This is a genomic window from Chondromyces crocatus (assembly GCF_001189295.1).
GTDB classification, from domain to species: domain Bacteria; phylum Myxococcota_A; class Polyangia; order Polyangiales; family Polyangiaceae; genus Chondromyces; species Chondromyces crocatus.
Window position 1 is genome coordinate 5527173 of the sequence record NZ_CP012159.1, and the last position, 230686, is coordinate 5757858.

Below are 230686 nucleotides of genomic sequence, written 5' to 3' on the forward strand. Positions count from 1 at the left end.
GACGCCTCCGTCAGCTCTCGGAGCTTCTGTGCGTGCCGCTCCAGCGCCTGCTGCGCGGTGGCCGTCTCGCGCTCGGCGCGCGACACCCGCACCGCGTGCCGCAGGCTCTGGCCGAGCCGCTCTGGCGACAGCGACGCCTTCGAGATGTAGTCGGCCGCGCCGGCCTTCATGATGTCGACCGCCGTCTGCTCGTCGCCTTGCCCGGTCAGCATCACGATGGGCGTGTCGTCCCCGGCACCGCGCACCTCCTGGAGCACCTCCAGGCCGTCGGTCCCGGGCAGTCGGTAATCGAGCAGCACGCAGTCGAACGAGCGCCCCCTCAGGGCGGCGAATGCCTCCGACGCGCCCGCCGCCTCCACCACCGCCGCCTCGATTCCTGCTTTGCGCAGGGTCCGCAGCACGGCGAGCCGATCGACGTCGTCGTCGTCGACGACCAGAATCTGCAGTGGGTCGGGCGTTTCCATCAATCGGTCAGGGCAGTTCCACGAGCGTCCAGTACTTGTTCAGCGCCGCCATCAGCTCCACGAAGCTGATGAAGGTGACGGGCTTCAAGAGGTAGCCAGCGACGTTGAGGTTGTACGCCTCCACCTTGTCGCGATCGTCGTTCGACGTCGTCAGCACCACGACCGACGTCGAGGCGAGCTCCGGGTCCGCGCGCAGCGCGCGGAGGAACTCGATGCCGTTCATCTTCGGCATGTTGAGATCGAGCAGGACGAGCCGTCGCTCCTTGGGCATCTGGTCCCCGCGCAGCACTTCCAGCCCCTCGAGGCCATTGCCGGCGATCCATAGCGGGTTCGAGATCTTGTTCCGCTTGAACGCCCTCTGGACGTTCATCACGTCGACCTCGTCGTCCTCGATCAGCAAGATGTTCAACAGGCGCTCGCTCATGGTTCTGACTCGGGTGGGGCAGGGGCGAAGGGGTCCGCCTCCATCGCGACCATCGCGAGGACATGACGGCGCGCCAACCTGGGCCGAGCTGCAAGGCGCGTTGGTACACCGCCGCTCTGGTGACCTCAAGCTGGCAGGTATTTCTCATCTCTTCCAGAAATGCCCGATCGAATTGCCGCGCTCGTCGTGCGTGCTGTCCAGCCTGGCTGCACATGCCCTGCATTGGTTCCTCCTCAATGCGGCGTCTTCGGTTGCTTGAGCCACGTGAAATGGAAGGCTGCGCCGCTGCCCAGCGCCGACTCCACCCACACCCGCCCGCCCCGTGTCTCGACGATCTTCTGCACGACGGAGAGCCCGATGCCGGTTCCCTCGACCTTGTCGCGCGCCTCCAGCGTCTGGAAGATGCCCCAGATGCGCTCGTGGTACTGCGGCGCGATTCCTGGACCGTTGTCGCTCACCGAGAACCTGAACGAGGTGCCTTCGTCCTCCACCTCCACGCGCACCAGCGCATCGTCCCGCTGTGCGTACTTCAGCGCATTGCCGATCAGGTTCATGAACACCTGCTGCAGCGGCACTCGCTCGCATCTCAGCGTCGGCATCTCGGGGCCCACCGCGATGCGGCCTCGGGCCGGGGCCAGCAGCTCTATGATCTCGCCGAGCAGGCGCCCGACGTCGACGACCTCGATCTTGTCGCGCATCCTTCCTGCGCGCGAGTAGCCCAGGATCCCCTCGATCAGCGCCTCCAGCCGGTGGACGCGCCCCCGGAGGAGGCGCATGTGCTCCTGCGCCTCCTCCGTCATCCGGTCGGCGAGATCCTCCTCGATCCACTGCGACAGGTTGGCGATGCCCCGGAGCGGCGCCTTCAGATCGTGCGACGCCACGTACGCGAACTGATCCAGCTCCCGGTTGCTTCGCTCCAGCGCCGTGATCAGCCGCTCCCGCTCCCGCTCCGCGCGTGTCCGATCGGTGGTGTCGCGCAGCGTCATCACCGCCCCGAGCTTCTCGCCTGCCTCCCCGCGCAACGGCAGCGCGCTCCCCACCGTGATCACCTCGCTCCCGTCGGCGCGTCGGATCCGCATCTCCGTGTCGAGCACCGTCTCGTTCTCCAGCACCGCCCGCGACAGCGGCAGCTCCACCAGCGCGTAGGGCGGTCCTTCCCGGGTGAAGATCTCGTACGTGCTGCGCCCGCCGCCGACTGGCACGCCGAGCGACAGCTCCCCGTGCAGGCGGCGCGCGGCCTCGTTCGCGAACTGCACGCGCCCCAGCCGGTCGACGACGATCACCCCGTCCGCGATCTGTCCGAGGATCGCCTCCCGCTCCCGCGCCGCGTCTTGCGTCTCCCGGAACAGCCGCGCGTTGTCCACCGCCACGGCCGCGCGGTGTCCCAGCTCCTCGGCAAGCGCCACGTCTTCCACGTCCAGCGATCGCAGCGAGCGTGACGTGGAGATGAACGTGATCAGGCCCAGCGTGTTTCCGCGCGCCGCCATGGGCACCACGATCATCGAGCGCGGCGCGAGCGCCCGCTTGAGCGCGCGGTGCTCCTCGCTCGTCCCGAGGGCCAGCGCCATCTCCTCGGTCATCCCCGCGACGTGGAACGAGCGCCCCGTGACCAGCACCTGCGAGCGCGGGTGGTCCGGGTGATCGATCTCCGGCGACGTCTGCAGCAGCCGCTCGGCCAGCGCCTCGTCCCCGGGCCGCCCGTGGGCCACCTCGATCCTGCGCAGCGAGCCGTCCCGCTCCCGCAGATCGATCACGCAGAAGTCGGCGAAGCGCTGCACCACCCGCCGCGACAGCTCCCGCAGCCTCTCCCGGGCGCCGAGCGGCGCCGACAGCGCCACGCTCGCGTCCGACAGCAGGAGGAGCGCGTGCTCCACCCGCTTCCGGTCGGTGATGTCCTCGAAGATCATGGCGATCGAGTCGGGGTTCGGGCGGACGCACACCAGCCGGAACCACGTGTCGAAGTGCTCGCCCCCGTAATACTTCTCGTCCTGCCAGCCCACGCCCGTCTCGGCGACGCCGCGATAGTGATCCCAGAGCCCGCTCTCCCGCAGACCGGGGAACGACGCGAGCAGGCTCATCTCCTGAATGAGGTGTCCCGCCGGGAGTCGGTTGATGCGTGACGCCGCCTCGTTCTGGTAACGCCGTGCGAAGTCCACGACCGCGCCGTGCTCGTCCCGCACGATGCGGTGGTACGAGAACGCGATCGGCGACACCTCCTGCGAGACACGGAAGAGTTCCTCGCTCTGGCGGAGCTGCTCGGCGAGCTCCTCCACCCGCTGACGCGCGCGCACCTGCTCCGTCACGTCGACCGCCACCGTCACCAGTGCCGTCACCTCGCCCAGCTCGTCGCGCAGCGGCTGCGTGGTGAAGAGGAAGTACGCATTCTCGACGACCCCATCGCCATTGCGGTCGATCCGGACGTGGTACTCGTCGGCGGAGAACGCCTCTCCGGTCGTATAGATGCGCGCGAGCAGGTTGAAGAGCGGATCGTCGTCGGGCAGCTCCGGGAACGCCTCGCGGAACGTCTTTCCCGTCTCGATTTTCCGCCCGACCATCCGCTCGTAGCGGGGGTTCGCCAGCTCCACCACGAGGTTCGGCCCCCCCAGGATCGTCACCGCGATTGGCGCCTGCATCAGCATCGCCTGGAGCCTCGCCCGTGCGCGCTCGCTGGCTGCACGCGCCCGGGACAGCTCGAGCTGGGTCGTGACGCGCGCCACCAGCTCCCTGGCCGAGAAGGGCTTCGACAGGTAGTCGTTCGCTCCTGCCTCGATCCCCTCCACCCGCGCCTCGTCGCCGGCGCGCGCCGACAGCATCACCACGGGCACGGCCCGCGTGCGCGGCTCCTCGCGCAGCGCGCGCAGCAGCCCGAAGCCATCGAGTTCGGGCATCATCACGTCGGTCAGCACCAGATCCGGCACACGCGCCCGCGCGGACGCGAGCGCAGCGGCCCCGTGGCTCACCGCCTCCACCGTGAACCGCGACCCCAGCAGCCGGGTCACGTACTCGCGCATGTCGGCGTTGTCGTCGGCGACCAGGATCCGCGCCAGCCGCCCCTCGCCCGGCTCCAGTGGCGCATCGGTGGGCGCCTCCACCACCCACCGCTGCGCCTCCTCCACGAACTGCGGGACGGAGGCTGTCGCCATCGGCGACGCCGACCGCCTCGCGCCGATCTTCTCGGCGGGCAGGTGCGCGACGCCTCGCGGGATGGACACCGTGAACGTCGTCCCCTCATCCACCACGCTCTCCGCGCGGATCGTTCCCCCGTGCATCCGCACCAGCTCGTGTACGAGCGCCAGCCCGATCCCCGAGCCCTCGAAGCTTCGTGACCGCGCTCCCTGGACGCGGTGGAACCGCTTGAACAGGTGCGCCATCTCCTGCTCCGGGATCCCCGTCCCCGTATCGCGCACGGCGAGCTCCACGTGGTCTCCCTCCACGTGGACTCCCACCGAGATCCCCCCTTCGAACGTGAACTTGAAGGCGTTCGACAGCAGGTTGAGGACGATCTTCTCCCACATCTCCCGGTCGACGTAGACGGGCTCCGAGAGCGGCTGGCACGTCACGTCCAGCGTCATCCCCGCCCGCTCGATCGCGGAGCGGAAGGTGCTCGCAAGCTCTGCCGTGAGCGACGGAAGATCCGTCGGTTCGTAGCTCGCTTGCGCGCGCCCCGACTCGATCCGCGAGAAATCCAGCAGCGCGTTGACGAGTTTCAGCAGCCGGAGCGTGTTCCGGTGCACTGCCCGCAGCGGCTCGCCCTCGAGCGCCCCGCTGGACGACGCGAGCGCGTCCTCGGTGGGCCCCAGGATCAATGTCAGCGGCGTGCGCAGCTCGTGGCTGATGTTGCTGAAGAACAGCGTCTTCGCCTGATCGAGTGCGGCCAGGGCCTCCGCCCGACGCCGCTCCTCCGAGCGGGTCCGCGCGTTCGCGAGCGCGCTCGTCACCTGGTTCCCCACCAGATCGAAGAACGCCACGTAGTCGTCGTCGAGCCGGCGCCGAGGATTCACCCCGACCACGAGCATCCCTGCGAGTCGCTCCTGACCCGCGCGCGCGAGCGGGAGGACGACGGCCGTCGTCGACGACTCTGGCCAGGTCCCTCCCGGCAGCGCCCCGAACCGTGCCACCAGGTCCTCTTCCACGACCAGCTTGCGGGACCGCGCCGCCTCACCCAGCCGCACCCCGTTGCCCTCCTCACCCAGCCGCACCACCCCCTGGGCGATGGCGTGATCCGGTGGCAACCCCGCCGTCCCCGCGAGCTGGGCCTCTTCTCCCTGCTCGTCGAGCGTGTACAGCAGCGCGAACGGCACCGTCGCCATGTGCCGCCCCAGCGTCTCCAGCGCGATACGCCCAGCCTCCTCCACGCTCTGGGCCTCGCCCACGTGCGCGCCCAGCTCGCGCAGCACCACCAGCCGCTGCTCCCCCAGCACCCGCTCCGTCGTCTCCGAGCAGGCACAGAAAATTCCCCCGATGCTCCCGTCTTCATCGAGGACCGGGCTGTACGAGAACGTGATGTACGTCTCCTCCAGGTACCCGTTGCGGGTCATCATGAGCGGCATGTCCTCGGACCACGTCGCCTCGCCGGTGGTGCGGACTGCGTCGAGCATGGGCCCGATCACGTCCCATAGTTCGCTCCAGCACTCCTTCCCGGGTCGACCCAGGAACTGCGGGTGCTTGCTCGCCCCCAGGATGGGCCGGTACGCATCGTTGTAGAAGCGCGCGTACTCCGGCCCCCACCACAGCTCGATCGGAAAGCGCGACGCGAGGCAGATGCTCACCGCCGTCCGCAAGCTCTGAGGCCACCGCTCCACGGGCCCGACCGGCGTCGACGACCAGTCGAGCTTGCGCATCAGCGCGGCCATCTCTCCACGCCCCGGGAACATCCGCTCCAGACCCCGAGCCTCAGCGCCCGCGGGCTCCACATCCCCTCTGTACGTCATCCGGTTCGCTCGCGGCCTCTCGGGTCAGTCGTCCTCTGGGACGGCCTCCCCTCGCTCTCACCCTGCCCTGACACCGTCCGGCACGATGCCCCCACCCAAGCGCCCACAACCACCCAAATCCGTACGCTTTCCGCAAGTTTCGGCCACCTCCCGCACCCGCCTACAGGAACCTCCCGAGCCCACCTACGGGACCTCGTGGACGCTCTGGCCTTCGCGGTGGATGGCTTTCCCGAGGCGACGTCGCTTCGTCGTGGCGCGGTGCGGCGCAGCCTGCGGAACCCTTCCGCGCGGCCACCGCGCCCGACGATTCTCGACCTCGCCTGGCGTGGCTCAACCCCGGCGGCGTCTGCGGAAGGCGAGCAAGAGCGGGAGGCCTCCCAGGAACCCAAGCGCGCCGCGGGAGTCAGCGCCCTCGTGGCTCGCGGCCGCGCAGGTGAAGCCACCGCCGTGGAGGCTGGGCTCGGTGGGCGTTGCGCCGTTGCCCGCGTTGCCGCTGCCCGGGGTGCCCGCGCCAACGCCGTTGCCAGCGCCGGAGCCGCCCGAAGGCGCGCCGCCCCCGTTGCCGCTGCCGCCACCCCCGGTGGTGGCGCCGCCCTCGCCCGAGCTGCCCTCGACGAGGCAGCCACCGGCGATGCAGACCCCACCCGGACAAGGCGCGCCCTCGTTGGAGTAGGGGGCGCACTCGCCGGTGGTGGGGTAGCAGGCCATCACCTGGCAGACGTTCTGGGACGGCGCGCAGACGACGGGCTGGGTGCCGACACAGACGCCGCTCTGACAGATGTCGACGGCGGTGCAGGCCTGCCCATCGTCGCAAGGCGAGCCGTCGGGGCGCGGCGGATCGTTACAAGAGCAGGCGTCGCCGACGCCATCGCCGTTGACGTCCTCCTGCGAGGGGTTGGGCGTGCGCGGACAGTTGTCGCTGGCGTTGGGGATCCCGTCGCCGTCGATGTCGTCGTCGCAAGCGTCACCGATGCCGTCGCCATCGAGATCGGCCTGGCTCGGGTTGTAGACGTCGGGGCAGTTGTCGATGGCGTCGGCGATGCCGTCGCGATCGCGATCGGCAATCGCGCAGGTCCCGTTCTGGCAAACTCCCCCACCACCGCAGGGCGAACCGTTCGGCCGTGCGGGGTGGTTGCACGTCCCCGTGGTGGGATTGCACGCCCCTTGCTCGTGGCATTCGTCGGGTGGAGGGCATTGCACCGGATTTCCCGAGGTGCAGGTGCCGGCGTTGCACTGGTCGCCCTGGGTGCAGGCGTTGCCGTCGTTGCAGGACGAGCCGTCGGGAAGTGGGGCGGGGATGCAGTCACCGGTGACGAGATCGCATGCCCCTTGCTGGTGGCAATCGTTGATGGGTGCGCACACCTGCGGGTTGCTGCTCGTGCAGGTCCCGGCCTGACAGGTGTCGGTCTCGGTGCAGCCATTGCCTTCGGAGCAGGCGCTGCCATCGGGCGCGGGCGGTGAGGCGCAGGTGCCCGTGGCGGGATCGCACGTACCCTGGAGGTGACAGGTCGCCGGGGGTGGACAGACCACGGGATTCGCGCCGGTGCAGACCCCGTTCTGGCAGATATCGGTCTGCGTGCAGGCATTGCTGTCGTTGCACGCGGTGCCATTCGGCCGGTTCGGCGTCGAGCACATCCCGTTCGCCGGATTGCAGGTGCCGACGTCGTGGCACGCATCGATGGCCGGGCAGGTCTTGAGCGCACCGGGCGTGCAGGTGCCGTTCACGCACCTGTCGTTCTCGGTGCAGGCATTGCCGTCATTGCACTGGAGGTCGTTGTTGCTGCGGACGCAGACATTGTTGACGCACGTGTCGGTGGTGCACGGGTTGCCGTCGTTGCATTCGGCGGCCGAGGTGCACCGGCCCGACGCCCAGACCCACGAGTCGCTGTAGATGGTGCTGCCCGAGAGTTCGTAAAACTCGTTGTTCCAGACATTGTCGTTGCCCCAGGCGACCATGGCGATCGGGACCCCGAGCGAGTCGATCCCCACGAACGACGACGGTGGATGGGAGTCCGGGATCCAGGTGACCTGACCGATCAGCGCCCCGTTGGTCCCCCACACCGCCAGGTATTGCTGCCCGTTCATCCCTGCGGTCAGGCCCACCTGGGTCACGGGCCTGTTGAACCTCGCCACGTGGGAATGCATGCCCACGTTGCCGACCTGCGTGCCTCCATTGGCCGGGTTCGGGAACATGCCGCCGGGGGGCGTGTACGCGGGGAGCGACGCCTGACCTTGCGAGACGCAGCCCGGCAGGATGGTGCCGAACGAGCCGGCCTGCCAGATCAGCCCCTGGGCCGCGTAGACGTCCGCCGGCACGCTCCCCGAGGTCGGACCCTCGTCGAAGTTGCCCTTCCCGATGACGTCGACCATCTGGTCGATGTGGGTCAGCGCCTGGACGCTCCCCACGGCACTGACCGTACCTGCCCAGGCAGTGCTGACCGTAGCGATCCCCGGCAGTGCCACCGCCGCCGCGAGGAGGCGCCGCGTCACTCTTCTCATCCTGCCAGGTTACCCCCTCCCGTGTCGCCCCTGGGGCTCCTTGTCGCCCTGCGCGCTGTGGGCGCCGTCACGGCCGCTTCGGCGCGACGCCCGCACGTGGCGGGGCCGACACCGTGCTGCGGTATCCAGGCTCACGTGCCGTCGGGGAGACGCCGCCAGGACGTGGTACCGGGGATGCCGTCGAGCTCGTGCGGCCACCGCGCCTGGCTCATGCCGGCTCCTCGGCCAGATCACGACCGACGCTCCTGACGGCGCCTACCGTGCGCGACCAGCAGCGCCAGACCGCAGAGCAACCAGGGACTCGAGGGGTGCCCGCTGGTGGAGGGGCTGGCCGCGCAGGTGAAGCCGCCGCCGTGGAGGCTGGGCTCGGTGGGCGTTGCGCCGTTGCCCCCCTGGCCGTTGCCCGGAGTTCCCGCACCCGCGCCACTGCCCGCGCCGGAGCCGCTCGAAGGCGTGCCGCCGCCGTTCCCGTTGCCGCCGGCGCCCGTGGTGCTGCCGCCGCCCCCGCCCGAGCTGCTGCCCTCGACGAGGCAACCACCCGCGATGCAGACCCCACCCGGACAAGGCGCGCCCTCGTTGGAGTAGGGGGCGCACTCGCCGGTGGTGGGATAGCAGGCCATCACTTGGCAGACGTTCTGGGACGGCGCGCAGACGACGGGCTGGGTGCCGACGCAGACGCCGCTCTGGCAGATGTCGACGGCGGTGCAGGCCTGCCCATCGTCGCAAGGCGAGCCATCGGGGCGCGGCGGATCATTGCACGAGCAGGCGTCGCCGACGCCATCGCCGTTGACGTCCTCCTGCGAGGGATTGGGCGTGCGCGGACAGTTGTCGCTGGCGTTGGGGATCCCGTCGCCGTCGATGTCGTCGTCGCAAGCGTCACCGATGCCGTCGCCATCGAGATCGGCCTGGCTCGGGTTGTAGACGTCGGGGCAGTTGTCGACGGCGTCGGCGATGCCGTCGTGGTCGCGATCGGCGGTGGCGCAGGTACCATTCTGGCAAACACCCCCACTGCTGCAGGGCGAGCCGTTCGGCCGCAGGGGATGGTTGCACGCCCCGGAAGCAGGATCACACGCGCCTTGCTCGTGGCACTCGTCGGGCGGCGGGCATTGCACCGGGTTTCCCGAGGTGCAGGTGCCGGCGTTGCACTGGTCACCCTGGGTGCAGGCATTGCCGTCGTTGCAGGATGCGCCGTCGGGTTTCGGGATGGGCGTGCAGTCGCCGGTGGCGAGATCGCACGCTCCCTGCTGATGGCAATCGTTGATGGGCGCGCACATCAGGGGGTTGTTGCCCGTGCAGATCCCTGCCTGACAGGTATCGGTCTCGGTGCAGGCATTGCCATCGGTGCAGGCGCTTCCATCAGGCGCCGGCGGTGAAGCGCAGGCACCCGTCGCCGGACTGCATGTGCCCTGGAGATGGCAGACCGCCGGGGGTGGACAGACCACGGGATTCGAGCCGGTGCAGACTCCGTTCTGGCAAGTATCGGTCTGCGTGCAGGCATTGCTGTCGGTGCACGGGGTGCCATTCGGTCGATTCGGCGTGGAGCACATCCCGTTCGAGGGATTGCAGGTGCCGACGTCGTGACAGGCATCGATGGCCGGGCACGTCTTGGGCGCGCCGGGCACGCAAGCGCCATTCACGCACGCATCGTTCTCGGTGCAGGCATTGCCGTCGTTGCAGCTCAGGTTGTTGTTGCTGCGGACGCAGGTGTCATTGACGCACGTGTCGGTGGTGCATGGATTGCCGTCGTCACACTCGGCGTTGGACGAGCACCGCCCCGAGGCCCAGATCCACGAGTCGCTCATGATCGTGGTTCCGCCGATGTCGTAGGCCTGCCCACCCCACAGGTTGTCGTTGCCGTAGGTGACCATGGCGATCGGCACCCCGAGCGAGTCGATCCCGATGAACGACGAGTCCCCGCTGGAGGCCCAGGTGACCTGGCCGATCATCGTGCCGTCCGCGCGCCAGATGGTGAGGTACTGCGGCCCGGCCGAGCTGGCCGTGAGCCCGACCTGGGTGATCGTGACGCTGAAGCGGGCGATGTGCGAGAGGAGGGCGTGCTGACCGATCTGCGAACCCCCGCCACCCGGATTCGGGAAGTACTGCTTGAAGCCGTCGCTGTACGTCGGCGTTTGACCAGCCCCGGGCGTGGTGCAGCCTGGCAGGATCTGGTTGAGCTGACCGGTCCGCCAGATCAGCCCCTGCGCCGCATAGACGTCATTCGGCACGTACCCCGACGTCGGTCCCTCGTCGAAGTTGCCCCTCCCGACGATGCCGATCATCTGGTCGATGTGCGTCAGCGCCTGGACGTTCCCCATGGGGGTGACCGTCCCGGCCCAGGCAACGGTCGCCGTCGCGACCCCCGGTAGCGCCGTGACCGCCACGAGGATGCTTCGCGCCACGCTTATCATGACGCCAGCGTACTGCGTCTCGGGTCACGTCAGGAGAGCCTTGGAGGAACGAACTCGGGAAGGAGGCGTGAACCGGAGGAAGCGGAGAAGAAGGCGTGAGCCCGGGAAGGAGGCATGAAGCGGGGAAGGAGGCGTGCGCCAGGGAAGGAGGCGTGAGCCAGCACGCCGCAGGATCGGATCACCCCCTGCGGCGCCTGCGGAAGGCGAGCAAGAGCGGCAGACCGGCGAGGAGCCAGAGCGCGCTGGTGGCACGGGCGCTGTCGGTACGTGGGAAGGCGCAGGAGAAGCCGCCGCCGTGGAGGCTGGGCTCGGTGGGCGTTGCGCCATTGCCCCCCTGGCCGCTGCCTGGAGTGCCCGCGCCAGCGCCATTGCCCGCCCCGGAGCCACCCGAAGGCGCGCCGCCCCCGTTGCCGCTGCCGCCGACGCCCGTGGTGCTGCCGCCTCCTTCGCCCGAGCTGCTGCTCTCGACGAGACAGCCACCGGCGATGCAGACGCCGCCAGGACAAGGGGCGCCCTCGTTGGAGTAGGGGGCGCACTCGCCGGTGGTGGGGTAGCAGGCCATCACCTGGCAGACGTTCTGGGACGGTGCACAGACGACGGGCTGGGTGCCGATACAGACGCCGCTCTGACAGATGTCGACGGCGGTGCAGGCTTGCCCATCGTCGCAAGACGAGCCATCGGGGCGCGGCGGATCGTTGCAAGAGCAGGCGTCGCCGACGCCATCGCCATTGATGTCCTCCTGCGAAGGATTGGGCGTGCGCGGACAGTTGTCGCTGGCATTGGGCACCCCATCGCCGTCGATGTCGTCGTCGCAGGCGTCACCGATGCCGTCGCCATCGAGATCGGCCTGGCTCGGGTTGTAGACGTCGGGGCAGTTGTCGACGGCGTCGGCGATGCCGTCGCGGTCGCGATCGGCGATCGCGCAAGAGCCATTCTGGCAAACGCCGCCATTGCCGCAGGGCGATCCATTGGGCCGCACGGGGTGGTTGCATGCGCCGGTGGTGGGATTGCACGCGCCCTGCTCGTGGCAATCGTCGGGCGGCGGGCATTGCACAGGAGTCCCCGGGACGCAGGTGCCGGCATTGCATCTGTCGGTCTGGGTGCAGGCATTGCCGTCGTTGCAGGACGCGCCATCGGGTTTCGGGACCGGCGAGCAGTCACCGGTGGCGAGATTGCACACCCCCTGCTCGTGGCAATCGTTGATGGGCGCGCACATCTGCGGGCTGTTGCCCGAGCAGGTCCCGGCCTGGCAGGTGTCGGTCTCGGTGCAGAGATTGTCGTCGGTGCAGGCACTACCATCGGGCGCGGGCGGTGAGACGCAGGTGCCCGTGGCGGGGTTGCATGTGCCCTGGAGGTGGCAAACTGGCGGAGCCGGGCAGACCACGGGATTCGTCCCGGTGCAGACTCCGCTCTGGCACGTGTCGGATTGCGTACAGGCATTGCCGTCGTTGCACGCCGTCCCGTTCGGTCGACTCGGCGTGGAGCACATCCCGTTCGCGGGGTTGCAGGTCCCGGCGTCGTGACAGGCGTCGATGGCAGGGCAGGCCTTGGGGGCGCCGGGCGTGCAGGCGCCGTTCACGCAGGTGTCGTTCTCGGTGCAGGCGTTGCCGTCGTTGCACGCCAGGTTGTTGTTGCTCCGGACGCAGGTGTTGTTGACGCACGAGTCGGTGGTGCAGGGGTTGCCGTCGTCGCACTGCGCGCCGGTCGTGCACCTGCCCGTCGCCCAGAGCCACGTGTCGCTGTACGTGGCGCTTCCGCCGTATTCGTAGACCGCCCCCGCCCACAGGTCGTCGTTGCCGAACGTGACCATCCCGATCGGCTCCCCCAGGGTATCGATGCCGATGAACGACGCGTTTCCCGCCGGCGTCCAGGTCACCTGGCCGAGCATCGTCCCGTTGGTCCCCCAGGCGGTGAGGTACTGCCTTCCATTCACGCTCGCGGTCAGGCCGACCTGCGTCACATTCTGAAGGAAGGTCGCGGTCATGGTGTAGTAGGCGTACTGGCCCACGTGGGAGCCGCCCCCCAGGGGCGAGGGGAAATTGCCGGCGCTGGGGCTGTAGGACGGGAAGTTGCCGGTCCCCGGGGTGGTGCAGCCGGGCAGGATCACGGAGAGTTCTCCGCTCCGCCACAGCAGTCCTTGCGCGGCGTAGATGTCGTTGGGCACCTGGCCCGACGTGGGTCCCTCGTCGAAGTCACCGCGTCCGATGACATCGATCATCTGGCTGACGTGCGTCAGGGCCTGGACGTTGCCGACGGCTGTGATCGACTGGGCCCACGCCGACCCCGCAATGCCCAGGACCGGCAGAGCCACCGCCGCCAGGGTGAGGCCCCGCAACACGATTCCCATCAAGCCAGGCTACTCCGATTCGTGCTGCGTGGGGGCACTCACCTTGCAAGGACGTCCCTCCATGAAGCCGTGGGAAGGACTACCAGGTAGCGGGATGCGCTCTCGGATGCACGAACCTGGGTCATGCGAAGTAGGATGGGGGTTCATGTCCATGGAGAGTGGGAAGGGCAGGGGGGTGGAGACCTGCACCGAGAGGCTACCTGGGGAGCCCGAACTGCCGAGCCCGCCGGAGATGGTTCTCTGGCTGATGGTGCATTACAGCGACGGTGTGGAGCCGGCGCGGCTCGTGGCGGGGCAGCCGCTGGTCGTGGGCCGTACCGACCCGTCGGACCTGCGCATCCCGGACCGAACCCTTTCGCGCACGCACGCGCGGTTCACCCTGTCGGAGGGCCGGATCGTCGTCGAAGACCTCCGATCGACGAACGGCAGCTTCGTCGCTGGCAAGCGGATCGAGCGGGCCGAGATCGAGATCGGCGGCGAGATCATGCTGGGCATGGTCACCGTGCGTGTCAGCGCCTTCGGCACCATCAAGGATGTCTCGGTGGAGGCCGAAGGGCAGTTCCGGCGAAGGCTCGAAGACGAGGCCGCGCGCGCGCACCTCTTCCGCCGCCCCTTCGCCGTCCTGGCAGTGCGGATCCCGGGCGGCGGCACCGAGCGCACCACCGTCGGCGGCTGGACACACGGCCTGACGACGAAGCTGCGCCTCGTCGACAAGCTGAGCCTGTACACCCCGGACACCGCCCTGGTCTTGCTCCCCGAGATGGAGCGCGAGGCTGCCTTAACCGCGGCCAGAGGACTCGCGACCCTCCGCGCCGAGGGCCACGCGCCCTTCCACGTGGGCGTCGCCGTTTACCCCGAGGCGGCGACGACGGTGGACGCCTTGATCGAGCTGGCGCGGGACGCTGCGGCGCGTGCGACCCCTCAGAATCCTGTGGCGTCCGCCTCCACGGCCGCCTGGACCGAGGGCCCGGCCTCCGATCCGGGCGACGACATGATCGTGGGCAAGGCACTTCGGGAGCTGCACGACACCGCCGAGCGCATCGCCGCTTCGGAGCTGAGCGTGATCCTTCACGGCGAGACCGGGACGGGCAAGGAGGTGCTCGCCCATTTCATCCACGAGCGCAGCGCACGGCGGAGCAAGCCGATGGTCTGCGTCAACTGCGGTGCCGTTCCGGCCACGCTGCTGGAGAGCACCCTGTTCGGCTACGAGAAGGGCGCGTTCACCGGCGCGAACCAGCCGCAGACCGGCATGTTCGAAGCGGCTCACGGCGGCACCCTCTTCCTCGACGAGATCGGCGAGCTGTCCCTCGCCGCACAGGCTGCCCTCCTGCGCGTCCTCGAGAGCGGCAAGCTGACCCGCGTCGGCTCGACGAAGGAGAAGGACGTCGACGTCCGCGTCATCGCGGCCACGCACTGCGACCTGGAGGAGATGGTCGCGGAGAAGACGTTCCGTCAGGACCTCTATTTCCGGCTGAACACCATGGTCCTCCAGCTCCCCCCCTTGCGAGAGCGGGTCGACGAGATCGACAAGTTCGTCGACCGCTTCCGGCTGAGGGCGAACAAGATCAACAAGCGCCACGTGAAGGGCATTTCTCGGGACGCCGCCGCGCTGCTGCGCGCCTACACCTGGCCAGGGAACGTGCGCGAGCTGCGCAACGTCGTGGACCGGGCCGTGGTCCTGGCCCGCGGGGAGCTCATCCAGCCCGAGGATCTCCCCTCCCGCTTGCGCGAGGCGAACCCAGCCCCCTCCCTCCAGCCCGACCCCGCGCTGGAGACGCCAGCCCAGGACAGCGCATCGTTGCCCGAGAAGGCGGCGCCCAGTTCCGCCGTGGTGCTGCGGCAACCTTCCGTCCCTTCAGCCAAGATCAAGGCGCAGGTCTCCGAGTTCGAAGCGAAGAAGCTGCGAGAGACCCTGGCCGAGGTGGGAGGCAGCCGCGCCAAGGCCGCCGAGAAGCTCGGGATGCCGCTCCGCACCCTGTCCCGCAAAGTGAAGAAGTACGGTCTCGTGTAGCGCGCCCACGGGCCACGAGCTTTCGTGCTTCAGCGTCCGCGAGGGAGCCGGACGCCGAAACCCCGACAGATCCCGCGGGATCATCCCCCCGGTCGCGCGTTCTGGACCTCGGCGCGACGTGATCGAGCCAGCTGCACGGCGGCGGGGACCTCAGCGCAACCTGATCGAGCCAGCTGCACGGCGGCGGGGACCTCAGCGCAACCTGATCGAGCCAGCGGCACGGCGGCGGGGACCCCAGCGCAGCGTGATCGAGCCAGCGGCACGGCGGCGGGGACCCCAGCGCAGCGTCAGTTGCCGCCGCCCGCGCCGCCGACGCCGCTGCTTCCGCCCGCGCCGCCGACGCCGCTGCTTCCGCCCGCGCCGCCGACGCCGCTGCTTCCGCCCGCGCCTCCTTGACCACCGGAGCCGCCCGAGCCGCCAACACCCTGGCTTCCTCCCGAGCCACCCGAGCCACCGACGCCGGCTCCGCCGCCCTGTCCGCCGGAGCCGCCCTCTCCACCGGCGCCCTGTCCGCCGGAGCCGCCCATGCCGCCTTGGCCGCCGGTACCGCCCTGCCCGCCGGAGCCGCCCATGCCACCTTGGCCGCCTGTGCCGCCCTGTCCGCCCTGTCCGCCGGAGCCGCCCTGACCGCCAGCGCCGCCTGCGGCACCCTGTCCACCTGCGCCGCCTCCTCCGCCCGTGTTCGAGGGCGTTCCACCGGAGCCGCCGTCACCCGTTCCGCCGGCGGAGCCGCTCGTGTCCGTGATCAGGCTCCGATCCGCGGTCGCAATCAGCTCGCAGCCGCTCGCGCAAGAGAGGGCGAGGGTCCCGAGGAGGGCACCGGCCCACCTGCTGGTTCGTCGTTGGCCATTCATGGTGGCCACACCCACAACATGCCAGGTCCGGCGTCAACCTCCTCCGAATCCGACCTCACTGAAGGCCCCCCGGCAGGACCTCCCTGCTGGCCACGGATGGCCAGTCTCTGGCCAGCAGCCTGGCCAGGCTTGGCCAGCCAGCATCGTCGTGATCTGGCCATCGATGGCAGCGCACGGCCATCCAGGGATTTCTGGCGATGGCACGAAGCCTGCTCCAGCGGATCATCGACGTGAACACACGGACCTGCGCCACAACGATGCTCCGCGCCACGCCGCCAGACCGGCTGCATCGCGCACCGCCACCGCACGGAGCGCCATCCTCATCGGGGGCGAGCACGGTGGCGTCGAACGGCGTGCCGGCCGCACCGGGAGCGAGCGCGGGGGCACCGTGGGAAGCGCTTACTCCGCAGCGGGGCACCTTCTCGCTGCAGCCGGGAGCGCCCTCGCCTTGCCGGCGTGAACCTCTGGGCGAAGGGGTGCGTCCGGGTGGGGTAGCATCGCGCCCGGTGATGAGCGTTACGCAGCCAGCAGACCTCCTCCGGGCGGATGCGTCGATGATGTTGGGTTCCTATCGTGTCGTGGGTGTGCTGGCGCGCGGGGGCATGGGCCTCGTGTACCGCGGGGAGCACGAGCGCTCTGGCGAGGCCGTGGCCTTGAAGACGGTGCGCTCTGTCGTGGGCGATCAGCTCGCCAGCATCCGGCGCGAGATCCAGGCGCTGCGGCGGGTGCGGCACCCGGGCATCGTGCGCATCCTCGACGACGGCGTGTCGGAGGGGCTGCCCTGGGTGGCCATGCCGCTCCTGCAAGGTCGCACGCTGCGGCAGCACCTCGCCTCGCTGTGGGTCGAGCCGTCGGGCGAGGCGCGCGGGGCGCGCGGGGCGCGCGGGATCGCCGCAGACAGCGCGGGGACGGCGGCGCTCGCGACGGCGTTGCTCGGTGATGCGGCTGGTCGCGCGTCGGACCATGCGGAGGACTCCGCGCCCGGCGCCGTCACGCCAGGGATGCCGGATGCCTCGAGAGAGGCGGCAGGGACCCGTCCTGTAGCGCGTGGCGCGGTGCTCGCGGGGATGCTGTCGCTGCTGCGACGCCTGTGCGAGCCCCTCGCGTTCCTGCACGGCGAGGGGTTGGTGCACCGGGATCTCAAGCCCGAGAACGTATTCCTCCAGGAAGACGGGAGGCCCGTGCTGGTCGATCTGGGGATCGCCGCGCACGTGGGCGACGCCGGAGGGCGTGAGGTGCTCGAGGTGGCACTCCTCCAGGGGACGCCTCAGTACATGGCGCCAGAGCAGCTCCGTGGCGAGCTGGTCGACGCACGGGCCGATCTCTACGCGCTCGGTTGCATCCTGTACGAGTGCGCGACGGGACAGCCGCCGTTCACGGGGGAGAGCTTCGCCTCGGTGCGCCACCAGCACCTGCACGAGCGGCCCCTGCCGCCCTCGCTGCGTGTTCCAGGGCTGCCCGTCGCGCTCGATCAGCTCGTGCTCCAGCTCCTGGAGAAGCGGCCGGAGGATCGGCCGGGCTACGCGATGGATGTCGCGGCGGCGCTCTCGGCGCTCGGTGCCGACGCAGGCCCGGAAGCAGGGCGCCCCGACGCGGGGCCGACGCCGCGGGCATACCTGTACCGGCCGGGACTCCTGGGTCGCGCCGAGGCGATGACCACTCTGGAGGAGGCGATCGGCGCGATGGCCCGCCGAGAGCGCGGGGGCATGGTGCTGGTTCGGGGCGAGAGCGGCGTGGGCAAGACGCGCCTCTTGCGGGAGATGACGCGGATCGCCGTCCAGCGGAGCGGCTCCCACCAGGAAATCACCGTGCTCGCGGGGCGCTGCGCCGCGCTCGGGACCAGTGAGGGGAGCGTGCGCGGCGAGGGGAGCAGCGGCCCCCTGCACGCCTTCCGCTCGGTGCTCATGGAGGTGGCGGACCGCGCGCGCGCCGGCGGCCACGAGGTGTCCGAGCATTTGCTCGGGCCGCGCGGCAAGATCCTGTCGGTCTACGAGCCCGCACTCCTGGGTCTGCCAGGTCAGCAGGAGCAGCCCACACCAGCGGCGCTACCCCCGGAGGCCGCGCGGGCCCGCGTGATCGCGTCGCTGGAGGAGACGATCACGGCCCTGTCGGCGTCGTCCCCGCTGCTCCTGGTGCTCGACGATCTGCAGTGGAGCGACGAGCTGTCGTTGAGCCTCGTGGAGGCGCTCTCGCGCGAGAGCGAGGCGCGCCGCGGCGTGCTGGTCGTCGCGACCTACAGGGCGGAGGAGACGCGGCCCGAACTGGAGGCGCTGTCCGCGCTCCCCGGGGTGAGGTCGATCGCGCTGAGCCGCCTGGACGCGCCGAGCGTCAAGGCGATGGTCTCCGACATGCTCGCCCTGCGGACACCGCCGCGCGGGGTGCTGGAGGCGCTGGTCGGGCACTCGAGCGGCAACCCGTTCTTCGTGGCGGAGTACCTGCGGGCGGCGATCGGTGAGGGGATGCTGCGGCGCGACGCAGCCGGGCGGTGGCAGTTCGAGGCCGGGAGCCCGGGATCCGCCCTGTCGTCGCTCCCGCTGCCCGACACGCTCGCCGCGCTGGTGGAGCGGCGGCTGCGGCGGCTGGAAGACGGCGGCCGTGCGCTGCTGGCCTGGGCCGCAGTGCTGGGTCAAGAGCTGGAGACGGAGCTGCTCCTCGCCGGCGCCTCGAGCGAGGCAGAGGCCGAGGAAGCCATCGAGGCGCTGCGGGTCCGGCAAGTGCTGGAAGCTGGACCGGGTGGAAGGCTGCGGTTCGTGCACGACAAGATCCGCGAGATCGCCTACGAGCGCCTTGGCGAAGCCGCGCGCCTGGAGCTGCACCGCAAGGCAGGGGCGCTGCTGGAGGCGCGCCACGGCGAGGCGCGCGACATGGCGTCGACCCTGGCGCACCATTTCCTGCGCGGTCGTGTGCACGGCAAGGCTGGGCGGTACTTCGCGCGTGCCGCGGAGCGAGCACGGGAGGTCTACGCGAACGGCGAGGCCATCCGGTTCTACCAGGCGGGCATCGAGGCGGTCCGAGAAGAGGCGGCCCGTGGTGGCGAGTTCGGCGAAGGGGAGATGCCGGATCTCGCTGCCCTGCACGAGCGGCTCGGCGACGTGCTCGGGCTGGTAGGGCGCCAGGGCGACGCGCGCGGCGCGTACGAGGCCGCGCTCGCCGTGGGGCCCGAGCCTCCGCATCTCCATCCGGCGCGGCTGTTGCGTAAGCTCGGAGAAAGTCTGGAGCTGCACCACGATCATGACGCAGCCCTCTCGCGGTACGCGGAGGCCGAGGCTGCGCTGGGCGAGAGGCCAGCCGGTCGTGCCGCGGCCTGGTGGGACGAGTGGCTGCTCGTGCAGATGAACTGCATCGCCATTCATTACTGGCGTGCGGACGTCGAGCGCGTGCGCGCGCTGGTCGAGACGATTCGCCCTGTGGTCGAAGAGAACGCGACGGCCATGCAGCGCGCACACTTCTTGAGCGTGCTGGTGAAGATGAACCTCCAGCGAGAGCGCTACGCGACCTCTGCCGAGACCGTGCAGCTCTCGCGTGCCTGCTTCGCCGCCTTCGAGCAAGCCGAGGGCACCCCGGAGGGACTCCTCTCGTTGAGGGCGCGCTTCAGCTTGGGGTTCAACCTCATGATGAATGACGCCCACCTGGAGGCCGAGGAGCAGTTCAGCGCCGTGCTGCACATCGCCGAGCGCACCGGGGACATCGAGATGCAGACGCGCTGCCTGTCTTACCTGGCGATCGTCCAGCGGCGATTGGGTCGGCTGCTGCTCGCCGAGACCCTGGCCGAGCGGAGCCTGGCCACCGCCCGGGCCGCGGGAATGAACGAGTACGCTGGCGCCGCCCTGGGGACGCTGGCCTGGGTCGCGCTTCGCCGCGGTCACCACGACGAGGCGGCGATGCGCGCCCAGGAAGCCCTCGCGCACTGGGCTCCCTCGTCGCACGTCTACCCGTTCGAGTGGGTCGCGCGCCTGCCCCTCCTCGCGCATCTCCTCCGCGTGGAGGCCGGAGACGAAGACATTTTGGTTCACCTGAAGGCCATTCTCGACACCCGGCAGCAGCGCTTGCCGGATGCGATCGCAGACGCGCTGAGCCAGGCAGAGGAAGCTGGACACCGCGGGTCGAACGAACAGGCCCGCACCGCGCTCGCGCGGGCGATCGAGGCCGCTGCGGAGCAGGGATTCGCTTGAGCTGATTCGCGCCTTTCGAGTTCGTCCCGGCGTTGCCGGGCATTGATTTCGCGGCAGGCGAGGCATGCGGCCTCGCTGGTTCGCCGCGTCATGGACCCGTCCGTGCGGACGGGAGGAGCAGTGTCATGTCCATCGAGAGTCTGAACGTCGACGATCCGCGCAGTTTCATCTTCACCATCGATGGCTCTCCGGAGCCTCTGTATCAGGTCGAGTCGAGGCAGTGGGCACGCCCGGAATACCGCTGGGCGGCGTCGGAGATCCCGGCCGAGATCCGCACCAAGGTCGCCGAGCTGGAATCGAACGGGAAGCCCGGCGCCTTCGTGCGGTTCGAGGATGACCAAGATGGCGTCTACGTCATCTGTGAACAGAACATCAAAATGGTCCCCGAGGTGGCCGACGAGGATGTGCTCATCGCAGGGAGCCTCAATGCGAGCAGCGGCCGCTCCCTTTCTCATTACGACATCGTCGTCCACGCGAAGGCCGGTCCAGTTCCCAGCAATGGCGAGACGCTCTCGACCGAGATCGGTGAATATTACGTCATTCGCTACGAGAACTGGGGCCGCTACGTGCTCCATCAGAGCATGCGGCCCCAGGACGTCGTGACGACCAAGGAGATCCTGCTCCTGCTCGAGCGACTTCACGGGACGAACTTCCTGTCGATGACGCCCGACAAGCCGGAGGAGGGCCTCCCTCCGAACGTCGATGGGCCGACCGACGCAATCGTCGCCTGCAATTGCTACGTCCTCAACCTGGCGCGCTTCAAGCGCTGAACCCACCGATTGCAGCTCTCCGACGATTGAAGAGGCACCATGAATCCCACCCCGAACGCAACCTCTCCGGACCCCGCGGCCCCCCCCACCGCCGCGGGATCGGCGGGGCCCGCAGCCCCCCTGAGCCCCACGCCGCCGGCCGCAAAGCAGTTCCTCGCCGGCACCCACCGGATCGTCGCTCCTGAAGAGACGGTGGCGCACGTCCGGAGGTTGATGCCGGTGATGGGAATCACCCGCATCGCCGACGTCACCGGCCTCGACACGCTCGGCGTGCCCGTGGTCATGGTGACGCGGCCAGGTGCCCGCTCGATCTCGGTCTCGCAGGGCAAGGGGCTGACGCTCGACGCGGCCCGCGCCTCGGGGTTGATGGAGTCGGTCGAACACTGGCACGCGGAGCACGTGCAGCTCCCCCTCAAGCTGGGGACCGTCAACGAGCTCCGCTACCGGCACCGGCTGATCGACGTCGGCCGCCTACCGCGCCTCGCCATCGGGGCATTCCACGACAACCTGCGCCTGTTCTGGGTGGCGGGGATGGACCTCGCGGTGGGCGCGCCGACGTGGGTGCCCTTCGAGATCGTGCACGCCGACTACTCGTTGCCGCTCCTTGCTGGCACGGGCTGCTTCGTGATGAACACGAGCGGCCTGGCCTCGGGCAACCACCCGCACGAGGCGGTCAGCCACGGGATCTGCGAGCTGATCGAGCGTGACGCGGCCACCTTGTGGCACCTGTCGAGCGAGGCGCACAAGTGCGCCACCCGCGTCGACCTGGGCACGGTGGACGACCTGGCCTGCCGTGACATCCTCGACCGGGTGACGCGGGCCGGGGTGGCGGTCTTCGTCTGGGAAATCACCTCCGACGTGGGCGTGCCGGCCTTCTCCTGCACGATCGTGGACGCGGAGCCCAACCCCTACCGCACCGTGGCGCCGATGCGCGGTTACGGCTGTCACCCCTCGCGCGGGGTGGCCCTGCTGCGGGCCCTGACGGAGGCCGCGCAGAGCCGATTGACGGTGATCACCGGCGCGCGTGACGACATCCGGGCGCAAGGGAACGGCCCCGAAGAAGATCTGCGCGCCGCGCGGCATTTCCTTTCACTCCATGCCAGGCAGGAGACGCCTCGCCGGTTCGACGAGGCGCCCGACAACCCGAGCGAGACGCTCGACGAGGACGTGGCCTGGGAGCTGGAGCGCCTGCGCGCCGTGGGCCTCGACCAGGTGGTCACCGTCGATCTCTCCCGCCCCGAGCTGGGCGTGCCGGTGGTGCGGGTGGTGATCCCAGGGCTCGAGCCCCTCTACGACGTGCCCGGCTTCGTGCCCGGTGCGCGGGCGCGGGCGCGGTGGTGCGCCGAGGAGCATGCGTCGTGACCGTGTTCGTCTTCGCAGGGCCGACGATCTCGGCCGCCGAAGGGGAGGCGCACCTGTCCGCGGTGTTCCTGCCCCCCGCCGCCCAAGGCGATCTGTACCGCGCCGCGCTGGAGAAGCCGGCCGCGATCGGACTGATCGACGGCTACTTCGAGCGCATCCCGTCGGTCGCCCACAAGGAGATCCTCTGGGCGATGGCGCAAGGGGTGCACGTGTTCGGCGCCGCGAGCATGGGGGCGCTGCGCGCAGCCGAGCTGTCGCTGTTCGGGATGGAGGGCGTGGGCGCCATCTTCGAGGGGTATCTCCGCGGGGAGCTCGAGGCCGACGACGAGGTGGCCGTGGCCCACGCCGCCGTGGAAGACGACTACCGGCCCCTGAGCGAGGCCCTGGTGAACGTGCGCGCGACCCTGCGGGCCGCCGTGCGCGCGGGGGTGATCGTGGAGGAATTGCGCGTGCAGCTCGAAGGGATCGCGGCGCGGGCGTTCTACGCGGACCGCTGCTATCCGCTGCTGTTCGAGCAGGCCGCCCAGGAGGGGGCTGACCCTGATGCGCTCGCGGCACTGCGCACCTTTCTGGTGGAGGGGCGGGTGGACCAGAAGCGGCTGGACGCACTGGCGCTGCTGCGGGTGATGCGGGAGCGGTTCACCGAGAAGGTGGCACCGAAGCGCGTTCGGTACCACTTCGAGCCCACCGATGCGTGGGAGCTGATCCGGGAGAGCGCGACGCACCGGGTGTTCGAGGCCGGTGTCTGCGCGGTGGATCCGGCGGTGGAGGCGCTGATGCGGCAAGGGGGGAAGCGCTATGCGGCAGCGCGTCGGGGGGCACTGGGGCGAGCGTTGTCGCTCGAGGCCGCGCGGCGGCAGAACGTGGCGTCCGAGGGAGCAGTGCTCACGGTGGCGGTGGAGTCGCTGTGCCGGGAGCACGGTCTGCGCAGCTTGAGCGAGCTGAGGGGATGGCTCGCCGCGCAGGAGGTGGAGGAGGTGGATCAGTTCCTGAAGGAAGAGGCGCAAGTGCGCTGGGCCGCGCTGCTCTACGGGCAGGACACGGATCGGTGCCTGGCGGACCACCTGCGGGCGACGGGGGAATACGCGGGGCTGCGGGCGGGGGTGGTGGAGGGGGGCGTGGATGTTGGGGCGGGGGAAACGCAGGGCCTGAAGGCCGTGACGGAGGATGGACGATGAGTGCTTCGGGGAAGACGGCGGTGGCGCGACTCGGGAAGTTGAGCCTGCTGTGGTTGCTGACGCGGCGGGACCACACGGGGACACGGAAGGAACTCGGTGATGCGCTGGAGGTGGTGCTCAAGGGCGAGCTGAGTCTGGGGGAGGCGAAAAGAGCGATTGATGAGGTCCTGGAGCGGCTGACATCGACGAAGGTCGTCGATAATGCGCGAAGGGTCGCGCTGAGGCTGACGAGAACTGGGCAGGAGGCCGCGCGAGCCGAGGTAGAGCGGTTGGGGATCAAGTTGTCCCCCGCAGGCCTGAGCTGGCGGGAGCTCAAGAAGCGCATCTTGAGCGCGCCCCATGTGGACCTGACGGATGGTGGTAAGTCGAGCGATGCGAAGGTAGCTGAGACGACGAGCAGCGCCCAGGCGCCCGTCACGAAGGGTGAGGGTAAGGCGTCGAGCGCCAAGGGGAACGATGCGCTGCCTGGGAAAGCGGACGAGATCCGGGCAGCGATTCTTGCGAGGAGATACCAGCTCGACCTCGGGCCTTCGCCCACGCTCGCCCAGGTTCGCGATGCACTCACATGGCGGCAAATCGAGGAGATCACGACGGAACCCTTCGGGATCACAGAGGTGCGGGAGGTGCTGTTGAATCGTTTGCTGGCGCGGGAAAAGGGTGAGCGTCTGGTGCTGACGAATGAGAAAGGCAAACGGTTGGACTGGAAGACGGTGCTCAACATCCTTGCCGCGAATGCGGTGGGCGCTCGGAAGGCCGACGCTGGTGAGCTGTACGCAGCATTCACCCGGCAATGGCTGCGGGATTCTGCAGGTGAGGGAGGTGCGGGACCGCAGCACGAGGAGGACTCGACGACGAATGGTCTCAGCCAGACGCAGGACACCACCGTCAAGCCCGACACCAAGCCCGTCATCAGGAATCTGGTCGCGCTGCCGGTCGATGAAGCTGCCTTCGCTGCACGTGTCAAGGAGGCGGCAAAGGCGACGAAATCAGGGCGGGTCGGGGAGGACAAGGTGCTCATCTCGCACGTGCGCCGCCGTCTGGAGGAAGAGGGCGCTGCGATCGATGATGTCGACGCTTTCAAAGCAAGACTCGTATCGGCGCACCGAAAGCAACTCCTCTCGCTCGGCCGTGCTGATCTCGTCGAGGCGGTGGCGCCGGAGGATGTCGATGCTTCGGAGACGCACTACATGAGTTCCACGTTCCATTTCGTTCGTATCTAGGTTCGGGACGGCGACGCAGAGAGCCCCTCCGGTTTCATCGAGTGGGTAGCGCGTCGCGAAAGAAGGAAGGGATGGGTAGGCCCATGGCGGAGCATGACGCCCTGCTGGACGTGTTCCTGTCGAACACGAAGAAGGAAGTGTTCCATTCGGTGGAGCACCGGCACCAGATCTGGCGGGAGAACCCATTCGACGTCGAATGCGTCCACGAGCGAGCGCGTTCGGAGTTTCAGCGGCAGCTCGCGCAGATCACGACGCCGCCTGGGCTGGACTCGGGTCGCATCTTGCTGCTCCTCGGCGAGTCGGGGAGCGGCAAGACACACCTTGTCCGATCATTTCGCAACTACGTTCACCGCGATGGGCTGGGGTTCGTCGGCTACATGCAGATGACGACGGCGGTATCATACCAGCGCTATCTGGTGAGCAACCTGATCGATTCGCTGGATCAGCCTTACTATGAATCTCTGGGAACGACCTCCGGGCTGACACGGCTTTCAATAGCCGTCGCTTCCAGGTGTGGGGACCCGAAGAGCATCAGCGAGCTGGCCGAGAATCCCGATCTCTCCCGCGATGATGTCGTCGAGCTCGTCGAAGAAGCAGCGGACCGCCTGATAGCCAATCCACGTTACGCTGACCTCGATCTGGATCTGATCCGGGCCTTGCTCTACCTCCAGCGGCAGGATCCGGGTCTCAAGAAACGGGTCGTGAAGTACCTACGCTGCGAGACACTCTCCGAGCGGGATAGCAAATTCCTGGGAGGAATGACCTCGAAGCAAGGAGACGAGGACGCACAGAAGCTCGTCGAGCACATCGGCCGGCTGATGTGGGCCTTTGATTCGCGCGCCCTCGTCATCTGTGTCGATCAGTTCGAAGACGCGTACCAAAGTGATGAGGCCGAGGTGCTGTTCCGGCGTGCCATGACCTCGCTCTGCGCTCTCGCCGACCAGGTGCCGTCGTCTCTCGTCGTGCTTGCGTGCCTCGAAGACTATTACACCAAGCTCAAGCCCCGGCTCACCCGCTCCACGCTCGATCGCATAGAGCATGATCCGGCTCCGGTGCGGCTATTGACCGAGCGGAGCGCGAAGGAGGTCGAGATGATCATCCGGCAGCGCCTCGGTCACCTCTATGAGGCGTCGGGCCTCAAGGCGCCGAACGGTGCGCTCGACACCATTTATCCCTTTCCACTGTCGTTCGTCAGACAGCTCGAAGGGCTTCGCGTGCGCTCGGTGCTCGACGAGTGTCGCATGTACCGGGATGCCTGTATCGAGGCACGTGAGGTCGTTGCGCCACCAAGCAGCGGCACCCAGCGCCGCCACCAAAAATCTGCGCCCGACGAGCGGCTCATCAAGGTAGCGAAGGAGAAGCTCGAGCAGGAGTGGAATGACTTCCTGGCCCAGCAGCAAGAGGAGCCACCCGAAGAGGATGAGGAACTCGCGGAACTCTTCGGCTGGGCCATCCAGGCGGCCGCCGAGGAACTGGAGAGCGGCCACCGCTGCGAAGTCCAGGTCAAGGGGTCGATGATCGATGTCCGGGTCCAGGTGCCGCTGCTCGGCAACAAGTTCCGGATCGGTGAGGAGATACTCGTGGCGCTGTGCAACAAGGCGCCGCAGGGGGGAGGACTCAAGGCGCAGATCCAGAAGGCACACGAGCTGGCAGGCCACCGTGTCGCGGCAATGCTCCGCTGCGGCGACTTTCCAAGCAATCAGAAGACACAGGTTGCGCAGGCGCTCGCTGCCATCCTGAAGAAGGGGGGCAGGAAGGCCGTCGTCGAGGACAGTGACTGGCGCAAGATCGGAGCGTTCCGGAGGTTCCGGAACAGGGCCGAGCGACGGGAGCACTTCATGGCCTGGCTCATGGAGGAAAACCACCTGTCGCGGCTGATGCCGCTCATCGACGTGCTCGATCTCGACCGGATGGAGCGCTTCGAGCCAGCCGTCCCGGTGAGCCAGCGGCCGACCGTAGTAATTCCGCCCGTGTGCCGACCTTCCAGGCCCGACGAGCCGGTCCCCTCGAACTTCACGGAGCCGGATACGATGGAGAGCGTTGCCCCTCCTCGGCGCGTGGATCCTACTCCGCCCCCCAGTCCGGTCGTGGTGGAGGAAGGTCCCGTCGTGCTGGGCGTCTCGGGGGAGCTCGTCACCCAGCCCGTCGTCATCGACATGGCGGCGCTCACCTCCCACGCGGCGTTCCTTGGTAGCACGGGGAGCGGCAAGACGACGCTGGCGCTCAACCTCATCGAGCAGCTCGTACTTCGCGGCGTTCCGGCGATCCTCGTCGACCGCAAGGGAGATCTCTGTGCGTACGCTCGCGAGGCACCCTGGAACCAGCGGCATCCCGAGCCCGCGCTGGAAGCAAGACGGCAGGCGTTGCGCGAGCGCATCGACGTCGCGGTCTTCACGCCTGCCCACAGGGAAGGTCGTCAGCTTGCACTTTCCCTGGTGCCGCGTGGTCTCGACTCGCTGCCCGACCTGGAGCGAGACGCCGCGGCGAAGTACGCGGCCGAGGCGCTGGGTGACATGCTCGGCTATCGACAGACCCGCAAAGACAGGGGGCTACGGGCCGTCTTGGTGCAGGCCTTCCTGCTCTTCGCAGAGAACGGCAACGCAGACCGGCTCAATCTCAAATCGCTGATCTCGTTCATTGGCGACGAAGATCCTGCGCTCGTCGCAGCGCTCGGGCGCCTCGACACCAAGCTGTTCAAGGATCTGGTGCAGGACCTCCAGGTGCTTCTGCTCAGCTCATCGGAGCTATTGGCCTCGGACGGAGAGCGCCTAGATGCGGAGCTGCTCCTCGGCCTGGGGCCCCACGCCCGCCCCGGAAAGACGCGAATCAGCATCATCAGCACCAAGTTCCTGGGCGACAATGCTCGGGTCCTCTTCTGGGTGTCGCAGCTTCTGCTGACGCTGACCCGCTGGGTGACCCGAGCGCCTTCGCCTCGCTTGCAGGCGGTGGCGATGTTCGACGAGGCGGACGTCTACCTGCCGGCGCAGTCCCAGCCCGCCACGAAGGGGCCCATGGAGAACCTGCTGCGCCGCGCGCGCTCGGGCGGCCTGGGGATCTTCCTGGCCACCCAGAGCCCTGGGGACCTCGACTACAAGTGCCGGGACAACATCCGGAGCTGGTTCGTCGGGCGTGTCGCCCAGAACGTGGCGCTGGAGAAGATGAAGCCGCTCTTCGCCGAGGCCCGGGTCAACGTGGCGGGGAAGATCCCGGGGCAGGGGGTTGGGGAGTTTCACCTGCTTCAGGACGGTCGCGTGACGCCCTTCAAGGCGCACCAGGCGCTCCTTCGCACCGAGCAGGTGCCAGAGCACGAGATCTTGCGGCTCGCGGCGCTGCGCAGGCGCGCCCAGGCCCGTTGAGCGCAAGGTCTCGACGAGAGGACATCCAGGGGTGCCCGCGGGGCACGACCGAGCGACACGAGAGGTGACGCGTGGACGGCGAGATCATCAATTTCGAGGAAGAGCAATACCGGCACGAGCGGCTATTCGCTCGGCAGGACGTGCTCGATCGGCTTCAGGGCTGGCTGGTTGGCGAGCGGGCTCTCTACCGGGGGTGGGTGTTCCTGCTCGGGGGCCCGGGGGTCGGCAAGAGCGCCATCCTTGCAGAACTCCTGAAGGTGCTCCCTGAGCAGACGCCCCGGCACTTCATCCGACGGGGGAACGAGGGGTGGGATCGGCCCGAGGTGATGGTGCAGAACCTCTGCGCCCAGATCGAGCGGCTCTTCTCGGAGCCCGTCGATACCTCCCTGCCGCTGGACGCGCGGCTCGGGGATTTGCTCCGGCGGGTATCGAGAAAGATGCTGGATCCTTACAAGCAGCGGCTGGTCCTCGTGCTCGACGGCCTGGACGAGGCGGTGAGCGACACCGCCGGGAAGAACCCCCTGCCGCGCTTCCTGCCCCGGGTGCTGCCGCCCGGCGTGGTGCTGCTGTGCGCATCGAGGCCGGTCCACCCCGACCTGGACGGGCTCCTCCAGCACGACAAGGTGCAAAGGATCGATCTTGATGACGGCGCCTGGACCGCTTCCAACGAGGCGGCATGCCGTGCGTTCTGGGAGCATTACGCGGCCACGTTCGATCCGCCCCTCGATGCGACCTTCGTCCGCGAGGCAGTGCGGCGTGCCGGTGGGAATTTGCTGCACGCGATCCGGCTGCGAGACTGGCTGGAGGACCAGCCCCCCGAGCGGCGGATCGTGAAGAACATCCCGAAGCAGCTTTCGGGTTTCCTGTCCCAGATCTGGTCCGAGCTGCTCAAGCTGGACGACGCACGCAGCACGCTGGTCGTGACCGGTCTCGGGGTCGCCTGCGCAGCGCGTGAGGCGCTTCCAGCCTACCTTTTCCGCGAACTGCTCGAGTGGTCGTCGAGCAGCGAGGAAGAGGATTTCCTCCGTGTCACGCGCCCCTTCCTTCGCCAGGAGAACGCGCACTGGCATCCGGACTGCCCGGCATACCGGCTGTACCACGAGTATTTTCGCGAATTCATCGTCTGGCAGCTCGGCGAGCCGCGGATCCGGGAGCTGAACCGGCTGCTCGCGAGCACCCTTGCTCAGTGGCCCTCGATTGCAGGGACCTCGTCTCACCGGGGTTATGCCCTCCGGCACGCCGTCACCCATCGCATCGAAGGCGGGATGCTGGAGGAAGCGCGCACGCTCTGCACGAACGTCGTCTACATGGAGGAGAAGTGCCGTGGCCTCGGGGTCGCTGCAGTCGAACGGGATCTGGAAGCCGTGATTCGCGCCTCGGGGGCTGAAGGGTCGCTGGATCTGGCCACGGTACTCGCTGCCCTCGGCGCGGAAGCGAGTCGGCTCCGTGCCAGCCCGGCGCTCTTGCCCGCGCTGCTCTACAACCGTCTGCGCTGCGCTGGATGGTCGCCCGATCGCATTGGCACAGTGCTTCATTTTCCGGCAGGACTCCCGTCGCTTCGGCTGAGGCACGGTGTGCGCTTGGGGCCGACGCTGCTGCACACGTTCGTGGGCCACGAAAGGCCGGTCAGCGCTTGCGGGGTGACGCCGGACGATGGGCTGCTGCTTTCGGCATCCGCAGATCGCACGCTCCGTCTGTGGGCGCTCGGCTCGGGGGAGCCCCTCGCGGTGCTTCGAGGGCACGAGGACGAGGTGACATCCTGCGCGATCACTGCCGATGGGAAGATGGCCGTTTCCTCCTCGGTCGACGCGACCCTGCGGGTCTGGGATCTCACGGCGCAGCGTTGCCTCGTCTCGCTGGAGCACGAGGGGCGCTGGGTCACCGCCTGCGCCGTGAGTCCAGACGGGAAGCGGGTGGTCGGCGGCCTGGATAATGGCCGGATCACAGTGTGGGACCGGGCCTCACGGAGGCTCGTCGGATCGCTTCAAGGGCACGCGGACTACGTGACCGCTTGCCAGGTGACAGCAGACGGCAAGCGCGTCGTCTCCGCGTCGCGGGATCGCACGGTGCGGGTCTGGGACATCGCTTCTGGCGCATGCACGCACACCCTCCGACGTGAAGATGTGGTCGGCAGCAAGGTTCCGGCCGAACGCGAGGAGGCGGGGTGGATGACGGCGCTTCTCTTGCTCCACGGTGGATTGCAGGCGGTGTCGGTGGCGGGCGACGGCCTCGTGATGCGCTGGGATCTCGGGACGGGGCATTGCGCACAGCGGTTCGGTGCGGGGCAGGGACGCGTGGACGCTTGCGCGCTTCTCCACGACGGCCGTCACCTCGTGTGCGGGATGGCGGATGGGAGCATCCACGTCTGGGATCTCGGCGGGGGCCGCCTTCTGCGTCGCATGGACGCGGCCCATGGGGGCCCGGTGTCCGCTCTCTCGGCGACGCGCGATGGGCGTCGTCTCGTGTCGGCCTCGTCTGACCGCGGCCTCAAACTCTGGGATCTGGGTGGCCCTGAAGGACTCTCCGCGCGAGGGCGGCACACCGCGCCCGTGGCCGCGTGTGCGGTGACGCCAGACGGAAGGTGGGCCGTTTCGGCCTCCGAGGATCGGACGCTGAAAATCTGGGACGTCAGGACGGGCGCTTGCCGCGGGACGCTTCCGAAGCACGAGGCTCTGGTAACGGCGTGCGCCATCTCAGCAGACGGTCAGCGCGTGCTTTCCGGAGCCAGCGACGGGAGCGTGAGGCTGTTGCGTCTCGGTGCCAAAGACGCAGAGCCCATCAGGAGCCACGAAGCGCTGGTGAGCGGGGCTGCGCTCCTTGGCGATGGGCGTATCGTCACGGCATCGGCGAACGGTGAAATCGGCATCGCCGTGCCCGCGACGTCAGAGGCTCTCGTGGCCTTCCGTGGTGATTTCGGCCCTGTCGTCGGCTGTGCCATGACCCCGGACGGGGCGCATGCGTTGACGATCTCGCGGGAGGGGCCCCCGGTGCTGTGGGACCTTTCGACCCGTGCCCCGAGGCTCGTGCTGAGCGATGCCACGGCGGTCTTTCTTTCGTGTGCGCTCAGCCGCAACGGCGATCGCACCGTCCTGGGGCGTGAGGACGGCGTGGTGGAGGTGCGTGATCTGGTCTCGGGACAGGTTTTGCACGAGCTTCGCGGTCACACATCGCGGGTTTTCGGGTGTGCGATCTCCCCGGATGAGACACGGGTGATATCGGCCTCCGAGGACGAGACGCTGCGCGTGTGGAGCCTGGAGAGCGGCGAGTGCTTGGGGATGGTCCAGGGAACCTCGTGGTTTCGCTGCGTGGCGGTGGGTCAGGGGGTGATCTGCGCTGGAGACCAAGAGGGGGACCTCTGGATGATTGCCTCCGAAAAACAGGAGTCATTCCTGCTTCCCCCCAAGCCGCCAATCCCTCCGGCGCAGCCGAATCCTCCCGGGCCGGAGATGCCTCATCCACCGAAACGTCTGAATCAGCCGATCGAATCGGGGGCGACGGCCACCGGCATCATGGTTCCTCCCCCAGAGCCTCCGAGGCAGCCGCCTTCTTCCGACCCGTGGAATGACAGCGCGATGGTGCTTGCGAGGCTGCGTGATGTGCTGGCGAAGATCTACGACAGCGAGGTGAGCGCTCGGCGCCTCGTCATGGATGTCGGGCTCGACGAGCGGCGCATCCTGTTCATCGGAACGCTTCAGGACATCTGGCACGCCATTCTTCGGGAGGCAGTGAAGACCGACCGAGTTGCTCTGCTCATGGAATGGGTATTGGGAGAATACCCCGAGAATCCGGCACTCATCGACTTCAAGCGTCGGTTCTTTAGTCACGGGCGCGTCTGATCTCATTCGTTTCATATCAACCTGGTCGATACAGGAGGCTTTGAGCCATGAACGCTGAACCTCGATGGCGCGACAGCGCATCCCGCGCCGCCTGGCGCAACGCCCTCGCCCGCAAATACCCCACCACCGACGAAGCCCGTGTCTTCATCGACCACGTCGGCCTCTCCCCGATACGCATTGCATTCAGCAATCGCGCCGACCTCACCTGGTTCGCCATCCTCGAAGAAGCCCAGCGCCAGGGCCCCCGCTGGGTCCTCGCCGTCCTCGACCGCGCCCTCGAAGACTTCCCTGACGACGACGCCCTCCGCCGCCTCCGCGATGGCGAGCCGGTTCGCTATGCCGAAGGCCCTGACGCCAACGCCCTCGGCTGGCGCGGCCGAGGTGGCCAGACCCTCGAGAAGATCCTGGGCAAAGTCAGCACCCTCGTCCCCGTCAGCTTCCTCGAAGTCGGCATGCGCCGCGCCCATGCCGTCGTCCGCGTCCGCTGCGCCGACGGCTCCCTCGGCTCGGGCTTCCTCGCCACGGACGACCTCCTCGTCACCAACCACCACGTCCTCTCGACCCGCGCCGCGGCCACCACGGCCCGCGTCCAGTTCAACTACCAGAAGACCATCGAGGGCCGCGACGCCGAGATGGAGGAGTTCCTCCTCGATCCCGACGCCTTCTTCGCCACCTCCGCGGCCGACGACTGCACCCTCGTCAAGGTCCAGGGCAACCCCTCCTCCCGCTGGGGCGCCATCGACCTCCAGCCGGCGCCCATCACCAGGGACGACCGCGTCAACATCATCCAGCACCCCGGCGGCGACCAGAAACAGCTCTCCTTCTTTCACAATCTCGTCGTCTATGCCGGTGAGGGCCGCCTTCAATACCTCACCGACACCCTCCCGGGCTCCTCCGGCTCTCCCGTATTCGACAGAGAATGGCGCCTCGTCGCCATTCACCACAGCGGCGGCTGGGTCGTCGAACCGGGCACCAGAGAGCAGTTCTATCGCAACGAGGGCATCCTCGCGGAGCGCATCCTCGCCCTCCTCCATACCGCCCGCGAGCCTTCGGCCTGCGGCGTGACCACCTGAACCATCGACCTCACTCCCTGACGTCAACCCTCACCCCACGCTCACGCTCACGCTCACGCTCACGCGCTCTTTCGTTCTCTCTCGACACACATCCTGACTCCAACCGAGGAACACCATGGCAACAGCCACACGTTTCATTCATACCGCTGACTGGCAGCTCGGCCTGCGCGCCCATTTCATTCACGGAGATGCCGGCGCCCTCGTCCGGGAAGCCCGGCTCCGCACCGTCGCCCGCATTGGCGCCCTCGCGCGCGAATACAAAGCAGATTTCGTCGTCGTCGCCGGCGACGTCTTCGAGCACCACGAACTCAAACCCGACACCCTGCGCCGTGCATTCGACCGCATGGCGGACATCCCCACCCCTGTGTATCTCCTCCCTGGCAACCACGACCCCCTCATGCCCGGCTCCCTCTACGAGTCGGACCGCTGGCGGAAGGAGTGCCCGCCCAATGTCCATGTCCTCGCCTCGCGCGACCCCATCGTCGTCAGCGAAGGCGTGGTCATTCTCCCTTGCCCGCTCTTCGAAAAGCACGCCCTCGGCGACGTCACCGACCACCTCTCGCCCCAGCTCGGCCCACCGGATCACGTGCGCATCGGCGTCGCCCATGGCGGCATCCGCGAGATCCTCGCCGGCTTTCACGGCGACGACGAACCCCAGCACAACACCATCCCTGCCGACCTCGCCGACCGCGCCCAGCTCGATTACCTCGCCCTGGGTGACTGGCATGGCCGCCTCCAGATCGACGACCGCACCTGGTACTCCGGCACCCCCGAGGCCACCCGCTTCAAGGAGCGCGACCCCGGCAGCGTGCTCCTCGTCGACATCGGCGCCCGAGGCGAAGCCCCCGAGGTCACCCCGCACGAGGTCTGCACCTTCCGCTGGAAACAGCACCAGCACACCCTCGATGGTGCCGACGATCTGGAGCGCCTCGATCGCTTCCTCACCGAGTACCCGGACAAGGACAGCACCCTCCTCGAACTCACCCTCGTGGGCGTCCTCCACGTCGATCTCCGCGCCCGCCTCGACGCCGAGATCCTCTCCCGCGCCAGCCATCGCTTCCGGTTCCTGAGAACCCGGGACGATGGGCTCCACACCCTGGTGAGCGACGACGATCTCGCCGGCCTCCGCGGCGCAGGCTGGATTGGTGGTGTCGCCGAGCGGCTTCGCACGGGCATCGAAGGCTTTCCCCAGGAGGACGCCGAGCGCGCTCTCCGTCTCCTCTACCGGCTGCACAAGGAGGTCGCATGAACCGCGCGGTCAGACTGGTCGAGCTGACGGTCAGCAATGTCGGCGTCCTCGTCGGCTCCGTCACGCTGGGGCCCTTCGTCGAGGGCATCAACATCATCCATGGCGGCAACGAGGCCGGCAAATCCACCCTCGTCGAGGCGCTCCGCATCGGCCTCTTCGAGCGCCACGGCACCCGGCACCAAGGCATCGTCGCCCTGCAACCGCACGGCACCCGACTCGCGCCCGAGGTCGAGATCACCTTGACCATCGACGGTGAGCAGCTCCGCATCCACAAGCGCTTCCTCGAAAAGCCGATGTCGACGCTCTGGCTGGGCGACGGCACCATGCTCTGCAACCGCGAAGCGGACGAAGAGCTCCTCCGACGCCTCGAAGGGCGCTTGCCGAAGAAGGGCGCGGTGAGTCGCGAAGACATGGGGGTCTGGGGTCTCCTCTGGGTGACCCAGGACGAAACGGCCCACGCCGATCCCGGCGCGACGCTGGGTGAGGATGTCCGAGGGGCGCTGGCCGACGCTGTGGGGCGTCAGGTCGGGCTGCTGACGGGAGGAAAGGAAGGAGAGCGCATTCGCTCTCGGGTGCAGGGAGAAGTGGCGAGGTTCTACACGCAGAAGCGCGTGGAACCCACGGGGATACTCCGGGACGCCCATCTCGCACGGCAGAAGGCGGAGGAACGGCTGACCTTCATCGAACAGTCCCTCCGGGAGAACGAGGCGCAACGCGAGCGCTGGACGAGGGAGGCAGCGCGGCTCGAGAGCCTGGAGTTCAGCTTGCCCACCCTGCGTGACGAGCTGGAGACGGCGCGGCAAACGGCGCAAGCGCTGCACCAGCACGAGGCGCGGCTGACGACGGCACGGGCCGAGCAGGCCACCGCAGAAGCCAGGAGGGATGCGCGCCAGCGCGAGGTGGAGGAGCGAAAGGGCCTCGTGGACACCATCGAGCAGCTCTCCTGTGACACCAGGGAGGAGCGCTCGCGGCTGGAAGCGATGGTGCAGCTCCATGCCGAGCGCGAGCGCGAAGGCGAGGTGGCGGAGGCGGCCCTCACGGCCATCGAGGCGCAACTCGAAGCGCAGCGCGCGGAGCGCGAGGCCACCCATCCGCTGCTCGCTCGTGCTTATGCGCTCGATCAGGTGGCGCGTACGGCCACCGATCTGGCGCGGGCCGAGATGCTGGAGGCGGAGAGCGCAGAGGTGAAGCAGGCGCTTGAACGCGATGCGCTCGACGGACGGCAGTACGATGCACTGGTCTCGCTGCGGGAGCAGTGCGTGGTCCTTCGTTCCCGGCTGGAGGCCGAAGGGACGCGGGTCCTGGTGCCGACCGCGGCAGCCGGTGAGACGACGACCGGTGGGGAAGGGGATGCCGGCACCGAGGAGAGCGCCGGCGTGCCGACCACCGTCTGGCTCCCCATGCCGGGTGCGGTCCTGTCCGTGCCTGGGATCGGCGAGGCGCAGATCGATCCTGCCCGGCCTGGTCTCGCGCTGGCCTGTGGGCGCGCGCGGGAGACGCAAGCGCGCTTGCGGGAGGCGCTGCGCAGCGCAGGACCGAAGGATCTCCAGACGGCCCGGGAGCGCCGGGCGGCGCGCGCGGTGGCCGAGGAGGACATCTGGGTGCAGCGGGCCCGCCTCGCGGAGGTGGCCCCCGAGGGGCTGGAGGTGCTCGTGCGCGAAGCCGCGGCGTTCGCGGAACGGTGGGCGCATGCGCAGGGGCGCCTGGCCGAGGCGGAGCGGTTCCGGAGCGCGCTGGATCGCTTGCTGACGAAGCTCGGCGATCAACCCATCGACGACACGACGGTCGATGCGCTGCGGAGGTTGTCCCACGACGTGGATGTCGCCGACGCCGCCTGGTCGGCCGTGGGCACGCAGGTCACCGTGCGGGCGCTGGACGATCTCACCGTCGATCTCGGCGACGGCACGCCAGCGACGTGGCTCGCCGCGGGGCAGGTGTCCCCGTGGCAGATCGTCCGGCCGACGACGATGACGATCGGCAACGCCGAGCTGCACCTCGTTCCTCGCGGAGAGGATCTGGTGAAGGCCGAAGCGCGCCTGGAACACGCCCGGCAGGCCCTGGGCACGGCGCTGCAGGAGCGGAGCCTCGAAAGCCTCGCCCACGCGGAGGAGCTGGCCCGGGCCCGCGCGGAGACCGAGAGCGCACGGGTGCGGCTGGAGCAGCGCCTCGGCGATGCGGCACCCGAGGGCCTGGATGTCCTTCGCAAGGAGGTTGCGCGGCTCGCCGCGGAGACCTCGGACCTGAAGTCGCGCGTCCAGGTGGCGCGGGAGGCCTCGGCGAGGGTGACTGCGCTGGAGATCAAGCTCGACTCCAACCGCATGACCGAGGAAGCCATCCACCGCCTCGAAGCCCTCGCCGAGGAGTTCGCCAGGTGCGAGCACGAGGTGAGCGTGCTTGCGGCGAGGGTTCGCTGGCTGACGGGGCCGTACGCGGGGCAAGAGCGACCGATCGCGGAGCGCGGCCCCCTCTGCGCGGGACCGACCGATGCCGAGAACCCGGCGCACGGCTGGGAGATCATCCCTGGCGAGCTGACCGAAGCGTCGCATCTCGCCCAGCTCGAGCGCACCCTCGACGACGCCCTGGAGCGCGCGAACGCGTGCGACCTCGACGACGCGCGGTCCCGCTGGACGCACGGCCTCTCGCTGGCGGAGCGGCAGGAGCAGCTCGCCACCGAGCTCGAACGGCTCGCGCCCGCGGGTCTCGCCGCTCTGCGGGAGCGACACGGCGCGGTGCTCGATGCGCTCGGCGATGGCCCCACGGAGACGGACATTCCCTCGGCCACCGCGCTCCAGGCCCTTCTGGAGGGGCTGACCACCCGCATCGACGCCCTGGAGCGCGAACGCCTCCCGCTCCAGGAAGCCCTCGCTCGCCACGATGCAGCCCGTCGGGACGATGAGCGAGCCCTGTCGGAGCTACGGGTGCGCGAGAGCAGCCTCCGCCATCAGCTCGACATGGCCCAGAGCCGCCTCGGGTCGGCGCGCGAGGTCGCGTCGGACGCCGCCCTTTCGGAGCGACTCGACGACGCGCAGCGCGTGCTCGCCACCGCCGACGAGGCGCTCGCGGTGGCGACCACCGCGCTGGCCGACGCCGCCCCCGAGCTCCACCGCGACGAGGTCGCTCGTGCCGAGGGCGCCTTGCGTGCCCAGGAGGCCGCGGCGCGCACCCTCCGGGACAGCGTCGTCCATCTCGAGACCCTCCTCGACCGTGCCGCCCTCGATGGGCACTTCGAGGCCCTCGGCGACGCCCGTGCCGAGCACGCCGCCGCCATCGAGATCCACCATCGGCTCGAACGCGAGGCCCGCGCCGCCCGCCTTCTCGCCGACCTGGTCGAAGAGGCGTACGCCGAGGCCCAGCGCCGCTACCTCACGCCCGTCGTCAACGAGGTCGCTCGTTACCTCGTCCACCTCCGCCCGGGCACCGAGATCAGGATGACCCAGGACCTCCGCCTCGACAAAGTCACCCGGCGCGGCATCCAGGAGGACTTCGACCAGCTCTCCGGCGGCACCCGCGAGCAGCTCTCCGTCATCGTCCGCATCGCGCTCGCCCGGGTCTTCGCGCGTGATCGTCGCCCCTTGCCGCTCCTGCTCGACGACACCCTCGGCTGGACCGACGACACCCGCTTCCTGACCATGGTCAAGATCCTCCGCGACGCCGCGAAGGAGCTGCAGGTCCTCATCCTCACGTGCCACGGCGCACGCTTCGAGCGCTTGATGCCCGACTACTGCGCCGACCTCGACGACCTCAAGCGGGACGCGGGCATGAGCGTCTCCTGAAGCGCGAGCCGGCGAACGCGCCTGGGGAGCGCGCTCGCCGGTCTTCTCTCAGCCCGTCCTCGCCATGTCCATCAGCGCCTCCTCGAGCCGCCGCTCCAGCGCAGGGTCGTCGACCTCCGGGGTGATCTCCTCCGGCAGCGCCCGTGTTCGCAGGATCAGCCGAGCCATGGCGAAGGAGCTGCGCGCGCTGGGAGGCCCTTGGACCTCCATGATCTCCATCCAGAGCGCGTATGCTCGCCCTTTCACGGCGCGACCTCCCCCGCGGGCGTGAGCACTTCGGTCCATGCGGCGTCCACCGCGTCGGCCGCCTTGAGCAGCCGTTGCGCCGCAGCCAGCGCGTTCGCGTGGAAGTCGAGCGCTTGTCGCGTCACCGACACCGCCTTTGCGGCCGCCTCCAGGCCCACCCGATCGGAGAGCGCCCCCTGCGCCAGCCTCACCATCGGCCCGGCCTCGTCCAGCTCGCGCGTCAGCGACCTGGCCTCCATCAGCAGCGTCTCCACCCGCGGATCCGGCGCCCCGCGCGACAGCCGTGTCGCTTCGGTCGACAGCTCCCGCGCTGCCACCGCGAGATCCTCGTAACACAGCACCGCCGCCGACAGATCGGAGCGGATCGCCGGGTCGAGCGTCGGCGTGTCCGACAGCTCCGCCGCGCGCGCCTGTTCGAGCGGCGGCCCGAGCGCCTGGAGCGCCCCTTCCAGCAGCCGCGCCATCCGGCGCAGGAGCCGCAGCCGCTCTTGCGGCGCCGCTGGCGGCCCCTCGGCGGGCTCATCCCCCACCAGCTCGGAGAGCCGCGCCGCAACGCGCGTCCCGAGCACCTCCAGCGCGTTCATCACCGCCGGAGAGAACCGCCGCGGCGTGATGTCGATCACGCACAGCGTCCCGATGGGCTGCCCATCCACCCGCACGGGTACGCCCGCGTACGCACGGATGCCGTAGCGTTCCACCAGATCCTGAGGCACCCACGAGTCGATCGTCGTGTCCTCGACCACGAGCGGGCGCTCGTCGCGCACCACGAACTGACAGAACGAGTTTCGCCGCGACGTCGCGCAGCTCAGCGCAAGCTCGGGCGGCAGCCCGCGATGCGCCCGGAACAGCTGCACGTGCCGCATCACCAGGCTCACCAGCGCGATCGGCGCTTCTGCCAGACGCGCGGCTTCCTCGACGCATGCATCGAGGATTGCGTCCGCGTCGAGGCGGGTGATCGCAGGATCCAATCGGTTCAGCCGCTGAGGGTCGTCGAGAATGGCCATAGTGATCTCGGTTACGTACGGCGCTCCTGCCGTCCGAGACTGGATCATGCCTCGAAACCGAGCGCTTGCAGAGCATTTAGCGCGAAACGGGAGAGAGGAGTGCGCCGATTCCCTCCTCGTGGGATGCCGTCGCCTATCATGCTCCCCATGCGCGAGGTGCTGGAGTTCCCTGAACATTTCTTGTTCGGCACGGCCACGGCCGCCACCCAGATCGAGGGACACTGCGAAGACACCGACTGGGCTGCATTTGCCCGAGAGCCTGGCCGGATCCGGGGCGGCGACACCCCGGCCGTGGCGTGCGATCACCTCCATCGTTTCCGTGAGGATGTCGCGATCCAGCAGCAGCTCGGCCTCGGCGCCCACCGCCTCTCCCTCGAGTGGGCACGCCTCGAGCCCGGCGAAGGCGACTTCGATCCGGCCGCTTGGGATCATTACCGTGAGGTCCTCGGGGCCCACCGCGATGCCGGGATCACGCCCATGGTCACCTTGCATCACTTCACCATCCCCCGGTGGCTCGCTGCGCGCGGCGGCCTCGCGAACCCCGAGCTACCGCGCCTCCTCTCTCGCTTCGCCGCCCACGCCGTCGAGGCCCTCGGCGATCTCTGCACCCTCTGGATCACCATCAACGAGCCCAACGTCGTCGCCAGCCATGGCCACCTCCTCGGCGTCTGGCCGCCCGCGCACCACGCCCCGATCGAAGCCTTCCGCGTCCTCCAGAACCTCCTCGCCGCGCACGACGCCATGTACCGCGCGATGCACGACACCGCCTCTCAGCGAGGCCACGACCTCGCCGCTGGCGTCGCCCACCACCTCCGCATCATCGAGCCCGACGACACCGGCCGCGTCGCCGATCGCGCCTGGACCGCCCTCTACGAATGGCTCTTCAACGGCTGGTTCGCCGGCGCCGTCTGCGAGCGAAAGACCCACGACTTCTTCGGCCTCAACTACTACAGCCGCGACCTCGTCCGCTTCGCCCCCGAGCGCTTCCGCGAAGCCTTCCTCGAGCGCAACGTCCGCGCCGGCGCCGAGGTGAACGATCTCGGCTGGGAGATCTACCCCGAAGGCCTCGGCCAGCTCCTCGATCTCTGGGCTCCTCGCGCCGGCGTCCCCGTCTACATCACCGAGAACGGCCTCCCCGACGACGACGACGACCAGCGCCCTCGCTTCCTCGTGCGCCACCTCGCCGAGGTCGCCCGCGCCCTCCAGCGCGGTCTCGACGTCCGCGGCTACATGCACTGGTCGCTCCTCGACAACTTCGAGTGGGCCGAGGGCTACGCGCCCCGCTTCGGGCTCGTCCACGTCGATTACGAGACGCAGACCCGCACGCCCCGGCCGAGCGCCGCGCTCTACGCCCGCATCGCCCGCGAGCGCCGCATCGACGACGCGACGTGGGCAGCGATCGGCGCATAGCATCGACGACGCGACGTGGGCGGCGATCGACGAGTAGACTGCGCCCTCATGCAGACCGCGCGCATCGGCGACCTCGACATCCACTACCAGGTCTTCGGAGAGGGAGAGCCCGTGCTCCTGATCATGGGCCTCGGCACCCGGGGCGACAGCTGGACGCCGATGGCCCAGGCGCTCGCCGGCTCGGGCTACCAGGCCATCCAGTTCGACAACCGCGACATCGGCTGGTCCAGCCTCGTCGAGCACCCCCAGTACGAGATCGCCGACATGGCCGAGGACGCCCTCGGCCTCCTCGATCACCTCGGTCTCGACCAGGTCCACCTCGTCGGCATCTCCATGGGCGGCATGATCGCCCAGCAGCTCCTCACCACCCACCCGGCGCGCTTCCGCAAGGCCGTGCTCCTCGCCACCTGGGCTGGCGGGCGCGACGTCGTCGCCTCCCCGCCGGAGCTCCTCGCGCCGGCCCTCACGCCAGGCCTGGATCACGACACCGCGCAGCGCCGCCTGCTCACCGCCATCGCCGCGCCCGGCTTCATCGACGCGCACCCGGAGCTGCTCGCCATGGTCCTCGAAGCCTCGCGCAAGCGCCCCGCCTCACCCGCGGCCGTCGCTCGCCAGCTCGCCGCCGTGCTGCGCTGGTCGTCCTGGGACAAGCTCCCCGAGGTCACCACCCCCACGCTGGTGATCCACGGCGACCACGATCCGCTCATCCCCCTCGCCAACGGTCAGCGCATCGCCGAGCGCATCCCGGGCGCCCGGCTCCTCGTCCTGCCTGGCGTCGGTCACCTCGTCCCGATGGAGGCCCCCCGCGAGACCTTCACCGCCATCCAGCGCTTCCTCGCCGAAGCGTGAGCCCGAGGCGTGCGCCGCTGAAGCGTGAGCCAGCGACGTAGTTCGTGGAAGCGTGAGCCAGCGGTGTTCTCCGCTGAAGCGCGAGCCCGAGGCGTGCGCTCGAAGCGAGGCGCCTGCGCTCGGAGCGAGGCGCCCGTCAGGCTTTCAGGGCAGCTTCACCACGTGCAGCTCCTGCACGACGCCCTTCCCATCCGCGGGCTTCACCAGCACCCCCAGCCGCTTCGACTCCGGCACCACGAAGATGGCCAGGAGCTCCGGCGCCTTCGCCCCGAGGCGTCCCAGCGTCGCCGCGGGCTTCCCCTCGCGCAGTCCTTCCAGGCGCCCGCCCGTGTACCGCAGCTTCATGCCGAGTACCCCGACCTCCAGCTCGTCCCGCCCCGAGGGCCACCCGATCCCGCGGATCGATTCGTACCCCTCGCTTTGCAGCCGTTCCGCGAGCTTCGGCCGCAGCGTCTTCGACACCTCGTCGAGCCGCTCCACGCACGACGCGAAGTCGCAGACCGCGATCACGTCCTTCTTCCGACCTTCCTCGTCGGTGAAGAGGATGTCGAGGCGGAAGCCCTCCTGGTTCCGCTGCTCCAGCGGGTACGCGAACCCCTTCTTCGTCGCCGAGTATCCGATCCGGCGGCCTCCGGTCTTGAGGAAGTCGCGCGCCAGCACCTCGGCGTCGCTGGGCTCCGGTTCGGGTGCAGCGGCAGGCGCTGGCGTCTTGGGCTCCTCCGCGACCGGCTCCGCAGGGGCCGCGGGCGCGGGCTCCACAGGCGCCGCGGGAGCAGGCTCCGCGAGCGGCTCGGGCGCCTCGGGCGGAGGAGGGGAGCCACAGGCCGACAGGAACGCGAGCAACGAGCCGAGGCACAGCGCAGATCGCATCATGTCCCCCTCGTCCGCCGACCGCGCGGCGGAGTCAACGCGGAATCAGACGCCCGTCGACCCGTAACCACCGCCGCCGCGCGCCGTCGCGTCGAGCGTGTCCACCGCCACGAGGTCGGCGATGCCCACCGGGCAGATCACGAGCTGCGCGATCCGCTCCCCACGGGCCACCGAGAACGGCGCCTCTCCGTGGTTGATCAGCAGCACCTTCAGCTCGCCCCGGTAGTCGGGATCGATGGTGCCCGGCGCGTTCAGCACCGTCACGCCGTGCTTCAGCGCGAGCCCCGAGCGCGGCCTCACCTGGCCCTCGTACCCTCGCGGGATCGCCACGGCGTACCCCGTCGGGACGAGCCGCCGTTCGCCAGGCGACAGGGTGATCGGCGCCTCGATCGCCGCGCAGAGATCGAGCCCGACCGCCCCCGCCGACTGGTACGCCGGGACGGGCACCTCGACGGCGCCCACCCGCATGTACGGAATCTTCACCTGCATCGCGTCCGAACCGTCAGTGCCGCGGGAACACGGTGTCCAGCCGCTCGTTGCTGCGCAGCGACTCCAGCGCCGAGTCCGACCAGGCCCGCGTGCGGTCCGAGAAGCCCGCCTCCACCGCCTTCTTCAGGAGCTCCAGCGCCTGGTCCGCGTTGCCACTCTTCGCGCTGGCCCGCGCCGCATCGTAGGCGTCTTCGCTCGCGCCGTTGCGCCGGAACACGGCCTCGTACAGCCGCGCCGACCACTCGAACGAGCCCTCGTCGAAGGCGATCTCCGCCATCTTCCGTGCGTCCTCTTCCGAGAGCGACTCCACGATGTCCAGCGCGTTCGCTGCCGCGCGGTTCACCTCGCCCTGTTCGAGGAGGAGCTGGATCAGCGGGCCCACGACCTCCTTCCGGTCGTCGCCGGCCATCCGCGCCTCTTCGAGGATGCGTCGCGCGACCCGGCTCTCTCCGAGCGCCCGCGCGACCCCCGCCTCCAGCGCCGGATCCACGTCGCCGTACCGCCGCGCCTGCACCACCGACACCTGCGCGGTCTTCGGGTCGTCCCCGAGCAGTCGCACCCACGCCATGATCTCGTGCGCCTGACGCGCCGCCGGTCGGGGCACCGTCTCCCGCGCCAGGATCTCCGCCGCGAGCGCCGCCGCTTCATCCAGGTGATCGTCCGCGAGGGCGCGGCGGCCTCGGCGGATCAAGGAGAGCAGCTCGCCAGGGATGGCGTCTTCCCGCGGGGCCTGCCGCGCTCGCTCCAGATCCACCGCCGTCACATCCGCTTCGGCGCGGAAGCGCTGGTAGCTCTGGACCGCCGACATGCCGAACAGGAACGCGATCCAGTACTGGCGGTACACCACGCTGAGCAGCGTCAACGAGCCCGCGACGAGGAAGGAGATGCCCGCCGCCAGCCGTGTCCGCTTCGGGCCGAGCGCGTGCTCGAGGACGTGCCCACCATCGAACGGCAGCACCGGGATGAGGTTGAAGATGCCCCACGCGATGTTCACCCACAGCAAGCTGTCGATGGCGAAGAGCGCGAGATCCGGCAGCGCGACCGTGGCCGGCGTGAACGTCTTCACGAGGTAGACGACGCCACCCAGCGCGAAGCCCGCGAACGGCCCCGCCAGGCTGATGAAGATGTGATCGAGCCGTCCCAGCGGAAGGACGGTGCGCCACGTCGTCGCGCCGCCGAGGCCGTGCAAGGTGATCTCGGGCTCGATCCTGTGGCGTCGGATCGCGAAGGCGTGGCCGAGCTCGTGGACCAGCACGGAGACGAACACGACGGCGAGCCAGACCAGCATCAAGCCAACCTGGAAAGCGGCGGAATACCCCCCTCGGTTGAGGAGACTCCAGTTGATGATGAACGCGGTGATCCAGAACCAGGGCTGGATCTCCACCGGGATACCGAAGAACCGGAAGCTCAGCACAGCTCTCATTTAGTACGGTCCGGCGTCCGGCGCTTCAACGATTGCGGGCCGCCCAGGGCTGCGCCTAGAGTGCCGTCCCCGCGAGGTGGCGATGGTGAAGGTGCATCCGATCGGGCGGCTCTGGCAGATCGGAGCCTGTATCCTGGGGGTTTCGTGCGGATCGACGCCGCCCGCGAGCGCGCCTTCGTCCGCCGGAGCGGCGGCGGGGCAGAACGCCACGGAGCACCGCGATGCCGCACCTCTCTCCGTCCGGCCGGCCGCTGCTTCCTCCGCCCCGGGTGAGTCTTCCGGGCAAACTGGAGAAGTTTCCAGCACTGGCAAGGCGAACGCGACGTCCGCCCAGGCGTCCGTCGAGCGTGCGCCGCCGCCTCCGATCCCTCCGAGGACGGCCGTGCTGCACATCGGTGACTCGTTCACGCTGGCCGGGTTCGCGCAAGCGCTGAAGCCGCGGATGAAGGCGCTCGGGGTGCGCTACGAGGTGAAGGCGGAGCAGAGTTCGTACACGGTGACGTGGGCGCCGAAGATGGAGCTGCTGGTGGCCAACACGCAGCCCGATCTGGTGATCATCAGTCTGGGCGCGAACGAGGTGGCGAACACGGATCCTCCTGCCCACGGGCCTGCCATCCGGCGTCTGGTGCAGAGCATCGGGAAGCGGCCTTGTGTGTGGGTGGCGCCACCGCTGTGGCGAAAGGACACGGGGATCATCGATGTGATCCGGGAGAACTCGGCGCCATGTCGGTTCTTCGATTCGGACTCGCTGGTGAAGGGGCCGATCCCGCGGCAGTCGGACAAGATCCATCCGAACGAGGAGGGGGGCGCGCTGTGGGCCGAGGCGTTCTGGCAATGGCTGGAGACGGAGCGGGCGCGGGCAGGTGAGGTGGATGCGGCAGGGGTGTCGGCGGGGGGAGCTTCCGGGGAAGGGCGGAGTCCCTGGGCGCTGCGGGCAGGGCCGGTGGAGGAGCATCGGGCGCGGCCGGTTTCGGGGGGGAGTGCTGCGGTGGGGCGGTTGTAGGGTCGGGGGATCCAGCGACCCAGCGGGGCGTCCCGGGGGGCGTGTGGGGGCACGGCAGCGCGGGATGGGGCCCTTCCCGGCAAGCTTCGCCTCGTAGAAGGCGATGGAAGGGGGGGAGGTGGGGGCAAGACCCTGGCGGAGGGGCTTCGCTGAGGGCCGGCGGCGCGTTGCCGGGGCCCTTCCCATCCCGCGCTGCCGTGCCCCCACACGCCGCTGGGGCGCAGGGGGGTGGCTCCCCGTGGGGTGGGGGGGCTTGGAGGGGGGATGGCCGCGAGCGCTCGGAGGGGGGTGGGGTGGAGGGCGCGGCGGGTCGAGGAGGGGTTGGGTTGTGCCAGGGCAGGCGTTGTCTGTGCCAAGGCAGGCGTTGTCTGTGCCAAGGCAGGCGTTGTCTGTGCCAAGGCAGACGTTGCTTACGCCAAGGCAGACGTTGCTCACACCAAGGCAGACGGTGTTCACACCAAGGCAGGCGTTGCTCGCGCCAAGGCAGACGGTGTTCACGCCAAGGCAAGTGCGGCGCGTATCAAGGCAGGCGTGGTTCACGCTGAGGCAGACGTGGTTCACACCAAGGCAAGCGCGGGGCATGCCGAGGCGGAGGTGGCTCGCGTCGAGACCGGGGTGGTTGCCATGCCGTCGTGGAGACCAGTCTGGACAGCGGGGATGGACGATCTAGAATCGCTCGCAACGATTTGTTGATGGATCGTCCAGCATGGATCCCCTGAGTGACGTCATCGCGCTGCTCCGGCCGAGCACGGCCATCTCGAAACCGATCACGGGGCGGGGTCGGTGGGGGGTGCGCTACGCCGCTTACAATGCGCCCGGGTTCACGATCATCCTGAAGGGGGAGTGCTGGATCTCGTTCGAGGGGCAGGAGCCCACCCGGTTTCAGAAAGGCGATTTCCTGCTTCTGCCGTCGTCGCCAGCGTTCACGCTGAGCAGCCATCCGGACGTCGTGTGTGAGCCGCGTGAGCCGACGGCGACGGCCGTGCGGCATGGCGAACAGGAGGGGGACGCCGACTTCGAATCGCTCGGCGGGACGTTCCAGATCGAGCTGGCCAACGCGCCGCTGCTGCTCGCGCTCCTGCCGCGCATCATCCACATCCCCGCGTCGAAGGGCCGGGCCGGAAGGCTGGGCCGCGTCATCACGCTCATCATGGAGGAGTGCGCGAGCGAGGAGCCCGGCAAGGAGATGGTGCTGCAGCGCATGCTCGAGGTCTTGCTGATCGAGGCCCTCCGCTGGCGTGGGCTGGCGGCCGACGAGGTCCGCGCAGGTCTCCTCAACGGCATGCGCGATCCGGCGCTCGCTCGGGTCCTCTGCGCGATGCACGCGGATGTCAGGGCGAGCTGGACGGTCGCCGGGCTCGCGAAGGTGGCGGGGCTGTCACGGTCGGCCTTCGCAGCGCGCTTCGCCGAGGTGCTCGGTTGCGGGCCGATCGAGTACCTGGCGCGCTGGCGGATGGCGCTGGCGAAGGATGCGCTGGTCCGTGGGGCCAAGACGCTCGACAGGATCGCGGACGAGATCGGCTACGAGTCGGCGAGCGCCTTCAGCACCGCATTCCGGAAGCGGCTGGGGTGTTCGCCCGGGAAGTTCGCGAAGAGCGGCGGGGTCGCCGAGGTGTCCTAGTGCTCGGAACTCTCCTTGTTCGGGTTCATCTGGAGGCCACGTGGACTCGACCACCGTTGCATCGACACCCGTCTGCACCATGAGCTGGCACGAGCACCCCGAAGGACGCGCAGGCTTCTTGCGCGAGCTGCTCGTCGACTGGTCGCATCTGAATGCGCAGGTGGAACGCGCGTGGTCGCCAGCGCTCGTGGGGCGGCAGATGAAATGCTCGGCGCTCGCCTGGCTGCTCACCTGCGCGCAAGAGGGCCTTCGGCCTTCGGTCCTCGCTGCGGCGTTGCGGCTCGAGATCTGGCCCTCGAGGGTGATCCTCGCCGAGCTGGCGCATGTGCGTGATCCTTTCACGCACCGTACGAGTGTACGCGCCGTGTTGCCGCTGCTCGAGGCGCACGCGCTCGACGAGCTGCTGCTCACCGCCGACATCACCCACCCCCGGGCGTATCCGGTGCCGGAGCTGGTGGCACGGCTGGTGGCAGAGGGGCGCTGGGATGACGCGGTGGCGTGGGCCTTGGCGCCCGATCTCGATGGGCAGCGGCTCGACCAGGTCGGGCCCCTGTTCGTCGCGGCGCCTGCCGTGCATCGGGAGCGTGTGCGTGACGCCGTGCGGAGCCTGGTCGAAGCGCTCGATGGCGAGGAGGGGGTCGATGCTCTCGACCCCGATGAGGTCGAAGAGCGGATCGAGATCCTCCTCGCTGCGGCCAGGGTGCTCGAGGGGGAAGAGCGGCACGCGCTCCTCGCGCGCGCCAGCGCCGGGCTCGAAGCCATGGACGACGCGGCGCTGCAGCGAGAGCCCGGAGAACCCGATCTGCGCGCGAAGCTCGCCGAGGCGCTCTTTGCTGCGAATCAGCCTGAAGAAGCGCGGGCGTGGCTGGCGCGCGCCGGGGAGCACCTCGCTGGCGATCGCGCCGCTCCGGGCACGGTCGAGCACTTGCGCAAGGAGGTGGAGAGCGGAGATCCCACGACCGCGCGCGCCGCCGCCGCGCGCCTGTTCGACCTGTTCGTTGCAGCGGCTTCGCCGGACGATGGCGCGAACGATCGCGCCGCCAGCGTCAGGCTGGTGTGGCGGGTGATCGCGATCGGCAAGGCGGCCGCATACCTGGGGCCGGAGCGGTGTCACCAGGCGCTCGCGCGCGTGTGGGCGCTCACGCTCTCGCCCCCGCAGCCCCTGAGCGGGTGGGACCTCGGCGGTGCGCTGATCGCGCTCTTGCGAGCGGCTGAAGAGCCGCAGCGGAGCCACCTTGCGGCGAAGCTCTGTGAGCACGCGCTGCGTCATCCCGAGATGTTCCCGCCGCTGTGCGAGTTCTCCGGCTGGGAAGAGGTGTACTCGACGGCCGAGCAGCGCGCGTACCTCCAGCACCTCTTGCGCCGCTGCCGGCTCTCGAAACCGGCGCCGCTGGTGCGCGCGCTCTTGCAGTGCAGCGCCGGGTGCGACGCGCTGCTTCGCCTCCGTGCAGGGGAGGCGGCACTGCACGTCGCGCGCCTCCACGAGGCGCACGAGCTCGTACCCGAGGTCGCGGCCGCCGTCCCTTCGCTGTGGACCGCCTGTGTGGCACACCTCGACGCTGTGCATCGCCCGCCCATCGCGGTGTGGGCCGAGCTGCTGGCGTCCGTGCCACCCGAGCAGGCGACAGCGCTGGCACAGCGGCTCATGGATCTCCGGCACGACGAGATCGCGACGTCGGTCTTTGCGCCGTCGTTCCTGTCGGCGCTTCCGCTGGAGGAGGCCGAGCGCCACATCGACCGCTTCTCGGAGGGATCTCGACGGATGCTGCCGCTGGGGCGGCTCCCCGAGCCACTGTCGCTGCGGGTGTTTCGACATCGGCGGGATGCCCTCCGCGGACGAGAGGACCACCAGCAACGGCTCGCCCAGCTCCTGGTCGATGCCATCCCACTGCGGCACCACGCCTGTGTGGCGCATGAGCGCGCGGCGCTGTTCTCGTGGGTGGGGGAGCAGCTCGCGTCGGCTCCTGACGAATCAGCACGTGCCGAAACCGAGCACGCCATCTGGTTGCTTTGCCACCCGCTGAGCTTGATCTCGGATCTCGCAGATCTCGATGCCTTCCGCGCGTCCATCCTCGCGCGTGGCTCGGCCCGCCTCTTGCGCACTCTCAATGGTCGTTACCTCACCCTGAAGGCTCCCGAGCAGGTGGACTGGCGAGGAGGCCCCGACGAGTTCGAGAGCCCGGTGTGGCGAGCGCTGGGCATGGCGCGGACGCGGGAAGAGCTGCGCGCCGCACTCGCCCTCGATCCAGGTGTCGTTGGCTACCCGTGGGTCGCGGAGCGTGTGCTCGAACGAGGGTTGGGCGCCGCGTTCGCCGAGCTGGCCACCGAGCAACCCAGGGCCGACGAGCGCGTACGGATCTGGCGTTCGATCTGGGCGAGCTTGGACTCTCCGACCCGACATGCGCTGTGGCCGGCGCTCCGCTCCGCGCTGGACACCTGCCGCGAGGAGAAGCGCCTGGAGCGGTTTGCGCTCCTGCCATGGCTCACCGCTCCGCAGGCGCAGAGCGAGTGGATCGCCGAGCAAAGCATGCAGTGCACGGAGCGCTACTTCGAACTCACGCCTGCCTTCACGGGACCGCTGAGCGCCTGGACCGAACACACCCAGGCGCTCCTCGAGATCGTGGCGCAGTGCTTTCCCGAAGAGCCCACGGGGGGATGAGCGGGGACACGAAATGGCCCCTGCTAGAGACGCGGGCGGCTGGTCTCGGAGGGGCGGCCCGCTTTCACGATGCAGGACAGACGCGCTGGTCGATCGCCGCCTCCTTGCGCGTGGCGAATGTGGAGTGAGCCGTCCGGCGTCGTCTCCAGGACGAGGTCGCGGTAATCCACGATGGCTGGATGCTCGACCGCCATCGGGGTGGGGTGGGTCGAGGTGATGACCAGGATGGTCGCGCCGGCGCGCTCTGCTGCCACGATCCCCGCGCGCGAGTCCTCGACGACGAGGCACCTGTCCGCGGTCGTCCCGAGGCGCGCTGCGGCCAGGTGAAAGCAGTCCGGAGCGGGCTTTCCATGCGCCACGTCCTCGGCAGCGATCAGCAGGGGTGGCGTGGGCAGGCCGGCTGCTTCGATGCGCCGCAAGGCGAGGGCCCGCGGCGCCGAGGTCACGATCCCCCAGCTCCCTTCGGCCAGCGCGCCGAGAAACTCGGCGACGCCTGCGATCGCCTCGATGCCCTCGACATCGTCGATCTCTGCTTGTGTGATCGCGGCGGCCTCGGCGTGCGGATCGACGCTGGGCAGACCGAGCCTCCGGATGGTTTCGACCGTCTGAACGCCGTGGATCGTCGGCAGGAAGGCGTCGACGTCGAGGCCGTGCCGCAGGGCCCATGCGCTCCAGATGCGCTCAGCCGACTTGATCGAGTTCAAGATCGTCCCGTCCATGTCGAGGAGGACGGCATCCACCGGGTGTACTTGCGACGTCGTCAGCATCAATCCCACACCATGCCTGGTCAGGTCGCATGGTTCGAGAGCCGCGCCAATCGCGGCTGGCCAGCCATGGGGCGCAGGCTGACACCTCGTCCCCCGGCAAAGGGGGCGCTCGGTCGAGACCACACGGCGCAGGCATCTTGGATGCGGCGCTGACACCTCGTCCTCCCCGCGCAAAGGGGGGTGCTCGGTCGAAACGACACGGTGCAGGCTCTTGGATGCGGCGCTGACACCGCCGCATGCCGCTTCGAGGCGGCGAGGTCGTCCCGCGCGGCACCTCGTGGCTTGGACGGTTGAGCAATAATCCAGGACGCCTGATTATGGATAGTCCTGACGATTGGGCCTATCTAATGACCATCCGAAGCACATGGAGGTCTCAATGAAAACGATTCTGATCACCGGCGCGTCCTCTGGTTATGGCCTCGAGATCGCTCGTCACTTCCTGGCCAACGGCTGGAACGTCGTCGCCACGATGCGCAAGCCGAACCCGGAGGTTCTGCCGCGCTCGGAGAAGCTGCGGATCCTGCCGCTCGACGTCACCAGCGACGACAGCATCCGCGCCTGCATCGAGGCGGCCGGTCCGATCGACGTCCTCGTGAACAATGCCGGCATCGGTGTGGTCGGCGCGTTCGAAGCCACCCCGATGGCGCACATCCGGAAGGTGTTCGACACCAACACCTTCGGGGTGATGGCCATGTGCCAGGCCGTGATCCCGCAGATGCGGGAGCGTCGCTCGGGCGTCATCATCAACGTGACGTCGAGCGTGACGCTGGCGCCGTTCCCGCTCGCTGCGCCGTACAAGGCCAGCAAGCAGGCGATCGAGGGGTTCACCGAGGCCCTGGCCCTGGAGCTCGCTTACTTCGACGTCAGGACGAAGATCGTCGAGCCGGGCTACGCGCCGACCACCCGGTTCACGCAGAACACCTCGATCAACCCGCTGGATCTGATCCCGGCGGCCTACCAGGGCTTCGCAGGCCCGATCTTCGCGGAGTTCGGCAGCCCGAAGATGACGACGAAGGAGACCGACGTCGCCGCGGCGGTCTGGGCCGCAGCGAACGATGCCACGGGCCAGATTCACTTCCCGGCCGGCGAGGATGCGGTCCACTTCGCGAAGATCCGGCAGTTCGGCGGCTGAGGCGCCTGCTGCCGTGGCGGTGCGTCTCAGCGGGGGCGTGCGGGCCTCGCGCCGTCCGGTTGCGTGCGTCTCCGGGTCCAGGCGGCAAGGGTCAGTCCGAGCAAGAGCCAGGCGCCGGTGGCGGGGGCCTTGCGTCCTTCGGTGAGGGTGCAGCCGTTGCCGTAGAGGCGGAGGGGGCTTTCGCCCGCGCCGCTGGATGCCGAGGTCGAGCCACTCGAATTTGCCGAGCCGCCCGGCCCGTCGCCCGCGTGGCCGCCCATGCCGCCCGAGCCTCCGGACCCGGCTTCCCCGCCGACTCCGGCGCCGCCGCTGCCAGGGGTCCACCGGTTCTCGTCGAGGCATCCGCCGGCGATGCAGATGCCTTCCGGGCAGGGCGCTCCGTCGAGCCGGTGGAGCAGGACGCAGGAGCCGGTCGCTGGTTCGCATGCGCGCTGCTTGCACTCGGCCTGTTCGGGCTGCGGGCACTCCACCTGCGGCCCTGGTCGGCACACGTTTGCCTGGCAAGTGTCGTTCAGCGTGCATCCGTTGCCGTCGTCGCAGGGCGCACCATCGGGCTTCGGAGGATCGTTGCACAGGCAGGCGTAGCCCGGTCTGCCTGGGCCTGCGCTCTCCTGTCCGGGGTTGGGGATGGTCGGGCAGTTGTCGACGGCGTCGAGGACACCGTCGGCGTCGTCGTCGTCGTCGCAAGCGTCTCCGTCTGCATCACCGCCGGGCAGGTTCGCGTCGGTGTTCACCTGGCTGGTGTTCGGGACGCTGGGGCAGTTGTCCTGCTCGTCGGGGATCCCATCCCCGTCGGTGTCGTTGCTGCACACGCGCGAGAGGCAGGCGTCGCTCAGGCAGGCCTTGTTCATGGTGCAAGGCTGTCCGACGGGCAGCTTGAGGCTGCAGGTGCCACCGCTGCAGTACGCCCTCGTCAAGCACTCCTGGTCGACGAAGCACTGCGACAGGCAGGCCTGGCCGACGCATCGGTAGGCGCCGCAGTCCTGGGGCGCAGTGTCGACGCACTGGCCTTGGCCGTCGCAGGTGTCCACCGGGTTCAGGATTTCCGGGCCGTTGCACGAGGCGGGGGAGCAAGGGGTCCCCGCCTGGCGTTTCTGGCAGGCGCCGCTTCCGTTGCATGCGCCGGTGTTGCCGCAGGTGGCGATTTCCACGGCGCAGTCGTCGTCGGGGTCGGTTCCCACCGCCACGGGGCCGCAGAGGCCGTTCTGGCCGCCGCCCTTCTTCGCGGTGGAGCATGCCACGCACGAGGTCGAGCAGGCGCCGTCGCAGCAGACGTTGTCGGAGCAGAAGCCGCTCCCGCAGTCGAGCGCCGTCTGGCAGGGCTGTCCCAGGGACTTTTTGCAGGCGCCGAGGTTGTCGCACACGCTTCCGAGGGGGCAGAGATCCTGCTGGCCCGCTGCGGTAGGGGCGCAGATGCCGATGCTGCCGGGCACGTTGCACGCCTGGCAGGCGTTCCCGCAGGCCGAGGTGCAGCAGACGCCATCGGTGCAGAACCCGCTGGTGCACTCGGCTGCGGTCGCGCAAGCCTCACCAGGGCCCTTCGTGCAGGTGCCCGTGGCGTTGCAGACGCGACCCGGGCCGCACAGATCCTGTTCACCTGCTGCGGCGGGCATGCACGTTCCGTTGCCAGAGAGGTTGCAGGCCTGGCAGGCGGCGTCGCAGGCGGTCTGGCAGCACACGCCGTCGGTGCAGAAGCCGCTCGAGCACTCGGCAGGGCCAGCGCAGGCTTCCCCGGGGCCCTTCGAGCCCGTGACGCAGGTGCCGTTCGTGCAGGTGCCTCCGGCGCACGCGCTGCCGTCGGGCGCGGTCACGTTCGTCGGGCACAGGGGTTGCGCGCCGTTGCACACTTCGGCGGGATCGCACTCGCCCTGGGAGGGGCGGCAGGTGACGCTCGAGTCCAGGATCGTGCAGACGCCCTCGATCGGTGCGCCGGTCGCCATGCTGCACGCCTGGCAGTCCGTCGGCGACCCGCCACCGCAGGCCGTGTTGCAGCAGACGCCGTCGGCGCAGAAGCCGCTCAGGCACTCGATCGCGGTGGAGCATGCCTGGCCATCCGTTTTCCTGCACGACCCCGCTCCGTTGCAGACTTCGCCGGGAGCGCACGTGTCCTGGACTCCGGCGGGGGTGGGGAGGCAGGTGCCCTCATTTCCCGGGGCGTTGCACGACTGGCAGACACCATCGCACGCGCTGGAGCAGCAGACGCCATCGGCGCAGAAGCCGCTCTCGCAGTCGGTGCCCGTCATGCACGGTCCCCCGAGGCCGCTCGAACACGCGCCGGATGCGCTGCACACCTGACCCGCTGCGCAGGTGTCTTGCTGCCCGACGCTCGCGATCGAACAGGTGCCGAGGTTTCCGGGCACGTTGCACGCGCGGCAGGGGGCGTCGCAGGTCGTCGCGCAGCAGACCGCGTCCACGCAGAGTCCCGTGTCACAGTCGCTGTTCGTGGTGCACCCGCAGCCCGTGCAGCCCATGCTGTAGAGCGCCGTGCTGCCGAGAACGGTGCTGCCCGTGCGCCCCGCGGCCAGCAGGATGCGGCCGTCGTCGAGCAGCGTCGCCGTGTGATCCTGCCGCGGGACGGAGGGGAAGGGCTGGAGCAGGGTCCACCCGCCTGCGCTCGGATTTCCAGGGGGCCACTGGAAGGTTTCGACCGAGTCGGTGGTCACGCCCGAGCCGGCGGTGGTGTCCCCACCGACGACGATCACCTGGCCGTCGAGAAGTGTCGCGGAGTGGTAGACGCGCGGTACGGCCATCGTGTCGACGTCGCGCCAGCTCTGGGTTGCGGCCTCGTAGAACTGGGCGGTGCTGGTGACGGTGGGGGTGAGGCCGCCGATCACCAGCACGTCGTCGGTGGGGACGAGCAGGACGGCGGTGTGGTTCCGGCGCGGCGGGCTGAGCGCTTCGGCCGTCTGGACCCACTGGTTGGCGCCGGGATCGTAGAGCAGGCTGGTGTCGAGGACGCCGCCCGCGTTGAGCCCTCCTGCGATCAGGACCCTGCCGCTCGAGGGCAAGAGCGTTGCCGTGTGGTGGGCGCGCGGCGCCGGCATGGGCTGTGGCGCTGGGTTGGTCACCCACCCGCCGCTTCCACCATTGGCCGCCGGATCGAAGATCTCGACCGATGGGAGATAGGTGGTGGCCGTCGATTGACCGCCCACCACGAGCACCCGCCCGTCGGGCAGCAGCGTCGCGGTGTGGTTGTAGCGGCTCTGGAGCAAGCTGCCGGCGGAGACCCAGGTGTTCGTGACGGGGTTGTAGAGTGCCGCGGTGCTCTGCGCGCTGATGTTGAATCCCCCCGCGGTGAGCACGCGCCCGTCGTCTAGCCGGGTGGCGGTGTGCTGTCTGCGTCGAGCGGTGAACCCCGAGCCATCGAGCATGTCACCGGCATCGAGCCAGACGTTGGCGAGAGGATCGTAGCGCTGCCCGGTGCTGAGGTAGGTGGCGCCGACGCTGCCTCCCGTCACGAGCACGTGGCCACCCTCCAGCCGCGTTGCCGTGTGGTAATAGCGCGCGCTCAGGCTGCCGCCCGCCGTCCACTGGGGGTCGACGAGGACCTCTTCTCCTCGGCCGTCCACCCACAGGGCGATCCGGGTGTCCTCCACCGAGAGGCGCACGGGGATCGCGTGGCCACTCGCCGTCCACGCTTCGGGCGCCGTCACGCGCAGGCGGACCTGCCCGTGGTCGTCCAGGATGACGATCGAATCGCCGCGCTCTTCCGGCCTGCCGCCGTCGACCGCCCACAGCACCGAGGGGGCCTCTGCGCGCGTCGCCTCGGGCTTCAAGAGGAGCCACTCTTCGATGCCTTCCGGCACGCTGGTCCAGAACGAACGACCCCCCTCCCGTGCATAGACGACGGCGCCGCCGTGCAAGGTGCCTTCACCCGTCAGTCCGATCTCGTGGACCCGCACCTCGAAGGCGTCGTCCTGTTCGAGCGTCCCTTCTTCGAGGGCCAGGCTCGGCTTGCGTGCCTGGATCCGGATGGGTTCCGCCGTGCGGCGCGGCAAGGCGACCTGCACGCCTCCGGCGAAGGGGACCTGCATGCCCTCGGCGCTCGTCGTCGACGCGACGAGTGCGAACCCCTGAGGCGTGCTCGCGAAGGGCACGTCGGGGGCGAGGATCCGGGGCGCTACGTGCGCATACCGGTGGCGCAAGAGATCCTCGGGCGCCTCCTCTCCTCGTCCACATCCAGCAAGGGTTGCCACCAACCCGAATGCCGTGAGCAGCGCGGGCCCGAGAGCGGCACGTCCGTGGCTGCACGACGGAGAAGCAGGGTGCTCCATGGGCGCATAGGAGCCGGGCGAACAGGTCGAGTCAAGGAGATGTCGGCCAGCATCCAGACATGCAGTTCTCGGTGGGCGGGCCTGCTGCCTGTCTCCGTGTTCACCAGCCCATGTTCTGTGCAGCAGCTCGACCCGATGGCGAGGCGATCGGGGCCTCGTCATCGACGAACACGCCCATCATCGCGCCTGTCCCGTACCGGTAGGACTCGCACCTGCTGGCACCATCTGGGCCCCAGATGAAGCCCTGACCGCATTCCGGCATGCGGACACACACAAACCACTTGATCGTGCCCGGGGTCACCTTAACGTGGACTCTGCGGTTTTTCGTTCGATCTCCTCGTCGATGGCGTCGAGCCTCCGCCTGACTGCACTGAGCTCGACGCGGAAAGGCTTCATCATGCGTGCGCGACGACGCTCGTCGTACATCTGGACGAGCGCTCTGCTGCTGACGGCAGCAGGGCTCACCACCAACACCTCGCTGGCCGACGCGCCCGTCGTCGTCCTGAACCCCGGGACGTTGACGGGAAGCATCGTGTTTCCGCCTGGAATCACCGTCACGGGGGGGACCATCCAGGGGTACGCCACCGATGGCACCTATGCCAGTACGTCGTTCGCGGGCACGACCTATTCTCTGGTCGTCGAAGGCGATCGCAATTATCGGGTGATTGCCTACGTCGATGTGAATGACGGCGTCTCCACATCCCAGCTGCAGCTGAATTCCAGCGGCAATGCGACGACCCATGTTCCCGTGGGACAGTCCGCGCAATACGACATCGTTCGTGACGTGGCGAGCATTCAAGGAAGCGTCACGGTGACCGGGGGTGGAACCGTGAACCGGATCTACGTCTGGGCCAGTGGGTCGACGCAGGTGCCCAGCGAATCGCATTACAACAGCAAGTACGTCTACAATACGTCGACCTACTCCCTGCCCATGGTGCGCAGCAACCAGGTCGGCGTGGATGCCATCATCGACGTCACCAGGCTCGACGGCGCCACGCTGTCAGTGCCCGTCGATCTGCAGCAGCTCGACATGCTGGCAGGACAGACCACGGCCAACTGGACCATCGATCTCGCGGCGTTGACCTCTGGATCGGTCGAGGGGGACATCAACCTGATCAACCCCGTCATCGGGGGCTCTCCCTCCGTGCGCTACCACTACATTTACCTCTATGAGCCCAGCACGGGCGTCGGCATGAGCCGGACCATTTTCAATGGAAACCATTATGAGTTCGAGCCGCTGCTGCCGGGGCTTTACAGCCTTCAGGCGTATACGTATTTCAATGATCCATTCGGCATGCTCGTGCATGCGCCAGAGAATGTGTATCCGGTCAATGTCACGGCCGGCAATGTGACGACGATGCCCGACTATGGCGGCCAGCTGGTGCATCTGCGTGGCAAGATGAATCTGCGTGGCATGCGAAGCACGCTGTCGTCCGGAACCGTGCGCGCCATGGCCTTGCCGAGTGGCCGCGGGTATGGTCAGGACAGCGTGGCCGTGCCGAGTGGAGATTTCGATCTTGCATTGACGGAAGGGACCTGGAAGCTCTCCGACTATCAGGCGTCGTTCTACCAGTACGATGTGAATGATCCATCGAAGTCTCTCCAGGCGCAGTTCGACGTCCGGGATAATTCGGTCGCAGATTTCTCGTTGACGAGCAATGTGAGCCCACCGGATCAGAATCTCTCGCTCATCACCTCGGAGACGCTGGTCGTCTTCGATGTGGCCGAGGATGGCGCCAACAGCCCTCCGTGGCTCATCAGCAGCCCCAGCATCAATGCCAGGTACCATGGTGCTCAGGGGAGTTATCGCTATCTCTACGGCTATGGTGCGGGAGGAGAATCCCAGTTCCCCATGGTCCGCGTGGTCGGCGTCCCGGGTACGTATCAGGTCTATCCACGTGCGTACGTGCGTCGTGAGGGAAGCTCGACAGGATCATACGCCGAGTTCCCTCCGTTCACGCTGACGCTGAATGCACCGAGGTATGTGGGCAGTCTGGCAGAGTGCCAGGGGTCGCCTCCCGAGGGTGCGGTTTGTGGCGGTTCATTCGATCCTTTCGAGGCGTTCGCTGGTGGTGGTAACCCGCCCAATCCCACGCCGTCGAATGTACTCGTCGAATTTCAGTCCGACATCCCGGACGGGTTCCACATCACCGCCACGAGAATCCCGGTGGGGCCCACGCCGCCGCTCGGATGGAAGCTCGCGCGGGTCGGCCAGGATCTGGAAGGCGTCTACTTCGACATCATGCGGAGCGTGGAGTCTCCCCTTCTCACCACCAAGATCTGCTTCACTTATGACGAGAGTGTCTACTCGGATGAACAGGCGAGGGATCTCAGGCCATTTCACTGGACGAAGTCGCCCACCGATCCAACGGTCTACGAGTGGGAAGACATGTGGGGGGGCCTCGAGATCTGCTTCCCCGGCAATGAGCCCTGCGCTCCGGGGAGCGTCCCGCCGAATCACCCCGACGCGCTGGAGCGCTTCAGGCCCGATCTGAACCAGATCTGCGGCATGACGGAGAGCTTCTCGATCTTCGCGCTCATGACGCCGGCGGATGCCGACGCCGATGGCGTGGTCGACCACCTCGACAACTGCCCCACGGTGGCCAATGCCGACCAGTCCGACATCGATGGGGATGGCCTCGGCGATGCCTGTGACGACGACATCGATGGCGACGGCATTCCCAATGACCTCGACCTGTGCCCGCTCGTCGTCGACCCGAGCCAGTCGGACATCGATGGGGACGGGCTCGGCGATGCCTGTGACGACGACCTCGATGGCGACGGCATCCCCAACGACGTCGACAACTGCCCCGGGATGCCCAATCCCGACCAGAGCGACAGCAATGGTGACGGTCTCGGCGATGCTTGCGTGACCGATACCGATGGCGACGGCATCGACGACCCGGGCGACAACTGCCCCACGGTGGCCAATGCCGACCAGTCCGACATCGATGGGGATGGGATCGGGGACGTCTGCGACGACGACATCGATGGCGACGGCATCCCCAACGGTGCCGACGTCTGTCCGCTCGTGGCCAACCCGGATCAGGCGGATCTCGACGGGGATGGGATCGGGGACGTGTGCGACGATGATGTCGACGGGGACGCCGTCGGCAACGGGGAGGACAACTGCCCGCTCGTGGCCAACCCGAACCAGGCGGATCTCGATGGGGATGGGCTCGGCGATGCCTGCGACGACGACATCGACGGGGATGGCATTCCCGATGGCGTCGACAACTGCGTCGCCGTGGCGAACCCCGGTCAGGAGGACCTCGATCTCGATGGCGCCGGCGATGCCTGCGACCTCGACGACGACGACGACGGGGTGCCCGATGCGCTCGACAACTGCCCCGCCGAGGTGAATCCCGAGCAGGACGACCTCGATGGCGACGGGATCGGTGACGCTTGTGATCTCGACGTGGATGGCGATGGGGTGGATGACGTCCACGACAACTGCCCGCTCGTCGCGAATGCCTCGCAGCAGGACGCGGACAGCGATGGCCTCGGTGATGCTTGCGACAACTGCCCGCTCGCAGCGAACCCGGCTCAGGGAGACGACGACAACGATGGCGTCGGGAATGCGTGCGATCCGGTCTGCCTCACGCTCCAGCGCGGCACGAATGGCCACGTGTTCGACACCTACGTTGCGGTTGGCGAGCCGGGCTATGCACCAGGTGCGTATACGTACCTCTACACGGGGCTCAACAGCTCGGGCGAGAAGCGCAGCCTCATCGCCTTCCACCTGGGTGAGGTGCCGTCGAATGCCACGGTCGAGAGCGCTGCCCTGACGGTTTCGTCGGAATACGCGGCCAGCGCCGGGACGGTGACCCTCCACCCGATTTCCTCCGTCTGGGAGGAGGCCACGGCCACCTACGCGAACTTCGGGGATGCGTTCGAGCCGACCGCAGAAGCGGCGCTGGTCTTGCCCGCTGGGAGCGCCGGTCCTCAGGTCGCCGATCTCACGGCGCTGGTCCAGACCTGGGTCGACGGGACCCGTCTGAACTACGGCGTCCTTTTGCGCGAGAGCGGTGCGAGCAAGCACGGTTTCCGCTCCAGCGAGCACCCGAACGTGGGCCAGCGCCCGCGGCTGGACATCTGCTACGTCACACCTTGAGCCAGCTCAGGGGATGAAGGCGGCCGTCATCGCGCATGGAGCGGTGACGGCCATGCCTGCCGACGGATTCCTGGAGGCCGAGCGCCACGTCTCGTGAGGTCGGCCGCTGGAAGCGCGTCGGCCTCTCGCCCTCTTCCTATCCGGACACTCCGTGGGCCTCGTCGGTGGGATCTTGCCCGAGGGCAACGGCGATGGCGGCCCGCACGTCACGCATCAGCTCTTTGCGGCGCTCGACGCCGTAAACGGTCGGGTCGACCTGGGGCAACAGGGTCACCACGACGCGCTGCTTGCGCTGCACGACGAAGCCCTTCGCTGGGAGGACGTGGCGCGTTCCGTCGATGGCCACGGGCAGGATGGGCGTTCCGGTCTCCAGGGCCATCCGGAAGCCGCCGCTCTTGAAGCGGCCCAGCCGGCCGTCCTTGCTCCGGGTGCCTTCGGGAGCGATCCAGATGCAGGTGCCGTTCTTCAGGTGGGAGACGCTGGCGCGCAGGCTGGCCACGGCTTGCTCGCGGTTCTGACGGTCGACCTCGATGAAGCCCGCGGCGCGCATCGCCGGGCCCCACAGGGGAACGCGGAAGAGTTCCTGCTTCGCCACCATCCGCAGGCGGCCGGGCACCGAGCAGTAGAGGGCAGGGATGTCGTAGAGGCTCTGGTGGTTCGACATCACGAGCAGGGGACCTGCGCTCTCGGCGTGCTCGCGGCCGCGCACGACGAGATCGACCTCGGCGTCGCGGAAGAGCTTCTGCGACCACCAGCGCAGGCGGGTGTCGCTCTGCTCGGCGCCGAGCCGTCCGAGGGACGCATCCACCAGCGTCGGGACGGTGATGCGGGCGGTGTCGAGGATGCCGCGGAGTGTGTCGTTGACGCCCATGGGCCTACTTTTTGAACCTGTCGCTACAGTCCTGGAGGCATGCCTCGTCGAGGCACGCTTCGGCGCATTCCTTCCAGTTGCTCGGATCCCAGCGTACGGCGCCGGCGTCCTCGTCGTCACCTCGGGCGTTCGACAGGGCGACGCACTCGTTCGAGGGGCTGCACGCCTGGCCGCTCGGGCAGTCGATGTCGAACTGACACGACACGCAGCGCAGGCTGAAGCAGATGGGGCCCCCGTCCCGCTGCGCGCAGTCCGCGTTGCTGCGGCACACCGGGAAGCGGTGCCCTCCATCGCAGGCGCCGACCGACGCGCAGAGGAGCACGATCGGTGCGATCAACAGTCCCGTCCCGAGGGCGATCACCCATGAATGCGGCCCGCTGCGCTGGCCTCGTTCCGTCGTCTCCGTCGTCCGTGCCTTCTTCCCCACGTTCGTCCCTGGTCGCGGGGGCGAGCATACCATCATCCAGCGCCGAGGATGGTGACCACGAGGCGGCGCACGTGCGGCGCGCTGCGGTGTTCCCAGAGGTAGAGGGCCTGCCAGCGTCCGAGTGCGAGGCGACCGTCGGTCACGGGGATCACCTCGTTCGTCCGGGTGACGGCGCTGCGGAGGTGTCCAGGCATGTCGTCGGGGCCTTCGTCGTCATGCTCGTACTCGTCGCTCTCGGGAGCGAGCTTGCTCATCCAGCGCTCGAGGTCGCGGAGCACGGCGGGATCGGCGTTCTCCTGGATCACGAGGCTCGCCGAGGTGTGCTGGAGGAAGGTGGTGCAGATGCCCTGGCGCACGCCGGACTCGGCCACGACGGCGGCGACTTCGCGCGTCACGTCGAGCAAGCCCTGGCGGGAGGTGCGGAACTCGAGGGTCCGCTGGAAGACCAGGGACGCGGCGCGTGGCTCGGGTTTTTCGGTGGGCACGCAGGGAGTCTAGTACACGTCTCCCCGAGTTCCTCCCGGGTCGTGGTCGGGCGCGTCGGGGGCCGGCGTGATGTCCACGATGAGCCCCGCGCTGGCCCACTGCGCGAACCATCGCTGCACGTGCTCGCCCAGCCGCGTGGCGTCGTCCTCGGTGGCGTGGTCCGCGATCTCTTCGCAAGCGGGGATCAGCGCGACGCCGCGGGCCAGGGCGGAGAGCAGCTGGTAGGCGAGGGGGTCGATCTCTTGCAGCCGGATCTGGAGGTCTCGCCGGAACAGAAGGAGGTGGACGTCGCGTGGCTCGGGGACGGCGAGCTCCCGTCCAGCGCGTGCGGCTTCACGGAGGGTGTGGACCGGGTAGGTGAGGCGAAATCGGCGGAGGAGGGGGTGGAGGACGACGCGGGCCGTGCTCCAGTCGTCCTCGGTCATCGCACCCAGGCGCGCCGGGTCGAGCGGCGGTGGCTCGGCGCCGTCGAAGAGATCGATGTGGGCGTGCTCGAAGCGGCACAGCTCGCGGCAGAGGGCTTCCTGGTCCGGGGGGAAGTCGGGGTAGAGCTCTGCAAAGGGGACGATGTCGTCGCCGAGATCGCGCAGGGTGAAGCTCGCCGGTGGGTGCGCGGCGAGGTAGGCGCGGCAGAACGTCTCGAAGGCGTCGTCGCCGAGCAGGGCGCGCAGGCCAGGGTAGTCTTCTTGCAGCGAGCCGAGGTGGCGGAGCCAGAACTGGCGGCGGTAGATGTCGACCTGCGCGGCCGGTGTGAGGCGGCTGTTGCCGGCGACGTGCTCGGCGAGGTGCGCGGTGAGGGCGTCGTCGTCGGTGACGGACGTGTCCTTGCGGAACGCTCGAGAGAGCAGGGTCTGCAGGGCCTCAAGTCGCTCGGCCACGCTCCACCTCGTCGCGGATCGCGCGCGCTTTCTCCGCCTCGGCGAGAAGGGCGTCGAAGGTCGGGATGTCCTCGTCCCACTCCACAAGCGTGGAGACGGGGCCCACGCGTTCGCACGCGCGGCGGTACAGCGCCCAGACGGGATCGATGATCTCGGCGCTGTGGGTGTCGATGATGTACTCGCCGTAGTTGGTGTGGCCGGCGAGGTGCATCTGCGCGACCCGGTGCGCCGGGATCCCGTCCACGTATTCGGCGGGATCGAAGCCGTGGTTGTAGCTGGAGACGTAGATGTTGTTCACGTCGAGCAAGAGGCCGCAGTCGGCCTCGTCGACGATGGCGGAGACGAAGGCCCACTCCGTCATCTCGCTCGCGGTGTAGGTCATGTAGCTGGAGACGTTCTCGAGGAGGAGCGGCACCTCGAGGAAGTCCTGCACCTCGCGCGCACGGGTGGCGACGTGCCGGATCACCTCCTCGGTGTAGGGGAGGGGCAAGAGGTCGTGGAGGTCCACGCCGTGGGCGCGGGTCCAGCAGAGGTGGTCGCTGACCCAGGGCGAGCCGGTGCGGCGGAGCAGCGTCTTGAGCCGCTGCAGGTAGTCGCGGTCGAGGGGCTCGGTGCCGCCGATGCACAGCGAGACGCCGTGCTGGATGAGGCGGTAGTCGCAGGCGAGGACCCGATCGAGGTTCACCATCGGGCGACCCCCCGGGACCATGTAGTTCTCGCTGATGATCTCGAACCAGTCGACCTGGGGCCGGTTCGTGAGGACGTGCTCGTGGTGCTTGCGCCGCAAGCCGACGCCGATCCCGAGATCGGGGAGGCCGAGCCGAGGGCGAGGGGAAGGAGGCATCGCTACCACCGGGCAGGGACGCCCGCGAGGAGACCCGATGGAGAGGCCCACCCCGGTGTCGGGGCGGGCCGCTGGATCACTTGGCGCCGCTGCAGCCGTTCTTGGCGCTGCAGCCGCCCTTTTCGCCGTCCTTGGCGCCGCTGCAGCCGGCCTTCTCCTCGCCTTCCTTGGCGCCGCTGCAGCCAGCCTTCTCGCCGCCCTCGGCAGCCGGCGCGTCGGCGGCGGCGGGGGCCTCCGGCGTCTCCGCCGGCGGAGCCGAACCACCACACGCGGCGAGCCCTGCCACGAGGCCCGAGATCGCCGTGAACGCCAACGTCTTGCCCATCTTCGTCGCCATCGATACCTCCAAGGAGTGTTCTCTCACCGGACCCGCGCTCATGCCGTAGCGGCGCTGCGCAGGGCGGACCGGATGTCGCGCCCTCCACCCACGGGCGTGCGCTCCATCGAGCGCGCCGATTCAAGCACCTTCGGCCCCTGCTTGACCACCGTTCTGGACGCCACGTCGGTCGACGACGGCAGGGGCTTTCCAGCTTGGGCCGGGTCCTGCACGCTCTCCATCCCGGGGAGGGCGCTTTGACGCGGTGCGTGCTTCTGGTCGTCCGAGGGAAAACTGGTGGGCTGGCCCTCCTCGCCGGGGTGGTCTCCTGCGGGATCGGCGTGGCCTCCTGCGGTGCTGCGACGCCGCGCGCCGAGCTTCCCGGCGACGCGCCCTTGACCGAGATCGCGGCGGAGCTGGAGGCGCTGGGCGAGCCGTTGCCGCCACGCAGCCGCGTCACCTTCCGCGAGGTCCTCGCCGACACGTTGAGCAAGGATGCCCATCTGTGCCGGCCTTCGGCGCGGGAGGTGCTGCTCGGCGATGCGCCCGAGGGGGAGCGGCACATCGTGGGCATGATGCCGCACTACGGGCTGTTCATGGGGCCGATGAGCTACCTGATCCGCCGTCGGGCGCGCGCCTGGGAGGTCGAGGTCCGCATCGCCGTGACGCCGCCATCGGCCTCGCGGCTGGAACTTCCCGACTGCGGGCTCCAGGAGGAACCAGGGGCGCGTGAGGCGATGCTGGTGTGCCGCGGGACGCCGTACGCGCGGTCGGGATCGACCGACGCTTGTCCGGGCTCGGGGGAGTTCGCGGCGCGCGCCACACCGGAGGTGATCTCCGCCTTGCTCGCGCGCTGGTCGCGTGAAGCCGAGCGGTACTGGAATCGTGACGCCGCAGCGTTCGGCCTGCCGATCACTTACGATTTCGAGTTCGTGCTGGCCAGCGAGGCGAGGGCGCGAGGGCTCCGCGTCGATCTCGACGTGCCGCTGTCGGCCACCTGCGGCCGTACTCCCTATTTTTCGGCGATGCGCAGCGGCTGGTCGCTGCCGGTGGTGGCGCACGAGGTCGGCCACGTGATGGGCTTGCTCGACGAGTACGAGTCGCTCTCGGGCATCGTGGCCTTCTACCCGAAGACTCCGTTCGCTGGCGCCGAGATCAGCCGGATGGGCCTCTCGATGAGGGAACACACGCGCGTGCTTCCGTTGCATCATTACCTCGTGCTTCGGCGTTATTTCTGCAGCGAGCCGGGGACCATGGATCCTTACGCTCACGTGGTCCGCTGATGGTCGAGGTCATCCCCTCTGTCCTCGCATCGGGGGGTGCTCGTTGAGCATGCGCCGCGCTGACCGTGCGTCATGGTGTCTGCTCGCGGTGCTCGCCGTGGGGGGCGCACTCTCCGGGTGTCAGTGTGCTCCAGGCGCGGAACTCGGTGAGGACGCGGGCGCCGACGCCGTGGATGCGGCGGAGGTGGACGCCGCGGAGCGCGAGGACGCGCCGCTCGACGATGCCGGCTTCGCCGAGGATCTCTTGCCACCGCCGCCACCGCCGGAGCGCCGCTGCCCGCCGGAGATGGTCCGCGTCGCCCGTAGCTTCTGCGTCGATCGCTTCGAGGCGTCGCTGGTGGACGTCGAGACGGGCTCGGCGCTCTCGCCCTACTACCCGCCCTCGCGGCGTCAGGCGACCTCGATCGAGAAGCTCTGGCAGAAGCAGCGCCTGGAGATGGGCGACGAGGAGGCGCAGGCCATGGCGTTGCCGCTGCTCCCGGCGTTCCAGCGGCAGCGCGACGTGGAGGCGCGCGCCGTGTCGCGCAAAGGGGTGGTCCCGCAGGGCTACACCAGCGGAGAGAAGGCGGAACTCGCCTGCAAGAACGCGGGCAAGCGACTGTGCTCGCTGGTGGAGTGGAGGACGGCCTGCATGGGGGAGGAGCAGCTCCAGTTCCCGTACGGTCCGAAGTACCAGGGGGGGAAGTGCAACGTCTTCCGGGAGACGCACCCGGCGCTGGTGCTGCACGACGACATGAGCCGCGGGCACAGCGATCCGCGCCTGAACCAGGTCAAGCACAAGGGGCGCCCGCTCTTGCGGCGTACGGGGGAGACGTCGACCTGCATGAGCACCTGGGAGGACGACGCCATCGCCGACATGGTCGGCAACCTCGACGAGTGGGTCGCCGACGAGGCCGGCACGTTCGTCGGTGGTTTCTACGCGCGGTCGACGCGCGATGGCTGCATGTCCACGGTGACCGCCCACACCTTCGAATACTTCGACTACTCGACGGGGATCCGCTGCTGCATGGATCTGCCGGAGGCGCGGCCCGGCGTGCCCTCGCGTGCTGGATCGAGTCGCGATGGAGCGGACGAGGCCCGCTGAGTCCGAGCGTCGACGACGACCTCGCGGGGACGAGCGAGGGCGACCCTGGGAGAGAGCGGACCGGGAGCTGCGTGGATCCTGTACGCTCGGCTGCGACGCGGTCCATCGCGCTTTTCTGGAGTCTCGGCCATGCGCTCTCGCCCGCACATGTTTCCGTCGGTGTTCTCTGCGCTGCTGCTCTCGGTGCTCGCGGAGGCCTCACCCGGGCACGCTGCGCCGTCTGCGCCGTCTGCGCCGTCTGCGCCGTCCGCGTCTCCCACGTCACTCCCTGCGCCGCGCGCGACGCTCGCCCACGCGGCTCCACCGGTGTCACTACCGGCGCCTGCGCGCCTCTCCGCGGCGCTTTCTCGCTTGCCGCGCCACGCCTCGCTGGAGGGCGCGCTGCCGCTTTCGTTCACGCCCCGCGTGAGCGCCGTGGGGCAAAGGGGGATCACGCCGGCCGCGAGTGAGGTGCCGGTGCTGGTCCGCTTCGCAGCGCGGCCCACGCCCGCCGAGATCGACGCGCTCCGGGCCGCTGGCGCCGTGCCTCGGCTGCGCGCCGACGGATCACCCCGCGGACAGGGGAACGTGATCGTCGCGCGCATGTCCCTCGACACGGTCGCGCGCGTCGCGGCGCTCCCTTTCGTGCGCTCGCTCCGCCCCGACGGCGCCCCGTTCCGCTCGCCCCGGCCGATCGATGAGACCGGGGCCGAGATCCAGGCCAGCGACGCCTGGGGCGCCGGGATGAAGCCCCATGGGGAGATCCACGGGGTGACCGGCCGCGGCGTCGTCGTCTGCGACGTCGACAGCGGTGTCGACCACTTCCACCCGCTGTTCTTCCGCGCCGACGGCGGCTACTTCGACTGGGTCGACGTCGACGGCGATGGCCGCTTTTCCCCGGGGATCGACGGGGTGGATCGCGATGGCGACGGGGTGCCGGAGATCCTGCGCACGCTGAACAGCGTGATCACGAACTACTACGACGATGAGCCGCTCCTGGGCTCGGAGAGCGAGGCGTTCGCGGCGGGGATGGACTGGCTCTACGCCGATCTCGACGGCAGCGGGGCGCGCGAGTTCGGCACGGCCTCCGGCTTCACCGAGGAGGATCCCACGTACGGCGAGCCGCTGTACGTCGTCGACGACGTGAACCGCAACGGCACCCTCGACGTCGGCGAGCGGATCGTGGCGCTGGGAAGCTCCAAGATCCGGATGATCGTGAACGGCAGCGAGCGCTTTCAGCGTGGCGTGAACCTGATCCGGGCGCGGCGTGACGAGAGCATCGCGCACGGCACCGGCTCGGCCGGGGTGATCCTGGGGGGGGCCATCGGCCTCACCCGCTTCACGGGGATCGCCCCCGACGCGGAGCTGATCATGGCGACCGCGAGCGACGCCGTGGGTGAGTTCGAGCTGACCGATATGTGCATCGAGGAGGGCGCCCGGGTGGTGCTCCACGAGTACGCGCCCTGGATCGGTCAGCCGCTCGATGGCTCCAGCGCGCTGGAGCAGCTCATCGACGAGACCGCGAGCCAGCGGGTCGCGCACATCAATCCGGCCGGGAATCTCTCGGGAGGTGACAAACTCTCGAAACGTACGGTCGCTGCCGGAGAGGCGGTCGTCGCGTCGCTGCGCGTCCCGGGAGACAGCCCCTACGGGGAATTCGGGGCGATGTACACCTCCTGGCTCTGGCGCGCGCCGGATCGCAACCTGACCTTCAAGCTCACCGATCCGCAGGGCATCTCGAAGGATCTCACGCTGGACGCGGACGATCCGAGCATTCCGTACATCTACGAGCGCTGGGGGAGCGGAGGCGACGTCATGGTGTACGCCGCGCGCGAGAATTCACAGCGAGGGACCGCGCGACTCGACGTGTTCCTCGTGGACACGGGGTTCGTGACGTCCCCCATCCCTGCGGGGAACTGGACGATGGAGATCGTCGACCCCGGCCCGGTGGATGGCTCGTCCATCGAGCTGATCGGGTACGTGATGGATGAACTCTCGGGGTGGGGGCACGGCATCCATTTCCCGGATCACGTGAGCGAGGATCACCTCATCGGCTACCCGGGCACCGCGGACTTCGGGCTCGCCGTGGCCGCGTACACGGGGCTGGGTCGCTGGGGCGGTGAGCCCGGCGTGCGCGCCTCGTACTCGGGGCGGGGGTGGCGCCTCGACGGCGCGCCTTTGATGTGGATCAGCGCGCCCGACGACCCGATCACCAGCGGCTACCGGGAAGGCGAGGAGGCGCGCTACAGCGTTTTCGGTGGGACCTCGGCCGCGAGCCCGCACGTCGCTGGCGCTGCCGCGCTCCTCTTCGAGGCAGACCCTGAGCGCACCGGGCTCGACGTGCGCGAGGCCATCCGCGCCGGCGCCCTCGTGGACGACATCGTGGGGACCGCGCCGAGCACGGACTACGGGCACGGCAAGCTGCGCATCTACGAGAGCCTCCACGGCGTCGAGCCGCCGGCCGGTGCGCCCCCACGGCTTGCGCCGATCGAGGCGCGGGTCGAGGCGGGGGTGAAGACCGAGCTTCCCCTCGATGCGTCCGAGCCCGCCGACGCGCTGGACACGCTCTTCTTCGACGTCGACTGGGACTACGACGGGATCTGGGACGAGTCGATCGCCCGCCCCTCCCTGCTCGTCCTCTTCGAGGAGACCGGCCTCCACACCCTCAAGCTGCGGGTGCGGGACGCCTCCGGGCGCTCCGGGACTGCGCTCGCGCGCATCGAGGTCGTCCCCCGCGGCGCGGTGACAAAGGCCCAGGCGCTGGTTGCGGGTGGCGGCTGGGACTGCGCGCTGGGCAAGGCCGAGGGAACGAGCGCCGGGTGGCTCGTGGCGGCGGGGCTCGCGACGATCTGCGTTCGGCGCCGGCGAACATCTCGCCTGTCATCACACCGCTGAGCGCTGCCAGCGTTCTTGCGGTGTGATCCTCTGATCCCGCATCGATCAATCGATCGATTTCGAGACCACGGGCACCTGTGCGTCCGTGTGCGGGAGGACATGAACAACGTTTACTCGGTCCGCCCGATAGACTAGGTGGCAACACAACGCGGGTCCGGTAGCGCGTCTCGAGCGCTCCGCGAGTTCATGGTCGCTCTCCCGAGCCCCACACCCGAGGCTCACGTCGCATGTCTCTGACTCCTGTTCGATCGAGCTGCATCGTGAACTGAAGGAGGGGCGGACTCGCTGGGAGCCTGCGCAGGCGGGCTCCGGGTGAGCCAGTTTCACGTTCCTGCTCAATGAACATCATCGAGCTCATCTCCGAGGAAGCCCACGAGGCACGCGACCGCATTCTCATCGCCGCGAGCGTCGCAGGCGTGGCCAACGCGGCGACGGTGGCGCTGGCCAACTCCATCGTCCAGAGGACGGACGGCGGCGCCACGCTCGCCGACTGCGGGCTCTTCGTCGTGCTGATCGCCGTCTACGTCCTCTGCTCCAGGTTCACGTGCCATCGCGTTTCCGGGACGATCGAGGACGCGCTCCACACCATCAAGGTGAGGATCCTCGAGAAGATCGAGCGCGCGAGCTACGAGAGCATCGAGCGGATCGGGACCGCCGAGATCTACGACCGGATCACGACCAACGTCTCGAAGATCTCCGGCTCGGCGACACTGATAGCCAACCTGCTCCAGTCGCTCTTCATGTCCGTCGCGGCGGGGCTGTACGTCGCTTCGCTCTCCCTGCCGGCCTTCACCTTGCTCGTCGTCCTCCTCGGCGGCGGGATCACGCTTTTCTACCTCAAGGCCCAGGACGTGACCGGGGATCTCCAGCGTGCGGCGACCATCCGCCTGGGGTTCTTCGACCGGCTCACCGATCTCTTCAAAGGCTTCAAGGAGGTCAAGCTGAGCCGCCGGCGCGGGCAAGAGCTTCGCGAGGACATCCGCGACACCTCGGGCGCGCTGCGGAACGTGGCGACGAGGTCGGGCAACGCCTTCCACGATCACTGGCTCTTCGCGCAGTGCAACCTTTACGTGGCGCTCGCGGCCATCATCTTCGTGCTGCCCCAGCACGTCGAGGTGGCTGTAACGACGGAGCGCTTGCTCCTCGGAGGCGTCCTCTTCGCCTGGGGACCCATCGTCACCTGCATTGCAGGCTTCCCCGCCTACATCGAGTCGAACGTCGCCCTGGGCAACATCGACGGGCTGGAGAAGAAGCTCGACGCCGCAGTGCTGGAGTGTGAGGGCGACGATCCCTGGGAGGGGAAGCTGACGGAGGGCATCGTGGTCAAGGACCTCGCGTACACCTATGCGTCGGAGGACGCTCGGGAGGCCTTCCACATCGGCCCGATCGACCTCGACCTCGCCGCAGGGGAGATCGTCTTCGTCGTCGGCGGGAACGGCAGTGGCAAGTCGACCTTTCTCAAGGTGCTCACTGGCCTCTACCCACCGAGCGCCGGCATGCTGAGCGTGGATGGGTTCGAGGTCACGCCGGAGCGGGCCGCCGCCTACCGCGAGCTCATCACTGCGATCTACTCGGACTTCCACATCTTCTCCCGGCTGTATGGCCTGCTCGGTGTGTCCGAGGCGGCGGTGCGCCCGCTGCTCGAGCAGATGCAGATCGAGGACAAGACCTCCTTCGAGGGCGACCGCTTCACGCGGACCAACCTGTCGACGGGGCAGCGAAAGCGCCTCGCGATGATCGTGGCCCTCCTGGAGGACCGACCGATCTGCATCTTCGACGAATGGGCGGCTGACCAGGACCCCGAGTTCCGCCGGTATTTCTATGAAGAGCTTCTCCCGTCCTTGAAGCGGCGAGGCAAGACGGTCATCGCCGTGAGCCACGACGACCGCTACTTCGACTGTGCCGACCGCGTCGTGACCATGGAGTACGGGAAGGTCCGTTCGATCGTGCCGGGCCAGGCGCTTCAGCGCCGCCCAGGCGAAACCCACGGGGTCGCATGAAGACGGCGCTCCCTCCGGTCGTCCGGCCATGACCCTCATCGAGCTCGTCACCCAGGAAGCCGCGCCGGAGCGCCGCAAGATCCTCGTCGCGGCCGGCGTCAGCGGCGTCGCCAACACGATCGTCATGGGCCTGGTCAACCAGATCACCCAGACGGACGCGGCCGAGACGAGCGCCCGGACCTTCGTCATGTTCGGCCTCGCCGTCGCCATCTACGTGGTCGGCGCCAGGAACATCTACCACCGCATGACCACGGTCCTCGAGAGCGCTCTGCACCGGGTCAAGACGAGGATCGTCGCCAAGGTCGAGCAGGCGGACATGGAGAAACTCGAGCGGATCGGGACGGCCGAGATCTACGATCGCATCACCGACAACGTGGCGGTGGTCTCGGAGTCGGCGGGACGGCTGGCGTTCTTCCTGCAGTCGGTGTGCATCATCGTCGCGAGCACGCTGTACCTCGCCTCCCTGTCGCTGCCGGCGTTCTGCGCCATCTCGCTCCTGATCGTGGGCGGGTTCATGCTCTATGCCGGCAAGAACCGCGAGATCGGGGAGTATTTTCACCGCGCGGCGCTGACGCGCATCACGTTCTTCAATCAGCTCACCGACCTCCTCCAGGGCTCCAAGGAGGTGAAGTTCAACCGGCGTCGCGGACGTGAGCTCCGGGAAGACCTCGTGCAGACGTCGGCGATCTTGCGCGACGACACGAAGCGCGCCAACGCGCTGCTCGACGACAACTTCATCTTCGCCGCCTGCATTCTCTTCGCCGCACTGGGCACCATCGTCTTCCTCATGCCCTTGCAGATCGAGATCGCGGCGAAGACGCAGCAGATGCTCATCGCTGGTGTCCTGTTCGCCTGGGGACCGCTCAGCGGCTGCATGGGCGGCATCCCGGCATACATCCGCTCGAACGTCGCGCTCTCCGCCATCGACGATCTGGAGCGGAGGCTCGACGGCGCGCTCGAGGCGGGGCGAGGGGCCGAGGCGCACGATCCATGGGGCGGGCGCCTCACGAAGGCCATCGAGGTCGACCAGCTCGAGTACACGTACGCTTCGGACGACGGGAGGGAGGCCTTCCGCATCGGCCCGATCAGCCTGACCCTCCAGGCGGGCGAGACGATCTTCATCGTCGGTGGCAACGGGAGCGGGAAGTCGACCTTCCTGAAGAACCTCACCGGGCTCTACCGACCGGAGCTGGGCGCTCTGATCGTGGATGGCACGCCGGTGACCGAGGTGAACGTCGCCGCGTACCGAGAGCTGTTCTCGGCGATCTATTCCGACTTCCACCTCTTCTCGAAGCTCTACGGTGTGCCGGCGGTGGACGGCGAGAAAGTGCGCGCCCTGCTCGAGCAGATGCACCTCCAGAAGAAGACCGCCTTCGAGAAGGATCGCTTCACCCGGCGTGACCTGTCCACGGGTCAGCGGAAGCGCCTGGCCATGATCGTGACCTTGCTCGAAGACCGGCCCATCTGCGTCTTCGACGAGTGGGCGGCGGATCAGGATCCGGAGTTCCGGCGCCATTTCTACGAGGAGCTGCTGCCTGCCCTCAAGCGGCGAGGGAAGACCGTGCTCGCGGTGAGCCACGATGATCGCTACTTCCACTGCGCGGACCGGGTCGTCACGCTGGAGTACGGCAAGGTTCGCTCGGTGGAGCCGGGCTCGGCGTGTGGTGTTCCTCCCGCGCCAGGGAACGATCTCCGGAGGTCCGATGGGTGACGGGCGTTCGAAGTTCCCCGTCCGTTTCCGAAGAACCGTCGTCGCACTCTCTTTGCCGAACGGAGCTCACGTTCAGTCATGACCAGCATCGCAGGTCCGGTTCGACCGAAGCCGGAAGACGTCACGACGCATCGGGACCACACCACGACCCCCCTCTCGGCCGAGTTCGCGGTCGAGCCGGTGCGTCCTGCGGCGTCGGGCGTGAGCGTGCTGGCTGGCCTGGCGGAGGCTGCGCGGCGTGAGGGTAGGGTGCCGGCATCGTCGGGGCAGCGGCGACTCTGGTTGATGGAGCGGATCGCGGCCGATCGCACGCTGTACAACGTGCACCTCTGCGTGCGCATGGAGGGGCCGCTCGACCCGTCGTTGTTGCGCCAGAGCGCGGCCATGCTCTTCGAGCGACACGAGGTGCTCCGCACGCTGCTTCACGAAGCCGACGGGGAAGTCTTCGGGATCGTCAGCCCCCCGGGCGAGGTGGAGCTGCCCATCCTGGACCTCCGAGAGGTACCGCCCGAGGCCCGGACCCAGCGTCTCTCTCAGTTCTCGATGGAGCACAGCCTCACGCCCCTTGACCTCGGCGTCGGGCCTGTCGTGCGGATGACGCTGGTGGCGCTGAAGGACGATGAGCACGTCCTCCTCGTCACGCAGCACCACGCCGTCACCGACGGGCGGTCGCTCATGCTCCTGCCGGCAGAACTCTTCGCGTTCTACCGCGCGCTCTGCGAGGGAGCGCCGCCTCGTCTATCCCCGCTTCCCATCACCCATGCGGACTTCGTCGTCTGGGAGGCCCAGACGCGGCAGACGTCGCGCTTTGCCGAGCACCTGACCTGGTGGCAGACCCGCCTCTCGGACCTCCCCGCGCTGGAGCTCCCCTTCGGGCGCAAGGTCGAAGCGCCCACGTACGCCGGGGACTTCGTGACGTTCGTCTACCCGCCCGCGTTGACCACCGGGCTCGAGTCGATCGCGGCGCGGCACGGGAGCACCCTGTTCAGGGTCCTTCTGGCTGCCTGGGTCGCCTTGCTCCACCGCTACACGGGCCAGACCGACTTCCCCGTCGGCACGGTCACGGCCATGCGCAGGAACCCCGAGCTGCATGGCCTTCTCGGGTTCTTCGCCAACACCCTCGTCCTGCCCTGCGCGCTGGAGCCCGACCTGACGTTCCTCGAACTCGTGGCGCGGGTCGACGGCGTGGTGCGGGAAGCGCTGCCTCACGCGGAGGTTCCCCTCGACGACATCGTCCGGGCCGTGGGGGCCTCGCGCCGAGGACACCTCAACCCACTGGTTCAGTCCTCTTTCGTGCTCGAGAACTACTCGTTCCGCACGCTCGAAGCCGCCGACGTGCGGTGGACACCGTACTTCGAGGAGATCGATGCGGCTGTGAAGGGGGGGGCGAAATTCGACGTCTCCATGGTCCTTTACATGACGTCCGAGGGCCTCGAGGGGAAGCTCGATTTCGCGACGGATCTGTTTGACCGCGCCGCCATGAAGCGGATGGTGAGCCACTTCGAGGCACTGCTCCTCGACGTGGTCACCCACCCGGCCCGGCGTCTGTCGGAGCTGGCGTTGCTGTCCGGCGTGGAGCGGCGGAAGCTGCTGGTCGACTGGAACCAGACGGCGAGGGACTTCCGCCAGGCGACGTGCATCCACGCGCTGTTCAGGGAACAGGCCTCGCGGACACCGGGCGCCATCGCGGTGTGCTTCGAAGAGGAGCAGCTCACCTACGACGAGCTGGACGCCCGCTCCAACCAGCTCGCACACCACCTGCGCGCGCAGGGCGTGGGGGCCGAGGTGCTGGTGGGCCTGTGCGTGGAGCGATCCCTCGACATGGTCGTGGGGCTCCTGGGGATCGTGAAGGCGGGTGGCGCTTGTGTGCCGCTGGATCCGGCGTACCCACCGGAGCGGCTGGCGTTCATGCTGGAGGACGCTCATGCGAGCGTCCTGCTCACGCACGCGTCGCTGGTGGAGCGGCTGCCAGCGATCTCGGCGCGGGTGGTGCGCCTCGACGCGGACGCCCCGCTGCTGGCTGCGTGGCCCCGCTGGGCTCCAGGGGTGGATGTCGGGTCGGACAACCTCGCCTACGTCATCTACACATCGGGTTCGACGGGCACGCCGAAGGGCGTGATGTGCACGCACGCGGGGCTCGTCAATCTCGTGGACCATGAGGCCGAGCTTCTGGAGATCGGTCAGGGGACCCCGGTCCTGCAGTTCGCTTCGATCTCGTTCGATCCTTCTCTCTCCCAGATTTTCGCGACCTTGATCCGAGGCGGCGTGGTGGTGCTCGCGTCGACCGAACAACGGCGCTCTTGCTCCGCACTGACGGAACTTCTGCGGGCCCGGAACGTGGAGGTCGCCCATATTCCACCGAGCGCGCTCTCAATGCTCGATGAGCGCGACCTTCCGGCGCTTCGTGTGTTGATGGTGGGGGGGGAGGTCTGTCCTGTCGGTGCGGCCATGGCCTGGGCCCGTGGGCGCCGTTTCATCAACTCCTACGGTCCCACAGAGACGACGATCACGGTGTCGTACTGGGAAGGAAAGCCGTCGCCCGACGCCTCGGTCCCTCTCGGTAAGCCGAACGCCAACACGCAGGTCTACGTGCTCTCTCCTGCGATGCAGGTGCTCCCGATCGGCGTGCCGGGTGAGCTCTTCATCGCCGGCGCTGGCGTCTCGCGTGGCTATCTGGAGCGCCCAGACCTCACCGCCACCCGCTTCCTCCCCGATCCTTTCGGGCCGCCCGGGGCCAGGATGTACCGCACCGGCGACCTTTGCAGCTGGCGGGAGGGGGGCGACCTCGAGTTTCTGGGCCGCATCGACCACCAGGTGAAGATCCGTGGTTTCCGGATCGAGCTGGGGGAGATCGAGTCGGTGCTGGAGCAGCACGCCGCGGTGCGCGCCTGCGCGGTCATGGCGCGCGAGGACGAGCCGGGCAACGTGCGCCTGGTCGCGTACGTGGTGCTCGCGGCGGAGGACGAGGGGGGCTCGATCGCTGCGCTGCGCGCGCACCTCAAGACGAAGCTGCCCGATCACATGATCCCGTCGGCGTTCGTTGCCTTGCCCGTCCTTCCGCTCAGCGCGAACGGCAAGGTGGACCGCAAGGCCCTCCCGGCACCCGACGGACGCGCCGAGGACCGCCGCGTCTTCGTGGCGCCACGCACGCCGGTCGAGGAGCTGCTCGCCGAGATCTGGAGCGGGCTGCTCGGCGTCGGGCGGATCGGGGGGCAGGATGATTTCTTCGAGCTGGGGGGACACTCGCTCCTGGCGACGCAGCTGATCTCGCGCCTCCGCGCTGCCTTTGGCGTCGAGTTGCCCATGCTTCGCGTGTTCGAGGCACGAACGCTGGCGAGGCTCGCTGCGGAGATCGAAGCGGCGCGGCAGGGAGGGCGACCGCTCGACGAGCTGCCCCTGGTGCCGGTGGTGCGGGAGGGAGAGGTTCCCCTGTCGTTCGCCCAGGAGCGGCTGTGGTTCCTGGACAGGCTCGAACCCGACAGTCCTTTTTACAACATCCCCTTGGTGGTGCGCCTCGCGGGGAGCCTCGACGTGCGCGCCCTCGAGCAGAGCCTTGGCGAGATCGTGCGCCGACACGAGGCGCTACGGACGATCTTTCCGGTGACCGACGGGCAGGCCCGCCAGGTCGTCACGCCGCCCCGCGACTGGGCCTTGCCCCTCGTCGAGGTGCCTGCGGACGACCTGCGACGGCGCATCGAAGCGGAAGCTCGGGCTCCGTTCCGCCTGGCCGAGGGGCCGCTGCTCCGCAGTACGCTGGTGCGGCTGTCGGAGCGAGAGCACGTGCTGCTCTTGACGATGCACCACATCATCGGCGACGGCTGGTCGACGGGGGGGCTCGTGCGGGAGCTGGGCGCGCTCTACGAGGCCTTCTCGGCGGGGGAGCCTTCGCCGTTGCCTGCGCTGACCGTCCAGTACCCCGATTTCGCCCTGTGGCAGCGGCGCGTGCTGAGCGAGGCGCGCCTGGATGCGCTGCTCGCGACCTGGCAGGAGCGGCTGTCGGGCGCGCCGCCGCTCACCTTGCCGACGGACAGGCCTCGGCCGCCCGTGGCGTCCCATCGGGGCAGCACCATCACGTTCCAGCTCCCTCGCGAGGTCGGCGAGGGGCTGCGGGCGCTGGGCCGCAAGGAAGGCGCGACGCTGTTCATGACGCTGCTGTCGGCCTTCGCGGTGCTCCTGAGCCGGCACGCGAACCAGCTCGATTTCTGCGTTGGGACGCCCGTGGCGGGGCGGACGCGGCGCGAGGTCGAGGGGCTGCTCGGGTGCTTCATCAACACGGTGGTCGTGCGCGCCGATCTGTCGGGAGAGCCCAGCTTCCGGGGGCTCCTCGGGCGCATCCGCGAGGCGGCGCTCGTCGCGTATGCCCACCAGGACGCCCCCTTCGAGCGGCTGGTGGAGCGGCTGGGCGTTTCGCGGAGCCTCGGGCACAGCCCGGTGTTCCAGGTGATGTTCGTCCTTCAGAGCGCCCAGGTGGACACGCTTCGCTTGCCGGGGCTCGTGCTCTCGACCGCGCTGGAGACGACGAGCACGGCGAAGTTCGACCTGACCCTCTCCATGCAGGAGGGTCCCGAGGGGCTCTCCGGCGTGTTCGAGTACGCGACGGACCTTTTCGATGCGCCGACGATCGAGCGGCTCGCCGGGCACTTTGGCGTGCTCCTGAGCGCGGTTTTGAAGGACCCGGACACGTCGCTCGGGAGGCTGCCGCTCCTGACGGAGGACGAGCGGCATCGCGTGCTGGTGACGTGGAACGATGGGGGGCTGGAGCGACCGGCGGTCGATTGCCTTCATGCGCTGTTCATGGAGCAGGCGTCGAGGACACCGGATGCCATCGCGGTGAGCTGCGGTGGAGAGCAGCTCACGTATGCCGAACTCGACGTCCGATCCAACCGCCTCGCCCATCACCTTCGGGGCCTGGGCGTGCGCGCCGACGGGCTCGTCGGGTTGTGCGTCGAGCGGTCACTCGACATGGTCGTGGGGCTCCTCGGGATCCTGAAGGCGGGCGGTGCCTACGTGCCGCTGGACCCCGCCTATCCTCAAGATCGCCTGGCGTTCATGGTCCGTGACACGCAGGTGAAGGTGGTGGTCACCCAGGCGCGGGTGGCGCACCTGCTGCCCGAGAGCGAAGCGCGGCTCGTGCGGCTGGACGCCGACTGGGCAGCGATCGCGCAGGCGCCCGCTGCGCCCCCGGACTCCGACGCGACGCCGAGCACCACCGCGTACGTGATCTACACGTCGGGATCGACGGGGACACCGAAGGGGGCGATGGTCGAGCACGGCAACGTCGCCCGGCTGTTCTCGGCGACGGCGGCGTGGTTCCGGTTCGACGCGCGGGACGTGTGGACGATGTTCCACTCGGTGGCCTTCGACTTCTCCGTCTGGGAGCTGTGGGGGGCGCTGCTGCACGGCGGCCGTGTGGTGATCGTTCCCCAGGCGGTGGCCCGGGATCCCGAGGCGTTCTACGCACTCGTGGTCCGCGAGAAGGTGACGGTCCTCAACCAGACACCGTCGGCGTTCCGCGAGTTCGTCCGGGTGGACGGGAGCGTTCCCGCGGAGACGCGCGCGGCGCTCTCCCTGCGGCACGTGATCTTCGGCGGTGAGGCGCTCGACGTCGGAGAGCTGCGGTCATGGTGGGATCGGCACGACGATGGCGCCCCGGTGCTGGTCAACATGTACGGGATCACCGAGACGACCGTGCACGTCACCTACCGGCCGCTGAGCCGGGGGGACCTGGAGAGACCCTGGTCGAGCGTGATCGGGCGTCCGATCCCTGATCTGCAGGTGTACGTGCTCGACGCTGCACGCAATCCCGTGCCCATCGGGGTGTCCGGCGAGATGTACGTCGGAGGCGCGGGGGTCTCGCGGGGGTATCTCGGGCGCACGGCGCTCACCACCGAGCGCTTCGTCGAAGACCCATTCTCCACGCGGTCCGGGGCGCGCCTGTACCGGACCGGGGATCTCGCGCGGTGGAACGGTGCAGGAGAACTCGAATACCTGGGCCGGATCGATCAGCAGGTGAAGATCCGGGGGTTCCGTATCGAGCTGGGAGAGATCGAGGCGGTGCTCGGGCAGCACCCTGCGGTGCGCGCGTGCGTGGTCATGGCGCGCGAGGACGTCCCCGGGAACAAGCGCCTGGTGGCCTACGTGGTGCCCGACGAGGGGGGCACCCCGACGGCGGCCTACCGCGAGCACCTGCGCGCGAAGCTGCCCGAGTACATGGTCCCGGCGGCCTTCGTCGTCCTCGATGCGCTGCCCTCGACCCCGAGCGGCAAGGTGGACCGCCGGGCACTGCCTGCGCCCGAGCAGCGCCCGGAGGGCGGCCCCTCCTTCGTCACGCCCCGCACGCCCGTGGAGGCGCTGCTCGCCGAGATCTGGGGCGGGCTGCTCGGGATCGAGCGTGTCGGCGCGCAAGACGACTTCTTCGCGCTCGGCGGCCACTCCTTGCTGGCCACGCGAGCGATCTCGCGCATCCGTGCAGCGTTCGGCGTGGACCTTCCTTTGCGGACGCTGTTCGAGGGGCCCACCGTGGCGGAACTCGCGGCGAAGATCGACGCGACGGTGCGCGATGCGGCGCAGCTGGGTGACGCCGCGCAGGAGGAGCAGCCCCTCCTACCCGTGGCGAGGGACGGCGCGCTGCCTCTGTCCTTCGCGCAGGAGCGGCTGTGGTTCCTCGACAGGCTGGAGCCGAACTGCGCGTTCTACAACATCCCCATGGCCTCTCACCTTGCGGGGCCGCTCGACGTGGAGGCGCTCGCGCAGAGCCTCCACGAGATCGTGAGCCGCCACGAAGCGCTGCGGACGACCTTCCCGTCCCGTGAAGGGCGAGCCCACCAGGTGATCGGCGAGGCCACGCGCTGGACCATGTCGCGCGCAGACGTCCAGCCGTCGGACCTGCGCCGTCGTATCGACGAGGAGGCCCGCACGCCCTTCGATCTCGCGGCAGGCCCGCTCTTCCGGGCGACGCTCCTGCGCGTGTCGGAAGTGGAGCACGTGCTGCTCCTGACGATGCACCACATCATCAGCGATGGCTGGTCGATGGGGACCCTCGCGCGTGAGCTGCAGGCGCTCTACGAGGCCTTCGTTGCGGGGCGGTCCTCGCCCCTTTCCGAGCTGCCGGTCCAGGCGGTCGACCACGCCGTCTGGCAGCGGAGCCAGCTACGAGGAAAAGGCTTCGAGGCGCACCTGACCTACTGGCAGGCCAAGCTCGCCGGAGCGCAGCCGCTCGTCCTGCCGACGGATCGCCCGAGGCCTCCGGTGCCGTCGCACCAGGGTCGTCTGCTGACCTTCCAGCTCCCTCGATCGCTCGCGGTCGCGCTTCGCGCGCTGAGCCGCAAGGAGGGGGCGACGCTGTTCATGACCTTGCTCTCGGCCTTCGCGGTGCTCCTCGCGCGCCACGCGAACCAGGTCGACTTCTGCATCGGGACCCCGATCGCCACGCGGAACCGGGAGGCGCTCGAAGGGCTGATCGGCCTCTTTGTCGACACGCTCGTCCTGCGCGCCGACCTCTCGGGTGATCCGACCTTCCGCGCGCTCCTCGGGCGCATGCGGGACGAGGCGCTGGCGAGCTACGCCCACCAGGAGGTCCCCTTCGAGCGCATCGCCGACCGGTTGGGGGGGGAGCGGAGCCTCGGCCAGAGCCCGGTGTTCCAGGTGATGTTCGCGCTGCAGAACGCGCCGATGGACGGGCTCCGTCTGCCAGGGGTCGTGGTGACCTCCGAGGAGGTGGAGACGGGGACCTCGAAGTTCGACCTCTCGCTCTCGATGCAGGAGCACGCCGAGGGGCTCGCCGGGGTGTTCGAGGTCGCGACGGACCTGTTCGACGTCGCGACCGTCGAGCGCCTCATCGGTCAGTTCGGCGTCCTCTTGCGCGCGGTGGTGCGTGACCCGGAGGTGCCGGTGTCCGCGCTGCCGCTCCTGACGGAGGCCGAGCGCCAGCAGTCCCTCGTGACGTGGAACGACACGGCGACGGCTGCCGCGCAGGATCGGTGCGTTCACGCGCTGTTCATGGAGCAAGCGGCGAGGACACCTGGCGCCCTCGCGGTGATCCACGGTGATCGGCAGCTCACCTACGCCGAACTCGACGCGCGCTCCAGCCAGGTCGCGCACCACCTGCGAGCACAGGGGGTCGGCCCCGGGACGCTGGTGGCACTCTGCGTCGGCCGCTCCGTCGACCTGATCGTGGGTGCCCTCGGGGCGCTGAAAGCAGGCGCTGCCTACGTCCCGCTGGACCCGGCCCATCCAGCCGAGCGGCTGGCGTTCATGCTCGAGGATACGGGCGCGACCGTGCTGCTGACCCAGGCAGCCCTCGTCGCGCGGCTCCCGACGCACGGCGCGCAGGTGGTGCTCCTCGACGCTGATGGCGCGGCCCTCGACGCCTGGCCCGCCGTGGCGCCGCCCGTGCGCACGACGTCGGCGGATCTCGCGTACGTCATCTACACCTCGGGCTCGACGGGCCGGCCGAAGGGCGTCCTGCTCTCGCACGCGGGCCTCGTGAACCTCTGCGCGTGGCACGTGGGGGCGTACCAGCTCTCGCCAGGAGAGCGCACGACGCAGGTCGCTGCGCCGGGGTTCGACGCCTCGGTGTGGGAGATCTGGCCGGCGCTGATCGCGGGCGCTTCGCTCCTGATCGTGGACGACGAGACCCGCCTGTCGCCGGCCGCGCTCGCGGACTTCCTCGTGACGCGCGAGGTGACGGTGGCCTTCCTCCCGACACCCCTCGCGGAAGCGTTGTTGACCCTCCCGTGGCCGACGCGCGGCGGGCTGCGCGCGGTGCTGACGGGCGGCGACGTCCTGCGGCGAACCCCACCCGTGGCGTTGCCCTTCGCGTTCGTGAACCATTACGGACCGACGGAGTGCACCGTCGTGGCGACGGCGGCCGTGGTCACGCCAGGGGGGCAGGGGGCGCCACCGATCGGGAAACCGATCGCGAATGCTCGGGTGTACGTGCTGGATGCGCACGGCGCGCCCGTGCCCGTCGGTGTCCCTGGCGAGCTGTACATCGGCGGTGCCGGCCTCGCCCAGGGCTACGCGAACCGGCCGGCGCTGACGGCAGAGCGGTTCGTCCCGGATCCCTTCGGCGACACCCCGGGTCGTCTCTATCGCACGGGAGATCTCGTGCGGTGGCTGCCCGACGGGAGCCTCGCGTTCCTCGGGCGCATCGACGATCAGGTGAAGCTGCGCGGCTTCCGCATCGAACTCGGTGAGATCGAGGCCGTGCTCGGCGAACACCCCGCGGTACGCGCCTGCGTGGTGACGGTGCGTGAAGATGTGCCCTCGGAACGGCGGCTGGTCGCGTACGTGGTCTCTGCCGAGGCCGACGCCCCGACGGAGGCGTACCGCCAGCACCTCCGCGCGAAGCTGCCCGAGTACATGGTGCCGTCGGCGTTCGTCGCGCTACCCTCGTTGCCTCTCTCGCCGAACGGCAAGGTGGATCGCAAGGCGCTGCCCGCGCCGGAGCCTGCTGCCGAGGGAGCTTTCGAGTTCGTGGCCCCGCAAGGACCCGTCGAGGCGATGCTGGCCGAGATCTGGAGCCATTTGCTCGGGGTCGGCCAGGTCGGCGTGCAGGACGACTTCTTCGCGCTGGGCGGGCACTCGCTGCTCGCGACCCAGGTCGTCTCGCGCATCCGCGCGACCTTCGGGGTGGAGCTGCCTCTGCGCGCGCTCTTCGAGGCGCCGACCGTGGCGGGGCTCGCGGCGCGCCTCGACACGGCGGGCGCGTCCAGGCTGCCGCTGACCCGCGCGGAGCGACCGGACGTCCTGCCCCTCTCGTTCGCGCAGCGGCGTTTGTGGTTCCTGCAGCGGATGGATGGCTCCGGCGCCACCTACCACATCCCCTTCGCCCTGCGCTTCCAGGGGGAGCTGGACCTGCCGGCCTTGCAGGCCGCGGTCGGCGACGTCATGGCTCGGCACGAGAGCTTGCGGACCGTGTTCCCCGTCGTCGACGAGGTGCCTCACCAGCGCATCCTCGATGTGGACGCTGGGCTCCTCCCGTGGACCATCACCCCCGCGACCCCCGCCGCGCTGCCCGCGCTGCTGACCGAGGCGACGCAGCGGGGCTTCGATCTGGCGGTCGAGCCCCCGCTGCGCGCCGAGGTGTTCTCGCTGGGCCCCGACGAGCACGTGCTCTTGCTCCTGCTGCACCACATCGCCGGCGATGGCTGGTCGATGGGGCCCCTGCAGGCCGATCTCACCGCAGCGTACCTGGCGCGTCGTCAGGGCCAGGCTCCTGGCTTTGGCGTGCTTCCCGTGCAGTACGCCGACTACACCCTGTGGCAACACCGGCTCCTCGGCGAGCAGCGCGATCCGGACAGCCTGTTCGCCACCCAGCTCGCGTACTGGACCCGGGCCCTCGCCGGTCTTCCGGAGCAGCTCCCGCTGCCCGCCGACCGTCCTCGCCAGGCGGTGGCTTCTCACCGGGGTGGCGTCGTCCCGTTCCAGCTGGGTCCGGCCTTGCACGAGGGGCTTCTCGACCTCGCCGCGAAGGGGGGGGCCAGCCTGTTCATGGTGCTGCAAGCCGGCCTGGCCGCACTCTTGTCGCGGCTCGGCGCAGGGGATGACATCGTCGTGGGGAGCCCGATCGCCGGACGCACGGACCACGCCCTCGATCACCTCGTCGGGTTCTTCGTGAACACCCTGGTGCTGCGCACCGACACCTCGGGAGATCCCAGCTTCCTCGAGCTACTCGGTCGAGCGCGTGAAGCGGCCCTCGGCGCTTACGCTCACCAGGACGTGCCGTTCGAGTACCTGGTCGAGGTCCTCAATCCCGTCCGCTCGCTGTCTCACCACCCCCTGTTCCAGGTGATGCTGGTACTGCAGAACCAGGAGGGCGACGGCATCGACCTGCCCGGGCTGCGGGTGTCGGCGGTGCCGGTCTCGCTGGAGACCGCCAAGTTCGATCTGCTGTTCGCGCTGAGCGAGCGCCGCGGTCCCGGGGGCTCCCGTGAGGGACTCGACGGCGTGATCGAGTACGCGAGCGATCGGTTCGACCCCGCGACCATCGAGGGGATCGTGGCGCGGTGGATCCGCCTCCTCGAAGCGGCCGTGGCCGATCCCGAGCAGCCGTTCCGGCGGATCACACTGCTCACCGCCGACGAGCGCAGGACGCTGCTCGACACGTATAACGACACCGATCGCTCGGTCCCCGAGACCAGCCTCCCCGCGCTGTTCGAGGCGCAGGCCGCGGTGGCTCCGGAGCGCCCGGCCGTGCTGTTCGAGGCCGCCGCGCTGACGTACGCCGAGATCAACGCCCGCGCCAACCGCCTCTCGCACGCGCTGATCGCGCAAGGGGTCGGCCCGGAATGCCTCGTCGCCTTGCTCTTGCCGCGCACCCCGGAGCTGATCGTCGCGCTCCTGGCGACGCTCAAAACGGGCGCCGCCTACTTGCCCGTGGACCCGGAATACCCTGCGACGCGGATCGCGACGATGCTGAGCGACGCCCGCCCCGCGGTCCTGCTGGCGAGCCTGGAGACGGCGCGCGCGATCCCCGAGGGCACCGCGATCCCCCACCTGGTGGTGGACGATCCCGGCACGGCCGCCGCGGTGTCCCGTCACCGCGCCACGAACCCGACGGACACCGACCGCACCGCTCCCTTGATGCCGCAGCACCCGGCCTACGTGATCTACACGTCCGGATCGACGGGCATCCCCAAGGGCGTGGTCATGCCCTCCGACGCGCTGGTGAACCTGCTGAGCTGGCACCAGAGCGCCTTGCCGAGTGGTGCAGGCACCCGCGTCGCGCAGTTCACGGCCTTGAGCTTCGACGTCTCGGCGCAAGAGATCCTTTCCACGCTCCTCTTCGGAAAGACCCTGATCGTGCCCCCGGACGCCGTACGGCGCAGCGCGGAGCGACTGGCCGACTGGCTCGCGATCCACCGGGTGGAAGAGCTGTTCGCGCCCAACCTGGTCGTCGAGGCCTTGGCCGAGGCCGCCATCGAGAGGGGACTGCCTCTGCCGGAGCTTCGCGACATCGCCCAGGCGGGGGAAGCGTTGACGCTGAGCCGCAACGTGCGCGCCTTCCACCGGCTGGTCCCCGGCCGGCGCCTGCACAACCACTACGGTCCCACGGAGACGCACGTGGCCACCGGCAGCACGCTCCCGGTCGAACTCGACTCGTGCGTGCTCCCGCCGTCCATCGGCAAGCCGATCGACAACACGCGCGTCTACCTGCTGGACGACCGGCTCGACCTGGTGGCGCCGGGCCTGTCGGGGGAGATCCATCTCGCCGGCGCAGGGCTCGCGCGTGGCTACCTCGCTCGACCCGCCCTGACCGCGCAGCGCTTCCTCCCTGACCCGTTCGGCCCGCCGGGCGCGCGCATGTACCGCACCGGGGATCACGCGCGGTGGCGTCCAGGGGGCGAGCTGGAGTTCCTCGGTCGCATCGACGACCAGGTCAAAATCCGTGGCATCCGCATCGAACTGGGGGAGATCGAGGCCTCCCTGAGCGCCCACCCGGAAGTCGCTCAGGTGGCCGTCGTCGCCCGCGACCAGCAGCCGGGAGGGAAGTGGCTCATCGCGTACGTCGTCCCCAGGTCGCGCGCCGCGCTGCAACCCGAGGCGCTGCGCGAGTACCTGCGCGAGCGACTACCCGAGGCCCTCGTGCCTGCCGCGGTGGTGCTCCTGGATCACCTGCCGCTGACCGTGAACGGAAAGCTCGACCGCCGCGCGCTGCCCGAACCGGAGCTCGTGCTGCAAGGGGAGGGGAGGGGCGCGCGCACCCCGCAGGAGCAGCTCCTCTGCGAGCTGTTCGCCGAGGTGCTGGGCCTGGGCCGGGTCGGCATCGACGACGACTTCTTCGCGCTGGGTGGCCACTCCCTGCTCGCGACGCGCTTGATCGGCAGAATCCGGGCCACCTTCGGCGTCGAGCTGCCCTTGCGCCGGCTGTTCGAGGCCCCCTCGGTTGCCCGGCTGGTGTCGCAGCTCGACGGGGCCCAGGCGGCGCGGCTCTCGCTCCGCGCGCAGCCGCGTCCTGACGTGCTGCCTCTGTCCTTCGCGCAGCGGCGCCTGTGGTTCCTGCACGAGATGGAAGGCCATGCGGCGACCTACAACCTGGCGCTCTCGCTGCGCCTGACCGGAGCGCTGGACCGGCCGGCGCTCGATGCGGCGCTCGGTGACGTGGTGGCCCGCCACGAGAGCCTGAGGACCGTGTTCCCTCCGAACGAGGGGATGCCTCACCAGGTGATCCTCGATGTCGAGGCAGCGCGGCCGACGCTGACCGTGACGTCCCTCGACGAAGCGGCACTGCACGAGGCGCTGACCACCGAGGTGCGACGCAGCTTCGCGCTGGACTCCAGGCCGCCCCTGGGCGCCGCGCTGTTCGCGCTGTCCCCCGACGTCCACGTGCTGCTCCTGGTGATGCACCACATCGTCGGCGATGGTTGGTCCATGGGGCCACTCTCGCGGGACCTCGCCGCCGCGTACGCCGCACGGCGCCTGGGCGCACCCCCTGCGTGGTCCCCCTTGCCGGTGCAGTACGCCGATTACACGCTCTGGCAGCGCCGCCTGCTGGGGGACGTCGCCGATCCAGAGAGCCTGTTCTCCCGGCAGCTCGCGTACTGGACCGGGGCGCTCGCGGGGTTGCCCGAGCAGATCCCGCTCCCTGCCGATCGCCCGCGCCCCCCGGTGGCCTCGCACCGGGGCGGGATGATCGACGTGCGGTGGGATGCTCGCTTGCACGAGGGCCTGGTGCGCCTCGCTCGTCAGGGTGGGGCCAGCCTGTTCATGGTGCTCCAGGCGGGCCTGGCTGCGCTGCTCTCACGTCTGGGCGCGGGCCACGACATCGCGCTGGGGAGCCCCATCGCTGGCCGCACGGACGACGCCCTCGAAGGGCTCGTCGGATTCTTCGTGAACACGCTGGTCCTGCGCACCGACACCTCGGGGGACCCGAGCTTCCGGCAGCTCCTCGCCCGCGTGCGCGAGACCGCGCTGGCAGCCTATGCCCACCAAGACGTGCCGTTCGAGTACCTCGTCGAGGCCCTCAACCCGGCGCGCTCCCTCGCGCACCACCCGTTGTTCCAGGTCATGCTGGGGGTCCAGAACACCCCGCAGAGCGATGCCGAGCTGCCTGGCTTGCAGGTCGACGCGGAGAACACGGGCAGCACCGCCGGTTCCCGGGTCGATCTGACCATCAGCCTCGCGGAGCGGCGTGACGCGCGCGGCGTGCCGCTCGGCATCGAGGGCGCCGTCGAGTACAGCCTCGATCTGTTCGAGCAGGCGACCGTCGAGGCGCTGATGGCGCGCTGGGCCAGGTTGCTGGAAGCGGCGATTACCGACCCCGACGCGCCGATCGGTCGCATCGACCTGCTCGCCGCCGACGAGCGTCGCGAGTTGCTGAACGCGCGGAACGCCACGGTCCGTACGGTCCCCGAGGCGGCGTTCCCGGCGCTGTTCGAGGCGCAGGTCGAGGCGGACCCCCACGCACTGGCGCTCGTGTTCGAGGACCGGCGGCTGACCTACGGCGAGCTGAACGCGCGCGCCAACCGGCTCGCTCACACCCTGCGCGGGCGTGGTGTGGGACCCGAGCAGCGTGTCGCGCTGGCGCTGGCGCGCTCACCGGAGCTGGTGATCGCGATCCTCGCCGTGCTGAAGGCCGGAGCGGCCTACCTGCCGGTGGACCCGGAGTACCCGGCGGCGCGCATCGCCTTCATGCTCTCCGATGCCCGCCCCGCGCTGCTGCTGACCAGCCGCGAGACCCCAGCGGCGTCCCTCTCGGACCTCGCCACGCCCAGGCTGGTCGTGGACGACGCGGCCACGCAGGCCGCGCTGGCTGCTGCTCCCGAGACGAACCCGGACGCGCCCGTGGCTGCGCAGCAGGCGGCGTACGTGATCTACACCTCGGGCTCGACGGGCACGCCGAAGGGGGTGGTGGTGAGCCACGCGGGCATCGCCAGCCTGGCGGCGACGCACCGCGAGCGCCTGGACGTCGGGGCAGGGAGCCGCGTGCTGCAGTTCGCCTCGCCGAGCTTCGATGCCTCCTTCTGGGAGCTGTGCATGGGGCTTCTGACCGGCGCGGCGCTGGTGCTGGCGCCGAAGGAGCAGCTCATGCCGGGGACCGAGCTGGCGTCGCTGCTCGCGCGGCATGCGGTGACGCACGCCACCTTGCCCCCCGCGGTGCTGCCAACCCTGAGCGTGCCCCACGAGCTGCCGGCCGGCATGACCCTGGTCGTCGCCGGCGAGGCGTGCGCTCCGGATCTCGTCGCCGCCTGGGCGCCCGGGCGCCAGATGATCAACGCCTACGGCCCCACCGAGACGACCGTCTGCGCCACGATGAGCGAGGCCTTGCCCCCCGAGGCACACAGTCCACCGATCGGCCGACCGATCGCCAACGCGCAGGTCTACGTGCTCGACGACGCGCTGCAGCCCGTGCCTGCCGGGGTCACGGGAGAGCTGTACGTGGCGGGAGCGGGGCTCGCGCGGGGCTACCTGGGCCGGCCGGGCGTGACGGCCGAGCGCTTCGTCCCCAGCCCCTTCGGCGACGGCCAGCGCATGTACCGCACCGGCGACCTTGCGCGGTGGGACGCGAAGGGGAACCTCGTGTTCTGCGGCCGGGTCGACGCGCAGGTGAAGCTGCGCGGCTTCCGCATCGAGCTGGGCGAGATCGAAGCCCAGCTCGCGCTCCACCCCGCGATCGCGCAGGCCTCCGTCGTCGTCCGCGAAGATCGGCCAGGAGAGAAGCGCCTCGTCGCCTATGCCGTCCCTGCAGGGGGCGAAGCGCTCGATCCCAGCGCACTGCGCCACGATCTCTCCCTGCGGCTGCCCGAGTACATGGTCCCGGCGGCCATCGTCCCGCTCGACGCCTTGCCCTTGAGCCCGAGCGGCAAGGTCGACCGCGACGCCCTCCCAGCCCCCGATCTCGGCCTGCTCCGCACCGCCCGCTCCCCCCGGAGCCCGCGTGAGCAGCTCCTCTGCGATCTGTTCGGCGAGATTCTGGGCCTGGGGCAGGTGGGGATCGACGACGACTTCTTCGAGCTGGGGGGCCACTCCTTGCTCGCCACCCAGCTCGTGAGCCGGGTGCGCGCGACGTTCGGCCTGGAGCTGAGCGTGCGCCGCCTCTTCGAGACACCGACCGTGGCCGGCCTCTCGCAGCACCTCGACGGCGACGCCAGAGACCGCACGCGCCCGATGCTCCTCGCGCAGGCGCGCCCGGACGAGGTTCCGCTGTCCTTTGCCCAGCGGCGCCTCTGGTTCCTGCACCAGATGGAAGGCCGCACCGCCACCTACAACATCCCGATGGCCTTGCGCCTTTCGGGGCGTCTGGATCGCGGCGCGCTGGAGGCCGCGCTGGGTGACGTGGTCACCCGCCACGAGAGCTTGCGGACGACGTTCGGGCAGCGGGAAGGCACCGCGTTTCAGCAGATCCTCCCCCCCGACCTGGCGCGCCCCGCCCTGTCCATTACGGAGATCCCGGAGTCTGCGCTCCGCGAGGTGCTGGCGAGGGCCGCGCAGTACGGCTTCGATCTGTCCAGCGAACCCCCGCTGCGCGTCGAGCTGTTCGTGCTGGGACCGGAGGAGCACGTGCTCTTGCTCCTCCTTCATCACATCGCTGGCGACGGCTGGTCTCTGGCCCCGCTGTCACGCGACGTCGCGACCGCGTATGCGGCGCGCTGCAAGGGCGAGGTGCCCGCATGGTCGCCGCTGCCGGTGCAGTACGCCGACTATGCCCTGTGGCAGCGGACGCTGCTGGGGGACGAGACGGACCCGGAGAGCCTCTTCAGCCGCCAGCTCGACCACTGGACGCGGGCCCTCGCCGACCTGCCCGAGCAGCTCGATTTGCCGGCCGATCGCCCGCGCCCGCCGGTGGCCTCGTACCAGGGGGACTTCCTCCCGATCTCCCTCGATGCCACCTTGCACCGCGGACTGACTCAGCTCGCCCGTCGGAGCGGTGCCAGCCTGTTCATGGTGCTCCAGGCGGCGCTCTCGGCGCTCCTGTCGCGGCTGGGCGCGGGCGACGACATCCCCCTCGGGAGCCCCATCGCGGGCCGCACCGACCGGGCGCTGGAGGATCTCGTCGGCTTCTTCGTCAACACGCTGGTCCTGCGCACCGACACGTCGGGTAACCCGAGCTTCTCGCAGCTCCTCGCCCGCGTGCGCGAGACCGCGCTTTCTGCCTACGCCCACCAGGATCTGCCGTTCGAGCACCTGGTCGAGGTCCTGAACCCCACCCGGACGCTCGCGCACCACCCGCTGTTCCAGGTGCTGCTCGCGGTGCAGAACGTTCCCGAAGGCATGTTCGAGCTGCCTGGCTTGCTCGTCTCGTTCGTGCCGACCCGCACGGGGACCTCCAAGTTCGACCTCGGCTTCAGCCTCTCCGAGGTGCGTGGTGCGGACGGCACCCCGCAAGGTCTGGGCGGCTATGTCGAGTTCGCCACCGACAGGTTCGATCTCACGACGATCGAGACGCTGTTTGCTCGGTGGGTTCGCTTGCTGGAAGCGGTGGTGGCCGATCCTGGCCAGCCGATCGGCACCATCGACCTGCTCACCGCCGATGAGCGCCACGAGCTGCTCGTCGTGCGGAATGCCACGGCCCGAGAGGTCCCGGAGGCCGCGTTCCCGGCGCTGTTCCAGGCCCAGGTCGAGGTGAGTCCGGATGCCTTGGCGCTCGTGTTCGAGGACCGGCGGCTGACCTATGGCGAGCTGAACGCGCGCGCCAACCAGCTCGCCCATGCGTTGCACGCGCGCGGTGTGGGGCGCGAGCAGCGCGTTGCGCTGGCGTTGCCGCGTTCACCCGAGCTGGTGGTCGCGATCTTGGCGGTGCTGAAGGCCGGGGCGGCCTACCTGCCGGTGGATCCGGAGTATCCGGCGAAGCGGATCGCCTTCATGCTTTCGGACGCCCATCCCGCGCTGCTGCTGACCAGCCGCGAGACTCCGGCGGCGTCTCTCGCGGACGTCACCACGCCCAGGCTGGTCGTGGACGACGAGGCCACGCGCGAGGAGCTGGCTTCCTTCCCCGAGACGAACCTGGACGTGCCCGTCGACGTGCTGCACGCGGCGTACGTGATCTACACCTCGGGGTCGACGGGCATGCCGAAGGGCGTCGTGGTGAGCCACGCAGGCATCGCCAGCCTGGCTGCCGCGCACATCGAGCGGTTCGGCGTGCGCGGTGACAGCCGCGTGTTGCAGTTTGCCTCGCCGAGCTTCGACGCCTCCTTCGCCGATGTGAACATGGCGCTGCTGTCTGGTGCGGCCCTGGTGCTGGCGCCGAAGGAGCAGCTCTTGCCAGGGTCGGCGCTGGCCTTGCTGCTCGCGCGGCACGCGGTGACGCATGCCACCTTGCCTCCCGCCGCGCTGGCCGTGCTCTCCGCGCCGCACGACCTGCCAGCTGGCATGACCCTGGTCGTCGCCGGCGAGGCGTGCACCCCGGATCTCGTGGCCACCTGGGCGCCCGGGCGCCGGATGATCAACGCCTACGGTCCCACCGAGACCACCGTCTGCGCCACGATGAGCGAGGCCTTGCCTCCCGAGGCGCACAGTCCAGCCATCGGCCGACCGATCGCCAACGCGCAGGTCTACGTGCTCGACGACGCACTGCAGCCGGTGCCTCCTGGGGTCACGGGAGAGCTGTACGTGGCGGGCGCGGGGCTCGCGCGGGGCTACCTGGGCCGGCCTGGGTTGACGGCCGAGCGCTTCCTCCCCAGCCCCTTCGGCGACGGTCAGCGCATGTACCGCACCGGGGACCGCGTCCGGTGGAACGCCGAGGGGAACCTCGAATTCTGCGGCCGGGTCGACGCGCAGGTGAAGCTGCGCGGCTTCCGCATCGAGCTGGGCGAGATCGAGGCCCAGCTCGCGCTCCACCCCGAGGTGGCCCAGGCCGCGGTGCTGGTTCGCCAGGGCGGCCCCGCCGAGGACGAGCGGCTCGTCGCCTACGTCGTCGCGGGGGACCAGGGAGACCGCGCCCGGGACGAGCAGGTGGCGCGCGACCAGGTGAGCGAGTGGCAGCAGATCTACGAGACCCACTACGCCACGGTGGACGCCTCGCAGCTGGGCCAGGACTTCAGCGGCTGGAACAGCAGCTACGACGGTCAGGGGATCCCCGTCGAGCAGATGCGCGCCTGGCGTGACGCGACGGTCGACCGCATCCTGTCCCTGCGCCCGAAGCGGGTGCTGGAGATCGGCGCCGGCAACGCGCTCCTCCTCTCGCAGATCGCGCCTCACTGCGAACGCTACTGGGCCACGGATCTCTCCGCGACGGTCATCGCGACCCTCGCGGCGCAGCTCCGGCACCACCCCGAGATCGCGGAGCGCGTGGTGCTGCGCGCCCAGCCCGCCCACGACACCGAGGGGCTGCCCGAGGGCGTCTTCGACACGATCGTCCTCAACTCCGTCGCTCAGTACTTCCCGAACCCGGCGTACCTCATCGATGTCGTGAAGCAGGCGCTGCGCCTGCTCGTCGACGGCGGCACCCTGTTCATCGGCGATGTCCGCAACCTGAAGCTCCTGCGCTGCTTCGCCACGGCCATCCAGGTCCACCGGGCCGACGCGAGCGCCGACGCGGCGACCCTGCGCCGGGCCGTGGAGCACGCCCTGCTCGTGGAGAAGGAGCTGCTCGTCGCCCCGGAGTTCTTCTCGGCGCTGGCGACCACGCTCCCCGAACTCGGCGGCGTCGACATCCGCCTGAAGCGCGGCCAGCACCACAACGAGCTGACCCGCTACCGGTACGACGCCATCCTCCGCAAGCGGCCGCTCACGCCACTACCGCTCGGCGAGGCCCCTCGCTCCCGCTGGGACGAGCTGAGCGACCTCGCCGCCCTCTCCGAACTCCTGTCGACCCGGCGTCCGGAGACGCTGCGCATCACCGGCGTTCCGAACGCCCGCCTCGCCCAGGAGGCTGCGGCCGTACAAGCACTGGAGGACGGGCGCCCCGCGCGTGACCTCCTGGCGATGCTGGCGGACGCGCCCCTGGGCGACCTCGATCCCGAGACGTTCTGCGCGCTCGGAGAGCAGCGCGGCTACTGGGTGGGCGTCACCTGGTCATCAACCGAGCTCGGCGCCGTCGACGTGCTGTTCGTGTCGGCCGAGCTGGCCGCGTCGAGGCTCCCCGTCGACGTCTACCTCCCCGCGAACGTCGCCGGGCTTTCGCCGTCGGCGTTCACGAACGACCCCTCGGCGGCGCGTGGCGCGGGGGCCCTGATCGTCGCGCTCCGTGAGCACCTCCGCCAGCGCCTCCCGGACTACATGGTCCCGGCGGCGATCGTGGTCCTGGAGCGCCTGCCGATGACGATCAACGGCAAGCTCGACCGCCACGCGCTGCCCGCGCCGGAGGTCCTCCTGGACCGGGGCGGACGCGCCGCGCGCACCCCGCAGGAGCAGCTCCTTTGCGACCTGTTCGCCGAGGTGCTCGGTCTCGGACAGGTCGGGATCGACGACGACTTCTTCGCCCTGGGGGGGCACTCCTTGCTCGCGACGCGGCTGATCGGTCGGATCCGCGCGACCTTCGGTGTGGAGCTGTCCCTGCGCAGCCTCTTCGAGGCGCCCACGATCGCCAGGCTCGCCCCGCAGCTCGGTGACGCCCAGGAAGCGCGGCTGGCCCTGCGTCCCGGCCTGCGCCCCGACCGGCTGCCCCTCTCCTTCGCCCAGCGCCGCCTCTGGTTCCTGCACCAGCTGGAGGGCCGCACGGCGACCTACAACATGCCCCTCGCGCTGCGCTTGACCGGGCCACTGGACCGGCCGGCCTTGCAGGCGGCCCTCGGTGATCTCGTCACGCGCCACGAAAGCCTGAGGACGGTGTTCCCCCAGATCGAGGGCACGCCGCACCAGGTGATCCTCGACGCCGAAGCGGCGCGCCCAGCGCTGCCCGTCACCGTCCTCGACGAGGCCAGCTTGCCCGACGCCTTGGCCGTTGCCGCGCGGCACGGCTTCGAGCTGTCCGTCGAGCAGCCGTTGCGCGCTGCGCTCTTCGCCGTCACCCCCGACGTCCACGTGCTGCTCGTGCTCCTGCACCACATCGTCGGCGACGGCTGGTCCATGGGACCGCTCGCGCGGGACCTCGCCGCCGCGTACGCCGCCAGGTGCCACGGCGAGGCGCCCGCGTGGTCGCCCCTGCCCGTGCAGTATGCCGACTACACCCTCTGGCAACGCACCCTGCTCGGCGACCCCTCCGATCCCGCGAGCCTCTTCGCCCGCCAGCTCGCGTACTGGCGCGACTCCCTGCGCGGCGTGCCCGAGCAGCTCGACCTGCCCACCGATCGCCCGCGCCCGCCGGTGGCCTCGTACCGCGGCGGCGCCTTGCCCTTGCGCTGGGACGCTCCCTTGCACGAGGGCCTCGCCGCGCTTGCCCGCCAGAGCGGCGCCAGCTTGTTCATGGTGCTCCAGGCAGGCCTCGCCGCCCTCCTGTCCCGCCTGGGCGCGGGCCATGACATTCCCCTCGGCAGCCCCATCGCGGGCCGCACCGACCAGGCGCTCGACGGCCTCGTCGGGTTCTTCGTCAACACCTTGGTCCTGCGCACCGACACCTCGGGCAACCCCAGCTTCCGTCAGCTCGTGGCCCGGGTGCGCGAGGCCGCCCTCGCCGCCTACGCCCACCAGGACGTGCCCTTCGAGTACCTGGTCGAGGCCTTGAACCCGGCGCGCTCGCTGTCCCACCACCCCCTGTTCCAGATCATGCTCGCCGTGCAGAACGCCCCCGAGGGCGCCTTCGGGCTGCCCGGCTTGCACGTCGAACCCATCGGCACGGGCAGCACCCAGACCTCGCGCTTCGACCTGTCCGTCAGCCTCGTCGAGCGGCGTGGCGCCGATGGCACCGCCGAGGGCATCGAGGGCGCCATCGAGTACAGCAGCGACCTGTTCGAGCCGACCACCGTAGAGCGGCTGATGGCGCGCTGGGCCAGGCTGCTCCGTGCCGCGCTCGCCGAGCCCGACCAGCCCCTCGGGCACCTCGACCTGCTCGAGCCCGAGGAGCGTCAGCGGTTGCTGCTCGGCGGCGGCGCAGTGGCTCACACCGTCGCCGAGGTCGACCTCGCCACCGCCTTCCAGGCGCAGGTGGACGAGACGCCCCACGCACCGGCCGTGGTCGCGCATGGCACGACGCTGACCTATGCCGCGCTGAACGCGCGTGCCGACCAGCTCGCGCAGCGCCTGACGTCACGCGGCGTCGGCCCGGAGACCGCGGTGGGGCTGCTCCTGGAGCGCTCCCTGGACCTCGTCGTCGCCATCCTCGCCGTCATCAAGGCGGGCGGCACCTACGTGCCCCTGGACGGCCGCCATCCCCTGGCGCGGATGGAGCACATCCTCCAGGAGACGGGCGCGAAGCTGCTCCTCACCCAGGCGGTCCGCAGCGACGATCGCTTGCCGCGACGCGTTCCCATCCTCGTGGTCGACGCGCCCTCCGTCGACACGCTCGACGCCGCGCGCCCCGCCAGCGCGCTCCTCGTCGACGTCGCCGCCGACCCTCGCACGCCGCCCATCGCCCGCCACCCCGACCAGCTCGCCTACGTCATGTACACGTCGGGTTCGACGGGCATCCCAAAGGGCATCGCCATCACCCACCGCGACGTCCTCGAGCTGGCCTCCGACCCCTGCTGGCGCACGGGCCATCAAGCGCGGGTGCTCTGGCACTCGCCCCCGGCCTTCGACGCCTCCACCTACGAGCTCTGGGTCCCCCTGCTCGGCGGCGGTCAGGTCGTCGTCGCCCCCGCGGGCGAACTCGCCACCCACGACCTCCGGCGCCTCCTCATCGACGAGAAGATCACCGGCCTGTGGCTGACCAGTGCCTTGTTCAACGTCCTCGCGGAGGAGGACCCCACAAGCTTTGCCAGCCTCGCCGAGATCTGGACGGGCGGTGAGGCCCTCTCACCGCCCTCGATCCAGCGCGTGCTCGACGCTTGCCCCGGTACCCTGCTCGTCAACGGCTACGGCCCGACCGAGACCACCACCTTCGCCACCGCCCACGCCCTGCGTGCTCCTCGCTGCCCCGAGCACACCGTGCCCATCGGCAAGCCCCTGGCGAACACGCGCGCCTACGTCCTCGACGAGGCCCTGCAGCTCGTCCCTCGGGGCGTCGCTGGTGAGCTGTACCTCGCTGGCGCGGGCCTGGCGCGCGGCTATGTGGGGCGCCCCGGTTCGACCGCCGAGCGCTTCGTCGCCTGCCCGTTCGACCCTGGCACGCGCATGTACCGCACGGGTGATCGGGTCCGCTGGAACGCAGACGGCGCGCTCGAATTCCTGGGCCGCGCCGACGACCAGGTCAAGATCCGCGGCTTCCGCATCGAGCCCGGCGAGATCGAGGCCCGGCTCGCCGCGCACCCCGACCTCGCGCAGGCTGCGGTCGTCGTCCGCGAGGATCGCCCTGGCGAGAAGCGCCTCGTCGCCTATGCCGTCGCCGCGACCGGCAAGGCGCCCGAGCCCGGCGCGCTGCGCGACGCCCTCGAACAGCAGCTCCCCGCGTACATGGTGCCAGTGGCAATCGTCCTGCTCGCTGCCCTCCCGCTGACCCCGAACGGCAAGCTCGATCGCAAGGCCCTGCCCGCGCCCGAGTTCACCCTCACGCCCGCGGGCCGCGGCCCTCGCTCCCCGCGCGAGCAGATCCTGTGCGACCTTTTCGCCGAGGTCCTCGGCGTGCCTCGCGTCGGCATCGACGACGACTTCTTCGCGCTGGGCGGCCACTCCTTGCTCGCCACCCGCCTCGTCAGCCGCGTCCGGACCACCCTCGGCGTCGACCTCGGCCTCCGCCGCCTCTTCGAGGCCCCCACCGTCGCTGGCCTCGCCGCCGGTCTGGATCTCGACCGCAGAGACGATGCCCTCGACGTCCTCTTGCCCCTGCGCGCCTCGGGCACCCGCTCGCCTCTCTTCTGCATGCACCCGGGCGGCGGCATGAGCTGGGTCTACGGCGGCCTGATGCGCCACCTCGACCCGGCCACGCCCCTCTACGGCCTCCAGGCGCGCAGCCTCGCGCGCCCCGAGCCGCGCCCCGGCTCGGTCCAGGCCATGGCCGCCGACTACGCCGACCAGCTCCAGACCGTCCAGCCCCGGGGCCCCTACCACCTCCTCGGCTGGTCTTCTGGCGGCCTCGTCGCCCACGCCGTCGCCACCGAGCTGCAACGCCGCGGCGAGCCGGTCGCCCTCCTCGCCCTCCTCGACGCCTACCCCATGGTCGACCTCACGCTCGACGAGCCCCTCGTACGCGGCCCCCGCGACGTCCTCGCCGGCCTCATCGAGCGCGACCCGAACGACCTCCAGGCGCTCGACGACGAGGCCCTGTACGACCACGTCCTCGACGAGCTGCGCCGCCAGGGCAGCGCGCTCGCCAGCTTCGACGTGGGTCACCTCGCCACCCTCGTCGCGCTGATGACCCACAACGCCAGCCTGATCACCGACTTCAGGCCCGCGCGCTTCGACGGGGATCTCGTGTTCTTCGGCGCCACGATCGGCCGCAAAGACCAGGCCCGATCCGCCCTCTGGCAGCGCTACGTCAGCGGCGCCATCGAGGACCACGACGTCGACGCCCGCCACGACCACATGATGCAGCCCGCGCCCCTCGCGCAGATCGGACGCATCCTGGCCGACAAGCTTCGCAACCTCGCCTCCTCCGTGGACGCGCGCCCCAGCAACGACGAAACGAAGGCCGAACCATGACGCAGACGCTCGACATCGAATGCTCAACCCCCCTCCCGGCCTCTCCCGAAGAGGTCTGGGAGACGGTCACCACCGGCTCGGGCAACCTGCGGTGGGTCTTCAAGATGGAGATCGAACCCCGGGTGGGTGGCATCGTCTCCCGCGGTCCCTCCACGGTGACCGCCTGGGAGCCGCCGCACCACTTCGCCTGCCTCCGCAGCGAGGACGGCTTCTCGGCCCTGCTCGCGTACCGCATCGAGCCCCGCGATGGCGGCAGCGTCATGCACACGACGATTCACCGCGAGTATGGCAAGCCCATCGACGATCTCGACTTCCAGCGCGACATCGCCGAGAAGCACACCAACTTCTACAACCACACGCTGGGCCAGTACCTGAGCCACTTCAAGGGCCGCCCTGCCGCCTTCGTCGAGCTGCTCGCGCCCCCGGGTTCACAAGCACCTGACGCCCTCCTCAGGCTCCGCCGCCGCCTCGGCCTGCCCGACGACGTCGCCGAGGGCGACACCGTGCGCGTCGAGCTTCCGGAGGTCGGGCCGCAGGACGCGGTGGTCGACTACCTGCACCCGGCCTTCCTCGGCGTGCGGACCCGGGACGGGCTGTACCGCTTCTTCGGCAGGAACGCCTGGGGCTGGCCCATCGGCGTGAGCCTCCACCTCTTCGCCGAGGGCGTCGACGAGGCGAAGACCGAGCAGCTCTGGCGCACCTGGCTGGACGAAGCGTTCCGTCCGGAGACCCGACCATGAGCAGCCCCACCATCGCCGAGGTCATGGCGACGCCCGCGTTCCAGCTCGACCCGTACCCCCTCTACGCGCGCCTGCGTGACGAACAGCCGCTCTACCGCAGCCCTCACGGCGTCGCCTACCTCAGCCGCCACGCCGACATCGAGAAGGCCCTGCGCGACCCGCGCCTGTCCAACGACCGCGACCGCATCATCCGCGCCATGCAGGCCCAGAAGAACGACACCCAGCTCATGACTCGCCTCATGCGCAAGCTCGGCCGGGTGATGACCAACTCCGACCCGCCGTACCACGCTCGCCTGCGCAAGCTCGTCGGCAAGGCGTTCAACGCAGGGAGGATCCGCGACTTCCGTCCCCAGGTGCAGGCGCTCACCGACGATCTCCTCGACGCCGCGCAGGCAAGAGGGAAGGGGATGGACCTCATCGCGGCGCTGGCCTACCCGTTGACCAGCACCGTCATCTGCGCCCTCATCGGCCTCCCGCGCGACGACCAGGCCCGATTCCTCGCCTGGTTCCGGCAGCTCGAAGATCCGATCGGCGCTGGCCTCTCCATCGGCGAGACCGAGGCGCTGGTCGACACCCTGTACGGCGCCCTCCGCGCCCTCATCCACCTGCGAGAGCGCGAGCCGGGCGACGACTTCCTGAGCGCCCTCGTCCATGCCGAGGAGGGCGGCGAGCGCCTCGACGAGGACGAGCTGCTCTCCGCCTGCTTCGTGCTCATCGGCTCCGGCTACGAGACCACCATGAACCTCATCGCCAACAGCGTGTTCACCCTGTTGCGTCACCCCGACCAGCTCTGCGCGCTGCAGGAGAAGCCCGAGCTGCTCCCGCAGGCCATCGAGGAGGTGCTGCGCTACGAGAGCCCCTCGCTCCAGGTGATCCGTGTGGTTGCCGAGCCCGTCCCGATCGCCGATGGGACGCTGGAGGAAGGCGAGATGGTCTCGCTCCTCCTCGGTGCGGCCAACCGCGACCCCCTCCGCTTCCCCGATGCGGAGCGCTTCGACATCACCCGCACGGACAGCCGCCACGTGAGCCTCGGCAGCGGCATCCATTTCTGCCTCGGCGCACCGCTGGCCAGGCTCGAGGCCGCCGTGGCCGTCGGCACGGTGCTGCGGCGGTTCCCGTCGCTTCGCTTCGAGGACAGCACGCCGGCGTGGCGACCGAACCCCGCGCTGCGAGGGCTCGCTCATCTCAACGTCGCCTGGTCCTGATGTTCGCCTACCTGACGGGTGCCTGGCCCTGACGGGTGCCTGGCCCTGACGGGTGCCTGCTCCCGAGCGAGGGCGTGCGTGGGACGACCGCGCGCCCTCGCCGTCGGATCAGGCCAGCACCCGCCGGACTTGGGCAGCCTCGCCCGAGAGACGGATCGCGTGGAGGATGGCGCTCTGCAGCGTCCCCCGGATCACGATGCCCCGGAGGTCGATGTTCAGCGACACGACGGTCCGGGCCACCTCCGGGCGCATCCCGGTGAGCACCACCTGCGCGCCGAGCAGCCGCAAGGCGGCCGCCGTCTTGAGGAGCGAGTTCGCCACCTCGGTGTCCACATCGCGCACGCCCGTGATGTCGAGGATCACCACCGACGCCGCCCTTGCCTGGGCACCCTCGAGCGCAGCTTCGAGCACCTGCCGAACCCTCGCCCTGTCCAGCGTGCCGATGAGCGGCATGACCATGATCCGGTCGGTGATGGGGATGAGCGGCGTCGACATCTCCGACAGCCGCTCTCCCTGCGCCCGGATGATCTCCTCCTGGAGCCGCGTGCGCTCACGCTCCGCATGCTCGCGCTCGCGCAGCTCCAGCACGAGCTGAGCGTTCGAAGCGCGCAGCTCCTCCGTGCGCTGGCCGATCTCGGTCTCCAGCGCGCTGTTCAGCCGCTGCAGCGCGACCGTCGAGGCCTGCACCCGCCCCACGAGGAGCGCATTCTCCACGGCGATGGCCGCCTGCGCGCACAGCACCTGGCACAGCTCGATGCGCGCTGGCGTGAACACATCGGTCGCAGCGTGGTGCGCCAGGTGGAGGACGCCGGATAGCTTCCCCTGATGCAGCAGCGGCAGGCACAGGATGGACCGGGGCTGCGTCGCACTGATGTGGGGATCCGCGGCGAAGCGGGCGTCCTTCAGGGCATCGCCGAGGACCACTGCCTCCAGGGTCCGCACGGCGTAGTACACCACCGAGCGCGGGACGTCCGTGGTCGCTTCGAGCGGCACGGACGCCCGCTGGACCACCGCGTCGGCCTGGACCGTCATCGAGGTGCGCAGCACCAGCGCGTCCTCGTGCGGCAGGAAGAGGTGACCCAGCTCCGCCCCGGTGTTCTCGACGACGATCCGCAGGATCCGCTCGAGCACGCGCTCCAGCTCGATCTCGCCGGCGATCGCCTGGGCGGCCCGGAACACGGTGAGCATGTCGAGCGTCGTGCCCCGGATGTCGCCCGTGGTCGTGATCGTGATGCTGGTCGACAGGCGCCCCTGTGTCGCCGGTGCCTCGCTGGACGGGCGCGGCGCCCCGGCCCACGGGGCGAACGACGGACCGTACCGCTCCGTGAGCTGCTGCGCCTTCGCCGTCGCGCCCCACTGGAGGTAGGCGCTGTGGGCCGCGGCCAGGTGGACCTGCGCGGCGTGCTTCCGGCCGCGCTCCAGGTGGAGCTGCGCCAGCAGCTCGCTCGCGAGCGCCTGGTGGTGGACGAAGCCGCTCTTGCAGGCCGCCTCCACGGCCTGATCGAAGAGGTCGATCGCTGAAAGCTCGTCCCCCGACGCCCGCGCCACCAGCGCGTCGACCAGGAGCCTCTTGTGCAGGAAGGTGTCCGGGCAGCACTCGGCCCACGTCGCGAGCTGCGCTCGAGCCCCGGTGAGCGCCTCGACGTCGGCCCCACCCCGGGCGAGTGCGGCGCGTGCGAGGTTCGCGTGGAAGAGCAGCTCCGTGATGAAGAAACAGCCCGTGGCCTTCGCGCTGAGCGACTCGGCCGTCGCCGCGTGCGCGAGGGCCAGCTCGTGGTCGCCGTACAGCACCGCGAGCTGCACCTTCAGGGTGTGATACCAGCCTGCGGTGACCGCGGCGTCCGGCTTGTCCAGCGTCGCCACCAGGGCATCCTCGTCGAAGGTGTCGTTGCTGAGCGACATCCGCCCCTTCGTCTCGCCCATCAGGCACGCTGCGAACTGCCTGCCGAGCCCCACCACGTCCGCCCCGGGGCCGTTCTTCACGCGCACCAGGAAGGCCTGCACGTCCGCGAGCCCGGCCCGGTACGCGCCCAGGGCCTCGCCCATCGCCGCCCGGTTGAACACCATCATGTAGGCGCTGTACGAGTAGGACAGGATGTCGCCCGCCTCGAGCGCCACCTGGAGCCCTCGTGCCGACCGCACGAGCGAGAGCTGGAGCGGCTCGAAGAGCGTCAAGGTGGTCGTCGTCGCGGACGAGAGCACCTTGGCCTCGATCCGAGGGCTGTTCCACCGCGCACACAGCTCGATGCCGAGCTTACCGAACCCGTAGGCCTCGCGGAGCATCCCCGTCGCGCCGAGGACGACGGCGTAGAGCATGTACGCGAAGGCCGAGAGGTCCATCTGGCCGTGCCGCAGCGACAGGCTGACCATCTTCGCCACGACCAGTGTGAACTGGAGCTGATCCACGAAGAACGATGCGCCCATGAGATCGACCAGGATCTGCATCTCCAGCCGCCGGTCGGGATCGGTCAGCTCCGGCGCGTCGAGCAACGACGCGATCGGGCGCCTGGACAGGAGCGCCTGCACCTGGATCAGCTCGCCCTGCACCTCGGCGCCCAGCGCCGCCATCCCCTCGGGCCGGGCCACGCCGAAGAGGGACAGTGCCGTCCACCCCGCGGTGAGCGCTTCCTCGTACTTGCCGACCGTCGTGTACAGCACCGTCCGCAAGCTGTAGAGCTGCGCCTTGTCGGTGATGGACCGCGCGTGCTCGATCGCGGCCTCGCACGCCGCCTCGGCCTCCGTCTGGGCACCCGCGAGAAAGCCGCACTCGGCCAGCTCGGCGTGCAGGCCGTAGCAGAGTTCGTACTCGTCTTCCCAGCGCGCCTCGTCGAGCAGGCCGATCCCGGCGCGCAGGTATCCTGTGGCGGTCTGGTGGACGATGGCGGCCTTGGCCCGCCGTCCAGCGTCGAGGTTCACCCGCGCCACCATGACCCGATCCGCTGGATCCGTGACGTGCGCGAGGCCCCGGTTCAGGTGCTCCGCGATCTTGAACAGGCCCTCCTGCGAGGGCTCCCCCTCGCTCGCGGCGAGCAGCAGGCGCCCGATAGAGAGGTGCACCTGCTGCTTCTCGCCTTCCGGCACCATCATGTACGCGGCCTGCTGCACCCGGTCGTGCAGGAAGCGGTAAGAGACGTCGACGCCCGTGGGGACGACGCGGCTCGACGGCCCCGCCCTGGAGGCGTCGACGAGGCTGTAGTCGTCGCCGAGCGGGACGATCAGCCCCTCGCAGAGCGCCTCACCGAGATCGGCGACCGTCTCGGCCACCGGGCGCTGGTACACGACCGACAGCGTGTGCAGATCGAACTCGTGACCGACGCAGGCCGCGAGCTTCAGCGCCTGCTGCGACGTCGGCGAGAGGCGCTGGATCTTCTGGGCCATCAGCGCGACGACGCTCTCGACGATGATCGTGTCCTGCAGGTGCTGCGCGTCGCAGCTCCAGGTGCCGCGGCGCGGATCGAACGTCAGCAGGTTCTGCTCGTGCAGGGCCTCGAGGAACCGGTGAACGAAGAAGGGGTTCCCCTCCGTCCGCTTCCAGACGACCTCCACCAGCGACGTGACCGTCGTCGGGTCGCAGCTCAGCGCCTCGCCGACGAGCTGCCCCACCCGCCGCTCGTCGAGCGGCTGCAGCGTGATCTCGACGAACCTCGTCCCGGCGCGGCGCAGCGCGGCGAGGCTCGCGTTCAGCGGGTGATCGGCGTCCACCTCCCGGTCGCGGTAAGCCCCGATCAGCAGCAGATGGCGACCCGAGGGCTCCGACAGCATCATCTCCACGAGCCTCAGCGACTCCGCGTCGGCCCACTGCAGATCGTCGAGGAACAGGGCCAGCGGGCGCGAGCGCGTGGTGAACAGGCGCAGGAACGACTGGAAGAGCAGCTGGAACCGGACCTGCGCCTCGACCGGCCCGAGCGCCGCCACGGGCTCCTGCGGACCGATGATCAGCTCGAGTTCCGGGATCCGATCGGTCAGGATCCGACCGTTCTTGCCCAGCGCCGCGCGCAGCGCCTCCCTCCAGCGCGCGAGCGTCGCTGGCGGCTCTGCGAGCACCCGCCGGACCAGCTCCCGGAGCGCGTACGCGATCGGCGCGTAGGGCGTGCTCGATCCGAGCTGATCGAACTTTCCCGCCACCAGCACGCCCCCAGCGCGCTGCACGGCCTGGGACAGCTCGGCGACCAGCGACGATTTGCCCACCCCCGAAGGCCCGCGCACCAGAGCGACGCCCGCGGTCCCGCTGATGGTTTCCCTCCAGGCAGCTTCCAGCGTCGAGAGCGACTCCTCGCGCCCGAACAGTCGCTGCGGCAGGTGCAGCACCCCGACCCGATCGTGCTGCGCGATGGGGAACGGCGCGATCGTGCCCGTGGGCGAGAGCCGGGCGAGGCATTCGACGAGATCCGCGTGCAGGCCGCGCGCACTCTGGTAGCGGTCCTCGACGGCCTTGGCGAGCAGCCGCATGGTGATGTCCGACACGACGCGGGGAAGCTTCGGCACTACCTCGTGTGGCGGGGTGGGCTTCCTGGCGATGTGGCTATGGACGAGTTCCAGCGCGTCCGTCGTCGGGAACGGCAAGCTCCCGGTCAGCATCTCGTAGAACATCACCCCGAACGAGTAGAGGTCCGAGCGCTGATCGAGCAGCCGGTTGGTGCGACCCGTCTGCTCGGGAGACATGTAGGCCAGCGTTCCCTCCAGCGCCTCGGGGTTCCGCGCGCTCTGCGTCTCGCGCGAGAGCCGCGTCGAGATGCCGAAGTCGATGAGCTTCGTCGTGCGCGTGGAGAGCGACACGAGCACGTTGTGCGGTTTGAGATCTTTGTGGATCACCTTTCGTGCGTGGAGCGCGGCGAGCGTGTCGGCGAGCGAACTCGCGAGCTCCAGCGCCGTCCTCAGCTCGAGCCGCTCTCGCCTCAGCACGTGGTGCAGCGGCTCGCCGCCGGGATCCTCGAGAACCAGTGCGCAGCTCTGCCCGTGCTCGACGAGGCCGTAGCTCTTCACCACCCCGCGGATGTCGAGATCCCGCAGGATGGCGTACTCGTGGCGTAACCTGGCGACGGCCCGTGGGCTCTGAATCTCCTCCTTGAGGAGCTTCAGCGTGACCGGCGCGCGATCCTCGTTCCTGTAGCCGCGGCAGAGGAACACCTCTGGGCTCTCATGGATCTGTTCCACGAGAGTGAATTCGGCGATCTGCTGCATTGTCCACCCCTGCCCTCGATGGTCTCAGGGCGTGGCCGGGGCTGACAAGAGGCGCCGGAGCGCCGCCCAGGGGGGCGACGCCAGGGCAACGGGATCAGCGCGTGGCCGCCGGATCGGGGGCGTTCTCGGCGCGGCGTTCCCAGGTCCCGCGAAGGATCCGCTGACTCGGTAGCCGGACCGCGTTCCGGACCGTCACCCCGAGCGGCTGCACCCCCAGGAAGTACCCCAGGCACAGGAGTCCCCCGAGCGTGCTGACCGTCCCGAAGACCGGAGGCCAGAGGGCGACCGCCGTACAACCCGCCGCGGCCACCAGCGTCAGCGCGGCGAACACCGCGCACTGCACCGCCCTCGAGCGGATCACGCCGCGAGGATCCAGGGTGGCGACGAGGCGAGGCGCACTCGGCGTTTCACCGCCCAGCCACACCATCGAACCGGCCTCCACCGGCACCTCCACCGTGCGCGAGTACCCACGCGCCTTCCGCGCGTGCGGATACGCCTCGTCGAAGCGTGCCTCCGAGGGGCACACCGCGCGCTGCGCTTGCTCCTCGACGGAGACCCAGATCTCCGACTCGATTGCGGGCTCGACCCGGACCTCCTCGCCGCCCTCGTCGAGCGCCACCGCGCCGCCGTAGAGCTCGCCCCCGTAGCTCCGGTCGTGGAACACGATCGCCTCGCGCTTCCCGTTCTCGGCCGCAGCGCGCCCCACCTGCTCCACCCGGTGCCCGGCGAACGCGCCTCCGCGCCCGTCGCCGCGGAGCACCCGCGCACGCCGGAACGGCCCGAGCGCGCGCTCCTGTCGCGTGAGGGTCCCGAGATCCTTCAGCGCCGCCGCCGCCACGAGCAGCGCGTTCACCCACAGGATCGACAGCGCGATCCAGCCCATCACCTCGCGTGTCAGCATGGGCTCAGGCGCTGGCCGCCTCGGCCTCGGCCCGGCGCACGTCGCGTGACGCGAGCTCGGCGAGCGGCGCCACGTGCTCCGAGACCGCCACGTCACGCTCGGTGGGCCTCTTCAGACCGAACAGGAACGTCCGCAGCAGGTACAGCACCATGCTCGGCTCGTCGAGCGATCGATCGATCCGCGGCACCACCTCGCGCTCGTGCGCCTCGTGCAGCGTCGACCAGTGCAGGCCTGCCCGGTTGTGGTGGATGGTGTGGTAGCCGTTGTTGCACATGATCCAGTTGAAGCCGCGCCCGACGAAGTTGCGCGAGTGGTTCCACTCGCTCGACGTGTCGCAGCGGTCGTGCTGGATCAGGTTGATGCGCAGGATGCCCCGCGCCCCCCAGAGCTGAGGGATGACGATGAAGAACAGCGTCGTCCACACATCCACGAGCAAGAGCGCCCCCGTCACCCCGAAGGCGAACGCCGACTCGAGCTGGTACTGACGCCGGAACTCCCCCCGCCCGTGCAGCGCCCCCCAGCGCTTCACGCCGTCGAACGTGTTCGGCCCGGCGACGTTGGGAAAGTGCAGCAAGTTGAGCAGGTGCCACCGGAAGCCGACATGGTCGGGTGCCGCCCAGTCCGGCTGGCCATCGTCGTCGAAGTGGTGGTGGACCAGGTTGTGCGACGGGATGTTTGCCGACGCCGGGTAGAGCGCCCCGAAGCTGAGCACGCAGCGCCAGATCATGTTGAGGCGCCGGCTCTGGAAGATGCCCTGGTGCAGGTGGTTGTGGATCACCACCGCGTTCAGGAAGCTGAAGTAGCAGGCCGCCCCGAGGAAGAAGACGTTCCGGCAGCGCTCTTCCACGAACATCGCAGCGAGCAGCCCCAGGTAGACGAAGATGATCCCGACCTGGCGCCACTCCGCCGGGTGCTTCACCAGCCAGGGCTCGCGGCGGGTCGCCCTGGACACCCCGGAAGACGCGATTTCCCCGGTCGTTGCAGCAGTTGGCATACGGGCAGAAGTCCCCACGCCCCGCTCGTTAGCACCAGTCCGTCCGCCGAACAATTGGCCCCACGGTGACGCTGTCGTGCTCCGCGCATTGGGATCCAGCCGACGCGTTTCGCTCCGTGAGGATGAGAATTTCGCTGCATCTCTGGAAAAGTTGCCGTTTCTCTGCACCGTCGTGGACGAGCTGAGCCATTTCGGATACTCAGGCTTCTCCTGATGTAATTCACATCCCAACCACAGTGTGAGCGTCGTGGGGGGAGACGCCTGACTGCCCGGAATGTGAGGGCCGATCGCTGCCGTTGCAGGGGTCGGCCGGTGCCTTCGGCAGCAGAGGTGGCCCCCCGGGTGGGCGCCCCTCCCGAGGTTACGAGGAGGCCGTTCACGTGACCGCCATTGTCTCGACGCTCAAGTCTCTGCCGTTCACACAGCTACGACGGAACCGTTACTTCTACCTCTGGTACGACGGTTTCTACGCCGCCGTGTGCGCCACCCTCCTCCTGGCGATGTACTTCAGCGGTCACAAGCCGCTCCTCGCCTCCTGGGATCCCCGGATGTGGCTGCTGCTGCCCCTGGCGTGTCAGGCGCAGATCCTGTGCAGCGTCTACATCCACAACGCGACGCACAACAACTTCCCCCGCGCTGTGAACCGGCTGATCGGCGAGGTGTGCGGCGTGGTGGTGCTGACGCGCTTCGCTTCCTGGGAAGTGATCCACCAGCGGCACCACCGCTACTCCGACGACCTGGACAAGGACCCGCATCCCGTCGGGCCGAGCTACTGGAAGTTCCTGGTCGACACGATCGTGAACGTGGAGCGTCAGCTCCAGAAGATCTACTTCGACCTCTACGGCGACACGCCCGAGACGCGACGCTACGAAAAGAACCGCGCCTACGTCAGCTACGCGACGAACATCCTCCTGATCGCGACCTGGTACACGTTCCTCGGCCCGATCGCGTTCTTCGGCCTGTTCGTACCGGCGTCCCTGGTGGGCTTCTTCCACCTGGTCCACTTCAACTGGTCGACGCACAACGCCTTCTCGAAGGACGGCGACTTCAAGCCGGTGAACCTGAACCACGGGTACTACCGGATCGGCAACTGGCTGTGGCACGGCATCTACATGCACGCGAACCACCACAAGCGCGCGGGCATGTTCAACCCGGCGAAGCTGCAGCCGAGCCTTCCGATCACGCCGCCTCCCTCCGCCTGAAGCCCTCCCTCCTCTAGGACCCGCCTCCTCTCGGGTTCTGCCTCTCCCGCCTCCTTGCTGCGTCAGCTTGAGCCCCCCCGCGGGTTCCGCTCCTCTCACATGAAGCCCTGTGCGGGGCCGCCTCTCCCGGGTGAAGTCACTCGTCGATGCCGGGCGTGCCTGGTGAAGGCTCGTGCTGATGCGGGAGCAGCGCGGGGAAGGTCCCGGCTGATGCGGCAGTAGCGCGGGGAGGGTCCCGGCAGATGCGGCAGCACCGCGGGGAAGGTCCCGGCTGATGCGGGAGCAGCGCGGGGAAGGTCCAGGTTGGTATGGGAGCAGTGCGGAGAAGCTTCGGACAGATGGCGGCTCTGATCAAACGGACCAGGTAGATGGCGCATCGACTTGGAGATGCTCCAGGCTGATGCGGGAGCAGCGCGAAGAGATCCCGGCTGATACGGGCGCAGCGCGGAGACGGTCCAGGCTGGTGCGGGAGCAGCGCAGAGAATCTTCGGACGGATGGAGGCCCTGCTCAGAAGGACCAAGTTGATGGTGCATCGACCTGGAGATGCTCCATGCTGGTGGCCCATCAGCGCAGAGGAGGTCCATGCTGATGACGCATCAGCGCAGAGGGGGGCCATGCTGGTGGCCCATCAGCGCAGAGGAGGTCCATGCTGATGACGCATCAGCGTGAAGATGCGCCAGGCTGATGTTCTGGCTGTCCGGTGAAGGGCCCCGAAGTTCGCGAGAGAGGGCGTTCGCGTGACGCCGGCACCGCACGCCGTCGTGCTGTGTGCTTCGTGCGGTGGCGGAGGGCAGGGAGTGCGCGGAGAGGACCGCTTACTCGGACGGCTCGGAGGGACGGGTGGGGGGCGTCTCGCCAGGGGGCCGCTTCGGGATGGTGAGCTTCGGCGTGGCGGTGGGCGCCGCGCTGGGCTCGGCCGAGGGGGCGGCAGTGGCCGCTGGGGTCGCGGTGCCGTCGGCGGTGGCTGCTGAGCCAGCGTCGGGTGGCGTGCCACCGTCAGGAGCGGCGTCCGGCGCGGCGGTGGCTGCCGGGGGGGGCGGCGGTGGCGCCGCAGGCTCGGCGGTCGCGGCGGCGGCCGGAGCGTCCGGGGCCCAGCAGTCGAGCTTCGGGGGGGTCGCGAAGGTCAGCTTGCGGGTGGTGGCGTCGCCCCGCCTCACCGAGATGGTCTCGGTCTTGTAGGGCGTCGTCTCCCCGCACTCGTAGGCGGGCGTGTCGCCCTTCTGATCGGGGGTCTTGGCGACGGGGCGAGGCGCGGGCTCGTTGACGCACTGGGCCCACTGCACCTCGAACTCACCGTTCGTGTCGGGGATGAGGACCTGGCTCGGCGACGTCTCCTGCTCGCGACGACCGTCGAGGATCATCTTGTTCAAGACGTCCTTGCCGTCGAGGATCGTCACCTGCACCGGGAGGCGAAGGCTCCCGCGCATCCGAGCGCGGGAGGCGCCGAACTCGAAGTCGGCGCACACCGGCTCGCCTTCCACGGGAGAAGCGGTGGGAGGGCCGCCGCAGGCTGCGCCACCGAGCACGGCGAGCAGGCCTGCAGCCAGATGGAGTGAAATTGGGCGCGGAGTGTGGCTCGTCACTGAGGCGAACAGTTGAGCCCTCCGCGGCCCGAGTCAAGCGATCTTGGTCTTGCCCAGCTTCAAGATCCGATCGAAGTGATCCTTGGAGACAGGGACCACGCTGAGCCGCGAGCGCTTGAGCAAGGCGATGTCGGCAAATGCCGGATCGTCGCGGATCGCATCCAGCGAGACCTGGACCTTCATCGCCGTGACGGGCTCGACGTCGACCGCGCTCCAGTCCTCTTCCGGCGCGGTGGGATCAGGGTACGCCTCACGCTTGATGCGGGCGATGCCTGCGACCGATTTGCCTTCGTTGGAGTGGTAAAACAGGGCGAGGTCGCCAGCCTTCATCTCTCGGATGTGATTGCGCGCTTCGTAGTTTCTGACGCCGTCCCACATCGTTTGTCCATCTTTGACGAGCTGGGCATACGAGTACTTGTACGGCTCGCTCTTCATCAACCAGTAGCGCCGGGTCGCCATCGCAGCGGCCACCCTATCACCAGCGGGTCAGTCGGTGATCACGATACGGGTGCCATCGGACACGAGGCGGGCGACTTCGTCGATCTCGTCGTCGTCGAGGGCGATGCAGCCCAGGGTCCAGTCGGATTTCTTATGTTCGCCAGCTAGCTCTTTGCTGCCCACACCATGGATGCCGATGCTGTGGCCGATGCCGCGACCCGCGGGAACCTCGCCACGGCGCTTCATCTCGGCGTAGCGGACGCGATCCTCGTCGTTCGGGTAGCTGACGAGAAGGAACTTGTGGAAGAGCCCCTTGATGCGGCTCTGGACGCGGTAGGTGCCCACGGGGGTGCGCTTGTCGCCCTCGTACTGCTTGGGGCCAGCGCCGCCAGGGCCGATCGCGACCTTGTACGATTTCACGACCTGCTCTCCGTAGAGGAGCTTCAAGGTGTGGTCGCTCTTGTCGATGCGGATCTCGGTGACGAGCTTGGCCGTGGGTTTCCAGGAGGAGCCGCCCGCGATGAGGGCAGGCGCGACGAAGGTGGTCGCCAGGAGGGTGGCTGCGAGAAGGGCTCGGTGGACGGGTCGCATGGTCCGACATCGGGCGACGTCGTCCAGGTGTGACGGGCGTCAGGGGGTCCGGTAGAATTTCGTTTCCCCCTGTCACACTCGGCGCGCTTCGCCCGATGAGGGGTCGATGAGCACGACGATGGCTGCCGACCCCCCCCTTGGAGCGTTCAAGCATCCCGGCCTCGCGCTGGGGTCGACCCCCGTCCGGGCCGATGCGGCGCCGGACGTCGCGCGGTCGTCGACCTCGGTCCGGAGGGACGAAGGGTCGGACGGCGCGCAGGACCCGGACGGCGTGCAGGGGGCGACGTCGGTCCAGGGGGAGGAGGGGTCGGACCTCGCCGTGAGGGCGACGTCGGTCCAGGGGGACGCGATCGGGGCGGTGCTGGCCGAGCCAGAGCTCCGGCGCGCGCTGGAGAGCTTCGTGCGGCGGCGGGTGCCCGAGGCCGATGTGGACGATGTGGTGCAGACGGTGCTCTGCGACGCGCTCGCAGCGCCTGGGCGGCCCGGGGATCCGGAGGGGCTGCGCCGGTGGGTGATGGGGATCGCGCGGCACAAGGTGGTGGACCATCACCGCCGCGCGCTTCAAGAGGCGGTGGCCGAGCTGCCCGAGATGGCGGCGCCTCCGCCTCCCCTGGAGGAGCGGGCGATGGCGCGCTGGGCCGAGCGGCAGGCGGGCGGTGCGCGCGAGGCGACGGAGACGCTGCGCTGGATGGCGCGCGAGGGTGAGGGCGAGAAGCTGGAGAGCATCGCGGCCGAGGAGCAGGTGCCGCCGACGCGGGTGCGGCAGCGGGTGTCGCGGATGCGGCGCTGGATGCGGGAGCAGTGGCTGGCGGAGCTGGCCGCGGTGGCCGCGCTGTCGGTGCTGGCGTTCTTGCTCGCGCGTGCGGTGCTGAAGGAGGAGCCGCAGATCGCGCCGATGCCGGAGCTGCCGAAGGTGGGGCCCGAGATGGCGGATCCCATCGAACGAGGGCGCGCGCTGCGGGCCGCTGGCTTCGAGGCGTGCGAGCGCGCGGCGTGGTCGGAGTGCCTGGAGCGGCTGGACGAGGCGGCAGGGCTGGATCCAGCGGGCGATGCGGCGCCGCAGGTGGGCCAGGCGCGGGCACGGGCGCGGCAGGCGCTGGAGAGCGCGCCGAAGGCCGCGCCAGAGTCGACGTCGTTTGCGCCGATCGCACCGTCGTCGCTTGCACCGACCGCAGCGCCACCCGCGCCAGCGCCCGTGTCGACGTCGGAGAAATCTCGGTCGACGTCGAAGCTCGCACCCCCGCCGGACAGGCCAGTGAAGCCGCTGAAGCCGTTCGTCGACCCGAAGAAGGAGGCGGTGGTGGAGCCGCGGTCCGATCGGGAGGCGATGGAGCGCGAGAAAAAGGCGCTCGCTCAGAGGGAGCAGGAGGCGCGGGCGCTGAAGAAGCCGGTGTCGGGCAAGCCGTCGCCGACGTCGGGGAAGCCGGCCCCGGGCAAGCCAACCTCCCCGTCGGGCAAGGCGGCGTCCAAGTCGGAGCCGCTGTGAGCGCCGCCGTCCCGACGCGCTTCAGGGCGCGCTGGGTGGCGTGTGAGGGGCTCGTCGAGGGGGGAGCGTGAGGGGCTCGTCGCGGGCTGGGGGAGGCGCCGAGGGCTAGGGGCGTCGCGGCGTGGCGGACTGGAGGAAGGCTGCCGCGGCGGATCGGATGTCTGCGTCCGGGTCCGCGGTGGCGACGCTCGTCAGGATGGCGCGGGCTGGCTCGTACTTGTCCATCGCGGCGCCGAGCAGGTTCACCACGGCGAGGCGAACGGTGGTCGAGACGTCGCGCGACAGCACGGTGCCGATGATGCTCGCGTGTCGAACCAGGTCCCGGAAGCTCAGGGCGAAGACGGCCCCCTTGCGCACCTCCTCGCTCTCTTCGAGGTGCAGCACGCGGTCGATGGCGGTGTCCGCCACGCCAGGAGGCATGAAGCGCAGGGCGCGCACGGCCTCCAGGCGCATGCTGGGGCGCTCCGAGCCGAGCGCGCGGAGGATGAGGGGGAGGGCGTCGGGCGAGCCGGTGTTGCCGAGGGCGCTGAGCAGCAAGAGCTGCTCGTCCAGGCTACTCGCCTTCTCGTACTGGTCGATGAGCGTGCGCACCTCGCCGGCGCCCGACTCGGTGCCCATGGAGCGCGCCATCGCGCCGAGGATCAGCCGGCTGGTGCTCCGCTCCTCGTCGTTGGTCGAGCCCATGGTCTGCCGCACGGCGGAGAGGGCGTCCTCCGTGGGGGTCTTGACGAAGGCGAGCTGGGTCATCGCGCGAACGTGCATCTCCGTGGAGAGCGCGTCGTTCGTGATGATCTTGCCGAGGGCCTCCTGGGAAGCCGGGGTCCCCGAGGAGCCCAGGGCGCCGATGAGGACTCCTGCTTCTTCGGGGTCGAGTTCACCCGGTCGAAGCAGGAGATCGAGCAGCGCGCGTGCGGCGCCTGGGTCTCTGAGCAGCCGCTCGGTGATGGCCTGGAGCAGCGCGGCGCTCTCTCGGGAGCGCTCGTCTTCGCTCTTCAGCGCGCTGACGGCCTTCAGGTCACGCAGCAGCTCGGCGAGCGGGCGTGGATCGTCGGCGCCAGCGTCTTGCGGGAAGACGTGGGAGAGCGGGTGCTCGTCGAGTTCGCGCCAGTTCACGACGCCCTCGTCGGTCGCTCCCTCGGCTGTGGTCTCGCTCCAGGTGACCACGAGCCGGCCGTCGTGACGGGCGTTGACGCCGCCTCGTTCCTTCACGCCGGGCCCGCCGTAGGTCAGGTCGAGCCGCTCCTCCGCCGTGCTGGTCCGCGCCCAGCCGTCGTCGTCCACCTCGATGGTGAGCGTCGAGCGCGGTGTGACGCCGAGGTCCGCGCCGACGGTCATGCGACCCTGGGGAGAGGCCACGGCGAGGTACCTCCGCTTCTCGATCGTGACGGCGTTCCCCTCGACGACATAGCCCGCGAGGAACTCGCCGGTGACGTCCTGCTGGATCCCTTCCCAGCGATGCATCCCCGCCGTCGAGGGGAAGACCACCTGCATCGCCGCCGGGATCTGCTTGAGGGCGAGCGCGACGTTCTGCTCCGTGGTGAGGCCCTGCGGCATGCGGACGCCCTCGATGCGTCCCGTGCGCGAGATCCGGAGGACGAGCGGCGTCGCAAGGAGGGCGCGCATCCGGGCGCCGAGCGAACCCTGGTCCGTGACCACGGGCTCACCCGGGACCTCGATGCGGATCTTCCGTGGGGTGAGCGCGGCGCGCACGATGGCGTGCTCTTGCTGCTCGGCGATCACGTCGAGGCGGTAGCTGCCCTCGATGTCCACCTTCAGCGTTTGCGGAGGCACCTTCACCGAAGGATCGAGCAGCGCTCCGGCGTCGACCCGGAGCTTGCTCGACGAGGTGACTTCGTAGCGGCGCGTCGCGCCCACCTTCCACCGCAGCTTGCGGGCGCCCGTCACCGTCGCGGCGGTCGCCTGGGGGGGTCGTGCTTGCGACGCATGAGATGCCGCCGTGGCCGGCTCGCGTGTGAACCACGCGAGCCCCGCCACGGCGCCGACGAGACCGATGGCGCCGCCCACCCGGCCGAGACGCACCGCGCGGCGCTCTGGTTTCGGTGCAGTCATGGTTCACTCAATCCATCGGGACTTCGAAGCAAGGAGCGACGATATGGTAGTTCGTCCCGCAGTTGGACGGGCCGCAGTCTTCGACGCACCAGCCCCTCTCCGACATGGAGCAGAGCCCATCCCCGCAGTAGTACGTGGGGGGCGGGGGCGGAGGCGGAGGAGGCGGCGGCGGGCAGTCGCCAGGGCAGATGGAGCTGTTCTCTCCCGCCTGGCAGGTGCCGTCGCCGCACGTCGCCTGGCCGCACGCCGGGGCGGAGGCGACGACCTGGCTGCTCGCCGACCACGCCGGATCCCAGTTCCACTTCTTGCGGAACGTCACGAAGACGAGCCGCACCCACGGCTCCACGTAGCCGTCCAGCGCCTTGGCCGAGACGTAGTGATCGAAGTCCCAGTGCAGGCGGCTGGCGATGTTGTCCGGCTCCTCGAAGAGCGCCGTCACCGTCGGGTTGTAGCTGGCGGTGATCAGGTTCACGCGCGCGTTCACGCCCGCGGCGACGATCCAGAAGTTCACCGAGATGCCGGCGCCGACCCATACGCCAGCGGTTGGGCTGACGCCGAAGGTGCCGCCGAGCAGCTTGCTGTCGTCGTGCTTCACGGGCGCCATCGAGAGCTTGGCGCCGACGTTGCCTCCAGCGTTGAATTTGAGGTTCACGGTGCCAGGGCCGAGGGGGATCACCACGGCGGCCTGGAAGAACGTCATGTTCTGCGCCCAGTTGAGCAGGTTGCCGACATCGGTCAGCTTGTTGACCTTCGGCATCGTCTTGACCACGGGCCACGACGAGCAGGATCGAGGCTGTGAACCCGCGCGGATCTGCGCCCCGGCCTGGTCGGGTCGCACGCTGGCCACCTGCTGGAAGTAGCTGCACCTGTCCTGGTTCTCTTTCTGGACCGGCAGCTTCGGGGGCGTGAAGCCCGTGGGGGTCTCGTTGGGGCTCATCTTGCCGCGGCGCCACACGTCGACGCCGAGCACGTTCAAGCGCACGTAGGCCTGCGTCACCTCGTCGGTCTGGGCGTGCGAGGCGCCGCCGAACACGGTCGATTCGAGCGCCGCTTCGGCCTTGATCACGTCACCCGAGAGGCCGGCGACGGTGGCGTTGACGGTGGCGTCGGCGCCGAGCTTGAGCTTCCAGTCCTTGTACTTGTGGAGGAAGCCCACGTTGGTCTTGAGCTTGAACCAGCCGTTGCGATCGCCGCTCTTGGGAGGGTCGGTCTTCTGCACGCTTCCCGCGCCGGCCCCCGAGCACGTCGATGCGGCGGGCGCGGGCGGGGTGCTGCTCGGCCCGGGGCCCGACCAGCCGTCATAGACGCCGATGGCTCCGCAGGTGGTGGTCGTGTAGTAGATGTACTCTTGCCCTGCCGGACATTCCTGGTCCGAGCCCTCCGGGATGAGGGAGGCTTCCGGGACGAGGTGCATGATGGGTTCGGCCGGGCAGTACCCGTTCTCGCAGGGCGAGGGCCTCCACTGTTGCTGGCAGCCCATGTGGGGCTGTCGGCAGGTCTGGTAGTAGGTCGACGCCTGCGTGCAGGCGGTGTCGCAAGCATCGGCAGGTGGTGAAGGGGGTGGGGGTGGAGGGGGTGGTGGCGGCGGCTCGTAGGGCGGCTGCGGGCCGGGCGGCTCGCACGGGCCATCGACGAGGTTGCCCTCGCCCGAGAGGTCCATTTGTTCCAGGCACAGGGGAGGGCGTGCCGCCCCGTGCTGTGCAATGAACAGCGTCGACCCGAGCGCTGCGGCGGAAACGGTGCAGACGTAGGTTCGCATACTGTTCCCAGGACACGGGGTTTTCCTAGGACAGTCAAGCCTGTCCGCTCCCTGCCGATCAGGGGGAGCTGGCCATCTGTTCGAGCAGGCGGCGGAGGGCCTGCTCGGCGCGGCGCTGGCGTTGCTCCTTCGGGAGCGCCTGGGCGGCGCGCAGGGCGGTGATGTCGTTGCAGAGGGGGGCCCGGTCGCCAGGGGGGAAGGTCTTGCAGAGCAGGTCGTGGGCGGCGGAGGCCTTCTCGGAGACGGCACCGTCGCGGTGCAGGATGCCCGCCACGTGGGTGATGAGGAGGGCGGCGGTCGCGAGCCGGGGGCTCACGTTCAGCCAGCGCTCGACGAACTCGGGCTGTTCGGTGAGGCGCGCGAGCAGATCCCAGCGGCTCTCTCGCTGCGCGAGATCGGTCATGAAGAGCATCACCTGCACGTGCCGGTTGAGGTCAGGGAGGTTCCGGGTCTCGGCGTGCAGGGCGAGCAGGTCGTCGACGGTGCCGTCGGCGAGGGTGAGGGAGGTGCAGTTGACGGCCACGCTGAGGGCATCGGCGCGGAGGGCCGGACCGATGGCAGGGGCGCGGCCGAGGGCGCGGGCGGCGCTGGTCAAGGTGGGGCTGCAGTGGCTCTCCTGCCGCTGGCGGGTGAGGAGCACGGCGGCGTCGTAGAGCAGGCCGTCGGTACGGAGCGCCTCCACGGCGCGGGTGAAGGCGTCGGGATCGTAGGTGCCCCGCTCGGCGGAGGTGAGGAACGCGTCGAGGTGGCGGAGCGTGCCGCACGCGGCCGACGCATTGCCCCGCCGCAAGCGGGGGAGCTTGGTCAAGGCGTCGGCGGCACGGAGGGAGAGGGCGAGGGGGTAGCCCTCGCAGGTGGGCTCTTCGTGGTGGCCGAGTTCCACCTTGGCGCTGGTGCACGGGAGCGGCTCGGCGAGGGCGGCGAGCGAACGCCGGGTCCTGGCGAGCAAGGGGGCGAACCCCGCGTGCGAGGCAAGGCCGAGCGGGCTGGTGTCGAGGATCTCGTTCACCTCTGCGTCGGTGGCCGTCCGCGGGATGAGCGGGCGGAGCACCGTCCACAGGTCGCCAGCGAGCAGGGGCTGCCCTGCCTCGGCGGCGAGCTGCGCGGTGAGGGCGAGCGTGCCGCGGGCGCTGCTGCCCCATGCTACCGGGTCGGCCTGGGCGTGGGCGCGATCGCCGAGGCGCAGGCCGAAGGTGAGCGTGCTGATGGCGCGTCGGGCAGCCGTGGCGCCGCGCTCTCGATCGCCGTCGAGGTAGTGGTAGGCCGCCGCGAGCGCGGCCAGGTGGACATAGTAGCTGGCGGTGTCCTCGGTCGCGGTGTCGCCGCCGTCGGGTTCGATCTGCACGGAGAGCGTGCCCTCGGGCTTCGCAGGCGTTCTCAGCCCCAGGCCGAGCTGAAAGGCGTTGCCGTTCTCGAGCAGCCCGCTGCCGTAGGAGATCTTGAAGCTGAGCGAGAGGACACGGGTCGCCGTCTTCTCGTCGTACCGGTAGGTGATGCGGGGGACGGTGAGGCCGCGCTGCTCGGCGTGGTCGAGGACGCCGTCGAGCGTCTTGCGGGCCTCGGCGTGCCTTCCTTGGCTGAACGCGTGGCCCGCCTCCAGGACCGACATGAAGGGGCCCGCGTCGACGCGGGTGCAGGTGTCGTCGGTCGCCGAGCGCATGCCCTCGGCGTAGGTCGAGGGATCGTAGGGCTTGCCGGACTTCGCCTTCCAGGCCTCGGCCAGGTAGTGGAGCATCCAGGTGGTGCGTGAGCCGCTCTTCTGCGCGAGGTCGAGGCTGGGCTTGAACAGGTCGTCTTCGCCGAGGGCCGAGTAGAGGAGCGTGACGAGGAGCCAGAGGTCGGCCTGGTCGCGCTGGCCTCGGTCGGTGAACGCTCTGGCATAGCCGAGGAGCAGCTCTCTCAGGTCGACGCTGCCCTGACCCTGCGGCATCTGCGCGAGTGCGTCGAAGAGGGCGACGCCGGCCGAGCCGTCGTGGGCGTCGTCGCGAAAGAAGGCGTGGAGGGTGGCGAGGGTGCGCGGGAGCAAGGCGCCGCTTTCCCGGGCGACCTCCTCCGGGCTCCTGGATTCGAGGATCGCGCGGGCGAGGCCGTAGGTGCTGGTGAGCGCGCCCGCGAGGGGGTGTTCGTTCCAGTCGCGCAGGCCGGCGGCGACGGTGGTCTGTGCGTCGGCCTTGGGGATCGAGAACGCGACGAGGGCGCGCGCGCCGGGACGGCCTTTCGGCCGAGGGCTCATCAGGTCCATGGCGTCGGAGAGCAGGACGGTGACCATCCGGGCCCGCCGGATCCAGGCGCCGTCGCCCGTGCGGTAGCGCGGGGAGAGGAGGATGCGGCGGCGCACGTCGCCGAGGCGGGCGAGGGCGCGGCGCATCGCCGGGGTGTACCTGGCGTCCTCGTCGGCGCAGGTGTCCGGCGCGGGGGGACTGTGGGCGAGCTTGGCGGAGCCGAGGGCGATGAGGCCGTCGGCGAAGGTGGTGAGGTCGTCGAGCAAGCCCGCGGGGGCGGGTTCGTCGGCGAGGCTGGCAAGGGCGCGCTGCAGGTCGTCGCGGGCCTTGCGTCGCTCTGCGGGGAAGCGGGCGACGTCGGTGAGGTCGGGGTCGAGCTGCTTGTCGACGCCGAGGGCGGCGTACCTTCCGAGGCTCGCTGCGAGCTGTCCGAGGCCGGGGAAGGGGAGGGCGGCGTCTGATGCGAGGGCGCGCGCCACCTGCGCAGCGGAGAAGGAGACGTCGGGCGCCTGGTCGGTGACGACCCGGTAGAGGGCGTCGGCGGCGTAGAGGCCGGCCACGTCCCAGCCGGTGCGCTTCGTCATGTCCCCACGCAGCTTGGCGGTGATGGCGCCCTGGAGGGCCGTGAAATGCGCCGTCTGGAGCGCAGGGGGATACGAGGTGCCGATGATCAGGCCGGAGAGCACGCCGTTCGCGACCTCTGCGGCGTCCTCTGCGGCGGCGAGCTTGCGCTGCACGCTGGTCTGGGTGAGGCCGGCCACGGCGTCGCGGAGCCGCTCGTCGCCGAGCGCGCCGGGCGCGTACGCGAGGAGGACGATGGAGAGGGTGCGGAAGCGCGCGGGTTCGGCAGCGGCGAGCTGCTTCAACGCGGTGAGGTGGGCGAGGCCGAGGTCGGTGACGCGCTTGTAGAGCGGTGTGTCCGAAAGGCTCAGGCCGTGCGCGTCGCCGCGCTGGAGCAGTAGGCGCGGAGCGATCGCCCACACCGTCCCGGTGGCGGTGGCGAGGTCGACCATGGATTCGTAGCGAGGGAGCCACGCGCTCAGGGGGAGCGAGCCAGCAGGAATCGACGTGTCGGGCGAGGTCGCCGGGGCGAGGGTGCTGGGCAAGGGCGCGAGCGCGCTGGCGAGGCGCGAGGCGAACATCAGATCGCGCGCGTCTTCCATCGGCGGGGCGAAGGGTGGGGCGCATCCGCGCACCTGGCCGTAGAAGCTGGTGATCGCCTCCTGTCGTTCGGGCCGTATGCCGCGCAGGACCGAGGCGCCTCGTGTCTTCCAGGCTTCATGCTCCTTCGAGGCGAGGTGTACGCGGAGGAGATCGGCGTAAGGGGTGGTCGTCGCGGTCGTGGTCGGCTCTGGAGGCGGAGGGGCGGGATCGCCGAGGGGTTCGAGGGCGACGCCGGCATTGGCGAGCAGGAAGAGGGCGTAGCGGGCCCGGAGCACGGGCTCGTCGTTGGGATCGCGTGTCGCGATCGCGGCGGCGAGGCGGTCGGCTGCGCGGGCGGCGTCGACGTAGTGGAAGGCGCCGGCGGCAGTGAAGGCCTCCCGGAGGGATGCGTCGAGGGAGGCGTCCTGGTCCAGCGAAGCGAGCGTCGGGTCGACCTGGAGGAGCGGCGGCAGCCCGACGAGGAAGGGCCGCAGGGGATCGGCAGGGAAGAGCTGGTGGACGGCGCGGCCGCGGACGTGGACCAGGAGGCCGAGCCCCGCCGCGTCGCCCAGGGCGAGGAGCAGCGCGTTCGCGTCGAGGTGGTCGGGGGCGGGGAGCTCGGGGGACTCGACCCAGCGTGCGCCGCGCGTGGCAGGGCGCTTCAGGCCGGTGGGCGCCGCGCCCTCCACGAGAATGGCGACGCCAGACGATCGAGGTTGCCCCTGTCCGGTCGCAGGAGGCAGCGCGCCGCGAAGGCGAACCCAGGGATCGGTCGCGTCTCTGGAGGCGCGGGCGTCGAGGTAGGCGCCGACGAGATCGTGGGTGGCGCGACCCTCGGCGAGGGCGATCCCGAGGGCGCGCTCGCAGGCGCCGAGATCCGAAGGATCGCAGCGTTGTCCACTGAACGAAGGCGCTTGCCCTGCGCTGGTCGCGCCGCAGGCCGTCACGCCGGAACCCAGTGCGGTGATGATGGCCATGGCACGCAGGCCAGCCGAGAGCGGACGAGGCAGCATGGGAAGCTACACCTTACACGAACCGACCGTCAGGCCGTGCCGCTAACCGCTGCGCGCGCTGGCGGCGACGTGATAGCTGGTGGGCATGCGAGCGCTGTCGGGCGAGGTGTCGGGTGGAGCGAGCGCGCCTCTGGAGACGCGCCTCGACCGCGCGTCGTCGCTCGGCGCCCCCGTGGCGCTGTCGGTGGCGCTGTCGCTGGCGCTCGCGGGCTGCGGGCGTGAGGACGGCAGCGTGTATTTCGGCTCGACCGAGCGCGTGGGCAAGGAGCCGACGACGCTCTACGTGGGCGGTAGCACCGAGCCCGAGTACCTGGATCCGGGCAAGTCGAACGACACGGCCTCCAGCGCGCTGATCAACCAGATGTTCGAGGGGCTGACCACCCACGGGCCGGGTGATCTGCGGCCCACGCAGGGGGTGGCGACGCACTACGAGAAGAGCGACGACAACCGGGTCTACCGCTTTCACTTGCGGCCCGAGGCGCGCTGGTCCGACGGCAAGCAGGTCACCGCCCACGACTTCGCCTATGCCTGGAAGCGCGCGCTCCGCCCAGCGACGGCCTCGGTGGCGGCCACCAACCTGCACGTGCTCAGGAACGGGGAGGTGTTCAACACGGGCGCGCTGAAGGCGACGCGGGACGACGTCGTGGTGCGAGCAGCGCCCGGGGAGGACGCGCCCGCGGTGATCACGCTGCCGCGGGGGACGTTCGTGGTGATCGTCGAAGCCTCCGCGGAGCGAGGAGCCGAGCCGTCGTCTTCATGGGCGAAGATCGCGCGGCTCCGCGGCGTGCCCACCTACGATCCGAGCCCCGTGCTGGAGGACGGGGGGGCGGCACCGTCGCCGATCGGGTTCGTGCCGAGGGTGGCGCTCGTGGAGGATGACCAGGCGGTCGGGGTGCGCGCGGTCGACGATCTGACCCTCGACGTGGAGCTGGAGCGCCCGACGCCGTACTTCCCGGAGCTGACCAGCGTGACCACGTTCCTGCCCGTCCGACGTGACGTGGTGGAGCCGTTCGAGCAGCGAGGGCAAGGAGAGCTGTGGTTCCGGCCCGAGAACATCGTGGTGAACGGGCCCTACGTGCTCGATGACTGGAAGTTCCGCTACGAGCTGACCCTGAAGAAGAACCCGGCGTACTGGGATCGCGAGCGGCTCGGGATCGAGCGCGCGGTGTGGATGTCGGTGGAGCAGGCCCACACGATGATGAACCTCTACAAGGTGGGCGACCTGGACTACCTCGGCGACAACACCTCGCCCCCGAACGAGTACCTGGAATCGCTCTCGACGAAGAAGGACTTCCGTCGGTTCAGGACGATGTCGACGTACTGGTACGAGTTCAACGTGCGCAAGCCGCCGGTGAACGATGCGCGCGTGCGTCGTGCGCTCAACATGGCGCTCGATAAACAGCAGATCATCGACAAGATCCTGCGTGGCGGGCAGCTACGCGCGACGCACTACGTGCCGGATTACACGGGCTCGGGGTACGCGCAGCAGGCAGAGGAGGATCAGCAGCGGGGCGAGGACCCGTTCGCGGCGCCCGATCTCCAGTTCGATCCATCCCGCGCCCGCGCGCTGCTCACCGAGGCCGGCTACCCCGTCGAGGCCGACGGTGCCGGCTACAAGGCGCGAGGGTTCCCCGCGCTGGAGCTGCTCTACAACACCCACGAGGGCCACAAGCAGATCGCCATCGCCGTGCAGGACATGCTGCGGCGGCATCTCGGCGTGTCCATCACCCTCCGCAACGAGGAGTGGAAGGTGATGCTCAAGAACGTGCGTGATGGGCACTTCCAGATGGTGCGGTTCGGCTGGAACGGCGAGTACAACCACCCGCACACCTGGATGGCGACGTTCCTCTCGAGCAGCCCGCAGAACCGCACGGGTTGGGCCGACAAGGAGCTCGATGAGCTGGTGCGCGTGGCTGCGGCGACGGCTGACCCGGTCGAGAGCATCCGGCTGTACCGCAAGGCCGAGGCGCGGGTGCTCGAGAGCATGCCCAAGATGCCGGTGTACTTCTTCACGAAGGCGACGCTGCTGAAGCCCTGGGTGAAGGGCTTCCACCCGAACGCGCGCAGCATGCAGCTCCTCAAGTGGCTCTGGATCGATCCCGACTGGCGCTCCAGCCCCGAGCGGAACGAGGTCGTGGCCCCGCCCTTCGAGCTTCCGGCGCCGGGGCGGCTCGCGCCGCGCGCAGAGGGCCGTCCGTGATCGGGTTCATCGTCAAGCGGCTGCTCGTCATCCTGCCGACGCTGCTCCTCGTCGCCACCGTGGCGTTCGTGATGATGCGCTTCGTGCCCGGTGGCCCCTTCGATCAGGAGCGCGCCGTGCCGATCGAGGTGGAGCGGGCGCTGCGCGCCAAGTACCACCTCGACGATCCGCTGGCGAAGCAGTACGGCGACTGGCTCTGGGCGCTCGTGTCGCGTGGCGACCTGGGGCCGGCGTTCAAGTACCCGAACCGGACGGTGAACGAGATCATCGCGCTCAGCTTGCCGGTGTCGATGCAGCTCGGTGTCCTGGCGATGATCTTCGCGCTGCTCGTTGGGGTGCCCCTCGGCGTGGTGGGCGCGATCCGGCAGAACACCTGGAAGGACACGCTGGCGATGGCCACGGCGATGGTCGGGGTGAGCGTTCCCCGCTTCGTGCTGGCGCCGCTCCTGATCCTGGTCTTCTCGCTGTCCTTGTACTGGTTCCCGGTGGCGCGCTGGGAGACGTGGCGGCACATGGTGCTGCCTGTGGTCTGCGCGGGCCTGCCCATGGCGGCGTACCTGGCGCGGCTGACGCGCGGAGGGATGCTGGAGGTGATCCGTTCGGACTTCGTGCGGACGGCACGGGCGAAGGGGCTGTCGGAGCGGCGGGTGATCCTCGGTCACGCGCTCCGGGGTGGGATGTTGCCGGTGGTGAGCTACCTCGGTCCGGGATTCAGCCACCTGCTGGTGGGCTCGCTGGTGGTGGAGAAGATCTTCAACATCCCGGGGATGGGTCGCTACTTCGTCGAGGCGGCGATGAACCGTGACTACAACCTCGTGCTCGGCGTGATGCTCGTCTACGGCGTGCTGCTGATGGTGTTCAACGCGGTGGTCGACGTGGCCTACGCCTTCATCGACCCGCGGGTGGAGCTGCGCTGATCCATGGTGTCGAGCGTGGAGCGCGAGGGTACGGGCGCGGGCGGGCCAGAGGGGCGCGGCGGGGAGGTACGCCTCGCGGAGCTGGAGCAAGGGTCGAGCCTCTGGCGCGATGCGTGGCGGAGGCTGCGGAAGAACCGCGCCGCGGTGGTCAGTGGGGTCATCCTGATCGCGCTGCTCCTCGCGTGCGTGCTGGTGCCCGAGCTCTCGGCGTACAGGTACGACGTCGCCGATCTGAAGCTGGGCGCGACGCCTCCCTCCTGGGAGCACTGGATGGGGACCGACTACTTCGGTCGCGATCTGATGGCGCGGGTCTTCTTCGGGGGCCGGGTGTCGTTCACGGTGGGGGTGATCGCGACGCTGGTGAGCTTCAGCATCGGGGTGAGCTGGGGCGGGATCGCGGGGTACTTCGGGGGGAAGGTGGACGCGGTGATGATGCGCATCGTCGACGCGCTCTACACCTTCCCGTTCCTGGTGCTGGTGATCCTGCTGATGGTGTTCTTCGCCAACGATCGCTCTGCGCTGTACACGCTCTTCCAGCTCCTCTTGTCGCCCTTCGTCGAGGATCCGAAGGACCCGTCGTACTTTCCCATCTTCCAGATCGCCGTGGTGTTCGCGGCACTGGGCGCCGTCTCCTGGCTGACGATGGCCAGGATCGTGCGGGGGCAGGTGATCACGCTGCGCGGGCAACCGTTCGTGGAGGCGGCCCGGTCCATCGGTGTCGGGCACCGGGCGATCATCTTCGGTCACCTGATCCCCAACGCGCTGGGACCGATCATCGTCTACACCACGCTGACCATCCCCGAGGTGATGATGACGGAGGCGTTCCTGAGCTTTCTGGGGCTCGGGACGCAGGAGCCGCTGTCGAGCTGGGGGCTGCTCGCGTCGTCGGGGGCCGACACGATGGATCTCTACCCGTGGCTGATCCTGTTCCCCGGGGGGATGCTCGCGATCTGCTTGCTCTGCTTCAACTTCCTCGGTGACGGGCTGCGTGACGCGCTCGACCCGCGGGTCCGGAAGGATTGAGGGGCGCCGTGCTGCTCGAGGTCAACGATCTCTGCACCCAGTTCTCGACCGAGGAGGGCGTGGTCCGCGCCGTCGACGGGATCTCCTTCGCCGTGGACCGAGGGGAGGTGCTCGGGATCGTGGGAGAGTCCGGCTCGGGCAAGAGCGTGACGAGCCTGTCGATCCTGCGGTTGATCCCCGACCCCCCAGGGCGCATCACCGGGGGGCAGATCCTCTTCGAGGCGAGCCCGGGAGCGACGGAGGATCTCGTGCGCGTGAGAGAGGGGCGCATGGAGCAGATCCGGGGGGATCGGATCGCGATGATCTTCCAGGACCCGATGACGTCGCTCAACCCGTACCTCCGGGTGGGCCAGCAGCTCGCCGAGGTGCTGGTGCTGCACAAGCGCATGACGCGCAAGGCGGCGCGGGAGCGCAGCATCGAGCTGCTGAAGCAGGTGGGGATCCCGGCGGCGGCGTCACGGATCGACGACTATCCCCACCAGCTGTCGGGGGGGATGCGGCAGCGGGTGATGATCGCAATGGCACTCCTGTGTGATCCCGATCTGCTCATCGCGGACGAGCCGACGACGGCGCTGGACGTGACCATCCAGGCGCAGATCCTGGATCTCATCCAGGCGCGGCGCGAGGCGCAAGGGATCGCGGTCATCCTGATCACGCACGATCTCGGGGTGGTGGCGCGGATGGCTGATCGCGTGGCGGTGATGTACGCGGGGCGCATCGTGGAGGAGGGGACGACGGAGGAGATCTTCCACACGCCACAGCATCCGTACACGGTGGGGCTGCGGCGCTCGATCCCCAGGCTCGATGCGGCGCGAGGGCAGCGCCTCGAGCCGATCCCGGGGCTGCCGCCGTCGCTCGCGCGGGTGCCGCCGGGCTGTCCGTTCCACCCACGCTGCGAGCATGTGATGGATGTGTGCCGGCAGGTGGCGCCCGCGCCGCGGGTGATCGGCGCGGAGGCCAAGGGGATCGAGAGCGGAGCCGCGCCGGCCATGGGGGAGGGGAGAGAGGGGCGGCGTGGGCTCCACGTGGTGCGGTGTCACCTCGGTGATCCTGCGATGCCTTCGGATCCTGCGATGCCTTCGGCGGGAGCGGTCTCATGAGCCACGCCCCGGTGGACGAGAAGGCAGTGGGCGCAGGGCCGAGCGACGCAGGCGCAGGCGAGAGCGCAAGCCCGGGAGCGGGGGCCGCGCTCCTCGAAGTCCAGGACCTTCGCGTCCATTTTCCTGTGCGGCGTGGCCTGCTCCAGCGCCAGGTCGGGGCCGTGCGGGCCGTGGATGGCGTGTCGTTCACCGTGCCGCGCGGCGCGACACTGGGGCTCGTCGGCGAGTCGGGGTGCGGCAAGTCGACGACGGGGCGCGCGATCCTGCGGCTGGTGGAGCCGACGTCCGGGCGTGTGCGGCTCGACGGGGTGGAGCTGACCACACTGGGGGCGCGCGCGCTGCGCCGTGAGCGTCGGCAGATGCAGATGATCTTTCAGGATCCGTACGCCAGCTTGAACCCGCGGATGACGGTGCTGGACATCATCGCCGAGCCGCTGCGGACCCATGGCCTGGTGCGCTCCCGGGAGCAGACGGCGACCGAGGTGGCGAAGCTCATGGAGATGGTGGGACTCGCACCGGCCTACATGCGGCGGTATCCCCACGAGTTCTCGGGGGGACAGCGGCAGCGCGTGGGGATCGCGCGCGCCATCGCGCTGCGGCCCAAGCTGGTGGTGGCAGACGAGCCGGTGAGCGCGCTCGATGTGAGCATCCAGGCGCAGATCTTGAACCTGCTCGAGGATCTGCAGCGGGAGCTCGGCCTGACGTACCTGTTCGTGGCGCACGACCTCGCTGCCGTTCGCCATCTCTCGACCGAGATCGCGGTGATGTACCTCGGTCGGGTGGTCGAGCGCTCGGAGACCGAGGCGCTCTTCGCCCAGCCGCTGCACCCGTACACGCAGGCCCTGCTGTCGGCGATCCCGGTGCCGGATCCGACCGTGGAGCGGCAGAGGCGTCGGCTGGTGCTCATGGGAGAGGTGCCGAGCCCCCTGGCCCCGCCGGCAGGGTGTCATTTCCACACGCGCTGCCCTCACCGGATGGAGCAGTGCAGCACGGAGGTGCCCGAGTTCACCGAGCGTACGCCAGGGCGCTGGGTGGCGTGCCACCTCCAGGCACCACCCCCGATGCCCGAGGCCGAGGCGTGAGCTGAGGACGAGCCGTCGGGAGGCGCTGAGGACGACCTGCGTCGATGTCATGGCGATCGCGGGACGAGGCCACGGGGTGCGCCTCCCGCAAGGGGCTGGCGAGGAGGCGGGAGGGGACAGGCTGAGGCGTACGCTTCTCGCGAGGGAATGGCGTCGTTCGCGGGGGATGGCTCCGTGTGTGAGGGAGGAAGGCGCTGCGGCGTTCAGTTGCCTGCAGCACCTGAACCGCCAGCTCCGCCCGAGCCGCCAGTTCCACCCGAACCCCCTGAGCCGCCCGCGCCGCCCGTCCCTCCGGTGCCGCCGCTTCCACCCGAGCCACCCGCCCCGCCAGCGCCGCCCGAGCCACCGGCGCCGCCCGAGCCACCGGCGCCGCCCGCGCCGCCCGTCCCTCCGGTGCCACCGCTTCCACCCGAGCCACCTGCTCCTCCAGCGCCGCCGGCCCCACCTGCTCCTCCAGCGCCGCCGCCTCCACCAGCCCCGCCTTCGCCGCCTCCAGCGCCTCCACCGCCCGCGCCGCCTGGGCAGGACACTGCCGCGCGCACGGTGCGGGTCGCCCGGACGGGTTCCCCCGCTCTGTTCAGCAGGGGTGTGTCTGGGCTCGTCTGGACCTCCAGCTCGAGAGTGAGGTCCGTGTAGCGGTTGGCGAGCTTGCGGAGCAGCACATCGACGAATCGCGAAGCGCTGCGGTTGTTCTCGACACCGTTGACCCGCACCACGAGCTGGCCACACTGCGTCTGGGTCCCGCAAGCGCCAGGCGGACGCAAGCGTAGCCCGGTGGTGTAGATCTCGACGGCGATCGCCGCGTCCGGATCCTGACCCACCGCGACGCAGGCGTTTTCTGCCGGGTAGTTGATGGTGATGCTCGGATCGCCGCTCGGCCCCCCGCTGCTCGAGTCGGTTTGGTCACCGTCACAGCCGGCGCTGACGCCGAGCGCGAGCCAGCTTGCGGTGAAAAGGGCAATGCGCGTGGAGGAAGCCATGGCTCGGGCTGGTCTATCCGCTGGGGCGTCGTCCGGCAATTGTCATCGGCTGTCTTCGGGTTCCGCGTCGTGTCCGTGCGGCGTCGCGAGGGTCGGTGACGAAGAGGCTTTCCCCCGCCGTCGTGACCTGCCATAGGGCGGGATCCAAGCTGACCGGGTCATGGCAAATACGAGGCAAGAGACCATCCAGGATGTGCTGTCGCGTGCGCTCACGCCGCAGCACCTCGACGTGGAGAACGAGAGCGGGCGGCACAGCGTGGCCCCGGGCTCCGAGACGCACTTCAAGGTGCTCGTGGTGAGCGAGGTGTTCGCGGGCATGGGGGCCCTGCAGCGGCACCGCCACGTCAACGAGCTGCTCCGGGACGAGTTCTCCAGGGGACTCCACGCGCTGAGCTTGCGCGCGCTCACCCCGGAGGAGTGGGCCCGGCAGTCGGACACCACGTTCCGCTCGCCGCCCTGTCTCGGCGGCTCCAAGGCCGACTGAGGCACACGTGGAGCTGGTCTTCGCGCTCGTCACCGATCTGCATTTCGGACCGCAGGCATCGTTCGGGGGCAAGCTCCGCAAGCTGACCGCAGACGCGCCGGCGCTCGCTCGCGCCTTCGTCTCCCGCATGAACGAAGCCGTCCGTCCCGATTTCGTGGTGAACCTCGGCGACGATATCGAGGATGAGGGCTTCGAGGCCGACCGCGCGCGCTACGGCGCTTGCATCGAGACGCTCCGTGGGGTCCAGGCGGAGCTGGTCAACGTCGCTGGAAACCACGACCTGGTCCACCTGCGTCCGGCGGATCTGCTCGCAGCCTGGGGCAAGCCGGAGCTGCCGGGCCTCCATTACAGTTTCGATCGTGGCGGGTTTCACTTCGTGGTGCTCCACACCCGCGAGAAGAAGGACGTGGACGTCACGGTCGGAGAGGCCCAGATCCGCTGGCTGGCCGAGGATCTGGCTGCGGCCCGCGGGCCCACGGTCGTCTTCATGCACCACAGCGCGGCAGACCAGGATCTGCGCGGCAACCGTTGGTTCGAGGGCAGCCCTCACATCTGCCTCGTCGAGGAGCGTCGGGCGCTGCGCTCCCTCTTTCAGCAGCACGGGGTGCGCGCCGTCTTCAATGGCCACCTTCACTGGAATCACCTCGACGTCATCGCCGGCATTCCTTACGTGACCGTCCAGAGCCTCATCGAGAACCTGGACGAGGATGCTCCCGGGCGTCCAGCCGCGGCACACGCCGTGGTGCGCGTCACGCCGGAGCGGGTGATCGTCGAGATCGAGGGGGCCGAGCGGGCGCGCTATCAGGTCGATCGGGCGGGGTAGTTCGGTCGCGCGGGTGGTTTGGTCGCGCGGGACGAGCAGCGAGCAGGTCGCGCTGGGGGCGCTGGCGGGATGTTCGTGACGCTCCCTCGGTCGGTGCGTCCTTGCCTCGGGTCAGCGCGTCAGGCGAGCTCCTCGGGCGGCGGGAGGGTGTGCTCCACGACGTACTTGAGGATGTCCCGAGGGGTGATGATTCCCATGAGCCGTCCCTCACGGACGACCGGAACGTGGTGAATGTCGCCCTGGCGGAGGACATTCATTACCTCGTCGGTCGGTGTGAACTCGTCCACCACAACGGCGGGTTGTGTCATGACGTCACCGGCGGTCGATTCCTCCTGGTCTCCCCGGAGCAGTGAACCGAGCAGATCCGTTTCACTGAGGAACCCCAGCACCCGGTGCTCGTCGTCCACCACCGGCGCGCCACTCAGCCCGTTCGCAGCGAAAATTCGTGCGACCTCGGAGAGCAGGGTGCCCGGGGTGAGGGCGAAGACGTGTTCGGTCATCAGGTGGCGCGCGTGGCCCTTCATGCACGCCAGCTCCTAAAGAGGGGAGCGAGCGGTGTCAATCAGGGGACCCCCGCCTTGGGCAGGAGCTGGGTCAGTTACGGGCGCCTGGTTCGATTCGCCTCGGTTTCAGCGGGTGTCAGGAACGGCCGCAGCCTGCCGGTCGACCTTTCCGTTGGTCTCGATCCGGAGGCCGGAACCGGAGGAGCCCAGCGATGGCCTGCCCCGTGCTCCTGAAATCGCACGTGCGCTCGGGGAGCTGAGGAGGCCGCCCGAGGCAAGTCGCTGGTTGCTGGAAATGCACGATCGCAGACCAGGGTCGCCCTCTCATGGTGGCCTGTCGTTGGTGCCCCCATGGCGCGCCGGCGCGCCGCTGCGCACCGGAGGTCGCTGGGGGCACAGCGTCGCAGGATAGCGACAGTTCTTCTGCTGTTATCGCATACGTGCGTTGCAGGTGACTTTCAGCAGCGCTATCCGGACAACGCTACCCACAGGGCCAGATCAGGGGGTGCGTGCTCTGTCGTTCAGCGGGACCGCTATGAGCGGGTAGATTGGAATAATGCATTCCACGAAGGGGCAGACACCGTCAGTACCGCAAGGTGGCACTCTGAGTGCAGAGAAGTGTTGGAGTGCAGAGAAGTGTAGGCGTGAAGAGAACGGAACTTAATGCGAAATCTCGCCAAGTTGATGTGGCACGAAGCGCCGAATCGATTGTAGGATTGAGCATCATGAGGAAGATTCCAGGCTTCACCCTCTCTATCGCCATGGGCGCGCTTGCTTTTCAGACGGGGTGCGTCGCCTCCGTCGAGGAGCAAGAGGATTTCAGCGCGTTCGAGGATGTCGGCGAGGAAGAGGTGGTGGGTGAGGCGGAGCAGGAGGTCGTTGTCGTCAACGCGCTGACGTCGAATGCATTGACCTCGAATGCGCTGACGTCGAACGCGCTGACGTCGAACGCGCTGACGTCCAACGCATTGACCTCGAATGCATTGACCTCGAACTCGCTCACCAAGGCGGCGCTCAAGGATGCGAAGGCGCGTCTGCTCCTTCAATACATCACGAGCTGCGCCCTGGAGAAGGGGAAGCACTTCGACGTCAAAGTGGACGGTCAGACTTATGGCTTCGATGGAGAGCTCGGGTTGGCGCCGAAGTGGGGCAAGGCCAATGGCAAGTGCGACGGCGAGTGCCGCTCCTGGGTCTCGGGGTGCGTGATCTCGCGCGTCGATTACCTCGGGCAGCCGCTGCAGATCTCGATTCGGGGCAAGCACCCCGCGCTGAGCACGTCGCTATTCGAGTGGCTCACGTACCGGGATCGCGAGGCGACGTATTACGGGGACATCTTCGCCAAGCCCCAGCAGCTCTTTGCCTGCCTGTCGCCCGGCAAGACGCAGATCCCCCGCGTCTGTGGGCCGAGCGTCAACAACTGCTTTCTGAACGTCGTGGGCAACTGCAACCAGGCATGCAACTGGCTGAACCCGGACGGAAGCTACTCCAAGTGTGAGGACAATACCGGCTACTGCGGTGGCAACAGGTACGAGGGGTCTGTTACAGTCTTCAGAGAGTGAACATGGATCCCGGCACCCTCATCGCAGGCCGTTTCTCGATTGAGCGGCAGGCGGCGTCGGGTGGTATGGGCACGGTGTTTCGCGCCAGCGACCTCCTGGATGGGTCGACCGTCGCGCTGAAGATGCTCCGCGGACAGGACGCGCTCGACGTCGATCGATTCGACCGGGAATCCCGCATCCTCTCCGAGCTCGATCACCCTGGCATCGTTCGATACATCGCCCACGGGACCACCACCGCCGGCGAGCGCTACCTGGCGATGGAGTGGCTCGAAGGGGAGGATCTGGCCGCGCGCCTGGCCCGTCGTGCCCTGACGCCACTCGAGAGCGTCACCATGCTCCGGAAGGCCGCCGAGGCCCTCGGGTACGCTCATGGGAACGGGATCGTTCACCGTGACATCAAGCCGTCCAACCTGTTTCTGGTGACGGGTGATGTGCGCCGCCTCAAGGTGGTGGACTTCGGGATCGCGCGTCCTGATGGAGACACCCACCGGCTGACGTACACGGGGGGTATCCTCGGCACGCCGGGGTACATCGCTCCCGAGCAGCTGGAAGGCCAGCCAGCGAAGGATCCGGCCGTCGACGTGTTCTCGCTCGCCTGCGTGGTCTTCGAGTGCATCGCCGGCAAGCCGGCCTTCGAAGGAGCGCACCTGATGGCCGCCCTGGCGAAGCTGCTGTTCCAGGAGCCGCCCCGGCTCCGGGAGCTGCGCCATGACGTCCCCGAGCTGCTGGAGCGGCTGATCGAGCGGATGATGTCGAAGGTGGTTGCCGAGCGCCCGCGCAATGGCGCCGAGGTCTGCGTCGCGCTCGACGCCATCGAGCCTGCGATCGCCACGTGGACCACGCCGCTGGACCGCTCGACGCTGGTCTCCGCGCCGATGCCGCCTGGATCGGTGCGGTCTCCGGACAGCCTGACCATCCGGGAGGCGCGTCTGGTCAGCCTGGTGCTCGCGGGCGATCCAGACGCCGGCTCGGCTGGAGGGCTCGATCCCGAGGCGCTCGCCGCGACGGACCTCCGGGATTCCATCGCTGCATGTGGCGCCCACCTCGTGGAGCTCGTGCGCGGTTCGCTGGTGGCGGTGGTCTCCGGGCCGGGGAGCGCCGTGGATCGTGCGGAGCGCGCTGTGCAATGTGCTCTCCTGCTGCGCGAGCGCTTCCAGCACATCCCGATCTGCGTGGTCACTGGTCGCGGCGTGTCGTCCGCCAAGCTGATCGAGGGGGACGTGATCGACCGCGGTGTGCGGGCGCTGCGGGCGACGGCGGGCGGTACCGTTCGGCTCGACGATGTCACCGCGGGGATGCTGGGCGCACGGTTCGAGGTGAACAGCGACGGGGGCGGGCTCTACCTGGCCGGGGAGAGCAGCTCCGACGAGGGAGCGCCGCTCCTGCTCGGGAGGCCGAGCCCCTGGGTCGGTCGCAGCCGTGAACTCGCGGCCGTCGAGGGGGTGTTCGCAGGCTGCGTGCAGGAGTCGCTCGCCAGCGCGGTGCTGGTCACCGGGCCGGCTGGCGCTGGAAAGTCGCGTCTTCGTCAGGAGCTGGTCACTCGCGCACGGCGCATCGCCGATCCGCTGGAGGTGATGATCGGGCGGGCCAGCTCGGTCGCTGCAGGATCGCCGTTCGGTATCATCGCGGACGCGATCCGCAGGGCCGCCGGCGTTCGCGATGGCGAGCCGCTCGAGGTACGGCGACGCAAACTGAAGGCGCGCCTCGGGCGGCACCTGGAGGGGGCGGCCCTGTCGACGGTTTCGGCGTTCCTCGGTGAGGTCGTCGGTACTCCCTTCCCGGAAGGAGAGGCGAGAGGGCTCCGCGCCGCGCGTGAGAACGCGATGATGATGAGCGATGCCACGCGCGCTGCGTGGGAGGACTGGCTGACCGCCGAGTGCTCCGCGCAGCCCGTGCTCCTCGTGCTCGAGGACCTGCACTGGGGGGACGCGGCGACGGTGCGTCTCGTCGACGCCACGCTGCGCAACCTGCGCGATCTGCCGCTGATGCTGCTCGTGCTCGCGCGTCCCGAGATCCACCAGCAGTTTCCGTCGCTCTGGGTGGATCGCGAGGTCCAGCTCATCAAGCTCGGTCCGCTCCCGCCGCGGGCGAGCGAGAAGCTGGTGCGAGGGGTGCTGGGCGAGCAGATGTCCGATGACGTGGTGGCGCGGCTCGTCGATCGTGCCGACGGCAATCCGTTCTACCTCGAAGAGCTGATCCGCGCGGTCGCTGCGGGCAAGGAGGATGGGCTGCCCGACTCCGTGCTGGGGACCGTGGAAGCGCGTCTCGACGCCGAGGGGACGGAGGCGAAGCGTGCGCTCAGGGCGGCGAGCGTGTTCGGTGATCGGTTCTCGAAACTCGGCGTGACCGCGCTCCTGGGCGGTGAGAACAAGAACCGCGAGATCGAGTCCGTGCTCCAGGCGCTCTCGGCGAGGGAGCTGATCGCGCCCATCAACACGCCTGGCTTGCTCGCGAACGACTACGTCTTCCGGCACGCGATCGTCCGGGAGGCTGCGTACGCGATGCTCACCGATCACGATCGGGAGCTGGGTCATCGCCTCGCGGGGGAGTGGCTGGAGCGCACGGGGCATCCCGACGCGATGACGATCGCCGAGCACTTCCGGCGCGGGGGCGTGCCCGATCGCTCTGTGCGCTGGTACCGCCGGGCTGCCGAGCAAGCCCTCGAGGCCAACGATCTCTCCGCCGCGCTGGAGCGCGCCATCCGCGCGACCGAGGCGGGCGCCGAGGGGCCGGAACTGGGTGGTGTGCGGCTCATCGAGGCGGAGGCCAACCTGTGGCGGGGTGAGCTGGCCATGGCCGAGCAGCGCGCCAACGAGGCGACCGATCTGCTGCAGCCTCTGTCGGCCGCGTGGTTCCGGGCCGGCATGCAGGCTGCCATCGCCGCCGGGCGCCTCGGGGCCACCGAGCGCGTGGCGCGCTGGGCCGCGGTCGCCAGCGTCGTCACCGGGGGAGAAAACGCGCGGCGTGCCCAGATGGTCTGCCTGAGCAACTGCGCCACGTACCTCACCTTCGGTGGGCGCTTCGCAGAGGCCGACGCGTTGATCTCCCGCCTCGACCAGGCCATCGCCGAGCAAGGTCGCCTCGACCCCGAGGTCGCGGCGGAGCTGCACCAGATGCGTGCGTTTCGCGCCTCGGCGGCCGGTGATCCGGGAGCGTGCCTCAGAGAACTCCAGGCCGCTCAGGCGGCCTTCGATCTCGCCGGAGATCAGCGCAACGCCTGCACCATCCGTTCGAACCTGGGCTTCATCTACACCGAACTGGGCGACTTCGAGCATGCCGAGGAGACGCTGCGCTCGGCGCTCACCATCGCCGCCCGCATGGGCCTCGACGACCTGGAGACGGTGATCCTCCACAACCTGGGCAAGCCGCTCGCGTATCGTGGCAATCTCGACGAGGCGCGCGTCATCGAGCAGCGCGCCGTGGATGCCTTCCAGCAGCAAGGGGCTGCGCGCACCGAGGGGGTCTCGCGCGTCTACCTCGCCGAGATTGCTTTTCTGTCCGGGGATCTCGTCGCAGCCGAGCGCGAAGCCCGCGCTGCCGCCGAGACACTCAAGGTTGCTCCGTCGCTGCGCGCGTCGGCCGTCGCGCTCCTTTCACGCGCTCTCCTGGCGCAGGGGCGCACCGCGGAGGCGCTCCTCTCGGCGCGCGAGGCCCACGCCGCGCTCCAGGAGCTGGGCTCCCTCGAAGAGGGTGAGGCTCTCGTCCGCCTTGCCTACGCCGAGGCGCTGGAGGCGACCGGGGCGTCGTCGGATGCCGCCTCCGTGCTCGCCACGGCGCGCGAACACCTTCTCTCGCGTGCGGCGAAAATCAGCGATCTCCGCTGGCGTGACAGTTTCCTCACCCAGGTCCCCGACAACGCCAGGACGCTTTCCCTCTCGGACGCACCCTTGGGAGGCGAAGCGTCCTGACCTCTGGGGCTGCCTCAGGACGCACCGTATCAGCCAGCTAGGCCTGGACGAGCCCTGAGCGCACTGCCAGACGCGTCAGGTCGGCGACGCTGTTCGTGGCCACCTTGGCGCACAGCCGTGCGCGGTGCGTCTCGACCGTCTTCACGCTGATCGAGAGCTGCGCGGCGACCTCCTTGGCCGAGCTCCCCAGAGCCAGGAGTCGCAGCACCTGTCGCTCTCGCTCGCTGAGCGCAGCGACCATGTTCCCCTCTGCCACCTCACGCCGTTGCATCGCCCGGACCATCGCCGCGCTCACGTCGGACGACAGGGCCCCGCGACCATGGACGACGCTCTCGATCGCTCCGAGCAGATCGTTCAAGCTGGCACGCTTGGATAGGTAACCGTCCGCTCCGGCCCGCATGGCTTCCGCGATGCTGAATTCGTCGCGGTGCGTGGAGAGCACGATGACTCGGAGCCCCTCGCGCGCCTTCAGCCGTCTGATCAGCTCGCTCCCTGCTTGATCAGGGAGCGACAGCTCCAGGATCGCGAGCTGGCATGCATGCCGGTCGAGCAACGCGAGCGCCTCTCGAGCGCACTCCGCTTGCAGGATGGTGTCGATGCCAGGACGACCCTGCAGCGCCAGCGCCAGCGCTTCGCGTACGACGTTCTGATCATCGATCAGCAGCAAGTCCATGTCGGCTCCCTTCAACAGCTCGAGTTCAACGATGTTCGGCTTGGATCGATGGAAGCGTCCTACCAGGGCATGTGGCGCCATGTCGAGACGCGCGACCGCTCTTGCTGCGGCGTGTTCCGCTGGAGTTGCTCGTTTCTTCACCGTGTCCCGTCGACGCGGTCCTCGGTGGCATCGGGAGGGGGCATTGGGTCATGCGGTTTGAGGTACAAGGGCCGCCTATGCCCCCTCTGCGTGAGCGGCTTCGCTCAGCCCTTCAGTCGGACTCTGCGCTGTGGCGTCGCGCCCTGCTCGCCGGCGTTCACCACGGTCCCGAGTTCTGGGTGCGCTACAGCCCACCTCTGTTCGGCCTTCTCTTCGGTGCCGCGCTCCCTGCAAAGCGAAAGCTCGTCGAGTCCAACCTGCGCTGGATTCGCGGGTCGAGGTCGCCCGTCGTCGATCTGCGCGAGATCTCGGAGGTCTTCGCCTCCTATGCTTCGTGCCTCACGGAGGGCCTGCTCCTCGCAAGCGAGCGCGGCTTCATCCTGAAGAGCCGCGCGCAGGGGGTGGAGAATTATCACGCTGCCGCGGCCGCAGGACGAGGGGTCATCCTGGCCACTGCGCATACGGGCGGGTGGGATCTCGCGGGTCAGATCATGCGCGATGTTCACCAGGGCGGCGTGGTCGTGGTCATGCAACGTGAGCGTGACGCGCAGGCCCGCGCCCTCCAGGATGAAGCTCGCGCGCGGGCCGGGATCCAGGTCGTCCACGCGGGCGAGAGCGCTCTCGACGCGCTCCCGCTGCTCGCACATCTCCGCCGGGGCGCTGCGGTGGCGCTGCAGATCGATCGCACCCCACCGGGAGCCCGCTCACGTCAGGTCTCTCTCTTCGGCACCCCGTGGCGCTGTCCCGAAGGGCCTCTGACCCTGGCAGCGCTCAGCGGCGCCCCCATCCTCCCGGTTTTCACCCGTCGACTCGGCTTCCTCCACTATGAAGCCGTCGCCTCCACCCCCATCTGGCTACCACGCCGCCCGAGCGAGGCTGAACGCGCTGCGGCTGCGAGCGCCATGGTCGGCGCCATGGAGCGCTTCGTCCGCGAGAGCCCGACACAGTGGTTCCACTTCGTCGAACGCGACGAAGGCCGGGACACGATGACCTGACCTCGAGCGCCTTCAGGCGCAGGGCCGTGCCTTCCAGCGATAGACCGCATGAATCGCCCAGGGGCGGTAGCGGACCCGCCGCGCGCCCTTGTGGTCGGTCACGGTCAGGTCCACCTCCGTCGACAGCCCCTCCTCCGGCTTCGGCAGCTTCCGCACCTGCAGCACCAAGAGCCCATCGTGCAGGCCCGCCCGCGACGCCGCCGATCCGCGCACCACCCCTCGGATCACGTCCATTCCCGACGCCAAGCTCGCAACGTCGAAGCCCACGTCGAACAGTTTCCGCTGCTCCCGTACCCGCCGCAGACAAGGGCCGAACGCGCTCGACGGCAGATCCACCTCGCCCTCACGCCGGAGCACCAGACGCTCCAGCTCCGTCACCCCCTCGTCGCCCAGCGCCTCGCCGACCGCGGCTTTGAAGTCGTCCACCTTCACCTGAGGTTCTCCCCGGCTCCGCAGACCTGCGAGCAGCTCGTCGAGCGACTTCACCCCCTTGGACGAGCGCCGCAATCGGTGATCCAGCAGCGCCGCGTAGCGGGACCCTCGCCGGTAGGCCTCCCGCTCGTGCCCTCGTGCCCCGAGCGCTTCCTCCTCGATACGGTTCAGATCCTCCGCGAACTCGCCGGCGGTGATCATCCCCGCGTCGAACAGCAGTCGCCGCGCGTAGTGCACGGTGAACCCTTCGGTGAACCACGCCGAGGGCTCCCCCTCCTCGTCGAGCACCATCATCTCCCCGCCCAGGTAGCGGTGTGACAGCTCGTGCGTCAGCGCGATCCGGAGCCCCGCGTCGAACGAGCGCGTTCCATCGAACCACAGCCCGAGCGAGCCCCCCAGGTAGGTCCCATCGTGATCCCGCCCGAGCCCCGGCTCGCCCACCAGGAAGATCGTCAGCGGCTCGGCCCCCCCTTCGGCCTCGCCTCGGTGCAGACGCGCCTCGGCCACCGTGCGCGCTCGTCCGGCCCAGCTCAGGATCTCCCGCGGCACGAGCGCGCTGGCGCCCAGCGTGTGGATCCGTTGCTCCCCGGCCCGCGCGCTGATCACCGGCCCTGCCATGTACACCGCGCGCGCCAGCTTTTCGCTCGTCGCGTCGACCTCCGCGTCGCCCTCACCCAGCGAGCTCACTCCATGCGCCCCGGGCCCCAGTGCGTCCAGGTTCCACCGAACCCGCGTCGGCACAGGCTCTTCCAGCCGCGGTAGCAGCAAGAACCCGTAGCCCACCCCCGTCACCCGGTCTGCCTCCACCCGCAGTCCCAGCCGTGACCCGGTGGGCCGCGCCGTGAACCTCGCCTGCAGCTCACCCACCGGCGCCCGGTCCAGCGTGTAGACCCGCTCCCGCGACCCCTCGCGTGGCGCATCGAGCACCACCTCGCCTCGCTCGTCGCGCACATCGATCGCATCGATGGCCTCGGCTCCGTGCGTGTCGGCCCAGGCCTGGCTCACGTAGAGCTCTCGCACAGCAGCCGCCGCGGCCCCGCCCACCCGCAGCTCGACCAGGATGTCCTTCCGCTCCGGCCGCGGCGTCAGCTCCAGCGTCAACCCGGTCGTCGCTGGCGCCAGGGTGGCGCCCCCGTCGCTCCCTCGCTCCTCTTTGACGGTGCGACATCCAGCGATCGCAGCGACCCCGACCGCGATCCCGAACGACGCCCAGCGCCTCCACCGCGCCTCCTGGGCACTCGCCAGCACGTCCCGCTCCGTCACCCGGCATTCTCCTGCTGTCAACCAGCGAGGGCAGGGGAGCGCCCGCACAGACCGTGACCCGTGCCATCATGCCCCCATGGACAACCCCCTTGCCACCCAGCTCCACGAGCTCCTCGAGGCTGGTGGCGGCGAACCCATGACGGGTGGACGCTATCTCCCCCTCGTCACCCTGGACTCGGGCGCCCGCGTCGGCCTCGACGCTGCGGCCTCGTGGATCCTCGTCCCTGACGAGGGGAGCGCTCCACGCCCCTACACCCTGGAGCAGGCCCACAGCTTCTACGAGGTCCTCGAGACCAAGCGCCAGGACTTCGACGACACCCTCGAAGAGGCTGCGCGTGCCGCAGGCCTCCCTGCGGAAGAAATCCTCTTCTCGTTCCCGGCGATCTCCATCGTGCGCTCCGTGCTGGACAAGGGCTTGCCGTACATGACCCGCCTCGCCCTGCTCTGGGTCCGCAACACCGAGCTACGGGAGCTCAGGGACGCGATCCTCACCGTGTCCCGCTCTCAGGAGATGCCGATCGCCGTTCGCGAACTGGCGACGCACCTCGTCGTCCCCGCCTGACGCTGCTGGGAGCAGCAGGGGAGCCCGGATCCGGACCGGCGTGACCTCGACGCTGGCAGACGCTGGACAGGAAAAAAAGAACCCCGCCGAGCTGAGCCCGGCGGGGACGGCAGGGGGCGTTCCCCTGCGGACGCGATCAGACCGTCGCGAAGGCGTCCAGCGGGATGTCCAGCGCCGAGGCGTCCTCGCGGCCCAGGATCTCCGCGTTCAGGCGAACGTGGGGCAGCACGTTGAGCGCGTAGTACAGCGCCGCCTGCTTCTTCCCCTCGTAGAACGCCCGCTCCGGAGCGGCCGAGTCGTCGGCCGGGAGCTTCGCCTGCGCGTCGATCGCGATGCGCGCGCCATCGAGCAGCAGCCACGCCACCGCCGTCTCGCTCATCATCTCCAGGAACCGGTTCGCCGCCAGCGGCACCATCGGCATCTTGCCCATCTGGAACCAGCCCAGCAGGCGCATCGCCGACCCGGCCACCGCCTCCTGCGCCTCGCCCAGCTCCTTCACGGCCTTGCCGAGGATCGGGTCCTTCTCGTTCGCCTTCACGAACGCCCCCACCTCGCCGAGGAAGGTCTGCAGGTTCGCCCCGCCGCGCTGCCCCAGCTTGCGGCCCACCAGATCCATCGCCTGGATGTGGTTCGTGCCCTCGTAGATCGAGAACACCTTCGCGTCGCGGCAGTGCTGCTCGACCGGGTAGTCCTTGATGTACCCGGCGCCGCCGAAGGTCTGGATCGCCGTCTCGCAGACCCGGAAGCCCTGATCCGAGCCGTAGGCCTTCACCAGCGGCACCAGCAGATCGACCTGACCCTGGTGGTACAGCGCCTGCTCGTCGTCCTTGCCCTTGAGCACGGTGGCGAGATCGAAGTGACGGGTCAGCTTGATGATCAGCGCCCGGATGCCTTCCACGCGGCTCTTCATGTCGATCAGCATCCGGCGCACGTCCGGGTGCTCGATGATCGCCACCCTCGGCGCGGTTGCGTCTTTCCAGTTCGTGATCGACGGGCCCTGCTTCCGGTCCCGCGCGTACTCCAGCGCGTTCAGGTAAGCGGACGCCGCCACGGCCACGCCTTGCAGGCCGACCGAGATGCGCGCCCCGTTCATCATCCGGAACATCTGGGGCATGCCCTGGTTCTCGACGGTGCCCACCAGCTCGCCGATACACCCGTCGTTCTCGCCGAAGTTGAGCAAGCAGGTCGCGGACCCGTTGATGCCCATCTTGTGCTCGATGGCGCCGACGTTCACGTCGTTTGCCTCGCCGAGGGACCCGTCCTCGTTGATGCGGATCTTCGGCACGATGAACAGGCTGAGCCCCTTCGTGCCGGCGGGCGCGCCCTCGACGCGGGCGAGCACCAGGTGGATGACGTTGTCGGCGCAGTCGTGGTCACCGCCGGAGATGAAGATCTTCGTCCCGCGGATCGCGTACTTCCCGTCGGGCAGCTTCTTCGCCGTCGACGTCGACGATCCCACGTCGGAGCCCGCGTGCGGCTCGGTCAGGCACATCGTCCCGCCCGAGGTGCCGCCGTACATGCTGTGCAGGTAGCGCTCCTTCTGCGCGTCGGTGCCGAAGAGCTGGATCACCTCGGCCGCGCCGAAGGCCAGACCGGGGTACATGATGAACGCCGAGTTGGCGCCCGACATGAACTCCTGGATCGCGATGTGCAGCGTGAAAGGGCCCCCCTGGCCGCCGTACTCGGTGTCGGCCGAGACCGCCATCCACCCCGCTTCGTACAGCTTCTTCCAGGCCTCCTTGAAGCCGGGCGGTGTGATCACCTTCCCGTCTTCGAGGCGACACCCCACCCGATCACCGATCGCGTTCAGCGGCCCGAGGACCTCGCAGGAGAACTTGTAGGCCTCGTCGACGACCATCTGCACTTCGTCCGGGCCCCAGGCCTCGAAGGGCCCCTGACCCAGGATCTGGTCGAGCTTGAACTGCTCGAAGAGCAGGAAGCGCACCTCGCGCAGATCGGCCTTGTAACGGTTCTGTTGCAGGTTCGGGGCGTTGGACATGAGGCCTCCAGCCGCGTTCGGGGGCGGGCCGCCTTCGGACTCCACGGCGGCACACACGCGGATCTACCAGAATCGCCTAGCATGCTGCTGCGTCGCGTCAACACCTTGATGAACGCATGCTTCAGCTCGGGACGGCCGTGGTCCGCTGATCCTCGGTGCCGGCGGCTTCCAGGACGGCGCGCAGCTTGGCCACGATCAGGTCCAGGGCCACACGGTTGTTCCCGCCTTCCGGGATGATCAGATCTGCCCAGCGTTTCGACGGTTCCACGAACTGCAGGTGCATCGGGCGCACGGTCCGGTAGTACTGCTCGCGGATCGACTCGAAGCTGCGGCCCCGCTGCTCCATGTCCCTCCGGATCCGCCGGAAGACCCGGATGTCGGGATCGGTGTCGACGAAGATCTTCATGTCGAGCCGCTCTCGCACCCGCGGGTCGACGAGCACCAGGATCCCCTCGACGACGACCACCGGCGCCGGCTCTGCCCGCCGTGTCTGGGTGTGTCGCCGGTGGCTCTTGAAGTCGTAGATGGGCATGTCGACCGGCTTGCCGTTCCGGAGCGCATCCACGTGCTCCAGGAACAGCTCGATCTCCAGCGCGTCCGGGTGATCGTAATTCACCTGAGCCCTGGCCTCGGGGCTCAGGTCTTCACGGTCCCGGTAGTAGGCGTCGAACTCCACCATCGCCACGCCCGATCCGGGCAGCGCCTCCGCGATGGTCCTGGCCACCGTGGTCTTGCCCGAGCCTGTCCCCCCGGCGATCCCGACGACCAGCGCGCTCATGATCGCGGCTCCTTAGCACGACACCCCGCCCGTACGGGTGATGGATTCGACTTCCTCCTCGGCATAGTCTCGTTCCACCGCGTTCTCAGCCCATGTCCAACCCGAATTACATCACCCCCGCCGGCGCCCGACGCCTCTCCGAGGAGCTCGGCCGCCTCCGATCCAAAGACCGCCCGCGCACCGTGCAGGAGGTCGCCGACGCTGCGGCCCAGGGCGATCGCTCCGAGAACGCCGAGTACATCTACGGCAAGCGGAAGCTGCGTGAGATCGACCGCCGCATGCGCTACCTGACCAAGCGCCTCGAGTCGGCGATGCTCGTCGACCCGGGGCAGCAGCGCGGGAACAAGGTCTTCTTCGGCGCCACCATCGACATCGAGGAAGAGAGCGGCGCCCGCCACACCTACCAGATCGTCGGAGAGGACGAGACCGACAGCAAATCCGGCAAGATCAGCTGGCGCTCTCCCGTGGGCCGCGCCCTGCTCGGCAAGACAGCAGGCGACGTGGTCGTGGTCAACCGACCCGTGGGCGACGTGGAACTCGAGATCCTCGCCGTTCGCTACATTCCGCAGGTGCTTCCACCGAGGCAGCCCGAACCCGAGGTGCCCGTGACCGCCGATCTCGACCTCTCCGACGACGACGACGACGACGACGACAGCGAGGACGACGCATCATGAGAATCCTTCACACCATGCTCCGCGTGGGCGATCTCGAACGCTCGATCGCCTTCTACCGAGACATCCTCGGGATGCAACTCATCTCCCGCAAGGACTACCCCGACGGCAAGTTCACCCTCTGCTTCCTCGGCTACGGCAAGAACCCCGAGCAAGCGGAGATCGAGCTCACCCACAACTGGGGCGTCGACAAGTACGAGCTGGGCAACGCCTACGGTCACATCGCCCTCGGTGTCGACGACATCCACGGCGCCTGCGATCGCATCCGTCAGGCTGGCGGCAGGATCACCCGTGAGCCAGGCCCCATGAAGCACGGCACCACCGTGATCGCCTTCGTCGAGGACCCGGACGGTTACAAGGTCGAGCTCATCGAAGAGAAGAGCCGTTCCGAGCGCCAGTAACTCGGCATGCCAGCCGCCGGTGCAGGTCGCCGGCGATGGCGTCCTCGCCTTCGGACTCACCCGAGGGGCGCGACGAAGGAAGAACGCCGACCACAAAACGAAAGGCAGGGAACCGTGTCCCTGCCCTGGCTCGTGGATCCGGCACGTGAACGTGACGCGGACCCTCGCTTCATACCCGAGGAGTCACCAGCGCTCGGGATGGCTCGCCCGAGCGGAGGTGCCCCTCGGGTTCAATCACCCCCGAGGCGGAGTTGACCTTGAGTGACGGGAGCTGCCGTCGCCTCGGCGGGCTTCGTCTCTTGCGGCTTGGCGGCGGGCACGGGCTCCGCGGTCGCAGGCGTCGCGGGCTCAGCGACGACAGCATCCGGCGCTACCTGCTCGGCGTCGGCATGCGCGACGTCGGTCAGCGCTGCGTCTGCCGGCGAAGCAGCAGCCTCGTCGGCCCCTGCTCCCGCCGGCTCATCCCCGGCCTTCTCCGCGGCAGCTTTCTCGGCAGCAGCCTTCTCGGCAGCAGCCTTCTCCGCTGCGGCGGCTTTCTCTGCTGCGGCGGCCTTGCCACGCTTCGGCGCCGCCTTCTCGGTCGGCGCCTTCTCGGCGGGAGCCTTCTCCCCCTCGCTCTTCTCTCCAGCGCCCTGCTCGCCTTCAGCCTTCTCGGCTTCTGCGCTCTGCTCGGCGTCCTCGCTCTTCTCGGCGCCGCCCTCGGCCGCGCCCTCGGCAGCTCCGTCACCGCCCTTCGGCTTCCGGCCTCGCGGCTTCTGCAGCAGCGACGGCGCCAGCTCCCCCTCACCGCCATCGTGCCAGCGCAGGTACGCCGCTGCCCGTCGGCACTCCTCGTAGGCCTTCGCCACCAGGCTGATCGCTCGCGAGCGACGCTCTCCCGCGTCGGTGATCTTCGGCGCCTCGCCCGGGTTGTTGCCGACCATCACCAGCCGCAGCCCCAGCTCCCCGGCGCGCTCCAGCTCGGCGTCTTCGACGGCCGTCTTCGAACGGATCTTGTCCCACCCTTCGCGGAACACCTCCACGAGTGCCGTCAGGTCCGCCCCCAGCTCGTTCTGCCCCGTCCCCTTGCGGATGGCGCCCACGCGCACCGGGTCGAGCAGCTTCCGGTAGGCCAGCGCCTCGGCGGCCACGAGCAACCCCTCGCGCAGCGCCTCCGCTTCCTCGGCGACCTTCTTGGGGTCCACCTCGGCGGCGGGCGTCGTGTACAACAGATCGGCGTACCACGCGGCCAGCGCGTAATCCTCGAGCTGGTCCAGCGCATCGATCGGATGCTTCGGCAGGTTCTGAACGATCTCCTCGCGCAGCGCGCGCAGGTGCGGCAGCGCCGCGAGGACCGAGTTCACCGCGCGCGGCACCTCGACGTAAACGGTGACCAGCTCCTCGGGTGTGAGGGCGATCAGTTTGTCTTCCACGCGACCGTAAGCCGTGTAGGCGGCGGCCGGTGAGATGGTGGAGGAGGGGGCGGACTGAGCTTTTGCGGGTCGAGCCATGACTGTATCTGGGATCTCCGAAGGGCGCGCAGGGTGCCAGACGGTGCTCAGGTGTTCAAGGGGGCGCTCTGCCTACACCACGATTCAACGCCGCCGGGCGAGCTGAATTGCCTTTGCGATCCCTGCCTGCAAATTGCTGCATGTCGCGAGACCGTTCAGATCACTCCCGCAGAGCGTGAGCGCCTGGGCCACCTCCGGTGCAATGCCCGTCAAGATCACCGTCGCGCCGAGCAGGCGCACCGCGCGGGCCATGCGGGTCAGCCCGGCGATGCTCCCCTCCTCGACATGCCGCATTCCGGTCAGATCCAGGATCACCGCCTCGGCCCCGCGCGCCACCGTCCCTTGCAGCAGCGCCTCCTGCGCCCGTGCGAGCCGCTCCACGCGCAGATCCCCCACGATGGGCATGACCAGCACCCGATCGTGCACCGGCAAGATTGGCGCCTCCAGCGCGCGCAGCATCTCCTCCTGACCTCGCGCGTACTCCGCTTGCACCACCCCGCGCTCGAGCTCCTCGCGTGTCCACCTTCCCTCGATGGCCGCCCCCAGCAGCCCGGCCGCCGCGCGCAGCGCCTCCAGCTCGGGCAGCGTCCAGGCCCGCTCCGACGTGCACTCGTCCACCCCGAGCGCCCCCCACCAGAGCTTCCCCGCGTAGACCGGTACCAGTGCCAGCGCGAGCACCCCGTTCACCGACAGCGCGCTCCGCAGCGGCTCGGGCATCGAGCGCACCACCCCTTGCACGAGGTGACCGCCCTCGAACAGCTCCACCCAGTCCGTCATCCCCAGCGCGTCGACGTCCACCTCCTGCCACGCCGGATCGTCGAGCTGCCCGCTCAGCCCTGCCGTCACCCACTCGTAGCGATGGCGGAACACCTCGCCCCCGTGCCTTCCGGTCGAGCGCTCGAACACGTACACCCGGCTCACCGACAGCGCCTCCCCGAGCCGCCGAAGCACCTCCTGGATGCGAGTCTCCCAGGGGGAGCCATCCAGGAAGCGCGACGCCGCGAAGTGCACCGCGTGCAGCACGGCCTGGTAGCTCATCGCCGTGCCCTCCGGATCCATCCGCTCCGACACGTCCTCCTTCTCGATCAGCACCCCCCGCTGCGTCCCGTGACCGTGCGGCATCACCCGGGTGTGGATCCACCACCGCTCTCCACCGCCCTCGTGCCGCGACATCCGCTCGCTGCGCACCCCTTGCATCGCCGCATCGATCGCCCCCTCGTCGTCCGTGCCCGCTCCCACCGCATCGCCCACGCACACCCCGTACGGCCGACCGATCTGGAACTCCTCGCCTGCGGCTGTCGTCCCGTTCTGGAACGTCGAGCGCCACGCCTCGTTCAGGTGGACGATGACCCTGTCGGCGTCGAGCAAGGCCACCGGCGTGGAGAGCGCGTCCAGCACCGTGCGCACCGGCTCGTCGACCAGTGATTCCATCATGCCGCCGATTGTCTGGCCGCCGACGCCGGCTTGTCACGTGGCACCCGACACGGCGCCCGACGTGAGCCATCCCCCTGCGCTCCGGTGACCGTCACCTTGTCCAGCGCCCCCCCTCGGGGGTAGATCGCCGCACCCGGACGGCGTCCGCGGCGAGCGCCCGGACACCCTCCGTGGCGAGCGCCCCGACGTCGTTCGCGGCGAGGAGGAGCCATGACCGTGTCTGCCATCTTCGACCCCGCGCGCTGGCGCGAGGTCGAGGGCCTGAAGTTCGAGGACATCACCTACCACCGCGCCGTCGACCAAGGCACGGTCCGCGTGGCCTTCAACCGCCCCGAGGTGCGCAACGCCTTCCGCCCCCGCACCGTCGACGAGCTCTACACCGCCCTCGATCATGCCCGCATCTCGGCGGACGTCGGCTGCGTGCTCATCACGGGCAACGGCCCTTCGCCGAAGGACGGTGGCTGGGCCTTCTGCTCGGGCGGCGACCAGCGCATCCGCGGTCGAGACGGCTACCGCTACGAGACCACCCCGTCGACCGACACGCCGAGCGCCGCCGCTGGCGTCCCCCACGACGCGCGCGCTGGAGGCGACACGGGCGTCAACGCCGCGGCCCAGGCCAAGATCGACGCCGGCCGCCTCGGCCGCCTCCACATCCTCGAAGTCCAGCGCCTCATCCGCTTCATGCCCAAGGTGGTGATCGCCGTCGTCCCTGGCTGGGCAGCCGGCGGAGGCCACAGCCTCCACGTCGTCTGCGACCTCACCCTCGCCAGCCGCGAGCACGCCCGCTTCAAGCAGACCGACCCCGACGTCGCCAGCTTCGACAGCGGCTACGGCTCCGCCCTCCTCGCGCGCCAGGTCGGCCAGAAGAAGGCCCGCGAGATCTTCTTCCTCGGCGAGGAGTACTCCGCCGACGAGGCCGCCGCGATGGGCGCCATCAACCGCGCCGTCCCCCATGCCCAGCTCGAGGAAGAAGCCCTCCGCTGGGCCAGCATCATCAACGGCAAGAGCCCCACCGCCATGCGCATGCTCAAGTACGGCTTCAACCTCCCCGACGACGGCATCCTCGGCCAGCAGCTCTTCGCTGGCGAGGCCACCCGCCTCGCCTACGGCACCGACGAAGCCCAGGAGGGCCGCGACGCCTTCCTCGAGAAGCGCCGCCCCGACTTCGACAAGTTCCCCTGGCATTACTGACGGCGCGAGGCGGTCCCACCCTCACGGCGAATGGCGCAGCAGCGCCCCTTGGCGTCCCACCGCCCAGACATCGCTCGCCGACGTCCCCCACATCGCCAGGACCGACAGCGACGACGGGAACCCCATCCCCGTCCACCCCGTGCCATCGCCGCGGAGCACCTGCCCCAGCGTCGTCGCGACGAACAGATCGTTCGGCCCCGCCACCCAGAGCGCCCAGCACCCCACGGCCTGCGCGCCCCCGACCTGCACCGCCGTCCCGCCCGAGATCTCGTACACGTGCTGCCCCGCGCAAGCGTACACGTGCTGCGCGTCGGCCCCGTGCACCGCCCGCACGTCGGACAGGTACACGGTGCTCGACTGCCCGCCCTCCACCCGCCGGATCCCCTCCGCGTAGGCCAGGTAGTGAACGCCGCCACCCGGCGAGTACACCCCGCGGTCTCCGCCGCTGCCGACCGACGTCCAGCCCGACGCGCTCCGGACGGCCCCCAGCGTGTTGCCGAAGCCGTTCAAGCCAGCGACGATCATCGCCTCGCTGCTCACGGCGAACACCTTGCTCACCTCGTAGCCGCTCGACGGACTGAAATCGACGTCCTCATAGGTCCACATCCCGCCCACGAGCCGCCCGATCCTGGACCCGGGCGCCCCGATCACCACCTGACCCGGACCGTACCCGTGCACCGAGAACGCCTGCGGCCCCTCGACGAACGAGCCCGCCGTGATCTCCAGGAGCGGCTGCGATCCCGGCAGTGAGAACGCCGGCGGCTCGTAGCCTGCCGCGAACACGTGCCCTGGTGCGTCGGTCCACACGCTCCGGAAATCCTGCGTACGCGACCGGTAGCCCCCCGTGGACGCCACCTGCCCGGCGCCGAGCAGCCACACCGTGCCCCCGTCGCTCACCGCATGGAACGGCTGCTGGTTCCAGTCCAGCTCCTCCAGCAGCGTCCAGCCACCCGGCCCGAGCGCGTACCGGCGCGGTAGAGCGAGGGCCTCCTTCCCCCACACCACCGCCCCGCCCGAGCCTCTCTCGAAGCGGAACAGGTTGCACCCCGTGCACACCGGCAGCGCCTCCCACGTCCCGACCCCGGTGCGCATGTGGGACGTGTCGTTGCGGAGCAGCACGGGCCCCATCGGCGTCATCGCGCCCGCATTCGACGGCCCCGTGTAGTCCGAAGCCCACGACGTCCCGTTCCAGCGCATCACCACGTTCGGCGTCACCACCAGCAGATCGTCTGCGCTCTCGCCGAAGATCGCGTGCACCGTCGTGAAGTCGAACGGCGTCTGCCCCAGTGACACCCACGTGTTCCCTTGCAGCGCGAGCAGCGCCCTCCCGCCCGTCGCCACCACCACCCCTGACGTGGTGATCCCGACCGCGCGCAGCGTATCGGTCACCCCGGTGACCATCGGGGTGATGGTCGACCCCTCGATCGCGATCACCGTCCCGCCAGAGCCCACCGCATACGACGTGCCCGAGGGCAACGTGACCACGTCGTTGAGCGTCGCCGACGTGCCGCTCGAGAGCAGCTCCCACCCCGCAGCGCCTCGCGTCCAGACCCCACCCGCCTGCCCGACCAGCAGCACATCGCCTGTGCCCCGTGAGGTGATCGCCAGAGGGGTGTGCTGAAACGCCTCCGGGTTCATCCATCGCCACGTTCCCTGAGCGCTGCCGCCTCCAGCGCCCCCCTCACCACCCGACCCGCCATCGCCGCCGGCGCCCGCGTCTCCACCATCCCCTCCCGCCCCGCCGCCGCCCCCCTGACCACCGCTGCCGCCCGCCCCGCCTTCTCCGGGTGCAGCACCACCGACCCCGTCGCCCCCGCCACCTCCAGCGCCCCCGTCGCCAGCGCTCGCTCCGGTGCCCCCCGTGCCTGCGCTGGTCGTCGTCCCGCTCGGAGCAGGGCGGTCTTCCGAGCAGCCGAGGCCCTGGAGCAAGGTCAGCGAGACGAGGCCCGTGGCGAGGTGACGAAGCGGAGGCATCCCAGGATCCGTGGTCACCCACGCAGCTCTGTCAAGCATTCCCTGGGGAGCGGAACCGTGCACCCTCATCGACGATCCACTGCGCTCGACCCTCTCGAACCCGCATGGCGAGCACGCTGGACGCACGCTCCATCGATCCTCTGGCGCGTCTCCCTGGTAGCCTGTCCACATGGCCCGATGCGCGTTCGACCTGGTCGCGACACAGGGCCACGCGAGGGTGACGTGGTGAGACGCGGGTGCGCCGTGCGACGCGCGAGCGTCTGGAGGCGTGGATGTCGGTGATGGGCACGCGGTGGCAGGGCACGACGGCCCTCCTGTTCTGCGGCATGGGTTTCCTCAGCGCGGCGTGCAGCGCCCTGAGCGGCCTCGACGACTTCGAGATCGGCTCGGGCGCCGGCGCTGGCAGCGTCACCGGCACCGCCGGGAGTGGCCCGGGGGGTCAAGGCGGGGCAGGAGCCTCCGGCGGCAACGGCGGCGTGGTGGTCTCCAGCGGCGGGGAAGGTGGCAACGGCGGCCACGGACCCTGCCAACCCGGCACCACGAGGTCCTGCTACACCGGCCCGACCGGCACCGAGGGCGTGGGCGTCTGCCGGGTGGGTGTCAGCACCTGCACGGACGAGAGGACCTGGGGTGAGTGCGAGGGCGAGATCACCCCGAGCCCCGAGCTGATCTTCAACGACCTGGACGACGACTGCGGCGGCACCACCCTCGTCGATGGCGATCTCCTGGTCCGCTACCTCATCAACGAGGCGGCCACCGGGCTGGGAGCCGGGCAGCTCTTCGACTCGGCCAGCAACCCGATGAACCTCGCGCTCGATACCGGAGGTGCCGCGCTGTTCTTCACGGAGCCCAGCCCCGGCCAGCGAGGCCTGCGCTGGCCCACGCGCGCCACCAACGCCATGGCGTGGGCCCACCTCACGGGCGGCAAGATCCAGCAGCGCCTCGGCTCGCAGAAGGCCGCCACACTGGAGTTCGTGCTCGACGTCGACGGCACCGACGCGAACATGACCCTGTTCTTCATCGGCACCGACGCCCTCGACTTCTCCGCCGACCGCCTCTCGGTGAGGTTCAACGAGCTGGAAGAGCCTCGCCTCTACGTGAACGGCAGCATGGTCGGCCAGCTCCCCATCAACATGAACACCACCGGGCGAAGCGTCCTGCAGATCGCGATCGACACCACGCAGGAGACCGCCAGCAACCGGCGCCGATTCTACCTCGACGGCATCCTGCAGGAGGCGAAGGGCACCCCTCCCGCGCGTGACACGATGTTCGACCTGGCATCGAGCGTGGTGTTCCTCCTGGGGAACGCCGGCCAGGGCCTCCGCTCCCCCGAGGCAACCTTGCACTACGCAGCCATCTACACGCGCGCACTGTCATCGTTGGAGCTGCGCAACAACGCGACCGCCCTCCTCGCCAACGACGACGCCCCCTGACGGATCGCGGACCGTGACCACCAGCCCTCGCGACCGGACACCACCTCCTGCGTTATCGTGACCGATGGACCCCTGCGCCCTGGGGCGCTCGGTCCATGTGGGGAGATGCGCTGATGGAGACGAGGCGCTGCTGGAGACGAGGCGCTGCTGGAGACGAGGCGCTGATGGAGACGAGGTGCTCGGTGCTCGTGGAGAAGAGGCGCTTGTGAAGAAGAGGCGCTCGGTGCTCGTGGAGAAGAGGCGCTCGGTGCTCGTGGAGAAGACTCTCGGCGCTCGCGGAGACGAGGCGCTCGGTGCTCGTGGAGACGAGGCGCTCGTAGAGACAATGCGCTCGGTGCTCGTGGAGAAGAGACCCTCGTGAAGAAGAGGCGTTCGGTGCTCGTGGAGGAAGTGATGCATCGCTCTGGCAGAAGCGCGCCATGGCTCCTCGGCGCAGCGGTGGGCGGCCTGATCGTGTCGACCCTCGCGTGCAGCGCCATCACCGGCCTGGATGACTTCTCCATCGTCGGCGACACGCCCGTCGACCGCCCCGAGGGCGTGTGCGCGCCGTCCCAGAGCACGCCTTGCTACACCGGCCCTGCCGGCACCGAGGACCTGGGCGCCTGCAAGGCCGGGACGATGACCTGCACGCCGCTGGGCACCTGGGGCCCGTGCACCGGCGAAGTGACCCCGGTCTCCGAAACCCTGGGCGGCGCGCTGGACGCCGACTGCGGCGGCACCGCCCTCACCGACACCGAGCTGCTGGTCCGCTACCTGATCAACGAGGCGCCCTCGGGGCGGGACCCGACCGAGCTGCGTGACGCCGCCCCGAGCCCGCTGCGCGCCTCGATCACCTACGGGACCAACCTGGCCTTCCTGCAGGATGGCCTCGGTCGCGTCGGCCTCTCCTGGTCCGCCTTCGATCGCGCGGGCTACGCCGTCGCCCAGCCCTTCTTCACCAAGGTCGCGCGCGGCCTCGACCAGGCCCAGGCGCTGACCCTCGAGCTGGTGACCGACCTGCGCGACAGCGGCGACGCCTCGGGCCTCGTGGTGCTCGGCGACTACGTCGACGCGAAGAGCCGCCTGGCCATCGTCCTGAGCGACGACGCCCGCACGATGGACCTGCTGCTGAACGACCAGCCTGCCATGCGCTGGGGCTCCTCCGCGTTCGTCGCCAACCGCGCCGTCCTGCACCTGGTGATGGACACGACCCTCGACACCGAAAGCGATCGTTGGAAGCTCTACCGCAACGGCCAGCTCGTACCAGGCGTCGCCGCCAACCCTCCGCCCGAGCAAGGCACGAAGCTCGACGCGGGGACGGTGACCTCCACCCTCGTCCTCGGCAACCGCTACCCGGGCAACGCCTCCTTCCAGGGGACGATCTTCTACGCCGCGATCTACGGGAGGCCGCTGACGGACTCCGAGCTCCAGCACAACGCCGCGGTGCTGATCGAGGACGACGACAGCCACGTGCGCCCCGGCAGCGACGGCGTCGGTGGAGGAGGCGGCGAGGGCGGCGGTGGGGGCAGCGGCGGTGAAGGTGGGAACGGCGGCGGAGGGAGCGGCGGCGGGTCGTAGGGGGGCAGCGGCGGCAGGGGCGGCGTCGAGGGCGGCGGCATCGAGGGGGATGGACTCTGACCATCGGGCCTGAGCCGAGCACCCACGCCGGGAAGCGGGGGCGCTGGCCGGTTCGGGTCATTCTCTGGTGAGGGAAGCTGGTGAGCTGGGGCAGTGCCGGTCCTGGTCGGGGGCAGTGCCAGCCTCGGTGAGGGCAGTGTCAGGCCGTCGGGGGGCCGAGCCTGGCGGAGGCGCCGACGCCCCACCGCGTTCGACCCCGTCACCCCGTCGTTGCCGGACCCATTCCTGCCGGTGGAAGTCCCTCCACGTCGGATGCCGGGGGGATTCCGACCCCGCCGAGGGCGCCGGGCGTCCGATGACGGGGGGATTCTGCGTCGGAACCTGGGGGGCAGCGGCTGCGGGGGGGATTCCGAGGGGGAGAATGCCTCCGGCATCGCCTCGATGCAGGGGGGATTCGGACCCGTGGAATGCCCCCGTCCATCGTTGACGGTGTGATTCACCCTACACCGAATGGTGTCGGAATCCGTTGCAGGGGGGATTCGGAGGGGCGGGAACGCTGTCGGCACGCGGTGGGAGGGGGTCTGGGGGCGTGAATGGGGCCGTCAACGAGGGAGAGGGGGCATGCTCTGGCGGGGAACCTCCCTGGGGTTGACGTGACAGGGGGGATTCCTGGCGGCTGGAATGTGGGCGGGAACGGGGGAGGAGGGCGCTGGAGCGTCCGGGGTGGGGGCGAAATGCTCGAGTGTCTACCGGCGAAAGATGACGCGAGCATCGTGACGTCGGGGGGCGTGGGAGTGGCGCTGGAGAGGATGAGAGGGGGATAGGAGCGGGATGAGAGGGAAGGCGGCCGGAAGCATCGGGCGGTGACATCTGTGTGGCCAGCCTGGGCCAGATGCGAGCCGGAGTTGCGCCATGAGTGGCCAGCGTTGCGTCGTTGTCATGTTCCCCTGCCGCCGTCGAGACGACGCGCTGGCCGCTCACGGGACAAGCCGCGGCCTTGAGGCGTCTGCAGACGGCTGGACTGCTTCTTGCTCGCCCTGTGACGAGCGATGACTCCGAGGCAAGCAGGGTTTGTTCCGGCGCCTTCAGCCTTCCGCAGTCCGTCATCTGTCCATTCCGCGTGGAGACCTCGTGACATTCACCTACCGACCCGATCGCGTTGCCTTCGATCGTCCAGCCAGGTCCGCATCGGCATCACACGCGACGCCATGTATCGCCCGCGCCGCGAACCTGCAAACCACGCTCCCGCGGACCCCACGACGAATGACGTCCCCACGCCACGTGGCGCTTCTTGCGAGCGCGGGAGCTGATTACAGTGTGGCTCGCATGGGGGTTCAGGTTGGCGCTCAGCTCGGCCCCTACCGTGTGCTCCATCCCCTGGGTCACGGCGGAATGGGCCAGGTCTTTGCAGTAAAGGACGCGTGTTCGGAGCGAGTCGTCGCGCTCAAGGTGCTCTCCGAGGAAGCTGCGAGCCACCCCCAGACCATCGCGCGCTTCGTTCAAGAGGGCAGGGCGCTCACGATGCTCCGGCACCCGGGCATCGTCGAGGTCACCTCCTGCGAGCGTCTCGAGGATGGCACCCCCTTCCTGGTGATGGAACTTCTCGAAGGGCTCTCCCTGCGGGACTGGATGGCGGTTCAGGACGGCCCGACGAAGCTGGAGACAGCCCTCTCGATCGCGCAGCAGCTCGCGGCGGCCATGGCCCACGTTCACGAGAAGGGCATCGTTCACCGCGATCTCAAGCCTGCCAACATCATGGTCATCTCGAAGGACGAGGCCTCCAGCCCTGGGCTCACCGTGAAGGTGCTCGACTTCGGGATTGCCAAGGTCCCTCCCGCGCCAACGGGAGGGATCGATACGCAGGTCCAGACGGCAGAGCTCGTGCAGATGGGAACTGCGCCGTACATGGCCCCGGAGCAAGCGCTGGGCGCGGCGGAGGTGGACGGCAAGTCGGATGTTTATGCCCTCGGTGTGGTCCTCTTCGAGCTGATCACGGGGCGGTTGCCGTTCGAGGCTGACGATGCCGTGGCGTTCGCCACCAAGCATGCGAAGGAGCAGGCTCCTTCGCTGCGCACGTTGCGTGCCGAGGTTTCAGGGGGGCTGTGCGTGCTCGTCGATGCCATGCTCGCCAAGGAGCCCCGGGAGCGGCCCACGATGGCGCGTTGCCGTGAGGCCCTCGCCGAGCCATGGCGACGCGACCGGAGCGTGTGTCCCTTTCCGGGTCTGGAGCCCTTCTCCGAGCACCAGGCCGAGCTTTTCTTCGGGCGACACGTGGAGACGGCCGAGATCCTGGAGCGCCTCGATGGAGCGCGCAGCGGACCTGTGCGGTGGGTCCAGATCGAGGGGTCGAGCGGCGTCGGGAAGTCGTCGCTGGTGCAGGCCGGCGTTCGCCCCCGGTTGCAGGACGAGCAGGCCCGGAACGGGGCTCTCTGGTCCGTCGCCTGGATGCGCCCTTCGCCCGATCCTCTGGGCGCTCTGGCCCAGGCGCTGAGCGAGGCCCTCGCGGGCGATGGACGCTCGCATCCCGTCGAGGAGATCACGGCCACCCTGCGCGACGAGCCCGGGGCTCTCCGAGCGTTCGCCGACCAGGTTCCGCCGGAGCGCATGCTGCTCGTGGTCATCGAGCAGATGGAGGAGCTGTTCACGACCGGCGTCGAGCAGGCCGCGCTCGTCGACGCCCTCCTGGACGATGCGCTCGATCAAGAGGGAACACGCCTGTGCCTCCTCACGACACTCCGCAGCGATTTCCTCCAGGGCCTGGACCGGCTGCCGAGGCTTTCACGCCGGCTCAACCGAGCGTCCAGGTATCACCTGCCCCCCGTGGACGAGGTCGCCCTGACAGCGGTCACGCAGGGCATGGGCAGGCGTGCTGGGCTCGAACTCTCCAGTCGGCTGGCAGGCCAGATGGTGCGTGACGCCGCGCGTGCGTCGTGTCGGCTCCTGCTGCTCGGGCACGCGCTCCAGGCACTCTGGTCCCCCGACGACCGTGAGGCGTCGAGCCTGGAGCAGCGCTACACCGCATTCGGCGGGGTGGGCGGTGCTCTCGGGAAGCATGCCGAGGCGCTGCTCGAGACGCTGGGTGCGGAGGGACGCGAGCGCGCGAAGTGGCTCGTCCTGAGCTTGGTCCAGGTCGACTCAGAGGCACCCGACGCGTGCCGTGTCCGCAAGCGCTCCGATGTGCTGGCGGCGGCGGGGAACGACGCGCTCGCGGAGGAGGTGTTGCTGCGTCTCGCCGGCACCGGGGCTGCCATGGACGCCGCGCATGGGGCCGGAATGCGGCTGATCTCCCTCTCCGGCGAGGCCGAGACGGACCCTGCCGACCAGGAGGTGGCGTTCATCCACGATGCCTTGCTCTCGCAGGTGCCAGCGATCTCGCGATGGCTCGACGAGGAGCGTGCGCGCCTCGAGCAACTCTCGGCGCTGGAGGAGGCCGCACGGATCTGGGAACGCGCTGGATGCGCGCAGAGCGATCTCCCCTCGGAGGCCGCCATGGCGCGGTACCGGGAAGCGTTCGAGGAGAGCCTGCGCCGAGGTGTTCCCCGCCCTCCGGTGAACCCGCTGGCGCAGCGATGCCTGGAGGAGGCCGCCCTGCGAGACCGGCGAGCGCGCGTGCGGAAGCGACGGATCGAGGGGCTGGTGATCCTCACCGGGACCGTGATCGTGGCGGGCGGCGTCTACGCCCTCGTGCAACAGCGCGCGGCCGAGGCGAACTTCCAGCGCGCGGAGCACACGCTCCACCGCCTCGTCGGCGCGGCGGAGCAGATCTCGGACATCGACTGGAAGCTCGGCCGGGTCCCGGGGATCCTCGCCAGGCGCCGCAAGCTCTTGAGCGGCATCGACGAGGCGCTGCAGTCGCTGCCCGAGGCCGACCTGCGGAAGCCGGAGGTCCGTGCGCGCGTGATCTCCACGAAGCATCGCCTCGGCGATCTGTACTGGTACAATGACTCCCTGGCGGTCGCCGAGCGCTACTACGGCGAGGCGCGGGCAGAGCTGGAGCGGGCTCGCGCCGTGAGCCAGGAAGCGCGCTGGTGGGGGCTCCAGCTCGCTCTCAACGAGTCGAAGCGGGGCAAGGTGGCGCTGGCGCGGGATCGGCTGGACGACGCTCAGCGTCATGTCGATGCATCGCTGGCGTTGCTCGGGACCGCTCCGGGGGCCGGACAGGACATCGACGACTTCAACCGCACGCTCGCGACGAGCACCTTGGAGCAAGCGGAGCTTTTGCTGGCGAGGGGCGATCTGGAAGGCGCGGCCCGGCGCCACGACGAGGCGATCGGGCGGCTCCGGGGCCTCGCAAGGGACGAGTACAACCAGAGCTTGCTGGCGCAGGCGCTCGTGGCGCAGGCCGGGGTGGCGATCACCCGGGGGGAGCTGGGGCGCGCGGGCGCGGCGCTCGACGAGGCGATGGCCATCCAGGCGCCGCTCGCCCGATCCGCGTCGGCCGACACATACACCCACCACATCCTGGCGTGCATCCATGCGGAGGCGGCCACGCTCGGGCTCGCGCAAGGGGAGCATGGCGTGGCCCGTCAGCACGGCGACGCCGCACGCGCACTGAGCCGGAAGCTGCACGAGGGAGATCCCGACCGGAAGGTCTACGCACTGGTGCTGGGCAAGAGCCTTCACGGACTGGAGGCACTGGCCGCGGCGGAGGGGGATCGCGCTGCGGAGGCCGCCGTGAGGGCCGAGCGGCATGCGCTGCTCGCGCCGTTCCTGCGCCTGGACGCCGAGGATGTGCGCTTCCAGCGGCTCGCTGGGCCGGAAGGAGGGCGGGGTAGGCCAGGGCGAGCGCCCCGAGCGGTCGAGGGGGACTCCGGGGAACCGGAACCCACGTCTCTCTGAAATCGTCGCTGCCACCGATCGACTCGGCGCGGAACGGCATCTTCCTGGAATAGCGGACCGTTCCCCGTGGTGGTCGCTCATGGAGCCTCATGCATACCTCCGAAGACACACTGCCCCGTGGCCTGATTCTCCTCGCTCAGCCGGAACTGCTGAACATCAACCCCACCGAGATGACCGATGCGCGACCGGAAGCCTACCGGGACATCCCGTATCGGATCGTCGAACTCAACCATGCCGAGTCCTTCCGCCCTCCGGGGGCGCCGAGGAACTGGAGCGCGGAGCAGCGCGCGCTCGACGAGCAGTTCCACGCGAGCGTGAAGCCACTCCGGGAAAAACACCCGGACTACAGCATCCTCTACTTCGGCTCGTCATCCATCCCGCTGACACTGTATCTCGGCTACTTGCTGGAGACCTGGCAGCGGACCGAGGTCGTGCCGCGCCATCACGACGCCCGATCATGGGGCTGGCGCTCGTCACCAGAAGGGAGGCCGGCGCGTCTCCTGCCGGTCACGCTCCCCGATTTCAAAGACCACTCGCCTGGCGAGGCAATCATCCGGATATCGACCTCTCACCAGGTCGATCAGTACATCACACGGCAGGTCGTCCCCGAGCCGGTGCTGGTCGAGGTCGACATCGCGCTGGAGCATCCTTCCGAGGATGCGTTCACGTCGATGGAGGAGATGTTCGAGGTCGCCAAGGCCTTCCGGCAAACGCTCGATTGCATCGGTGACCGCTTCCCTCGCGTGCAGAGGGTTCACCTGTTCGCGTCGGTGCAGACGGGGATGGCACTCCTGCTCGGCGCCCAGATCAGCAAGACGATGCACCCTGCCGTTCAGACCTATCAGTATACGCGCAGCAGCGGGGTCGAGCCATTCCATGCGCCCGCGCTGCTCATCAATGGGCCTCGATCGCCCGAACCCATCGCACTGAACGACGAGGAGGTGAACCTGGCCGCGCGTGACCGCGTCAACCTGGCGCAGGACTTCGATCGCATGCGGGGGCAGATCCGGCGGGAAGAGAAGGATCAGGAAGTCGAGTGGCCTGGTTCGGTGCTGGCGGAACCGGCTGGCCTCGCGGCGTTCAGCGGGATGTGGCGGAAGCTGCCACCCTTGTGCAAGACGCCGCTGAAGCAGACCCGGATCGATGTCGCGACGACGAGCGTGGAGGACAGCTTTCGCCTCAACCCGGCCAATGAATGGCAGATTGACGATCGGTGGCTGGCCCGGCTCGCGCAACGACTCCCCGAAGAGGACAGGCGGCGGCGCGCCCTCCGGATGCTGGTCCTTCACGAGGCGGTCCACCGCGGTCAGCAGGGGCTGACCCGGACGCTGAGCAAGGGGATCGGTCGGTTCCCCAAGGTGCTCGAGGAGGCCGACTACCACGCCGATGTCTGGGGAATGCTCTACGAGCGCTCCCTCACGGAGTTGGTCTCTCCCGACGAAATCGACAGGCCCGCGCGCTTCTTTCAAGCGTTGATCCGAATCGCTACGGAGACGATGTGGGCCTTCGACGACGATGGTCAGCCCCTGCGGATGATCCAGGTGCGTCGTCTCAACCGGTATCTCATCTGGTACTGGCAGTACCTGCTCCTCGAAGCCGCGGTGCTCCGGGACGCCGGCCTCACCGAGGTTTTGGCACTCCTCGCCCAGCGTCCAATCATCGAGCTGGCCGGCCCCACGCCATTGTCGCAGGATGAGCGTGTCTATTATCCCCTGGATGCCTCCCGGATGATGACGCCCGAGCTATGCGTTTATCATCAAGGTCGCCTCCACAGACATGGCGTCCGGATCGACTTTTCCCTCGCCGAGCTGATTGAAGGGGTGCGCGAGCGGAACGGGGATGCGATCCTCGACGTGCTGCGCGCAGCCGCGGAGCAGACGGCACGTTAGAATGGGGATGGGGGACGGTGAGGGCACTGGAGAGCGCCAGGAAGGGGTGGCTGGAGACGTGAACGCTCAGCGGAGTCGGGCCGCGGATCGGGGCGAGGTTCGGGAACTCTCCGTGGAAGAGCTCATCGAGCGCGCTCGGGCTGGCAAGCAAGGCGCGTTCGAGGAGCTGTTCCGCCGGTATCGACCGAAGGTGGGGACCTGGGCGGAGCAGCAGGGGCGGGGGCAGCCTGGAACGACGCGACCCTCGGACATCGCGCAGAACACGGCAAAGCGCGCCTTCGAGCGGTTCGTAACGTTCAAGGGGACCTCGGAAGGCGAGTGGACGGTCTGGTTGAAGGAGATCCTCAAGAACTGCCTCCTGGAGAGTCAGCGTGCCGGCAGGACGAAGAAGCGAGGAGGCCACACGATCCCTCTGGAGGATGCGTGCGCCGAGCTGCCCAGCCCGGAGGCCAGCGCGAGTCAGGTGATGGCCAGGAGCGAGCAACATCAAAAGCTCCTCGCGTCGCTTTACCAGCATCTCCCTGAGGAGCAGAGCCAAGCGATCTGGCTATGCCACCTGAAGGGATTTCCCGTTGCAGAGGTCGCTCAGAAGATGGGCAAGTCGCCAAACGCCATCGGTGGCCTTCTGGCACGAGGGATGAAGCGGTTGCGGCAGGTAATGAACGAGGAGCCGTCCGTCGACCAAGGCGAGCCGCCGGTATCCGAAGGGGCGGTGGAGGCGCTGCTCGTCTACCTGCGCCGCTGCGAAAGTGGGGTGAGTGTGGACCGAGCGGCCTTTCTCGCCGAGCATCCCGAAGGTGGAGACGAGCTGCAATCGATGCTGACCTGGATCGACCAGATCCGCGCGCTCTGGGCCTCCTCCGAGGGGACCGAGGAGAGCCATTGAAACAGGAGGTGCTCATGCTTTCACCAGGGGCGCGCATCGGGGATTACGAGGTGGTGCGGCATGCTGCGGAGGGGGCGACGAGCGACGTCTACGAGGCGCGACACGTGGGCGATGGCCATCCAGCAGCGTTGAAGCTGATGCTCGTAGAGCTGTGCTTGCACGTGGACGTGGTCACCCGCTTCCACAATGAAGCGCAGGCCCTCGAACAGGTGCGTCATGCGCGCATCGTTTCACTCTTTGCGTGGGGGACGACGCCGGAGGGGCCTCCCTACATGGTGCTGGAGTGGCTCCCGAAGACGCTGGAGGGGGAACTGGGGCGTGCTCCGTCAGGGCTGTCGAGCGAGGTCGCGACACGGATAGCCATGCAGATCGCAGAGGCGCTCTCGGTGCTGCATGATCGAGGCATCGTTCACCGCGATCTGAAGCCGGAAAACCTCCTGCTGGCGGAGCACGACCTGGCCACCGCGGACTTGAAGCTGACCGATCTCGGTCTTGCCAAGCTGCTCCGCGGGGGGGTCGGTCCGGGCTCGATGGCGAACGTCACGCCGACGGGGATGTTTCCTGTTTCCACCGGGGGGGACGATGTGATCGGCACCTGGGAGTACATGGCCCCGGAGCAATGGGTGCGGGCGAAGGACGTCGACGCCAAAGCGGATGTCTATGCCCTCGGGGTGATCCTTTTCCGGATGCTGGTGGGGCGTTTGCCGTTCGAAGCCGAGCAGCGCAAGGACTGGATGGGGCTTCACCTGCTGGAGCCGCCGCCGCTGGACTGCCTCGATGGCCGGGCCTCGGCGCCGCTCCGGGACCTCGTGGCCTGCATGTTGAGCAAGAAGGCAGCGTCGAGGCCCACCATGCACCAGGTGCGGAAGGCGCTCGCGGGACAGGGGGCGCACTGAGGCAGATGCGTGGACCACCTGCGTACCGCGAAAAATGAACCTCCGAATGAACGAGACGGCGATCGGTTCCTCGACGAAGCGCATCCTTTCCTGGTGAGGGATGTGTCGGGGCCACGAGGCCTACGGCAAGCCCCTGCATCACGAGGAGAATGGCAATGGCAAACGAGCGTCGGGTGGACTGCGTCATCACGTCGGGTCAGACGGAGGCACACCAGCGAATCTTGGCAATCGGTGGTGAATACCAAGGCAGTCGCTGGCAGGACACGCAGCAGGAGGCGATTGCCAACATCGAGACCGGGCGGAAGAGCTACTACGTCAAGGAACCCGGGGGGCCTCGTGTGGAGGTCGTCGTGGGTTCACGGAACGGGAAGAAGTACCTCAAGACGGAGAATGACGGCGAACAGCCGAACAACCTGCTGTCGCTGAGAGAGTGCCGCTAGGCACACGAGGAGCAGGTGCTCGGTGGCAGGGAGAAGAGGACAATCTCTGTCACTGCCCTGCCGCCCAGCCCTGGTTCGGTATCCGAAGCCCCGCCGCATGACTTGCACTGAACCTCGGTGCTCTGACGGCAGGGATTCGTTCAAAGGGAGAGAGCATGGCCAACGTACAGAAGCAATTCGAGTCGTTCGATGAGACCATCAAGCTGCGCAGGTACCACGAGAATGCGACTCTGGCAGAGAAGCGCGAGAGGATACTTCGTCGCCTGAGCGAAGGCATCAAGGAGCAGCGAAACCAAGGCGTCGACATCCCTTCCTATCGCGACTTCAATCAAGGCAGCTACGACATCGGAACGGGTGTAAAGCCTATCGGCGGAGGCGAATACGATATTGACGTCGGGATCGAATTCGATCTTCCGACGAGTGATCATACGCCTGTCGAGGTCAAGAAGTGGGTATTGAGGGCCGTCGAGGATCATACGACGAGCGTCGAGATGCGTAAGTCCTGCGTGACCGTGACCTACGTGGAGGGCGGGGAACCGAAGTATCACGTCGATCTCGCGGTGTACTCGAAGGCCCAGCGAAACCCGGACGGGAAGATGTATCTGGCCCGGGGGAAAGAACATTCCGCGAAGGAGCACCAGGAGTGGTCGCCATCGGCCCCTGAGGAGCTTACGGACAAGATCAACAATCGATTCATTGGGGACGATGGGCGACAGTTTCGTCAGGCCATCCGCGCCCTGAAGCGGTGGAAGGATCACCGATTCTCACGTGAGGGGCAGTCTGCTCCGCGTGGGATCGCGCTGGCGGTGGCTGCGCTTCACTGGTTCACGCCGGCGACGACGATGGCGGAGGGGGATCCTCAGCGTGATACCTTGGGTGCGCTGATCCTGTTTCTCGACGCATTGCTCCGTCAATTCAGTTTCACAGAAGACTCGCAAGGCGAGCGTTATCCGCGCCTCGTGGTCAGGTGCCCTGTGGAACCGTTCGACGATCTTTGCGCTCGCATGACGGCGGAGCAGATGCGCCAGTTTCACGGCCGTGTCGAGACGCTGCTCGAAGCGCTGCGTGAGGCGCAGAGCGACCCGGATCCGCACACGGCCTGTATGACGCTTCAGCGAGAATTCGGGGACGATTTCCCCGTACCGCCGAAGGACGATACCGGCTCGCCACGTCGCAAGGCCATCACGCATTCGGGGGCCTCGGGGTGACGATACTGAGCCAGGCCCGATACGATATCATCCTGGATGACCTCATCCAGGATGGCATTCTGGAGGATGCGTGTCGGCTGCCCAAGGGGCGCCTGGGCGACGTATGGGGAAAGGGCCGCTCCCTCGTGAGCGGCCTGGAAGGAGCGTGGCAGATCGGCTCGACGCGGGTGCGCATCGGCGTGGGGCTGAGTGCGGGTTTCCCCTTGAGGTTGCCCGACATTTTTCATCTATCTCATGGCGAAGAGGCTCTCCTCCCGCATGTGGAGGAGGATGGCCGCATCTGTTGCTTCGACCGTGAAGGCCTGGTTCTCGATCGTCATCGACCGGCTCAGATTCTGCGTGAAACGTTGGCGCAAGCTCGCCGGACGATCGAGGCAGGAATGAAGGGGGAGAATCGCCTCGAACTGTTCGACGAATGCGAGTCGTACTGGTGGGCTACGCGTCAGCGCCTTCACTGCAACGTCGCTCCTGATGAAGTGGCTCGAAAGATCATTGTGTTCCACGGGATACCCAGTGGGGTCGCTGCTGATCGGGGCGCGCTCGAAGAGATGTCTCCGCTGTTTCGTAATGGCACGTGGAGCGAGCAGAACGGGCTGTATGTTCCCCTCGAACCGAGCCTTCTCTCGGACCGGGATTTCCATCCTGGGGACATCGACTCCGATGCGGCGCTGCACGACCTCATGGAGACGCACGTATCCGCTGCGAATCGGGAACGCCTCGGGAGAGCGAGGCACACTCGCGGGTACAAGCAGTTCCTGATTCTAGGCATTCCAAGGGCCGCAGGCGGGAGGGCTTTGCTGGGACTGTGGTTGGACGCTCCCAGATCGGCGTCTCGTCGTCGTCGCATCAGGAGTCATGAGCTTCGAGGCTCGCTCTCGCGTGTGGCGCTTGTACGCGCGGATCCCCATGCATTGCAAGGGCGGCTGGTGACCGCGCCTTCCGTGAAGGGGGCGCACGTCGTGATCGTCGGCTGTGGTGCCCTTGGAGGACACCTGGCCAGTTGCCTCGCCTGGGCCGGCGTTGGACGGCTGACGCTCGTGGATCCTGACCCATTTTTGCCGACGAACACATTTCGCCATGTGCTGGGACGAAGTGGCGTGGGCACCCAAAGCAAGGTCTTCGCCTTGAAGCAAGAGCTGGAGACCAAAATCCCGCGGATCGAGATCACAGACGTCGCGAGCAACTTCGAGGTGGCGCTTCGTGATGGTGTCGTGAAGCTGGACGGGAGTTCTCTCGTCGTGGTGACGACAGGTGATGTGACAGGATGCCTGGGACTCAACGCGCACCTCGTCATGCAGCCGCTGACACCAGCCGTGATCTACGCATGGATCGAACCTCATGGTCTGGGAGGGCACGCTGTACTCACCAACACCCGCAAAGCGGGCGCTTCGGGTTGTTTCGAGTGCCTCTTCGAGGACGATCCCGAGTTCGGACTCGTGAACCGGGCGGACTACGCCGCGCCAGGACAGCGTTTTGCCAGTCGTGATCGGACCTGTTCCAGTGCGTTCGTTCCCTATGGGGATCTCGATGCTCGAGAGACGGCCAACCTGGCTGCGAGGCTGGCCATCGAAACCCTGGACGGTCGCGTCCTGGGCCATCCGCTGCGCTCGTGGAGGGGGGACGCGACGGCATTCCATGGCGCCGGCTTCCGGACTTCCGCGCGCTACGATCGGCAGAGCGTGGGCCAGGGGACCTGCGGGTCGTCCTACGCGCGTGAGGGGTGCCGGTGTTGCGGGGGGCGGTCGACGTGACCGCCCTCGTTTTTCTCCGTGAAGGAGGCGCCCGCTTCAAGCTCGATGCAGCGGTGGTGAGGGTCATGGGAGGCCGCGCGCAGCACGACCCGCATGCGCTCGAGGCCGGTGGGGTTCTCGTCGGTCGTCACATTCGAGGGAGCCGTGACGTGGTCGTCGACCTCGTCACCGAGCCAATGCCTGGGGACAGGCAGAGCCGCTACAGCTTTCATCGAAGCCAGAAGCCGCATCAGCGCTTTCTCGACGAGATATGGCGAACAAGCCGCAAGACATGTGTCTACCTGGGAGAATGGCATACCCATCCGGAGCGTCACCCTTCACCTTCGTCGGTCGATCTTGCGGACTGGCGCAAGCGGCTGGTGAAGGACCAGGTCGATAGCGAGTCCATGTTCTTCGTCATCGTCGGGCAGGTGGAGACCGCTGCCTGGGAAGGGTTTCGGGGCACAGGCAGACTCGCCCGCCTGGAGGCCGTGCAGCATGCGCCGACCTGACTGAACTGCTTGGCGTGATCCGGTTGCAAGTGGCAGGCGCTGACCTTTCGTTGCCGTCAGATACCGCACGCACGATAGCCGGGCCGAGTCATGACTCTCATGGTAATACGGAGCCTGCGCATGGCCCCTCTCTACCGACGGTTGCGATTCCCCACCCGTGCCGAGCACCTCGCACAGTTCTCGACGTACCAGGTACGGCTCGATCACTGGCGACCGCTGGCGGCCCCGTTCGAGGATGCGTTCACGGGCGTCTACGAGAGGGGAGACGCCGCGATCCTGCTCATCCACGGCGCTCAGGGCAGTGGCAAGACCCTGTTCTGCGATCGGCTCGAGCGAGATTTCCTGCGTGCAGCCGAGGGCGAGATCGAGCCACAGCGTGAGAACCTCTGGCATACGCTCGTGGGTGGCGAGCCCATGTCCAGGGATACCATCCGAGAAGCCACCGCTGGCACCGAGCTTCACCGCATCCGGCCCGAAGAAGGCTGGCTGGCGAAGCAGCGCGAGTTCGCTCGTGGAGACCGCCGGCGCAAGGTGAGGGTCTTCCTGCTCGATGATGCCCATAATGAGGTATTTCTTTGTGAGTTTGCAGGGGTCGGGCTGGACTGGTTTCGCGCACGGCCCCGCAAGGAGTCGGAAATGGGCATCGTCGGCAGCGTCGGCCAGAATCTGGTCGCGGAGTGCAGGGGCGATTTTCAGCGGTCGATCTTTTTGCTCACCTCCGCGAGCGCAGACTTGTTCATGAGCCTTCACCAGGAGATCGAGCGCTGGCACGCGCGTCTCTCGGTCTGCAAGGAACTGCCGCTCCCCAGATCCGACGTCAAAGAGACGATCGTCAGGACAAACACGAACCGGTTGAATGACGTCAGTTACTGGTACTGCCTCGACGCAGCGGGGCCGGACGAGAAGAAGCGCGTCCATCATGTCCTTGGTGAGCAGAAGGGGTTCACTGACTCCTTCCTGGCGGTCGACGACGCTCTCAAGAGTTCACGCCGACGAGGCGCTCCGGCCAGCCGCAACGTCATCACGCTGGTGACGCTGGGGGCTGTCCCGCCCGATGTGAAGGCGTTCCTCGAAACACGGGAGGTAGAACCCTCGGAGGAGTACCTCGGTACCCATCTGGGCGTCTGGTACGTGCGAGAACAGTGGGCTTCGGCCTTCGTGGAGGGCAGCGTGGAGCAAGCAAGGCGTGCCGAGCTGGTCCAGTCCGAGTTCGCTCTGCGCTGGGTCACCCTCGACATGCGGGGCGTGTATGCCTTGTGCCGGCCACCCGTCACAGGAGACCTCGGGATGAAGCTCCTCGACGCAATCCAGCTCTTTCCTTCATCCACGGCCGAACAGCAGCGGCACCGCGCCACGTACCAGAGACTCGATCTGGAACTGCAAGAGCCCGCCCTGGGAATGCCCGACCTCGACACTTTCGCCATGAACTTCCGAACGCTCGGCCAGCGCCGCAATGTCCTCTACGAGCCCGCGATCGCCGCCCGCGTGGTGGACTACAACAAAGGGTTCGAGGTATTTCCGAGAGTAAGACCCGATCTCATCGCGTCGGAGTACTCGCCGTGCGCTGTCACGTCGGCGCGATCAGGCTCGCCGGCGGACATCAACAAAGCCATTCAGCGGATGTGCCACGCCATCGAGTTCACGGCCTTTCTCGACCACCAGCTCAAAGGCTTGGATGCTTACCTGCTCGGGAAAATCGAGAGCTACGCGATGCTACTGGAGCAAGTCTGAGCCTGGCTGGGTCGACGCGGAGCGTCGTCGGTCATCGGCGTCGACCCCGCTGAAATCCGGTTCTGCGCGCGGGAGGTGGTGGTACTCCGGAAGGTGACGCCTCGGAGGATGAAGGATGGATGCTGCGCGCAGGACACGGTGGACGGGGGGAGTAGCGGCTGCCGGGACGCTGTTGCTCGTCGGAGCCTGTCATGTGCTCTCCGGGCTGGATGGGTTCGAGATCACGGAAGGGAACCAGGCGTCGGGGGTGGGGGGCGGAGGTGCCGATGCGGCTTCCGGCGGCGCCGGTGGGAACGGTGCGGGCGCGGGGGGAAGTGGAGGGGGCCTCGGAGGGGCCGGCGGCGGAGAGCCCTGTGCGGCGCAGGACGGCAAGCGGGATTGCTACACCGGATATCCTGGGACGGAAGGCGTTGGCATCTGCAAGGGGGGCACGCAGCATTGCCTCGAAGATGGCTACTGGGGGCCGTGTGAAGGCGAGGTCGTGCCGGACACGGAGACGGACGAGCCGACGCGCGACAAGGACTGCGGGGGCACGGCGCTCGTGGATCGCGCGCTCCTGGCGCGGTACTTCATCAACGAAGCGGCGACGGGGACTGCGCCGGCCGTGCTGCGGGATTCTGCGCCTGGGCCCGTCGACCTCGCGCTCGACTACGGGAGCAACCTGTCCTTCATCGAGGCGTGGACGAACCGGCGAGGCTTGAGCTGGGCCGACATGAACAGCGCGGGGAGGGCCTCGGCGTCCGTGCCAGGGACCAAGCTCCAGGACGCCCTGGCAGGGGCTCGCGTGCTCACCCTGGAGGCCGTGGTCGACATCGCGAGCATCAGCAACGACATCCCCCGGCTCTTCTCGCTCGACGTCGGCACCAGCGAGCGGCTCGGCCTCTCGTTCCTCACCACGCCGACGCGCGTCCGCCTGAGCATGAACGAGCAGGAAGCCAGCACCTGGCCCCTCTCGTTCCCGACGGGTCGTGCGGTGATCCACGTGATCCTGAACACCTCGGACCCCGATCCCGCCGAGCGATGGAAGCTCTACCTGAACGGTCAGCTGTTCCCGGGAACGCGGCCGAACCCGCCGCTCCCCGAAGGGACGCTGGTCGACCTCTCCCAGGCGGCGACGATGCTCGTCGGCAACACCGTGGCGAACAATGGCTCCTTCCGCGGCCATCTTTTCTACCTCGCCCTCTACGTCACGGTGTTCTCCGGCCTCGAGGTGGAGCTCAACACCGGCTTGCTGCTCGACAACGATGACGACTGGCGCACCCCGACCCTGGGCGGCCCCTGAAAGCAGCCGAGCCGTCCTCTCGAAAGCAGCCGAGCCGGCCTCTCATGGAAACCAGCACCTCTGACCGCGACCAGCCCAACCGTTTCAACTCGCCCGGGGTGCTCGCCATGTTCGGCGGTCCCTTCGCGGCCCTGTTCGGTGTGGCGTTCGTCGCGGCCTCGTTCCTGGATCCGAACACGGGCGTTCTGGCAGGCATCCTGGGGGCGCTGGCGCTCGTGGGCGGTGGGCTCACGTTCGTCTGGGGGCGCCGGGAGACGCGTCGCTGGTTCGCCGAGCGAGAGGCCCGCGACGCAGCGGTGCCCGCCGAAGAGAGGCTGAGCGACAGGACCCGTCGCGAGATCCTCGATGTGCTCGCGGTGGCGCTGTCGGGCGAGGTGGTGCCGGCACGACACACGGGCTGGCTCGATGGAGACGAGGTGCGCTTCGCGCCGGAGGCCCAGGACCATCTGCGCATCGAGCGGGAGTCCTTGGTGCTGGTCGTCTACCACCTCGCGATGCCGCGGCGGGGCAACGTCGCCGACGGGGGCCTGGGGATCGCGGAGACCGGATACTGGCGGGTGCGTGCCCTTGTCGACACCACGCGCACGTTCGACATCGTGCACCGGGGTCCGCTCGGGATGACGGCGTTCTGGGCAGCGCAATCCGCGAAGACGGGGGATGACGGGTTCGATGGGTCGTTCATCGTGGCCGGGCAGGACTGTGCCTGGGCGGCTGGGCAGGTCACCGAAGCGACGCGGAAGGTGCTGGTTGCCGACCCGACGGCCATCCTGCGTGGGCGAGCGGGAAGGGTGGAGATGCTGTGGCCCGATGGGGGGACGATGCCGCTCACGGTGACGCGGTTCGCGCAGGCGGCGGAGGTCGTGAGCCAGTTGGCGGGGGCGGTGGTGGAGGGGGGCTGAGGGGCGGTGGTGGAGGGGGCCAGCGGCTGCTTCGGGGAGGGTCAGGGGGAGGCGGGAACGAGGGCGCGGTACGTGGCTGAGGGTCAGCGGAACGAAGCGACCTGGGGAGGTCGCGCCGCGGGTGGATGCTGGGATGTCGGCTGGGGCTGCTGCGGGGTGAAGGCGGGACTACGCGGTAAGCTCAACGGGGGGAGGGAGGCACAAGGGCCTGGGTTTCTCTTGGGAGGCTCCAGTCGTCGTCGTTGTCTGTGAGTAGGGCGGCGTTGACCGCTACCTGCGCGGCCTCGAACGCGATGGAGTACAGGGCGACGTAGTAGAGCTTGCCGCGGAAAGAGCGGCTGCCGGCCAGCTGGTTGCCGAGCACCAAGGAGGAAGGCTTGGAGAGGTCGAGCGTCGTCCCCTCGGGCAGGGGTGAACCTGGCAGCGCCCCCGGGACGAGCTGGCCGTCCCTGTAGAGCCGCCACCGGTCGGCGGCGCTGGGCTGCGCGGTGTCCATGACCAGGTGCAGCACCACCCGGCCACTGGGCGTCGAGAGCGGCCAGGTGTTCGCCTCCTGCTCGTTCATCACCAGGCGAAGGCGGGAGGGGCCATTGCGAATGTAGAGATTGAACTGCTGGAGACCATCGTTGAATCCCAGCGCGACCAGCCTGGGGGAGTTGTTGCTGGTGGTCTCGACGTTGGTCACCACCTCCAGGGTGAGGCGCGTGGCACCACCCAAGGCCGAGCGGATCTTGGTGCCGACCAGGGAAGCCGAGGCCATCCCCTGGTCATCGATGGTGCTCCAGCTCAGGGCCTTGTGGCCCGCGATCTCGGTGAAGCTCAGGTTGCCGTTCCCGTAATTCAACGCGAGATTCACCGGCTCCGGCGTGGCATCCAGCAGATGGGCCGGCGCTGTTTCCGACGCTGCTTCGTTGATGTAATAGCGGACCAGCAACCCCGCATCGATCAGCGCGGTCCCCCCACAATCGACATCGCGCTCGGGATCGGTGGTCTCGGGCTGCGGCTCCGCCGCTCCAGCGCAGGCCTCCCATGCGCCGGTGTCCAGGCAACGCTGCTTCCCCGCCTCGCACTCGCCCGCCTTCTCGGTGGAGCAGTCGCGCTCCGCGCCCCGCATGCACTCTCCGCTGCCTCCACCTCCTTGGTCGCTCCCCCCCGCACCGCTGCCCCCCGCACCTCCGAAGCCCGCGCTTCCACCGCCCGAAGTCGTGCCCCCCTCCCACTCCTGGAACTGGAACGGTCCACACGCCGCCATGGCGAAGAGCAACCCCCATGCGCCTGCCAGGCCCCACTCGAACTGCCGCGTGGCTCGATGCATGAAGCCGAGCCGAGGCCGATGCACATCGCGCAGTGGTGCGGAGTTCTCCCGTCTTCGTCTCATGGGACCTCCCACTATACCCTCCTCAGGCCATCCGGATGTTGCAGATGGCTCGGTGGTTCGTCTGTCGACCAGGGGTGACGAGCGAGGGAACCTGCTCTCTGAGCATCGTTTTCGGATGTCTACGGAACCCAGGGATCGCCGAGCCACGTCCTGGATCCGCTGGCCACCTGAGGAGGCCGTACAGCTCGCTGACGCACCTGCCGGGCGACGCCTGTCGCGACACGTGGACTTCGCCGCGTCAGGCTCATGGGTTCGGGCAGGAAGGAGGTCGCCTCTTCGAGCGAGGAAGGAAGTCATCTGGAGAGCCGGGAGCCAGGTTGAATCCAGCGCGACGAGCACCGACCCCTTTCGCGGAGGCCGTCGTCGTCGAACAGGGCCGATGAGGGACTGGACCTCTCGGGATGGGGTGGGACGGTACTGCAGCCAGGTCGCCGCACCTTGCCGGAGTCGAAGGGGCAGATCGAGAAGGCGCATGCCGTGAAGCGGAGCGCCGAAAAGCGACGGACCACTTGCCCTGGCGACTCTGGGGGCGCCGGCTATGTCAGTTCAGGTCATCGCGCCACGAGCAGCGGAGACCAGAAACCGAGTCGCTCCCTCCTCGTACCTCCCCACGACACGCGCCTGCTGCACCGCTTCCTGTCGCCAGCGCTGGTGAAGACCCTGAGGACGCCGCCGCTTCGCAGGTCCGGAAAGGTCCCGGGAGGCGCACCTGTGCTGTCGAGCCTCTGGCCTGCCACGGAAGAGGCCCCGTCGGACGGGTGACGAGCGTTCGTGCGCCGGCGCGCTGTCCGTCCGCACGCCTGGTGAATCGCTTCGCATTGAGAAGCTGTTCGTGGAGGCAATTGTTGCTCGCTTTGCGTAAGACGAAGAATTCGCATCCAGCCCGCTTTGCGTGTTCGCAGACGGGATGGGCGAGGGCGGGTATCGTGGTAGGAGGGTCGCTACACGAGACACTCACTGGATGCTCGTGGGTGACGCTCACGACCTGCGGTGGGGCTCGTTCCCCGGAGCCGTCCATCGTGGGTGTATGCCCAGGATCCCTCGAGGCCCATGTGACCGCCGTCAAGCCGCCGTCCCCATCGAGAATCACGTCCAGCCTCGCTGCGTGGTGGCAGCGGCTCCGTGCGCTGGAGGGGTTGCTCCTGCCGCCGTTTCTCCTGGTGGCTGCGTTGATGGCCTGCAAGACCGGCCGGATCGACATCTACACGTGTCCCGACCCCTGCAAGGAATGCGCGGACCCGTGCTCCTGCCCCGAGGGGACGTGCGTGCCACCAGCGCCACTGGGCTGGGAGGGGCCGGTGCTGCTCTGGTACGGCACGCCGGCTGATGAACCGGAGTGTCCCGAGCGGGCCCCAGCGCCGGTCTACGAGGGCTACCGGGGTCTGAAGACGATCCCCGAGTGCGCGCGGTGCGAGTGTGCGCCGCCGAGCTGTGAGCTCCCGCAGCAGGTGAGCGCGAGTGCGACCGACGGGATGTGCGGGGTGCCGCTGGTGACGCGGGACTTCCCCGAGGACTGGGATGGGTCGTGTCTCGCCATCGATCCGCTCATGGCACCGGAGTCGCTGCGGGTGGGGGCCACGCGCATGGGGGCGTGCGAGCCGGTGACGATCTCGGTGCAGAAGGCGTCGTTCGGGTGGGAGACGAAGGCGAAGGGGTGCAAGGCATTGCGGGTCACCGGGAAATGCGAGCTGCCCCATGAGGAGTGCGCGCCCCGTCTGGAGACGGTGCGGGATGGGTTCGAGCTGTGCGTCTTCCAGGGCGGTGACGGGCGGCCCGAGAGCCCGAAGCCAGGGTGGGGGCCGTCGTGTCCAGAGGGATATCCGCAGGCGCGGGTGTTCTACGGTGGGGTGGCGGATGATTCGTCGTGCTTGCCCTGTAGCTGCGGTGCTCCGGAGGGGGGCGAGTGTGATGCGGCATTGACCGTGTATGAGGGAGCAGACTGCTCGGGCGACAGCCAGATGCTCCCGTCGAGCATCACAAATGGCTCATGTGTTCCTTACCCCCACCAATCCACTCTTCTCAGCGTCGATGCTGTATTGGAAACGAGCAACCCAGGGAGTTGCAAGCCAAGCGGTGGAAATCTAGTGAATGGGGGAACCTTGCTTGAGCCGGCGACGTTCTGTTGTCGTTGAGGCCAAGGGTATTTCTCGACGCCTTCCGCCTCTGGTCTGAGAACTGTGTCGGCCCCCTGGATTGCTCGGGTTCCAGCGGTTTGACGATTCGCTTTGGTCCTGGTGCCTTGGCGAACCCAGGTCCCATCGTTCGCTTCGGTCCGGGTTGTTTGGGCCTCCTGATTGCATTGCCAGCGTTCACCTGGTTTCTGCGCAGGGGATTTAAGGCCATTGGGAGGAGCATCCTGCTTTGTTCGAGCAGGAAATCAAATGAGCCGTGTCTGGATAGAATCCAGTGGCTGACCGCAATGCAAGCCTGGAGAGACCTATCCCAGCTCGGACGAACGAATCGTTGATTCCGTCGTGATATAGTGGTCGTTCGTTCGGCGCCGCCTCTATCGCTGGGGCTGGCGCGTTCAGAATCATAAGCCGCTCTTTTGAAAGGGACTCGCTCATGCGAAGAAGCCCTCGAAAGCCATCACGTCTTGTCTGTCTCGGCCTCGTCATGCTCACCGCCTGTGATGCCGAGCAGGTTGTAGAGAATCGCCCGGTGGATGGCAGCTCCCCTTGCACTCAAAATGAATGCGGTGCCGAGACGCCGGTTGGTTGGCAGGGCCCGGTGTGGCTGTGGGCAGGTGTCCAGGCGGAAGCACCACCATGTCCTGAGACTGTGCCGGTGTTGACCTATGAAGGGTATGCAGGTCTGCGGAGCGATGGCCTCTGCGCGCCCTGCGCATGCACTCAACCACAATGCCTCCTTCCAGAGGGGGTCGACATTACCACCGGCACTTGCGCTGGCCCACTCATCCAGGTTCTTCCACCGCCGGACTGGGACGGCTCCTGCTGGGCCTTTCCGCCAGTCAAGTCGCCCAAGGGCGTCATCTTTCAGGGCACCTCGCGAACCGAATGCAACCCTGTGGAAGAGCGACCGCAAAAGCAGTTGAAGCTGTCGTGGGACACGTTCGGCAGGGCATGTTCTCCGCGCGAAGGGTCGCCACACCAGGGAGACGATGCCGCAATTCTCACAGGCTTTCGACGGTGCATCTTCAAGGAAACGGCATCCACTACGTGTCCACCGGCCTACCCCGAGATGTCCCGTTTCAACGGAACGGTGGACGATCGGTCTTCGTGCAGTCCGTGCAACTGCATGCCGCCGACATCGAGCAACTGTCCCGTGTTCGTCGGACTCAGTGTGGACGACACCTGCACGAGCGGCATGCTGGGGACGACGGTGAACCATGAGCGGGGAGGGTGTGCGATGACGTCGATACCAAAGCAGTATGCGAGCATCTGGGCCGACCGCCGGACATCCGACCCTGGAGTCTGCACGCCGCAGGGGGGAGCGTTCGTCGGGGAAGTCGTGCCTGCCGAGTCCACGACCTTTTGCTGCGAAAGTTTTCCTTGAGACTTGGCCGCGAGGCATCGAGTGGTCTCCCTACCAAAGCACTCAAGACTTCAGGATCAGCGCTGCAGGCTGCCGAGCCATCTCCTCATTGTCTGGGCTGACATGATCAGGGAATCGACGTGAGCGGAGAAGGGGATTGAGAGGCTTACTCCTCGTTGACTTCACTGTCATCTCTGGCCGCGGCCGCGTTCTCAGCGTCATCCCCTTCGCCTGCATGCTGGGCCCTCACGTGCGTGTCGTCGTCCCTCTGGAGGATTCTGGCGTTGAACTCGACCTCGGGCGTGGACAGGGCGCGGGTGTACACGGCTGCATAGTGGATGTTCCCCTTGGGCGAGCATCCACCCTTCGGCGGTGTATTGCCGAGCATGAGGTACGACATCGGGGGGATGTCGAGTAGCGTGCCCTGGGCCGGCGCCGAGTCGGGGACCACGCCGCCAACGAGCTGCCCATCTCGAAAGAGCTGCCAGCGCTCCGAGGCAGTCACGAGGGAGGTATCCATGACCAGGTGCAAGACGACCCGCTTCGCCTTCGGGAAGTCGAGCACCCAGTGGGTGGCGAGTTTGTTGTTAAGGTAGAAGCGCAGCTTCGTCTTGTCTTCGAGCAGGAGCGTGAGCTGATCGACACCACCCCCGCCTGACACGGGGCCGAGGTAGAAGAGCCGCGCATTCTTCTTTGCGTCCTCGATCCGGAGCACCATTTCGAGGGTGACCGTCGTCGTCTGGTGAAGCGCCTGCTCCACCTTGGTGCCCTGGATGAGCTGGAAGGCTCTCGCGGGGTCTTTCGTGGTCGACCAGCGAAGTCCCACCTGCGGAAAGGTGGCCGTGAATGAGAGCTTGTCCGTGCGCGCGATTTCGAGATCGAGTGGACTGGAGGCGGAATCGGTGAGTGTTGCGAGGGCATTGAGCTTGTCGGTATCGTTGATCAGGTAGCGAACGAGAACGCCGTCATCGGCCAGCAGCGTTCCGCGGCAATCGTCGTCGACCAGCTCGGCGGTGTCGGACGTCTCAAGGGTGGGGACGACCTCGCCGATGCACTGCCCCCAGTGGCCCATGGATCCGCATCTGGTCACTCCAGGATGGCAGCGGCCCACGTTCTGTGTGCCTGCGGGCCCGCTGTAACAGGGTCTGGACTGATCTGGTGTGCAGGCCTGGATGTTCCCCCCAGCCCCAGTCCCGGTGTCGTCACCGCCCTGGCCGTGGCCGCCCTGGCCGTCCGGCGCACCGGAGGCGAGCGTCTCCTGGTCGTCCCAGGGGTCGAACTGAAAGGGGCCACATGCACCGAGGAGCGCGATGAGGCCGAAAGTGCCGGTGAGGGTGGTCGTGAGCAGCCACGCCGTTCGCGTCATGTCTGCCTCCGGATGGCAGGCGCTGGGGGCGCTGCCGAGTGCGGATTCATTGTCGTCGGTGTGGTGTGGGCGGGAGCACTGTAGCGGGAATGCGTGAGGAGGTGGGGGGCCGAGTGGAATGGGGGCGGTCGTGATGAGCGGAATGCGCGGGCCGCGAGGGGCCCAGAGCTGCCTCGAGGCGCAATAGGGACGTGAATTTAGCGGAAAGGGCATTCTTTTGACCACGGCGGCATGACCGTGGCTAGGTCGTGGAGTGGACGAGTTAAGTCGGAGCGTGAGGAGGGCGGAGAGACGAGGGCAGGCGTGGGGAGAGGCACGGAGCAGCCGCGAGAGGTTGCTTGGGGTGGTGTGGCTTTGCCCGAGAGCGGAGGCTGCGCGCGGGAGTGAGCCGTGCGGGCAGGCATGAGGGGATGGGCTCCGTGAGGGAGCGGGGTAGTGCGCGTCCACGGGTGTGGATCGTGGAGCAGGGAACTACGCGCTGGAGGAGGAACGATGGGCATCATGTGGATCTGGCGATGGGGCGGGTGGATGGCCGTTGGCGGGCTGATGACGCTGCCGGGGGCGTGCAGTGTGATTACAGGGCTGGATGGCTTCGAAATTCAGGGGGGAACGGTTGAGGCGGGAGGAATGGGGGCGAGTGGGGGAGGCGGCGGAGAGGTTGGGGGAGGCGGAGGAGGAGGAGGGGCCGGAGGAAGTGGGGGGGGGGGAAAGGGGTCGTGTGAGCCGGGAACGGCCATGGACTGCTACAGCGGGGATGCTAGCACCCAGGGGGTGGGGCCCTGCCGAGCGGGGGAGACGACCTGCGATGACGATGGTGTTTGGGGCCCGTGCGTGGGGGAGATCGTGCCCACCCCTGAGGAGACGCTGGGCGATCTGATTGACGACAATTGTGATGGGACGGCGCTGGTCAGCACCGACGTGCTTGTTCGGTATGTGATCAACGAGCCCGCATCGGGTCAGACGCCGACCGAACTCATGGACGTGGCTCCGGATCCGCTAGCCCTGCCCATCACGTTTGCGAATGGGTTGGCATTCACCCAGGATACGAACGGCCATCGCGGTCTTACCTGGCCGGCTCGTGGACAGGACGGGAGAGCGGCCCGTAGCATCCAGAACACGAAGGTGACAACCCGTCTCGATCAAGCCCAACGGCTCACGCTTGAGCTGGTGGCTGACGTGACCGACAGTGACAGTGGCTCCACCCTGACCCGCTTGTTCTACCTCGGCATCAACGAGAGCACCGATCAGCTCTCGCTCATTCCTCGCAATGCTGGCGAAAACCTTCGTCTCTACTTCAATGACAACAATGCCGATGCGCACAATGGAGTGCAGTGGCCTGTCAACTTGCACACGGCAGGTCGCATCGTGCTGCACGTCGTCCTTGATACCACCAAGGCAACTGATTCCGAACGCGTGACCCTCTACCGCAATGGATCCGCTCTGTCTCCAGAGGGAACCCCCACCTGGCCAGGCGAGAATGAACGCCTGAATCTGACCGGAACCAATTCCTTGGCACTTGGGAACCGACCTTCGGGAGGCCGCTCGATCCAGGGCACGCTCCACTACGCCGCCGTCTACATGCGTGCCCTCACCCCCAATGAGGTCGAGAGCAACGCCGCCGTGCTCCTCGCCAACGACGACAACCATACCGTCGACAACTAAAAACGCCTAAACCCAGCGTACATCTGAGTTGCTCATTCAGGGTTGCCAAGAGACCCCTGGCGTGATCTACAGCCGCCGTTCCGAACGCGCATCCGGTTGAACTGCGGAATAGAGTGGTCGAGGCGTACGAAGCGGGTGAGGGCGGCTATATTGCGCTCGCCCAGAGATTCATGGTGGGGGAGGCGAGTGTCAGACGCTGAGTTTAGCCGTTTCGCCGACAAGGTCACGTCACGCCGAGAAAGAAGGGCGGAGGAACGCCTTCACTCGTGCAGATCGAATGCTTGGAAGCCATCGTCAAGCGCCCTGATGATGCTACCGTGGGGGAAATGTGCGCTGAGTATAATCGAGGGCTCCGAGGAGACGCACTACATCATGTCGCCAGCATCAAGCGCGCTCTGTACCGAGCAGGCTTCGTGGTGAAAAAAAGCGCTCCGGCTCGGGCGCGAGCATGACCTGCATTCGATCCATCGATGTGGCTCTCCGTCGGCACCTGCGACCGCTCCAACTCGAAGCAGGGCACGGCACCGGCAGCGCGCACTGTGCACCACGGGGCCAACTCCCTGGCAGGCTGCTCCATCACGCAGCGTCGCCACGATCGCCGCGTGCGGTAGGCGCACTGTCTGTCCCGGTGATCCAGTCGCCCCTCCTCGCTGCAACGATGACGCGCATTGGAGCGGCGATTCGTTTCTTGCCTGGCAACGCGACGACAATCGTCGGTGCAGTAGAGCCGTCCCGGGTCGCACCGCGCGCAGACCCAGAACAGGTGCTTGCACCTGCCGCACCGCATGAAACTCAGCCCATCCACGTACCCTCTTGGAGGGCATCACTTTGTTGGCCCTCGTCACCCACGTGCGCGGGGGTTTACCCCGTAACGTACCCGCGCTTCACTGAAGGTCAGGAGGTCGTGCTCTTGGCCTTCTCTCTTTGTCCGCTGCTCGGCGCCGTCTTACCGGCTCATGTCCCACTGGCGAACTTCTCCGCGAGCTCGATCGACGGTTTCTACGGATCGAAGCGCCTGTTTACAGTGCATCGTGAACCAATGAGCCGCTGCTCCTTCAGGCCTAGTTGTCGACGGTATGGTTGTCGTCGTTGGCGAGGAGCACGGCGGCGTTGCTCTCGACCTCATTGGAGGTGAGGGCACGCATGTAGACGGCGGCGTAGTAGAGCGTGCCCTGGATCGAGCGGCCTCCCGAAGGTCGGTTCCCAAGTGCCAAGGAATTGGTTCCGGTCAGATTCAGGCGTTCATTCTCGCCTGGCCAGGTGGGGGTTCCCTCTGGAGACAGAGCGGATCCATTGCGGTAGAGGGTCACGCGTTCGGAATCAGTTGCCTTGGTGGTATCAAGGACGACGTGCAGCACGATGCGACCTGCCGTGTGCAAGTTGACAGGCCACTGCACTCCAGTGTGCGCATCGGCATTGTTGTCGTTAAAGTAGAGACGAAGGTTCGCGCCATCATTGCGTGGAATGAGCGAGAGCTGATCGACGCTATCGCTGGTGCCGAGGTAGAACAAGCGGGTCAGGGTGGAGCCACCGTCACTGTCGGTCACGTCAGCCACCAGCTCAAGCGTGAGCCGTTGGGCTTGATCGAGATGGGTTGCCACCTTCGTGTTCTGGATGCTACGGGCCGCTCTCCCCCCCTGTCCACGCGCCGGCCAGGTAAGACCGCGATGGTCATTCATATCCTCGGTGAATGCCAACGCGTCCGCAAACGTGATGGGCAGAGGTAGCGGGTCCGGGGCCACGTCCATGAGTTCCGTCGGTGTCTCACTCGATGGGGACTCGTTGATCACATACCGAACAAGCACGTCGGTGTTGAGCAGCGCCGTCCCATCACAATCGTCATCGATCAGATCGCCCGGCATTTCCTGCATGGCTGGCAAGGTCTCCCCCTCACATGGCCCCCAACCACCGTTTTCATCGCAGGACGTCACTCCCGCTTTGCACCGCCCCACCCCCCGTGTGCTGACATCCCCGCTATAGCAGCTCCTAGTCGTCCCCTGCGCGCACGGGCCATCTCCCCCGCTCCCCCCACCCCCGGCAGCTCCCCCTCCAAACCCCCCGCCCCCCTCGCTCGTCGTCGTGCTCCCCCCGCCCGAATTCGCCCCCCCTGCTCCCCCCGAGCCCGTTACCCCCCACTCCTCCTCCTGGAACGGCCCGCACCCCCCCATCATCGCCGCCACGCCCCACGCCGCCACGACAACGCCCCCAACCCAACGCCCTGCTCGCTTCATCGTCGCCTCCGCGCCATCACCCACGCTTGCGTCCTTCACCCGCCATTGCCGCAGCATCTACCAGGCCCCCCGGACCACGAGCCCATTCCCTCGCGCTTCCACCCGCACCCCGGCATCGCCTTCCTTGCTACCCCCACCGAACACAGCAATCCCCACCATCGCCAGCCCCAGCGCCCCGGCTCCGATGAAGGTGTAGAACGACGCATTCGCAAAGGTCACCCGATCGCGCTCGGCCGACTCGTATTGCCCTTGATTCCTGGCGTCCCTCGCGTCCTGCCCCTCGGAAGCCTTTCCAAGCGACAGCACCGCCAGCACCGCCCCAGCCCCAGCCCCAGCAACCGTTCCCACGATCCCCGCCCCAATCAGGTACGGCCTCGCCCCGCCCCCCGAGCTCGGCGCCTCCGTCTCCCCGCCCGAGGATCCCGCCAACCCCCCGCCACCCGCAGCCGCTCCGCCCCCTGGCGTTACCCCGCTCCCCCCATCCACCTCCATCACCCACAGCCCCGCGTGCTGCTTGCTCCCCGCCTGCACCTCCACCTGGGTCTTCGCCGAGCCCCCGCCGGGCACCCGCGCCTCGATCTCGTGGCTCCCCGGGTCCGCGAACACCTCGTACCCCAGCGGCGCTCGCCCCAGCGGCGTACCATCGATGAACAGCTCCGCGTTGGGCCGGTTCACCCCGATCGTCAACGTCCCCACCTTCTTCTTCGCTTCGACCAGCAGCACTTCCACCTGCTTCCGATCGCCGGGCGCCAGCTCGGGCGACTCGCGCAGGAAGAAGCTCAGCCGCTCCGCCGCCTCCCGCGGCTCCCCGATCTTCAGCGCTGCCCGCCCCAGGTTCAGCGCGATCTGCGGATGCCGCCGCAGCGACCACGCCTCCCGGAACGCTGCGTAGGCCTCTTGCCACTTCCCCTTCTTTGCCGCCGCCTGGCCGGCCTCGTAGCGGGCCGTCGCGCGCGCGTTCGGGTCCTCGTCGGCCGCGTGGGCCGCCGGGCTCCAGAGGGCTGGCGCGAGCAAGGCCGTGGCCAGCGTGGCGGCCCAGAGCGGGCGGCTGAACCGTCGGGAGGGGGGCGTGGAAAGCGAAGACTTGCCGAGCATCCGTCGTTCTTCCTCGTTGTGTACGTCGCGGGATCTGCGTCTTCATGCCCTGGAGCGGAGACGGTCCGCCCAGGCGCTCTGCGATCTTCGCGGCGTGAGGCGTGGACGGCAAGAGATGTTCACGCCGCAGTGCGTCTGGAATTCTGGGCGCCGGCTTGGAAAATTCGCCTGGGATCGGCGTGGTCGACGCGGGTGAGGCGGAGCGGAGCGCGCCACGGGCAGGCTCGGACGGCGTGTCGCTCTCCCTCGGGTCGCGCGTCGAGGACGCTTGGAAGGGCCGCCCGTGACGCTGATAGCCTCTTTTCTGTCGTCTTTCGTGCGACGGAAAGAAGGTCGAACCGATGAGCGTCTCCGGGTCTTCTCGTGCTCTGCGCGTCCGGGTGGGTCTCACGCTGTGCGCGATGGTTCCGTTCTCGTTCCTCGCTGTTCAAGGGTGCTCGTCAGGGACACCCGAGGTGTTTGGGGAGGGCTCCGACGAAGAATTGAAGGCAGCGGTGGAGATCAGCCTCGGCGAGCTGGAAGGTCGGCTCGCGCCCGAGGGCATCGAAGCGCGCCGGGATCTCGAGGTGCGCAACGTCGTCGTCGACGAGCTGCGCATGGCGCACACGCGCGTGCAGCAGGTGGTGCACGGCGTCCCGGTGTTCGGGGGCGAAGCGATCGTGCATCTGGAACGCGATGGTGGCGTCTTCGCGGTGACCGATGCGATCGCGCGCAAGGTGTCTGGCGACCTCCAGGTGACACCCGCGTTCGGGCCCGAGGTCGCCATCGACATCGTGCTCGCGGGCTACGACTGCGTGGACTGCTTGACGGACGAGCCGACGGCGGATCTCTGGGTGCTGCCGATGGAGGACGCAGCGCGCCTCGCCTACCGCGTGTCCCTGCGGCGCGAGGATGGCTCTGCGCAGACGGGCATGCCGGTGGTGTTCGTGGACGCGCTGGGGGGCGAGACGCTCTGGTCTTACGACAACCTGCAGACGAACACGGTGGCGACGGGCCACAGCCTCTACAACGGCCAGGTGCAGATCAACACGTACGCCGCGTCGGGCCAGTACACCCTGGAGGACACGACGCGGCGGATCGCGACGCGCGACAACCGGAACACGCCGAGCGCGCTGCTGGCGATGTTCGGGTTCGCCGGGTCGACCTACGACTTCGCATCGACGGGACTGGTGTGGGGCACCCTGGCGGGCAACGCGCAGAACGCAGGCGTGGAGGCGCACTACGCTTCAGGGAAGGTCTACGACTTCTACAAGACGGCGTTCGGGAGGAACGGGATCGACGGGAACAACGGCCCGGGAACGGTCAACGCGAAGGATGGCGGCTCGAAGCTCGTGGTGTCGCGCGTCCACTACAGCACGAAGTACAACAATGCGTTCTGGAACGGGTCGGTGATGACCTACGGCGACGGCGATGGGACCACGTTCTCGCCGCTGGTGACGCTGGACATCTGCGGGCACGAGATGACGCACGGGGTGATCGAGCGGACGGCGAACCTGACGTACTCGGGCGAGTCCGGGGCGCTGAACGAGGCGATCGCCGACATCATGGGCGCGATGGTCGAGCGGTCGGCGCGCGGGGAGAGCGCGAACACGTGGCTGATCGGGGAGGATGCATACACGCCGGGGACGCCAGGAGATGCGCTGCGCTACATGGATGACCCGCACAGGGCGCCGAACAACGGCTACACGGCGAACGGGGATCCGGACCACTACAGCGAGCGGTACACGGGGACGGCGGACAACGGTGGCGTCCACATCAACTCGGGCATCGTGAACAAGATGTTCTACCTGCTCGCGGTGGGCGGAGAGCACCACCGGGGCGGCTCGATGGCCGGCATCGGCGCCGACAAGGCGGCAGCGATCGTCTACAAGGCCCTCACGTCGTACATGACCTCGTCGACGAACTTCGCGCAGGCGCGGACGGCGATGATCAACGCGGCGACGGCGCTCCACGGGAGCGGCAGCGCCGAGGCGACGGCCGTGGGGCAGGCGTGGTCGCTGGTCGGGGTGAACTGAGCGGAGAGAGCAGTGGCCGTGGGCAGGTGCCGCGGTCGCTGGTCGGGGTGAACTGAGCTGCGGGATCAGCTGAAGCGAACGCGGAGGGTCGCCTTGCCGCGGAGTTCGCCGTAGACCTGCTTCACTTCGACGCTGTAGTCCCCGGCGAGATCGGGGCGGAAGTCGACCGAGATGCCCCGGGTCCGGCCGGTGAGCGCCTCGTCGCGGACCACGCGCTCGACGACGACCTTGCCCGAGGGGGCCTTGATCCGGATGCTGAAGGGCGGGTCGGCGTGGTCGTAGGCCTGGAAGGCGAGCTGCACGGGCGCGCCCTTGGGGCCCAGGTTGCAGGGGCAGAGGACGTCGATGTCGCCGTCGTGGGTGACGACCTCTGCCGTGCGGCGGCCAGGGTCGCTGGGAGCGGCGCCGTCGGAGAGCGGCTCGATCCACCTGCTTGTCGCTTCTGCTCGCATGGGGGTCTCCGTCGAGGTTCGGACGGAGAGCTAACAATCCGCGTGCCACGCCATGAGGAGGCGAGAAAGCGTCAGAATCCGCGAGGTTGTGTGCGGGATGCGCGCGGTCCGGGCCGGCGGGGATGGACAGGTCGGGATCCAGGCGGGGGAGGAATGGACCAGGACAGGATCGTGTCCTGAACCAGGCCGAGCGCCGTCAGCACCCGGCCGTGGTGGTGCCATCAGCGGTGGTGGTGATGGTGGTGGTCGTCGAAGTGGTGCTCGTGGTCGAGCTCCCACGTCTCAGGGGAGCGCCACAGGCCCGAGAGGAGCAGCTCGCGCATGAGCAGGAACTCCTTGGGGAGCTGATCGTAGAGGGCCTCGAACAGCTCGTTGTGGGAGCGCAGCTCGGCCTTCCAGGCGACGCCGTCGACTTCCATGAGCTGGTAGAACTGCTCGCGCGTGAAGCCGTCCATGCCCTTCCACTCGATGTCCTCGTAGCGAGGCATCCAGCCGAGGGGGCTCTCCTCGGCGAAGGCGCGGCCGTGCAAGCGGTCGACGATCCACTTGAGGACGCGCATGTTCTCGCCGAAGCCCGGCCAGAGGAACTTGCCCTGCTCGTCCCTGCGGAACCAGTTCACCGAGAAGATGCGCGGTGGGTTCGCGATCTCGCGGCCGATCTGGAGCCAGTGGTTGAAGTACGAGGCCATGTGATAGCCGCAGAACGGCAGCATGGCCATCGGGTCGCGGCGCACCTGGCCGACGTTGCCGACGGCGGCGGCGGTCGTCTCGGAGCCGATGGTGGCGGCGAGGTAGACGCCGAAGTTCCAGTTGAACGCCTGGTACACCAGCGGGACGGTGGTCGGGCGGCGACCGCCGAAGATGAACGCGGCGACGGGGACGCCGTTGGGATCGTCCCAGCGAGGATCGACGGAGGGACACTGCGACGCGGGTGCGGTGAAGCGCGCGTTGGGGTGCGCTGCCTTGCGACCGCAGTCCGGCGTCCAGGCGTTGCCTTGCCAGTCGATCGCCTCCTTCGGCGGCGTGTCGGTCATGCCCTCCCACCACACGTCACCGTCCGGCGTGAGCGCGACGTTCGTGAAGAGAGAGTTCTTCTCGATCGTCAGCATCGCGTTCGGGTTCGACTTCATCGAGGTCCCGGGAGCGACGCCGAAGTAACCGGCCTCGGGGTTGATCGCGTGCAAGCGGCCGTCGCGGCCCGGCTTGAGCCATGCGATGTCGTCGCCGACCGTGGTGACCTTCCAGCCCTCGAAGCCCTTCGGCGGGATGAGCATGGCGAAGTTCGTCTTGCCGCAGGCGCTGGGGAACGCGGCGGAGACGTAGGTCTTCTCGCCTTGCGGGTTCTCGACGCCGAGGATGAGCATGTGCTCGGCCATCCAGCCCTGGTCGCGGCCGAGGACGGAGGCGATGCGCAGCGCGAAGCACTTCTTGCCGAGCAGCGCGTTGCCGCCGTAGCCGCTGCCGAACGACCAGATCGCGCGCTCCTCCGGGAAGTGGACGATGTACTTCTCGCGGTTGCAGGGCCAGGCCACGTCCTTCTCGCCCTGAGCGAGCGGCGCGCCCACCGAGTGCAAGCAGGGGACGAAGTCGCCGTCGCCGAGGACCTCCAGGGCCTTCTTGCCCATGCGGGTCATGATCTTCATGTTCACGGCGACGTAGGGCGAGTCGCTGATCTCGACGCCGATGTGTGAGTACGGCGAGCCGAGGGGGCCCATGCTGAACGGGATGATGTACATCGTGCGGCCGCGCATCGAGCCCTCGAAGAGGCGGCGCAGCGTGGCCTTCATCTCGTCCGGATCGGACCAGTTGTTCGTCGGCCCCGCGTCCTGGCGGCGGCGGCTGCAGATGAAGGTGCGGTCTTCGACGCGGGCGACGTCGCTGGCGTCGGATCGGGCGAGGTAGCTGTTGGGCCGCTTCTCCGGGTTCAGTCGGGTCAGCGTGCCCGCCTTGACCATCAGCTCACAGAGCGCGTCGTACTCCTGGTCGGAGCCGTCGCAGAGATGGATGCGGTCGGGCTGGCAGAGTGCGACGACCTCATCGATCCACCGCCGGAGCTTCTCGTTCTTGATCTCGGGAAGGTCCGGCCTGGAGCCCTGGACAGTGGTTGCTTCGGACAAGTCGCTATCCTCCGTTTCTCTTGCCGGAGGCGGCCTACCCAGCCCCCCCGGTGGTCTCTGCGTCGTGCCGGGTCCCGGTTTACCACCGCGAGGGGCCGAAACGGAGACCAAACCCTGAAGAAGATGTGCGGTCGACGCGGTGCTCCGTCGTTCGTCCTCGTTCTCCCGGCATGGAGCGCGGGGACTTCCGGGGGTGGAGCGCGCGGGAGGCCGACGCGCTGGACCTACGAGACCCCGGAGGCCGTGGATTTCGGAGGAAATACCTCGGTCGCCAGGGCTTCGACGGCCAGCCGCACCGCCTCGTCGCTGGTGTAGCGCACCCGGAAGCCGCGTGCAGCCAGCTTGCCGGGGTTCATGCGGGAGCGCGGGACGTCACCAGGCCAGCCGCGATCGCCGCCGGTATAGCGGATGACGGCCTCCGGATACGGTGACGCGGCGATGCAGAGCGCAGCGATGCGGGCCACGCTGGTGACGTCGGGGGGCGCGAGGTTGAAGGTGGGGAGGCGCTCGTCCGGAGGAGGGTGGTCGAGGCCGAAGAGGATGCCGTCCGCGCAGTCGTGGACATGCAGATACGGCTTGGCCTGACGGCCGTCGCCGAGGACTTCCAGCTCCGTCTTGTGCTCGCGAAGCTTCTTCAGGAAATCGAGCGCCGCGCCGTGGGTGCCGCGGGGGCCGACGACGTTGCCGAAGCGGAACACGTGCGCGCGGAGGCCGAAGCAGTCGGTGAAGGCGCTGATGAGGGCCTCGCCCGCGAGCTTGCTGGCGCCGTAGAGGGAGATGGGGAGCGCGCCGAGATCGTCCTCGGCGGCCACATGCTCGGTGTCGCCGTACACGGTGCCCGACGAGGAGAAGACGAGGCGAGGGACGCCTGCGCGGCGCATGGCTTCGAGCACGTTCCAGGTGGCGATGGTGCCCTGCTCGAGGTCGAGGCGGGTGTTGGTGAGACCCCAGCGGGCCTCGGGGTTGGCGGCGAGATGGAAGACGACGTCGTGTCCGGTGAGCGCCTCGGTGAGCCGCTCGAGATCGAGGACGTCGGCCTGGACGAGGGTGGCGCGGCCAGCATCGAGGTGCGCTGCGATGAAGTCGCGACGACCGACGGAGAGGTTGTCGTAGACGGTGACGGGTCCACGCGCGACGAGGCGATCGACGAGGTGGCTGCCGATGAAGCCGGCGCCGCCGATGACGAAGGATTTCACGATGTCTCCGGGGTGAGGGGCGCGTCTTCGCGCGCGTGCTCGATCCGCGCGGCGAACTGGAGGCGATCCCAGGTGATGAGGCGAAACGGGAGGTCGTGGATGCGCAGGGGCCAGGTGAGGTCGGCGACGCGACCGCCGGCTTCCTCGACCAGCGCGACGAAGTCGGCCGGTGAGAAGTAGGTGCCTCGGACGAGGACCCCCGGGGCCGCGTTGCCCGCGACATCCATGGCGAGGAGGATCTTGTCGGAGAGGGGGCCGAAGCGGAAATGATCCTTGATGGCGACGGCGCGCGTGGCGACGCGGAGGGCCTCGCTGAGGACGACCGCGGGGCGGGCGCAGTGGTGGAGCACGTCGGAGAGGACGACGATCTCGAAGGCACCGTCCGGGAAGGGAAGCTGCTCGCCATCGTAGTGGACGACGTCGATGCAAGGGTCCGGGCGGAGCTTGACGTCGACGCCTGCGACACGCTGCGCACCGACGCGCTGGGCGAGATCGCGCGCGATGACGCCGTCGCCCGCCCCGATGTCGAGGAGAGACCCGGCGTGGCCGATGGTGTTCGCGAGCGCCGTGGCGACGCGCTCGGCGCGGGGCACGGAGACGGTGCGGTGATGGAGGGCGAAGAGAGCGCTTCGGATCACGGTGGAGTTCAGGTCCGCAGGAGGAGCCGAGGTCGTTCTACTAACGAAAGGCGAGCGGCGCTGCACGAGGGAACACCAGAGCGTCGTGATGCACGGGATTCTCACCATGGACCGCGCTGCGCGGAGGAGCCCGGAGAGGGCAGGGCGCGCCGAGCGGGCACCTACCGAAGGAGCACCTCCTCCAGGCCGTCCACGGACTCGAAGACGGTTTCCCCCTCCTCACACTGCACGTGGATGACTTCCTCTGGTGTCATCTGGTCGAGCAGCGAGGGAGAGTGACTCGACAGCAGCACCTGGATGCCCTCTCGGGAGGCCTGTCGAAGCGCACGAAGCACGCCGTTCAGCGCTCCGGCGTCGAGACCGCGCTCGATCTCCTGGACCACGATCAGGCGGGGGCGTGGCCGTACGACGAGCAGTGCGAAGAGGGCCGTGACCCAGCGCATGCCCTCCGAAAGCAGCCAGGAAGGGACTTGCAGGGCCTCGGCCTCGCCCTGCGGCGATGTGCCACCCTCGTGCCGAGCGAGCGTTTCTCCATCGCCCGCTCCCACCGCCAGCGCCCCGTTCCCGCGCTCCCCTGGGAAAAGCTGCGCGATCTCTGTGACCACGAGGGCACGCACCTCCGGCGTCAGGCGTCGGAGGAGTGCGACCACTGCTCTGCCCTCCTCATCGCGTCGCCTCGGGTCGTCGAGAACCGGAGCTCCCGCGCCTGGTTGCACACGCTCTCTGAAGCCCAGCGCCATGTAGCTCGGGCGCAGGAACACGGCGTCCTGAAGGAGATCACGGAGACGCTCGGCCCCGGGAGCCCGCGCCTTCTTCACGAAGGAGAGCGCAAGCGTGTCCGGATCACGTAGCGGGCTCGCTCCCTCGATCCCACGCACACACGATTTCCCGGCTACCTGGCGCGAATGGATGGTCAACAGCGCCGTGACGCTGTCGCTCCCCTCTCGACACGACTCGTGCCGGACCACCGGCACACCCGCGTCATCTGTCGCCACTTCCAGTGCGTAGCTCGTCTCGCCCTCTTCCTCCGAACCGAGGGTCATCACGAAGGCGACACGGCGCGCGCCGTCGTGGAGGAGGCCCTCGAACGTCGTGCCCTGCCGCAGGGTCGCACCGTGCAGCCCATGCACGATGGCATCCTGGAGCCACTGCAACGCTTCGATGACCGCGTTCTGACCCGAGTCACGGTGGCCGAACAGCGACGTCAGCGGCCCGAGCACGATGATGTTCGTCTCCCGGATGGCCTTGAAGCCTCGAATTTCGAGGGTGGTGAGCATGGTTCCCGAAGGGGACGCAACCCCACGGGTACCGTCAAGCCCTGCTCGGCGAGCATGCGTTCGGGTACGAGCGACGAGCCGTCGCCTGCAAGAGAATGTCGAGAAGAGCGCTTGGATGCCGAGGTGTCGGGCCAAGGCGGCGAGGAACGACAAGCCGTCTCGACCTCCAGATCGACTGTGGGCCGGATGGTTCGAGACCGAAAGGATGGGGGCTGGTGACTGAGCAGTCTGGGTCGGATGACCGAGAGGTGGAGCGGCGGGACCGTGTGGTCTGGGTCGGATGACCGAGAGGTGGGGCAGCGGGACCGTGTGGGCTGGGTCGGATGACCGAGAGGTGGAGCGGCGGGACCGTGTGGGCTGGGTCGGATGACCGAGAGGTGGGGCAGCGGGACCGTGTGGGCTGGGTCAGATGACCGAGAGGTGGAGCGGCGGGACCTTGTGGCGTGAGTCCGGTGACCAAGTGGTGGGGTGGCGGGATCGTGTGGTCTGGGTCCGGTGACCAAGTGGTCTGGGTTGGATGACCGAGAGGTGGAGCGGCGGGACCGCGTGGTCTGAGTATGATGTCCTACAAATAGGGGTGTTGAAGCCGATGGGTTGGAATCGGGTGATCGAGAGGTCTGGGTCCAGTGACCGAGAGATTCTGATCGGGCGATCGCGAGGTCTGGGTCCGGCGATTGGGTGATGGGACTTCAAGAGCGAGGAGACAGGTCACCGAGCGAAGTGAACTGGATTTCATGGGGTCACATGAATGCAAACGTGACACGGCGTACCGCAGTGAGCCGCACGTGGATCCGTCCTGTAAGGGAACCTCCAGGATGGTGGTCGGTGCTCGCCGCGTTCCCGTAACTACCTATGTAAGTTGTTCAGGATGGGTCGGGTCTGAAGCGCTGGTGGTCCAGCCCCATGCTTGGTCGACATCCCGGCAGCCTGTGTGCTGGCTCTCGTCCCTTGATGCCTCGTCCCTCGATGCCTTGCCCCGTTCGGCGCCGCTCAAGGGGTGACGGCGAATCGGTAGGACTGCCACCCGGTGCCGCCCCGATCGTCGCGGAGGACCAGCCAGAGACGCACCTCACCGGGGGTGTCGGGCGCGGTCCAGGTGTTGTCGGTCGTCGTCTCGGCCTCGTCTCCGGTGCGGCCCGTGCGATCGGCGTCGAAGGCGCCAGCGGTGGCAAACCACGAGACGAGGAGCCCTTCGCGGCGGCGCTGCACGGCGGCCGCCTGGGCGTCAAAGGCGACGTAGAACTCGGCGCCCCTGCAACCGCGCGGGGCGGTGCAGTCGGCGGGACAGGCGGCGAGGTCTTCGTCGAGCGTGCAGAGACCGTCGCCACAGACGGGTTCCTCTGGGCACGAGGGCCAGGCAGCGCGCAGAGAGAGCGTCTCGCCGGCGCGCACGGTTGCTGCGGGGTTCTGGCCGGGATCTGGCGTTCCGGTGGGCTCCTCCGTCGCTTCGGGCGTGAGGGGCTCGTCGATGCCGTCGTGACGCCACGCGAGGGTGAGCTCGGGGTTCTCGTTGGCGCGGTAGCGGCTGCGCAGCTCCGCAGCCTGGGCAGGCGTGGCGCCGGCGACGCCACAGGTGATGCGGGCGCCGTAGGTGGCGTAGGTGTCTCCGCCGTCCTCGCGGAGGTGCAGGCGCACGGGCTGGTAGAAGCCGCCGGTGAGATCGGGATCGACGGCGCGTCCGGCGGGCTCTCCGGCGACGGGTGGGGGGCGATCGGGACCGAAGAGGCGGCAGCCGTCCTCGGGCAACGAGCCCCCGGCGTGCAGGCCTTCGCCGAGCGGCAGGAGCGTCGGATCGTCTGGGCGGAGACAGGTGGAGGCGATGGTGCCCGGCTCGGTGAGCGGCTTCCGGGCGATGCAGAAGGCCCATCTGATCGTCGGGAACGCGCTGCCTTCAGGCGAGGCATGCAAGGCGCGGAAGGTGATGGGGGCGCGCGGTGCTGCCTCGGCGGGCTCGGCCTGGACGGCGAGGAGGCGGGGGGCGAGGAGCTGCGAGGGGCGGCTCTCCAGCTCTGGCGTGCACGCCGTGAGCGCGCTCAGGGCAAGCGCGGGCAAGCTGAGTGTGCGGAAGACGTGCCTGCGGAGAGCATGCATGCGGAGAGTACGTGCGCCGTGGCCGAGCTTTGCACAGCTCACCACGAGAACCTCGCGCCCAGGGAGGGGAGGATCGGCAGGCCCGTGATGAAGCCTTTCTCGCCGTAGTCGTAGCTGTACACGATCTCCTCCGGGTTGCTGCGGTGGGTGACGTTCTGCACGTCGAGGTAGATCTCCAGCTCGGTGGAGCCGAACCGGAAACGCTTCGCAGCGCGGGCGTCGAGCTGGACGAAGGCGGGGATGCGCTCGGTGTTCTGGGGGCCGAAGACGGGCTGGTAGAGATCGCGCTGGGCGTCGTAGGTGGCGCCGACGACCGGTGTGCGCGGCATGCCCGAGGCGAGGCGGAAGCGTGCGCCCAGCTCGACGCCCCAGCCGAGTTCGTAGGTGGCGACGGCGGTGAGCACGTGGGTCTGGTCGTAGTCGAAGAGCCGGACGCGGGAGGCTGGCCGATCCTGGCGTTCGCTGCGCATCAGGCTGTAGGTGATCCACCCGAAGAAGCCCGAGGCGATCTCCTTGCGGACGAGGATCTGCACGCCGTAAGCGCGGCCGCGGCCGTCGGGGACGAGGGCCTCGGCGAGGAGCGGCGCGGGCAGGGGGCTGCGGGCAGGGAGGCCGCTGGACGCGGAGTAGAAGGCAGTGAGCTCGGTCGAGAGGGTGGTGGTGAGCCGGTAGAGGGCGCCGACGAGGACGTGGTGCGCGCTGGCGGTCGAGAGGAGGGGGCTGCCGAAGACGGCGGAGAGGTCTTCGGGCTGGGGTGGCTGGTGGTAGAGGCCGTACGCGGCCTTGACGCGGACGCGCGGGGAGAGATCGGCGGTGATGGCGAGGCGGGGTTCGAGGACGATGTCGGCGGTGGCGTGGCCGATGCTCGGGGTGTCGCCTTCGCGAGGAGTGCGGCGGCTGCCGGAGATGACGTAGGGCTCGAAGCGGAGGCCCGGGATCACGTGGACGCGATCGCCGAAGAGCGCGAGGTCGGCCTCGGCGAAGGGGGCGGCGCTGGCGATGACGGTCGACCAGGTGTCGACGTTGATCTGGTCGGAGGGGGGCTGCCCGAAGACACGGATGTCGCCTTCGCGTGGCGGTGCGGTGATCGAGCCCGCGCGCTCGAGGGTGGTGCGCGCGGCCTCGGCGTCGAGGCCCACGGTGGTGGAGAGGAAGGGGCGCGGCTTTCCGCGGTAACTCGCGCGCAGGCCGAGGACGGTGGTGCTGGCGGTGAGCGAGGCCGGGGTGCCGCCGAAGTGGTTGGTGAGGGAGGTCTGCTCGGTGCCGCCCCAGGGGGTGACGGTCACCACGGCGCCGTCGTCGGCGTCGTGGCGGTAGCGGAGGTAGGCGCGGTTCCAGGTGACGCTGCGGGACTCACGCTTGCGCTGCGATGGATCGGCGCTCTGCACCGTGCGATCGATGAAGTCGCCGGAGAGCATGCCGCCCAGTTCCACGGAGCTGCGGTCGGAGAGGGCGTGGGTCACGCGGGCCTGGCCGTCGTGGTAGCGGGGGATGGGGAAGAGGACGCCGACGTCTTCTGACGTGAAGGCGGGGAGGAGGGCGTCGAGGTGGCTGCGGCGCGCGGCGACCGCGAAGCGCCATGTCTCGTCGACGGAGGCGCGGACCATGGCCGAAGCGTCGAGGAGATCGGCGGCGACGGCACCGTGGAAGCCGTCGTCCTCCAGGGGGCGGAGCTGTACGGAGACGAGGCCGCCGAGGCCGCGGCCGTAGGGGGATCCATAGCCGCCCGGGGACAGCTCGACGGAGCGGACGAGATCGGAGTGAACGACGGAGCGCAGGCCGCCGTGGTGGTAGAGCAAGGGCACGCGCACGCCGTCGACGTAGACGCGGGTGTCCTGCGGCGCGGCGCCCCACACCACCAGCTGGCCCGTGCCGACGGTCGCGCGGCCGACGCCAGGGAGGTTCTCGACGATCTTGAGGACGTCACCTTGGGTGCCGGCGACGCGCCGGCCCTCGTCGGCAGAGATCTCGCTGGAGACGACCTGCTTGCGATCGACGGGCGCGGTGACGACGATCTCGAGGTCGTCGGGCACGTCGCCGCTCGGTGCAGGGCCGTCGAGGGGCGCCCCGTCAGGGGTCGGTGGTGGGCCGTCGTCGTCGGGCGCTGGAGGCTCGGGGAGGGGGTCGGGCGCGGGAGCGGGCGAAGGGGGCTCGTCGCGCAGGACGAAGTCGTAGCGGTAGTGGATGCGGATGGCGGCGGGCTTGCCGTCGATCTCGGCAGGCTCGAAGAGGAAGCGGCGCACGGCCTCCTGCGCTGCGGCGTCGAAGGCGGGGCCGGCAGACTCGACCACCTCGACGAGATCGACCGTTCCTGTGGCGCTGATGCCGATGCGCAGGACGACGGAGGCGGCGCGGCCCGCAGCCTTCTCGGCCTCGGGATAGGGCGCCTCGACGAACTGGAGGACACGAGGGGGGCGCGTGAGGCGCGGGGCGGCGTTCGTCGGGGTGGGCTGCGCGCTGGCGGGGAGGGGGACCGCCGCGAGTGCTGAGAGCGCGGAGAACGCGGTGGCGATCGCCAGGCCGAGCGTGCGGGCGTCCATGCGACGCGGGGCGAGGGGACGGCTCATAGAGAGAAGCGCATCGCGATCACGAAGGTCGCGCTCACGGGCTTGCCGCAGCGGGTCGCGGGCTCGAAGCTGCCACTCCGCGCGGCGCTGAGGGCGGCTTCATCGAGGCCATGGCCGAGGCCAGAGAGGATGCGCGCACCGGTGATCTGGCCGTCGGCACCGACGGTGACCTCGACGCGGACCCGGCCCTCGACACCCGCTTCGCGCGCGCTCGCGGTGTACGCAGGCTGAGGGACGCGCTTGGGCTTCGGTTTGACGACGGCCTCGGTGCAGTCGTCGACAGGGCGAGGGGCCAGGGCCTTCGGGGGAGGTGGCGTGGTCGCGCTGGGGCGGGGGGCCGCGTTCGCTGCGACGGGCGGGGGGCCACCGCCTGCGGGCACGGCCAGGCCAGGGCCAGCGCCGCCGCTCAAGCTGAGGCCGAAGTCCGGCAGGGCGTCGAGGGCGGCGGAGGTGGGGCTCGGCGCCTTTGCCTCGGGTGGGGGGGCCTCCGCCTTCGGCTCGGCGACGGTGCGGGCCTTTGCTGGGCGTGGCGGCGCCTTCTCTTCGGGCGGTGGCGGGAGACGAGGGGCCTCGATGGGCTTCGGGGGCTCCGGAGGTTTCTTCGATTCGGTCACCGAGATGGCGATGTTCTCCCGCCGCTCGCGCTGCTTGATGGTGAGCACCGAGGCCGCGAGGAGCGCGTGGACGGCGATGCTCGCAGCGTAGAGCAAGGAGGTGCGCGGCATGATCGGTCCGGCCTGCTAGAGCGAGCGCTCCACGTTGATGGCGAACTTGCTGATGCCCTCGACCTTGGCGAGATCGATGACGTGGACGACCCGGCCGTGGGGAGCAGCCTCGTCGGCGCTGACGACGAGGTTCACCTCGGTGCCGCTCCCCTTGGCCTCGCGGAGCTTCTGCACGAGCTGCACCTCGGTGACGGGCTCGTTGTTGAAGTAGAGCTGCTGATCCTTCGTGATCGTCACCGCGGCGAGCGTGGACACCGCTTCGTCGCTGCTCGCGGTCTTGGGCAGCTCGACCTTGAGGCTCTGCGAGACGATGTACGTCGCGGAGACCATCATGATCACCAGCAGCACGAGCACCACGTCGACCATGGGGGTGACGTTGATGCCGACGATTCCACCTCGTCCTCGTCCTGGTTGTGTGCCAGCCATGGAACGCTCCCTCTCTGCTCCGGCGGGCTACGCCTCGGCCTCTGCCGTCTCCGCAGTGCCCCGGCCGTTCTGGATCTTCCCGTGCGCCTGGCTCGACCGCGGCACCGCGTCGTCGTCCGTCGTGGTGGAAGCCTCTGGCGCACGCTCGGTCTTCTTCGGCGCAGCAGCACCCTGCGCTTCGCGTGCCTTGAGGGAGGCGGTGACGAGCTTGCTCAGGCTGTTCACGCCGGCCTCGATGTCGCCGATCTTCTTCTGGAGCACGTTGTAGGCGATGACGGCGGGGAGCGCGACGAAGAGGCCGACGCCCGTGGCGATGAGGGCCTCGGCGATGCCGGCCATCACGTTGCCCATGGCGTCCTTGTTTCCCTGATCGCCGAGCTGGCGGAACGCTTCGATGACGCCGAGCACGGTGCCGAGCAGGCCGACGAAGGGCGCGTTGTTGCCGAGGGTGCCGAGCAGGTTCGCGCCGCGCTCGAGGTCCTTGCGGGTCTCGGAGAGCTCGCTGTCGACGACGTCGGCCACGGCGGCGGCGCCACCGTGACGCCACCCGAGGGCGGTGCGGACGACCCGGGCCTCGATGGACCGGCTCGCCGCGAGGGCCACGTCGGCGCCGTCGAGGTCGTCGTCGCGGAGTGCGGCGGCGAGTCGGCTTCGGAGCTTGCCGAGATCGTCGCGGTGACGTCGGAAGAAGAGCCAGCGCTCCAGCATCGCCGTGAACGAGACGACGCTGAGGGCGATGAGGAGGTAGAGCACCCAGGTGCTGCCCACGAGGGCGACGCGAAGGAGGCGATCGACGATCACGAGGGGGTCCCTTCCATGGTCATCACTGGAACGAGAAGGCGGTGACGTAGAAGCCGAGCTGGGTGCCACCATTGGCGTGCAGCGCGAGCACCTGGCCGGGGACGCGGAGCGCCTCGGTGAGCGTCTCGCCGCCGTCTTCGCGCGGGGTGGGCAGGTGCAAGGAGACCTCGAAGGTGACGGCCTGCTCGCCGCAGGCGTCGTGGAGGTTCACGTAGACGAGGTACGGCCCGTGCTCGGGGGGGGCCTGCCAGACGATGTTCTCGCGGGTGGGAGACGCCGCGAGGCAGCCCGCGTTGGCGTCACGATCGAACACCCCGGCCTCGTCGAGCGATGGCGTGGTGCCGGTCTGGCCCGCGGGGGCGGTGGTGGGCTGCTTGGGGCTCGCGATCTTGCCCGAGGGCGTGACGAGCACGAGATCGAGGTCGGCGGCGTTCGACCAGGCGAGGGAGAGCACGGCGCGCGGCGGGGCGAGGGTCGGGTCGCACGTGCTGAGGTTGTCGGGGATCGGCGCGGTGACGCAGGTGGTGATCTCCGCCTGGGTACCGGCGCGGCCGGCGTCGTCGAGGGCGGCAACGCGGAGGGGATGAAGTCCAGGCGCTGCGTCGTGGGCGATGTCGAGGTGGACGGTCCAGGTCAGCTCGCCGTTCGCCTGGGGGTCCGGGCCGCCCACCGGGACCACCCAGTAGCCGGTGCCGAGATCGGCGAAGCGCAAGGCGACCGCCACGGCGTCGGTCGTGGTGCGGCCATGCAACGTCTTGCCCTCCTGACCGGGGCGCACGACGTTGTTCACGCTCTCGATGACGGTGACGCGCGGCGAGAGCTGCGCCTCGCCGGAAGGGACCGGAGGCGTGCCAGGCAGGGCGCCTTCCTTGAAGGTGCCGCCCGGGACCCGCAGCGGCTCGTCGAGTCCGAGCCACGCGGGTTCTCCGGTGCAAGCTGCAAGGAAGGCCACGAGTGGCAGCGTGGAGAGGGGACGTGCTCGACGCGCGCGGTGGTCGGGTGGGGTGCTTCGCGTCAGCGCGTGGCGCCGTCTTGCCGCGGGAGCCGTATCCGGCGTCGTCCGCTTCATAGCTCCACCTGCAGGCGGAGGGTCCAGCGGTCGTTCTTCAGGTCGGTCGGAACACCGCGCGCATCACGCGCCAGCGCGTCGAGGATGGCGTCGTACTGGAAGAGCAGCCGTGCGCGGTTGGGGAGCACCAGCCCGGCGACGGGCGAGAGCGTGGTGATGCCCTGGGCCGTGGGGACGAGCTTGCCGCCGCGGGGGTCGAGGAAGTCGGCGTTGGGGTTGTAGTGATCGACGCGGAAGCCGGCGATGCCGAAGCGGGTGATCTCCTGGACGAAGGCCCCGTAGTAGAAAAAGTGGCGGACATCGACGCCGGCCGTGATCGGATCGGCGGGGTAGAGGCCGCGATCGAGGTTCTGGGCGACCCCGGCCTCGCCGTAGAGCATCGCTTCACCGAGGGGCGTGCGCAGGCGGAGCTGGAGATCGAGGCCGACGGCCCACCGCGTGAAGTTCTGCGAAGGAGTGGCCGCAGAGCCGGGCAGCGCGGTGACCTCGCCGGGATCGACGGCGGAGTTCTCGTTGAGATCACGCCACTGGAGCGTGCCCTTCGTCGCCTCCTGCCCCGGATGGAAGCCCGTTCCATGCAGCGCGGAGACGCCGCCGCTCACCCGGAAGCCTGGGGTCGCTCGGGTGTCGATGCCGAGCCGCGCGACGACATCCTTGGCGGCGTTGGGATCGCGCGCCGGCCGGGAGGGGCGGTCGTCGACGGGCTCGCCATTGAGCACGGCGAGTGCGTACCGGAAGAAGCCCAGGCCGCCGGAGAGCCTGGCGCCGACATCGGGCTCGCCCGGGAAGAACGCGAGCGAGGCGACGGAGCGCTCCATGAACACGCGCTCCCGTGCGGAGTCGACCAGCTCGAAGCCGAAGGGGATCTCCGAGAGGCCGAAGGTGATCATGGCGAGCGGGACGCCCCCTTCCTGGCGGACGCCGCGCGGCCTGGGCTCTCCATTCCAGTCGCTCTGGCGCAGGAGGAGCGAGGCCTCGGCGCGGCGGGCGCCGAAGATGGGACCGCGGGTGGTGCTGCCGTCGAGTTCGAGGCCGAGTTCGACGTACCGCCAGCCGGCGTCGAGGCGGAGGCGGCCCCGGCGGACGAGGAAGCGATCCTGGTTGAGCAGGACACCGCCCTGCTGGATCTGGTCTTCGGAGTCCTGGTGGCTCTCGTACTGCGACTGCACGTATGCCGACAGGCGGAACGCGCCCGGCGCGAGCAGGGTGTCGAAGAAGGAAGGGGACGCCGGCTTCTCTCCCGGAGGGGCAACGGGCTGCGCAGCCGTCGCGGTGCTGTCTCGGGGCGTGGGAGGAGAGGCGGAGGCGCTGCCGGGCGCCGTGACGGCGAGGGCTTCGAGCGTCTGGAGCCGCTGCTGGGTGGCCCGCAGTTCTTCGCGCAGGGCATCGATGGGCGAGGGAGCCGACGGGGGAGTCTCTGTCGTCGCTCCGGGGGGCGCGTTCGCCGTCTCTGGGGCCGGCGCAGAAGCCGCACGGGCCGCGCTGGGCGTTGCAGCGGCGGCAGGCGGGCCCGATGGAGAAGGCGCCGACGAAGGGGGGGCAGACGTCGGGGGAGGCGCTGATGGCGCAGGTGCCGATGGCGCAGGTGCCGATGGCGCAGGTGCCGACGGTGCAGATGCCGACGGTGCAGGTGCCGACGGTGCAGGTGCCGACGGAGGACGTGCAGGTGCCGGCGTGGGCCGCACGGGCGCTGGGGCCTGAACTGGAGGTTCTGGCGCGGCAGGGATCTCGACGTCCGCGTCGTCGTCGTCCGGCGGTGGAGCGGTCTGGGCTCGCGCTACCGTCGAAAGCAACGGAAGCACGGCCGCGAGCAGCGTGACGGCGAGGAGCCTCATGAGGATGCTGCTGCCCTGGGGGTCACGGCAGGGGGGGCAGCGCGCCGCCGTTGAAGAGGGGCAGGCGCGCAGTGTCGTCGAACGGTGAGCACTGGGCGTCGGTGCACGCGTTGTGGAACTGCGTGTCCGTCGCTGGATCGCAGGCGTAACAGCCGTCGGGGCCCAGGCAGGCCGGGTCGACGCCGCCGGCCCCACCTGCGCCGCCCACGCCGCCGCCTCCTCCGGTCCCAGGGCCCGAGGTCGTGGCATTGAACACGGGCGGCTGCTGGTTCTCGGTGGACGAGCACGACCCCAGGCATGCGGCGACGGCGCCCACGACCAGGAGGAGGAGAAAGGGGGCCCGAGGCGGGAACGATCGGAGGCTCATGTCAGTAGTCCTCGCAGTAGCCGCGGCGGCATGCAGGCGCGCTGTCCGGGCACTCGCTGCTGTCGGTGCAGGCCTGGCAGGTCGTCGCCCCGGTCGCGACACGCTCGAAGTAGCAGCCGCACGGATCTTCGGGCGCGAAGGAGGCGAGCGGTCCGACGTCCCGATCTCGCTGCACGCGCATGGCGCAGCTCGGGATGGAGCCTGCAGCGATGGTGATCGCCGGGACGTCGACGCCCGAAGGCGGGGGAAGCGCGCCTGTGAAGTAGCCGATGAGCCGCGCTGCAGCGGGGTTCGTGGGGGCGCCGTTGCTGCCGAGCCGAGTGAAGAAGTGAAGGGCGCCCCAGAGCGGGTAGTGCCCGTCGCGCACGTTCCTCTTGTCGAAGCCCGTCGCCGTGCTGCTGGGCCAGTAACCGCAGGACTGATCGCTGTGCTGGTAGGCCAGCACATTGATCACCGACGCATTGGCCTCCGCCACCTCACCGGAGACGAACCCGATGGCGCGCTCGGGTGCGGGTGACCCGGAGACGAGCAACACGGTGTTCGGATTGGTCAAGGCATCGACGCCCTTGAGGCGCTCCACGGGCACGCCGATGGCGAGCGCGATGATGATTGCGGCGGCCGAGTTGGGGTCGCGCTTGATGATCTGCGACTCGTCGACCCAGGGCTGAGCCTGGCCCGTCTCGCCGAAGCCATAGACGAAATAGGCCGCTGCCGCGCTGATGGTGGTCTGGCTCGACGCTTTGGGCACGATGAAGACGAACGGGTTCACCGGCCCCTGGAAGTCCCCGACGTTCTGAGGCAAGGCGTCGATGCCCGGGCAGTTGTCGGCGAACGTGTTGGCGACGCCGACGTCGACGTTCGCGCCGGTCAGCGGAAGATCGCACGTCTGCTCGACGCCCGCCGCGTCCCAGTAGCTGGCGGTGCCGGTGATCCGGGTCCCTGCGATGACGTAGTTCGGGCCGTGGCAGGCGCCCGGCGCCTGGTAGATGAAGGTCTCCGGCGGGGTCGCCTGGGAGAGCGCCTGTCCGAGGCGCGCAAACAGCGGCCGCGGCGCGCTCCCGCCAATCCCGTAGATGGGGCTGGGCAACGTCGCGCAATCGGCAGCGAGCGCGGCTGCGTTCACCGTTCCGATGGTGAGCGCAGCCATGACGGCGACGCCGAGCCGTCTCGGCGCACGTGGGCGATGGACCATGGAGGGGATCCTCTTGGCTTCCTCGGTGACGATGAAATGCCGGTTTGCGGTGAGATTCAGGCAATGCTGCGAGCACGTGCGTCCGCGCGCACGGCGTAGCTATCATCCGTTAAGATAGAATATCGATCCATGATGGCGGACAAAGCAATGGCTAAATGTCCTCGATGGCGGAACTGTGTCCGTGATGACGGATGATTGCGTGAGTGCCGCCAGATGCGTGCTGTGCGGAGCACGAGGTGGTGGAGCGGCGGTGGAGGGGAGGAAGGTGCGGCACGGAGGCTGGTCGGGGAGAGGGGAGCGGCACGGAGACCGGCGGGGGGAGGGGGAGCCGGGAACGTGCGTCAGGCGTGCTGGGAAGCAGCCCAGTCGCTCCTCGATGGAGCGCACGCAGGTCCGGAGTGCGGGGGGGAGCGTGCTGGCGATGGTGCCGACTCGGCCAGCCCACCGAGTCAGCACGCCAGGGCAAGGGAGCCCCGGCGCGTGTCCTATTCTGCCCGGCCCGTGACGAGGACGACCTTGCCCTTCACGGCGCGGGCTTCGATGGCCCGGAGGGCGTCCGCTGCCCGCTCCAGCGGGAAGCTCTCGGACACGAGCGGTCGGATGCGTCCCTCGGCGAGCCAGCGCAAGAGTTCCTCGAGGCCCTCGCGATACCGCGAGGGCTCCCGCGTGGTGAACATCCCCCAGAACACGCCCACGATCTGGCAGCCCTTGAGGAGGGTCAGGTTCAGGGGGATGCGCGGGATCTCGCCCGCGGCGAAGCCCACGACCAGGAACCGCCCCTTCCAGGCGATCGCGCGCAAGGCCGCCTCCGAGTAGGCGCTGCCCACCGGGTCGTAGACGACGTCGGCGCCCTCGCCGCCCGTGAGCTGCTTCAGCCGCTCCTTGAGATCCTCGCGGGCGTAGTTGATGACTTCGTCGGCGCCGTGCTCCTTGCAGAGCGCGAGCTTGTCGTCGGTGGAGGCGCAGGCGATGACGCGGGCGCCGAGCGCCTTGCCGATCTGCACCGCGGCGAGCCCCACGCCTCCGGCGGCGCCGAGCACGGCCAGGGTCTCACCCGCGTGGAGCGCGGCCCGATCGACGAGGGCATGGTACGAGGTGCCGTAGGCCGTGAGAAAGGCCGAGGCGGTCACGAGATCGATGCCATCGGGGACTGGCGTCACCCGGGCTTCGTCGACGACCAGCTCCTCGGCGAAGCCGCCCCACACGGCGGAGCCGATGACGCGATCCCCGGGCTTCACCCGGGTGACCTGTGCACCCACCGCGCGCACGACGCCCGCGACCTCACCGCCGGGAGAGAAGGGCAGCGGTGGCTTGAACTGGTACTTCCCCTGGGTGATCAGCAGATCGGGGAAGTTCACGGCGGCAGCATGAACGTCGATGAGCACCTCGCTCACGCCCGCGCTCAGGCCGGGGACTTCCTCGACGGCCAGGGTATCGGGGCCCCCGAGGGCCTTGCAAAGAACGGCTTTCATGGTCGGTCATTCCCCTGCGGCGTCGAGGCCGAGCTCGTGGAAGATGAAGCTGTAGACATCGGCGAGTTGCTCGATCTGTGCATCGAGCGGTGTGTCGGCGCCGTGCCCGCCGACGTCGGCCCGGAGAAGCACTGGGCCACCAGTCGACGCTGCCTGGAGGCGCGCTGCCATCTTGCGGGAGTGCCAGGGCTCGACGCGCGGGTCCTCGGCGCCCGTCGGGAAGAGGACCGATGGGTACTTCACCCCATCCTTCACGTTGTGCAGTGGTGAATAGGCGAAGAGCGCCTTGAACTGCGCCGGATCCTTCACCGAGCCGAACTCGGTCACGTTGAAGGCGCCATTGGGCGAGAGTTCTACCCGGAGCATGTCGTAGATTCCCACGTAGGAGACGACGGCCCGGTACATCTCGGGGTGCTGGGTCAGCGCGGCGCCCATCAGCAAACCACCGTTCGATCCGCCGATGATCGCCAGGCGCTCCGGCCGGGTGTACCCGCTCTCCACGAGGTATTTCGAGCAGGCGTAGAAGTCGTCGAAGACGTTCTGCTTGTTCGTGAGGTTGCCGGCGAGATGCCACGCCTCGCCGAACTCTCCGCCGCCGCGGAGGTTGGCGACCGCGTAGGTGCCGCCCTGGTCGAGGAAGAGGCGGGTGACCGGGCGCATGCCCGGCTGAAGGCTGATGCCATAGCCGCCGTACGCGGTGAGCAGCGCCGGCCCTCGACCGTCGAGCTTCATCCCCTTCTTGCGGAGGATGTTGATCGGGACCTTCGTGCCGTCCTTCGACGTACACGTCTCGCGCACGACCTCGGTATCTGCGAAGGAGACGGGGGCGGTCGACGCGAGCGCCGTCTTCGTGACCTTGTTGTCTCTGGCCTGGTAGAGGTAAAACGCCGACGGTTCGACGTAGCTCGTGTTCGAGAACAGGACGTCGTCACCCGCGATGCTCTCCAGCTGGTGGACGGCCGAGACGGGGAGGATGGGCACGTCGCCGGTCTGCTTGCCCTTGAGGTCGAAGACCCTGACCTGCGAGGGACCACCTGCGAGATCGACGACGTAGAGACGGGAGCGGGTGGGGACGATGTCCTTGATCGTCACCTCGCTCTCGGGGACGAGCACCTCGGCCTTTCCGAGATCGGGCTTCGCGGGGTCGATGCGGATCACCTTGCCGCGCGGCGCGTCCTTGCGCGAGACGAGGTAGAGTTTGCCATCGGGCCCGAAGGCGCTGTCCACGATCTTGTCCGGCAGATCGGCGAGGCGCTTCCAGGTGCCACGCGCGTCGCGCAGATACTGCCAGAACTCGCCGCCGTCGCCGTTCTGAACGCTGGCCAGCACGAAGCGGCCGTTGTCGCTCGCGCTCAGCCGCGTCTCGGCGATGCGGGGGAACTCCTTTCCGATCGCGTAAGCGTCCTGTGCCTCCGGCGTGCCGAGCTTGTGGAAGTAGACCTGCTGGAAGAAGCCCAGGTCGCTGTCGGGTCGCTCGCCGGGGTGAGGGTGGCGGGTGTAGAAGAACCCCTTCCCATCGCTGGCCCAGCTCAGGCCGCCTCCCGCCGTGCCGCTGTTCGCGTAGGTCACGACGTCGCCGGTCTCCTTGCCGGTGTCCGCGTCGTAGACGTGCACGGTGCCGTTCTCCGTGCCGCCTTGCGAGAGCGAGACGGCGACCTTCTTGCCGTCGGGTGAAGGGACGAACCAGTCGATCGTGGTGCGCGCCTTCGGATCGAGTTCGTTCGGGTCCACGAGGATCCGCTCCGAGGCGAGGTCGTTCGGCGACTTCAACGTCACCAGGAAGGGCTGCTGCTTGGGGGGCTGGAACTTGGTGGCGAACAGCCGGCCCCCCTTGTACTTCACGCCGTACCAGGCATTCGAGACGGCGTTGAGCATGGTGGCGACCCGGTCGCGCACGGCCTTGCGTGCCGGGAGCGCGTCGAAGTAGGTGCGCGTTCGCCGGTTCTGCTCCTCGATCCAGCGGTCGACCTCCGGGTCTTTCGGTGACTCCAGCCACTGGTAGGGGTCGACGACGCGGACCCCGTGGTACTCGGTGGTGACGGGGCGCATGGGGGTCTCCGGGTAGCGCGATGCCCTGGCGTTGTCGGCGATCGGCGCGGGCGCCGCGGCCGGCGTCGTGGGGGCCGTGGCCGCAGGGCTCTGGTCGCCGCCGCAGGCGACGAGCAGAGACGCGAGCAGGGCGGGGAGCGTGGGCAAGGAGGAGCGGTGCATGGCGGGCGGAGTCTACCCCACGGGTCGCCCTTCCGGGAAAGGGCCCCCTTGACGTCGGGCTCGCTGGTGCCAGAGCCGATGACAGGGGCGCAGGCTTGCCGTCCGTGCCTCGGTCACGCGCCGCGCGGCGTCCGTGCGGCATCGGAAAGGAGGGCGAGGTGGCGCAGCAGCGAAGCAGCGAGGACATCCGCAAGCAAGCGGCACGTGAGGCGACGATTGGCGCTTCGGGTGGCGGCGATGGGGGCATCGAACGACAGCCACCGACGGCCCCGGTCTCGCCCGCAGCGGAAGAGCCGAAGCGGGTGCCTGAAGAAGCTGCGGACATGCAGCCTTACAGCCCTGGAGGGGAGCCGAGGACCTCCATCGAAAAGAAGGAAGGGAGGCCAGCTCAGGGCGCGCCCGTACGGAAGAAGCAGGAGCCGCCGAACTAGGGGGCTGGTCTCGACCGGAGGACCTGTCCCGAGCGCGTGCTCGTGGCGCGAGAGCCTTCGCGGGCCAGGGCGCCGTTGACGAACACCGCGCGCATCCCTTCGGCGAGCCGCCGCGGTGACCTGAAATCGGCGCGGTCACGGACCTCGGCAGGATCGAACACCAGCACGTCGGCCGCGCAACCAGGCTGCAGGCAGCCACGCACACCGTGGAGACCCAGCGTCTCGGCGGGCAGCGAGGCCATCTTCCGCACGCCTTCTTCCAGCGTCACCAGGCCTCGGCGGTGGGTGAGTTCTCCCAGGGCGCGCGCGAAGGCACCGTAGGCGCGCGGGTGGCCGCTGCCAGCGCCCCCGTCGGTACTGATCATCACGAAGGGGTCGACGAAGAGCCGCTCCATGAGGGGCTCGTCCATCACGAAGTAAGCCGCCTCCGCGCCATGAGGGCCGAGATCCATCAGCACCTCCTCGAAAGGAACGCCCCTGGCTGTGGCCACCGCGGCGAGGGTCTTTCCAGCGTGCGCGCCGGTCCCGAACAGCGTCGCCTCCGGGCCGTTGCGCTTCATCACCTTCGCGCGCAGGAACTCTGCGAGATCCTTGCGCCGGCGTTGCTTCGCGCTGCTGTACGACTGCGGCGGCCGCGCGAAGTCGGGGAACAGGATCTCCAGCGAGGTGTAGCTCGCCGTGTACGGGTAGAGATCCGCCGTCACCGAGAGGCCCGACGCGCGCGCTGCAGCGAGCTTCGCCAGGATGGCCTCGGCCCTCGTGGCACCCTTGCCGTAGACCACCTTCAGGTGCGCCACGTGCGCGCGGGCGCCGCTCTTCCGGCACTGCTCGAACAGCTCGTCGAGGGAGCCCTCGATCCGATCGTCGTCTTCGCTGCGCAGGTGGCTCATCACCACACCCCCTCGGGCGCCGACGGGGGCGGCCGCTGCGGCGAGTTCCTCCGGCGTCGCGCTGCGGCCCCCGTCGTACTCCAGCCCCGTGCTCAGGCCGAACGCACCTTCGTCCAGGCCTCTCGCGATCCACGCCGCGAGCCGCTCGTAGCGCCTGGGGCCCTGCTTCGGAGAGCCGATCCCGGCCTCGGCACGCGCCGAGGCGTGCCCGACCAGCGTCGCGACGTTCACCCGGGGCCGCGCTGCCTCCACGGCGGCGAGGTAGGCGCCGATGCGCTTCCCAGGGCTCATCCCGTCCTGACCCACCACCACCGTGGTGACCCCCATGGCCAGCACCTGCTCCACACCGCCACGCGGGTCACCGTGCGCATGGGCGTCGATGAACCCCGGGGTCACCACGGCCCCCGTCGCATCGAGGGTTCGCTCGGCCTTCACCGCGGGATCGACCCGACCCACGAAGGCGATCTCGGTGCCCCGGATCAGGACGTCGGCGCGTCGCCTCGGCTTCCCCGAGCCATCGATCACCTCGCCGCCGCGGATGGCGAGCTGGAACGTCTCGTCGGACTTGAAGGGAGGCGGTTCGAGGGGCGGTGGCGGCTCGGGTGCGGCGAGATCCTCGAGGCGCGCGCTCGCCACGAGAGGTGGCTCGGAGATGGGGGACACTGCTGATATCGCCGCTGGGAGCGCGGCCTCGCGCTGCTCCGAGCCTGGGTCCGTGGGAGGGGGAGAGGACGTGCAGGCGGTGGCAACGGCGAGCCACAGGGAAGCGAGCGGTGAGCGCAACCGCTGAACCCTCGCGCGCAGTTCCCACCACTTCATGTGACGCCCTCTACCCCACGCCGAGGGGACGCTCGTGGCGCAACGAGTCGAGGTGGGAAGGGAGGCTCATGCGTCCTTTCGGTCACGCCACCTGCTCGCTGTCTCTGGCATGACAGCACGTCATGAACCTGGGTCTCGATCATGAAGACGGCCTCGTTGTGCCCGACAAAGAGGCGCGGGCCAAGCGAGGAGAACCAACGCGGAGATCACGGAGGGAGAACTCGAAGAGGCGCGCTCCCACGAGCGTGACGGAGCGAGCAGATTTTGTGACTCCCATGGTCGTGCCGTTCGACGCGAGGCGTGACGGGGGCGCGCCGTCGACGATGTCAGGCCTCCTCTCGCGCGTGCGCAGCGTGCCGTGACCATTGCAGCTTCGTTCACACTTCGACGCTGGAAACGCTGCTTTTTTCGCTTTGCAATGCGGCGAATTTTCGCAGCCGTGATGCTCGCAGGTTCCTGCTGCTTCGTTGCGGCTCGACGCCACCACGTGTTACGAGGAAACCCGAGCTGGGGCGGCGCCCATGGGCTCGTTCTTTTGCCTTCTCAAGAGGTTTCCATGAAGTTCCGCATTGCGTTGTTGCTCCTGGGTTCGCTCGCACTCGTTGCCTGTGGTGGCGATGATGACGGACACGACGACCACGACACGGGCCATACCCACACCGAGACCGATCACGATCCCGAGGCGCACATCTGCGAGCACTTCGAGGAGACCCCGATCGCCGTGGCTGCTGGTGCCGACGCGGCGGCTGCGCCCGTCGAGGAGCTCGATCACGTGACCTACGAGGTCACGCTGCCGCAGGCGTCCGCCGCGTCGAACTACAGCGGCTTCATGGGGCTCACCGTGCCTGCTGGCCACGGCGGCGCTTACGTCGCATTCATCACGACCGCCGCGCCGCTCGCCATCCAGGACAGCGAGGGGAACCCCGTGACCGCGACGTCCACCTGTACCGCCGCTCCCTGCTCCGAGGCTTGTGATCAGATCCTGGGGCGCTACGACGTGACGCTGAACGAGGGGACGTACACGCTGTCGTTCGGGCCGACGTCGGTGAGCACGCTCCGCATCGTCTTCGCCACCGCCTCTCACGCCAAGTAGGGGCTCTCGGCTCGGCTGCGTGAGCCCCTCCGAGCGGGGGGGCTCCCATGGCGCCCAGCACTCGCTCCCTAGGCGTCCGCGAGCCATCTCGCCAGCTCGGCGACGAGCATCTCCGGGTCGACCGGCTTGGACACGTGGGCCTGGAAGCCGGCGGCGAGCGCGGCACCGCGCTCCTGCTCGCGGGCGAAGGCGGTCAACGCCAGGGCGGGCGTGCCCCCTCCTTGCTCCGGCGGCAGCGCGCGCACGCGCCGGATGAACGAAAGCCCGTCCTCTTCGGGCATCCCGAGATCGGACACGATCAGCATGGGCACGAACGCCGGCATGGCCTCGAACGCCTCGCGGGCGCTACCCACGGCGTGGACGGTGGCGCCATTCTGTTCGAGCAGGGTCGCCAGGAGCTCCCGCGCGTCCGGCTCGTCTTCCACCACCAGGAGCCGCGCCCCGAGCAGCGGGGAGGCGGTGGATTCCACCGTCGGTCCATCGGCTGTCTCCGGACGTTCTTGCAGCGCCGGCGTGCGCGGCCGGTCGTCTGGACGTACCGTCGCGAGAGGCAAGCGCACGGTGAAGGTGCTGCCCTTGCCGAGGCCCTCGCTGTGGGCCGCGACGGTGCCGCCGTGAAGCTCCACCAGCGTCCGGCAGATGGCCAGCCCCAGGCCGAGACCGCCGTGACGGCGCGCGCGGCTCGCGTCGGCCTGGCGGAACTGCTCGAACACGAAGGGGAGAAACTCCGGCTGCATCCCTTCGCCCCAGTCGCGCACCTCCACCTCGACCCACCCCTCGGCGCTCCGCAGTGACATCGAGACCTTGCCGCCGGCTGGAGAAAACTTGATCGCGTTCGTGAGCAGGTTCCAGACGACCTGCTGCAATCGCCCCGCGTCGCCGGCGACGGGCCCTGGGTCTTCGCTGAACTCCTCGGACAGCTCCACGTCGCGCCCCAGCGCGAACGGGCGCACCGACTCCAGCGCCGCGGTGAGCACCCCGCGGACGTCGACGACGCCGACCTGGAGGCGCAGCTTCCCGGAAATCGCCCGGCTCACGTCCAGCAGATCGCTGATGAGCTGCGTCTGCAGGTCTGCGTTTCGCGCGATGACCTCCAGCGCGTGCCGCTGCCGATCCGGGGGGAGCCGCCCCCCGAGCAGCATGCGCGTCCAGCCCACGATCGCGTTCAGCGGGGTCCGCAGCTCGTGCGAGATTGTGGCCATGAACTCGTCCTTGTGCCGGCTCAGCTCCTGCGCCTCGCGGAAGCTGTGCGCGCGCTCGATGGCCAGGCTGGCGCGCCGGGCCACCTCGTGCGCGAGGTTCACGTCCTCCGGCCCGAAGCGTCGGTCCGACTCCGCCGTGAGCAGCGACAGCGCCCCCACCGTCCGCCCTCGCACCCGCAGCGGCAGGCAGATCGACGAGCGGTAGCCCAGCCACCGGTACAGCGCCAGCAGCTCGGGATCGGGCAGGCGCTCCTCGAGCATCCCTGGCGGGATCTCGAGCACGATCTCCGGCACACCCGTGCGCACCACGGCCGGGATCCCGTAGGGCGAGTCCATGCGGGGCGGGTAGCGGTGCCACAGCTCCCGGGCCAGCGCGACGCGGACGGGATCGGTGTGGGCCACGCCCAGGCGGCTGAGCGTCCCGTCCTCGTTCAGCATGTCGACGGCCGCCCAGTCGGCGAGCCGTGGCACGCACAGCTCGACGACGCTGGCGATGGTCTTGTGGTAGTCGAGCGAGCCCGCGAGGACCTCGCCCACCCGCGCGAGCACCGACAGCCGCTCCCGGGCCGCCTCTGCCCGCGCCCGCGCCGCCCGCTCCGAGGCGAACAGCTGCACCCGCTCCAGCGCCATGGTCCCCGCCTGCGCCGCGAGCCGAGCCAGCTCCGAGGTCACCTCGTCGAACCCCTCGGGCCGATCCCACGCCAGCGCGAGGACCCCGTGGGCCCGGTCGTCCATGCGCAGCGGCAAGGCCAGGAACGTCTCGAACTCCGAGGTCAGCAGGCCATCCGCCTCGCCTGCTGGCGAGCGCCCAGCACTCTCCGAGCGCTTGTAGGTGACCGCAGCACCCGTGCGGAACGCCTCGCCCACGGGCGTGTCGCTGTCGAGCGGTACATCGGCGAAGCGACGGGCGGCTTCCTCGTCGACGCCGAGCGCGCCTGCCATGCGCAGCGTGCTGCCCCCTTCCTCCACGATGTAAACCGCCGCGATGGCAGGCTCCATCGCGTACCAGGCCTCCCGCGCCAGCGCTGGGCCCACCTCGTCGGGATCGATCACCGCAGCGAGCCGAGCGGTCGCCTCCTGGAGCGCCGCCATGCGGGCCCCGTACGCTGCGGCCTCCGTCCGCCCTCGGCGACGTTCCGCAACGCGCTTGCCGTGTCGTCCTCCATCGACCTCATCGACACGCTCGCTCCTGCGCATCTCAAGAACCTCGGCCGACCGGTTGGCCCCCCGCGTACTGACCCGACTCACCTTTCTTACCATGCGCAGAGGCCCACCGCGCGCCAGCGTGGCCACCTCCGCGCGGCCTGGTCCGCCTGACGGCACCCGCACCAGGGGCGCTTCCTTCAGCGCTCCCTGCGCCGCGGGCGATCCCCTGGCGCCCCTTCCTCGGGGCCATCGAGGCCGGCCGACCGACCCCGCTGCCGACCGCGTTCTACCGTGCTGCGCGCCCTCAGGGTTTCCCTTGACAGGGTAGAGGGACGCTGCTTTTCCTGGCGCCCCCACACGCCCCGCGCACGAGCCGCGCGAACCGTGTGGCCGGGAGCGAGCATGGGCATTCAATGCGGCATCGTCGGCCTGCCGAACGTCGGCAAGTCGACCCTCTTCAACGCGCTGACCCAGACGGCGGCGGCCCAGGCCGCCAACTATCCGTTCTGCACCATCGAGCCCAACGTGGGCGATGTGGCCGTGCCGGACGAGCGCCTGGCGGAGCTCGCCCGCATCGCCCGCTCGGCGCAGATCATCCCGACGCGCCTCACTTTCGTGGACATCGCGGGCCTCGTCCGCGGCGCGTCCAAGGGCGAGGGCCTCGGCAACCAGTTCCTCGCCAACATCCGCGAGTGCGACGCCATCGCGCACGTCGTCCGCTGCTTCGAGGACACCGACGTCGTCCACGTCGAAGGCAAGATCGACCCCATCGCCGACATCGAGACCATCGAGACCGAGCTGATGGTGGCGGACCTCGACAGCCTGGAAAAGCGGGTCGTCTCCCTCGAGAAGAAGGTCCGCGGCGGCGACAAGGAAGGCAAGGAGACCCTGGAGCTCGTCAACCGCACACTCACCTTGCTGCGCGACGGCAAGCCTGCCCGGCTCGTCGAGCGCAAGCCGGAAGAAGAGCGCGCCTTCCGCATGCTCGGCCTGCTCACCTCGAAGCCGGTGCTGTACGTCTGCAATGTGGAGGAGGCGGCCGCGGACAAGGGCAACGCCTTCTCGGCCAAGGTCTTCGAGCGCGCGAAGGCCGAAGGCGCCCAGGCCGTGGTCGTCTCGGCCAAGATCGAGAGCGAGATCGCCATCCTCCCGCCGGAGGAGCAGAAGGACTACCTCGAAGCGGTCGGCCTCTCCGAGCCAGGCTTGAACCGGGTCATCCGCGCCGGCTACCGCCTCCTCGGCCTCATCACGTACTTCACCGTCGGGCCCAAGGAGGCACGCGCCTGGACCATCATCGAGGGCACCCGCGCCCCCCAGGCTGCTGGCGTCATCCACACCGACTTCGAGAAGGGCTTCATCCGCGCCGAGACCATCGCCTGCAACGACTACATGACCCTCAAGGGCGAGGCCGGCGCGCGCGACGCAGGCAAGCTCCGGATCGAGGGGAAGGACTACGTCGTCCAGGATGGCGACGTGATGCACTTCCGCTTCAACACCTGAGCACCGCGCTCCAGGGAGCGCTCACCCTTCTCCGTGGCCTCCTGAAGGCTTCCAGCTTCCCCCGGAGGCCTCCTCAGGCACCTCCTGCTCGTCGGATGCAGGTGGCGACACCGTGCACAGCCCTGGCCTGGCGAGCACCGATGAGCCGTGCGCTGCGTCGCCTCCCGCCGCCGACGCATCCCCGAACCTGCACAGCACGGGATCGGCACGCCGTACGGGCAGCCGCAGGGTGACGTCGTTCCGCCCATTCCCCTTCGGCCCGCCCATTGCACAGCCGCAGCGCAGGTCACGACGCGATGGAGGCGGAGGTCGCCGCCATCTCCCTTCGTTCAACAGAGAGGTCACGTCATGAGCATCATCCTGTTCCTGCTGTTCGGTCTCGTGGTCGGCGCACTCGCCCGGTTGCTCGTCCCCGGCCGTGAACCTGGCGGCTGGGTCGTCTCCATCGTCCTCGGTATCGCCGGCTCGTTCCTCGGCGGCTTCCTGGGTCGCGCGCTCGGCTTCTACCGTGAAGGCGAGGCAGCAGGGTTCTTCATGTCGCTCATCGGCGCCGTCATCCTCGTCGCCATCTACCACGCGGTGGCGAGGCGCGCGCGGAGCTGACGCGCTGACGCGAGGCACGTGGGCCTGAAGTGAGGCCGGTCTGTCGATTCCGTCTCCCCCCAGACGACCAAGGCATGGAATCGTCCGTCGGGTGAATGCAATGACGCGACGTCGATGGAGCTTTCATGTCTGAGCGACAGTCCCGTGTCACCGTCATCGAGGTGACCTATCCGGCCCATCGGGGCAGCATCGGGCTCCGGGGGAACCGGGAACCGCTCTCCTGGGAGCACACGACACCGCCGACCTCCAGCGAGGGCGACCGCCATCGGTTCGCCCTCCAGGTCCTCGAAGGCGAGCTGCTCGAGTTCAAGCTGGTTCGAAACGGCGAGGAGTGGGCCGGAGGGCGCGACTACGTGGTGCATGCCGGTGAGCAGGTCCACGTCGAACCCTATTTCGATCGGCACACGGCGACCCTGCTTCCCGCCGAAGAGCTGGCCATGGGAGACGAGCGCTTGCGGTTCGAGGTGCTCTTGCCGCCGAGCTATGACGAACAAGACGGCAAGCGCTACCCGGTCCTCTACGTTCTGGATGGCCAGGCTCTGTGGAGCACGTCGGCGGATCCCTACGGGGTCTGGAACCTCGAAAAGACGCTGGATCACCTGTTCGAGCTCAACGCCATCGACGAGATCATCGTGGTCGGCATCGACACCGCCGAGCGCCGCCTCGAGCGTTTGAGCCCCACGCCGGATCCCACGCACGGTGGTGGTGGCGGCGAGGCCCACCTGAAGCTGCTCGTGGAGCACCTCGTCCCGACCATCAACGAGCGCTTCCGCACGCGCCCCGAGCGCGAGAACACGGCGCTGATGGGATCCTCCATGGGAGGTCTCTTCTCGTTCTACGCGGCCTGGACTCGCCCTGACGTCTTCGGCAAGGCGGCGTGCCTCTCCAGCTCCTTCTGGTGGGCGAACCGCGAGATGATCCGGCGGGTACAGCACGCCGGGACGCCGGATCCGCGTCCATTTCTCTACCTCGACTCGGGCGCTGCCATGTGCGCCTTCGAGAAGGACCCGCACGTCCGCGATGGCTTTCACCACACCCGCTCGATGCTCCGGGCCTTGCTGCTCCAGGGCTACGTTGCCGGGACCGACCTGCATCGCCTGGCGTTCACGGGCCAGACGCACGACGCCAATGCCTGGGCCGCTCGCGTGGCCATCCCGCTTCAGCTCTTGTTCCCACCGCCGCCTTCCTCGCACGTGCCGCCCGATCATCTGCCCTCGGCGGATTGAGCCCTCCTCGGGTCGAGTGCGCGTCGAGTGCGCGTCGAGTGCGCTCGGGTTCACCCTGGCTTGCGTGGCGGGGTCGGCACGAGGCCTTGCAGCACCGGGTCGTCGAGATCGGTCGCCGCGCGCGGCAGATCATCCCGCCGGTCGTCCCAGGGGAGCACGGACTCGATCCCGTAGTGATGCTGGGGGCGCAGCGAAGCCGCGTCGTCGAAGGCGCCGACCATCAGCACGATCTCGTGCGAACGCTCGTAATCCAGAAACAGCGGTGTGCCACAGGTCCCGCAGAAACCACGCTCGGCGACGCTCGAGGAGCGATACCTCGCGGGGACTCCCTTCCAGGCGATCGCGGACCGCGAGGCCCAGACCAGGACCGCGGACGCCGAGCCCGTCGCCCGACGGCACATCCCGCAGTGACACCAGTGGACGCTGGACGGCGACTCGCTCAGCTCGAAGGACACGGAACCGCAGAGGCATCGTCCACGGAGCGGCAAGCGAGGCGTCATCACCTTCCCACGGCAGGGCTTCGATCGTCGTCCAGGCTCAGCTCGGCCTCGGGACCATAGAGCCATACATCCCCGTGCTCGGGGTGGCGAGGATCTTCCTTGAGCCGCGCCAGGCCCAGCACCACCAGCGCCTCGTCCGCGAACATCTGATCGGGCGTGAACTCACACTCCTGGCACTCGTGCCAGACCTTCCTGGCGATCGCCATGCGCTCCTCGGTCGGATGCTCCGCGAGGATGGTGAACACCTTGCCGAAGATCTCCGCGCAGCTCCTGTCCGACATGGCGGCTCCCTCCCCAGCTCGTGCCCCCCGAGCGCGACCTCGCGCCCACGGGTCGTGGCGTGCAGCCCAGCACCTTGGTTCGATGCCTACGGCCACGACGCAGTCGCGGATCCCCGCCCGAGGCCCGCGAGGTTCCGGGCGCCTGCCCGTGGCGCGGTCAGGTCGGAACGGCCGCTCGTCGGACGAGCCCGCCCCAGCCCGCCGCGCGGGCCGTCATCCCTCGGACGATGCCGCCAGATCACTCCCCAGCGCCGCCGAGCCCGCGGACGCTCAGCAGGTGAGGCGCCCGCGCCGGGTCACCCAGCCGGAGCAGACAGGTCGCGACGCCGCCGTAACCCACCTGCAACGCCGGGAGCGCTTGCTCCGGCTGGTCTCCCTGCCAGACGAGGCGCCCCGCCTTTTCCTGCGAGAAGGCACGCAGGAGGGTGAACAGATCGGCGGCCTCCGTCAGGTAGTGCGGGTGTGACGTGGCCTGGAACATGTCCACGAGGAACTCCAGGTTGCCGGCGAGGCCGTGGCACTGCGTGGGGCCGAGCCAGCGTGCCCCGCGGGCCACCGTGCGCGCGGCGCGGGCCGCGAGATCGGTCCACCCCGGAGCGAGCTCCAGGGCGGTGGCGTGCAGGAAGAAGCGGCCGATGCCGGTGGCGCCGTGGCACCAGTGCGCGGCGTGCGGTGGGCCTCCAGGGACCACCGGCCAGGCGCTCCCGCTCCCGTCGCCGAGGGCCGGGACGGCGAGGGTGGCGAGCCAGCGCGCGGCCCCCCGGGCGGCGTCCAGGTAGCGCACCTCCCGGGTCACCTCGAACAGATCGAGCAGGCTGTCGGCGATGCCCGCGGCCCCATGCGCGTAGCCGAGCTGCGTGGTCCCGCTCAGGTTGCCGTGGCCCTCGGGGAAGCGCCAGAGGACGTTCCCGTCCTCGTCGCACTCGGCGACGTCGACGAGGTGATCGCCCGCGCGCAGGGCAGCCGAGAGGTGCTCGTCGCTCGACGTCGCGCGGTGGAGCGCGAGGTGGAACCGCAAGCGCCCCGCCACGCCGTTGTAGAGATCGGGGGATCCGAAGGGCAGTGTGGCGATCCAGCGTCCGCGGGCCTCGGCGGCCCGCGCCAGGGTCCGATCCCCGAGCACACGCCCGGCGCCCAGGAGCGCAGCGCCGATCCCGGCCTCGCCCAGGTACAGCCCGGCGACGGGGGCGCCGTCGGGGCGCGGCGCGTGGAGCAGGCCGAAGGCGGCGCGGGCGAGCGTGGCGCGGTGGGACGACTCGCCGAGCGTCGCGACGAGCGAGGAGAGCGCGAGCACCACGCCGGCCGTCCCGTGGCCGATGTCGCGCGAGGGGAGGCCGCGCGCGTCGGGGTGCATGTCGGGCCAGAAGACGCCGCCCCCTCGTGGCGCCGGGCGTGCGGCGCTCACCAGCGAGTCGCCGAGGCGCCTGGCCAGCTCGAGCGCCTCGCGGCGCGCGGGGAAGGGGAGGTGCGCCGACGCGCGACCGAAATGGCGCGGCGGGGCAGGGACGGTGAGCGGCGTGGCGGAGTCCGTGAGCACGTCTTCCAGGGCGCGCTCGATCTGCCGCACGGAGCTGTAACGAGCGCTCGGATCCTGCGCGAGGCTCCGCGCGATCACCGTGCAGAGCCCGGGCGGGAGGTTCGGGTTCATCAGCCGCGGAGGCCGGCCATCGAGCGGCGCCTCGGTCGGACCCTCGGCGGGCTCGGCGCCCGTGGCCAGGAAGTAGAGCAGCGCGCCGAAGGCGTGGATGTCGTCGGACGTGGAGGGGGGAGCGCCAGCGATGCGCTCGGGGGAGCGGTAGCCGCGCGTGCCGTGCCCGTGGTGGGGCTGGGCCGTGAGCGATGGCCCGTGGGCCAGCTCGAAATCGATGAGCCAGAGGTGCAGCGTCGCAGGGGCGACGAGGACGTTGCTCGACTTGAGATCCCCGTGCGCGAGCCCCTCGGCATGCAGCTTTCCGAGCAGCCGCGCCAGCGCGCGCCCGAGCGTCACGATCTGCGCCGCGGGCAAGAAGCAGCCGCTGGCCGCCGCGTGGGCGACGTGCGCGCTCAGGGTTTCTGCCGAGAGATCTTCGAGGACGAGGTAGAGGTGCTCCTCGTCTTCGAACACGTCATAGAGGGCCGGGAAGCCGGGGTCTGGGCCGAGACGCCGGAGCACGTCGGCCTCGTGTCGGAGACGCGCGCCGTCCCAGCGCTCCACGCGCTTGAGGACACAGCGTCGGTACGCCTTGAGATCGAGCGCGAGGAAGATCGTGCTCCTGGGCGTGCGCTGGAGGACGGCGGCAGGCACGTACCGGCGCGCGATGACGTGCCGCGAGGCGCCGCGCGGTAACTCGGCCGCGAGCCCTGCCGCAATGAACGGATCGGTCGCCCAGGAGGGCACGTCGTAATCCGCCGGCCGCCGATCGGGGACGAGCTGTCCATCCGGCGTCTTCATGGCGGCCACGATCTCCCCGGTCGCGAGCTGGAGCGCCTGCCCCCCGAAGCTCCCGTACCTGTAGAACACCCGGCTACCCGGCCGGAGGGCCCGATCCGACGGGATCGTCGGCCCGGGAAGCCCGCGGGTCGCCTCGTCCAGCCGCGCTGCGAGGCGGACCGCGTGGGCATCGTCTCGCGGATAGACGGTGATGAATTTGCCGACCTGACCGAGCCCGCTCTCGCCCTGGTTCAGGGCGGCGAGGGTCGTGGTCGATGACGCCACCTTGAACACCGCATCCTCGGCGAGCAAGATCGGCAGCGCGCGCCGGAGGATTTCCTCCGCGGAGCCGACCGTCGCCGAGAGGTGCAGCTTCCAGCCCTGGGCTGGCGCCGGGTACTCCTCTCCGAGGACGCAAATCCACGGATCCCAGGGCCCAGCAGGGGCGCGAGGCCTCCGCCCCGAGGCTCGTGCGCGCGGCGAGAAGCAAGCGGACTGGATGATGTCGAAGAAGCCGTCTGCACCCGGCAGACAGCGCAACGAAGCATTCGATTCAGGGTTCATGCAAGCAGCGCCTACGGACCGCGCGAGGGCGAAGAGGCCAAGTGAATGCCGTGAACGTTCCCGGCGCGCCCCCGCAGGGGCGCAGCCGGTCGCATTCAGATGATCGTGAGCAGCATGCACTTGCGGACGGTCGCGCCGTCGCTCTCGTCTTCCTCCTTGGCCATGGGCATGCCATTCGTCAGGAGTTCCTCGCTGAATGCGGCGTCTTTGCGCGCCTGGTCGAGGATCTCGGTCATGTCACCGCGCACGTCACCGAATTGATTCTTCATGGTCATTCCCCTTTTCGTCGTTTCGCCATGCCACCAGGGATGCGGCGCGCGAGCGCGGGAGACCCCGCGGCGCCGAGCGTCGCTTCCTACAGGGGGCGACTGCAGCGCACCCAGGTGATTAAATGATGTGGCCGCTCGATGCTGTCAAGCGTGCCCGAACGGTCATGGATGACGCAGGATTCACCGTGCTCGACGAAACGTCGAAGTGAATGCGGCAGCGCCTGAACGGACCCCTGGAATGACCCCCACGCGTGCGTCTACGTCGTGAGCGCCACCGATCTGGAGCTGAATTCGCCGGCGTCGGATGGCGGCGCGCGAGCACGCGTGCCTGCCGTGCGAGGCACGCGTGCCCGTGACGACCTGGGCTCGGAGCCGACGCGCGACCCGGTGACGCCTCACGGCCGCCCCTCACGGGGTCGTGGCGCGCGAGGGAGGCCCGCCCCGGGCAGGAGCGCCTTGGCGTGCCTGGACGGTCGGTCTAGACTCGCGCGCCTGGTGAACGTGGGTACTCGGAGGTGGGTCTGGCTCCGATGGGGCTCACGGCGCACCACAGCAGGGCGATGCGGGAGGGCTGAAGTCATGCGGGTTCACACGCTCGTCGCCGCAGCCGTCGCCGTCGCCGTCTCCTCGTCGCTCCCGGCCGAGGCGCAAACCAAGGCGAGTCCGCGCACCGATGGGCGTCGGGCGGAGGCCCGCACGCTGGCCGACCGCGGCTTCGAGCACTACCAGGCGCAACGCTACGACGACGCCCTGGCCGCTTTTCGCGAGGCCGTGCAGGTCTACCGGGCGCCCACGGTCCTCCTCATGCTGGCGCGCACCCAGGAGCGCCTCGGCAAGCTCGTGGAAGCCCAGGCCGCCTACGAGGCCGTCCTGTTCGAGCCCCTCGCGCCCACGGCATCGAAGCCCTTTCGTGACGCCAAGCAGCAAGCACAGGAAGAGCTGACCGCCCTCGAACAGCGGATCCCGCGCCTCAAGGTGGTGGTCACGGGCGCTCCGGACGCCGCGGTGACGATTGCCATCGACGGTGTGACCGTCCCCGCCACGGGTCAGCCGATGTCCCGCAATCCCGGACGGACCAGGGTGGTGGTCTCCGCGCCCGCCCATCGCGCCGTGGAGCGGGTCGTCCTGCTCGAAGAAGGTCGGACTGCGGAGCTGAGCATCGTGCTCGGCCCGAGCGGGGCCGGCGTCACCTCCCAGGGGCGGGGCTCGCTCTTGCCCGCCGGCCTGGCCTTCGGCCTCGGTGGCCTGGGCCTCGGCATCGGCACCGTGACGGGGATCCTGGCCAAGGTGGAGGTCGACGACATCCGATCGCGCTGCAACGAAGCAGGTCATTGCCCGCGCGACGACAAACCGCGCGCGGAGCAGACCCAGAGCCTCATCACGGCCTCCACGGTGGGGTTCGTGGTGGGCGGGGTGGCGACGGCGCTCGGGGTGACGCTCCTGGTGCTGCGACCCGGTGGAGAGAAGGCTTCATCGACGCAGGAAGCGGCGCAGACCGGGGCGATGCATGTGGTCGTGGGCCCAGGGATGGCTCGCATCGAGGGAACGTTCTGATGGGCCTGCCGGTGTCGATCGCGCGCTCCGGCAGGGCTGGGCTCCTCGAACCACCGAGGCGCCCCGCTGCTGCACGCTTTTCCTCGGCGAGCTTGCTCGTCACCCTGTTGCTGGGCGGCTGCAGCCTGGAGGGCCTGATCTTCGACCTTCCGCCCGAAGGCCCAGGCGGCGCCTGCGGCGAGGTCATCGACCGCAACGACGATGGGCTCCTCGACTGCGCAGACCTCGTCTGCTCTCAGGCGGGACACCGCTGCGCCGCAATTCCACCGGGCTGGAGCGGACCTGGGCTCGTTCACGTCGGGGCGACGGCCTCGCTGCCGTCGTGCCCCGAGGCCTTCCCCGTGCGCGAAGCCGCCCTGTCCGAGCTGCACGCAGACCCTGCCTCGTGCGTCCCCTGCGCGTGCAGCGCTCCCCAGAGGTCCTGCCAAGGTCAGGGCTGGAGCGCGTTCGGCGACGAGGACTGCACCACGCCGGTCCCTGCGTCCCATGAGGGGATCTCGGGAGGATCGTGTGGCTCGGTCTCGGCGGACGGCGTGAAGGGGATCATCGTGAGGGTCCCTCAGGTCGAGGTGGACGGCTGCGAGCCGAGCGGCGGCGAGGCGACGCTGACGCAGCCCGTGTGGGGCGATCCGGTTCTCCTGTGCGGCGCGGGACCGATCACCACCTGCACCGCGAGCGGCGCCGTGTGCTTGCCCCCGTCCCCGGCCCCGTTCCAGGCTGGCGTGTGCATCTGGCAGCCCGGCACCAGGGACTGCCCCGCAGACTTCACGGAGCGCCACCTCCTCGGAAGCGGCCCCGTGCTGGACGACACGCGCAGCTGCTCCCCGTGTACCTGCCCCCAGGCCTTCACCTGCGGCCCCGTGTACAACTACTACGCCGACGGGAACTGCCAGGAACTCATCCTCAACGTCGACGTCTTCGCCACGTGCGCGCCCAATGACGGAATCGGGAGCGTGCGCTCGTACAACCTCACCTCTCGACCCATCGAGGGCTCGTGCCCACCCACCGGCGGAGAGCCCCAGGGAGATGTCCTCTCTGCGGACGCCCTGACGGTGTGCTGCCAGCCTTGAGCAGGGACGCAGGGCCGACGAGCCATCGTCACCCTGCCATCGCCACCCTGATCGAGCGGCCCCTTCTGCTGCCGAGAGTGCTTTTTTCGGCCTCTTGACGGGTAGGTAGACAGGTCTGTATATCCCTCTCCCATGTGTGCCTCACCGGCCAGCGACCGGGTGCTCCATACGGCCGCGAACCTCTTCTACGAACGCGGCATTCACGCCGTCGGCGTCGACACCGTGGTCTCGGCGTCCTCCGTCGCGAAGATGACGCTCTACAAGCACTTCCCCTCGAAGGACGTGCTGGTGGCGGCGGCTTTGGAGGAGCAGGGGACGCGGTGGCGGGCGTGGTTCACCGAGGCCATCGAGGGCGAGGCGACCACCGCCGAGGCGCGACTCCTCGCCATGTTCGACGTGCTGGGGCACTGGTTCGCGAGCACGTCGTTCCACGGTGACCCCACGCTGAATGCCGCCGTGGAGCTGCGTGGAACGGACCACCCGGCATGGGAAGTGGTGCGCGCGCACCAGGCCTGGCTGCGCGATTTCATTCGCGCTCTGGTCGTCGAAGCAGACCTCGACGAGCCCGAATGCACGTCCGACGCGGTTCACTTGCTCGTGGAGGGCGCCATCGTCGGCGCCCAGGTCGGGGTGACCGCACGGCCAGCGGAAGCGGCCCGCTGCGCCGCGGGGGTCATCGTCGCGGCGCGATCCCCTCTGAGGCACGCACCGGATGCAGGGCAGAGGACGACCCCTTCGGCGCGAAAGAACGGACAGGCTCCGTCGTCGGGGCAGGAGCAGAAAGAGGAAGTGCGATGAGTGTTGAAATCAAGACGATGCGCGACATCGAGGCCATGCGCGTCATCGGCCGCATGGCTGGTGAGCAGCTCTTGCTGATCGGGCGCTCGTTGAAAGCGGGAATGACGACGGACGACATCAACACGATCGTCCACGAGGACACGCTGCGGCGCGGCGCGCACCCTTCGCAGCTCGGGTATCACGGCTTCCCCAAGAGCGTCTGCACCAGCCGCAACGAGGTGGTGTGCCACGGAATCCCGGGCCGCGAGCGATTGAAGGAGGGCGACATCATCAATGTCGACATCACCTCCAACCTCAATGGCTTTCACGGAGACACCTCGGCGACGTTCTACATCGGCAAACCGTCGAAGGACGCGCGCCACGTGACCGAGGTGTGCCGCCGCGCGCTGGAACTCGCGATCGCCGAGGTGCGCGAGGGCGCACGCATGGGCGACATCGGCGCCGCCATCCAGCAGTACGCCGAGGCGCAAGGCTGCAGCGTGGTGCGCAACATCGTGGGCCACGGCATCGGCCGGTCGATGCACATGCCGCCCGACGTGTCCCACGTGGGACGGCGCGGTACGGGCCTCCGGTTGAAGGCGGGGATGGTGTTCACCATCGAGCCGATGATCAACCTGGGTCGCCCCGAGATCGAGACGCTGCCGGACGGGTGGACGATCTTGACCAAGGACCGGTCGCTGTCGGCACAGTTCGAGCACACGGTGGTCGTGACGAAGGCTGGCTGCGAGATCCTGACCGCACGGCACGAGCCTCTCGTGAACAGCGAGATCACCGAGAGCGGCGAGTCCCTGGTGGCGCCTCCAGGCGCGTCTGCCGCGGTGTCGGCGTCCTTGTAGAGGCACACCTCCCCACACGGTTGGCATGGGGCCTGCGACCGCCCCGGTGATCGGGGTTCTTTCCGGCACCCTACCTGCGTCCAGGCTCCCCGCTCACGGCAAGGACGCTTTTGTGAGCACGCCCTCCAGCGCATCCGACCCCTGACCTGCTCCCTGGCCTGTTCAGGCGCCCGTGGGACCGTCCGAGCTCGGAACCTCGAGCCTTTCCGCGTGAAGATCCTCGCGGTCGCCTGACTTCGACCTTGTCACCGCGTGATCAAGGTAGCGGCAGGGCGGCGGGGACCTTGTTGCCGTGTGATCAAGGTAGCGGCAGGGCGGCGGGGACCTTGTTGCCGTGTGATCAAGGTAGCGGCAGGGCGGCGGGGACCTTGTTGCCGTGTGATCAAGGTAGCGGCAGGGCGGTGGGGACCTTGTTGCCCTGTGATCAAGGTAGCGGCAGGGCGGCGGGGACCTTGTTGCCGTGTGATCAAGGTAGCGGCAGGGCGGCGGGGACCTTGGCACCGCATGGAGGCCCCCCACCACGTGCCGTGAGAGGTAGCTCACTCTCTGCGCAACCTACAGCAGCTCGAAGAGCTGACCGAGAAGCGCCGCGAGGACCCCGCGGTCAGGGGCTCGACCGAGAAATCCTCATTGATTTCGAGCGACGTCGACCGACGACGGGGGGATGCGGCAGCGATCCGGTCAGCGCTCGCGTTCCGCCGAGAGGGGCTCAGCCGGCGCTGTCGAGGCGCTTCCGGAGCAGCTCGTTGACCAGCTTGGGGTTGGCCTTACCACCCGTCCGCTTCATGACCAGGCCGACCAGCGCGCCGAGCACGTTCTGGTTCCCGGCCCGGTAGCGCGCGACGGCGTCCGCGTTCTCGCCGAGGACGGCATCGACGGCCGTCTCCACGGCCCCCGAGTCGCTGATCTGGGTGAGGCCGCGCTTGTCGACGATGGCCTTGGGGCTGCCGCCTTCGCGCACCAGCTCGGCGAGCACTTCCTTGCCCAGGGGCGCGGAGAGCGTGCCCGCCTCGACCAGCGCGACCAACTCGCCGAGGGCCGCGCCCGTGAACGGCAGGGCCTTCGCGCTGCCGCCCTTGAGCTCCCGGCGCACCTCGTTGACGACCCACTTGGCGACGCCCTTGGGACTCGGGTGCGCCGCCACTGCCGCCTCGAACAGGGCGAGCAGGTCGAGATCGCCCGTGAGGATGCGGGCCTCTTCGGGGGTGATCCCGTGCTTGTCGCGCACGGCCTGCGCCTCGGGGGAGAGTTCTGCACTCGCCTTCGGTGCCGTGCCTTTGGGCGTGCCCGCCTTGGCTTCGGCCGACTTCGACTCGCTCTTCGAACCCTTCTCCGACGTGGCCGTGCTGGAGGAAGCGCCCGTGGCTGCCTCGGTGGCGGCCTTGCCAGCGCTGGCGCTCTGCTTCGACCAGCTGTCCTTCAGCGCCACGGTGCGGTTGAAGATCGGCGCGCCGTCACGGCTGTCGACGGGATCGACGAAGAAGAAGCCCAGCCGCTCGAACTGGACGTGCTCGCCGGCCTTCGCCTCGGCGAGGCTGGGCTCGGCCCGACCGCGCACGACCACAAGGGAGTTCGAGTTCAGCTCGGTGGTGATGTCCTCGGCGACACCCGGCTGCTCGACGGCGAACAGGCGATCGTACAGGCGAACCTCGACCTCCTGGGCGTGCGCAACGGAGACCCAGTGAATGGTCCCCTTCACCTTGCGACCGCCGCCGCCGCGGCTCGCCGGATCGTGGGTGCAGCGCAGGGCGACGATCTCTCCCGTCGTTTCGTCCTTCTCGACGGCCGTACACCGGATGACGTACCCGTGGCGCAGGCGCACCTCGCCACCAGGCGCGAGGCGATGCCAGTCCTTCGGCGGGTTCTCCATGAAGTCGTCGCGCTCGATGTAGATCTCGCGCGAGAGCGGGACCTTGCGTGAGCCCTCCTTGCCGATGTCGGCAGGCCAGTACGGCGCGTCGAGCTGCTCGACTTCGCCCTCGGCCCAGCTCTCGATCACCACCTTCAGCGGGTTGAGGACGCACATCACGCGAGGCGAGCGGGGGCTCAGGTCCTCGCGCACCACGTGGTCGAGCAGCGCCACGTCGACGACGCTGTTCGTCTTCGCCACGCCGACGCGCTCGCACAGGTTCCGCACGGCTTCCGGGGTGTAGCCCCGGCGGCGCAGGCCGGCGATGGTCCACATCCGCGGGTCGTCCCAGCCGCTGACGAACTTCTTCTCCACGAGCTGGAGCAGCTTGCGCTTGCTCATCAGCATGTAGGTCAGGTTCAGCCGCGCGAACTCGTACTGCTTCGGCCGGTTGCCCAGCTCCAGCGCCTCCAGGAACCAGTCGTACAGCTCGCGGTTGTTCTCGAACTCGAGCGTGCAGAGCGAGTGGGTGATCCCCTCGATCCAGTCCGACAGCGCGTGCGCGAAGTCGTAGAGCGGATAGATGCACCACGTGTCGCCCGTGCGAAAATGGTGTGCATGGCGGATGCGCACGATCGGCGGATCGCGCAGCTTCATGTTCGGGTTCGCCATGTCGATCTTGGCGCGCACCACGTGGGCGCCATCGGGGAACTCGCCTTTGCGCATGCGGCGGAGCAGGTCGAGGTTCTCCTCCACGGTGCGCTCCCGGTAGGGGCTCGGCGTACCGGCCTCGCTGATCGTACCGCGGTATTTGCGCGTGTCCTCCTCGCTGAGGCTGCACACGTAGGCCTTGCCGCGCAGGATCAGCGCCTCGGTGAACTCGTAGATCTGCTCGTAGTAATCCGAGGCGTGGAACTTCTTCTCGGCCCAGTCGAACCCGAGCCAGCGCACGTCGCGCTGGATCGCCTCGACGAACTCGATGTCCTCGGTGGTGGGGTTCGTGTCGTCCAGCCGCAGGTGGCAGACGCCGCCGAACTCGCGCGCCATGCCGAAGTTCAAGCAGATGGCCTTGGCGTGACCGATGTGGAGGTAGCCGTTCGGCTCCGGAGGGAAGCGCGTGACCACCCGATCGCGCCGTCCAGTCCGGAGATCCTCTTCGATGATCTCGCGGATGAAGTTGGAAGGGGTCGAGCTGGCTGTGCTCGCGTCCGCTGGGCCCTTGGGCGAGGGGCTCGCGCCGGGCTCGCTCGTCGTCGACATGGTGTTGGGGTCTCCTGGGTGTGTACCCGATGAAGGGGCGGAATCTACGCCACGGCGCGGTGGGTTGCGACCCTCGGCGTGGTGCAGGGTGGATCCATCCGTGGATCGAGGCCCCTCCACCTGCACGCGCGGGGAGCGCGCGCTGGCTCACATCATCTTGGATTTCCAGGGGATTCCCACTCCTCTAGGCTCGCGTCCGCCCGGGCACGACGCTTGCCGTCGCGGCGCGCGGCAACCTGGAGGTCGTATGCAGCAGTCGAGTCAACATGCGGAGGTCACGGGGTTCTGGCGTCGGTCGCTTCTGAGCGCGGCGGCGTTGCTCCCCTTGCTCGTCTCGGGCTGTGTCGTGGAGCCGATGGACGAGTCGGAGCCTCTCGCGGACGAAGAGGTGGTGGAATCGGACGCGGACGCGCTGACGGTGACCGCGCCGGTGAGCGCGTACTTCGACGCTGCGACGACCGGGGGTTACGTCGATGGTTACCGCGTGGTGGGAAGCACGACGCCGCCGAGCTGGTCCTGGGGCAAGACGGAGCTGCTCGAAGGGCGGCAGAAGTTCCGCACCGAGGGCTACAACCTGCGCACGGCGAAGATGCGCTACAGCGACACGTTCCAGAGCGCCGAGTACCCGCTCCAGACCTACAACGGCGCGCTGAACCAGCAGCTCGTGGACGGCTTCAACCTCCACTACCAGCACGCGTGCGCGAGCGGCAGCGCAGCGTGCCCGGCGAAGGGGCCGACGCGGCCCGAGGCGCGCTTCGTCCTCCTGCATCAGGGCCCGAAGACCGCGCAGCTCAACTGCAGCACCTCGCGGGCGCCGGTGCTCCTCGTCCACGGCGCCATGCAGAACGGCAACGTGTGGCTGCGCCCGAACGGTGACAACGGGAGTGGCCAGACCTACCCGGGGACCACGCAGCGGGACGGCTTCGTACATGCCCTGGAGGCGGCGAACATCTGCACCTATGCCGTCACGTTCGGCAACTTCCACGGCGACAACTTCAACCACGCGATCAACCTCGCGAACGCCATCGCGCGCGTGAAGGCGCTGACCGGGCGCTCGAAGGTGAACGTGGTCGCGTGGAGCAAGGGCGTGCTCCCGGTCGACCTGTACCTCTCGAACGTCAGCTCGTGGACGGACTGGGGGACGAAGTACTTCGAGCAGATCGCCGCGGAGCAGGCGAAGCAGGTGCCCGCGTTCCGGCAGGACGTGCGCACCTACGTGCCGCTGTCGGGGCCGCATCTCGGCATCGATCTGAACTTCCGCCACCCGTACAACCCGCTCGTCATCCACAGCACGGCGGAGAACGCGCCGCTCGGCCAGGGCCCGGTGACCTGGAGCTTCATGTCGGCCGTGCAGTGCGTGACGTGGGGCTACTCGGACTCGCCGAGCAACCTGCCCTTCGGCAACCCCTACGCCTACTCGGTGTGCGAGGGGCGAGGCGGAATGTGGCCGGACTTCTGGCGACGGATCTACACGTCGAACATCACCAACCTCGATTCGAGCGGCAGGCCCGTCTACACGAAGAGCTTGAAGACGCTGAACACCGAGCAAGGGGTGACCGCCTCGGCATTCACGTTCGACAAGTACAACCTGTCGATGTGGGGCTCGGTGGACGAGTCGGGCGTGTACGTGTCGCCGTACCTGGGTCAGCTCCAGGCGGCCTACGATCTGCGCTCCTACTATCCGCTGCCGAACCGGCAGGACGATCCGGTGAGCTACGACTGGTCGCAGCTCGACACCGACAAGTACAAGTGGCGCGACTGGCTGAGCATCAAGCTCGGCTACAACCCGCTGCCTCCCTACGCGCTCGGTGGCTGGGTGAACGACGACGCCGGGCACATCGCCTGCCGGGCGCACGCCTACACGCCGGGCAGCTCGCCCTGCGAGGCGAAGCACGCCTATTACCACTCGGCGACGGCCAAGTCGTACCTGTGGGGCTACGCGACGTACGACCTGATGGGCGGCATCGGGATCCAGGCGACGATGGAGATGGGCGGCAACTTCATCGCGCGGCTGAAGAGCCGCGGGCTCAGCCCGAACCTCGACTACCTCTACGTGCTGCACGGCACGTCGTCGGGCCAGCCGGGCACGATCTTCGAGATCGACGGGATGGAGTCGCCGACCAGCGATCCGCACGGCGACGGCGTGCTCTTCGACGTGAGCATCGCGGCGCGCGACCAGCTCACGCAGGGCTGGACGGCGAGCCAGAAGTCGTCGCGCTCGAAGCAGGAGGGCGTGCCGTACGGCCACCTGGAGGTCGGGACGACGCCGGCAGTGTTCACCAAGATGATCCAGCAGTTCAACGCGCTGCCCTGAGCTGCTTGACGTGACCCCGGGGGGGGCGCTCCTTTCGGTCTTCGATGGCAAGCGGGCCTGGGTGCGCCGGGTCGACGCGCTTCTCGCGGGGCCGTGATACATCCGGGGTCGATGCTGTCGCTCTCGGTCGATCCGCACCCGCTCCTCGACGTCGCCGCGTTCACGACGACGTTCTCTCGCCCTCTCGGTGAGCTCGGCCCGAGCGAGGCGCTTCGCGGGCTGCTCGCGATCGATGCACCGGCGCCGCTGCGGTCCGATGACACCGTGCGCGGGGCCGTGCGGGATCTGCTGCGCCATGGCGGTTACAAGCCCACGGGGCGCGGGAAGCCAGCGTCGGAGTACCTGGTGCGGGCCGTGACGGAGGGCGCGCTCGGATCGATCAACCTGGCGGTGGACGCTTGTAACGTGGTGTCGCTCCACAGCGGCCTTCCCATCAGCGTGGTGGACCTGGATCGGGCGCAGCAGCCGCTGCGCGTGGGAATCGCGCCGGCCGGATCGAAGTACGTGTTCAATGCGTCGGGGCAGGAGATCGATCTGGGTGGGCTCCTGTGTCTGTTCGACGCGGAGGGGCCTTGCGCGAACGCGGTGAAGGATGCGCAGCGCACCAAGACGAACGGCGAGACGACGCGGACGCTGACGGTGCTGTGGGGGGCGAAGGCGCTCCCTGGGAGGGCGTCGGAGGCGGCGCGGTGGTACCGGGCGCTGCTCTCGGAGGCCGGCGGCGTGACGAAGGATGTGGCGCTGGGGGCGTGAGGTGCCAGGTGGGGTGAGGCGCAGCACCGTGAGGCGCTGGTAGGCCGGGGACGCGCTGTGGATGTTCCCGCGTTTTGCGGGATCAAGCGGGCGCGCGGGCGGTCGACTTCACGAAGTGCATCTCGAAGCGGGTGGCCTCCGGTTCGACGAACCGGAGCAGGGCCTCGCCCTCCTGGGAGAGTGCCTCACGCGCGGCTTTCGAGAGGGCGTGGAACGGTTCGAGCTGGAGGGTGACGACCTTCTTCTTGGTCTCGACGCTCCAGGTGCCGGCGACGAGGCCGTCGACGAGGAAGGTCGGGAGAATGCGCAGGTTCGGGCGGAAGATGAGCGGGCGGTGCACGTCGGCGATGAGGCGGCTGCGATCGGCGTGGGCGAGCACGAGGCTGTCGTAGTCGGGGAGGAAGCGGACGGGGGCGGAGGTGTCTTCGGCGGGGCGAGGGGCGTCGGGCAAGTCGAACAGCTCCTTGCCTTGCTCGTCGCGGAGGACGAGCAGCTCGGGCCGCAAGGCGTCGAACGTGCTGCGGAGTGCCTTCAACCCCGACCAGGTCTGGACGTCGGCAGGGGTGGCTGGACCGAAGGCGGCGAGGTAGCGCAACACGAGCGCGTGTGGCGAGGGGTCGGCTCCGAGTGGCTGGCCGAGCCACGAAGAGGCGACGGCGAAGCTGGCGTTCCCCGGATAGCCCCAGGCGGTGTCGGTGGGGACCTGGACGAGCGGGAGACGCAGGCGGACGGTGTAGCCCATGGCGCGTTCGTCGCCGCCCGGGAACAGGGTGAGCAGGTGGTCGCGGAGGGCCTCGAAGGGACGTGGGGCTTCGTCGAGGAAGGCGCGCGCTGCGGCGAGGACGCCTTCGACGTCCACGGTGTCGGCGCGCTCGCGCAGCACGGCCCGGACGCCTTGATCGAGGGATGGCTGGAGGATCGGGCGCAGGTGCAGGAAGTCCCGCGTGCTCACGATGTGCAAGGTCGCGCGCATCATCGTCGCGCGGACCACCTTGCGCTCGTGGAGCAGGCGCGAGAGGGCGTCGCGCTGGAAGCCTTCGAGGCGTGACCAGAGGCCGATGTATGGGGGCCTCGCGAGCTGGGCCTGGAGACCGCCGATTTGCTCGATGGCGGTGAGCGGATCGACGGGTGCCCGGCCGAGCAGCATCTGCCGCGCGAGGGTGGCGCGGTTCAGTGCCTTGCGGGTCATCAGCGAGGGGGTCGCCGTGGAAGCCATGGGCTGGCTCGTGCCTGCGCGAGGGGAGGGGAGCAAGTCGCCGCGTGACCGGATGTGCGGTTTTGCACTGGACCGGCGCTCACCAGACGCGCGGTTTTGCAACGGGGCGTGCACTCACCGGGCGTCCTTCTCGGCCCCAGGACCGTTTCTTCGAGACGATCTCTGATACAGAGGAACCATGAAGCGCATCGCTCCGGCCGCCGAGCGCAACAAGGATCCCATCCTCGAGGTGCTGCGTCCGTTGCTCCGGGACGGGGCGACGGTCCTCGAGATCGCGAGCGGTAGCGGTCAGCACGTGATTCATTTCGCGAGCGTCCTGCCGGCCGTCACGTTTCAGCCCACCGACGTCGATGCGGACGCGCGGCGCAGCATCGAGGCGTATCGCGCAGAGACTGGCGCGAAAAACATCCTCCCGTCGCTCGCGCTCGATGCCGCGTCGGACACGTGGCCGGTGCACTCGGCCGATGCGGTCGTGTGCATCAACATGATCCACATCTCTCCCTGGTCATGTTGCGAGGGGCTTTTTCGCGGCGCCGCTCGGATCCTGCCTGCGGGGGGCGCCCTCTTTCTTTACGGTCCTTACCGTTTCTTCGGCGTGTTCACTGCGCCGAGCAACGAGGCGTTCGACGCCTCCTTGAAGGCGCAGAATCCAGCCTGGGGCGTTCGCGACACGGATCAGCTCCTCGCCCTCGCGGCGGAGACGGGCTTCGCCCACGAGGAGACCGTACCGATGCCGGCGAACAATCACTGCCTGGTCTTCCGGCGCCTCTAGGAAAGCGAAGTCGCCAGCCGCAGGTCATCGGGTGTGGCCATCCTGCGGTGGGGCGGCCGGGGACTTCGCCTGCTTGCCGACGCAACGAGGTCAGGCCCGAAGCGGCGAGACGTGTCAGCGTTCCCGAATGGATCGCGGGGTGGTGGGGCCCCGACGCGCTTTGCTTGGCGGGGAGGCAGGAGCGCGTGCCCCTGCCGCGGGAGTCAAATGGCTTTCCGGTACACGCGGTACTTCTTGTACAGCTCGGCGCCCATGGAGCGGATGCCCAGGTTGATCGGCGCGTCGTCCTCGCGGGTCCACGACAGCTCGCCCCAGCGGTAGCCTTTGCCGATGCCGCGCTTCGCGACCTCGACGTACATCGCGGCGGACAGGCCACCGTAGCGCTTCACGTCCTTGCGCAGCTCCTTCTTGATGCCGAGCAGCATGAGGCGCGACGAGCGCGGGTGCTGCACCTTCAAGCGCCACAGGGCCTTGGCCCAGTTGAAGGGGAAGAGCTTGCCATCCAGGTCGCGGATGGCCTCGTTCAGGTTCGGGAGCATGATGCACATGCCCATCACCTTGCCGTTCACCTCGGCCATGAACGCGATGTCGGGATCGACGATGAGCTTGAGGTCCTTGGCCATCTTCTCGATCTCGTCCGGGAGCGCGGGCACGTAGGCCCACTTGCCTTCCCAGGCGTCGTTGTAGATCTCCATGATGGTCCTGATCTCCTCGTCGAAGCGGGACATGTCGACGGAGCGGAGCTTGACCTCGGGCAGGGCCTTGATCTGTTCCCACGCCTTGAGCGTGCGCTTCGGGAACTCCATGCGGTCGGTGTAGCGCCAGCAGAAGAGGTCCTTCTCTTTCTCGTAGCCGGCGCCCTCGACCAGGCGGCCCTGGTAGGGGCGCGAGTGGGCCATCATCAGGACGGGCGGGTGCTCGAAGCCCTCGATGAGGATGCCGACCTCCTCGTTCGGGTAGAGCGAGAAGGGGCCCATGAGGCGCTTCATGCCGCGCTCGCGCGCCCACGCTTCGGCCCGTTCGAGGAGGGCGCTGGCGACGGCCTGGTCCTCGATGGTGTCGAAGAAGCCGAAGAAGGCCGTGTCGTCCTTCCACACCCGCAGGTACTCGCGGTCGATGGCCGCCGAACAGCGTCCGACGAGGCGGCCGTCCTTCCAGGCCGTGAACAGGGTGACGTCGGCGTGGTTGAAGAAGGGGTTGTGCTTGGGGGTGAGGCGCTGCTTGAACTCGAAGTCGAGCGGGGGCACCCAGGTGGGGTCGAAGCGGAAGACCTCGTGGCCGGCGGCGACGAAATCGTCGATGTCGTGGCCCGGCGTGTGCTCGCGGATCTGGATGGACATGGAGCTGTTCCTGGGGGTTGTTGAGGCGGCGCGAGGATGCCGTCAGGGGGTCGATCGGTCAAGGGCGGGCACCGTTGACGTGCTCTCGGCGGGCGCCCTAGCGTGGGTGGATGCCGACCCTCATCGACAAGCCGACACGTATCGAGGCTGCAGGGACGAAGCCGAAGCTCATCGACGAGTACATCGGCCGCGTGAACTCCAGGACGAGTGAGGCCAGCGTGGCGCACATGCGGAGTCCGGGAGGCTGGGAAGAGCCGGGGCAGCGGCCCGAGTTCGAGGAGTTCACGGTGGTGCTGCGCGGTCTGCTCCGCGTGGAGTTCGAGGGTGGCGCGCTCGAGGTGCGGGCCGGCCAGGCGGTGATCGCGCACGCCGGGGAGTGGGTGCGTTACAGCACGCCCGGGGACGAGGGGGCCGAGTACATCGCCGTGTGCTTGCCGGCGTTCTCCCCGGACACCGTCCACCGCGACGGCTGAGGCCGCGACGGCGCCGTGGGGTGCCGTCGCGACCAGTGACTCACGTCCTCACGCTGCGCCCGGAGGGAACGGGGAGGGCGCGACCGAGCGCGAGGACGAGGAGCGAGAGGGGCTCGCTCTCGGTCGGATCCTGCTGGGCGTGCGGCTCGGCGATGATCCGCACGCGGAACTTGGTGAACAGCGGGAGCTTGTCGGCGAGGTTCTCGGGGAGGTAGGTGGGGAGCGGCGCGCCCATGCCCGTGGCGAGCGAGGCGCAGAGGCGCTTGTCGCCGAGCACGGTGCGGCGCTGGTAGAGGCGCTCCTCGATGAGCGTGCGGATGACCGTCGTCTCCAGGTAGTCGGTGGGGAGCGTCCGGTTCACCTGGGTGAAGGCCTGGCGGATGCGGGTCGCGGCGCCTTCCACGAGCGGGCCGCCGGTCGCGCGGGCCTGGACGACCTCACCCGCGGCGTCGATCGCGTCCTTGAGGCGCTTGTCGGCGCCGGCGAGCTGGGAGGCGACGGTGATCGTCGTCTTCAGCGATTCGAGCGGATCGAAGGCCATGGTCAGCTCGCCGCCGGCGACGATCAACGGACGGGTGAGGATCCCGTCTTCGTCGATGGACTCCTCCAGGGTGCGGGCGACGCCGAAGGCGTCGAGGGGAGGGACGCGCATCAGGGCGCGGGCGATCATGCGTCGATCGCGCGCGACCTGCGGCTCCGGGTCGGGCTCCTCGCCGGTGAGCCACTCGGTGGGTCGGGCGGGAGGCCGCAGGTACTCGACCCAGGCGGCTTGCTGGCGGACCCGTGGTGGCGTCTTGTCGTCGTACCACAAGAGGTCGACGTATTCGGTCGGCGGGGGGAGGCGTGGCCGGGCGCTGCGCGCGGAGGCGGGAGAAGGGGTCGCGGGCTCGAGCGGGACGGACGCGGCGTCCGAGGCCGCCGAGAGCCCACCGAGCGCCGCGCGGGCGTCGTGCGAGGGGACGCCTGCGGGGTCGGGGGGGCGGACGGAGGGCGACCAGGAGGCGCTCGAGGTCGAGCCCCAGGAGGGCGCCGAGCCGGGGCGCGAAGGGCCACTCTCGGGAGAGGCAAACCCCATGGGGGCGACCGAGGAGGCCTGCACGGGAGCCGGTGCGACGGGGGGCGGCATCGGCGTCTGGGCCGGGGTGGGCACCATGGGCGGCGCCGGGACCGCGGCAGGGGCCAGCGGCGGGGCGATGGCCGCGGGGGGCATCGGAGGAGGCGCAGACATGCGCGCAGGGGCGGCGAGGTCGGGGTTGCTGAGCGCCTGGACGGCGGCAGAAGGATTCGGCCCCGGGTGGACGCTGCGCGGTGGCGCTGCCTGCGGCTGCTGGGGGAAGCCCGCCGGTGCGCCCTGGGGCGTCTGCTGGAAGCCGGGGGCGGCTCCTTGCGCCCCCGGCGCAGGGATCGGGAAGGGCAGGGCTCCTCCCTGGGGGGGCTGCGAGAACACCAGCGTCTGGTACTGCCGGCGACCGCCCGATTCGCTCGACGGCGCAGCAGGCGAGGGCTCGAGGGGAGGGGGAGCGGCGAGCGCTTCTGCCGGGAGGCCTTCGGCGCTCATGAAGGGCAGGCCGACGTTGCGTGAGCGCAGGCCCGTGCTGTCGGGGGGGGCTCCGGGATCGCGGCCTCCGCCGGGTCGGAAGGGCAGGGCGGCGTAGCGTCCGGGCTCCTTGTTCCCCGAGGGCCCGTCGGCGAGCGTGCTCGCGTCTTCGTCGGTGGCGTCGGGGGCAGGTGAAGGCTCGGCGTTCATCGGCGCACCTGGACCTCCCAGGCCAGCGGCAGCGCCGGCGCCCGCAGGCGGGGCTCCTGCGGCAGCGGGCGCGGCCGGTGTGTGCAGCGTCATCACCACACGACCTTGCTCGTCGCGCTGGCGCAGCGGGATCCTGGCGCGGTAGGTGAGCGTGCAGATCTGTCGCTCCGTGTCGATCCACAGCGTGTCCGCGTTCAGGTGCACCGTCTGCGGACCTCCCTGGCGACCCTCCACGAGCGCGAGTGGCTGGACGCCAGGCAGGCTGGTCACGAAGCGCGGCGTCGCGGGGTGCAGGTGCTCGAGCACGATGCGCGCGTTCGTGGGGAGGTAGTCGAGCTGCTGGTCGCGCGGCGCGGCGTTGAAGAACGCAGGGTCGAGATCGTCGGGGAGTGCGGCGTCGTACCACCGGGCGGGAGCGAAGGTCGCCGCGAGCGGGCCGAGCCGGTCGCGACGAGCGGGCCACGACATGGCGAGCGGACCGAAGCCCACGGGCTCCACGACCTCGGTGGCGTTGCGGATCATGGTGCCGATGCGCACGAGGTTGGGCAGGCGCACGCGCCC

The 230686-nt window shown here is 69.0% G+C and carries 140 protein-coding genes (2 of these 140 only partly in view); 72 read left to right on the forward strand and 68 right to left on the reverse strand.

The window, feature by feature from the left end; genetic code table 11:
- The 6 genes from CMC5_RS20355 to CMC5_RS47715 all read right to left on the reverse strand — a co-directional run.
- Positions 1 to 464: the 5' end (the start) of a hybrid sensor histidine kinase/response regulator gene (locus tag CMC5_RS20355; protein WP_050431977.1), read on the reverse strand. It extends 1648 nt beyond the left edge of the window; only the first 464 of its 2112 coding nucleotides appear in the window; its start codon is at positions 462 to 464; its stop codon lies beyond the left edge, outside the window.
- A gap of 7 nt (positions 465 to 471) precedes the next feature.
- Complete coding sequence (locus tag CMC5_RS20360) at positions 472 to 888, reverse strand: response regulator (RefSeq protein ID WP_050431978.1); 417 nt, start codon at positions 886 to 888, stop codon at positions 472 to 474.
- A gap of 233 nt (positions 889 to 1121) precedes the next feature.
- Positions 1122 to 5819: an ATP-binding protein gene (locus CMC5_RS46980; RefSeq protein ID WP_082362643.1), complete on the reverse strand. Its 4698-nt coding sequence runs from the start codon at positions 5817 to 5819 to the stop codon at positions 1122 to 1124.
- Between the two features lie 330 nt (positions 5820 to 6149).
- On the reverse strand, positions 6150 to 8309 hold the full coding sequence (locus tag CMC5_RS47710; protein ID WP_050431980.1) for a thrombospondin type 3 repeat-containing protein: 2160 nt from the start codon (positions 8307 to 8309) through the stop codon (positions 6150 to 6152).
- A gap of 239 nt (positions 8310 to 8548) precedes the next feature.
- Entirely contained in the window at positions 8549 to 10717 is a 2169-nt protein-coding gene (locus CMC5_RS46990) for a thrombospondin type 3 repeat-containing protein (RefSeq protein ID WP_050431981.1), read from the reverse strand.
- A gap of 187 nt (positions 10718 to 10904) precedes the next feature.
- The gene (locus CMC5_RS47715; protein WP_050431982.1) at positions 10905 to 13073 is read right to left on the reverse strand and encodes a thrombospondin type 3 repeat-containing protein; all 2169 of its coding nucleotides are present in this window, start codon (positions 13071 to 13073) and stop codon (positions 10905 to 10907) included.
- A 145-nt stretch (positions 13074 to 13218) separates the two neighbouring features.
- Between CMC5_RS47715 and CMC5_RS20385 the strand changes: the two genes are divergently transcribed.
- Positions 13219 to 15084, forward strand: coding sequence for a sigma 54-interacting transcriptional regulator (locus CMC5_RS20385; RefSeq protein WP_050431983.1), 1866 nt, complete (start codon positions 13219 to 13221; stop codon positions 15082 to 15084).
- A gap of 287 nt (positions 15085 to 15371) precedes the next feature.
- Here CMC5_RS20385 and CMC5_RS44745 read toward each other — a convergent pair whose 3' ends face one another.
- The gene (locus CMC5_RS44745) at positions 15372 to 15938 is read right to left on the reverse strand and encodes a hypothetical protein (RefSeq protein WP_179955529.1); all 567 of its coding nucleotides are present in this window, start codon (positions 15936 to 15938) and stop codon (positions 15372 to 15374) included.
- A gap of 554 nt (positions 15939 to 16492) precedes the next feature.
- Between CMC5_RS44745 and CMC5_RS20400 the strand changes: the two genes are divergently transcribed.
- The 10 genes from CMC5_RS20400 (at position 16493) to CMC5_RS20445 (ending at position 37927) form a co-directional block, all read left to right on the forward strand.
- Positions 16493 to 20110, forward strand: coding sequence for a serine/threonine-protein kinase (locus tag CMC5_RS20400; protein ID WP_169796601.1), 3618 nt, complete (start codon positions 16493 to 16495; stop codon positions 20108 to 20110).
- A gap of 125 nt (positions 20111 to 20235) precedes the next feature.
- Positions 20236 to 20880, forward strand: a complete 645-nt coding sequence (locus CMC5_RS20405) for a hypothetical protein (RefSeq protein WP_050431987.1) — start codon at positions 20236 to 20238, stop codon at positions 20878 to 20880.
- A 39-nt stretch (positions 20881 to 20919) separates the two neighbouring features.
- Positions 20920 to 22242 (forward strand): YcaO-like family protein, encoded by a 1323-nt coding sequence (locus CMC5_RS20410; RefSeq protein ID WP_082362647.1) that lies wholly within the window; start codon positions 20920 to 20922, stop codon positions 22240 to 22242.
- Positions 22239 to 23420, forward strand: coding sequence for a TfuA-like protein (locus CMC5_RS41680; protein ID WP_063796318.1), 1182 nt, complete (start codon positions 22239 to 22241; stop codon positions 23418 to 23420). The genes CMC5_RS20410 and CMC5_RS41680 overlap by 4 nt, the downstream gene beginning before the upstream one ends.
- 38 nt (positions 23421 to 23458) lie before the next feature.
- Positions 23459 to 24640, forward strand: a complete 1182-nt coding sequence (locus tag CMC5_RS20420; protein ID WP_156338743.1) for a hypothetical protein — start codon at positions 23459 to 23461, stop codon at positions 24638 to 24640.
- 83 nt (positions 24641 to 24723) lie between these two features.
- Complete coding sequence (locus CMC5_RS20425) at positions 24724 to 27996, forward strand: helicase HerA domain-containing protein (protein ID WP_050431989.1); 3273 nt, start codon at positions 24724 to 24726, stop codon at positions 27994 to 27996.
- A gap of 71 nt (positions 27997 to 28067) precedes the next feature.
- A complete protein-coding gene (locus CMC5_RS20430) occupies positions 28068 to 31832 on the forward strand; it encodes an effector-associated domain EAD1-containing protein (protein ID WP_050431990.1) in 3765 nt (1254 codons plus the stop codon).
- Between the two features lie 47 nt (positions 31833 to 31879).
- On the forward strand, positions 31880 to 32905 hold the full coding sequence (locus CMC5_RS20435; protein ID WP_050431991.1) for a trypsin-like peptidase domain-containing protein: 1026 nt from the start codon (positions 31880 to 31882) through the stop codon (positions 32903 to 32905).
- A gap of 115 nt (positions 32906 to 33020) precedes the next feature.
- The gene (locus CMC5_RS20440) at positions 33021 to 34154 is read left to right on the forward strand and encodes a metallophosphoesterase family protein (RefSeq protein WP_050431992.1); all 1134 of its coding nucleotides are present in this window, start codon (positions 33021 to 33023) and stop codon (positions 34152 to 34154) included.
- Entirely contained in the window at positions 34151 to 37927 is a 3777-nt protein-coding gene (locus tag CMC5_RS20445; RefSeq protein WP_050431993.1) for an AAA family ATPase, read from the forward strand. Before CMC5_RS20440 ends, CMC5_RS20445 begins: the two co-directional genes overlap by 4 nt.
- A gap of 48 nt (positions 37928 to 37975) precedes the next feature.
- Here CMC5_RS20445 and CMC5_RS20450 read toward each other — a convergent pair whose 3' ends face one another.
- Positions 37976 to 38173: a hypothetical protein gene (locus tag CMC5_RS20450; RefSeq protein ID WP_050431994.1), complete on the reverse strand. Its 198-nt coding sequence runs from the start codon at positions 38171 to 38173 to the stop codon at positions 37976 to 37978.
- Complete coding sequence (locus tag CMC5_RS48590) at positions 38170 to 39225, reverse strand: GAF domain-containing protein (RefSeq protein WP_281180881.1); 1056 nt, start codon at positions 39223 to 39225, stop codon at positions 38170 to 38172. The genes CMC5_RS20450 and CMC5_RS48590 overlap by 4 nt, the downstream gene beginning before the upstream one ends.
- A 99-nt stretch (positions 39226 to 39324) precedes the next feature.
- Between CMC5_RS48590 and CMC5_RS20460 the strand changes: the two genes are divergently transcribed.
- Both CMC5_RS20460 and CMC5_RS20465 read left to right on the forward strand, forming a co-directional pair.
- Positions 39325 to 40587: a glycoside hydrolase family 1 protein gene (locus CMC5_RS20460; RefSeq protein WP_050436020.1), complete on the forward strand. Its 1263-nt coding sequence runs from the start codon at positions 39325 to 39327 to the stop codon at positions 40585 to 40587.
- Positions 40588 to 40635: 48 nt separating this feature from the next.
- Entirely contained in the window at positions 40636 to 41436 is an 801-nt protein-coding gene (locus CMC5_RS20465; RefSeq protein ID WP_050431995.1) for an alpha/beta fold hydrolase, read from the forward strand.
- Between the two features lie 144 nt (positions 41437 to 41580).
- Here CMC5_RS20465 and CMC5_RS20470 read toward each other — a convergent pair whose 3' ends face one another.
- From CMC5_RS20470 to CMC5_RS20480, 3 genes are read right to left on the reverse strand one after another with little or no spacing between them, the layout of a single operon-like run.
- A complete protein-coding gene (locus tag CMC5_RS20470) occupies positions 41581 to 42309 on the reverse strand; it encodes a hypothetical protein (protein ID WP_050431996.1) in 729 nt (242 codons plus the stop codon).
- 42 nt (positions 42310 to 42351) lie between these two features.
- Complete coding sequence (gene dut, locus CMC5_RS20475; RefSeq protein ID WP_050431997.1) at positions 42352 to 42795, reverse strand: dUTP diphosphatase; 444 nt, start codon at positions 42793 to 42795, stop codon at positions 42352 to 42354.
- A 13-nt stretch (positions 42796 to 42808) separates the two neighbouring features.
- Positions 42809 to 44218 (reverse strand): M50 family metallopeptidase, encoded by a 1410-nt coding sequence (locus CMC5_RS20480; RefSeq protein WP_050431998.1) that lies wholly within the window; start codon positions 44216 to 44218, stop codon positions 42809 to 42811.
- A gap of 82 nt (positions 44219 to 44300) precedes the next feature.
- Between CMC5_RS20480 and CMC5_RS20485 the strand changes: the two genes are divergently transcribed.
- From CMC5_RS20485 to CMC5_RS20495, 3 genes are all read left to right on the forward strand, one after another.
- Complete coding sequence (locus CMC5_RS20485) at positions 44301 to 45221, forward strand: SGNH/GDSL hydrolase family protein (RefSeq protein WP_082362648.1); 921 nt, start codon at positions 44301 to 44303, stop codon at positions 45219 to 45221.
- A 706-nt stretch (positions 45222 to 45927) separates the two neighbouring features.
- On the forward strand, positions 45928 to 46842 hold the full coding sequence (locus CMC5_RS20490) for an AraC family transcriptional regulator (RefSeq protein ID WP_050431999.1): 915 nt from the start codon (positions 45928 to 45930) through the stop codon (positions 46840 to 46842).
- A 79-nt stretch (positions 46843 to 46921) separates the two neighbouring features.
- Positions 46922 to 49501 carry a tetratricopeptide repeat protein gene (locus CMC5_RS20495; protein ID WP_050432000.1) on the forward strand — a complete coding sequence of 860 codons (2580 nt, stop codon included), beginning with the start codon at positions 46922 to 46924 and terminating at the stop codon, positions 49499 to 49501.
- 23 nt (positions 49502 to 49524) lie between these two features.
- On the opposite strand, the gene CMC5_RS20500 is transcribed toward CMC5_RS20495, so the two are convergent.
- A complete protein-coding gene (locus CMC5_RS20500) occupies positions 49525 to 50268 on the reverse strand; it encodes an HAD-IA family hydrolase (RefSeq protein ID WP_082362649.1) in 744 nt (247 codons plus the stop codon).
- A gap of 376 nt (positions 50269 to 50644) precedes the next feature.
- Here CMC5_RS20500 and CMC5_RS20505 point away from each other — a divergent pair, with 376 nt between their 5' ends.
- Positions 50645 to 51400 (forward strand): SDR family oxidoreductase, encoded by a 756-nt coding sequence (locus CMC5_RS20505; RefSeq protein WP_050432001.1) that lies wholly within the window; start codon positions 50645 to 50647, stop codon positions 51398 to 51400.
- A gap of 26 nt (positions 51401 to 51426) precedes the next feature.
- On the opposite strand, the gene CMC5_RS20510 is transcribed toward CMC5_RS20505, so the two are convergent.
- On the reverse strand, positions 51427 to 55545 hold the full coding sequence (locus CMC5_RS20510; protein ID WP_050432002.1) for a Kelch repeat-containing protein: 4119 nt from the start codon (positions 55543 to 55545) through the stop codon (positions 51427 to 51429).
- Positions 55546 to 56017: 472 nt separating this feature from the next.
- Here CMC5_RS20510 and CMC5_RS48965 point away from each other — a divergent pair, with 472 nt between their 5' ends.
- Positions 56018 to 59788 (forward strand): thrombospondin type 3 repeat-containing protein, encoded by a 3771-nt coding sequence (locus CMC5_RS48965; RefSeq protein ID WP_050432003.1) that lies wholly within the window; start codon positions 56018 to 56020, stop codon positions 59786 to 59788.
- Positions 59789 to 59924: 136 nt separating this feature from the next.
- Here the strand turns inward: CMC5_RS48965 and CMC5_RS20520 are convergent, their stop codons facing one another.
- The 6 genes from CMC5_RS20520 to CMC5_RS20545 all read right to left on the reverse strand — a co-directional run bounded on the left by CMC5_RS20520 (position 59925) and on the right by CMC5_RS20545 (position 63631).
- Positions 59925 to 60659 carry a lysophospholipid acyltransferase family protein gene (locus tag CMC5_RS20520; protein ID WP_050432004.1) on the reverse strand — a complete coding sequence of 245 codons (735 nt, stop codon included), beginning with the start codon at positions 60657 to 60659 and terminating at the stop codon, positions 59925 to 59927.
- A gap of 4 nt (positions 60660 to 60663) precedes the next feature.
- The gene (locus CMC5_RS20525) at positions 60664 to 61086 is read right to left on the reverse strand and encodes a hypothetical protein (RefSeq protein ID WP_050432005.1); all 423 of its coding nucleotides are present in this window, start codon (positions 61084 to 61086) and stop codon (positions 60664 to 60666) included.
- A 32-nt stretch (positions 61087 to 61118) separates the two neighbouring features.
- Positions 61119 to 61571 (reverse strand): secondary thiamine-phosphate synthase enzyme YjbQ, encoded by a 453-nt coding sequence (locus tag CMC5_RS20530; protein ID WP_082362651.1) that lies wholly within the window; start codon positions 61569 to 61571, stop codon positions 61119 to 61121.
- Between the two features lie 9 nt (positions 61572 to 61580).
- Entirely contained in the window at positions 61581 to 62450 is an 870-nt protein-coding gene (locus CMC5_RS20535) for an HvfC/BufC N-terminal domain-containing protein (RefSeq protein ID WP_050432006.1), read from the reverse strand.
- Positions 62434 to 63294 (reverse strand): MNIO family bufferin maturase, encoded by an 861-nt coding sequence (gene bufB / locus CMC5_RS20540; protein ID WP_050432007.1) that lies wholly within the window; start codon positions 63292 to 63294, stop codon positions 62434 to 62436. Before bufB ends, CMC5_RS20535 begins: the two co-directional genes overlap by 17 nt.
- A 76-nt stretch (positions 63295 to 63370) precedes the next feature.
- Complete coding sequence (locus CMC5_RS20545) at positions 63371 to 63631, reverse strand: hypothetical protein (protein ID WP_156338744.1); 261 nt, start codon at positions 63629 to 63631, stop codon at positions 63371 to 63373.
- Between the two features lie 248 nt (positions 63632 to 63879).
- On the opposite strand from CMC5_RS20545, the gene CMC5_RS20555 reads away from it, so the two are divergent.
- The 8 genes from CMC5_RS20555 (at position 63880) to CMC5_RS20590 (ending at position 99062) form a co-directional block, all read left to right on the forward strand.
- Positions 63880 to 64893, forward strand: coding sequence for a hypothetical protein (locus CMC5_RS20555; protein ID WP_245678543.1), 1014 nt, complete (start codon positions 63880 to 63882; stop codon positions 64891 to 64893).
- A gap of 49 nt (positions 64894 to 64942) precedes the next feature.
- On the forward strand, positions 64943 to 65977 hold the full coding sequence (locus tag CMC5_RS20560; protein ID WP_050432010.1) for a hypothetical protein: 1035 nt from the start codon (positions 64943 to 64945) through the stop codon (positions 65975 to 65977).
- Between the two features lie 129 nt (positions 65978 to 66106).
- On the forward strand, positions 66107 to 68851 hold the full coding sequence (locus CMC5_RS20565) for a S8 family serine peptidase (protein ID WP_082362652.1): 2745 nt from the start codon (positions 66107 to 66109) through the stop codon (positions 68849 to 68851).
- A gap of 338 nt (positions 68852 to 69189) precedes the next feature.
- Positions 69190 to 70851 (forward strand): cyclic peptide export ABC transporter, encoded by a 1662-nt coding sequence (locus tag CMC5_RS20570; RefSeq protein ID WP_050432012.1) that lies wholly within the window; start codon positions 69190 to 69192, stop codon positions 70849 to 70851.
- A 28-nt stretch (positions 70852 to 70879) separates the two neighbouring features.
- A complete protein-coding gene (locus CMC5_RS20575; protein ID WP_050432013.1) occupies positions 70880 to 72562 on the forward strand; it encodes a cyclic peptide export ABC transporter in 1683 nt (560 codons plus the stop codon).
- A 78-nt stretch (positions 72563 to 72640) separates the two neighbouring features.
- Complete coding sequence (locus tag CMC5_RS20580; protein WP_082362653.1) at positions 72641 to 97117, forward strand: non-ribosomal peptide synthetase; 24477 nt, start codon at positions 72641 to 72643, stop codon at positions 97115 to 97117.
- Positions 97114 to 97857, forward strand: coding sequence for an SRPBCC family protein (locus CMC5_RS20585; protein WP_050432014.1), 744 nt, complete (start codon positions 97114 to 97116; stop codon positions 97855 to 97857). Before CMC5_RS20580 ends, CMC5_RS20585 begins: the two co-directional genes overlap by 4 nt.
- The gene (locus CMC5_RS20590; protein WP_050432015.1) at positions 97854 to 99062 is read left to right on the forward strand and encodes a cytochrome P450; all 1209 of its coding nucleotides are present in this window, start codon (positions 97854 to 97856) and stop codon (positions 99060 to 99062) included. The genes CMC5_RS20585 and CMC5_RS20590 overlap by 4 nt, the downstream gene beginning before the upstream one ends.
- 108 nt (positions 99063 to 99170) lie before the next feature.
- Here CMC5_RS20590 and CMC5_RS20595 read toward each other — a convergent pair whose 3' ends face one another.
- The 3 genes from CMC5_RS20595 to CMC5_RS20605 form a co-directional block, all read right to left on the reverse strand.
- Entirely contained in the window at positions 99171 to 104216 is a 5046-nt protein-coding gene (locus CMC5_RS20595) for an AAA family ATPase (protein ID WP_169796603.1), read from the reverse strand.
- Between the two features lie 121 nt (positions 104217 to 104337).
- Positions 104338 to 105144, reverse strand: a complete 807-nt coding sequence (locus CMC5_RS20600) for a hypothetical protein (protein WP_050432017.1) — start codon at positions 105142 to 105144, stop codon at positions 104338 to 104340.
- A 4-nt stretch (positions 105145 to 105148) separates the two neighbouring features.
- Positions 105149 to 106138, reverse strand: coding sequence for a fatty acid desaturase (locus CMC5_RS20605; protein WP_245678544.1), 990 nt, complete (start codon positions 106136 to 106138; stop codon positions 105149 to 105151).
- A 380-nt stretch (positions 106139 to 106518) separates the two neighbouring features.
- Between CMC5_RS20605 and CMC5_RS20610 the strand changes: the two genes are divergently transcribed.
- Positions 106519 to 107340: a fatty acid desaturase family protein gene (locus CMC5_RS20610; RefSeq protein WP_050432018.1), complete on the forward strand. Its 822-nt coding sequence runs from the start codon at positions 106519 to 106521 to the stop codon at positions 107338 to 107340.
- An 816-nt stretch (positions 107341 to 108156) separates the two neighbouring features.
- On the opposite strand, the gene CMC5_RS20615 is transcribed toward CMC5_RS20610, so the two are convergent.
- The 3 genes from CMC5_RS20615 to CMC5_RS20625 all read right to left on the reverse strand — a co-directional run bounded on the left by CMC5_RS20615 (position 108157) and on the right by CMC5_RS20625 (position 109953).
- Positions 108157 to 108867 (reverse strand): hypothetical protein, encoded by a 711-nt coding sequence (locus tag CMC5_RS20615; RefSeq protein WP_156338745.1) that lies wholly within the window; start codon positions 108865 to 108867, stop codon positions 108157 to 108159.
- A gap of 90 nt (positions 108868 to 108957) precedes the next feature.
- On the reverse strand, positions 108958 to 109383 hold the full coding sequence (locus tag CMC5_RS20620; RefSeq protein ID WP_050432020.1) for an EVE domain-containing protein: 426 nt from the start codon (positions 109381 to 109383) through the stop codon (positions 108958 to 108960).
- 27 nt (positions 109384 to 109410) lie between these two features.
- Positions 109411 to 109953: a L,D-transpeptidase family protein gene (locus CMC5_RS20625; RefSeq protein WP_050432021.1), complete on the reverse strand. Its 543-nt coding sequence runs from the start codon at positions 109951 to 109953 to the stop codon at positions 109411 to 109413.
- A 106-nt stretch (positions 109954 to 110059) separates the two neighbouring features.
- Here CMC5_RS20625 and CMC5_RS20630 point away from each other — a divergent pair, with 106 nt between their 5' ends.
- Complete coding sequence (locus CMC5_RS20630; RefSeq protein WP_050432022.1) at positions 110060 to 111439, forward strand: RNA polymerase sigma factor; 1380 nt, start codon at positions 110060 to 110062, stop codon at positions 111437 to 111439.
- A gap of 105 nt (positions 111440 to 111544) precedes the next feature.
- Here the strand turns inward: CMC5_RS20630 and CMC5_RS20635 are convergent, their stop codons facing one another.
- The 3 genes from CMC5_RS20635 to CMC5_RS20645 are packed head-to-tail and all read right to left on the reverse strand — an operon-like array spanning position 111545 to position 119646.
- The gene (locus CMC5_RS20635) at positions 111545 to 113509 is read right to left on the reverse strand and encodes a HEAT repeat domain-containing protein (RefSeq protein ID WP_050432023.1); all 1965 of its coding nucleotides are present in this window, start codon (positions 113507 to 113509) and stop codon (positions 111545 to 111547) included.
- Between the two features lie 7 nt (positions 113510 to 113516).
- A complete protein-coding gene (locus CMC5_RS20640; RefSeq protein WP_156338746.1) occupies positions 113517 to 115268 on the reverse strand; it encodes a hypothetical protein in 1752 nt (583 codons plus the stop codon).
- Positions 115269 to 115326: 58 nt separating this feature from the next.
- Positions 115327 to 119646: a hypothetical protein gene (locus CMC5_RS20645; protein ID WP_050432025.1), complete on the reverse strand. Its 4320-nt coding sequence runs from the start codon at positions 119644 to 119646 to the stop codon at positions 115327 to 115329.
- Positions 119647 to 119731: 85 nt separating this feature from the next.
- Here CMC5_RS20645 and CMC5_RS20650 point away from each other — a divergent pair, with 85 nt between their 5' ends.
- Genes CMC5_RS20650 through CMC5_RS20670 form a run of 5 tightly spaced genes read left to right on the forward strand, consistent with a single transcriptional unit; the run spans position 119732 to position 125968 of the window.
- Positions 119732 to 121846, forward strand: coding sequence for a peptide ABC transporter substrate-binding protein (locus CMC5_RS20650; protein ID WP_082362654.1), 2115 nt, complete (start codon positions 119732 to 119734; stop codon positions 121844 to 121846).
- Positions 121843 to 122763 carry an ABC transporter permease gene (locus CMC5_RS20655; RefSeq protein WP_050432026.1) on the forward strand — a complete coding sequence of 307 codons (921 nt, stop codon included), beginning with the start codon at positions 121843 to 121845 and terminating at the stop codon, positions 122761 to 122763. Before CMC5_RS20650 ends, CMC5_RS20655 begins: the two co-directional genes overlap by 4 nt.
- 3 nt (positions 122764 to 122766) lie before the next feature.
- The gene (locus CMC5_RS20660) at positions 122767 to 123786 is read left to right on the forward strand and encodes an ABC transporter permease (protein WP_050432027.1); all 1020 of its coding nucleotides are present in this window, start codon (positions 122767 to 122769) and stop codon (positions 123784 to 123786) included.
- An 8-nt stretch (positions 123787 to 123794) separates the two neighbouring features.
- Positions 123795 to 124886, forward strand: coding sequence for an ABC transporter ATP-binding protein (locus tag CMC5_RS20665; protein ID WP_050432028.1), 1092 nt, complete (start codon positions 123795 to 123797; stop codon positions 124884 to 124886).
- On the forward strand, positions 124883 to 125968 hold the full coding sequence (locus CMC5_RS20670; RefSeq protein WP_082362655.1) for an ABC transporter ATP-binding protein: 1086 nt from the start codon (positions 124883 to 124885) through the stop codon (positions 125966 to 125968). Before CMC5_RS20665 ends, CMC5_RS20670 begins: the two co-directional genes overlap by 4 nt.
- Positions 125969 to 126171: 203 nt before the next feature.
- On the opposite strand, the gene CMC5_RS46580 is transcribed toward CMC5_RS20670, so the two are convergent.
- On the reverse strand, positions 126172 to 126948 hold the full coding sequence (locus CMC5_RS46580) for a hypothetical protein (protein ID WP_050432029.1): 777 nt from the start codon (positions 126946 to 126948) through the stop codon (positions 126172 to 126174).
- A 160-nt stretch (positions 126949 to 127108) separates the two neighbouring features.
- Here CMC5_RS46580 and CMC5_RS20680 point away from each other — a divergent pair, with 160 nt between their 5' ends.
- Both CMC5_RS20680 and CMC5_RS20685 read left to right on the forward strand, forming a co-directional pair.
- The gene (locus CMC5_RS20680) at positions 127109 to 127432 is read left to right on the forward strand and encodes a BolA family protein (protein WP_050432030.1); all 324 of its coding nucleotides are present in this window, start codon (positions 127109 to 127111) and stop codon (positions 127430 to 127432) included.
- Positions 127433 to 127439: 7 nt separating this feature from the next.
- Positions 127440 to 128255, forward strand: a complete 816-nt coding sequence (locus tag CMC5_RS20685; protein ID WP_050432031.1) for a metallophosphoesterase family protein — start codon at positions 127440 to 127442, stop codon at positions 128253 to 128255.
- A gap of 119 nt (positions 128256 to 128374) precedes the next feature.
- On the opposite strand, the gene CMC5_RS20690 is transcribed toward CMC5_RS20685, so the two are convergent.
- Complete coding sequence (locus CMC5_RS20690) at positions 128375 to 128779, reverse strand: CBS domain-containing protein (protein ID WP_050432032.1); 405 nt, start codon at positions 128777 to 128779, stop codon at positions 128375 to 128377.
- 704 nt (positions 128780 to 129483) lie between these two features.
- Between CMC5_RS20690 and CMC5_RS20695 the strand changes: the two genes are divergently transcribed.
- The gene (locus tag CMC5_RS20695) at positions 129484 to 130317 is read left to right on the forward strand and encodes a hypothetical protein (RefSeq protein WP_245678545.1); all 834 of its coding nucleotides are present in this window, start codon (positions 129484 to 129486) and stop codon (positions 130315 to 130317) included.
- A gap of 2 nt (positions 130318 to 130319) precedes the next feature.
- Positions 130320 to 134225, forward strand: coding sequence for a serine/threonine-protein kinase (locus CMC5_RS20700; protein WP_050432034.1), 3906 nt, complete (start codon positions 130320 to 130322; stop codon positions 134223 to 134225).
- Between the two features lie 37 nt (positions 134226 to 134262).
- On the opposite strand, the gene CMC5_RS20705 is transcribed toward CMC5_RS20700, so the two are convergent.
- The gene (locus tag CMC5_RS20705; protein WP_050436027.1) at positions 134263 to 134898 is read right to left on the reverse strand and encodes a response regulator transcription factor; all 636 of its coding nucleotides are present in this window, start codon (positions 134896 to 134898) and stop codon (positions 134263 to 134265) included.
- A gap of 218 nt (positions 134899 to 135116) precedes the next feature.
- Between CMC5_RS20705 and CMC5_RS20710 the strand changes: the two genes are divergently transcribed.
- The gene (locus tag CMC5_RS20710; protein ID WP_082362656.1) at positions 135117 to 136034 is read left to right on the forward strand and encodes a lysophospholipid acyltransferase family protein; all 918 of its coding nucleotides are present in this window, start codon (positions 135117 to 135119) and stop codon (positions 136032 to 136034) included.
- Between the two features lie 12 nt (positions 136035 to 136046).
- On the opposite strand, the gene CMC5_RS20715 is transcribed toward CMC5_RS20710, so the two are convergent.
- Positions 136047 to 137729 (reverse strand): M61 metallopeptidase family protein, encoded by a 1683-nt coding sequence (locus tag CMC5_RS20715; RefSeq protein WP_050432035.1) that lies wholly within the window; start codon positions 137727 to 137729, stop codon positions 136047 to 136049.
- Positions 137730 to 137805: 76 nt separating this feature from the next.
- Between CMC5_RS20715 and CMC5_RS20720 the strand changes: the two genes are divergently transcribed.
- Positions 137806 to 138291 carry a hypothetical protein gene (locus tag CMC5_RS20720; protein ID WP_050432036.1) on the forward strand — a complete coding sequence of 162 codons (486 nt, stop codon included), beginning with the start codon at positions 137806 to 137808 and terminating at the stop codon, positions 138289 to 138291.
- A gap of 136 nt (positions 138292 to 138427) precedes the next feature.
- Here the strand turns inward: CMC5_RS20720 and CMC5_RS20725 are convergent, their stop codons facing one another.
- Both CMC5_RS20725 and udk read right to left on the reverse strand, forming a co-directional pair.
- Entirely contained in the window at positions 138428 to 140290 is a 1863-nt protein-coding gene (locus CMC5_RS20725; RefSeq protein WP_050432037.1) for an acyl-CoA dehydrogenase, read from the reverse strand.
- A gap of 121 nt (positions 140291 to 140411) precedes the next feature.
- A complete protein-coding gene (gene udk, locus CMC5_RS20730) occupies positions 140412 to 141068 on the reverse strand; it encodes a uridine kinase (RefSeq protein ID WP_050432038.1) in 657 nt (218 codons plus the stop codon).
- Positions 141069 to 141160: 92 nt separating this feature from the next.
- Here udk and greB point away from each other — a divergent pair, with 92 nt between their 5' ends.
- Together greB and gloA are read left to right on the forward strand one after the other, a co-directional pair.
- On the forward strand, positions 141161 to 141742 hold the full coding sequence (greB, locus tag CMC5_RS20735; RefSeq protein WP_082362657.1) for a transcription elongation factor GreB: 582 nt from the start codon (positions 141161 to 141163) through the stop codon (positions 141740 to 141742).
- Positions 141739 to 142140 carry a lactoylglutathione lyase gene (gene gloA / locus CMC5_RS20740; protein ID WP_050432039.1) on the forward strand — a complete coding sequence of 134 codons (402 nt, stop codon included), beginning with the start codon at positions 141739 to 141741 and terminating at the stop codon, positions 142138 to 142140. The genes greB and gloA overlap by 4 nt, the downstream gene beginning before the upstream one ends.
- 230 nt (positions 142141 to 142370) lie before the next feature.
- Here gloA and CMC5_RS46585 read toward each other — a convergent pair whose 3' ends face one another.
- Positions 142371 to 143630: a hypothetical protein gene (locus CMC5_RS46585; RefSeq protein ID WP_063796320.1), complete on the reverse strand. Its 1260-nt coding sequence runs from the start codon at positions 143628 to 143630 to the stop codon at positions 142371 to 142373.
- An 84-nt stretch (positions 143631 to 143714) separates the two neighbouring features.
- Positions 143715 to 145064 (reverse strand): STAS domain-containing protein, encoded by a 1350-nt coding sequence (locus CMC5_RS20750; protein WP_050432040.1) that lies wholly within the window; start codon positions 145062 to 145064, stop codon positions 143715 to 143717.
- Between the two features lie 210 nt (positions 145065 to 145274).
- On the opposite strand from CMC5_RS20750, the gene CMC5_RS20755 reads away from it, so the two are divergent.
- Positions 145275 to 146255 carry a 1,4-dihydroxy-2-naphthoyl-CoA synthase gene (locus tag CMC5_RS20755; RefSeq protein WP_050432041.1) on the forward strand — a complete coding sequence of 327 codons (981 nt, stop codon included), beginning with the start codon at positions 145275 to 145277 and terminating at the stop codon, positions 146253 to 146255.
- Positions 146256 to 146276: 21 nt separating this feature from the next.
- Here CMC5_RS20755 and CMC5_RS46590 read toward each other — a convergent pair whose 3' ends face one another.
- Positions 146277 to 148229: a hypothetical protein gene (locus tag CMC5_RS46590; protein WP_156338747.1), complete on the reverse strand. Its 1953-nt coding sequence runs from the start codon at positions 148227 to 148229 to the stop codon at positions 146277 to 146279.
- Positions 148230 to 148465: 236 nt separating this feature from the next.
- Between CMC5_RS46590 and CMC5_RS20765 the strand changes: the two genes are divergently transcribed.
- The 14 genes from CMC5_RS20765 to CMC5_RS46005 all read left to right on the forward strand — a co-directional run bounded on the left by CMC5_RS20765 (position 148466) and on the right by CMC5_RS46005 (position 167531).
- The gene (locus CMC5_RS20765; protein WP_156338748.1) at positions 148466 to 149662 is read left to right on the forward strand and encodes a hypothetical protein; all 1197 of its coding nucleotides are present in this window, start codon (positions 148466 to 148468) and stop codon (positions 149660 to 149662) included.
- 175 nt (positions 149663 to 149837) lie between these two features.
- Entirely contained in the window at positions 149838 to 150023 is a 186-nt protein-coding gene (locus CMC5_RS44750) for a hypothetical protein (protein WP_156338749.1), read from the forward strand.
- A complete protein-coding gene (locus tag CMC5_RS20775) occupies positions 150020 to 151219 on the forward strand; it encodes a LamG domain-containing protein (RefSeq protein ID WP_050432045.1) in 1200 nt (399 codons plus the stop codon). Before CMC5_RS44750 ends, CMC5_RS20775 begins: the two co-directional genes overlap by 4 nt.
- A 1326-nt stretch (positions 151220 to 152545) precedes the next feature.
- Positions 152546 to 156058 carry a serine/threonine-protein kinase gene (locus CMC5_RS20780; RefSeq protein WP_050432046.1) on the forward strand — a complete coding sequence of 1171 codons (3513 nt, stop codon included), beginning with the start codon at positions 152546 to 152548 and terminating at the stop codon, positions 156056 to 156058.
- An 89-nt stretch (positions 156059 to 156147) separates the two neighbouring features.
- Positions 156148 to 157947, forward strand: coding sequence for an SAVED domain-containing protein (locus CMC5_RS20785; RefSeq protein WP_050432047.1), 1800 nt, complete (start codon positions 156148 to 156150; stop codon positions 157945 to 157947).
- A 7-nt stretch (positions 157948 to 157954) separates the two neighbouring features.
- On the forward strand, positions 157955 to 158833 hold the full coding sequence (locus CMC5_RS20790; protein WP_218920290.1) for an RNA polymerase sigma factor: 879 nt from the start codon (positions 157955 to 157957) through the stop codon (positions 158831 to 158833).
- 14 nt (positions 158834 to 158847) lie between these two features.
- Entirely contained in the window at positions 158848 to 159729 is an 882-nt protein-coding gene (locus CMC5_RS20795) for a serine/threonine-protein kinase (RefSeq protein ID WP_063796610.1), read from the forward strand.
- Positions 159730 to 159884: 155 nt separating this feature from the next.
- Positions 159885 to 160169 (forward strand): DUF3892 domain-containing protein, encoded by a 285-nt coding sequence (locus CMC5_RS20800; protein ID WP_050432050.1) that lies wholly within the window; start codon positions 159885 to 159887, stop codon positions 160167 to 160169.
- A gap of 155 nt (positions 160170 to 160324) precedes the next feature.
- A complete protein-coding gene (locus tag CMC5_RS20805) occupies positions 160325 to 161377 on the forward strand; it encodes a cyclic GMP-AMP synthase DncV-like nucleotidyltransferase (protein ID WP_050432051.1) in 1053 nt (350 codons plus the stop codon).
- A gap of 125 nt (positions 161378 to 161502) precedes the next feature.
- Positions 161503 to 163128 carry a ThiF family adenylyltransferase gene (locus CMC5_RS42785; RefSeq protein ID WP_156338751.1) on the forward strand — a complete coding sequence of 542 codons (1626 nt, stop codon included), beginning with the start codon at positions 161503 to 161505 and terminating at the stop codon, positions 163126 to 163128.
- A gap of 56 nt (positions 163129 to 163184) precedes the next feature.
- Positions 163185 to 163619: a Mov34/MPN/PAD-1 family protein gene (locus tag CMC5_RS20820; protein WP_281180887.1), complete on the forward strand. Its 435-nt coding sequence runs from the start codon at positions 163185 to 163187 to the stop codon at positions 163617 to 163619.
- Between the two features lie 120 nt (positions 163620 to 163739).
- A complete protein-coding gene (locus tag CMC5_RS20825) occupies positions 163740 to 165350 on the forward strand; it encodes a hypothetical protein (protein WP_050432055.1) in 1611 nt (536 codons plus the stop codon).
- Positions 165351 to 165465: 115 nt separating this feature from the next.
- Positions 165466 to 166632 (forward strand): hypothetical protein, encoded by a 1167-nt coding sequence (locus CMC5_RS20830; protein ID WP_156338753.1) that lies wholly within the window; start codon positions 165466 to 165468, stop codon positions 166630 to 166632.
- A gap of 44 nt (positions 166633 to 166676) precedes the next feature.
- A complete protein-coding gene (locus CMC5_RS46005) occupies positions 166677 to 167531 on the forward strand; it encodes a hypothetical protein (RefSeq protein ID WP_050432057.1) in 855 nt (284 codons plus the stop codon).
- A gap of 181 nt (positions 167532 to 167712) precedes the next feature.
- Here CMC5_RS46005 and CMC5_RS20840 read toward each other — a convergent pair whose 3' ends face one another.
- Entirely contained in the window at positions 167713 to 168846 is a 1134-nt protein-coding gene (locus tag CMC5_RS20840; protein WP_156338754.1) for a LamG-like jellyroll fold domain-containing protein, read from the reverse strand.
- 1115 nt (positions 168847 to 169961) lie between these two features.
- On the opposite strand from CMC5_RS20840, the gene CMC5_RS20850 reads away from it, so the two are divergent.
- Positions 169962 to 171041, forward strand: a complete 1080-nt coding sequence (locus CMC5_RS20850) for a hypothetical protein (protein ID WP_050432060.1) — start codon at positions 169962 to 169964, stop codon at positions 171039 to 171041.
- 1529 nt (positions 171042 to 172570) lie between these two features.
- Here CMC5_RS20850 and CMC5_RS20860 read toward each other — a convergent pair.
- Complete coding sequence (locus CMC5_RS20860) at positions 172571 to 173770, reverse strand: LamG-like jellyroll fold domain-containing protein (RefSeq protein ID WP_050432062.1); 1200 nt, start codon at positions 173768 to 173770, stop codon at positions 172571 to 172573.
- Positions 173771 to 174601: 831 nt separating this feature from the next.
- Between CMC5_RS20860 and CMC5_RS20865 the strand changes: the two genes are divergently transcribed.
- Complete coding sequence (locus tag CMC5_RS20865) at positions 174602 to 175432, forward strand: LamG-like jellyroll fold domain-containing protein (protein WP_050432063.1); 831 nt, start codon at positions 174602 to 174604, stop codon at positions 175430 to 175432.
- A gap of 1061 nt (positions 175433 to 176493) precedes the next feature.
- Here CMC5_RS20865 and CMC5_RS20870 read toward each other — a convergent pair.
- Both CMC5_RS20870 and CMC5_RS20875 read right to left on the reverse strand, forming a co-directional pair.
- Positions 176494 to 177303 carry a hypothetical protein gene (locus tag CMC5_RS20870; protein WP_156338755.1) on the reverse strand — a complete coding sequence of 270 codons (810 nt, stop codon included), beginning with the start codon at positions 177301 to 177303 and terminating at the stop codon, positions 176494 to 176496.
- A 417-nt stretch (positions 177304 to 177720) separates the two neighbouring features.
- Positions 177721 to 178758: a PEGA domain-containing protein gene (locus CMC5_RS20875; RefSeq protein ID WP_050432065.1), complete on the reverse strand. Its 1038-nt coding sequence runs from the start codon at positions 178756 to 178758 to the stop codon at positions 177721 to 177723.
- A gap of 494 nt (positions 178759 to 179252) precedes the next feature.
- Here CMC5_RS20875 and CMC5_RS20880 point away from each other — a divergent pair, with 494 nt between their 5' ends.
- Positions 179253 to 180773, forward strand: coding sequence for a M4 family metallopeptidase (locus CMC5_RS20880; protein ID WP_169796606.1), 1521 nt, complete (start codon positions 179253 to 179255; stop codon positions 180771 to 180773).
- A 65-nt stretch (positions 180774 to 180838) separates the two neighbouring features.
- Here CMC5_RS20880 and CMC5_RS20885 read toward each other — a convergent pair whose 3' ends face one another.
- From CMC5_RS20885 to CMC5_RS20965, 16 genes are all read right to left on the reverse strand, one after another.
- On the reverse strand, positions 180839 to 181225 hold the full coding sequence (locus CMC5_RS20885) for a hypothetical protein (protein WP_050432067.1): 387 nt from the start codon (positions 181223 to 181225) through the stop codon (positions 180839 to 180841).
- A 221-nt stretch (positions 181226 to 181446) separates the two neighbouring features.
- Positions 181447 to 183342, reverse strand: coding sequence for a phosphoenolpyruvate carboxykinase (GTP) (locus CMC5_RS20890; protein ID WP_050432068.1), 1896 nt, complete (start codon positions 183340 to 183342; stop codon positions 181447 to 181449).
- Between the two features lie 224 nt (positions 183343 to 183566).
- Positions 183567 to 184538 carry an NAD-dependent epimerase/dehydratase family protein gene (locus tag CMC5_RS20895; RefSeq protein WP_063796321.1) on the reverse strand — a complete coding sequence of 324 codons (972 nt, stop codon included), beginning with the start codon at positions 184536 to 184538 and terminating at the stop codon, positions 183567 to 183569.
- Positions 184535 to 185176: a class I SAM-dependent methyltransferase gene (locus tag CMC5_RS20900; RefSeq protein ID WP_245677662.1), complete on the reverse strand. Its 642-nt coding sequence runs from the start codon at positions 185174 to 185176 to the stop codon at positions 184535 to 184537. Before CMC5_RS20900 ends, CMC5_RS20895 begins: the two co-directional genes overlap by 4 nt.
- A 161-nt stretch (positions 185177 to 185337) precedes the next feature.
- On the reverse strand, positions 185338 to 186453 hold the full coding sequence (locus CMC5_RS20905) for an AAA family ATPase (RefSeq protein ID WP_050432070.1): 1116 nt from the start codon (positions 186451 to 186453) through the stop codon (positions 185338 to 185340).
- Positions 186454 to 187443: 990 nt separating this feature from the next.
- A complete protein-coding gene (locus tag CMC5_RS20910; RefSeq protein ID WP_156338756.1) occupies positions 187444 to 188586 on the reverse strand; it encodes a hypothetical protein in 1143 nt (380 codons plus the stop codon).
- Positions 188583 to 191111, reverse strand: a complete 2529-nt coding sequence (locus CMC5_RS20915) for a TonB-dependent receptor domain-containing protein (protein ID WP_082362664.1) — start codon at positions 191109 to 191111, stop codon at positions 188583 to 188585. The genes CMC5_RS20910 and CMC5_RS20915 overlap by 4 nt, the downstream gene beginning before the upstream one ends.
- Positions 191108 to 191836 carry an energy transducer TonB gene (locus CMC5_RS20920; RefSeq protein WP_050432073.1) on the reverse strand — a complete coding sequence of 243 codons (729 nt, stop codon included), beginning with the start codon at positions 191834 to 191836 and terminating at the stop codon, positions 191108 to 191110. Before CMC5_RS20920 ends, CMC5_RS20915 begins: the two co-directional genes overlap by 4 nt.
- Positions 191837 to 191851: 15 nt before the next feature.
- Positions 191852 to 192262, reverse strand: coding sequence for an ExbD/TolR family protein (locus tag CMC5_RS20925; RefSeq protein WP_050432074.1), 411 nt, complete (start codon positions 192260 to 192262; stop codon positions 191852 to 191854).
- A 27-nt stretch (positions 192263 to 192289) separates the two neighbouring features.
- The gene (locus CMC5_RS20930; RefSeq protein ID WP_050432075.1) at positions 192290 to 193063 is read right to left on the reverse strand and encodes a MotA/TolQ/ExbB proton channel family protein; all 774 of its coding nucleotides are present in this window, start codon (positions 193061 to 193063) and stop codon (positions 192290 to 192292) included.
- A gap of 22 nt (positions 193064 to 193085) precedes the next feature.
- Complete coding sequence (locus CMC5_RS20935) at positions 193086 to 194015, reverse strand: hypothetical protein (RefSeq protein WP_050432076.1); 930 nt, start codon at positions 194013 to 194015, stop codon at positions 193086 to 193088.
- A 113-nt stretch (positions 194016 to 194128) separates the two neighbouring features.
- Positions 194129 to 195967, reverse strand: a complete 1839-nt coding sequence (locus CMC5_RS44765; protein ID WP_156338757.1) for a hypothetical protein — start codon at positions 195965 to 195967, stop codon at positions 194129 to 194131.
- Between the two features lie 22 nt (positions 195968 to 195989).
- Complete coding sequence (locus tag CMC5_RS20950; protein WP_050432079.1) at positions 195990 to 196334, reverse strand: hypothetical protein; 345 nt, start codon at positions 196332 to 196334, stop codon at positions 195990 to 195992.
- Between the two features lies 1 nt (position 196335).
- The gene (locus CMC5_RS20955) at positions 196336 to 197526 is read right to left on the reverse strand and encodes a type 2 periplasmic-binding domain-containing protein (RefSeq protein WP_050432080.1); all 1191 of its coding nucleotides are present in this window, start codon (positions 197524 to 197526) and stop codon (positions 196336 to 196338) included.
- 485 nt (positions 197527 to 198011) lie between these two features.
- Positions 198012 to 198998 carry an NADPH:quinone oxidoreductase family protein gene (locus tag CMC5_RS20960; RefSeq protein ID WP_050432081.1) on the reverse strand — a complete coding sequence of 329 codons (987 nt, stop codon included), beginning with the start codon at positions 198996 to 198998 and terminating at the stop codon, positions 198012 to 198014.
- 6 nt (positions 198999 to 199004) lie between these two features.
- The gene (locus tag CMC5_RS20965) at positions 199005 to 201209 is read right to left on the reverse strand and encodes a prolyl oligopeptidase family serine peptidase (RefSeq protein WP_082362666.1); all 2205 of its coding nucleotides are present in this window, start codon (positions 201207 to 201209) and stop codon (positions 199005 to 199007) included.
- A 158-nt stretch (positions 201210 to 201367) separates the two neighbouring features.
- On the opposite strand from CMC5_RS20965, the gene CMC5_RS20970 reads away from it, so the two are divergent.
- On the forward strand, positions 201368 to 201640 hold the full coding sequence (locus CMC5_RS20970) for a hypothetical protein (RefSeq protein WP_050432082.1): 273 nt from the start codon (positions 201368 to 201370) through the stop codon (positions 201638 to 201640).
- On the opposite strand, the gene CMC5_RS20975 is transcribed toward CMC5_RS20970, so the two are convergent.
- Complete coding sequence (locus CMC5_RS20975; RefSeq protein WP_082362667.1) at positions 201637 to 203349, reverse strand: N-acyl-D-amino-acid deacylase family protein; 1713 nt, start codon at positions 203347 to 203349, stop codon at positions 201637 to 201639. The two genes, CMC5_RS20970 and CMC5_RS20975, sit on opposite strands and share 4 nt — an antisense overlap.
- Positions 203350 to 203905: 556 nt before the next feature.
- Here CMC5_RS20975 and CMC5_RS20980 point away from each other — a divergent pair.
- The gene (locus tag CMC5_RS20980; protein WP_050432084.1) at positions 203906 to 204442 is read left to right on the forward strand and encodes a hypothetical protein; all 537 of its coding nucleotides are present in this window, start codon (positions 203906 to 203908) and stop codon (positions 204440 to 204442) included.
- Positions 204443 to 204510: 68 nt separating this feature from the next.
- Here CMC5_RS20980 and CMC5_RS20985 read toward each other — a convergent pair whose 3' ends face one another.
- Complete coding sequence (locus CMC5_RS20985) at positions 204511 to 206841, reverse strand: ATP-binding protein (RefSeq protein ID WP_050432085.1); 2331 nt, start codon at positions 206839 to 206841, stop codon at positions 204511 to 204513.
- A gap of 351 nt (positions 206842 to 207192) precedes the next feature.
- On the opposite strand from CMC5_RS20985, the gene ychF reads away from it, so the two are divergent.
- The 3 genes from ychF to CMC5_RS21005 all read left to right on the forward strand — a co-directional run bounded on the left by ychF (position 207193) and on the right by CMC5_RS21005 (position 210119).
- The gene (gene ychF / locus CMC5_RS20990) at positions 207193 to 208290 is read left to right on the forward strand and encodes a redox-regulated ATPase YchF (RefSeq protein WP_050432086.1); all 1098 of its coding nucleotides are present in this window, start codon (positions 207193 to 207195) and stop codon (positions 208288 to 208290) included.
- 348 nt (positions 208291 to 208638) lie between these two features.
- Entirely contained in the window at positions 208639 to 208893 is a 255-nt protein-coding gene (locus tag CMC5_RS21000) for a GlsB/YeaQ/YmgE family stress response membrane protein (protein ID WP_050432088.1), read from the forward strand.
- Positions 208894 to 209018: 125 nt separating this feature from the next.
- The gene (locus CMC5_RS21005; RefSeq protein WP_050432089.1) at positions 209019 to 210119 is read left to right on the forward strand and encodes an alpha/beta hydrolase; all 1101 of its coding nucleotides are present in this window, start codon (positions 209019 to 209021) and stop codon (positions 210117 to 210119) included.
- 50 nt (positions 210120 to 210169) lie between these two features.
- Here CMC5_RS21005 and CMC5_RS21010 read toward each other — a convergent pair whose 3' ends face one another.
- The 4 genes from CMC5_RS21010 to CMC5_RS21025 all read right to left on the reverse strand — a co-directional run bounded on the left by CMC5_RS21010 (position 210170) and on the right by CMC5_RS21025 (position 214143).
- Positions 210170 to 210685 carry a GFA family protein gene (locus CMC5_RS21010; RefSeq protein WP_082362669.1) on the reverse strand — a complete coding sequence of 172 codons (516 nt, stop codon included), beginning with the start codon at positions 210683 to 210685 and terminating at the stop codon, positions 210170 to 210172.
- Positions 210619 to 210900, reverse strand: coding sequence for a hypothetical protein (locus tag CMC5_RS21015; protein ID WP_050432091.1), 282 nt, complete (start codon positions 210898 to 210900; stop codon positions 210619 to 210621). Before CMC5_RS21015 ends, CMC5_RS21010 begins: the two co-directional genes overlap by 67 nt.
- A 238-nt stretch (positions 210901 to 211138) precedes the next feature.
- Positions 211139 to 213874, reverse strand: coding sequence for a class III lanthionine synthetase LanKC N-terminal domain-containing protein (locus CMC5_RS21020; RefSeq protein ID WP_082362670.1), 2736 nt, complete (start codon positions 213872 to 213874; stop codon positions 211139 to 211141).
- Positions 213875 to 213969: 95 nt separating this feature from the next.
- The gene (locus CMC5_RS21025; RefSeq protein WP_156338758.1) at positions 213970 to 214143 is read right to left on the reverse strand and encodes a hypothetical protein; all 174 of its coding nucleotides are present in this window, start codon (positions 214141 to 214143) and stop codon (positions 213970 to 213972) included.
- Positions 214144 to 214722: 579 nt separating this feature from the next.
- Here CMC5_RS21025 and CMC5_RS44770 point away from each other — a divergent pair.
- The 4 genes from CMC5_RS44770 (at position 214723) to map (ending at position 218401) form a co-directional block, all read left to right on the forward strand.
- A complete protein-coding gene (locus CMC5_RS44770) occupies positions 214723 to 215697 on the forward strand; it encodes a tetratricopeptide repeat protein (protein ID WP_050432094.1) in 975 nt (324 codons plus the stop codon).
- Positions 215697 to 216767 (forward strand): hypothetical protein, encoded by a 1071-nt coding sequence (locus CMC5_RS21035; protein WP_050432095.1) that lies wholly within the window; start codon positions 215697 to 215699, stop codon positions 216765 to 216767. Before CMC5_RS44770 ends, CMC5_RS21035 begins: the two co-directional genes overlap by 1 nt.
- Positions 216768 to 216899: 132 nt before the next feature.
- Complete coding sequence (locus CMC5_RS21040) at positions 216900 to 217565, forward strand: TetR/AcrR family transcriptional regulator (RefSeq protein ID WP_050432096.1); 666 nt, start codon at positions 216900 to 216902, stop codon at positions 217563 to 217565.
- A complete protein-coding gene (gene map / locus CMC5_RS21045; RefSeq protein WP_050432097.1) occupies positions 217562 to 218401 on the forward strand; it encodes a type I methionyl aminopeptidase in 840 nt (279 codons plus the stop codon). The genes CMC5_RS21040 and map overlap by 4 nt, the downstream gene beginning before the upstream one ends.
- A 709-nt stretch (positions 218402 to 219110) precedes the next feature.
- Here the strand turns inward: map and CMC5_RS21050 are convergent.
- The gene (locus tag CMC5_RS21050; RefSeq protein WP_050432098.1) at positions 219111 to 221510 is read right to left on the reverse strand and encodes a glutamine--tRNA ligase/YqeY domain fusion protein; all 2400 of its coding nucleotides are present in this window, start codon (positions 221508 to 221510) and stop codon (positions 219111 to 219113) included.
- 247 nt (positions 221511 to 221757) lie between these two features.
- On the opposite strand from CMC5_RS21050, the gene CMC5_RS21055 reads away from it, so the two are divergent.
- Both CMC5_RS21055 and CMC5_RS21060 read left to right on the forward strand, forming a co-directional pair.
- Entirely contained in the window at positions 221758 to 223824 is a 2067-nt protein-coding gene (locus tag CMC5_RS21055) for an esterase/lipase family protein (RefSeq protein ID WP_245677663.1), read from the forward strand.
- 111 nt (positions 223825 to 223935) lie between these two features.
- The gene (locus CMC5_RS21060) at positions 223936 to 224577 is read left to right on the forward strand and encodes a phenylalanine--tRNA ligase beta subunit-related protein (RefSeq protein WP_050432099.1); all 642 of its coding nucleotides are present in this window, start codon (positions 223936 to 223938) and stop codon (positions 224575 to 224577) included.
- Positions 224578 to 224659: 82 nt separating this feature from the next.
- Here the strand turns inward: CMC5_RS21060 and CMC5_RS21065 are convergent, their stop codons facing one another.
- Complete coding sequence (locus CMC5_RS21065; protein ID WP_050432100.1) at positions 224660 to 225793, reverse strand: winged helix DNA-binding domain-containing protein; 1134 nt, start codon at positions 225791 to 225793, stop codon at positions 224660 to 224662.
- Between the two features lie 178 nt (positions 225794 to 225971).
- Between CMC5_RS21065 and CMC5_RS21070 the strand changes: the two genes are divergently transcribed.
- Complete coding sequence (locus tag CMC5_RS21070; protein WP_050432101.1) at positions 225972 to 226565, forward strand: DUF938 domain-containing protein; 594 nt, start codon at positions 225972 to 225974, stop codon at positions 226563 to 226565.
- 203 nt (positions 226566 to 226768) lie between these two features.
- Here the strand turns inward: CMC5_RS21070 and CMC5_RS21075 are convergent, their stop codons facing one another.
- Positions 226769 to 227905 (reverse strand): GNAT family N-acetyltransferase, encoded by a 1137-nt coding sequence (locus tag CMC5_RS21075; protein ID WP_050432102.1) that lies wholly within the window; start codon positions 227903 to 227905, stop codon positions 226769 to 226771.
- Positions 227906 to 228015: 110 nt separating this feature from the next.
- Between CMC5_RS21075 and CMC5_RS21080 the strand changes: the two genes are divergently transcribed.
- Positions 228016 to 228378, forward strand: a complete 363-nt coding sequence (locus CMC5_RS21080; RefSeq protein WP_050432103.1) for a cupin domain-containing protein — start codon at positions 228016 to 228018, stop codon at positions 228376 to 228378.
- A gap of 40 nt (positions 228379 to 228418) precedes the next feature.
- Here the strand turns inward: CMC5_RS21080 and CMC5_RS21085 are convergent, their stop codons facing one another.
- On the reverse strand, positions 228419 to 230686 hold the 3' portion of the coding sequence (locus tag CMC5_RS21085) for a DUF2169 family type VI secretion system accessory protein (protein WP_082362672.1). Its footprint extends 507 nt past the window's final position; only the last 2268 of its 2775 coding nucleotides appear in the window; its start codon lies off the right edge, out of view; its stop codon occupies positions 228419 to 228421.

What these genes read in the sequence shown, in the direction of transcription:
- CMC5_RS20360 (WP_050431978.1), bottom strand. Translation starts at nt 888, where the DNA reads ATGAGCGAGCGCCTGTTGAACATCTTGCTGATCGAGGACGACGAGGTC.
- CMC5_RS46980 (WP_082362643.1), bottom strand. Translation starts at nt 5,819, where the DNA reads ATGACGTACAGAGGGGATGTGGAGCCCGCGGGCGCTGAGGCTCGGGGT.
- CMC5_RS47715 (WP_050431982.1), bottom strand. Translation starts at nt 13,073, where the DNA reads ATGGGAATCGTGTTGCGGGGCCTCACCCTGGCGGCGGTGGCTCTGCCG.
- CMC5_RS20385 (WP_050431983.1), top strand. Translation starts at nt 13,219, where the DNA reads ATGTCCATGGAGAGTGGGAAGGGCAGGGGGGTGGAGACCTGCACCGAG.
- CMC5_RS44745 (WP_179955529.1), bottom strand. Translation starts at nt 15,938, where the DNA reads ATGAATGGCCAACGACGAACCAGCAGGTGGGCCGGTGCCCTCCTCGGG.
- CMC5_RS20400 (WP_169796601.1), top strand. Translation starts at nt 16,493, where the DNA reads ATGATGTTGGGTTCCTATCGTGTCGTGGGTGTGCTGGCGCGCGGGGGC.
- CMC5_RS20405 (WP_050431987.1), top strand. Translation starts at nt 20,236, where the DNA reads ATGTCCATCGAGAGTCTGAACGTCGACGATCCGCGCAGTTTCATCTTC.
- CMC5_RS20410 (WP_082362647.1), top strand. Translation starts at nt 20,920, where the DNA reads ATGAATCCCACCCCGAACGCAACCTCTCCGGACCCCGCGGCCCCCCCC.
- CMC5_RS20425 (WP_050431989.1), top strand. Translation starts at nt 24,724, where the DNA reads ATGGCGGAGCATGACGCCCTGCTGGACGTGTTCCTGTCGAACACGAAG.
- CMC5_RS20435 (WP_050431991.1), top strand. Translation starts at nt 31,880, where the DNA reads ATGAACGCTGAACCTCGATGGCGCGACAGCGCATCCCGCGCCGCCTGG.
- CMC5_RS20440 (WP_050431992.1), top strand. Translation starts at nt 33,021, where the DNA reads ATGGCAACAGCCACACGTTTCATTCATACCGCTGACTGGCAGCTCGGC.
- CMC5_RS20445 (WP_050431993.1), top strand. Translation starts at nt 34,151, where the DNA reads ATGAACCGCGCGGTCAGACTGGTCGAGCTGACGGTCAGCAATGTCGGC.
- CMC5_RS48590 (WP_281180881.1), bottom strand. Translation starts at nt 39,225, where the DNA reads ATGATCCAGTCTCGGACGGCAGGAGCGCCGTACGTAACCGAGATCACT.
- CMC5_RS20460 (WP_050436020.1), top strand. Translation starts at nt 39,325, where the DNA reads ATGCGCGAGGTGCTGGAGTTCCCTGAACATTTCTTGTTCGGCACGGCC.
- CMC5_RS20465 (WP_050431995.1), top strand. Translation starts at nt 40,636, where the DNA reads ATGCAGACCGCGCGCATCGGCGACCTCGACATCCACTACCAGGTCTTC.
- CMC5_RS20470 (WP_050431996.1), bottom strand. Translation starts at nt 42,309, where the DNA reads ATGATGCGATCTGCGCTGTGCCTCGGCTCGTTGCTCGCGTTCCTGTCG.
- dut (WP_050431997.1), bottom strand. Translation starts at nt 42,795, where the DNA reads ATGCAGGTGAAGATTCCGTACATGCGGGTGGGCGCCGTCGAGGTGCCC.
- CMC5_RS20480 (WP_050431998.1), bottom strand. Translation starts at nt 44,218, where the DNA reads ATGAGAGCTGTGCTGAGCTTCCGGTTCTTCGGTATCCCGGTGGAGATC.
- CMC5_RS20485 (WP_082362648.1), top strand. Translation starts at nt 44,301, where the DNA reads ATGGTGAAGGTGCATCCGATCGGGCGGCTCTGGCAGATCGGAGCCTGT.
- CMC5_RS20490 (WP_050431999.1), top strand. Translation starts at nt 45,928, where the DNA reads ATGGATCCCCTGAGTGACGTCATCGCGCTGCTCCGGCCGAGCACGGCC.
- CMC5_RS20495 (WP_050432000.1), top strand. Translation starts at nt 46,922, where the DNA reads ATGAGCTGGCACGAGCACCCCGAAGGACGCGCAGGCTTCTTGCGCGAG.
- CMC5_RS20500 (WP_082362649.1), bottom strand. Translation starts at nt 50,268, where the DNA reads ATGCTGACGACGTCGCAAGTACACCCGGTGGATGCCGTCCTCCTCGAC.
- CMC5_RS20505 (WP_050432001.1), top strand. Translation starts at nt 50,645, where the DNA reads ATGAAAACGATTCTGATCACCGGCGCGTCCTCTGGTTATGGCCTCGAG.
- CMC5_RS48965 (WP_050432003.1), top strand. Translation starts at nt 56,018, where the DNA reads ATGGCGTCGAGCCTCCGCCTGACTGCACTGAGCTCGACGCGGAAAGGC.
- CMC5_RS20520 (WP_050432004.1), bottom strand. Translation starts at nt 60,659, where the DNA reads ATGGGCGTCAACGACACACTCCGCGGCATCCTCGACACCGCCCGCATC.
- bufB (WP_050432007.1), bottom strand. Translation starts at nt 63,294, where the DNA reads ATGCCTCCTTCCCCTCGCCCTCGGCTCGGCCTCCCCGATCTCGGGATC.
- CMC5_RS20545 (WP_156338744.1), bottom strand. Translation starts at nt 63,631, where the DNA reads ATGGCGACGAAGATGGGCAAGACGTTGGCGTTCACGGCGATCTCGGGC.
- CMC5_RS20560 (WP_050432010.1), top strand. Translation starts at nt 64,943, where the DNA reads ATGCGCCGCGCTGACCGTGCGTCATGGTGTCTGCTCGCGGTGCTCGCC.
- CMC5_RS20565 (WP_082362652.1), top strand. Translation starts at nt 66,107, where the DNA reads ATGCGCTCTCGCCCGCACATGTTTCCGTCGGTGTTCTCTGCGCTGCTG.
- CMC5_RS20570 (WP_050432012.1), top strand. Translation starts at nt 69,190, where the DNA reads ATGAACATCATCGAGCTCATCTCCGAGGAAGCCCACGAGGCACGCGAC.
- CMC5_RS20575 (WP_050432013.1), top strand. Translation starts at nt 70,880, where the DNA reads ATGACCCTCATCGAGCTCGTCACCCAGGAAGCCGCGCCGGAGCGCCGC.
- CMC5_RS20580 (WP_082362653.1), top strand. Translation starts at nt 72,641, where the DNA reads ATGACCAGCATCGCAGGTCCGGTTCGACCGAAGCCGGAAGACGTCACG.
- CMC5_RS20585 (WP_050432014.1), top strand. Translation starts at nt 97,114, where the DNA reads ATGACGCAGACGCTCGACATCGAATGCTCAACCCCCCTCCCGGCCTCT.
- CMC5_RS20590 (WP_050432015.1), top strand. Translation starts at nt 97,854, where the DNA reads ATGAGCAGCCCCACCATCGCCGAGGTCATGGCGACGCCCGCGTTCCAG.
- CMC5_RS20600 (WP_050432017.1), bottom strand. Translation starts at nt 105,144, where the DNA reads ATGCTGACACGCGAGGTGATGGGCTGGATCGCGCTGTCGATCCTGTGG.
- CMC5_RS20605 (WP_245678544.1), bottom strand. Translation starts at nt 106,138, where the DNA reads ATGCCAACTGCTGCAACGACCGGGGAAATCGCGTCTTCCGGGGTGTCC.
- CMC5_RS20620 (WP_050432020.1), bottom strand. Translation starts at nt 109,383, where the DNA reads ATGGCGACCCGGCGCTACTGGTTGATGAAGAGCGAGCCGTACAAGTAC.
- CMC5_RS20625 (WP_050432021.1), bottom strand. Translation starts at nt 109,953, where the DNA reads ATGCGACCCGTCCACCGAGCCCTTCTCGCAGCCACCCTCCTGGCGACC.
- CMC5_RS20630 (WP_050432022.1), top strand. Translation starts at nt 110,060, where the DNA reads ATGAGCACGACGATGGCTGCCGACCCCCCCCTTGGAGCGTTCAAGCAT.
- CMC5_RS20635 (WP_050432023.1), bottom strand. Translation starts at nt 113,509, where the DNA reads ATGACTGCACCGAAACCAGAGCGCCGCGCGGTGCGTCTCGGCCGGGTG.
- CMC5_RS20640 (WP_156338746.1), bottom strand. Translation starts at nt 115,268, where the DNA reads ATGCGAACCTACGTCTGCACCGTTTCCGCCGCAGCGCTCGGGTCGACG.
- CMC5_RS20645 (WP_050432025.1), bottom strand. Translation starts at nt 119,646, where the DNA reads ATGCTGCCTCGTCCGCTCTCGGCTGGCCTGCGTGCCATGGCCATCATC.
- CMC5_RS20650 (WP_082362654.1), top strand. Translation starts at nt 119,732, where the DNA reads ATGCGAGCGCTGTCGGGCGAGGTGTCGGGTGGAGCGAGCGCGCCTCTG.
- CMC5_RS20660 (WP_050432027.1), top strand. Translation starts at nt 122,767, where the DNA reads ATGGTGTCGAGCGTGGAGCGCGAGGGTACGGGCGCGGGCGGGCCAGAG.
- CMC5_RS20670 (WP_082362655.1), top strand. Translation starts at nt 124,883, where the DNA reads ATGAGCCACGCCCCGGTGGACGAGAAGGCAGTGGGCGCAGGGCCGAGC.
- CMC5_RS46580 (WP_050432029.1), bottom strand. Translation starts at nt 126,948, where the DNA reads ATGGCTTCCTCCACGCGCATTGCCCTTTTCACCGCAAGCTGGCTCGCG.
- CMC5_RS20680 (WP_050432030.1), top strand. Translation starts at nt 127,109, where the DNA reads ATGGCAAATACGAGGCAAGAGACCATCCAGGATGTGCTGTCGCGTGCG.
- CMC5_RS20690 (WP_050432032.1), bottom strand. Translation starts at nt 128,779, where the DNA reads ATGAAGGGCCACGCGCGCCACCTGATGACCGAACACGTCTTCGCCCTC.
- CMC5_RS20695 (WP_245678545.1), top strand. Translation starts at nt 129,484, where the DNA reads ATGAGGAAGATTCCAGGCTTCACCCTCTCTATCGCCATGGGCGCGCTT.
- CMC5_RS20700 (WP_050432034.1), top strand. Translation starts at nt 130,320, where the DNA reads ATGGATCCCGGCACCCTCATCGCAGGCCGTTTCTCGATTGAGCGGCAG.
- CMC5_RS20705 (WP_050436027.1), bottom strand. Translation starts at nt 134,898, where the DNA reads ATGGACTTGCTGCTGATCGATGATCAGAACGTCGTACGCGAAGCGCTG.
- CMC5_RS20710 (WP_082362656.1), top strand. Translation starts at nt 135,117, where the DNA reads ATGCCCCCTCTGCGTGAGCGGCTTCGCTCAGCCCTTCAGTCGGACTCT.
- CMC5_RS20720 (WP_050432036.1), top strand. Translation starts at nt 137,806, where the DNA reads ATGGACAACCCCCTTGCCACCCAGCTCCACGAGCTCCTCGAGGCTGGT.
- CMC5_RS20725 (WP_050432037.1), bottom strand. Translation starts at nt 140,290, where the DNA reads ATGTCCAACGCCCCGAACCTGCAACAGAACCGTTACAAGGCCGATCTG.
- udk (WP_050432038.1), bottom strand. Translation starts at nt 141,068, where the DNA reads ATGAGCGCGCTGGTCGTCGGGATCGCCGGGGGGACAGGCTCGGGCAAG.
- greB (WP_082362657.1), top strand. Translation starts at nt 141,161, where the DNA reads ATGTCCAACCCGAATTACATCACCCCCGCCGGCGCCCGACGCCTCTCC.
- gloA (WP_050432039.1), top strand. Translation starts at nt 141,739, where the DNA reads ATGAGAATCCTTCACACCATGCTCCGCGTGGGCGATCTCGAACGCTCG.
- CMC5_RS46585 (WP_063796320.1), bottom strand. Translation starts at nt 143,630, where the DNA reads ATGGCTCGACCCGCAAAAGCTCAGTCCGCCCCCTCCTCCACCATCTCA.
- CMC5_RS20750 (WP_050432040.1), bottom strand. Translation starts at nt 145,064, where the DNA reads ATGATGGAATCACTGGTCGACGAGCCGGTGCGCACGGTGCTGGACGCG.
- CMC5_RS20755 (WP_050432041.1), top strand. Translation starts at nt 145,275, where the DNA reads ATGACCGTGTCTGCCATCTTCGACCCCGCGCGCTGGCGCGAGGTCGAG.
- CMC5_RS46590 (WP_156338747.1), bottom strand. Translation starts at nt 148,229, where the DNA reads ATGCCTCCGCTTCGTCACCTCGCCACGGGCCTCGTCTCGCTGACCTTG.
- CMC5_RS20780 (WP_050432046.1), top strand. Translation starts at nt 152,546, where the DNA reads ATGGGGGTTCAGGTTGGCGCTCAGCTCGGCCCCTACCGTGTGCTCCAT.
- CMC5_RS20785 (WP_050432047.1), top strand. Translation starts at nt 156,148, where the DNA reads ATGCATACCTCCGAAGACACACTGCCCCGTGGCCTGATTCTCCTCGCT.
- CMC5_RS20790 (WP_218920290.1), top strand. Translation starts at nt 157,955, where the DNA reads ATGGGGGACGGTGAGGGCACTGGAGAGCGCCAGGAAGGGGTGGCTGGA.
- CMC5_RS20795 (WP_063796610.1), top strand. Translation starts at nt 158,848, where the DNA reads ATGCTTTCACCAGGGGCGCGCATCGGGGATTACGAGGTGGTGCGGCAT.
- CMC5_RS20800 (WP_050432050.1), top strand. Translation starts at nt 159,885, where the DNA reads ATGGCAAACGAGCGTCGGGTGGACTGCGTCATCACGTCGGGTCAGACG.
- CMC5_RS20805 (WP_050432051.1), top strand. Translation starts at nt 160,325, where the DNA reads ATGGCCAACGTACAGAAGCAATTCGAGTCGTTCGATGAGACCATCAAG.
- CMC5_RS20825 (WP_050432055.1), top strand. Translation starts at nt 163,740, where the DNA reads ATGGCCCCTCTCTACCGACGGTTGCGATTCCCCACCCGTGCCGAGCAC.
- CMC5_RS20830 (WP_156338753.1), top strand. Translation starts at nt 165,466, where the DNA reads ATGGATGCTGCGCGCAGGACACGGTGGACGGGGGGAGTAGCGGCTGCC.
- CMC5_RS46005 (WP_050432057.1), top strand. Translation starts at nt 166,677, where the DNA reads ATGGAAACCAGCACCTCTGACCGCGACCAGCCCAACCGTTTCAACTCG.
- CMC5_RS20840 (WP_156338754.1), bottom strand. Translation starts at nt 168,846, where the DNA reads ATGCATCGAGCCACGCGGCAGTTCGAGTGGGGCCTGGCAGGCGCATGG.
- CMC5_RS20860 (WP_050432062.1), bottom strand. Translation starts at nt 173,770, where the DNA reads ATGACGCGAACGGCGTGGCTGCTCACGACCACCCTCACCGGCACTTTC.
- CMC5_RS20870 (WP_156338755.1), bottom strand. Translation starts at nt 177,303, where the DNA reads ATGCAGGAAATGCCGGGCGATCTGATCGATGACGATTGTGATGGGACG.
- CMC5_RS20875 (WP_050432065.1), bottom strand. Translation starts at nt 178,758, where the DNA reads ATGCTCGGCAAGTCTTCGCTTTCCACGCCCCCCTCCCGACGGTTCAGC.
- CMC5_RS20885 (WP_050432067.1), bottom strand. Translation starts at nt 181,225, where the DNA reads ATGCGAGCAGAAGCGACAAGCAGGTGGATCGAGCCGCTCTCCGACGGC.
- CMC5_RS20905 (WP_050432070.1), bottom strand. Translation starts at nt 186,453, where the DNA reads ATGCTCACCACCCTCGAAATTCGAGGCTTCAAGGCCATCCGGGAGACG.
- CMC5_RS20915 (WP_082362664.1), bottom strand. Translation starts at nt 191,111, where the DNA reads ATGAGCCGTCCCCTCGCCCCGCGTCGCATGGACGCCCGCACGCTCGGC.
- CMC5_RS20920 (WP_050432073.1), bottom strand. Translation starts at nt 191,836, where the DNA reads ATGCCGCGCACCTCCTTGCTCTACGCTGCGAGCATCGCCGTCCACGCG.
- CMC5_RS20925 (WP_050432074.1), bottom strand. Translation starts at nt 192,262, where the DNA reads ATGGCTGGCACACAACCAGGACGAGGACGAGGTGGAATCGTCGGCATC.
- CMC5_RS44765 (WP_156338757.1), bottom strand. Translation starts at nt 195,967, where the DNA reads ATGAGGCTCCTCGCCGTCACGCTGCTCGCGGCCGTGCTTCCGTTGCTT.
- CMC5_RS20950 (WP_050432079.1), bottom strand. Translation starts at nt 196,334, where the DNA reads ATGAGCCTCCGATCGTTCCCGCCTCGGGCCCCCTTTCTCCTCCTCCTG.
- CMC5_RS20955 (WP_050432080.1), bottom strand. Translation starts at nt 197,526, where the DNA reads ATGGTCCATCGCCCACGTGCGCCGAGACGGCTCGGCGTCGCCGTCATG.
- CMC5_RS20960 (WP_050432081.1), bottom strand. Translation starts at nt 198,998, where the DNA reads ATGAAAGCCGTTCTTTGCAAGGCCCTCGGGGGCCCCGATACCCTGGCC.
- CMC5_RS20965 (WP_082362666.1), bottom strand. Translation starts at nt 201,209, where the DNA reads ATGCACCGCTCCTCCTTGCCCACGCTCCCCGCCCTGCTCGCGTCTCTG.
- CMC5_RS20975 (WP_082362667.1), bottom strand. Translation starts at nt 203,349, where the DNA reads ATGAAGTGGTGGGAACTGCGCGCGAGGGTTCAGCGGTTGCGCTCACCG.
- CMC5_RS20980 (WP_050432084.1), top strand. Translation starts at nt 203,906, where the DNA reads ATGAAGTTCCGCATTGCGTTGTTGCTCCTGGGTTCGCTCGCACTCGTT.
- CMC5_RS20985 (WP_050432085.1), bottom strand. Translation starts at nt 206,841, where the DNA reads ATGCGCAGGAGCGAGCGTGTCGATGAGGTCGATGGAGGACGACACGGC.
- ychF (WP_050432086.1), top strand. Translation starts at nt 207,193, where the DNA reads ATGGGCATTCAATGCGGCATCGTCGGCCTGCCGAACGTCGGCAAGTCG.
- CMC5_RS21000 (WP_050432088.1), top strand. Translation starts at nt 208,639, where the DNA reads ATGAGCATCATCCTGTTCCTGCTGTTCGGTCTCGTGGTCGGCGCACTC.
- CMC5_RS21005 (WP_050432089.1), top strand. Translation starts at nt 209,019, where the DNA reads ATGTCTGAGCGACAGTCCCGTGTCACCGTCATCGAGGTGACCTATCCG.
- CMC5_RS21010 (WP_082362669.1), bottom strand. Translation starts at nt 210,685, where the DNA reads ATGGCTCTATGGTCCCGAGGCCGAGCTGAGCCTGGACGACGATCGAAG.
- CMC5_RS21015 (WP_050432091.1), bottom strand. Translation starts at nt 210,900, where the DNA reads ATGTCGGACAGGAGCTGCGCGGAGATCTTCGGCAAGGTGTTCACCATC.
- CMC5_RS21020 (WP_082362670.1), bottom strand. Translation starts at nt 213,874, where the DNA reads ATGAACCCTGAATCGAATGCTTCGTTGCGCTGTCTGCCGGGTGCAGAC.
- CMC5_RS21025 (WP_156338758.1), bottom strand. Translation starts at nt 214,143, where the DNA reads ATGAAGAATCAATTCGGTGACGTGCGCGGTGACATGACCGAGATCCTC.
- CMC5_RS44770 (WP_050432094.1), top strand. Translation starts at nt 214,723, where the DNA reads ATGCGGGTTCACACGCTCGTCGCCGCAGCCGTCGCCGTCGCCGTCTCC.
- CMC5_RS21035 (WP_050432095.1), top strand. Translation starts at nt 215,697, where the DNA reads ATGGGCCTGCCGGTGTCGATCGCGCGCTCCGGCAGGGCTGGGCTCCTC.
- CMC5_RS21040 (WP_050432096.1), top strand. Translation starts at nt 216,900, where the DNA reads ATGTGTGCCTCACCGGCCAGCGACCGGGTGCTCCATACGGCCGCGAAC.
- map (WP_050432097.1), top strand. Translation starts at nt 217,562, where the DNA reads ATGAGTGTTGAAATCAAGACGATGCGCGACATCGAGGCCATGCGCGTC.
- CMC5_RS21050 (WP_050432098.1), bottom strand. Translation starts at nt 221,510, where the DNA reads ATGTCGACGACGAGCGAGCCCGGCGCGAGCCCCTCGCCCAAGGGCCCA.
- CMC5_RS21055 (WP_245677663.1), top strand. Translation starts at nt 221,758, where the DNA reads ATGCAGCAGTCGAGTCAACATGCGGAGGTCACGGGGTTCTGGCGTCGG.
- CMC5_RS21060 (WP_050432099.1), top strand. Translation starts at nt 223,936, where the DNA reads ATGCTGTCGCTCTCGGTCGATCCGCACCCGCTCCTCGACGTCGCCGCG.
- CMC5_RS21065 (WP_050432100.1), bottom strand. Translation starts at nt 225,793, where the DNA reads ATGGCTTCCACGGCGACCCCCTCGCTGATGACCCGCAAGGCACTGAAC.
- CMC5_RS21070 (WP_050432101.1), top strand. Translation starts at nt 225,972, where the DNA reads ATGAAGCGCATCGCTCCGGCCGCCGAGCGCAACAAGGATCCCATCCTC.
- CMC5_RS21075 (WP_050432102.1), bottom strand. Translation starts at nt 227,905, where the DNA reads ATGTCCATCCAGATCCGCGAGCACACGCCGGGCCACGACATCGACGAT.
- CMC5_RS21080 (WP_050432103.1), top strand. Translation starts at nt 228,016, where the DNA reads ATGCCGACCCTCATCGACAAGCCGACACGTATCGAGGCTGCAGGGACG.